Genomic DNA, 229613 nt, shown 5'->3' with positions numbered 1-229613 from the left:
GATCGGAAAGGTGCGGGCGATCTCCTGCCATTTCTGCCATTTGTGGAAGGTTTGCAGGCTATCGGCGCCCATGATCCAGATGAAATGCACATGCGGATTGCGGGCTTTGACGCGGGCCAGCGTATTGGCGGTGTAGCTGACGCCGAGCGCCTGCTCGAAAGCGGTGACCTTGATGCGCGGATCGGCGGCGACACGCTCGCTTTCGGCAATGCGCTCGGCAAGTGGCGCGAGAAGATTGCGGCTTTTCAGCGGGTTGCCGGGAGTCACCATCCACCATAGCTGGTCGAGACCGAGCCGCTTGATGGCAATTTCGGCGACGAGCGCATGGCCCTCATGCGGCGGATTGAACGACCCGCCGAACAGGCCGACGACCATGCCGCGCTCGCTGTGCGGCATGCGGAGATAACGTCGGTCCAGCTTTTCCGTCGTCACGTCAGGGTCGGGTCTGTCCGGCACCGCGCACCCGGTATTTGAAGGAGGTCAGTTGTTCGACACCGACGGGGCCACGGGCGTGCATCTTGCCGGTGGCGATGCCGATTTCCGCGCCCATGCCGAACTCGCCGCCGTCGGCGAACTGGGTCGAGGCGTTGTGTAGCAGGATCGCCGAATCGACTTCGGTGAAGAAACGCGCGACCACGCCGGAATCTTCGGCGATGACGGCCTCGGTATGGTTGGACGAATATTTCTGGATATGGGCGATGGCGCCCGATATGCCGTCGACCACGGCGACCGAGATGATCGCGTCGAGATATTCGGTCGACCAGTCCTCTTCCGTCGCGGGCTTGAGGCCGGGCGCAACCTTCAGCACTGCCGCCGAAGCGCGGATCTCGCAGCCGGCATCGGTCAGCACCTCGAGCAGTGGCGTCAGATGCGTGCCGATTGCCGCACCATCGACGAGCAGCGTCTCGGCCGCGCCGCAGATGCCGGTGCGGCGCATCTTGGCGTTGACGACGATCTTCTTCGCCATCTCGAGATCGGCGGAGGCATCGACATAGATGTGGCACAGGCCTTCGAGATGCGCGAACACCGGCACCCGGGCCTCGTTTTGCACGCGGGCTACCAGGCTCTTGCCGCCGCGCGGCACGATGACGTCGATTGCACCCTCGAGGCCGCGCAGCATGGCGCCGACGGCGGCGCGGTCGGTGACCGGAACGAGCTGGATCGCATGCTCGGGAAGTCCCGCCGCCTTCAGGCCTTCGACCATGCAGGCATGGATAGCCTGCGATGAACGGCGCGAATCCGAGCCGCAGCGCAGGATGACCGCATTGCCCGCCTTGAGGCAGAGCGCGCCGGCATCGGCGGTGACGTTCGGCCGGCTTTCGAAAATGACGCCGATGACGCCGAGCGGCGTGCGGACGCGCTCGATCTTCAGGCCGTTCGGCCGGTCCCAGGCGGCGATGACTTCGCCGACCGGATCGGCAAGGGCGGCGATGGCGCGGATTCCCTCGGCCATCTCGGCAATGCGCTTGTCGTTCAGCGTCAAGCGGTCGACGAAGGAGGCAAGCGTTTCGCTGCCTTCGATGTCCTTCAGGTCCTTGGCGTTTTCGGCGAGGATATGCGCCTTGTTCGCCAGGATCGCTTCGGCCATGGCGTTCAGGGCCTTGTTCTTCGCCTCGGTGGAGGCAAAGCCCAACGGCCGCGCGGCAGCCTTCGCCTTGCGGCCGATGTCGTTCATCAGCGCATCAATGTCAGGGCCCGGCGCAACGGTATCAAGCATAGCTCGCGTCCTTCTTTTGCCTTTCCGATTTCGACCGGATCTGCGCGTTCATCACCATATCGTCGCGATGAACCATGGCGGCGCGCCCGGCATAACCGAGAATGGCCGCGATCTCGGCCGACTTGCGGCCGGCGATGCGGCGGGCGTCCTCGGCATCGTAGCTCACCAGGCCGCGGGCGATCTCGCGGCCGGCAGGGCCGATGATCGCCACGGTGTCGCCGCGGCTGAAGAGGCCGGAAATGCTGCGCACGCCGGCGGGAAGCAGGCTCTTGCCGGCGCCGAGCGCCGTGACGGCGCCCTCATCGACGTGCAGTTCGCCTGCCGGCTGCAATTGTCCGGCGATCCAGGTCTTGCGGGCCGTGACGGGCGTTCCGGAGGGGGCGAACCAGGAGGAACGGGCGCCGTTTTCGATTGCCGAGAGCGGGCTGTCGGTCTTGCCCGAGGCGATGATCATGGCGCAGCCAGAGGTGGTCGCGATCTTGCCGGCATCGATCTTGGTGCGCATGCCGCCGCGCGAAAGCTCGGAGGCGGCGCCGCCGGCCATCGCCTCGATCTCCGGAGTGATTTCGGCAATCGTCTCCAGGAAGGCTGCGTTCGGATCGAGATGCGGCGGCGCGGTATAGAGGCCGTCGATATCGGAGAGAAGGATGAGCAGGTCGGCGCCGGTCATCGTCGCCACACGGGCGGCGAGGCGGTCGTTGTCGCCGTAGCGGATTTCACTGGTGGCGACCGTATCGTTCTCGTTGATGATCGGTACGGCGCCGATCTTCAGAAGCTGATTGATGGTGGCGCGCGCATTGAGATAGCGGCGGCGCTCTTCCGTGTCGCCAAGCGTCAGCAGGATCTGGCCGGCAACGATCTCGTCGCGCGACAGGCTCTCCGACCAGGCTCGCGCCAACGCGATCTGACCGACGGCGGCCGCGGCCTGGCTTTCCTCGAGCTTCAGCGCGCCCGACGGCAGGTCGAGCACCGAGCGGCCGAGCGCGATGGCTCCCGATGAAACGACGAGCACGTCGATACTCTTGGCCTTCAGGCCTGATATATCGGCGCACATGGCATCGAGCCAGGCCTTCTTCAGCCCGGCCTTCCGGTCGACCAGCAGGGCGGAGCCGATCTTGATGACGATGCGGCGGTAGCGGCCGAGCGGCTTACGGCTGGTCATCGGCCCCATCCTCGTCCTTGCCGTCTTCACTGACGACCATGTCGCGATGCCGGAGTTTCGGCGCCTTGGCCGGCTTCTCCTCGGCATTGTTCTCGACGATGATGTCGCGCAGTGCACGCAGAACCTCGGTCATACCCCTGCCGGTAACGGCCGAGATCTGGAAGGGGGTCTTGCCGCAGGCTTTCGCCAATTCCTTCGTCTTCTTCTTCAGTTCGGCCTCGTCGAGCACGTCGATCTGCGACAGCGCCACGATTTCGGCCTTGTCGGTCAGCTCATTGCCATAGGCTTCGAGTTCGTGTTTGACCGTCTTATAGGCCTTGCCGACCTTTTCTTCCTGGGCGGAGACGAGGTGAAGCAGCACGCGGGTGCGCTCGACATGGCCGAGGAAACGGTCGCCGATGCCGACACCTTCATGGGCGCCTTCGATCAGGCCGGGAATGTCGGCAAGAATGAACTCCCGCTCGTCGATGGTGGCGACGCCGAGATTGGGATGCAGCGTGGTGAAGGGGTAATTGGCGATCTTCGGCCGGGCGCGGGTAACCGCTGCCAGGAAGGTCGATTTGCCGGCATTGGGCAGGCCGACAAGGCCGGCATCGGCAATCAGTTTCAGCCGCAGCCAGATGGTTTTTTCCTCGCCGGGCAGGCCGGGATTGGCCCAATCCGGCGCCTGATTGACCGAGGTCTTGAAATGGGCGTTGCCGAAGCCGCCATTGCCGCCATGGGCGAGGCAGTAACGCTGGCCTTCCTCGGTCAGGTCGCAGATCATCGTTTCCCGGTCTTCCTCGAAGATCTGCGTTCCCACCGGGACCTTCAACGTCACGTCGCCGCCGTTGGCGCCGGTGCGGTTGCGGCCCATGCCATGGGTGCCGATCGTCGCCTTGAAATGCTGCTGGTAGCGGAAATCGATCAGCGTGTTGAGGCCGTTGACGGCCTCGACCCAGACGTCGCCGCCGCGTCCGCCGTCGCCGCCATCCGGGCCGCCGAACTCGATGAATTTCTCGCGCCGGAAGGAAACGCTGCCCGCGCCGCCATCTCCGGATCGGATATAGACCTTTGCTTCGTCGAGAAATTTCATTTTACTTCCAGTATCCGGTGGCAGTTGGACGGCCCGTCTTGGCCCATTCGATATAGGCGGTTCCGACGGAGGTCAAAGATTATCGTGAATTTCGTGAGCTATAACATACAGTACGGCTTCGGTCTCGACGGCCGATACGATCTCAAGCGGATTGCCCGGAGCCTCGAAGGCGCCGATGTCATCGCACTGCAGGAGGTGACCCGCGGCTTTTCCCGCAACGGTTTTGCCGACATGGTGGCTGACATTGCTGCCTTCTTTCCCGATCATTTCTGGGTGTATGGGCCGGCCTGCGACATCCATATCGACGGGGGCGAAGGCGGGCTGCAGCCGGTGCGCGGCACGCGTTTTCAGTTCGGCAATATGGTGCTGTCGCGCTGGCCGATCCTGTCGACGCGGACGCTGCTTCTGCCACGCAGCCGGACGATCGCCAAGATCAACCTGCAGCGCGGCGCAACGGAGGCGCTGGTCGCCGCTCCCGGCGGGGCAGTCCGCGTCTATTCCGTCCATCTCGACCATGTCTCCGCCGACGAGCGCATTCGCCAGCTGCAATTTTTGAACGCCCAGGTCAAAGCCTTCATGCAAGAAGGCGGGTCGTTGACAGGGGGCGCCGAATTCGAGCTGCCGGAGCCGCCGCTGCCGGAGGATTATGTCATCATGGGTGATTTCAACATGGAGCCGGAATCGCCGGAATATTGCGCGCTTGCCGGTGCCGGTGGCGGATATTACGGCCGCGTGGCGAGGATCGGCACGCCGGTTGACGCCTTTGCGGCGCTTCAGGCCTATCGCCCGGAGAGCTACAGCTGGATGGATCCTGAGGATCACGGCAAACGCATGCATCTCGATTACTGTTTCGTCAGTTGCGGCCTGGAGGGCCGGTTGAAATCCGCCCGGATCGATACGCAATCCGTCGGGTCCGATCATTTTCCGGTGTGGGTCGAGATCGCAGACCATGGAGGCGCCGCCGGTGCGGCGGCGCCTCCTGTTTGACTAAGCAACCTTCCGCGGCTGCAGCGCGCCCGGCTGCAGCACGGTTTCGATGTGCGACACCATGGTGTTGCGGGCGAAACAATAGATTTCGCCGCAACCCGTCATGCGGAACCCGAGCTTCTCCTGCAGCCGCAGCGAAGCCGGGTTGTCGGCGAAGACACCGGAATGAACAGGCGTCTCCGGCATGCGGCGCGAGAAGCGCTCGATGATCGCCGCAACCGCCTCGCTCATATAGCCGCGCCGCCAGTAGTAGCGGTTCAGCCAATAGCCGAGGTGCCAGCGGCCGTGGCGCAGCTCGATCGAGACGGTGCCGATATGGACATCGTCCTTGCCAGTGATCGCCAGCGACCAGTCCGGCAGCGTGCCTGACGTGACCGGCATCAGCCAGTCCAGCGCATCCTGCCGGTCGAACGGCGCGGGGACGCGGGAGAGCATGCGCGTCACCGCGAAATCGGAGAGCGATTCCGCGATGGCGGGCGCGTCGCTCAGCCGGTGGGGGCGGAGCGTCAGCCGGGCAGTCGGGATGACCGGCGCGGGTCCGGGCATCATCGACTTGGTGTCCGGCCTTTGCAGTGCCGTCGTGCTCATGCGATGTTCCCCCAGCTTCGGAGCGACATCCAGGTCTTGCGGTCGAGCCTGTACCATTCCACTGGCACGTTGCTGCCGAGCGCCAGCGAGGCCGCGAGCCCCGATCCCTGGAACTGGAAGCCGCACTTCTGGATGACGCGCCGCGAGGCGACGTTCATCACCCGGCAACGGGCGTCGATCTGGTCGACGTCCTGCCGCGTCCGGAACACCATGTCGACGAGGGCATGGCATGCCTCGGTCGTATAGCCCTGGTTCCAATAGGGCTCGCCCAGCCAGTAACCGATCTCGACGGTTTTGCCGTCGGTATGCGGTTCGACGCCGCAGCACCCCATGAAGGCGCCGTTTTCGGCTTTGGTGATGGCATAGACGCACTTGCCAATCTCGCCATTTCGCGAACGCCAAACAAAGTCGGCGGCATCATTGGCGGTATAGGGGTGCGGCATACGCGATACCATGGTGGCGACTTTGGCGTTGTTGGCGAGATGGGCAAGGGCGTCGATGTCTTCTTCGTGGGGCGCGCGCATGACGAGCCGTTCCGATAACAAGACAGGGCAATCGGTCCTTAACCGCTCCGGCCTCAGCCGTTCCTTGGAAGACCGCTGGTCTTCCCGGGAAGACCGTGATTGGTCCACCCTTATCAATTCGCCTTGCATGTTCAGTCCTCCTGTTTGGACAAAGAAAAAGGGGAGATGGCGCCCCATCTCCCCTGTTTTCTGGACTGAACCTGGTACGGCCAGCCGGGTCGATGAGACGCCGGCTGTTTTTGAGCGCTACCGGCTTATTCCGCTGCTTCCGCTTTCGGCATGACAGACACGTAGACGCGACCGTTGGCCTTCGTTCGGTAGTCCACATTGCCGGCGGTAAGTGCAAAGATCGTGTGATCCTTGCCGAGGCCGACGTTGGAACCGGGATGCCACTGCGTACCGCGCTGACGCACGATGATGTTGCCTGCGATGACGGCTTCGCCGCCGAACTTCTTCACGCCAAGGCGCTTGGATTCGGAATCGCGACCGTTGCGCGAGGAACCGCCAGCTTTTTTATGTGCCATTGGAGTTCTCCTTTAAACCTGAAACCCGTTGATCTTACTTGGCAGCCACGATGTCCGTGATGCGGACGACCGTGTGATGCTGGCGATGGCCGCGCGAACGCTTCGAATTCTGACGACGGCGCTTCTTGAAGGCGATGACCTTCTTGCCGCGGGTCTGGTCGACGACTTCCGCCTTGACGGAGGCGCCGGCTACGAAGGGCGCACCGATCGCCGCGTCGGCGCCTTCGCCGATCACGAGCACTTCGGTGAATTCAATGGAGTCGCCAGCGGATGCTTCAAGCTTCTCGATGGTCAGCACGTCGTTGGCTGCCACACGGTACTGCTTACCGCCGGTCTTGATGACTGCGAACATTTTTTATCCTTTCATGTTCGTTCCGGCGCTCCCCGCCATTCGAGCAGGTGGCCGTCTTTTTATCAGTCGAAGTTAAGCAGGGATTTCAGGGAGCTAGCCCGGAATTCTGGTCTGCCGGTGAAACCCCGCGCGAGCGCGGGGCGGGCAAGGGGCGGACTACTCCACTCCTATTGCGGATGCGGGATACGCGAGTGACGGAAAGGTGTCAAGGCAAAAGGATGGAAAAGCTTGAGATTTCGGCTTGCCAACCTGTCATAGGCTCGTTATGAGAACGCCCGCGCCGAACAAGCGCCGACCTGACCGCGGAGAGGTGGCAGAGTGGTCGAATGCACCGCACTCGAAATGCGGCATACCTGCAAGGGTATCGTGGGTTCAAATCCCACCCTCTCCGCCATGGCCTTCAGCTTCCTACCGAAGGCAAAGGTAATAACACGTCTTCGTTATGCGGCGCGCCAATTCAGAGCGCATCCCGCGTCGCTGCGCCTAGGCGCTGGTGCTCTTGTTCCAAAGCCGCGAGACCCGTGAGGAGGAAATCTATGAATTCCTGTACATGCGGCTTATCCAGCGATGCCCGGTTCACCTTCAAATAATATCCGCGGTCGACCCGAAGCGGGCTGTCGAACAACGGGCAGAGTGCGCCTTCATCCATCAGCGTCCTCACGAGATGATGCCAGCCCAGCACGATTCCCTCTCCTTTGACGGCAGCGTTCACGAGAAGCGGATAATTGTTGCTGACCATGGCCGGCAACAGGTGCGGTACACCAAGGCCGCTTGCCTGGAACCAATCGTCCCAGGTGACCGGATGCCAGCCGATGGCATCGGACGTCCAGTGCTTGCGATGCAAATCCAGCAAATCCGCACGCTCCAGGCTTTGCGCATCCGGAAACGGGCCGTGGCGTTCGAGATAATCGGGGCTGCAGACCGGCTGGACGATATCCGGAAAGAGATAATAGAGGTTCTCCCCAACCTCGCAGCGTTCGTTTCCACAAATCAGCGAAAGATCGACCTCATCAAAGTTCCGCAGCGTGTCGTCTTCGTCCGAGGCCAAAAGCACGAACCTGACATCCGGCCGATCGGAACGGAATCGGTCCACGAGGGGCTTCAGCCAACAGGCGATCGCTGCATTGGTGCCGGAACAGGTGATGACGGGAGGGTCGGAGGGAGCGTTGATATTGTTGATCCCGTCGCAAATGATGTCGAGCCCGCCACTGACCGCAGTCAGGAGCCGCTGACCATCGGATGTCAGTTCGAGGCTGTTGTGCTTTCGGATGAACAGAGTGACGCCCAGCGATTTTTCGAGGCCGCGGATCTGCTGGCTGATGGCGGCCTGGGTGACGTTGAGCTCGTTTCCGGCAAGGGTAAAGCTCAAATGCTTCGCGGCGACTTCGAAAGTGGCGAACGAACCGAGCGAGGGGAGATAACGGCGTTTGAGCAGCATGCGATAACATCATCGTCCGAGGGATCACCGACACAGGGTCGCACGTCTTTCAGATGCACAAAAGACCAGTCACACAAAGGGCTGAAGCGCGCCGCATGGTTCAAATCCGGTGCGACGCGCTTTGGCAGGTCGTTATCGCAAAACCGCTGCACAGTTTTGCGCGACATGCCTTTAGTGCGAAAAGCCGGCGGCGGTTTCGCTAAGGCTCTTCCCCTTCGTCTCCGGAGCCCACAATTGTGACACCAGAGCGCCGCTGAACACGACCGCCGCAGCAACCAGCATCGTGGTCGAAACGCCGAATTTCTCGACCCCGATCGGCAACAGGAAGGTGCCCAGACCGGCGCCGATCCGGCTGACGGCGGCGGCAAAGCCGGTGCCGACCCCGCGGACCTCGGTGGGGAACACCTCGCCGGGATAGATGCTCGTCAGCGTCCCGTTCATCGCATTCAGGAACGAGAAGACGAGGAAGAGCCCCAGCACGACGGCCGAGGGCGCGCCCGACCACAGACCGATCACCAGGAAGACGACCGTGGTGATCCACTGTGGCGGCACCGTGAACAGGCGCCGGCCGGCCTTGTCGATCAACGCCACCGTGACGGCGACCCCGGCCACCGCAACCATCGACAGTCCGACGCCACCGGCAAGCCCGCCATTGAGGCCATATTGCTCCAACACGCTGTCGGCAAAAGTGGCGATCGCAAAATACGGCAGAACGTTGCAGAACCAGAACCACGAAACGAAGGCCGTCATCCGCCAATATTTCACGGAGAACAGGTCGGCGAATCGGCCTTGGCGCACCTCCGCGCTCTCGATGTCCGCCATCTCCTCGGCGCTCTCCAGATATTTGCGGGCGATCGTGCGCGCCTCATTCTTGCGACCCTTGCTCCACAACCAGCGCGGCGATTCAGGCAGGCCAATCCGGGCGAAGAACAGGATGACCGAGATAAAGGTACTTGTTCCGATAATGATCCGCCACGGCATCGGCTCCGGCAGGTTCAAGACGTAACCCACCGTGTAACCGATCATGAATCCGCCGTACCAGGCAAGGATCGTGACGCCCATCAGCCTTCCCCGCAGCCGGGCAGGCGCAAATTCCGACATCAGCGGCCAGCCGACGGAATACTCGGCGCCGATCGCGATGCCCATCAGCAGCCGCACTGCGAACAGCATCGTCACCGAGTCGATGAAGAATTGCATCGCCGACGCGAGCACGAACAGTCCCATGTCGATCATGAACAGCGGCTTGCGGCCGAATTTGTCGCCGGCCCACCCGCCGAGCGGCGAGCCGATCAGGATCCCGAACAGCGCAGCCGAGGCGATGAGGCCCATATCGACCGTCGACATTCCCATTTCCGCCTTCATGACAGCCGTCACCGGGCCGATGACCCCGAGAATGTAGCCGTCGAGCAGCATTCCGCCGGTGAGAACGGCAATCATCCTGATCATGAAGCGTCGTTTGAACGCAGCGGTCGTCTCTTCCCTGACAATTGGACCTGAAATAACCGCTCCCGTCTCCAGTGACATAGCTGCCTCCCTTGGTTAGCGAAAAAATTCTTCCTGTTCCTGCGGCATGTGGCGGGGCGGGGTGCCGCATCGGCCCGCCCCGCATTCGTCGGGAGGCGTCTCCTGCACGTGCCGGTTTGGCGCGCATGGAAAGTCCATGGCCAACGCCTGCGTCAAAGCGCGCGATGCGCGTGGCTTTGCGAAAAGCCCGTATTGGCAGACGATGGCAGGCGCGAGGGAACGGCTGACGGCCATGCCCACCGCAATGTGCTGTGTGATCATTTGACGCTCCTCCCGAGCGGCACAACTCCTGGACGACAGGGTCGGGCACATTGCATCTTGCGTATTCGAGGCCGAATTCGGCAAACGAGGATCTTCATCGGCGCGGCATAAGGCCCGCCTTATCCTGTCGGATGCTTCGAAGGCTGCCCGCTCCGCCGGTTTCAACTGCGCTGAGAAGGGAGGTACGATGGCGATGTCGGAAAAGATGCGAAGTCAGTCGCTTGCGATGCGCCCGCACTTGGTGTCAGATGACGAGCGAATACCGGAGACGGCACCGGGCCTCCAAAGGCGAGGATCTGCCGGCGCCGCCATCACTTCCTGATTGCTCCCAAATCAACCGAGGTTTCCCATGCGTATCGCCGTCGGTGGCATTCATATTGAATGCAGCACATACAATCCCGTTCTGAACGAAGAGAGGGATTTTCGGGTGTTGCGCGGCGAGGGGTTGTTGGAATCGCCCTACTTTGCTTTCCTCAGAGATTATGATGCGGAATTCCTGCCGACGATCCATGCCCGCGCCATTGCCGGCGGACCGGTTTCGCGTGCCACCTATGAGGCGTTCAAGAGCGAATTCCTCGAACGGCTGAAGCCGCTATTGCCGCTCGACGGGCTCTATCTTGCCATGCACGGCGCCATGTATGTGGACGGCATGGAGGATGCCGAGGGCGACTGGATCTGCGCGGCCCGCGCCTTGGTCGGCGAGGATTGCACGGTTTCGGCAAGCTACGACCTGCACGGCAATGTCACCCAGCGCATCATCGATGCGCTCGACATCTACTCGACCTATCGCACGGCGCCGCATATCGATGTCGAGGAGACGATGCGCCGCTCGGTCTCCATGCTAGTAGAGAGCCTGAAAACGGGCGTGAAGCCGGTCGTTCTCTGGGCGCCGATCCCGGTCGTGCTGCCCGGCGAACGCACCAGCACCGTCGATGAACCCGCGAAGAGCCTCTATGCGATGCTGCCCGAGATCGATGCGATGGCCGGCGTCTGGGATGCATCGCTGATGGTCGGCTACGTCTGGGCCGACGAACCGCGCGCCACCGCTGCCGCGATCATGACCGGCACCGACCGCGCCGTGCTCGAGCGTGAGGCCAAACGCCTCGCCCAGGCCTATTGGGGTGCGCGCGAGGATTTCGTTTTCGGTTGCGAGACGGGCTCTGTCGAAGAATGCGTCGCCAAGGCAATCGCCAGCCCGACTGCTCCCGTCGTGCTCGCCGAATCCGGCGATAATCCGACCGGCGGCGGCGTCGGGGACCGGGCCGATGTCCTGGCCGAATTGATTGCCAAAGATGCTGACGGCGTCGTCTTTGCCGGTATCGCCGACAAGGCGGCGACCGAAGCCTGTTATGCCGCGGGGGTCGGTGCGGGGCTTGTCTTGAGCGTCGGCGCCTCGCTCGATACCAAGGGCAGCAGGCCGGTCAACGCGCGCTTCACCGTCAAGTTCCTGTATGAGACCCCCGACCCCGCCGATCGACAGGCGGTCGTTTCGATCGGCGGCATCGAACTCGTGCTCTCGGCCAAACGGCGGCCCTACCACAATATCGCCGACTTCACCCGGCTCGGGCTCGACCCGCATGCGGCCAAGATCATCGTCGTCAAATCGGGCTATCTCTCGCCGGAACTGGCGCCGATCGCCAATCCCAACCTGATGGCGCTGTCGGAGGGCGTGGTTGATCAGTTCGTCGAGCGTCTGCCGCGGCTGCGCAAGCAGCATCCGACCTATCCGTTCGACAAGGATTTTGCCTTCGAGCCGCAGGTCTTCCTCTCCGCGCGCTCGCCACAGGCTTGAGTCCCAGCGATCCGAACGGGAGATGATTTCCCAAGGAGGATGTTCGGCATGACCGGATTTACCACCCGACCTGAAATTCTCGGCACTTTCGGCGTCGTCACCTCGACGCACTGGATCGGCTCTGCGGTCGGCATGAGCATTCTCGAAAAGGGTGGCAACGCCTTCGATGCGGCGGTGGCGACCGGCTTCGTGCTGCAGCTCGTCGAGCCGCATCTCTGTGGCCCCGGCGGCGACCTGCCGGCGGTGATCTATTCGAAGAAGAAGGACAAGGTCGAGGTCATCTCAGCCCAGGGGTCAGCACCCGCCGGCGCGACGATCGAACACTATACCGGGGAAGGCCTGACGCTGATCCCCGGCGACGGCCTGCTGGCGACGGTCATTCCTGGCGCCTTCGACGGCTGGATGCTGATGCTGCGCGACTACGGCACGATGAGCGTGCGCGAGGTGCTGGAACCGGCGATCTATTATGCCGAGCACGGCCATCCGCTGCTGCCGCGGATCTCGGCGACCATCAAGGGGCTTGCGGCCTTTTTCGAAAAGGAATGGCCCACCTCCCACGAAGCCTGGCTGCCAGGCGGCAGCGTTCCCGAAGCGCAGGCGAATTTCCGCAATCCGATGCTGGCGCAAACCTGGAAGCGCGTCATTGCCGAAGCCGAGGCAAAGCGCGGTCGGGAAGCACAGGTGGAAGCGGCTCGCGACGCCTTCTATCGCGGCTTCATCGCCGAGACGATCGACGCCTACCTGAAGACCGCCGAAGCGATGGATGCCAGCGGCAACCGCCACAAGGGGGTGCTGACCGCAAGCGACATGGCCAACTGGTCGGCGACGATCGAGGAACCGCTGACCTATGATTATCACGGCTGGACCATCGCCAAAACAGGGCCCTGGGATCAGGGGCCGGTCTTCCTGCAGACCCTGTCGATCCTGAAGGGGTTCGACCTCGCCGCGATGAGACCGAATGGCGCCGATTTCGTTCATACCGTCGTCGAGGCGATGAAGCTCGCCTTTGCCGACCGCGAAGTCTATTAATGGCGACCCGAATTTTTCGGAAGTTCCCGTCGCGCATCTGCTGTCGGAGAATTACGCTGCCGAACGCCGCAAACTGGTCGGGGCGGACGCCTCCTTCGATCTTCGCCCCGGCATCATTCCGGGTTTCGAAGCGCAGCATGATCTAACGACGAAGATGCTCGGCGTCAATTCGCAGACCGGCGCCGTCTACGAGCCGACCATGGCGCATCTATCCGAAAAGCGCGGCGACACCGTGCATATCGACGTGATCGACCGTGACGGCAACATGGTCTCCGTCACGCCGTCCGGCGGCTGGCTGCAGTCTTCGCCAACCGTGCCCGGCCTCGGCTTCTGCCTCAATTCCCGCGCGCAGATGTTCTGGCTGAAGCCTGGCCTGCCAACATCGCTTGCTCCGGGAAAACGGCCGCGCACGACGTTGACGCCGTCCCTCGGCCTCTATGAAGGCCGCCCGACCCTTGCCTTCGGCACGCCGGGCGGCGACCAGCAGGAGCAGTGGCAGCTTTCCTTCTTCCTGCACCATATCCATCACCAGCTGAACCTGCAGGCGGCGATCGATCAACCGCTCTTTCATACCGCTCATTTTCCGAGCTCCTTCTATCCGCGCAGCCGCGAACCCGGCAGCCTGATAGCGGAAGAGAATTTCGGTCGGGATGTGCTCGAAGCGCTCGCCCGAAAGGGCCACAAGCTGACGATCACCGATCCTTGGACGATCGGCCGGCTGACGGCCGCACGACGCGATGCCGACGGGCTGATGCGCGCCGCAGCCACCCCGCGCCTCATGCAGGCCTATGCTGTCGGACGATAATGGGCTGCTTTCCAGAGCGCCCCCGTAGGCAACAAGTATTGCCTGACATAGACTGTGCCGGTGCGGTGCGCGGCGGTGCTTTTGCTGCGCCGCTTATATGACTTATGCTAGATATTAATTCACCGATAATTGTTAACGACCGACCGCCTCCGTTTGTGTTCTCTTATCCCTGCGAATCAAAAAGGTTTGATTTGCTCGGGGACGACCACCATGTTCAAGCATGGGTCGATGCAACAGTTGGGTAGGAGCCTATGCTGCAACGGATCGAAGACATTGATGCAGCCCTCATCGACAGGTTGCAGCATTCGGCTTTCAAGTACTTCCTGAAATATTCCAATCCCGAAAATGGCCTGGTGGCCGATACCTCGATCGCCGGCGTGCCGGCGAGCATCGCGGCCGTCGGCTTCGCCCTTTCCTCCTACCCCGTTGCCGTCGAGCGGTGCTGGATCAGCCGCAAGGAAGCGGCCGAGCGCACGGTCAATACACTGCGTTTCTTCGCCGAGGCGCGCCAGGGCGACGAGCGCCATGCGACCGGCCATCGCGGTTTCTTCTACCATTTTCTCCACATGGATAGCGGCAATCGTGCCTGGAACAGCGAGCTTTCGACCATCGACACGGCGCTGCTCATCGCCGGCGTGCTGACCTCAGCGCAATATTTCAATCGCGAAGACGAGACCGAGACTGAAATCCGTGAGCTCGCGACCTTCATCTACGAACGCGTCGATTGGCGCTGGGCGCTGAACAAGGGCGACACGATTTCCATGGGCTGGAAGCCTTCGTCGGGCTTCCTGCGCTGGCGTTATCACGGTTTCGACGAGGCGATCATTCTTTATGCGCTGGCACTCGCCTCGCCGACGCATCCCGTGCCGCAGTCGAGTTACGACGCCTTCACATCGAGCTATTCCTGGATGACATTCGGCGACCAGCCGTATCTCTATGCCGGCCCGCTTTTCATTCATCTCTTCTCGCATGCCTGGATCGATTTCCGCAGCATCCAGGACAAACCGATGATGGAACGCAACTGGGACTATTTCCGCAACACCCAGGTCGTCATCAACATGCAGCGCGACTACGCCGAGCGCAATCCCGGCGGTTTCGTCGGTTACAACAGGAATGTCTGGGGCTTTACCGCCTGCGACGGTCCACCGCCGACGCGGCGCATGCGTGGCGGCCGGCAGCCGAAGGTTCTGGGTTATGCCGCCCGCGGCGCCCCGCTCGGACCCGATGACGGCACGATCGCACCCTGGGCCGCACTCGCCTGCCTGCCCTATGACCGGCAGGCGGCTCTCGACGGCACCAAGGCGCTTTTGACCACCTATCCGAACCTGCTGCTGGAAGGCGGCTTCCCCGGCGGCTTCAATCCGACCGTGCAGACCAAACGTCCGGAGGGCTGGGTGGACGACCGCACCGTCGGCATCGACCAGGGCCTTGTCGTCATGACCATCGAAAACGAGCGTTCCGACTTCATCTGGAAGCTGATGCGACAATCGCCGGTCATCCGCCTCGGACTTGAGCGCGCCGGCTTTACCGGCGGCTGGCTCGAGGGCATCGAGCCGCAAGAGCTGGTGCGCCGGGTCGGTTAGCCCGCGTGCCCGATAGGACGCGCAGGCTCTATTGTTCAGCGCTCGAAGACGTGCGCCTTGCCTGATATATCCAGGCGAACGAGATCGCCTCGCGAAGGAAGGGCGACGCTCGAGGTCTTGATCCGGATCGGCGGCAGGGCAACGCCGTCGAGCGAAACGGCGACGGTGCAGACCGCGCCGCCGAATTCCACCTCGACAACCCGTCCGCCGTAGTCGCGATCGCTTTCATCGGCAACGACGCGGATCTGCTCGGGCCGCAGCATGATTTCCGCCTTGCCCTGACGGCTGCCTTCGACGGCGACATGGCCGAGGGCGCAGTCGGCAAGGCCGTTCCTTATAATGGCCGGAAGCAGCACGGCATCGCCGAGGAACAGCGCCGTCTCGCGATCCCTGGGATGCAGATACAGGGTTTGCGGTGATCCCGCCTGGATCAGTCGCCCTTCCCTCAGAACCGCGACCTGATCGGCAAAACTCAGTGCCTCTTCCTGATCGTGCGTTACGAGAACGGCGGTAATGCCAGCCGCCTGCAGGACACGCGCGACAGCCTTGCGCATGTTTTCCCGCAAGCCGGTGTCGAGCGCCGAGAAAGGTTCGTCGAGCAGCATCAGCCGCGGCTTGCGGCCGAGCGCGCGGGCGAGCGCCACGCGCTGCTGTTGGCCCCCGGAAAGCTGATGCGGGCGCCGCGCCAGCATGCCGCGGTCGAGCTCGACCATATCGAGCAGTTCGGCGATGCGCTGGTCACGATCGGCAGCACCCCGTTCGAAGCCGAAGCCGATATTCTCAGCCACGCTCAAGTGCGGGAACAGCGCGCCATCCTGGGAGACGATGCCGATGCCCCGTTTGTGAGCCGGCACCGCCGCCGGGCCATCGGCCAGCACGTCGCCATCCAATGTCACCCTGCCGGCATCGGCTTGCTCGAAGCCCGCGATGATGCGCAGCAGGGTCGTCTTGCCCGAGCCGGACGGCCCAATGACGGCGGTGCGGCTGCCGGCCTGGACATCGAGCGAAATATCCTTCAGCGCCTGGACGGGCCCGTAGCGCTTGCTGATGGTTTCGATCGTAAGCAGCGTCATTGGCCGGCGGTCCGTTTCGATTGCGTATAAAGCGTCAGGGTGAGCGGTAGCGACAGCACGACCATCATGAAGGCGTAAGGGGCGGCCGAGACATAATCGATCTCGCTCGTCAGCGACCAGAATTTCGTCGCCAGCGTATCGACGCCGTTTGGCGAGAGCATCAGCGTCGCCGTGAGTTCGTTAGTAATGCCAAGTGCGGTCAAGGCGATGCTGGCAGCGGCGCCCGGTGCGGCAAGCCGCATGGTGATCTGCCGCACCGCCTGACCCGGGGTGCGGCCGAGGCCCATCGCGGCGCGCTCCAGCTCCACTGGCGCCTGAGCGATGCTGGCGCGTAAGCCGACCATGGCACGGGGCAGGAAAAGCATCACATAGGCGACGAGCAGCGTTGCGAAGGTCTGATAGAGCGGCAGCACGAGACGCACGGTGATCGTCACCAGCGCCAGCGCCACGACGACGCCGGGCAGCGAGCCGACATAATAGTGGCAGGCTTCGAGCACGCGCTGGAAACGGCCGGGCGCGCGCACGGAGAGCCAGGCCATGGGGGCTGCGGCAATCGTCGCCAGCACGCCGCCGGCAAGAGCGAGCGCCATCGTCTGCAGGAAGGCACTGCCGACCTCGATGCGCCAGATCTCGCTGCCGCCGAGATAAAGCCAGCGGCCGAGTGTCATCAACGGCACGCCGAGCGTCAGCACCGCCAGGACGACAGGCAGCAAGATGGCCGGCACCACGAACCAGCCGAGACGCCGGCGATCGGCCGGACGCGGCGAGCCAGGGCCGACGCGGGCATAACGTTCGTTGCCGCGCAGCAGCACTTCGAGGCCGAGCAGGAAAAGACAGCAGGCAACGAGCACGCCGCCGAGCATGTTGGAGGCCGGGCTGTTGTAGGAGGATTGGAACTGGTCGACGATCGCGGTTGCGAAAGTATCGAACCGAATCATGACAAACAGGCCGTATTCCGACAGCAGATGCAGCGCAATCAGCAGCGAGCCGCCGCAAATGGCAAACCTCAACTGCGGCAGCACGGTGCGGAAGAAGACGCGCCAGGGGTCGAGGCCAAGGGAGGCGGCGGCATCCTCGATGGCCGGATCGAGACGGCGTAGCGCTGCGGCAACCGGCAGATAAAGGAATGGATAGTAGGCGATGATAGAAACGAAGACGCCGCTCTGCAGGCCGCGCATGCCGGGAATGAGGCTGACCCAGGCATAGCTGTGCACGAAGGCCGGCACCGCGAGCGGCGCGATCGCCAGCCAGGCCCAGAGCCTCGCGAACGGGATATCCGTTCGTTCGGTCAGCCAGGCAAGCGTCACGGCCAGGGCGATCGACAGTGGAATGGTGGCCGATTCCAGGAGAACCGTATTGATGAGGAGTTCGCCGACACGTGGCCGGAAGACGAGCGTTTTCACCGTTTCCCAGCCGACATCGTAAGTGATCCAGCCGATGAAGCCGAGCGGCACGAGACTGAAGATCGCGATGACGGTCGCGAGAAGCATCACGGGCGCGTGCGGCATGCGCCGGCGCGGCAATAGCATTCGCGGAGCCTTCGGCGCGACCGGCGCCTGATTGCCGGCTACGAAAAATCTGTTGTCCTGCAGCAAGGCCGATGCCTTCATACGCTGAAAAAGGAAGGCAACCGTCTTGGAAAGACAGTTGCCCGATCCCGTCATGCCCTAAGGTTTTCTTGAGCCAAAAGCAATAGTTTTGGCTGCTGCAAGCCTGCGGCAGAAAGCCCGAAGCCTCTCCCGCGTAAGTGCTACGATACGTAGAAAGCCTAAATCAGACCTGCCGCCGTCATCAATTCCACGACCTTCTTGCTGTCCAGCGTCGAAGCTTCGACCTTCGGCGCATTGAGGTCGGCAAGCGGAACGAGCTTGTCGTTGGAAGGAGCGTCCTTGCCGACGGCATATTCATAGGACGTGCCGTTCTTCAGGACCGTCTGGCCTGCTTTGCTGGTGACGAATTTCAGGAAAGCCTGCGCTTCCTTCATGTGCTGTGTGGACTTCAGGACGCCGCCGCCCGAAACGCTGACGAAAGCGCCCGGATCCTGGTTCTTGAAGTAATGCATGCCGACATTCTTGCTGTTCTCGCCGGTCTTCGCCTGATCGCCGAACCAGTAGTAGTGATAGATGACCGCGCCTTCGGCTTCACCAGCATTGACGGCCTTCATCGCGACGCTGTTACCCTTGTACGGCGTCGCGTTGTCCTTGAGGCCCTTCAGCCATGCCTTGGTGGCGTCTTCGCCCTTCAGTTGCAGCAGGGCGGCGACGATCGCCTGGAAGTCGGCGCCGGCGGGCGCTGCACCCCAGCGGCCCTTCCAGGTGGGATCGGCGAGGTCGAGAAGCGACTTCGGCAGCTTGTCTTCGCTGAGCTTCGTTTTGTCATAGGCAAAGACCGTCGTGCGGGCGGCAATGCCGGTCCACATGCCGTCGGCAGGACGATACTGCTCCGGAACCTGATCCAGTGTTTCCTTTTCGACCGGGGCGAAGAGGCCGGCGCCGTCGACCAGCGTCATGGCGGGCGAATTCTCGGTCAGGAAAACATCGGCGGGGGATGCGTCGCCTTCCTGAATGATCTGGTTGGCGAACTGCATGTCGCTGCCCTGGCGCATGGTCACCTTGATGCCTGTCTCCTTGGTGAAGGCATCGATCCATTCGCGGCCCAGGCTTTCGTGCTGCGCATTGTAGACGACGAGACCTTCATCCTGCGCATTGGCGCCGCCTGCGAGCACCGTGGCGGAGAGAAGCGACGCGGCGAGCGTCAGCACATGGGAAAAACGGTTAAAAGCAATAGTCATGATGGCCTCCATGGCGATGTCACCCAGACGGGATAAGAGGCGTATATTTTTCTTGACTGGCTATTTCAAGTTTCGTCGCCGAGAAAAAAGCATCACGATATCTTGACCCGATAATTCAGATCGCCAGGAATAAACTCGATGGTGCCAAAAAGGCGACGCTCTGCCAGCGTCGCCCTCGTTTGCTGACAAAGTCTGCTCCGTCGTGCTCGGCCTTGTGCCGAGCATCTAGCCACCGCAGTTTCTTTTCAGAAAATCGTCTATTTTCAGATGTTTAATTGCCGTCGCAGATCCTCGGCACAAGGCCGAGGATGACGTCGCGGTTTTTGAGTGGTTTGTCAGCAGCCAAAAGGCGATGCTCTGCCAGCGTCGCCTTTCCAGCGATTTTGCTCATTCGACGTCGAACTTGACGCCTTGCGCGAGCGGCAGTGTGCTGCCGTAATTGATCGTGTTGGTGGCGCGGCGCATATAGGCCTTCCAGGCATCGGAGCCGGATTCGCGTCCGCCGCCGGTCTCTTTTTCACCGCCGAATGCGCCGCCGATTTCGGCGCCCGAAGGCCCGAGGTTGACGTTGGCAATGCCACAATCCGAGCCTCGCGCCGAGACGAAAGTTTCGGCCTCGCGCATGTCGTTGGTGAAGATCGACGACGACAATCCCTGCGGCACGGCATTGTGCAGCGTCAGCACCGCGTCGAAATCGCTGTATTTCATGACGTAGAGAATGGGCGCGAAGGTCTCGTGCTCGACCGGGCCGGTCTGATCTGGCATTTCGACGAGCGCCGGGCGAACGTAGAAGGCATCGGCCGAACCATTGTCGACGCGTTCGCCGCCGGTCACCTTGCCGCCGGCCGATGCCGCCTGACCAAGGGCTGCCTGCATCTTCTCGAAAGCCTGGCCGTCGATCAGCGGGCCCACCAGTGTGCCTGTTTCGAGCGGATTGCCGATGGTAACGGAGCCATAGGCCTTCTGCAGGCGCGGCACCAGCTGGTCGTAGACGCTTTCATGGACGAAGAGACGGCGCAGTGTCGTGCAGCGCTGGCCGGCCGTGCCCATGGCGGAGAAGGCGACGCCACGCAGCGTCAGGTCCAGATCGGCGCTCGGGCAGACGATGGCGGCATTGTTGCCGCCGAGTTCGAGAATGGCGCGGGCAAAACGCTGCGACAAGCGCGGGCCGACGGCGCGGCCCATGGCGGTCGAGCCCGTGGCGGAAACGAGCGGGATCTTCGGGTGGTCGACCAGCACCTCGCCGACTTCGCGGCCGCCGATGATCAGGGTCGACAGATTGGCTGGCGCCTTGCCGCCCTCGGCGACGAAGCGCTTCAGGGCCTTTTCGAACAGCGCCTGCACCGCAAGGGCGGTCAACGGCGTCTTTTCCGAAGGCTTCCAGACGGTGGAGTTGCCGCAGACCATCGCCAGCGCCGCATTCCAAGACCAGACGGCGACCGGGAAGTTGAAGGCGGAAATGATGCCGATCGCGCCGAGCGGGTGCCAGCTTTCCATCATCCGGTGTTCGGAGCGTTCGGTGGCGATCGTCAGGCCATAGAGCTGGCGCGACAGGCCGACGGCGAAATCGCAGATGTCGATCATCTCCTGAACCTCGCCGAGGCCTTCGGAGGTGATCTTGCCGACTTCGATCGAGACGAGGCGGCCGAGCGCCGTCTTGGCGCTGCGCAGCTCCTCGCCGAGCAGGCGGATCAGTTCGCCGCGCTTTGGCGCCGGCACGGAACGCCATTCGAGGAACGCCTTGTGCGCCTCTTCGATCGCCGCTTTCGTTTCGGAAACGGAATGTTCTCTGAGCTTGCCGATTTCCTTGCCGGTGACGGGCGAGGAGACAGACAGCGTGCCGCCTTGATAGCGGCCGGCATCGACGCCGAGTTCGGCGAGCAGCTTGGCGGTTTCGGTGGCGAGATCGAGGACGGCGATGGTCATTGTCGTGTTTCCAATCTTATTGTTCTCAGAAGCGCTTGTCGGTTCTCAGAAGCGGGCATCGGCGAAATGGGCGACCTGAGCGCCGGCTTCGTACCATAGTTCCTTGAGCGCACGGAAGCTCGGCTCGGTGGGTGACGTCAGCGGCAGCGGCAGATCGGCCTCGGCAAGCCGGCCGAGAATATGGTCGGCCAATGTGCGGCCGAAGACCGTGCCGGGGGCTATGCCGCGGCCATTATAGCCCGAAAAGCCGATGACGTTCGGGGCGAATTTGTGGAAGCGCGGCAGCGCATTGTCGGTCATGCCGATCTGGCCATACCATTCGCATTCGAATTCGACATCGCCGATAATGGGAAAGAGCCGCTTCAGCGCACGTTTGGCCCAGCCCTTATGTACGGCAAGGCCGGTATTGCGCAGCGCGCCGACGCTGCCGAAAACAAGGCGTCCAGCCTGATCCATGCGGAAGGAGGAGAGAATATCCTTGGTGTCCCATGCGCCTTCCCGCCCCGGCAGGATCGACTGACGCAGATTGTGGCCGAGCGGCACGGTGGCGAAATTGAAATAGGGCAGATAGACCTGCTCGTTGCGCACCTGCTCGAAGGGGCCGGTGCTGTAGGCATCGGTCGCGACGATGATCCAGTCCGCGCTGACTTCGCCGCTTTCCGTCTTCACGGTCCAGCGGCTACCGCGACGCTCGGTTGCGATGACGGGGCTCGATGTATGGATGGCGACGCCCGCCTTGACGGCGGCATGAGCGAGGCCGCGCGCATAGGCAAGCGGCTGCAGCGTTCCGGCGCGCAGATCGAGCAGTGAGCAGGCATAGGCCTCGCTGCCGGTGCGCTTGGCCGTTTCAGCCGCATCGAGCAGCACGACGGGCGCGCCGCGGGCAGACCATTGCGCCGCACGCTCCTCGATCTCCTTCAGCCCGTCGGCGCCGACGGCGCAGTGCAGCGTGCCGTTACGCTCGAGTTCGCAGGCGATCCCATGTTTGTCGATCAATTCCATGACGAGCTTCGGCGCGTTGCCGAGCAATTCGAGCAGGCGTTCACCATGGACGGGGCCGAGCACGCCGGGCAGGTCGTTGGGCATCACCCACATGCCGGCATTGATCAGGCCAACATTGCGCCCAGCACCGCCGAAGCCGATCTCCTTCGCCTCCAGCAGCACCACCTTCGACCCGGCTTCGGCTAGATGCAGGCCGGAGGACAGGCCGGTATAGCCGCCGCCGACGATGACGACGTCTGCCGACACCGCGCCTTGGAGAGGCGAGGTCGCCGGCGGTTCGCCGGCGGTCTTTTCCCAGAGGCCGTGGGAGCGCGGATCATTCAGCATGGCATAGTCCGACCGGATTGAAACCGGACTACTCTAGCGCATAAGAACAGGTGTTGAAGCGGCGATTTCACGCAACGGTCCTCAGTTGCAGGCCCGCGACCCCGAGCGCCTCCATCACGGCCTCCAGCGATGCGGCCTGCCGTTCCGCATAAAGCGCCAGTTCGTCCTGAACGGTTGCTCCAAGTGCGGTCTCGAAGGCATCGCGGTTCGAGCGCGTCGCATAATTCTGCTGCTGGTCGGTGCCGAGATTCGACTGGAAAATGCCGGCCGCGCTGACGGGCAGGAAGTCTTCGTAGACGATCGGCGCAAAGGCGAGATAGCCCTTGGCAACAAGCGCTTCGGCATCGCGCGGCAGTGTCCCGGCGACCGCGGCGGCGATGCCCGCAGGCGTGGCGGAATAACGGAAGAAGGCGAGATCCTGCCTGCGCAGTTCATCCCAGCTGTCCGGCAGCGCCTTGAAGCGCTCGGCCAGTTCCTGGTCATAGGCGCCGGCTTTGGCGCCGCCGGCGCCGACCTGAACTTCGCCGCGAACCGAGGCAAGCAGCCGGTCGTAGAGCGCCCGGCCCTTGGCCGTCAACGCCACGCCGCGCTGCTCGATCTCGCCGAAGCGGGCGGTGTGCGTGCCCTGGACCGCACCTTTATCACCTGAGAAGACGATCGCCTCCTCCAGCGCCTTGAAGCTCGTCTGCCGCAGCAGGATGTCGCACTGCCGGCGCGGCGGCCCTTCGATGACGGCTTTCGGGGTAATGCCGCGTTCCGGCATGCGGGCCTGCACCGCATCGATATCGAGCGTGCGCGGCGTCAAGTGGTTGATGTGCGGGCCCTTGAAGCTGACGACGTCGGCGATCAGCCGATGGGTATCGTGCAGGCGCTTGTAGGTTTCGGCGTTGACGGTGGCTTCGCCGTGCCAGCGAAAGGTTTCGACCGCCTCGGCAACGAATTCGCTCGCTTCCGCTTCCGTGAGACCGCCATTCTGCTCATGACGCTCGATCAGCGCGATGGCGCGCGGCGTATAGATGCGTCGCGCTGCCAGAATGGCTTCGGCTTCCCCGCGCAGGCTTTCATCCTCGATCAGTTCCAGGCGCAGCAGCGAGGTGAAGACGCGGAACGGATTGATGTTCAGCGCCGCCTCGTCGATCGGCCGGAAGCAGGTGGAATGAACCGGCACGCCGGCAACCGAAAGATCGTAATAACCGACCGCATGCATGCCCATGACGGCAAACAGCCGGCGGATGGTGAAAAGCTCTTCCGCCGTTCCGAGGCGGATGGCGCCGTGGCGCTCGATATCGATGCGCTCCAGTTCGCCGGCGTTGGCGAGGCGTTCGCGCAGAGCGGGATCCTTTTCGAGGCAGCCGGCATTCACATCCGCCACCAGTTCGATCAGCGTGCCGTATTGCGGCACCTCCGTCCGATACATCTGCGACATCGCCTCGGTGAAAAGCGATCGGACATGGTCTGTGGAAACGAAGGCGTGCGGCATCTTGGAAAAACTCCGGCTCATTCCGTTTTTGCAGGATGAAACTCTTTACAATCACGGGAAACCCGAAAATATCGACATTTCGGAAATAGCTCATTCTGAAACGGAATGATCATGCTCGCTTCAAGACGTTTTCTGCCGTCGATTTCACATCTCGCCGCCTTCGAGGCGGTCGCCCGCACCGGCAGCGTGACGGCGGCGGCGCGCGAACTCGATCTGACGCAGAGCGCCGTCAGCCGCCAGGTCAGCGCACTGGAGGAGCAGCTTGGCGTCGAGCTCTTCCTGCGCGAACGCCAGACCATGCGGCTGACGCTCGCCGGCGACGGCTATGCCCGCGAGATTCGCGAGGCGCTGCGGCGCATCTCGAGCGCTTCCTTGAACCTGCGCGCCAATCCGCATGGCGGCACGCTCAATCTCGCCATCCTGCCGACCTTCGGCACGCGCTGGCTGGCCCCACGCCTGGGCCGCTTTCTTAGCACCAATCCCGGCGTGACCATCAATCTGGCGACCCGGCTTTCGCCCTTCGACTTCCGGCTCGATTCGATCGACGCCGCGATCCATTTCGGCCACGCGCACTGGCCCGGCGCGGAACTGACCTTGCTGATGTCGGAACGCACGGTGCCGGCCTGCAGTCCCGATTTCCTGAAGCAGCACAGGATTTCGCGCCCAGAGGATCTGCTTGCCGTTCCGCTTCTGCATCTGACGACGCGCCCCGATGCCTGGGAACAATGGTTCGCCGGCAATGGCGTTTCCTTCGAAAGCGTGCACGGCATGCTCTTCGATCAGTTCGCCACCGCAGCGCAAGCGGCGATCGCCGGTCTCGGTGTCGCCCTGTTGCCGACATTCCTGATGCAGGAAGAACTCAGGCGCGGCGATCTCGTTGCCGCCGTCGACCGGGAGATGGAGAGCCGGGAGCGCTATTATCTTGCCTGTCTCAGCGAGCGCGCCGATTATGCCCCGCTCGCCGCCTTTCGCGACTGGATCGTCGCGGAAGCGACGGCCGGAGCGACCACGTGAGGAACGGCTTGCATCCGCATGGCGCTTTCGACCATTATGCGGGTCAAACAACGTTGCAGGAAATTTCCATGAAGCCGATCTTCGTCCAGCTCCAATGCGCCCCCGGCAAGACCTATGAGGTCGCCGACGCCATCTACCAGACCGAGCTGGTCTCGGAGCTCTATTCCACAAGCGGCGATTACGACCTGCTGTTGAAGGTCTATATCGAGGAAGGCCAGGATATCGGCAAGTTCATCAACGACAATATCGCCAATATTCCAGGCATCGTCCGGTCGCTGACGACGCTCACCTTCAAAGCCTTCTGAACTCCCGTCAGACACGATTAACCCTGTTGCGAAGAATCGCTTCCGCAGGACGTTGCTGAACCCACGCCTTAACGCCTGAGATATCTGGTCGTTGCTATAAATCCGCGCCAACACGAGTTTGGCACGCGCAGCGATAGGTGGAAAATGGCGATCGTCGAGGCAGATAGTGGGCGCGAGAATCCGCAGCCGCAAACGGTTCCGCTGATCGTCCATGTCGTGCGCCAGTTCCTGCCCAATCGCGGCGGCCTGGAAGACGTCGTCGCCAATCTCAGCCGCCAGACCCTCCGGCGTGGCTATCGTGTCCGCGTCGTTACGCTGAACTCGCTGTTCACCGCGCCTGAAGATAAGCTGCCGGCTTGCGAGAATATCGACGGCTTCGAGGTGGTGCGCATCCCGTGGTCCGGCAGCAGTCGCTATCCGTTGGCGCCGCAGGTTTTTCGTCATCTCGGCGACGCCGATCTCGTGCACGTCCATGCCATCGACTTCTTCTTCGATGCGCTCGCCTGGGGCCGGCTGCTGCACGGCAAGCCGATGATCGTCACCACCCATGGCGGTTTCTTCCACACCCGGAAATACGCGGCGATCAAGAAGATATGGTTCCGCACGCTGACCCGCGCCTCGGCGAGGGCCTATCGCCGCGTGGTCTGCTGCAGCGCCTCCGATCTCAAGCAGTTTTCCGAGATCGTGCCGGACAGCGTGCTGATCGAGAATGGCGCCGATATCGGCAAGTTCGCCGACACCGCCTCACGCCTGGCAAGGCGCCGCGTCGTCACCATCGGTCGATTTTCGGTGAACAAGCGGCTGGACCACCTGCTCGACGCGATGGCCGTTCTGAAGAGCCGCGATTCGGAATGGCATCTCGATATTGTCGGGGCCGAATCCGACCGGAATCGGGTGGATATCGAAGGTAAGATCGAAAGCCGGGACCTGACCGGCCGCGTCACCCTGCATGTGTCGCCAGACAATGATACTATCCGCCGCATCATCACCGCAGCCTCGCTCTTCGCCTCCGCCTCGGAATATGAAGGTTTCGGCCTGGTCGCGCTTGAGGCGATGAGCGCCGGCCTGCTGCCGGTGCTGAACGCCAACGATGCCTTTCAAACACTCGCCGACCGACATGCCGTCATCAGGCTTGCCGATTTCACCAGTCCGGAAACTGCCGCGACGGCCATGGAATCGGCTTATGCCGACCTTGCGTGCCGACCGCACGCCCTTCGCTCGGAGCTCCTTGACGCTGCGCGCGGCTATTCCTGGGATATCGTCGCCGGGCGTTACATCGATCTCTACAGATCGCTTGATATCGCCACTGCGGAAAGCCTCTGATCCTGCCTAATCGAACACCCGCTTACGCTCTCGCCAGGCGAATGATCTCGTCGAGGACGAATTTGCGCGATTGCGGCGGCGTCAGATTGTGGTCCGCATCCGGCAGCATGAGCAGCCGCACGTTCGGGTAGCGGGAGAGCCTGGCGCCGCGCGGGCCGAAATGGAAATAGACATGATCGAGACCGACGTCGCCTTCGCTGTAGATCAGCGTCAGCGGCACCTTGCGCCTGCCGAACAGCGCGAAGGACTGTCGGACCTCGCGGGCGATATGGCGCCGGTCGGGAAGCAGTTCGAGCAGCGGCGCGACGAAGGGCGACAGTCGCCGGCCGCCGGCGATGACGATATTGCGCAGCGCCGACACCACGTCCACCTGACCGCGCAGCAGCCGCTTCAGCGTGTCGAGCCGCGCCAGGCGCTGACCGTAATCGTCGAGGCTGCGGGGAACGGAGACGACATGCTCGCGGCGCACCGGCACCTTCGGATCCCAGTAATAGACGAAGGGATTGATCGAGACGACCGCCTTCAGCCGCTCGTCGGCGACGCCGGCGCGGAAGGCGACATAGCCGCCGCTGCAGCGGCCAGCGACCATGACGGGGCCGGCAACGACGCTTTCGAGCAGATCGAGCGCGGCGATCGCGTCGTCGGTCTGCGTCATCGAATAAAGCACCTGCTCCGGCGCATCCGGCCGCGGCGGGCTGTCGCCGACATTGGCGGAATCGAAGCGCAGCGACACGACACCGTGGCGCGCGAGTTCGCGCGCCATGTCTACCGTCGTCCGCCCCCAGCCGGCATGCCGGTCATAGGCGGTCGACAGGAAGAGCACGGCATTGCCCTTGATCTCGCCGAGTGGCCGGCTGACGACACCGACCAGATGATCGTGACTTCCGAAACGCACCGGCGTTTCCAAGAAGCCTTCGCCGGCAAGCGGCGTGGTTTCGATCGCTGCCGGCGAATGAGCGGCGGATGTCTCCGCCGTCGCCGTCTTCAGCCAATCCGTCAGAAACTCGACGACATCAATGGGTGTCTTGGCGAAGAGCGGATTGGTGACGAGCTCGTCATAGCCGTCGAACACTTTCTGCTCGACATTGGCGCCAAGCGCCTGCAGCGCATCGGCAAAGCCGGTATCCTCGGCCCTGACCGGACGTTCGAGGATCAGGTAGCGGGACGCCGCGAGCCCCTGCGGCGCGGCGATGTTGAGCTTGCCGAGCTCGGCGGCGATCTCTTCCGGCATGACAAGCCCGGCGATCTGCACCTTTGCAGCCTGCACGTGCTGCTGGCCGAGGCCGAGATCGGCGTCGATGATCTTCGACCACATGTTGAGTTCACGCATATAGGCGCGGCCGCTCAGTACCGGTGCCAGCATGACGAGGCTGTCGACGCCCTCGATCGAGGAGCCGATGCGCTGGGCAAGGGTTGCGCCAAGACCTTGGCCGATCAGGATGATGCGGTCGCAGCCGGTCAGCGACTTCAGCTTGGCGGCCGCCGCGCGGATCGAGTTTTCCCAGGTTTCCAGCCTTGCCGGCAGCGCACCGAAATCGAGCGCATCGCCGGTGCCGCGGTAATCGAAGCGCAGGCTGGGTACGCCGATATCGGAGAAATGTTCGGCCGCGACGCGGAAGAACTTGCGGCTGCACATTTCCTCGAAGCCCCAGGGGCTGACGAAGAGCACCGCGGCCGAGCGTTTCCCGGCTTCAGGATTTTCCGGCATGAACAGCCCGATTGTGCCATCGAAGACCACGGGCAGGGCGGCGTTGCGGCCGGCACCTTCAGCCGATTCGAGCGAAAGTTCGCCGGGCGCGACCTTGGCGCGGTCGGGATCGCCGGGGCGCCCCGGCGCAATGAAGTCAATCACGCGGCCGACCGGCCGCCGCAGCGCCGACGGCATCTTTTCGACAATGGAGCGCACGACCTCGACATCCTCGACGGGCACCGCGCGCAGCACGCGGAGTGCGGCGAAATGTGCGAGCGTGCCGGCGATGATCGCGAAGATAAGACCGATCGGGCCATGGACGAATTCCAGCACTGAAATCGCCGCGCAGGCGCACAAGACGGAGGCGAGCGTAACCTTCGTCAGGCTTGCGTAGAGACCCGAAAGCTGGGACCCGAATCCTGTCTGTCTGATCATCATCACCGACATCGCAACGAACACGAGAATGCGCACGATTGCGGCCCCCTCGGCGGCAAGCCTAGGTACGATCAGTAAACAACCCGCTACCATGAGGAGGCCACCTATCACACTGATGTTCAGGCGGGAGCGGGCCTTGTCCATCGACAGCAGATAGAGGCTGAGGATCTGCATAAAGGTGTAGGCGGGAGCGACGAGCGCGAGCAGCGCAACCACCGTGCCGCTGCGGCGGAAGGCTTCCCCGAACACGACGAGCACCAGTTCGCTGGAGATCGCGGCCAGCCCGAGGCTCATCGGCAGCACGATATAGGCCATGCTGCGGGTGACGGCGGCGAAGACCTCGACCGGCAAGGTCGAATCGTCGCTGCTGTGCCGCCGTTCGGAATAATAGGGCAGCAGGCTGCCGGTCATCTGGATCGGCAGTTGCAGCGCGATGTTGGCGATCGACAGGCCGACGGCATAATAGCCGACCATCTCCACAGACCAGAACTGCTGCAGGAAGAGCAGTTCGAGCCGGTTGAGGAAAATGGAATCGATGATGAACTGGATCGACAGGATGATGGAGGAGGAGGCGAGGTACTTGAGTGAAACCCCGCACCAGTCGCGCCGTGCAAGAAGGATCGGCATTGTGGCGAAAAACAGCACGAGCTGGCCGAGCGCATAACCGACGAGAACGCCTTCGACCCCGTAGAGGACGGCGCCGACGGCGACGCCGGCGAGCTGTAGGGTAGAGACGGCGACGGTCAGTTTGAAGAAGCTGCCCAGCCTCTTTTCGCCGATCAGGTAGAATTTGACGAAAGATCCGATCGCCTGGACGAAGAACAGCACGCCAGTGACGAGCGCGACGGAAGGCGCGGTTTTCGCCCAGTGCATCTCCTCGGAGGTCAGGAAGAACAGGGCGTAGAGCGCCAGCAGCAGCACCGTCGAAAACATCATGAAGCTGACGAGGATGGCGGCAAAGCCTCTCCGGCGTCCCGCGTCATAGCCCTCCGCCGAAAGCTGTGGCAGGGTCTTCAGCAGCGTGATGCTGGAGCCGAGCTCGGCGATGGAGGCGCCCGTCATCACCAGCCACAGCGAGAAGGCGACGATGCCGTTGGCCTCCGGTCCAAGCAGACGCGCCGTGATGATCGAGGAGACGAAGCCCGTCAGCAGCAGCAGCATGCCTGCCGCCGCGTTCATCACCGAGTTTGCGATAATACCCTTCGACATCTGTCCATCCGCAGGATCAGCCTAAAGCGCGTCGCGATCTTTCAGATTCGCTCCTCGCGCTTTAGGTTTTTGTTCTTACGCTGCACACTTTTGCGCAACATGCTTTGCAGCCGCATGCCCGTCATCACTAATGCGAAAATGTTAAAATAAAGCGGAGTGGCAACCTCACCTTAGCTGGCCTGCATCGCCGCCAGCTTCTGGAGCGCCTTCTCATAACTGTTCTCTGCGAGGTAGCGCAGCAGGAACTCCCGTGCCTTCCCGGCCTTCTCCCGTGCTCGCTCGGGCGCACGGAAGATATCGCCGAGATGCGCGGCCGCGATTTCAGGAGAGGGGTCCGCCCAGACCGCGCCCGGCAGCCCCGCAAATTCTGGATGAGAATCGACGACGGGAATGAGGGGAGAGGCGACCAGCCAGCTGTTCTCAGGATCGCAGAAATCTTCCGTGCCCGACCAGGCGGTTGAAATGACCGGGGTGCAATGCATGATCGCCTCGGCTACCGTCAGCCCGAAACCTTCCGAGCGATGCAGCGAGAGATAGGCATTGGAAGAGCGGATAAGGCCGTTGATCTCGGCGTTCGAGAGCTTGTCGGTGATGATCCTGATGCGGGGATCGCCGGCGACCGAAGCGATCAGTTCGCGCAAGCTCTCATCCTTGTCGATGTTGCCGCTGGCCTTCATCAACAGGAAGGCGCTCGGGCGTTCAGCGCTGAATAGCCTGAAGGCTTCGATGACGGCTTGCGGGTTCTTCCGGTTGATCGAGGAACCGGCGCTGAAGATGAAGCTGACGAGAAAGGCGTCCTTGTCGATGCCGAATTTCTCCCGCATGCCCTCTGCCGCCGGCTTCTCGGTTACGGGATGCGGAACCACGATGACGGGCGCCGCCGTCAGCGGCGCAATCGTCCGCCTGGTGAATTCCGAGGGCACGAAGACGGCATTCATGTAACGCAACCCGTTGCGCCACTCCGCCGGCACGACTTCAAGCTCCCAGGCGAAATAACCGATGTTGAAGGCACGGGTGAATTTGGTGACCCCCATCTTCAGGATGGCGCGCGGCAGCATCGGCGGATTGAGATGCCAGATACGGCTTCCCGGCGGTTCGGTCGAAAGGTGCGACGACGCCCAGCCGGCAAAGGATTTTTCGTCCGGGTGCGTGCTGACGTCTGAGAGCGAAATCGCCCGTCCCGCTTGGGAAAGCGCCCCGGCACAGAGCCTTGCCGATTCACCGACACCAACGGGCATCGAGAGATAGCCGACGATTTCGACCGGCTTGCGCGGGTTGAAGGCGAGGCGCGACCGCGGGATCAACTGCTGCAGGATATGGGCGCGTAGATAGCGGTATACCGTTCTCAAATTACGATCTTTCGGTGAGCTTGCATCGTTCCCTGCGAGCCTCAGCCCGTGAGCCCGATGCGGCGCGAACTGCCTAGACTTCTGATTTCGCCTGTCGGCGGAACATCGCTTTCAGTGCCGGAAAGCGCGGAGAGCTTCACGCGCCGCACCCGGCCGGGAGCAAGGTGGAACCAGTCGTCGTCGGCCCTGTAGCCTTCGACGTCGATATGCACCGATTGCGCCAGCCGGTCGGTCCTGAGATCGATGATCCAGCTGTCGCCGTCTCTGCCGAGTGACGCCTCGATGCTGGCGTCGTGCAGTGCTTTTCCGCGTCCGCAGGGGAAATGGAAGCTCTCGGCGAGAACGGCGCCATCGGCGAGGGATCGCAGGCGCGCCACACTTGCATCATGCGCCGGCGGGCCGAAACGGAAGGCATAGGTCGTATCGAAGAAGGCGCCGAACAGCGCGGTAGAGGCAAGACGTTCCGCGCTTCTTGCCGCCAGCTTGAAAGCCATGTTGCCGCTGACGACCTGCTGTTTTCCATCACGCAGGCAGACGACCTCGAGTTCCAGATCGAGGTCGGTGTCCGTCTCGTTGACGACATGCACGTCGAGACCGTTGGTTCCCTCATCGGTGAAGACCGCCTGAACCGGCCGGAAGGCACGTCGCATCGCATACCAGACAGGTTTCGGCTCGCCGGTGGAATCGATCACGCCCCAGCCGGGGCCGGGCAGCAGGTCCTGCAGCGTCCAGACCAGCCCTCCGTTGCAGCCGGAGCCCTTGCGCCGCCATTCGGCGAAGGTCTCTTCGATCACCTCGCCGGTCACGGCACGGGAAAAGTCGAGATAGCGTTCCTGATCTTCGCGACGCAGCCGGGCCGGGTCGAAATCGTAGAGAAGCTCGAGATAAAAGTCGCGAACATCCTCGAAATCCCACGATGCGCTGCGGTCGCGGGGCACCCGCGCCTTCCACTGCGGGCTATGGACGGCGGGCACGTCGAGATGGCGCTGCAGCGTCCTTTGCTGCGGCACATGCGCAAAGGCGAGGCTTTCGGAGGCAAAGCGCACATCGGCGCGGCGGGCATCGGCAATCGGCCGCATATAGGCGCCGACGCCGTAATAATGCGCAATGCCGGCATTGGGCGAAAAGGGCATCGCTCCGCCGTAGGGCGAATTCGGCACATAGGGCACGTCGGGACGCATGCGAGCGGCGATCGCCGGGATGATTTCGTCGGTCACCGGTCCACTCCAGAATTCCATGGGCAGGCCGAGCATTGCCGCCTGCTGATGGATCTCGCTGCCGCCGCAGAGAACGGCAAGGGAAGGCGACGCCTGGACGCCGTACAGGAATTCCTCGATCTCGGCATGCACATGGCCGAGAAAGGCCTTGTCGTTGCGCGGATAGTCGAAATTGGCGAACATGAAATCCTGCCACACGAGCAGGCCGAGTTCGTCGCAGAGCGCAAAGAAATCGGGCGTCTCGTAAACCATGGTGCCGCCGATGCGGATCATGTTCATGCCGGCTTGGCAGGCAAGCTGCAGGAACGGCTCATAATCCGCCCGCCCGCCCGGCAGCCGCGCAATATCGGCGGTCGTCCAGACCGCGCCGCGGCAGAAGACTCGTTCGCCGTTGATAAGGAGCGCGAAGTCTTCGCCATCTGCACCGCGGTCGACGTCGATGCGCCGGAAGCCGGTGCTACCGAGCGAATATTCTTCGCCGTCGGAAACCAGCGTCAGATCATAGAGGCGCGGAGTGCCGTGTGTATGCGGCCACCAGGGCTCGATGTCGGACAGCTTGAGGATAGCCGAGTAATGATTTTCGCCGATCTTCTCGAAGGGCTGTTCCATGCCGCCGCAGCGCAGCAGCATTGCTGGGCCCTCGGCATTGTTATGCAAGGAGACGCTCAGCCGGCCGACGCCGCTCTCTTCCAGGACCGCGCGGATGGAGACATTATCGATCGATATGGTATCGCGTTGCACCAGTGAAATCGGCCGCCACGGCCCGACCGCATGGATATCCGGGCACCAGCCCGGCATATGGCCGAGCAGTGTCGTGCGGAAATTCTTCAGGCCCGCCGGCGTGATCATCTGCGGCCGCCAGCGCGCCCGCGGGCCGGGTTCGGACAGCCGGGGGCCGAGCGCCCGGAAGCAGAGCGCCAGCTCGTCGCCGCCCGAAAGCGTCACCGGGAGCTCATGCGCCGTGAACATGCTTTCGGAAAAGAGGATTTCCTGACCGTTGAGGAAGACATTGCAAATCGTGGCCAGCCCGCCGAAACGCAGGATGGCTTCGCCGGGCTCGGCATCAAAAAGCCGGCACAGGTACCAAGCGTCCTTCATATTCAGCGGCTCGGGATTTTCCCGGTCGAAGAGCCCGGCTTTTTCAAGCGCTGCCGCAACGGTGCCGGGAACGGGTGCAGGAATAAATTGCGCGGAAAGAGGAATATCGTGCGGTACGGCGCAGGCGCCCGGCTCCGTCAGGATCAGGTTCCAGCCTTCGGAAAGCATGCTTTCCCGGGCTCCGATGCTTGCCAAACGCCCCCGCATTGTCTGATCTCCGGCCTCAGATTCGCTCCGCAAGCGATGCCATCATGGAATCCCATGCATCGGCGGCCGGATCAAGGGCTGCCTGCAGCGGCTCGAACTTCCTGCGGGCGACAGCGCGGGCAAGCTGGAACTGCACGGATTTCGCCGCGTCGGAAATGCGCCGGGCATCCTCGGCGGCCGCAGCGAATTCGGTTGAGGACAGCCAGGTCAGATAATCAGCCGCCAGCTCGAAATTGGCGCCCGCCTGACGGAGCGTGTTGAAGGCATATTTGTGGAAGAAACCGAACGGCCGCTCCGCCACCGCTTCCACCTGTTGCGGGAAGACGCGGGCGAAGGCGCGGATCGGGTTTTGGCGGGGGCGCCTGGCGAAGTGAAAACCGGCAAGCCGCCGCGCGGTCGCGCGAAGATGCGCTTCGTCGGCGGGCTTTTCCGGAAGCCGCGCAAATTCCGTATAGGGCAGAAACGGCGGATCGCTTTCCGTCAGCTGCAGCTGGAACAGCCCGTCGAAATCCTCGCCCCCGAGCTGGAAATAGCCTGCGTTGTGAAAATATTCGACGCGCTTTGCCGCAACATCAAGCCGGTTGATCGCAACCGTCGTCTTGCCGTGCTCCTGCCGGTAGGCGGTGCCGCGCGTATCCGGCATATAGAAGGAATCCATCTCGATCAGGCAGAGACGACCGCGCGCGGTCTGCACTTCGACATGCCGTTCGACGCGGTCGTAGATCGCAAGCTCGGTCGCGCGGATGCCGTAGAGCGCTTCGAGATCTTCGAGCGGCACTTTGAAGAAGGTGAACTGGTCGCCCTCGAAATCCTGCGCCAGGGTAAAACCCAGCATCGCCTCGGGGGCGACGCCCGATGTCGCCAGCACTTCGATCCAGAGATCGACATAGCAGTTGGTTTCCGGCCATGCACGTTCGCCGGAATGCAGCGCGTGCTGCCGGTAAGTTTCCGGGCTGATTCCCGGGAAGACCGATGTCATCGCCGTCATCAGCCCCACAGCGTTTTCCGTACGCTGACCGGCCATTCCTTTACGTCGAGGCCATGGTGGTGGAAGAGGGCGAGCGCGATACGCTCCAGGCCGAAGCCGACGCAGGCGGTATGCGCGACGCTGCCGTCTTCGAGGTTGAGGCCCCACTTCAGACCGAAGGAGTCCTGATGGTAATTGAAGCTCATGCAGGCGGTCGGCTTGGCTACTGAGGTAATCGGGATCAGCAGCTCGAATTTCAGGTTCTGGTCACGCTGATTGTTGACCATCATCTTGCCGGCACGGCCGAAGAACGGATCGTTGGCAACGTCGATGGTCACGTCGAGACCGACCTGCTTCATCATCTCGACGCCGCGGTCCATCCAGCGCTGGCGGAAATCGGTGACGTGCTGCTCCGTTCCCATGCAGACATATTCGCGCATGCGGAACAGCTGCTGGCGGGCCGGATCCTTCGACGGTTCATGGCGGAAGCAGTAGGACTGCAGATCGAACAGGCCGCCCGTCTTCGGCAGGTTGCCGCGCTTGGCGACCGTTGGATAAAGCGGGTAGCAGGCGGCTGGCGTCAGCACGATATCGGTCGCTTGCTGGTCCTTGGTCCAGTCCTCGCCGACCTCCATGCATTCAAGCAGGCTCATATGATCGAGCTCGCTGCCGCAGAAGCTGTGCACCGTGCCGGCAAGCTGCGGAAAGCTCTTCATGTAACCGCTCTTTTCGAAGAGCGCACGGTTCATGCCGGGCGGGAAACGCATCGCCTCGGCGCCGTCGGCACCGCCGAACCTGTCGATCAGCCGTTCGAAGGCGGTGATGACATCTTCGAACTGGCCGCTGCGGCCATAGAGACCGTCAACGCCGGTATCGATCAGCAGACCGGACTCGAAGAGCCGGTCGAGAAACGAGGTCTGCATATCCATGGCTTTACCCCAGTAGGCTAGTGTCCTGCTTATGGACGAGAAGCATGCTCGACGTGTTGCCGAGGATGCGGTCGTTCGAGATCATGAGCTGTGCGGAATGGGCGTCGCGCAGATGGCGTCCGAGGCTGAAGGGCGTGCCGTTCTTGTAGCCCATGATGCCACAGATCAGCATGGCGTGGTTGACGATCTCCAGAATCGTCTCGGAAGAAGCGATCTTGACGTTGTTCATCGCCACGGCAAAACCCATCGATGACAACCGGTCCGGATCTGATTTGGCGTCTTCATAGGCCTTGAGCCCGGCCACCACATTGGATTTCACCATCTGTAGCAGGTTCGAGACCTCGGCGAGGCGCAGTGCGCCCGGCGGCTGGGCATCGGGGGCCTTGCGGGCAGCGGCGCGGACGAATGTCTGTGCGCGGGCGACCGCGTCGACCGCGATGCCGTACCAGACGCCGCTCCAGAGCAGATGCGAGGAAGCGAGCATGGATTGCGCGGCGATCTCGGCGAAAGGCTTCGGCAGAATTTGCCGGGCCGGCGCTTCGCCTTTGAAGAGGAAACCGTCGGAACAGGTGCCGCGCATGCCGAGCGTGTTCCAGGCATGCGTTTTTTCGAGCGTATACTGGTCCTTGAGGAAGGCCGTCAGCACCTGATCGGAAGAGGCTGCCTGCGGATGGCTGCGCGAAGTGATGAGGATGGCGTCGGCATGCGAGCCGTAGGAAATGACCGTCGCATCCTTTTCGAGGCGGCAGGTATCGCCGTCGACCTCGATCGCACAAATGCTGTTGCGAAGGTTGCCGCCGATGCCACCCTCGGTCGTGGCCGATGCGATCAGCAACTGTTCGGCTGCGATGCGGCGCATGAAGCCGCAATGCCACTCGTTTTCGGCGCCGTGCTCGACGAGACTCGACAGCTTGATATGGTGCATGGCGAAGACCATGGCGCTTGCGGCACAGGCTTGGCCCAGCATCGAGCACAATTCGGCGATTTCGGTGATCGAGGCCGATTCACCGCCGAGATGGCGCGGCACCTGGATGCCGAGCAGCCTTTCGGCCTTCATCGCATCCACGGCTTCCTGGGGAAAGCGGCCTTCGACGTCGACGGCATCCGCATGTCTCGCCGCAACTTCGGCGACACGGGCGACCCTTGCGACAAGACCGTCCTCTATGATCTTGACGGAGAAGTTCATTAGGCGACCTTCCGACCATCCTGGATGATATCGACCGTCTTGGCGATGGCCGAGATGCTCGCGAAGGATTTGCGGTTCAGCAGATTGTCGGGAAATTCGATGTCGAAGGCCTCTTCGATGCCGAGCATGAGCTGCACCGAGGCAAAGGACGTCAGACCTGCCGCATAAAGATCGGCGTCGTCGGCGATCTGGTCGACCGACGTAGGAAGTTTGCCGAATTTGGCTACGAGGTCGCGGATTGTCTTATTCATCCCATCACTCCAAGATTCTCATGATCCCGAACCGGCGTTCATCGCCTTGTCATGAGCGTTCTTTTAGTGCGGAAAACAGAACATTCCGCTAATTTGTTGGGTTAAAGATGATTGTTCCTCATAGTTAGGATTTTAGCGATCCTTCCGGAGGGGCGCGAATATTTATTTTATATCAACTGGCTAAGATCAATTCGGCGATAATGCTCGACACAGCTTCCGGCGCCGCGAGTACAGAAATGATACGGAAAGCCGCTAAGCCTCGTCAGTGGGCGGATAGCAATGCTCGCCGTCGCGGTAATCCGAAACGGAATAACAGCCGTCGCCCGTCGGCCGGATGCTGCTTCCGCTGACGACGGCCTTGCCGTGACCGCCCGGAATATCGAGGATGTAGGTCGGCTGGCAAAGACCGGAAATCCGTCCGCGCAGCGCCGCCACGATCCTCTGCCCCTCCTCGATCGTCAGCCTGAAATGGCTAGTGCCCGGCGCGAGATCGGGATGATGCAGGTAATAAGGTTTGACACGGGTCTCGACGAAAGCCTTCATCAGTTCGGCAAGAATTGCGGGATCGTCGTTGACACCCTTGAGCAGCACCGATTGGCTGACCATGGCGATTCCGGCATCGATAAAGCGCGCGCATGCCGCACGCGCTTCCGCCGTCAATTCTGTGACATGGTTGGCGTGCAGCGCCACATAGACTGTCTTGCCACTCGCTTTCAGCGCGGCGATGAGCGCCGCGTCGATTTTCTCCGGATCGACGACGGGAACGCGCGTGTGGAAACGCACGATCTTCACATGCGAGATATCAGCGAGCGCCTCCATGATCTCGCGGAGCCGGCGCGGCGAAAGCACCAGCGGGTCGCCGCCGGTCAGGATGACCTCCCAGATCTCCTGATGGCTCCTGATGTAATCGAAGGCTGCCTCCATCGCCGCCGCATCGAGCGTGCCGAGGCCCTGCGGCCCGACCATTTCGCGGCGGAAGCAGAAGCGGCAATAGACCGGGCAGACATGCACGGCTTTCAGCAGCACCCGGTCGGGATAACGGTGCACGATGCCTTCGACCGGGCTGTGAGCGTGATCGCCGATCGGATCAGCACGTTCTTCCGGCGCGACGATGAGTTCGGCGGTGTCAGGCACGAATTGCCGGGCGATCGGGTCGTTGGGATGGTTGCGATCGATCAGTGTGGTGATGGCAGGCGTCAGGGCAATTGTGTAACGGGCGGCCACCGCCTCGAGCGCTGCGCGGTCGGCAGGCGCGGCAAGCCCGGCCTTCACCAGATCGTCGACGTTTTTGACCGGTTTGACTGCATTCATCTTCCGTACTCCGCGACCGGCGCCCACAGCACCTGATCGATGCGCGACGCTCCCGTCGCCAGCATCACCAGCCGGTCGAAGCCGAGCGCGATGCCGCTTGCCTCGGGCATCAGCGACAGTGCCGAAAGGAAATCCTCGTCGATCGGATAGATCTCGCCGTAGATACGCGCCTTCTCGGCCATCTCGATCTCGAAGCGCCGCCGCTGTTCGCTTGCGTCGGTGAGCTCGCCGAAACCGTTGGCAAGCTCGACGCCGCAGGCATAGAGCTCGAAACGCTCGGCAACCCGGGGGTCGCGCGCCGAGGGACGCGCAAGTGCGGCCTCAGAGACAGGATATTCGTCGAGAATGGTGATGCGGCCGAAACCGAGATGCGGCTCGATCTTTTCGACCAGCACCCGGCTGAACAGATCGGCCCAGCCGTCGTCTTCGGCGACACGCATGCCGACGCGCTTGAGCTCGGCCGCCAGATGATCGCGATCGGTCGATCCGTCAGCAGCGACGGAAGCGAGAAGATCGATGCCGGCATGACGCTCGAAGGCTTCGGCGACACTGATCCGCTCCGGTCCCGCGAAGGGATCGCTCTCGGCGCCGCGATAGGCGAACACCGGCGTCTTTATCGTTTCTGCCGCCAGCGCCAGGATCCGCACGCAATCCATCATCAGGCTCTCGTAGCTTTCGCCGGCCCGATACCATTCGAGCATGGTGAATTCGGGATGGTGCAACGGCCCGCGTTCGCGGTTGCGGTAGACATGGGCAAAACAGGAGATGCGCTTCTCGCCGGCCGCAAGCAGCTTCTTGCAGGCGAATTCCGGCGAGGTGTGCAGGTAGAACGGCGCCGTCTGACCGTCCGTCGTTATCGCCTGCGTCGCGAAGGCATGCAGATGCGCTTCGTTGCCGGGCGAAACCTGCAGCACCGCCGTATCGACCTCGATGAAATCCTCGCGCGCGAAAAACCCGCGCAATGCCGCCTGAATCGCATTGCGCCCGATCAGGAATGGGCGGCGATCGGCGTGCACGGACGGGGTCCACCAGGGGGACACTTTGGCCGAAAAGTTCATTCCAAGCTTTCTTCGCCGGAGAAGCGGGTATGGGGGTGGCTATTTCCCGGATTTTAGGTTAGTTGCGCCCCCAAAGAAAAACATTTGCGTCTTGGGGCGTCTCGACAGTCCTCTACGACGCCGAAAGCCGAGTTACAAGGAAGTCTTATGGTCAAGGTCATCGCCTCTTCGGTCCGCAAGGGCAACGTTCTCGACGTGGACGGCAAGCTCTACGTCGTTCTCACCGCCCAGAACTTTCATCCGGGCAAGGGCACGCCGGTCACTCAGGTCGACATGCGCCGCATCGTCGACGGCGTGAAGGTCTCCGAGCGCTGGCGCACCACCGAACAGGTCGAGCGCGCCTTCGTCGAAGACGTCAACTTCCAGTACCTCTATGAAGATGGCGAAGGCTTCCACTTCATGAACCCGGCGACCTACGACCAGGTGGTCGTCAGCCAGGAAACCATGGGCGACCAGAAGGCTTATCTCCAGGAAGGCATGACCTGCATCCTGTCGATCCACGAAGGCATTCCGCTGGCGCTCGAACTGCCGCGCCACGTCACGCTCGAAATCGTCGAGACGGAACCGGTCGTCAAGGGCCAGACGGCGTCCTCTTCCTACAAGCCGGCCATGCTCTCCAACGGCATCCGTACCTCGGTGCCGCCGCATATCGATGCCGGCACCCGCGTCGTCATCGCGACGGAAGACAATTCCTACGTCGAACGCGCCAAGGATTGATCTCGGCAAGGGCTGCTTCTAGCAGCTACTTCTCGACGCATGCATGAATACGGGGCCGCCGTCTCGGCGGTTCCGAAGTCGAAGCAGCCTCGACCGGTATCGCGGCTACATCTGTCCCGCACATCCACCATCTGATATTGTCGGCTCATCCAACAGCGCTTTTGGAGGGGACCGATGGCGAATGTTGCCGCACTGGTTGGAACCTGGCGAATGATCTCCTGGACCCGAAAGGTCGTGGCGTCAGGTGAAGTGACCGACGCCATGGGGGCCGATCCCATCGGATATATCGCCTATCATGCCGATGGACGCATGATGGCGCTGGTCGTGAACCGTCATCGGCCCGCGCTCAAGGGGCCGCGCCCCGCGGACGATGAAAAGATCGCGCTTTTCGATTCCATGCTGGCCTATTCCGCTTCCTACACGCTGGAGGACGATAGGGTTATCCACCATGTCGATGCGAGCTGGAATCCGGCTTGGGGCACAACCGACCTCATCCGTCCCTACATCCTCGACGGCGATAGGCTGGTGATCAGCGACGCGCCGGGAACAGACCCGACGACCGGCGAAGAAGTGATCTACCGGTTAGAATTTCGGAAAGTTTGAAGACGCCCAACGAGGTGCGCTCTCAGAGGTGCGGGTTGCGCGGCCGGTATTTCTTGACGAGCTTCTGATTGATCTCGGCTGCCCCCGGCATGTTGGCGCTGAGATAAACCGGCGCATTGCCTGACTTGGAAAGCTCCGAGGCGACTTCGGCGAAGATCGCATTGATAACAGTCACCCCGACCGCCGTGGAGACCGGTCCGACCCGAAGCCCGGTGCCTTCTAGATCGACAACGGCATCACCCGGCGGCAGTCCGTTGTCGAGCACCACGTCGGCGACGTCGGCGAGCCGGCGGCGGCCATTGGCGATCGCTGACGAATAGGCGATCGAGGTGATGGCGATCACCTTCGCGCCGATGTCGCGGGCGTAGTCGGCGGCCTCGATCGGAGCGGCGTTCACGCCCGAATTCGATGCAATGATAATGACATCGCCTGGCTGCATGCCGTAACGCTCCAGCATCGGCCGCACCAGGCCCTGGGTCCGTTCATAGACCGAGCTGATCACCGCACCTTCGTGCAGCATGGCCGATCCGACAAGCACCGGCACAGTGAAGGCGAGCCCGCCGGCGCGATAGTGCACTTCTTCCGCCAGCATATGCGAATGGCCGGTCCCGAAGACATAAACGCGCTTGTCGCCGCGGGCTGCATCGAGGATCACCGACGCTGCCTGCGCCATCGCCTCGGCAAGCGCCTGCTTCAACGTCTCCAGCCGACCGATCAGATTGGAGAAATAGGCATCGGTGATATCAGTCATCCTACGTCTCCTTGAGGGTCAGGCCGCTTCGCCGGCAAGCCAGGTGGCGGTAACAGTCAGCGCGTCGGTGAGATGGACGAGATCGGCGCGCGCGCCCGGCGAGAGATGGCCGCGATCGGCAAGCCGGAGGAAACGTGCGGGATAAAGGGTCGCCATGCGCAAGGCCTCGGCGAGCGTTAGGTCGAGATAGGTGACGCCGTAACGGATCGTCGAGATCATGTCGACGTCGGAGCCGGCGAGCGTGCCGTCGGACAGCACCAGCTTCGAGCAGAAGCCGCCCCTTTCGCGCCGGACGGTGCGCCCGTTCAGCGTGAACGAATCCTTCTCGGAACCGACGAGCGACATCGCGTCGGTGACAAAGAACAGTTTGCCTTCACCGCGCTTGGCGCGCAGCGCCGTGCGCAAGGCCTTCGGATCGACGTGATGACCGTCGGCGATGATGCCGCACCAGGTGGAGGGATGATCGATCGCGGCGCCGACCAGGCCTGGCGCACGGTGCCCCAGCTGACTCATGGCGTTGAAGAGATGCGTGACGCCGCGCGCTCCGGCATCGAAACGTTCCTCCGCCGCCTCGCTAGAACAATCGGAGTGACCGATGCTGACGGTGACGCCCGCTTCCGCAAGTTCGCACACCTGAGCAACCGTCACCTGCTCGGCGGCAATAGTGACAAGCAGCGTGCCGATCGCCTCACGCGCCCGAATGAAGGCCTTGACGTCGCGGTCCTCGACCGGCCGCATCAATTCGGCCAGATGCGCGCCCTTGCGGGCCGGCGCCAGATGCGGGCCTTCGAGATGCAGGCCGGCAACGCCGCGGTTTTCCTTCACAGCCTCCTTCGCCGCCTCGATGGCGGCGTTGGTTGCCTCCGACGTATCGGTGATCAAGGTCGGCAGCAGCGACGTCGTGCCGTAGGGCCGATGCCCGCCGGCAATGATATCCATCGACGTTGGCGACGGCTCATCGTTCAGCATTCGGCCGCCGCCGCCATTGACCTGCGCATCGATGAAGCCGGCCGACAGGACGCCGCCTTCCAGTTTGACCGTCTCGCCACCCGGCAGGTCGTTTCCTGCGACGATCGCCTCGACGCGGCCGCCCGCGACAATGAGCGCCCTGTCGTCATGGAAGCGCTCGCCATCGAAGATGCGGGCGCCAACGAAGATCTTGCGGGCCATCAGACCGTCTCCGTCACCTTGAGCAGGTTTGCCGGCCGGTCGGGGTCGAAGCCCTTGCGGCGCGTCACCGACTCGATCAGCCGGTAATAGACGAGCAGCGACACCAGGGGATCGATGAGGCCGTTGCCGGTCGTCGGCACCCGAAGATTGATCCCGGAGAGCGGCTGCGTGGAGAAGCCGACGGTGGTGGCGCCGAGCTTCTGCAGGCGCTCCAGCGCCTGGCCGTTATTGACGAAAGCCGCATCGTCGGGTGCGAAGGCGACGATCGGAAAACCCGGCTGCACCAGGCGCATCGGGCCATGCATCAGTTCCGCCAGCGAAAAGGCCTCGGCATGCAGGCCGGAGGTTTCCTTGGCCTTCAGCGCCGCTTCGAGCGCGATCGCGAAAGCCGGGCCGCGGCCGGCCGTATAGAGCGAGGTCGCATGGAACAGCACCTCCTCGGCCGCCGCCGTGTCGATCCCGGCGGTCGCCGAAAGCGCCTCCGGCAGTTTTTCCAGGGCTGCCTGCAGGTCGGACGCGCCGCCGATCGCAGCCGTCACGCCGGACAGCGCGGCGACGGAGGCGATGAAGGATTTCGTCGCCGCCACACTCTTTTCCGCGCCGGCATTGAGGCCAAGGACGATATCGGCCTGTTTGGCAAGCGGGCTGTCGGTGACATTGACGACGGCGATCGTCGTCGCGCCGCCCTTCTTCGCCGCCTCCTGCAGGGCGACGATGTCCGGGCTCGCGCCCGACTGCGAAACGGTGAAATGCACGCCGCCGTTCAGGTGGAGGGCAGCACCATAGACGGAAGCGATCGACGGGCCGACCGAGGCGACCGGGACGCCGCAGGTGATCTCGAACAGATATTTGAAGAAGGTGGCGGCGTGGTCCGAGGAACCTCGCGCCGCCGTCGTCACAACGCTCGGGCGGGCGGACGAAAACAGCCGGGCGATCTCGGCAAAGACCGGCTTTTCCTTTTCGAGAAGCGTGGCCACCACCTCGGGTGATTGGCCGGCTTCCTCCAGCATCAGCGACTGGTTCTCACTCATGGTCATCTCCAATTCTCAATTCGGCAACGAAATCATAGGCATCGCCGCGATAATGCGAGCGCGTGTATTCGACGACACGCTGGTCTTCCAGGCGCGAGACACGTTCGATCAGAAGCGCCGGCGCGCCTGTTTTGACGTTCAGCATCGCGGCATAGGAGGCATCGAGCGTGACGGCGGTCAGCCGCTGCAGCGCACGCACCGGCCGATGGCCATTCGACGCCAGCGCATCGTAGAGCGATCCCTCGCCGCCGGCGTTCTCCCCCAGAAACTTGACCGGCACGACGGCGCGCTCGATTGCCAGCGGCAGGCCATCGGCAAGGCGCAGCCGGTCGAGCCTCAGCACCGGTTCGTCGCCGCCGAGGCCCAGCAGGAAGGATTCCTCCGGCGACGGCGTGTTGACCTCCCGCGACAAGATGCGTGCGGCCGGCAGACGCCCGCGCGAGCGCATGTCGGCGGAGAAGGAGGAAAGCCGCCAGAGCGACTGTTCCATGCGCTCCACCTTGCCGGATACGAAAGTACCGCTTCCATGGCGCGATTCCAGTGCGCCCGCCGCCATCAGGTCGCGATAGGCGGTGCGCACGGTGACGCGGCCGAGCTTGAGAGCCTCGGCAAGGTCGCGCTCGCCGGGCAGCGCCGTGCCGGCTTTCAGCAAGCCCTCCTGAATGAGGCTGGTCAGCGCTTGCGCCAGCCGCTTGTAGAGCGGCCCAGCCAGCGCTTCGCCGCGCAGGCCGCGTCTATTGAGTTCAGCTACTAGACTGGTTCTATCCATGGACATACAATAGAACCTATATAGAACCAATCGGCAAGCCTGAATCGCAGGACGCAGAAGAAAAAACCCTCTCCGGCAATCCGAAGAGGGTTCATAGCGGTCAAATTTGACAGCCGTGCGTCTCAGAGCATGCGCGCAAAAGTGTGGGGCGGTTTGCGATAGCGACATGCGTAAAAGCAAAAACCTAAAGCGCGAGGAGCGAATCTGAACGATCGCGACGCGCTTTAGAACGCTCAGCTCTTGGTGAAGATATAATCCGTTTCCTGGCGCAGCACCTCGCCCGGACGCAGGACCGCATTCGGGAAGCCCTCGTGGTTGATCGCATCCGGCCAGACCTGCGTCTCCAGGCAGAAGCCGGCGAACGGGCCGTATTTGCGCCCGCCGAGGCCGGGAGCCCCTGTATTGAGCTTGAAGCCGGCATAGAACTGCACGCCAGGCTCGGTGCTGCGCACTTCCAGCGACACGCCGGAATAGAGGCTGCGGGCGAGTGCCACAGTCCGCTTGGCGGTGCGTTCGCGGGACAGGCAGAAATTATGGTCGTAGAGCACCTGTTCGCTGCCGACGAAACGCTTCATCGGGGCCATCTCACGGAAATCGAATTCGGTGCCGGCAACGGGCCGGATTTCGCCGGTCGGCACCTGCTTCTCGTCGGTCGGCAGATAGTGATCGGCGGCGATCATGATGTCGTGGCCCAGCGCATCGTCGCGGCCGTCGAGATTGAAGTAGGCGTGCTGGCAGACATTGGCGAGCGTCGGCTGATCGCTTGTTGATTCGTAGGTGATCGACAGTTCGCCGTTGCCGTGCACCCGGAACGTCGCCTGGATGGTGCAATTGCCGGGATAGCCGGCGCGGCCGTCGGGATCGACGATCTTCATCACCAGGCGGTCGGCCTCATGCTCGACGATCGTCCAGTTGCGCTTGGCGATATTGTCGCTGCCGCCATGCAGATGTGTGACGCCGTTTTCGTTCGGCTCGAGCTGATAGTCCTTGCCATCGAGCGTGAACCTGCCGCCGCCGACGCGGTTGGCGCAGCGGCCGGGCGTCGCGCCGAAATAGGCCGAATAGAGGGGATAGCTGTCGAAATCCTCGAAGCCGAGTTGAAGCGGCGCCTCATGGCCTGCTAGGCGCAGATCCTGGATGACGGCGCCCCAGGTGATGATCCTGGCCGTCAGCCCGCCGCCCTTGATGACGACGCGATAGACGGTTTCGTCCGCCTTCGTCTGCCCGAAAACTTCCCGCTCCAACTTATCCGACATGATCGACCGTCCGTTCCTTTGCGCGTCCGATAAAGACGCGCGGCGCTATAGGGTTCCGGACCGGAACCTGCCCGCATTTGTTCCAAACCGCAACCGGGCAGGTCAGAAAGAAATGCCGTTCAGAGATCCATGCCGATCTCTTCGACGTCATAGGGCGTCGTCTGGTAAATCTCGTTGATCCAGTTGCCGAACAAGAGATGCGCGTGGCTGCGCCAGCGGTTCTGCGGGGCAAGCGTCGGATCATTATGCGGGAAGTAATTGTGCGGCATCTTGATCGGCACGCCGGCATCGACGTCGCGGAAATACTCGTCGGAAAGCGAGGTGGAATCATATTCGACATGGTTGAACATGTAGAGCCGCCGGCCCCTTTTCTCATGCACGAGGCAGACGCCCATCTCGCTCGATTCCATCAGGATTTCCAGGCTGTCGGATTTCTCGATGTCAGCGCGCCGCACCTCCGTCCAGCGCGACACCGGCACCTCGAAATTATCGGAAAAGCCGTTGAGATAGATGGAGGAAGGCTTCAGGTTCCGGTGGCGGTAGACGCCGAAGGCCTTTTCCTTCAGCTCGTATTTCGGAACGCCGTGGAAATGATAGATCGCCGCCATCGCGCCCCAGCAGACGTTCATCGTCGAATGGACGTTGGTTTCCGTCCAGTCGAGAATTTCCTGCATCTCTTTCCAATAGGTGACGTCCTCATAGGGCAGGAGCTCGATCGGCGCCCCGGTGATGATGAAGCCGTCGAATTTGCGCTGTTTCACCTCTTCCCAGGTCTGATAGAAGGCGAGCAGGTGATCTTCAGAGGTGTTCTTCGCCTTGTGCCCGCCGATGCGGATGAGCGACAACTCCACCTGCAGCGGCGAAGCGCCGACGAGACGGGCCATCTGCAGTTCGGTCTTGATCTTGTTGGGCATCAGGTTGAGCAGGCCGATCTGCAACGGTCTTATATCCTGACGGATCGCCATCGTCTCGGTCATCACCCGCACACCTTCCTGAACCAGGGTTTCGAAAGCGGGCAGCGTATCGGGGATCTTGATGGGCATTTGCGGTCAACTCGATCAAAAATAAAAAACCGGCGGCGAAAAAATCGCTACCGGTCCGCACGCGGCCCTTTAGCGACTTTTTTAACGTGGCTGCAAGCCGGCCGGCCAAATCACCACGGAGTGCCTTAATTAGTCCCAGTTGAGCCGCGAATCAACTCCGAATGCATGCGGGGCGGCACGTCAAGAATCATCACACTTTAATGACTGATAGAATCTGTTGATAGACCGGTAACGCCACCATGTTAATAATGACAGTATGGGCGGTGTTGGAAAAGCGTGATGGCAGATAAGATCGAAGGGAGGCCGGGCATCCGGAAGCAGGATAGAGTAGGGTATGATTTCAGCCTGACATATCGCCTCGGGGTGATGTTCTCAGCATTCTGGAATTCGCAAGTGCGTGGCAAGGTGCTGTTTCTGGCGACCGTGCTGATCCTCGTCATCCTGGCGACGGCCTATGGCCAGGTCATCCTCAACGAGTGGAACGCCCCCTTCTACGATTCGCTCGAGCGCCGCGATCTCGGCGAGTTCTTCCACCAGCTCGAAATCTTCGCAATGATTGCCGGCACGCTGCTGCTGCTCAACGTGCTGCAGGCCTGGCTGAACCAGATGACGGCGCTCTATATGCGCGAGGGCCTGTCGCGTGATCTCGTCGACCAGTGGCTGAAGCGCAAGCGGGCGCTGCGGCTCGCCTCGAGCGGCCTGATCGGCGTCAATCCGGACCAGCGCCTGCACGAAGATTCCCGTAACCTCGCCGAAAGCACGACGGGACTCGTGCTCGGCCTCTTGCAGTCGACCATCCTTCTGGTGAGCTTCATCGGCGTGCTCTGGGAGCTGTCGAGCGGCTTCATCTTTCGCATCAGCGGCCACAGCTTCTCCATACCGGGCTATATGGTCTGGGCGGCGATTTTCTATGCCGCTTCCGCCTCAGTGCTGAGCCAGGTCGTCGGCCGCAAGCTGGTCAAGCTCAATGCCGACCGGTTCTCGAAGGAGGCCGAGCTGCGTTTCACGCTGATGCATGCCAACGAGAACATGCCGGCCATCACCGTCGCCCGCGGTGAGGAGAACGAGCGCCGGCGCATCAATACCGACATCAGCTCGGTACTGAGGGTCGTCAAGCGGCTCGCCATGGCCAATACCAATCTCACCTGGGTTTCGGCCGGCTACGGCTGGCTGGTGATCGTCATTCCGATCATCGTTGCCGCACCCGCTTATTTTTCCGGCGGCCTCACCCTCGGCCAGCTGATGATGTCGGTCGGCGCCTTCAACCAGGTCAATACCGCCTTGCGCTGGTATGTCGCCAATTTCGGCCCGATCGCCGAATGGCGTGCCACGCTGATGCGCGTCACCGACTTCCGCCAGGCGCTGCTCGACATGGACGAGGACTTTGGCGTGAAAGGCAGCATCGCCTATGAAAACACCGCCGCCGACAGGCTGACGCTGAAGGATGTGGTGATCAATGCCAAGATCGGCGAAGACATCGAGGAATGCGGCGGTTTTCGCCTGCGTGAAACCGATATCGTGATCAAGGCCGGCGAAAAAATCATGATCAACGGCGATCATAGCGTCAACCGCAAGCTGCTGTTTCAGGCCTTGGCCGGGCTCTGGCCGTGCGGCAGCGGCACGATGGGTCTGCCGCCGATCGACGACATGCTGTTCGTTCCGCAGATCGCCTATATTCCGGGCGGCACGCTGCGCGAGGCGCTGGCCTTCCCCGAAAGCCCCGATGCCTACGAGCAGGCTGCCGTCGAGGCGGCCCTTGAAAAGGCCGGCCTGCACTCTCTGATCGCGAGGCTCGATACCCGCGCCCGCTGGGACAAGCTGCTCGACGGCGATGAACAGAAGGCGATCGGCTTCGCCCGCCTGCTGCTGGTGCGCCCGCGATGGATCATCTTCGACGAAGTGCTCGAGGGCATGGAGCCGGAATGGCAGGAAACGATGTGCAGCGTGCTGACTTCGATGCCGGAAACCGGCATGATCTATATCGGCCGCTCTGAAACCTATCTGGAGGCGCTGCAGCCGCGGGTGCTGCATCTGCAGGCTCTGCCTTCGAGATCCGAAGAGCCGCAGCAGCAGGTCGTCCAGACCGGCGCCAGCGCCAGCGCCGGCGCAGCCGCCGTGCCCGCGCCGGCGCTTTAGAGCTGCCCAAATCGTCTGGCTGAATCTTTGCCCGCACAGATGAGGCGAGCGGTTGAGTGCGAGAGTCTCAGCCTTCCAGCTCTTCCCGCAGTATTTCGAGCTCCAGCCACTCCTCTTCCATCTTGGTCAGGCTGGAACGCAGCTTTTCCATCTCGCCTGCAAGCCGGTTGAAGGCAGCGGGGTCGCGTGTGAAGAGACTGGGATCGGCCATGACCAGTTCGCGCTTGGCGATCTCGGTCTCGGTCTTGGCCATCTCCTTCGGCAGATTGTCAAGCGCGAATTTCTGTTTGAAGGAAAGCTTGCCCTTCGAGACTGCGCCGGAAGCGGTTGTCTCCTGCGTCTTCGGTTTTTCTGCCGCCTTCTCGGCTTTCCTGCGCTCTTCGAGTGCGCCCTTGCGCTGCGCCAACATGTCCGTGTAGCCGCCGGCATATTCGATCCATCGGCCGTCGGGCGCATCCGGCACGGCGGGCGCGATCGTCGAAGTTACGGTGCGGTCGAGGAAGTCACGATCGTGGCTGACGAGGATGACGGTGCCGGGAAAGCCGGCGACGATCTCCTGCAGGAGGTCGAGCGTCTCGATATCGAGATCGTTTGTGGGTTCGTCGAGAATCAGGAGGTTTGCCGGGCGCGAGAGGATGCGCGCCAACATCAGCCGGGCGCGCTCGCCGCCGGAGAGGCTCCTGATCGGCGTGCGCGCCTGTTCCGGTTGGAACAGGAATTCCTTCATGTATCCGGTGACATGGCGCTGCTCGCCGTTGACGAGCAGGTTTTCGCCGCGCCCGTCGGTCAGGTAGTTTGCAAGCGTATCCTCGGGATCGAGGTCCTCGCGCTTCTGGTCGAGGGTGGCGATCTCCAGGTTGGTGCCGAGTTTTACCGTGCCGCTATCCGGCGAAAGCTGGCCGGTCAGCATTTTCAGGAGTGTTGTCTTGCCGGCGCCGTTCGGCCCGACGAGACCGATGCAATCGCCGCGATGCACGCGGATCGAGAATGGTGTGACGATGGCCCGGTCGCCGAAGCTCTTGGTGATCTTCTCGGCCTCGATGACCAGCTTGCCGGATTCCTGCGCGTCCGAAACCGTCGCCTGCACCGTGCCTTGCGGTCCCTTGTGGCCGCGATATTGCGAACGCATCGACTGCAACTCGCCGAGGCGGCGCATATTGCGTTTGCGCCGGGCCGTGACGCCGTAGCGCAGCCAGTGTTCCTCGCGCTCGATCGCCTTGCCGAGCTTGTGCTGCTCCAGCTCCTCAGCCTCCAGCACTTGGTCGCGCCAGGCCTCGAAATGCGCGAATCCCCTGTCGAGGCGGCGCGAGGCGCCGCGGTCGAGCCAGACGGTCGCGGTCGAAACCTTCTCCAGGAAACGCCGGTCGTGCGAGATCAGCACAAGGGCGCTGCGGGTCTTCTGCAGCTCGCCTTCCAGCCATTCGATCGTCGGCAGGTCCAGATGGTTGGTCGGCTCGTCGAGCAGGAGAATGTCGGGCTCCGGTGCCAGCACGCGGGCAAGGGCGGCCCGGCGCGATTCGCCGCCGGAAAGGGTGCCCGGATCTTCCTCGCCGGTCAGGCCGAGATGCGACAGAAGATAGGTGACGCGATAGGGGTCGTCGCCCGGTCCCAGCCCGGCCTCGGCATAGGCCTGGACCGTGCTGAAGCCGGCAAAATCCGGCGCCTGTTCGAGATAGCGCACCGTCGATGACGGATGACGGAAGACTTCGCCGGACTGCGCCTCGACCAGGCCGGCGGCAATCTTCAGCAGTGTCGATTTTCCCGAGCCGTTGCGGCCGACGAGGCAGATCTTGTCGCCGGGCTCGACCTGCAGCGCTGCACCCGCCAGAAGCGGTGCGCCGCCGAAGCTAAGGAAGATATCGTCGAGTTTGAGGATGGGAGGGGCCAAAAATCAGACTCCGGAAAGATCATAGGGGCGGGCAAGCACGATCGCCCGGCCGCTCTCGAGCGAAAAGCGAACCTTGCCTTCCGCGACGTTGGAAATGGTGCGCGATGAGCCGAACGGCAGGTGGAAATCCGTGAGCGGATAACGCGCATTCTCGATCGAAAGTCCGGTCAGCGGACCAAATCCGGGCACGGAAAACAGGCTGCCTTTGGGAAGATCGAGCTCGATCGTGCCGGGAACCAGCGGCACTGCCTCTTCCTTGCCCGAGGTCAGCAGAACGTCGAAACCCTTTTCCGCCAGGCCGACAGCCGACAGCAGATGCTGAAGCGCATGGTCGGAGCGGTCGCCGCCGAGCGCGCCGGCGAGGATCAGCCGCCGCGCCCCACGCGCGATCGCTTCCGACACGGCGATTTCGCCGTCCGTTGCCGCCTTGGCTGCGGGATAGGGCTGCTTCGGCACATCGAGAAAACCCGCTTCGAGATCGGGGGGCGTCGAATCGAAATCGCCGACCCAGAGCTCAGGCATGACACCAAGCGCCATCGCATGCCGCATGCCGCCATCGGCCGCGATGAAGCGGCTGCCGCCGATCGCCTGGCGCAGGCGTTCCGTCAGGCTGAGTTCGCCGCCGAGCAGAATGGTGAAGGTGGATTGGCTCATGGGCATTGCCCTTAGCGCAAACGGGGGGGCGAGGGGAAGGGGCACCGACGGACGGCGCTTTCGCCTCAACCGGGCGTGTCCTTGTCGCGCGACAGAAAGATCGCCTCGTAGCCACCGATGAAACGTTCGAACAGCGTCGCGAAACGCTCTATATCCTCGTGTGGCCAATTGGAGACGATCTCGGAGATGATGGCTATTTTCTGCGCGTGGATCTCGGCAAGCAGCGCCTGGCCAGCGTCGGTGATGACAACGACGATCCGCCGCGCATCAGCCTGTGAGGCCTCGCGCCGCAACACATTGCGTCCGACCATTTCGGCCACGACCCGGCTGGCGCGCGACGGATCGATGCGCAGCATCTCTGCGATCATGCCGACAGTGACCTCGCCGGGCTGCTCAGCCCGCCGCACGGCGTCCAGCACGTCGAGATGGGAAAGCTCAAGGCCCGGTGCGGCACTCTGGATCGCCAGCCTGCCGATCAGCCGCCGCCCGGTCATCAGACGCATGCGCGCCATGCTCCTGCCAATGCGAGGCAGATTCTCATCGTCCGGCTCGGCCCGACTGTTGGACAGAATCTTCGTCAGCGTCTCATTCATGATGGAACCATAACAGAGCGGAGGTCAAAATTGAATATGCCGGGGTCACTTATGTGTCATTGACAATTACATGCTGATGGCACATAAAATAATTCGAACCCGGAAGTACGCCTCATGGACATGCAACCCGCGCCTGCGCCGCTCGTGACGGATCCTCGTCGCCGGCTTATCCTCTTCTTCTTTCTGATGACCGCCATGTTCATGGCGACGCTTGATAATCAGATCGTCTCCACGGCGCTGCCGACGATCGTCGGTGAGTTCGGCCATCTCGAGCGTTTCGGCTGGATCGGCTCGGCCTACCTGCTGGCGCTCAGCGCCGTCATGCCGCTCTACGGCAAGCTCGGAGATCTCTTCGGCCGCAAATATGTGATGATGACGGCGATCGCAATCTTCACCATCGGCTCCGCGGTCTGCGGCCTCGCCGACTCGATGAACGCGCTGATCGCCGCCCGTGTGCTGCAGGGCCTCGGCGGTGGCGGCATCATGGTATCGATCTTTGCCGTCAACGCCGATCTCTTCGAGCCGCGCGATCGGGCGCGCTATCAAAGCTATTCCAGCCTCGTGCTGATGGCTTCAGGCGCGATCGGACCCGTGCTCGGGGGAACGATGAGCGATCTCTTCGGCTGGCGTTCGATCTTCCTCGTCAACGTGCCGATCGGTTTCATCGTGCTCACCGGCCTTGCCTTCATGCTGCCCTACCGCAAGCCGCATCGGCGCCCGAAGATTGATTATGCCGGCGCGCTCCTGATCGCGCTGACGACGACGAGCATCGTGCTTGCCACAGACAGCAGCGAATTGTTCGGCTCGTTGATCTCACCACAGAGCATGGGGATTGTCGGCTTCGGCGCCGTCTGCGCCGTCGCCTGGGTGTTCGTCGAGCGCCGTGCACCGGAGCCGATCGTTCCCCTGCAGCTCTTCCGCAATTCGACCTTCAGCCTGCTGCTGGTAATATCGGTGATGGGCGGCGCCATCGCCATCGGCATGGTCAACTATCTCGCTCTCTTCCTGCAGACGACGACCGGCCTTTCGCCATCGGCCGCCGGCCTTCTCTTCATTCTGCTGACCGGTGGTCTCGTCTGCGGATCGCTGTCGGCCGGGCGTATCATCTCGATGACCGGCCGCTACAAACCCTTCGCCATCGCAAGCCTCGCCTGCAGCGCCATTGCCTTCGCGCTGATGTCGCAGGTCCATGCGGGAACTCCGATCGCTTTCATCGGCGCGATCATGATGCTGCATGGCATCGGCATCGGCCTTGCGCAGCAGGTCCCCGTCATCGGCGTGCAGAATGCCGCCCCCGCCCGCGACGTCGGCGCCGCGACCGGCTCGGTCACGCTCTCGCGCATGGGTGGTGCCTCGATCGCCATATCAATCTATGGAGCGATCATCGCCTCCGGGCTCGGCAAGGTCGGCGCTCCCATTCCCGGTGTTGCCGATATCGAACAGCTGACGCCGAAGATGATGGCTGCCCTTCCCGAAGCGAGCCGCCAGGCCGTCGCGGATGTCTATGCCGCCGCCTTCTCGCCCCTTTTTATGACTTCCTGCGCCATTGCCCTGATCGGCCTTGCTGCCGCAATGACGCTGAAGCCCGTGCAGCTGCCGCGCACCGGGGAAACGAAGCGACCGCAATCGGCGGCGGCGGAAGCGGCGGAATAGCGGGCGGCATACGGGAATATTTCACCAGCAGACGTTCCATTATCGCGTAAATAAATTAAAAGTTGCGATTTTCTCGGAGAGCTGCCGTTTTCCAGCCTGTTGCTTCAATCACGCCGTTCTTTTTCCGTGCCGCCGACAAATCTATGCCTGGTGACGGAATTTTCGCCATAATTTCATCCGAGCGAAGGGAACCTCGATGCCTGAGGCTTGCTAAAATGCAACGGCGCCACAATTAAACAGAGTCTCGCTATGCAACCGATGCGTAAATCAGTTACAGCAACGACGTGTATCGGCCTAGCATGCGGCGCGAGATCAGGGGTGCGCACCTGTTGAGTTCCCCTTGCCAAGGCCGGTCCCCATCTGCGGCAAACCGGCAAAACAGCGACATGATGCGGAGAACCAGACTGGACAGCTTGACGACGTGGAAATCGCCCGCGCTTTCCAGTGATGCCATCTCTGCGGCGCGCCGCTTCGCCCGTCGCCTCACGCTGCTTTCAACCGTCGCAATGGCGCTGAACGGGTGTCAGTCGCTGATCGAACAGTCCTACCAGCCGAGCATCTCGCCTTCCTCCAATCCCCAGATCGTCGACGAGGTGCAGAAGAACGATCCGCGCGCGGCGATGGGCGCCCGCGAGCATCCGCGTATCGTGGCAAGCTACGGCGGCGAATATAAGGATGCCAGGACCGAGCGCCTCGTCGCCCGCATCGCCGGCGCGCTGACGGCGGTGTCGGAGAATCCGAGCCAGTCCTACCGCATCACCATCCTGAACTCGCCTGCGATCAACGCCTTTGCGCTGCCGGGCGGGTATCTCTACGTCACCCGCGGCCTGCTCGCCCTTGCCAACGACGCCTCGGAAGTCGCCGCTGTGTTGTCGCACGAAATGGGCCACGTGACAGCGAACCACGGTATCGAGCGGCAGAAGCGCGAAGAAGCCGAAGTCATCGCCAGCCGCGTCGTCGCCGAGGTCCTTTCGAGCGACATCGCCGGCAAGCAGGCGCTTGCCCGGGGCAAGCTCAGGCTTGCCGCCTTCTCCCGCCAGCAGGAGCTGCAGGCCGATGTCATCGGCGTGCGCATGCTCGGCGAAGCCGGCTACGACCCCTATGCCGCCGCCCGTTTCCTCGATTCCATGGCGGCCTACAGCCGCTTCATGTCGGTCGACCCGGAAGCCGACCAAAGCCTCGACTTCCTCTCGAGCCATCCGAACTCCGCCCAGCGCATCGAGCTGGCCCGCACCCATGCGCGCGCCTTTGGCCAGGAAGGGACGGTCGGCGACAAGGGCCGCGATTATTATCTCGACGGCATTGACGGCCTGCTCTACGGCGACAGCCCGGAAGAAGGTTACGTACGCGGCCAGACTTTCCTGCATGGCGGCCTCGGCATCCGCTTCGACGTGCCGGTGGACTTCAAGATCGACAATAAGGTCGAAGCCGTGATGGCCACCGGTCCCAACGACATCGCCGTCCGCTTCGATGGCGTCGCCGACAACCAGAACCAGAGCCTCACAAACTACATCTCCAGCGGCTGGGTGACCGGTCTCGACCCATCGACCATTCAGCAGATCACCGTCAATGGTATGGAAGCAGCCACCGCGCGCGCAAGTGCCGACCGCTGGGATTTCGATGTCACCGTCATCCGCAATAATGCGCAGATCTTCCGTTTCCTGACCGCCGTGCCGAAAGGCAGCGACGCCCTCGAACCGACGGCCAATGTTCTGCGCGCCAGTTTCCGGCGCATGACACCAGCCGAAGCTGCCTCGCTGAAGCCGCTGCGCATTCGCGTCGTCACCGTCCGGCCCGGCGAGAACATCTCGACGCTTGCCGCCCGCATGATGGGCACCGACCGCAAGCTCGATCTCTTCAAGCTCATCAATGCCCTGCCGACGGGTGCGGCCGTTTCCCCTGGCGATCGCGTCAAAATCATCGCCGAATAAAAAAAGCCCGGCTTGCGCCGGGCCAGTCAGTGCTGCTGGAGGGTAAAGAAGTTCAAGCGTAGGCCGCCATATGGGGGTCGGCGCTGACCAGTGCGCTGCGAAGCTTTTCCATCGCCCGGCTTTCGATCTGGCGCACGCGCTCCTTGGAAATGCCGAGATCGGCGCCGAGTTCTTCAAGCGTGGCGCCGTCTTCCGCCAGGCGCCGGGCGCTGATGATCTTCATCTCGCGTTCGTTGAGATGTTTCAGCGCCGAGGCGAGCCAGACGCGGCGGCGCTCGCCGTCGATCATATTGGAAACCTGCTCGTCCGGCAGCGGATCGTCGCTGACGAGGAAATCCATCTTCTCCGCACTCTCGGAATCGCCGGAGACGGAAGGCGCCTGCAGCGAAGCGTCGTTGCCTGAAAGCCTGGCATCCATGGTCTGCACATCGGCGAGGCTGACGCCGAGAGCCGCGGCGATTTCCTGATGAATGGATTGCAGCGTCAGCTGCGTATCGCCCCTGGCGAGTTTGGCGCGCAGGCGGCGCAGATTGAAGAATAGCGCCTTCTGCGCCGAACTGGTGCCGCCGCGCACGATGGACCAGTTGCGCAGGATATAATCCTGGATCGACGCCCTGATCCACCAGCTGGCATAGGTCGAAAAGCGCACGTCGCGTTCCGGTTCGAAACGCGCGGCGGCTTCCAGCAGGCCGACATAGCCCTCTTGCACGAGGTCGCTCATCGGCAGGCCGAAATTGCGGAACTTACCGGCCATGGAGATAACCAGGCGCATATGCGCCATGGCGATTTGGTTGCGCGCACCGCGATCATCGTGATCTTTCCAGCGGGTGGCGAGATCGTGCTCTTCCTGACGGGCGAGATAGGGGGCGGCCATCGCGATTTTGATCATGCGCCGATCTGCAGACATGTTCTTCATTTCGATCTCCCGAAACAGGCCTTCGCCCTCAAAATGAACAATAAAACTCACCTTCCGGAACATCGCTGTCCGGATTGAATGGGGTTCCGAATGCAAAAGGGCCTCACCCTGGACTTTTCAGGGAAAGGCCCTATTTCTCATCATGTGCCGCTAAGACGGCTGGGTCGGACCTGTTTCTTCACGTTGCCGAACGGGCAATATTGAAAAGGCATGAGCCGCTCCTCACCGAATATTGACGGAATAGCAGTTCGCCCGACGAGCCAGCGCCCGACGAGCAGTCCGCAATTACGTGGAGTAAACGCGTCAGTCGGGAAAAAGTTCCAATAAAAAACCCGGCGCGAAGGCCGGGTTTTTTCATGGGAGAGACAGGCTTGCCTTAAGCGGCTTCGTCCTGCGAATCGTCTTCTTCGATCGCCTTGCCGCGCTTCGGACCCTTGTTGAGGTTGGTCTCGACGAGGCGGACGGCTTCGGTTTCCGACATCTTGTTGACAGCGGCGATTTCGCGCGCCATGCGATCGAGCGCTGCTTCGTAGAGCTGGCGCTCGGAATAGGACTGCTCGGGCTGGTTTTCTGCACGATAGAGATCACGCACGACTTCAGCGATGGAAATTAGATCGCCGGAATTGATCTTGGCATCATATTCCTGAGCGCGGCGGGACCACATGGTGCGCTTGACGCGCGCCTTGCCCTGCACAACCTTCAACGCACGATCGACGAAATCCGTTTCCGAAAGCTTGCGCATTCCGATGCTCATCGCCTTGGCGACCGGAACCTTCAGGCGCATCTTGTCCTTTTCGAAATCGATAACGAAAAGTTCAAGCTTCATGCCGGCAACTTCTTGCTCTTCGATAGCGGTGATGGTACCGACGCCATGAGCGGGGTAGACGATCGATTCACCGGTCTTGAAGCCGTGACGTGCTGTAGAAGGTTTTTTCTGCTGAGTCGTCATTCTATTCAAAAACTCCCTGTTACGCTTCCGGCGGCGGCCGGAGCCGGGTCAGTCAGGCCCGGTTGAGACGGTTGCATCCGTCGGGTGACTTCACTCTGGTCCCATCAGGCAAAAGCAAGGACTTCTTGCGCGCGATCTGGGGGACCCGGCGCTCAAAGCGTTGATATGTCACGGAAACCGCGTACGGATTTGTTTTGCTTTCGTGATGGTTTTGGGCATGCGTCATGCCACAAATGGAACAGTAGGCGAAACCTATCATAAAAATATGAGGAAATCAATAATTTGCTTCGCCTGAGTCATGCGGGCAACACAGATCACCCATATGCCAGACGCAGGATTTAAAACGTTTCACCGCATGGCCGCTCAAATGCGGCGGCCGAATCGCGCAACCGTCTTAGTCGCCGGAACCGGGTTTTTCGGAGAAGTATTTCTCGAATTTTCCGGTCTGGCCATCCATTTCCTTGGCCTCCGGCAACGGGTCCTTCTTGACCGTGATATTCGGCCAGATGCTGGCGTACTCGGTATTGATCTTCAGCCATTTGTCGAGGCCCGGCTCGGTATCCGGCTTGATCGCCTCGGCGGGACATTCCGGTTCGCAGACGCCGCAATCGATGCATTCGTCGGGATGGATGACGAGAAAATTCTCGCCTTCATAAAAGCAGTCGACGGGGCAGACTTCCACGCAATCGGTGTATTTGCACTTGATGCAATTGTCGGTCACGACATAGGTCATGAAGAACTCCAGGATTTCATGCGGATGGGGCCGGGCAACCTGGAACGTCGCGCCTATCCCCTTGCCGGGCGAAAAGCGTGGACAGGCTTGGCAGGCAAGCACGCTTCCGGCAAGTTGTCAGTGACCTATCGGCTTTAGCGCCGGATTTCAAGGATAAACGATCTGCAAAAGCCGCCACCACAGACAGAGTTTTCTAATCCTCGTCCGACATCAGCCTGTCGATTGCGCGTCTTTCCTTCTTGGTCGGACGGCCGGTACCGGTCGCACGGGTCGCTTGCTCAAACGGCGTGAGGCGTTTTGTCTCATCCGGCGGTGGGGATTGGTCGTCGTAGAGCAGGCGAGCCTCCTCATAAGGACCCCGCCGCTCCCCGGCGAGACGCACGACGAGGACGACGTCGCGCCGCTCCAGCGTCAGTTCGACGCGGTCGCCCGGCTTGACCACCTGGCTCGGGTGACTGCAGCGCTCGCCGTTGATGCGCACGTGCCCCGACTGGACATGGCTCTGGGCCAGCGAGCGCGACTTCACCATGCGCGTGAAGAACAGCCACTTGTCGATGCGCTGGCGCGAACCGCTTGCCGGCTGTGTCTCCCCGCCCATGATTACTTCTTCATCTGTTCCTTGAGAGCTGCGAGCTTGGCGAAGGGCGAATCCGGATCGATCGGCTTCTCCTTGCGCGGCGGCTTGGCCTCGAAGCGCAGCGGCTGGGCGCCGCGATTGTTGTTGCGGTCGTTACGGTCATTGCGATCGTTACGCTCGCCGCGGTCCTTCCGGTCGCCACGATCCTGACGATCACCGCGCGGCTGGTCCTTGCGCTCGCCCCTTGCCTGCTGCGGCCTGCCGCCGTCGCGGCCGCCACCGTCCTTGCCGCGGCCGTAGCGGTTGTCGCGCCCGTCGCCGCCACGGCTGCCCTCGCCGCCTTCACCACCGTTCGGGCGGCGATTGCGCTCGCCGCGCTCCTGGTTCTGGCCGCCCCGGCGTTCGCCATGGCCGCCGCGTGCTTGGCGATGATTGTCATTGCGGCCGCCGAGACGCCACAAAAGAACCGGCTTCGGTTCCGCCGGCTCGCCAGCTTCCCCGGAAGCGGCAGCCTCTGTCGAAGCGGTTGCCTCCGTCTCTTCGGCCGCCGCGTTGCCGTCGCTCGCTTCTGTCGCGGGGACGTCGGCCGCCGTCGAAGCTGGCTCGGCTGCGGATGGCTCGGAAGCAGCCTCTTCGGTCGCTCCGTCGGCATCGTCGTGATCGGCTTTTTCCGCCGCTTCTTCCGCGGATGTTTCCGCGGAGGCGGCGGGGGCTGAAGCTGCGTCCTGCGCCGCAAGATGGGCCGACGCCTCTTCCGCCTTCACGGCATCGGCGCGATAGCCGAGGCCCTTGAGGATCTCTTCCATGTCCTCGAGCGTCGCCCCGAGAATCGACAGCATCGCCGTCGTCGTCGTGAAACGGCGACCGTCATAGGCGCCTTCCGGACGATTGCTCTGACCGGGCTTCCATTGCAGCAGCGGACGGATGATATCGGCGAGCCGCTCCAGGATGTCGATGCGCACGGCGCGCTTGCCGAGGAAACGGAAGCCGGCGAGCTTGTAGAACATCCGCTCGAAGCTCGGATCGGTGACCACCGAGGTGCGCCCGGCGGCCAGCACGGGAATGAGATCGCCGTAGCCCGGCTTGTCGAGACCGTCGTTCTTCAACGCCCAGAGCAGCGTGATCAGTTCGGCAGGTGCCGGCTTCAGAAGGGCCGGAACGAAGATATGATAGGCACCGAAACGTACGCCGTAGCGGCGCATGGAGGCGCGAGCCTCCTGATCCAGCGACTTCACCTCCTCGGTGACGTCACGGCGGAAGAGCACGCCGAGATTTTCGACCAGCTGGAAGGCAAGGCCCTTGGCAAGACCCTGCAGGTCTTCGGCGCGCGACAGATCGTCCAGCGGCTTCAACACCGTGCTGATGTGATGATTGACGAAACGTTCGATACGGGCGGCGACGTGATCGCGGGCATTGCCCGTCAACTGCTCGTCGGCAAGCAAAATCACACGCGGACGCATGACGTGGTCGCTGCCGGAAAGCCGCGCCACCGGATCGCCGAGCCAACGGATCAAGCCATCCGAACCGATCGCCAGATCGCTATTGCCCGCGGCATGCAGCCGGGCCGCACGGGCCTCGAACTCGAGCGCGAGCGCCTTCTGCGACGCAGCCTGAACCGCCTTGGCATCCGGTCCATCCGTTCCCGCCACCGGGGTGAAACGGAATCCACTCAACTGCCCTACATGATGTCCTTCAACGAAGACATCGCCATTCACACTGATTTCAGCTTCCAGCATCGCATTCTCTCTCAGGCGCTTCATGAGCACAGATGTCCTGCGATCAACAAAGCGTTTCGTCAACCTTTCATGTAACGCATCGGACAATCGATCTTCGATTTCCCGCGTCTTTTCCTGCCAATGTGTCGGATCGGCAAGCCAGCCGGGCCGATTCGAAACGTAGGTCCAGGTCCTTATCTGCGCGATTCGCGCCGAAAGCGTGTCAATTTCCCCATCAGTTCGATCCGAGCGATGAACCTGCTCCGCAAGAAACTGCTCATTTACCGTGCCATAGCGCACGAGATCGGAAAAGAGGGTCGAAATAAGATCGGCATGTTGGGCCGGAGTGATACGCCGGTAGTCGGGCAGCGCGCAAGCCTCCCAGAGTTTTTCGACACGGGCTGGCCTGTCGGCGAGGTCCATTACCTCGGGGTAGCGCGAAAGCTGCTCGAGCGCCTGCTGGTCGACCGCCGGCAGCGCCCGCGTCAGCCCGGGCACGCGCGGCCCGGCCTCCAGGCTGGCGCGCAGCGACTGAATCGAGGAGAAGTCCATCTCCGTCGTGCGCCACTGCAGAACCTTGACGTTGTCGAATTCATGTCCCTCGATGCGCTGCACCAGTTCCTCGTCGAAGGGCGAGACCTGTCCGGTGACGCCGAAGGTGCCGTCCCGCACGTGCCGCCCGGCGCGGCCGGCGATCTGGCCGAGTTCGGCCGGATTGAGGTTGCGGAACTGGTAGCCATCGAATTTCCGGTCCTGGGCGAAGGCGACGTGATCGACGTCGAGGTTGAGGCCCATGCCGATCGCATCGGTCGCCACCAGATATTCGACGTCGCCCGCCTGATAGAGCGCGACCTGCGCATTGCGGGTGCGCGGGCTGAGCGCCCCCAGCACGACCGCCGCGCCGCCGCGCTGCCGGCGGATGAGCTCGGCGATGGCATAGACCTCATCGGCGGAAAAGGCGACGATGGCGGAACGCTGCGGCAGCCGCGTGATCTTCTTCTGCCCGGCGTAAAGGAGATGCGAAAGCCGCGGCCGCTCGACGATCGTAATCCCGGGCAGGATGTGCTGCAGAATCGGCCGCATCGTCCCTGCACCCAGCAGCAGCGTTTCATCACGGCCGCGAAGGTGCAGGATGCGGTCGGTGAAGATATGGCCGCGCTCGAGATCGCCGGCGAGCTGCACCTCGTCGATCGCGACAAAGGCGGCTTTGGTCTCCCGCGGCATCGCCTCGACCGTGCAAACGGAAAAACGCGCATTGGGCGGCGAAATCTTTTCTTCGCCGGTGACCAGCGCCACGTTCTGCAAACCGACCTTCTCAACCACCCGCGTATAGACCTCGCGGGCCAGGAGCCTGAGCGGCAGGCCGATCACGCCGGTCCCGTGTGCGACCATGCGCTCGATGGCATAATGGGTCTTACCGGTATTGGTTGGTCCAAGCACCGCGGTCACACCGCGCCCGCTCAGAATCATCGGCTGCGAAGTCAGAGTCATGGTCCATGCAAGTGAGGCAAGCGCGCCCCGGGAAAAGTTTTGCCCTCTCGATGAGGCACAGAACACATGGACAGCTGCCGCCGCAAACGCAAGGGCAGATTTCAAAATGCGCCGGGGATTGCGACCTTTGCGAGTCGTCTAGGCGGTCCGAGTTTCCGATTTGGAACAGCGTGAGAACGAATCAGAGACGAATCGCTGACTCCTGCTGATTCAGCTTTTGTTCACGGCTAAGTATTGATTTTGAATCACTTTTTCCTACTAAATGCTGAATCGCGGGACTCTCTCCTGTTCGCATTTTTGTCGCCCTGCCGGAGGTCTGTCATGCGCTTTTAGTCAAGTGAAAAATGCGCCGAAATTAACCCTTTGATCAAATCCGGAACGAATCGGCGACGGATCGCCGACTGTGCTGTTTTCCCCTTTCGTTCACGGCCATATCTGGTGGCGTCGTGATGGTCCGCCGCTAGATGCGGGGCAGCGGAAAGGTCTCGTCACGTCGGTGTTAATCTTCCGGCGAGCAAATTCACACAGCGTTAAGCCTGGCCCGCTTGCGCCGCTGGACCGATCAAAAACGGAACGAATCACCGACGAATCGAAGACATCCAGGCCTTCCCGCTTTGTTCACCGCAACCTATTGTATATAAACGCCTTTTTAACCATACGAGCGATTTGTCGGGGGTGACGGTTCACAAACCATGAATCGCCTTGCGTCCTAATTCACGCGCCCAACCGGGAACAAAAATCGCCAATGCGTGTTTCTTGTCCATCCAGATTGCGGATGAAATGAAGGAAAAACACCATGCTTGGCACGATACTTCTCGTTATCCTCATTCTGCTCTTGATCGGAGCCTTGCCAAATTGGGGTTATAGCCGTGGCTGGGGCTATGGACCTTCCGGCGGTTTGGGGCTAGTTCTCGTCATTATCATTATCCTTGTACTAATGGGCCGCATCTAAAGCCCGACAACCTGGGGAGTTACGACATGATGAAGAAGATTGTTCTTATTGGCGCGCTCGTGGGCGCTCTCGCATCCTGCACGGCGACCGAGCAGGGCACGGCGATCGGCGCCGGCACCGGTGCGGTCATCGGCGGCGCCGTCACCAACAGCTGGGGTGGTGCCGCTGTCGGCGCCGTTGCCGGCGGCCTGACCGGCGCTCTCATCGGCCAGTCGGTCGAACGCCGCGGCTACTGCATCTATCGCGATCGCTACGGCCGCCGCTACGAGGCTCGTTGCCGCTACTGACCGGCAAACGCATATCGGACTTCCCAACGGGCGCTTCGGCGCCCGTTTTTCTTTGCCGGCGGGTCCGTCAACGGGACGTTGACGATCGCGAGAGAGGCGAGGAACGTAGGCAGCGCAACATACCCTTTCTCCCCAGCGGGGAGAAGGTGCCGGCAGGCGGATGAGGGGGCTACACGGAACATCCCTCCCCCTATGGAAATCCCGGATGGGTGGGTGATTGGAAAGACCGGCGGCGCCGGCCCCCTCATCCGCCCTACGGGCCCTTCTCCACGAGGGGAGAAGAGGGAATCGAGAGGCCACGTGCTATCCCTTCGCCCCGTTTACGTGAAAAGGACGGGCCGAGACCAATGGTTCGGCCCTGTTGTTTCGAGTAAGGGGCTAGGTGGCTTTGCTCGGAGGATCTGCTGTCTTAAACGAAGAACTGCCCGCCATTGGCCGTCAGCGTCGAACCGGTGATGAAGCCGGCATCGTCGGAGACGAGGAAGGTGACGCAGCGCGCGATTTCTTCCGGTTCGCCGAGCCGGCCGACCGGGATCTGCGGAATGATGCGTTCATTCAGCACTTTCTCCGGCACGGCAAGCACCATTTCCGTCCCGATATAACCGGGGCAGATGGCATTGACCGTGATGTTTTTCGCCGCCCCTTCCTGGGCAAGCGCCTTGGTAAAGCCGAGATCGCCCGCTTTGGCCGCCGAATAGTTCGCCTGGCCCATCTGGCCCTTCTGGCCGTTGATCGAGGAGATATTGACGATGCGGCCGAAGCTGCGGTCGCGCATGCCGCTCCAGACCTGATGCGTCATGTTGAACAGGCCGGTCAGGTTGGTGTTGATCACCTCGTGCCACTGTTGCGGCGTCATCTTGTGGAACATCGCGTCGCGGGTGATGCCGGCATTGTTGACGAGGATTTCGACCGGCCCGATCTCTCGTTCGACCTTGGTGATCCCTTCACCGCAGGCAGCGTAGTCCGAAACATCCCATTTGAATACTGCAACGCCGGTGACGTCGTGGAAGGCATGAGCCTTCTCGTCATTACCGGCATAAGTGGCCGCAACCCTGTAGCCGGCATTTTTCAGCGCCATGGATATCGCCGCGCCGATGCCGCGTGTACCTCCGGTGACCAGAGCCACTCTGCTCATGTTCCGCTCCCCCTCTGTGTTTTCGCCACTCGTGGCGGCATTTCAATCAATGACGGATCGTATGCTATTAAAGTGCTTCAAAGCACATGGCGACGCCCATGCCGCCGCCGATGCAAAGCGTGGCGAGGCCCTTCTTCGCGCCGCGGCGCTTCATCTCGAACAGCAGCGTGTTGAGAATGCGCGCGCCGGAGGCGCCGATCGGATGCCCGATCGCAATCGCCCCGCCATTGACGTTGACGATCGACGGATCCCAACCGAGATCCTTGCTGACGGCGCAAGCCTGAGCCGCGAAGGCCTCGTTGGCCTCGACAAGATCGAGATCGTTCACAGACCAGCCGGCCTTTTCCAGCGCCTTGCGCGACGCCGGGATTGGGCCGGTGCCCATGATCGAAGGATCGACGCCCGCCGTTGCCCAGGAAACGATGCGGGCAAGCGGCTGAATGCCGCGCCGGGCCGCTTCCGCCTCGCTCATCAGCACGGCGGCGGCAGCGCCGTCGTTGAGACCGGAGGCATTGGCGGCGGTGACCGTGCCATCCTTGTCGAAGGCCGGGCGCAGCTTGCCCATCGCCTCGAGCGTCGCGCCGTGGCGGATATATTCATCGGAATCGACGGTCACGTCGCCCTTACGTGTCTGGATAACGTAGGGAATGATCTCGTCGGTGAAGCGGCCGGCCTTCTGCGCCGCCTCCGCCTTGTTCTGCGAGGCGACGGCGAACTGATCCTGGTCGTCGCGCGACAGCTGCCACTGCCGTGCGACGTTCTCGGCGGTGATGCCCATATGGTAGCCGTGAAAAGCGTCGGTCAGGCCGTCCTTGATCATCGTGTCGACCATCTTCATGTCGCCCATCTTCGTGCCGCTGCGCAAGTGCGCGGCATGCGGCGCCATCGACATGGATTCCTGGCCGCCGGCAACGATGATCCTGGCGTCGCCGGTGGCGATCTGCTGCATGCCGAGCGCGATGGCGCGCAGGCCCGAGCCGCAGAGCTGGTTGACGCCCCAGGCCGTCGTTTCCTTCGGAAGGCCGGCCTTGATCGCCGCCTGACGGGCCGGGTTCTGGCCTTCGCCCGCGGCCAGCACCTGACCGAGGATCACCTCATCAACCTCGCCGGCGTCGACGCCGGCGCGCGCGAGCGCGCCTCTGATGACGGCCGCGCCGAGTTCATGCGCGGGGACCGTTGCGAATGCGCCGTTGAACGAGCCGACGGCTGTCCGACCTGCGCTGGCGATGACGACGGATGAATTGCTCATGGGGAGGCTCCTCGTTTTTCGTCCCACTTACATAAGGGGAAACTGGCAAAGCTTTGAGCACAAGTCAAACGGGAAGACTGGCCGCCGCGATTTTTCGGCGGCAGCCGTCAAAGCCGATTCAGCTGATCTGTTAAAGGTTTGCCGCAACGCACAAAGAGATTGTCACCGGCCTTCTTTTGCGTTTACAGTCTGAAGTGGAGGAACATCCAAAAATCAGACGGGGGTTCAGGAGGCTGATATGGCGAAGAACGAGGGTCAGATAGTCATCAAGAAATACGCCAATCGCCGCCTATACAATACAGGCACCAGCACCTACGTGACGCTGGAAGATCTGGCGGAGATGGTGAAGAAGGGCGAAGATTTTACCGTCCAGGACGCAAAAAGCGGGGATGACATCACCCATTCGGTGCTGACCCAGATCATCTTCGAGCAGGAATCGAAAACCGGCAACACACTGCTTCCGATCTCCTTCCTGCGCCAGCTGATCACCTATTACGGTGACCAGATGCAGATGGTCGTGCCGAGCTTCCTCGAACATTCGATGCGCGCCTTCAGCGAACAGCAGTCCCAGATGCGCGAACAGGTAAACCGTGCCTTCGGCGAAACGCCGCTCGGCAAGAACCTGCAATTGCCGATGCAGATGGTCGAGGACCAGGTTCGCCGCAATACCGAGCTGTTTCAGCAGGCAATGCAGATGTTTTCGCCATTCATGACGCCGCCGGCGGCCAAGGAAAGCCGCAAGGCCGAGGCCAAGGATATCGACGAGCTGAAGGAGCAACTCCGCGCTCTCCAGAATAAACTCGACAACCTATAGACCGATAGAGACATCCCGCCCGGCGCTTCGGATCGAAACGGCAAAACCGCCGATCACATCGATCAGAGCGATCGTCATCAAAATGAAGAACACTTGCGTCGCAGCGTCCTGGACGAGCAGAAACTCGACCAGGAAGGCGATGAAGACCAGCATCGACAATATGTGGTTGAGCAGGTTGCCGGGCCCGGTTCGCGTTGCTTTCAGGATTTCGAAGAACAACACGATGAGGGCGACGACTATGAAGAGATCGCCGAGCGCCATGCTCCAGATCGCGCCCGAGAGCATCGACAGCACGATGATGTCGTGCTGCAAGGTTGCGATGCCGCCGCCGCCCATCAGGCCGAGCATCGCCAGATTGTAAAGAATAAACGGAATAATCATCAGCGGCATTGCGGCTACCATCGGCAATCTCCTTGCGCAGGAAGAATACTGCCGCAAACCGCTGCCCTACTGCAAGTCGTTGCAAATATTATCTTGCCGAAATGCAAAAGGCCGGCATGAAGCCGGCCTTGAAACTTGCGATCGGATGATCCAGATCGGAAATTACGCGCTTTCCTTCGGCGTCAGAACCTGGCGGCCGCGATACATGCCGGTCTTCAGATCGATATGGTGCGGGCGGCGCAGTTCGCCGGAGTTCTTGTCTTCGACGTAGGTCGGAGCCTTCAGCGCGTCAGCCGAACGGCGCATGCCACGCTTGGACGGGCTCGTTTTTCTCTTCGGTACAGCCATTTTTCTTACTCCACTTGCGGGCAAGACATTCCCACGGCCAGACTGGCGGCCGAAACGGACATGTCGCGATTTCGGAAATTTTGCGCGCTTATACATGCAAGGGGCGGCCTTGACCAGTCCCCATGCATATTTTTTGCGAAGCCGATGATTCGAGCCTCAGACCTCGTCTTCCGCCACGATCCACGGCTCGGCACGGGCGGCCTCTTCCCATTCCCGCCAGGCCGGATGCGCCTTCATCGTCTCCACATAGGTGAGTGTATCTTCCCGGCTGACGAGATCATAGACGTCGAACCGGTTGACCACAGGCGCAAACATCGCATCCGCGCCGCTGAAGGCGCCAAAGAGAAAGGGGCCGCCGGATTTCTGCAGAAGGTCTCGCCAGATCGTATCAATACGGCCAACATCGGCGTCGACGCCGTCAGGCAATGCGATCCCGCCTTTTGGCCGGCGAATATTCATCGGGCAGGCATTGCGCAGGGCTCGGAAGCCCGAAAGCATTTCCATCGAAACAGAACGGGCGAGCGCCCGTTCGGCACGGTCGCGCGGCCAAAGGCCGGCGTCCGGATAAAGCTCGGCGGTATATTCGATGATCGCCAGCGATTCCCAGATCTTCAAACCACCATGCTGCAGGACCGGAACCCGGCCGCTCGGCGATATCGCCTTGATATTGGGATTGCCGCCCGCGTCGTCGAAGGGGATCAGGACTTCCTCGAAATCGACGCCGGCGCCCGTCAGCGCCATCCACGGCCGGAACGACCAGGAAGAATAATTCTTATTGGCGATGTAGAGCGTCGGTCTGTCCATAGGCCTCTCCCGTTCAGGCATCGAAATCGAAGATCAACAGTTCGTGGAAATGGTTCATGTCCTCGAACACGCAGAACGCCGGCGGCGCAAGCTCGAAAACAGGGGCCTTACGGCGGATATCCTCGGCCACCTCGTTGAGCATTGCCTGCCATCGCGGCAAGGCTTCATCCTCCAGCCGCTCGATCACATAGGCGAAGGTGATGTGGAACTTGTAATCCATATGGTTGGGCTGGCGATAGCCGAGAAGATCGGCAAGCGCGTTGCGCCAGGCGCGCATGACCTTGCGGTCCTTCTCCGTCGCTCCGTCGACGAGCAGGCCCGACGGCCGGGCTTCGACGACGGCGACTTTGAAGGGCTCCGCCATCGAGAAACCTTCGAACCGCGCCGCCATGAGTTCGGTCATATCGTCGATCGGCGTCTCGAGAGGGAGGTCTATAGGCCAGCAGTCCTGCCGGCGCCTGGTCTCGATGACGCCCTCGAAAAGCGTCATGTGAAGGCTTGAGATCGGCGTGAAGAGAAATTGCGGCGCCTCGGGCATCGCCAGATATTTCTCACGCGCCTCGATCAGCGCCGTCAGCGTTCTTGAACCCTTCTCGGGGTGGCAGACGATAGTGTTGCCGGCTTCAGGCAGGAAGCCGCCGATCTTGCCATAGCGGCTGCCGAGATGGGAGGGTAGGTTTTGATTGTGCGTCTTTGAGTAAAGCAGAAGCTCGGGAGAAAAGGTCGGGGCGGTCACGGGCGACTCGGGGCTCTGGTTGGACTGCATTCGCCCATATGGCAGGACCAAGAATGTCAGATGACGCTCGCTGCTACTAACGACAAAGTCTGATCTCACTCATAGATGCACTTGATGTAGTCGCCCGACCCCTGCGCACGCCTCTCGATGACGCCGGCTAGCCGGCGAAGGCCTCGTCCGGGCTTGCCTGCTTTGCGGTCGATCGGGTTCGGCAGCGAAACGGCAAGCAGCGATGCCTGGCGCCGCGTCAGCTTCGAGGCCGGCACCTTGAAATGATGCTGGGCGGCGGCCTCGATACCGTAAATGCCGGGACCCCATTCGGCGATATTGAGATAGATTTCCATCAGCCGCCGCTTAGACAAGACGAAATCCGTGGTGACGGCGAGCGGAAGCTCCATCGCCTTGCGCACGAAGGAGCGGCTGTTCCAGAGAAAGAGGTTCTTGGCCGTCTGCATCGGGATCGTGCTGCCGCCGCGTGTCGCCTGACCTTTCAGCGTGTCCTCGACCAGCATGCGCATCTCCGCCCAGTCGACGCCGCCATGGAAACAATATTGTCCGTCTTCGGACATCATCACCGATTGCACCAGGACCGGAGAGATCTCGTCAAGCGACACCCATCGGCGGTCATAACCGCGCAGCAGCACCAGATCGCGCAGCATCAGCGTCGAGACGGGATGGATGAAGGGCAGCAGATACAAAAAGATCAGCACGTAGGGAAGGACGACCAGCGCCAGCACGGCAACAACGATGCGCTTCAGCACAGGCCGATTTTCGAACCATCGCCGACGGGCCGGCATGTCGGCGATATCCTCTGTCTCCGGCGCTATATCCAAAATGTCCCCAGTCCACTTCGCTCCCCTGTCGTTCTCATAACGCCTGTGAGCCGCTTATGCCAGAGCACATGCGGAATCTTGCGGTGGCCATCGACAATTCCGTTGCAAGCCCCCGTGCCGCATGCCAAACAGCGCCGATGGACGCGAACCGGGACACTTTCGAGACGAGGCTGAAGAACAACGCCCGCGAGATCGAGGCGCTGCTCCTCGCATTGCTGTCGACGAACGCCCTCTCCGACGAAATCGTCAGGCCCGACACCCTGCGCAGCGCCATGCATTATGCCGTGTTGAACGGCGGCAAGCGGCTGCGCCCCTTCCTGGTCGTCGAAAGTGCCGCTCTTCTCGGCGGCGATGCGCAGGCCGCCCTTCGCATAGGCGCCGCGCTCGAATGCGTGCACTGTTATTCCCTCGTACATGACGATCTGCCGGCCATGGACGACGACGACATGCGCCGCGGCAAACCGACGGTGCACATCAAGTTCGATGAAGCCACTGCGATCCTCGCCGGCGACAGCCTGTTGACCTACGCCTTCGACATTGTCGCAGCACCGGAAACGGCGCTTCCCGATGCCAGCAAGGCATCGCTGGTGCTTGCTCTTGCGCGCGCCGCCGGTCTCGGCGGCATGGCCGGCGGCCAGGCGCTCGATCTGGCGGCGGAAAGACAGGCTCCAGACGAGGCCGGCATTATCCGCCTGCAGGCGATGAAAACGGGCGCGCTGATCCGCTTCGCCTGCGAGGCTGGCGCCATCATCGCGGGAAGCCCGCAGGACGATCGCCGCCGCCTGCGCGCCTTCGGCGAAAAGATCGGCCTTGCCTTCCAGCTCGCCGACGACATTCTCGACCTGACCTCGGATGCCGCAACCATGGGCAAGGCGACCGGCAAGGATGCGGCCCGCGGCAAGGGAACGCTCGTGGCACTGCACGGCATGGAATGGGCCGAGACCGAGCTCCGCCGGCATGTCGCCGACGCCGAGGCGCTGCTGGCTCCCTACGGCGCGCGTGCATCGACCCTCATTGCCGCGGCGCATTTCATCGCCGACCGGAAAAGTTAGATCAGGCTGCCAATATTTCCTTGAGAGCAGACATCAGGCGGGCGCATTCCTCGTCCGTGCCGATGCTGATGCGCAGGAACTCCGAAATGCGCGGCTCGTCGAAGCGCCGGACGAGCACGCCACGCTCCCGCAGCTCGGCCAGAAGTGCCGCGCCCGATCGGCTCTCGTGCCTCGCGAAGATGAAATTCGCCTGGGACGGCAGCACTTGGAAACTCAACGCTTCCAACTGCCGGACAAGGTTTTCCCGGCTGGCGATGATTTTCCGCCGGCATGTCTCGAACCACGCCTCGTCTTTGATCGCCGCCGTCGCGCCGACCTGTGCCAGGCGATCGAGCGGATAGGAATTGAAGCTGTCCTTGACCCGCACCAGCGCCTCGATCAGATCCCGGTGCCCCACGGCGAAACCGACGCGCAGACCTGCGAATGAACGAGATTTCGACAAGGTTTGGATGACCAGCAGGTTGGGATAGCGAGAAATGAGCGGCACGGCGCTTTGCCCGCCGAAATCGACATAGGCCTCATCGATCACGACGACCACATTGGGATGGGCGGCAAGAAGCGCCTCGATCCCGGCCAGCGGCAGGCTGATACCCGTCGGTGCATTCGGATTGGGGATGATGATTGCCCCGCACGGTCTGTCGTAATCCGACAGCCGGATCCGGAACTGATGGTCGAGAGGTATCTCGATAGCCTCGATGCCATATAGCAGGCTATAGGTGGGATAGAAGCTGTAGGTCACATCGGGATAGAGAAGCGGCAGATCGTGGTTCAGCAGCGCCTGGAACGTATGGGCGAGAACCTCATCGGAGCCGTTGCCGACGAACACTTGTTCGGCCGTCAGCCCGAAACGGGCGGCGATCGCCTCGCGCAACTCGGTGGCGGCGGGATCGGGATAGAGCCGCAGACGATCGTCCGTCGCTTGCCTGATCGCCTCGATCGCCTTTGGGGACGGCCCGTAGGGATTCTCATTGGTGTTGAGCTTGACCAGACCGGGAATGCGCGGCTGCTCGCCCGCGATATAGGGCCGAAGCTTGCTGACGATATCAGACCAATACCGGCTCATTCGAACGCGCGGGCCTTCATTCCGCCGCCGTTCGCTGGCCGAAGCGCTTCTCGATATAATCGACGACCAGCGCCTCGAAATCGGCGGCGATGTTGGGGCCGCGCAGCGTCAGCGCTTTCTTGCCGTCGATGAAAACGGGAGCGGCCGGCGTCTCACCGGTGCCGGGAAGCGAAATGCCGATATCGGCATGTTTGCTTTCGCCCGGCCCGTTGACGATGCAGCCCATGACGGCGACGTTCAGCGCCTCGACGCCTGGATATTTCTCACGCCAGACCGGCATGTTCTTGCGAATGTCGTTCTGAATGTTCTGCGCCAGTTCCTGGAACACCGTCGAGGTCGTGCGTCCGCAGCCGGGACAGGCGGCCACGACCGGCACGAACTGCCGGAAGCCCATAACCTGCAGGATTTCCTGCGCCACCTGGACTTCGCGCGTGCGGTCGCCGTTCGGCTCGGGCGTCAGTGAGACGCGGATCGTATCGCCGATGCCGTGCTGCAGCACGAAGCCCATGGCAGCCGACGAAGCGACGATGCCCTTGCTGCCCATGCCGGCTTCGGTGAGGCCGAGATGCAGCGCATGGTTCGAACGTTCGGCGAGCATGGAATTGACGGCGATCAGGTCCTGCACCTGGCTGACCTTGGCCGACAGAATGATGCGGTTGCGCGGCAAGCCGATTTCCTCGGCAAGAGCGGCCGAAAGCAGCGCCGACTGCACGATCGCCTCCCGCGTCACCTGCCTGGCCGACAGCGGCGAGCCGGCCTCGGCATTCTGATCCATCAGCGCCGTCAAGAGATCCTGATCGAGCGAGCCCCAGTTGACGCCGATGCGCACCGGCTTGTCATAGCGGATCGCCATCTCGATGATCTCGGCGAACTGCTTGTCCTTCTTGTCCTTGAAGCCGACATTGCCGGGATTGATGCGGTATTTCGCCAGCGCTTCGGCACAGGCAGGATGATCGGCAAGCAGCTTGTGGCCGATATAGTGGAAGTCGCCGATCAGCGGCACGTCCATGCCGAGCCGCAGCAGCCGCTCGCGGATCTTCGGCACGGCGGCGGCACTCTCGTCGCGATCGACGGTGATGCGCACCAATTCCGAGCCGGCCCGGTGCAGGGCCGCGACCTGCGCAACGGTCGAATCGATATCGGCCGTGTCGGTATTCGTCATCGATTGCACGACGATCGGCGCGCCGCCGCCAACGATGACGCCGCCGACATCGACGGCGACGGAAGCGCGGCGCGGTTTCGGATCAAATTCGGCGGCTGACAACATGCAGAGTTCTTGCACCCCTAAAAACAGTGCCTTTCAGGTGGATCAAGCCCGGCTGCTTGTCAACCGCTTCCCATATCACTTTTGTTCCGGGGCGGCTCAGTGGCCGCCTCCGGAGACCCCATCGGCATAATGGGCCAGCTTGGAAAATATGAGAACGAACAGCAGCAGCACCGGCAGCGCCATGAAGACGACGGCAAAGCCGATGTGTTCGGCAACGAAGCCGATCACCGACGGCGCGACCAGCATGCCGGAATAACCCATGGTCGTGACGACCGAGATGCCGATTCCGGGTTTGAGGCCGGGAATATTGCCTGCAGCCGAGAAAGCGATCGGCACCATATTTGATATGCCGATGCCGCAAAGGGCAAAGCCCAGAATGGCGATCTCAGCGTCCGGCGCAAGGCTCGCAAGCAACATGCCGACGATGGCAAAGAGCGTGCAGATGCGTAGCGTCTTGACGCCCCCGAGGCGATCGCGCACCAGATCGCCGGCAAATCGCATGATCGCCATCGTCGCCGAAAAGGCCGCAAACCCAAGACCTGAAAGCGCCACCGACGCCCCCATGTCCTGCCGCAGATAGAGCGCGCCCCAATCCAGAACCGCGCCTTCCGGCACCATCGAGAACAGCGCCATCAAGCCGAGCAGCCACGGCAGCGGCACCATCGGCAGCCTCGTCTTCTCCTTTTTGGCATCGGGATGGGGCGGATCCGCAAGGATCATCGGCCATGCCAGAGCGAGGAAGATCGCCGCCAGTACGGTCGCGAGCTGCGCATGGCCGAGAACGCCGAGTTTAGCAATCACGATGCCGCCGAGGCCCGAGCCGATCAAGCCGCCGAGGCTCCAGAAAGCATGACAGGACGACATGATGGCGCGGCGCATGGATTTTTCGACGGACACGGCATTGGCGTTCATCGCCACATCCATGGCGCCGATGAAGCCGCCGAACAGGAAGAGCGAGATTGCCGCGGTAATCACATTCGGCGCGAGCGTCAGAGCCAGGAGCAGCGGCAGCACGCAGACGGCGGTTGCCCGAACAACGACGCGCGAGCCATGCCTGGCGATCTGCGCGCCGGCGATCGGCATCATGACCAGCGAGCCGACGCCGAAGACGATGATCATCAGCCCGAGCTCGAACTTGCTCAGCCCGAGACGCTCGGCAAAATCCGGGATCTTCGGCGCCCAGCAGCCGACGACAAAGCCGTTCATGAGAAAGAGCAGGGAAACCGCCGCCCTGCTTCTGGTAATGAAGCCGCTGCGGACCCCCGACGGCGCATTCACATGACTGTCCATTTTCGGTCTTTCCTCGCTATCGGGCTTGGGAGCACCCGTTTTCTAAACTCCGCGACGGCGGCTCAGTTCGTTTTTTCGGCGATAACGGTCCGGCAGCCGCGCTCGCGATAACCCGCAAGAATGGCGGGATCGGCATCGTGCTCGACGACCAGGCACTCGCAATGCGCAACCGGAAGGATGCTGTGGGGTGCAGCCGTACCGAATTTCTCCGAGGTCACCGCCGCCATAATCCTTTTGCTTCTCGATGCCGCAAACCGCTTGAACTCAGCATCCTCGAAACCGAAGGTCGTGATGCCGGCCTCGAGATCGATGCCGCAGGCGCCAAGAATGCAGAGATCGGGCGAAATCTGTTCCATATCCCGCAAGGCCTTGGCGCCGAGCGCGCCGCCCGTCTGCCGGTCCACCATGCCGCCGATCAGGATGACATTGACGGCTGGCTTGTCGATGAGCGCTGCGGCGATCACCGGCGCATTCGTCGCAGCCGTCAGTTCGAGTTCGGCAGGCAGGGCATTGGCAATTGCCAGATTGGTGCTTCCGGCATCGAAAAACACGCAGGAACCGGCAGCGATCTGCTTTGCCGCAGCCCGCGCCAAGGCCTGCTTGCGGTCGGCAGCAAATCCCACGCGCTGCGTCAGGCTTCCATGCGCCGGCGACACCGGCAAGGCGCCGCCATAGACCCGCTCGCAGAGGCCTGCCGCCGCCATCTCGCGCAAGTCGCGCCGCACCGTATCCTCGGAGACGCCGAATTCGAGCGCAAGTTCCGCCGCCAGCACCCGGCCGTTCAGCCGCAGCCGCTCGGAAATCACACCTTGGCGCTCTCGCAACAGAAAATCCTGCATGTTTTTACCGGATCGAAAGTTGAATGATATGAAACGTGCATAAACGTTTATGACTGTGCATGCAACATGCACGGTCACACGTTTTCCGGCCGGTTGAAATAAACGGTAAACGAGGGCTGGTTCGTGCAATTCGAGGCCCAGGCAACCGCCTGAGAAAAATATTTGCACTTGCTGCTTTTATTCGCAGTTTTCTTCGCTTCCGGCGCCCTAGTTTTCTGCGAACTATGGCGCATCCGCTAACAACCTCCCAAGGATGGATAAAACAATGAACTGGTTGAAAACCGTCGCCGCTGCTGCCCTCATTCAGGCTGCTGCCCTCCTGCCCGCTCATGCCGGCGAAAACCTTGCCGCCATCAAATCGGCCGGCGTCTTCAAGATCGGCACCGAGGGCACCTATGCGCCCTTCACCTATCATGACGAAAGCGGCAAGCTCGTCGGCTTCGACGTCGAGATCGGCGAAGCCATCGCCGCCAAGCTCGGCGTCAAGGCAGAATTCGTCGAAGGCAAGTGGGACGGCCTGATCGCCGGCCTCGACGCCAAGCGCTACGACACCGTCATCAACCAGGTCGGTATCACCGAAGCCCGCAAGCAGAAATACGACTTCTCCGAACCCTATATCGCTTCCAAGGCCGTGCTGATCGTTCGCGAGGGCGACGACAGCATCAAGACCTTTGCCGACCTGAAAGGCAAGAAATCAGCCCAGTCGCTAACCAGCAACTTCGGCAAGATCGCAACGGAATCCGGCGCCGAGCTCGTCGGCACCGATGGTTTCGACCAGTCGATCCAGCTTGTGCTGACCAAGCGCGCCGACGCGACGATCAACGACAGCCTGTCCTTCCTCGATTTCAAGAAGCACAAGCCGGATGCGCCGGTAAAGATCGCCGCCGAGCAGGAGAACGCCGATTATTCCGGCATCATCATCCGTAAGAACGAGCCTGAGCTTCTCGCGGAAATCAACAAGGCGCTTGCCGACATCAAGGCGGACGGCACTTACAAGAAGATCGCCCACAAATATTTTGGCCAGGACGTTTCCAAGTAAGCTCCATTTGAAAAGAAGTCCCCTCCCCACCCCTCCCCACAAGGGAGAGGGGCTTTAGCGAGGCGCCGCCTCATCTCAAAATAAACGTCTCGACTTGCAGTTCGGTCGCTATTTCGTGAGGGGCGAGAGCTAGATTAAGTCCCTCCCCCTTGTGGGGAGGGGTTGGGGAGGGGTATTCCGAAACACCACGACCCACCGACTGGAAAGAACACCCCTTGGCGCACTGGCTCCAACTGATGGCGGAATCGCTTCCCTCGCTCCTCTGGGCGGGATTGATCTTCACCATTCCGCTGACGCTGCTCTCCTTCACCTTCGGTCTGATCCTCGGCCTGATCACGGCGATCGCCCGTCTTTTCGGTCCGGCGCCCGTCGCGGCGATTGCCCGGTTTTATGTCTGGGTTATTCGCGGCACGCCACTGCTCGTCCAGCTCTTCGTGATCTTTTACGGCCTGCCGAGCATCGGCATTCTGCTCGACGCCTTTCCTGCCGCGCTGATCGGCTTCACCCTGAATATCGGAGCCTACAGCTCAGAGATCATCCGCGCGGTCATCTCCTCCGTGCCGAAGGGCCAGTGGGAAGCGGCCTATTCGATCGGCATGAGCTGGCGTCAGGCGATGAGCCGAACGATCCTGCCGCAGGCAGGCCGCGTCGCCGTGCCGCCTCTGTCGAACACCTTTATCTCGCTGGTCAAGGATACCTCGCTTGCCGCCGCCATCACCGTGCCGGAGCTCTTCCAGGCGGCACAACGCATCGTCGCCACCACCTACGAGCCGCTGATCCTTTATATCGAGGCGGCGCTGATCTATCTGGTCCTCAGCTCCGTCCTCTCGCAGCTGCAGGTGCGGCTGGAACGTCGTTTCGCGCGTTATGGCGGCATGCTGGAGGCAAACGCATGATCGAGCTTTCCAACCTCGAGAAGCGCTTCGGCGATGCCGTCATTCTGAAGGATATCAGCATTCGCATTCCCGAGGGCAGCGTCACCGCGCTCGTCGGGCCGTCCGGTGGTGGCAAGAGCACGTTACTGCGCTGCATCAACCTGCTCGAGATCCCGACATCGGGCGCGATCCGCCTCGGCGAGGAAGAGCTTTCCTTCGCGCCCGGCAAACGCTTGGGCTGGCAGGCGATCCAGAAAATCCGCCGTCAGACCGGCATGGTCTTCCAGAATTTCCAGCTCTTTCCGCATCAGACCGCGATCGAAAACGTTATGGAAGGTCTGGTCACGGTGCTGAAGTGGCCGAAGGAGAAAGCGCGCGAACACGCCATGGAACTGTTGACCAAGGTCGGCATGGCGCACAAGACCGATGCCTGGCCCTCGACCTTATCGGGTGGTCAGCAGCAACGTGTGGCAATCGCCCGGGCCCTTGCGCCGTCGCCACGGGTGCTTCTCTGCGACGAGCCAACCTCGGCGCTCGATCCGGAACTCTCGGCGGAGGTGGTCGATGTACTGGGCCAGCTTGCCCGTGAAGGCACGACGATGGTCATGGCCACCCATGATCTCCGGCTCGCCTCGAAAATCGCCAATGACGTCGTCTTCCTGGAGGCTGGAAGCGTGGTGGAAACGGGCAGCGCGAAAGCCATTTTCAGCGCGCCCAAGCGCGAACGCACCAAGCGTTTCATCTCAACGATCAACGCCGCCCATACTTACGATATCTGAAACGTCTCACGTGAATCGTGATTCACGTGAGACGCTTTGCTTCTCGGCGAACTGCCCTCAGGCTGAGGTGACGACAGAACGCGCTGCCTTCAACGCGTTGCCCCACCAGCTGAGCTGATCGAGCTGGTTCTTGGCCGCCTCGTTGAGGTGCGGGTAATCGCCAAGGTTCTTGCCTTCCTTGAGCACGCTCAGATATTCGCTGAAAGCGATGTGCACGCCCGTTTTCACCGAGGCGGCGCCCATTTCCACGAAGATCAGCCTCAGATGCTCGACGGCGCGCGCACCGCCGACGCCGCCGTAACCGACGAAGGCGACCGGCTTCTGGATGAACTCGCCGAGATCGATAGCGTTCTTCAGAACCGCCGTTGGCGCATGATTGTACTCGGCGACGGTGAATATGTAGCCGTCAAATTCGCGCAGCTTCTTCTTCCAGCGCTCGGCGGTGTCGCTTTCCGCCGTGGTGGCGCGCTCTTCGCCAAAGAAATGCATGGGATAGTCGAGAAGATCGAGAACCTCGACTTCCAGATCGGAGCGTTGGCCGACGAGCCCGGCAATCCATTTTGCCGGATGTTCGGCAAAACGGCCAATACGAGTGCTGCCGACAATGACGGCGATCTTCAATTTGCTCATGAAATCGTTTCCTGATTGATCTTGGGAGGGGCAGGCAGGCAAGTCTACGAAAAAGCCTCCCCGCCGGGCAAGGCGAGGAGGCTATTCGCCTTTCGAAAAAGCCGGCCTTTTAACAGCCTGGCTCTACACAATCGGGTGATCAGCCCGACCTGGCAAGGAGGGCGGACGAAACCTTTCGTGCCGTTCGCTCATCCGCCGTAAACCACAAGCAGGTCCTTCGCATCGATCTGGTCGCCGGCCTTGACCAGCACTTCGGCAATGGTGCCGTCCTTTTCCGCATGGATCGCGGTTTCCATCTTCATCGCCTCGATGGAGACGAGCACGTCACCGGCACTGACGGCTTGGCCCGGCGAGGCGAAGACGCGGCTGATGACGCCGGGCATCGGCGCGCCGACATGGACGGCGTTGCCGATCTCGGCCTTGCGACGCACGGCCGCCCCGGTCGCCCCATGGGCCCGGTCGGGCACCTTGATGCGGCGCGGCTGGCCGTTGAGCTCGAAGAAGACGGTGACCATGCCCTGGCTGTCGGTGGCGCTCATCGCCTGGTTGACGATGACGAGCGTCTTGCCCTTTTCGATATCGGCAAACAGCTCCTCGCCGTCCGCCAGCCCATAGAAATAGGCCGGCGTCGGCAGCACCGAAACCGGGCCGTAGGTATCGGAGGCAAGCGCAAAGTCGGTGAAGACCTTCGGATACATCAGATAGGAAGCGAATTCGAAGTCGCTGACCGCGCGCTCCAGTTTTTTCTCGATGACCTTGCGTTCCACATCGAGATCGGCCTCCTTGAGCAGTGAGCCCGGTCGCACCGTATAGGGTTTTTCGCCCTTCAATGCCTTCTTCTGCAGCGCTGCCGGCCATCCCGACGGCGGCTGGCCGAGATCGCCCTTCAGCATCGAGACCACCGATTCCGGGAAGGAGACTTCGCGCTCGGGGCTGACGACGTCGGCGACCGTCAGGTCCTGGCTGACCATCATCAGCGCCATGTCGCCAACGACCTTGGAGGAGGGCGTCACCTTGACGATATCGCCGAACATCTGGTTGGCGTCGGCATAGGCCTGCGCCACCTGGTGCCAGCGGGTTTCCAACCCTAGCGAGCGGGCCTGTTCCTTGAGGTTGGTGAACTGACCGCCCGGCATTTCATGCAGATAGACCTCCGATGCCGGCCCTTTGAGATCGCTTTCGAAGGCGGCATACTGGTTGCGCACCGCTTCCCAATAGAAGGAGATGCGGCGGATCCATTCCGGATCGAGGCCGGGATCGCGCTCGGAGCCGGAGAGCGCCTCGACGATCGAGCCGAGACAGGGCTGCGAGGTATTGCCGGACAGCGCATCCATTGCCGCGTCGACGGCATCGACACCGGCTTCGACGGCGGCAAGAACCGTTGCCGCCGAAATGCCCGAGGTGTCATGCGTGTGGAAATGGATCGGCAGGCCGGTCGCTTCACGCAGCGCCTTGAACAGAACCTTGGCAGCAGCCGGCTTCAGAAGGCCCGCCATATCCTTGACCGCAATGATATGGGCACCGGCCTTCTCAAGCTCGACGGCAAGGTTGGTGTAATATTTCAGGTCGTATTTCGGGCGGGCGGAATTGAGGATATCGCCGGTGTAGCAAATCGCCGCCTCGCAGAGCTTGTTCTCCTCGGCAATGGCATCCATCGACACCCGCATGTTCTCGACCCAGTTCAGGCAGTCGAAGACGCGGAAGAGATCGATGCCGCCCTTGGCCGCCTGGCGGACGAAGTATTTGACGACATTGTCGGGATAGTTGGTGTAGCCCACACCATTGGCGCCGCGCAGCAGCATCTGCAGGAGCAGGTTCGGCGCGCCCTCGCGGATCAGCGCCAGGCGCTCCCACGGATCTTCCGTAAGGAATCGCATCGAGACGTCGAAGGTGGCGCCGCCCCAGCATTCGAGCGACAAGAGGTTCGGCAGCGCATGCGCATAGGTGCCGGCGATCCTGGCGATGTCATAGGTGCGCATGCGGGTGGCGAGCAGCGACTGGTGACCGTCGCGCATTGTCGTGTCGGTCAGAAGCACCCGCTTCTCGTTGCGCATCCATTCGCCGAATTTCTGCGGGCCGAGCGTGTCGAGCAGCTGCTTCGTGCCGTCCTTCACCCCGTTGCCATTGGCATAGGGCACCACCGGCCTGGCAGCATTTTCCAACGGCTTCGGCCTGTCCTTGGCCTCGGGATGGCCGTTGACGGTGACGTCGGCGAGATAGGTCAGCAGCTTCGTCGCGCGGTCCTGGCGCTTGACCTGCTGGAAGAGCTCCGGCGTCGTGTCGATGAAGCGAGTCGTGTAGCTGTTGTCGCGGAATTTCGGGTGGCCGATGATCGCTTCGAGGAAGGTCAGGTTGGTGGCGACCCCGCGGATGCGGAATTCGCGCAGCGCCCGGTCCATGCGGGAAATGGCTTCCAGCGGGTTCGGCGCCCAGGCCGTCACCTTGACGAGCAGCGGATCGTAGTAGCGGGTGATGATGGCGCCGGAATAGGAGGTGCCGCCGTCAAGGCGGATACCGAAGCCGGAGGCCGAACGATAGGCGGTGATGCGGCCGTAATCCGGAATGAAATTATGCTCCGGATCTTCCGTCGTCACGCGGCACTGCAGGGCGTGACCGTTGAGACGGATGTTTTCCTGCTTCGGCACGCCCGATTGCGGCGTGCCGATGGCAAAGCCGTCAAGAATATGGATCTGCGCCTTGACGATATCGATGCCGGTGACGACTTCGGTCACCGTGTGCTCGACCTGAATGCGCGGATTGACTTCGATGAAGTAGAATTTGCCGGTATCGGCATCCATCAGATATTCGACGGTGCCGGCGCCGATATAATTGGTCGCCTGCGCGATCTTCAGCGAATAGGCGGCAAGCTCCTGGCGCTGCGCTTCGGTGAGATAGGGTGCGGGCGCCCGCTCGACGACCTTCTGATTGCGGCGCTGAACAGAACAGTCGCGCTCGAAGAGATGCACGACATTGCCGTGGGTGTCGCCGAGGATCTGGCTTTCGACGTGGCGGGCGCGCTCGACGAGCTTTTCGAGATAGACCTCATCCTTGCCGAAGGCGGCCATCGCCTCGCGCTTGGCTTCCGTCACTTCCTTGGCGAGATCGGCCTCGGAACGGATGACGCGCATGCCGCGACCGCCGCCGCCCCAGGAGGCCTTCAGCATGACAGGGTAGCCGATTTCGGCCGCCATCCTGGCGACTTCCTTCATATCGTCCGGCAGCGGTTCGGTCGCCGGCACGACCGGGACGCCGACCGAGATCGCCAAGTTGCGCGCTGCGACCTTGTTGCCGAGCTGGCGCATCGTATCGGCTTTCGGACCGATGAAGATGATGCCGGCCTTGTTGCAGGCATCGACGAATTCCGGGCTTTCCGACAAGAGGCCGTAGCCAGGATGGATGGCGTCGGCACCGGAAAGCTTGGCGACGCGGATCACTTCGTCGATCGACAGATAACTTTCGATCGGCCCGAGATCGCGGGCAAGATGCGGACCGCGGCCGACCTGATAGCTCTCGTCCGCCTTGAAGCGGTGCAGCGCCAGCTTGTCCTCCTCCGCCCAGATCGCCACCGTTTTTATTCCAAGCTCGTTGGCCGCGCGGAAGACGCGAATGGCTATTTCGGAGCGGTTGGCAACGAGTATCTTGGATATGGGCAAAACGGTCTCCTCCGTCGTTCAGACACGGGCATGCTGCACCCGCGAAGAAAATTCTTAACTTCTTGTCACGGGAAGTTCAATTTCTCTTGCGACTGCGAAATGCACTTTCTCGCCATGCCAGGGGCGTCGGCCGACAGTATGCGGCGATTTCAGCGAGATGGATAGAAAAAGCCTAGCTTATCAGACCGTGGCGGAAGGCGAGCGCCACTGCCTGCTGCCTGTTCTTTGCCTTCAGCTTGGCCTGCAGACCGTTCATGTACCAGTCGACGGTATGGTTTGAGATCTTCAACATTTTGCTGATCTCCATCGACGTCATGCCTTCGGCAAGATAGTGGAGGATTTCCATCTCGCGCCGCGTCAGCGGCGTCTCGGTCGGCAGCATCGTTTCCAGCGCCTCGGCCTCGCCTTTCAGGTCAAGCAATCGCCAGAAGGTCTTGCGCGCCACGGCCTCGAGCAGCGCGATTTCCACCGGCGACAAGTCGATCGGCTTGCCGCCGAGGCTGAGACTGCCGAGAATGCCGTTGCGCCCATGAATCGGAAAGAGATAGCCGTCCTCCAATCCGTGGCCGAAGGCATCGACCATCATCTGCTCCATGCGGCGCTGATGCGCATCACCGTCGAAGGCTGCCATGCTCTCCCGCCAGCGGAAAGGCCGTTGCGCATGCGCGAGATAACGCACCATCGGATCGATCCGGACATATTTTTTTGCGGCATATATCTGTAGCCATTGTTCCGGCCAGCGGCCGGCAAGCGGCGCAGCGCGCAGTTCGATCTTCTGTTGCGCCGGGTTTTGCTGCAAATGTCGCAGCAGACCGTAATACTGGAAACCGGAACCGTGGAGGACCTGCTCGAGTTCGGTGACGACGGCGTCCGGATTTGGGCACTCTTCCAGAATGACAAGCAATTGAATTAAAGAATTAATATTCACAAATAGCGCCCTTTGCCCGCACCTGATGCCCGCATCGAGGCCGTTGGCGGCTGTTCAGATTGGTCGCGTAACGGTCTTCTTCAAAAAATGCAGTCTCTAATTTAATGCTGCGCTAAACATTGATTAAAATGCAAGCGCAAATTGTCGCCAGATATAATCATGGCGGAATTCGGGCGCCAGACCCCGCGCCGAAAAATCTGAGGAGCCCGAGAGCGCCCCTCTGTTCTATCCTATTGAGGCGGCTTCAAATTCGTCGCAGCTGTGATCGTGCAATCAAGTTCACCACTTGGCGGGCTGAATTCCGAATTCTCCGTTAATCGCCGGTTCAGGTAGCCTTTTGTAGCATCCCATCATTCCCGTTTTCGCAGATGCACAAGAGGTTAGACGTGTCGCTATTCAAGGTCTATGCAAGAGCTCTGCGCTATCTTGGCGCTTACAAGCTCCGCGTATCCCTGGTCGTTATCGCCAACATTGTTCTGGCGACCATCACCATTGCGGAACCGATCCTGTTCGGTCGCATCATCGATGCGATATCGGGCAAGGGCGAAGTCAAACCCATCCTCTTCATGTGGGCTGGTTTCGCCGTGTTCAATACTGTCGCCTTCGTTCTGGTATCCCGCGAGGCCGACCGGCTTGCTCATGGCCGGCGGGCAACGCTGCTGACGGAAGCCTTCGGCCGCATCATTTCCATGCCGCTTGCCTGGCACCATCAGCGCGGCACCTCCAACGCGCTGCATACGCTGCTGCGTGCCTGCGAGACGCTGTTCGGCCTCTGGCTTGAGTTCATGCGCAACCACCTGTCGACGGTCATTGCGCTGTCCCTGCTGGTGCCGACGGCAATGTCGATGGACTTGCGCCTCTCCGCCGTGCTGATCGTGCTTGGCATCGCCTATTGGCTGATCGGCCGCGTGGTCATGAGCCGCACCAAGGATGGCCAGGCTTCGGTCGAAAACCACTACCATACCGTCTTCTCGCATGTCAGCGATTCGATCAGCAACGTCTCCGTTCTGCATAGCTACAACCGTATCGAAGCGGAAACCAAGGCGTTGAAATCCTTCGCCAACCGGCTGCTCGAAGCGCAGTATCCGGTGCTCGACTGGTGGGCGCTCGCCAGCGCGCTGAACCGCATGGCCTCGACCATCGCGATGATGGTGGTTCTGATCATCGGCACGATGCTTGTCCAGTCGGGCGAGCTGCGCATCGGTGACGTCATTGCCTTCATCGGCTTTGCCAACCTGCTGATCGCCCGTCTCGACCTGATGCGCCAATTCGCGACGCAGATCTTCGAGGCCCGCTCCAAGCTCGAGGATTTCTACACGCTCGAAGACTCGGTGCGCGATCGTGAAGAGCCAGCCGGCAACAGCGAGATCAAGAACGTCAAGGGTGCGGTCGAATTCCGCGACGTCTCCTTCGGCTTCGGCAACAGCTCGCAGGGCCTGCACAATGTCTCCTTCTCGGTGAAGGCTGGCCAGACAGTCGCCATCGTCGGTCCGACCGGCGCCGGCAAGACGACGCTGGTCAACCTGCTGCAGCGCGTCTATGACCCGCAGGGCGGCCAGATTCTCGTCGACGGCACCGATATCACCAAGGTGACCCGGAAGTCGCTGCGTCGCCATATCGCTACCGTCTTCCAGGATGCGGGCCTACTGAATCGCTCAATCAGCGACAATATCCGCCTCGGCCGCGAAGGTGCGAGCGAGGAGGACATGCGCCGTGCGGCCGAAGCCGCCGCCGCCGCCGACTTCATCGAGACCCGTGAGGATCGTTACGAAACTCATGTAGGCGAACGCGGCAACAAGCTGTCCGGTGGTGAACGTCAGCGCATCGCGATTGCCCGCGCCATCCTCAAAGACGCGCCGATCCTGGTGCTCGATGAGGCAACTTCGGCGCTCGACGTCGAGACCGAAGCCCGCGTGAAGGCAGCGATCGACAATCTGCGGCAGAACCGCACCACCTTCATTATCGCCCACCGCCTCTCGACGGTCCGCGAAGCCGATATGGTGCTCTTCCTTGATGATGGACGCGTCGTCGAGCAGGGTGGCTTCGATGAGCTCAGCCACAGCAATGGCCGCTTCGCCGCGCTGCTGCGCGCCAGCGGCATCCTGACGGACGAAGAAGTCCGCAAGGCCCACACCACCGAAGCCGCCTGAGCGCTTCGAGTTAAAGAATAAGGCCGGAAGGGCAGACGCTCTTCCGGCCTTTTGTTTGGCGATGTTTATACGCCACGCTTTAGGACTTTGCTCCCCCAAAACCGCTGCGGACGATATGCATTAGCCACATGGCTGTAAGTCATAACTGATTGATCCGCCCGCTGTTCTTCCCTAACCTCGTGCTGTGCCTAAGCACAGGAGAAAACCCATGAAGGTCCTACGCATCGTCGCCAATGTCCAGGCGCCCGACATCATGGCCGCCAAAAGCTTCTATCAGGATATTCTCGGGCTTGATCTCATGATGGATCTCGGCTGGATCGTCACGTTCGGCGCGAATACGTCCATGAAGGTTCAGCTCAGTGTCGCCAGCCAAGGCGGCTCCGGGACTCCGGTGCCCGATCTCTCCATCGAGGTGGATGATCTCGATGCTGCTTTCGAGGCGATGTCTGCTGCCGGCGTTCCGATCGAATACGGGCCGGCCGACGAGCCCTGGGGCGTCAGGCGCTTCTACGTGCGCGATCCTTTCGACCGGCTGGTGAATATTCTCGTTCATAAACGTTGAGCCGGCGGCGTTACAGCGCAGCGCGTCTTTTCAGACGCGCGAAAGGCGCTGCCATGCCGTGGTGCTTTTCGATGCTGATTTCGGGCGCCCGCTAAGCCCGTCGCTCTTCAATCAGACCGGGGATTCCTATTTCCGATTGGTCCGGCGATAGGTATTCGCCGCTCCGCCGACTCGCACAGGCACAGGGACGGCGGCAATCTCCGTCACGAGCTTGTGCTTGATCTTGCCCAGCTGGCGCTTGTGCTCGAGATAGTAGGCATAGGCGAATTGCGTCGCGATGCCCACGATCACGAAGAGCGGGCCAACCAGCGGATCCTTGTTGGTGATATAAAGCACGACCTGGCCGATCATGGCGAGAATCGTGCCGGCGACGAAGATGTTCAGCGAATGACGGCCGAGGATCGTCAGCGGGTGTCCGGCGGGGCGCCGCAGGATGCGCGAGAACGCCGGGATGCTGATGATGAGATAGGTCAGCGCCAGCACATGCAGCAGCCGCGGCAGCGACAGGAAAGTCTTGTCGAAACCAGTGATGACGGTGGGCAGGCCGAGCGCTGCCAGCGAATTGCCGAAAATCCACAGATGGCCGGTGACCCAGACGAAGGATAGCAGGACATAGAAGGCGGCAGCCGCAAGCAGCAGCGGATGCCGCGGGATCGTGCCGCCGCGCTTGATATGCAGGATCGAAACAATTCCAATCGAAAACAGGAACTGCCAGGAGAGCGGATTGAGGAACCAGTAGCCCTCTATCAGCAAATTGTGCGGCGCCACCTCGTAAATGCCGGCCAGCAGCCAGACCGTGCCGGAAACGGCGAGCGCCAGAAGCGGGCTTCGCTCGTTGAGGAGCAGGATGATCGGCACCATCAGCAACAATGCGCCATACATCGGCAGGATATTGTTGTAGCCGATCTGGTGACCGAGCAGCAGCAGCGCCGGAACGCCTTCCTTCAGGTTCATCAGAACCGCCAGGATATTGATCTCGACCAGCAGCCCCGGCCGGTGGAACAGCCACGCACCACAAATGAAGAGCGCCAGCGTCATGAAGGTGGTGATCATATGCGCAAGGTAGAGCGTGAAGGCGCGCCGCGCTGCCTTGGTCGCCGTCTTGATGCGGCCGCCCGGCTTGAAGCGGGAACCGTAGGCGAGGCCGACGGCGATGCCGGAGATCAGGACGAAAGCCTCGGCGGCATCGGAAAAACCGAAATTCTTCGTCGTCACATATTCGAAGACCTGTCCGGGAACATGATTGATGAAAATCATGATCAGAGCCAGGCCACGCAGCACGTCAAGCCTTGTATCGCGCCCCGTCGCAGCAGCGGATGAGGAACTGCGCTCGGTGCCGATGGCCTCGGTCAGCGTGCTTGCCATATGGTTTCTCCTGTTATCCGATTTTGCAAACGCGACGGCGGCCAAAAGGGTTCCCTTTTGGCCGCCGCGAATCGCCGTGTTCTTCAGCGTGGAGAACGCTGTTATCCGAGCGGATATCCCTCTTCGGGATCGGTGACTTCGCTGCCGTTGATCGACAGAGTGTAGCCGCTGGCATTGGACGCTTTTGAGACCGAAATGCGGTATTTGACGCCGCCCCGCTCCACCTCCGCCGCAAAACCGTCCCATTCCGACGGGAGCGACGGACGCACGTGGAGCCGGCCTTCCTTCAGCCGGATACCGAGGATGCCCTCCACCGCGGCCCGGTAAAGCCAGCCGGCCGATCCGGTATACCAGGTCCAGCCGCCGCGCGACGTATAAGGCTCATGCCCATAGACGTCGGCTGCCACGACATAGGGTTCGACCCGGTATTGTTCGGCCGAAGCCTTGTCGAGCGCATGCGTGATCGGATTGAGGATCTGGAAGCAGCGCAGCGCGTCGTCGCCCCGCTTCAGCTCCGCGAGCGCCATCACAACCCAGGTCGCGGCATGGGTATATTGCCCGCCGTTTTCACGCACGCCCGGCGGATAGGCCTTGATATAACCGGGATCCCTGGCGGAATTGACGAAAGGCGGCGTGAACAGCCGGATGATGCGCGCCTCCTCGTCGACCAGTTGGTCAAGCACGGCATCCATCGCCTTTCCGGCACGAGCCGGGTCGCCTTCGCCGGACAGAACGCTCCAGGATTGTGCGATGGAGTCGATCCGGCATTCCGGGCTCTCCTTGGAGCCGAGCAGCGCGCCGTCGTCAAATGTGCCGCGGCGATAGTAGCTGCCGTCCCACGCCGCGGTTTCGAGCGCCTTCTTCAATTCGGCGAGATGGGCCGACCAGCGCTCCGCTCGGGCCGTATCGCCCCGTTCTTCGGCATAGGGAATGAAGGCGCGCAATGCACCCGCCAGGAACCAGCCGAGCCAGACGCTGGTGCCGCGCCCGCCGATGCCGACGCGGTTCATGCCGTCGTTCCAGTCGCCGCCGAGGAAGAGCGGCAGACCATTCGCGCCCTTGCGGGCGATGGCGAGATCGAGCGCCAGGGCCGCATGTTCGTAGACACTCGCCTTGTCCTCCGAAATCTCCGGCTTGTAGAACGAGTCGTGCTGACCTTCGAGAAGAGCGGGGCCTTCCAGGAAGGCAAGCTCCTCGTCGAGCACGCTCTTGTCGCCGGTGACGCTGCAATAATGTTGGATCGCGTAGCTCAGCCACACGACGTCATCCGAAATCAAGGTGCGAACGCCCGCACCCGTTCCCGGCAGCCACCAATGCTGAACGTCGCCTTCGCGGAACTGCCGCGAGGCGGCATTCAGAATCTGCCGCCGGGCGATCGAGGGTTCGTGCATCAGGAAGGCCAGCGTATCCTGCAACTGGTCGCGGAAACCGAAGGCGCCGCTTGCCTGATAGAAGGCGGTGCGGGCCATGATGCGGCAGCCGAGGCTCTGATAGGGCAGCCAGGTGTTGACGAGATTGTTCATCCCGCGATCCGGCGTCGAGATCTGCAGTCGGCCGGTGAAATCGTGCCAGAAGGCGCGGTTGGCCTCGACCGCATCCTCGAACGAAGACTTGCTTATATCGGCGATCAGGGCGCGCGCTTCTTCTTCCGTCGGCGTATCGCCGAGGAAGAAGGTGACGTCGCGCTCCTCGCCGGCCCCGAGTTCGATGTCGATCGCCACAGCCGCAGCCGGATCGCCATCCAGTTCGGTGATGCCCGAAAGCGGAGCTGCGGAGGTGACGGCCTGAGGCATCTGGATCGTGCCCGCCTTGCCGATGAATTCGCGCCGGCTAGCCGAGAAGCTTGAAAACGTCTCGCTCGCCGCGAAGAAGGCGGTTCGGTTGGAAAAATCGATGCTGTAGGGATTGGTGGCAAACAGCGCCCCCGTCTCCTCGTCATGCCTCGACAGAATGAAGGGCGCCGTGCGTCCCGAATTGTTGCCAAGAACCCATTCGACGTAACCGTAGAGACGCAGCTTACGGTCGGTCGAACCGGTGTTGCGCAGGCGCAGGCGCTGCAGTTTCACCGGCTTCTCGCGGTCGATCGTCTGCGTCAGCTCGAGCGCAATTTCGTGCTGAACGGTGGAGAAGACCGAATAGCCGAGCCCGTGGCGGGCTTCGAAACGAATGTCCGGCCGACGCGAAAGCGCTGCGAACGGCGTCATGACAGCGCCGCTTTCGAGATCGGCCAGATAGAAGGCCTCGCCCGATCGGTTGACCACCGCATCGTTCGACCAGGACGTCAGCTGATAATCGCGCGAATTGACGCTCCAGGTGAAACCTGCGCCTTCGGCCGACACGTGGAAGCCGAACCTGTCGTTGGAGATGACATTGATCCAAGGCTGCGGCGTCGCATGACCTCCGGGCAAGCGAATGACATATTCGCGGCCGTCGCGGGTAAAGCCGCCAATGCCGTTCCAGAAGTCGAGGTCGCCTTCCTCCTCGATGGCAACGGCGGGCACCACGGGCGGCGGCACCGGTGCAATGCGCTTGACCGGTACCCTGTTGCGCTCGACGCGCTCCATCTCCTGCAGTTCGTCCTTCGACGGCGCAAAGAGGGCGACGGCGCGGTTGATCTGGTCGACCACCTTGCCGTTCTTCGCATGCAGGGTGACGCGGGAAGCCGCGATCAATGCCTTGTAAGTGTTCTCCTCCATCAAGTCCTTGCGAACCGCGAAAATATGCTGGCGCAAGCCGTCGGCCTGGCCCATGCGGCGTACGTTCTCGCACATGGCGTCGAGCGCGTGTTGCATGTCCTGCGCATAGGAAGAGGCGCGTTCGTTCATGATAACGAGATCGGCGGTGACGCCGCGCGAGCGCAGATATTCCTGCGCCAGCAGTGCCTCGCGGGCGATATCGAGATCCATGTCGTCGTTGACGCGCAACGTGAAGATCGGGAAGTCGCCGGAGATCGCCAGCGGCCAGAGCGCCGATTGCGATTGCAGGCCGGCCTCGACCGTCGCCTCATCCTTGCGCAGCTGCATGTCGGGATAGACGAGGTAGCGCCCGAGATGCTGGAAGGCGGCCGCCTGCTGGGAGGTGACGCCGACATGGCGCATCTGCACCTGCGTGCGCGTCCAGGCCTGGACGAGCTCATGGTTGAAGGCGTCGGGATGACGGTAGCGATTGACCGCCTTGTCGACCTCGTCGCGGCTTGGCGCGGCGATCGTCCAGAAGAACACGCTGACCTTCTTGCCGGCCGGCACCCGCACCGTGCGGCGCAGCGACATTACGGGATCGAGCGTGAAACCGTCGCTGCCGGAAAGCGTGGCACCCGGATCGAAGGCCGCTGCATCGGCGAGGCTGCGGCCGCGACCAATGAACTTGCGCCGGTCGGTTTCGAATTCGGTGTGACGGGTGTCGCCGGCATTGTCGACGATCAGATGCGCGATGCTGATGTTCGGCTCGTTCGGGTCACGCTTGTTGCGTTCGGCGCGGATGACGTCGCCGCGCTTGCCGATCTCGGTCTTGACGAACATGCGGGCGAATGCCGGATGCGCATTGTCGGTATCGTCAGAGGTGATCACCGGTTCGAGATAGGACGTGACTTCGATGAAACGATCTTCCGTGCCCATGTTGAGCAGTGTGACGCGACGGGCTTCCGCATCGTGCTCTGTGGCGATGATGCACTCCACCTCGCTCGTCAGATCTCCGACCGTCTTGATGAACTGCGCCTTCTCGTCGGCGAATTCGACCTTGATCTTTTCGCCCTCGACACCCTTCGGCTCCGCTGTCGCCGACCACCATTCGTTGGTGGCGGTATCGCGCAGGAAGATGAAGGTGCCCCAGCGGTCTTCGGTCGGATCGGCCTTCCAGCGGGAAACGGAAAGACCGTTCCAGCGGGAATAACCGGCGCCCGTCGCCGTCAGCATCATGGAATAATGGCCGTTCGACAGGAACACGAGCTCGCGGTCGCGCGAAAGGGGATCGCTGATCTTCCTGATTTCCGGCCGCATGAGATCCTCCTGGATGCTGGCCGGCGTATCGGATTCATGCTTGCCGCTCATGACGGGAATGTCGCGCGGCGCCTTTTCCTGCAGCAGAAGCTCCGCCGCCTCGATCACCGGATCGGAGTGGAAAAGCTCGCGCAGATGGCCGTTGAAGGCGACGTTGGCGACGGCCGCGATCGACATGCCGTGATGGTGGGCATAATAATTGTAGACCACCGCGCATTTCTTGCCTTCCGGCACGCGCGTCGGTGTGAAATCGACCGCGTCGTGGAAGCCGAACTTGCCGAGCGCGCCGACCTTGCGCAGTCTCTGCAGGTTTTCGAGCGCGCCGGGCGGGTCGTACTGGCTGGCCAGCAGCGAAGCATAGGGGGCGATGACGGCATTGTGGCCGAGGCCGCGCTTGAGACCGAGCGTCGGCACGCCGAAATTCGTGTACTGGTAATTGAGGTTATGGTCACGAGCATTGAAGGCCGCTTCCGAAATGCCCCACGGGATACCGAGCTTGCGGGCATAATTCATCTGCTCGACGACGACCAGATTGTTCGTCTGGTTGAGAATACCTCCGCCACGCTCCTGCATGACGAGCGGCGGCATCAGATATTCGAACATCGAGCCGGACCAGGAGACCAGCGCGCCGCGTGAACCCACAGGCACGACCTGGCGGCCGAGACGGTACCAGTGTTCCGTCGGCAGATCGCCCTTGGCGATGCCGAAGAGGCTGGTCAGGCGGCATTCCGAGGCGAGAAGGTCGTAGCAGGCCTGGTCGAGCTCGCCGCTTTCGACGCGGTAGCCGATCGACAGCAGGCGCCGTTCCGGCCGGAACAGGAAGCCGAAATCCATCGAAAAGGCGAGATCGCGGGCCTTGTCGCGCAACGCCACCAGGCGCGGCCTGAGCGCATCGACCTTGGAAAGATCGAAGGTGCTGTCTGATATATGCGCCTCGCAGACCTTCACGAGGGATGCCGCCCATTGGGTGACTTCCTCGCTCTGCTTCGACTTGACCTCATGGTCGAGATTGGCGGCGAGCTTCTCGATGTCGCGTGCGAGAACGGCAAGGTTTATGATGCGGATCGAGGCGAATTCGTGCTCGCGCTTGACGGCGGCAAGCGCATTCTGGAAGCCGACGATGCGCTCTTCCAGGCGCCGGCGCAGCGGGCGCACGGTCTTGCGGTCGTCGGGCAGGTCCGCCAGCACTTCGCCGAGGATGCCGGCCGTGTCGCCGACACCGTCGAGATTGCCCTGCATGTGGGCCGACGGCGCCTCGGCCCAGTTGCGGCAGGCCGAAGAAATGGCGATCAGATGGCCGGCGAGATTGCCGCTGTCGACGGCTGAGACGTATCGCGGCCCGAGCGTCTGCAGCGTATCGGTATGATACCAGTTGAACAGATGGCCGCGGAATTTCTCCATCTTGTCGATCGTCGCGATCGTCTGCTCCAGGCGTTCGAGTGTCTCCTCAAAGGAGAACCAGCCGAAATGCCGGCCGGAAACGACGGAGAGCAGGTAGACGCCGATATTGGTCGGCGAAGTGCGCGCCGCGACGATGACATGCGGCGTTTCCTGGATATTGTCCGGCGGCAGATAATTCTGCTCGGGGGTGGTGAAGGTCTCGAAATAACGCCAGGTGCGCCGGGCGATCTTGCGCAGCTCGCTCGAGACGGAATCGGCGACCTCGAGCCGGTCCTCGGTCTCGGCCGACTGGCTGACATACCATGCGACGACAGGCGAGAGGATCCATAAGAGCGCGAAGGGGATGCCGACGAGGAAGGCGTTGCCGCCGGAAAGGGCTGCGAAACCGAGCGCCAGCAGCGCCAGTACCGGCGCATGCCACATCTGCTTGTAATAAGAGGCGAGGGTGCCCTGCCCGCCGGCCTGGACGCTGGCGGCGGTCCGCCACTGCAGCATCAGCTTGCGGCTGACGAACAGCCGGTAGAGCGAACGGCCGATCGCATCCGCCATCATCGCCACCGAATCGGCGATGAAGACGATTCGCAAGGCGACCTGCGCATTGGCGGCGGTAATATCCGACCAGACCGTATAGAGATGGGCGCGGGCGACGATATCGCTGGTGCGCGGGATGATGCCGTTGATGAGCGACAGCGTCGGCGCCACGAACAGGCAGAAGATCAAGAGAATCTGCCAGACGAGCGCGCCGAGCGGACCCATGAAATACCAGCCGAGAACGGAGGCGAAGAACCAGGCGATCGGGGTCAGCGAACGGCGCAGATTGTCGAACATCTTCCAGCGGCCAAGCGCGGTCACGCCATATTTCGGATTGAACATATAGGGCAGGAGCTGCCAGTCGCCGCGCGCCCAGCGATGCTGGCGCGAGGTCTCCACCTCGTAACGGATCGGGAAATCCTCGACCAGTTCGAGATCGGTGACGAGCGCACAGCGCGCCATCGAGCCTTCGAGAAGGTCGTGGCTGAGCACCGAGTTCTCCTCGATGCGGCCCTTCAGCGAGGCTTCGAAAGCATCGACATGATAGAGACCCTTGCCGGTGAAGGTGCCTTCGCCGGCCAGATCCTGGTAGACGTCGGACACGGTGAAGACATAGGGGTCGAGACCGCGATTGATCGAGAAGACGCGCTGGAAGACCGAGGCATCCTTGCCCGTCGTCAGCGACGGCGTGACACGCGGCTGCAGCACGCCGTAGCCGTTTTCGACGCGTCCGGTCTTCGGATTGATGACCGGGCGGTTGATCGGATGATAGAGCTTGCCGACGAGCTTGGTGACGGCATCGCGCATCAGGCGTGTGTCGGCATCGAGCGTCATGACATATTGCACATTGGCCGGAACGGTGTTGGCGCCGGGCAGATAGGTCGTGTCGCGGTCGCCGCGCAGCAGCATGTTCAGCTCATGCAGCTTGCCGCGCTTGCGCTCCCAGCCCATCCACACACCTTCCGAGGGATTGTAGAGGCGGCGGCGATGCAGCAGGTAGAAACGCGTCTTGCCGTCATAGGCATAGCGGGCGGAAAGATTGGCGATCTCGCGTCTTGCATAATCGAGAACCTCGAGATCGGCAGGCGTTTCCTCGGCATCGCTGTCGGGCCAATCGCTGAGCATCGCGAAATAGATCTCTCCACGCGGATTGGCGAGATAATGAACTTCGAGATTGCGCACCTGATCGTCGACGCTGTCGCGGTTCGAGATCAGGCAGGGCACGACGAGCAGTGTGCGCGCATCCTCCGGAATGCCTTCCTTGAACTCGTAGCCGACGAGGCGGGCCGGGGTGACGAAGAAGGACAGCAGGGTATTAAAGAGACCCGTTGCGCCCTCCGAGGCCGGCAATGAGAACATGATCAGCAGGATTGCGATTTCGATGGCGCCCATTCCGGCACTTGCCATGAACCTGCCGACGATCGCCATGGCGATGATCGTCAGCAGCATGACGGGCAGCGCGATCGACAGCCAGTTGAACCGGCGCACGGCGCGCACGAAGTGCTGGGTGATCGTCGGGCGATAATTCGCCCGCGCCTCGAGCTTCGGGCGTTGCGCGCCGGACAGGAAACCGCCGACATTCGGCTCATGCTGCTGCGGCTCGTCGGAGGCCTTGGCGGCCTCCGTCATGTCGAGCGCCAGCTGGGCGATTTGCATTTCGGTCAGCGGCGAGCGCTTGGCCAGTTTCTCGATCTGCTTGCGGTATTTGTTGCGCGAGCCGGAATCGAGGATGCCGTAATCCGAATGCTCCCAGAGCAGCTTGTCGACATGGCTGACCTGCTCGACCCAGACCGACCATTCGGTATCGTCGATCTCGCGCAGGCTGCGGATGATGTTGCCCATCGTCACGTTGCCGGAAGAGAGACGGCTGTGTTCGGCGGTCGTCGCCTCTTCGGTATTGCGACCGAGCTCTTCCAGGCGTTCATCGAGCCAGGTGATTGCCAGGCTCGACGTCTGTGAGCCGTCACGCAGGCGATAGAGGAACTGCGTCGAGAAGGTATTGTCTTCGGCAAACGGTTCCAGCGTCTTCAGATAGGCGGCAGCCTTGGCCGGATCGGTCAAGCGCACCAATTCGTCGGCCGCCTCGTTGGCGCGGCGGCGCAGGCGGCGGCTGGTTTCGACACGGCTCGAAATGCGGCGAAGGTTTTCCACCAGTACATAGCGCACCAGCGAGGGCAGGGCCCAGAGTTCACCGATCCTCAGCGTCTCGCTGGTCTGGAAGCCGTCGACCAGCGCCGTCAGGCTTTCCTGCGAGATCGTGCTGTGGGTATGGGCAACGTAGAGCCAGGCAAGCACCAGCGTGCGCGGAATGTCGACGCCGACGACACGCATGGTCGGCAATTCGCGGTAGAAGCGGCGGGGAAAGTCGCGCCGTACCTCCTGGATCGCCTCTTCGACGATGTAGTGATTGTCCAGCAGCCATTCCGCCGCCGGCGTGATCGTCTCTCCGGCCTCGACGTCGGTTGCCGTGGTGCGGTAGACGCGCAGAATTTCCTTCTCGTTTTCCTTGTGGCGCGCGAAGAAATCAAAGGCGGCGAAAGCCGGCAGCTTGTCGACGCCATTGACCGCGACGGCTTCGCCCATCGCCTTGATGTCCTCGATGGAAAGATAGGTCGAGCGGATCGAATCATTGTGATCGATCTGCTTCGTATCGGAGTCGCGCGGAAGGCTCGGAGAAAGATTGGCAATAGACATGGGTTCGGTTCTGGATCCAAACAAAGTTATGGCTGTTTTGCTCAGCCTTTTGCACTGCTTATCATGACTGCTACATGAACGGGGCCCGATTCTTCGAAGATCGATGAGACCGGAGTGAATGACGTCTGCGCCAAGCGATGTAACCGGGCGTAGCCTTGGTCCAGCGCGAAGGTCGATCAATACCCTCTCCGCAAAACCATGGCGAAAAGTTGGACACTCTCGCGATAATTCAAGTCAAGAGTCGTGAGCCGAACGAGCCCCGCGCTTGCGGCACAAGGCTGAGCGCCGAGCTTGTCGCCACCTTGCGGAATGCAGGAGCTTTTCGATAAGAGGAAGGTTCGCCAGATCATCGTCTGGCCGCGCTTTGATCGGGCTTGCCCAAGCGCGGAAACGCGCCGCATGAATGGACGCACGCAGCCCCGGCACGTGCCGAGGCCCATCATCTGCCGACTATCCGAGGACGCCGCAGACCATTGCCACCACGAACAGGAATGCCGCGGTGAAGATCGTCCCATGGAGCACCGTCTGAAGCCTGTGGCGCGTCGCGTGCGGCTTCTTGGTGGCTACCGAACCATAGTGGTTCACGTGAGTATGCGAAATACCCAGCTCTGCCATGTGTCGCCTCCGTTGTTCTCGTGCGGCCGGTTGTGCGGCTCGCTGTTATATTTCTTATTCCCTATCAGGTAGGTAGAGATAAATTTCCGTCCAGAGCGAGCGGAAGAGAAAATTCAACCGCTCTTTAGCAGAGCGTGCGCCATGCCCAGATCAATGAGCGCTCGATGGTGTTCTCGTTCTGCTGCAGATCGGAGGTCTCGGTCCCGATCAGGCGCCGGTCCTGTTCCGCCGGCATGGAGACCGTAATCTGTTCCTTGCGATCAGCCCTCGCCGGAGGATCGAGATAGCCCATGGTCATCCCACCGAGAAAGAACATGCCTCGACCTCCATCGATCACGAAAGCTAACAATCGTTAACAGGATCATGACAGAAGCGGGGCGGCTGTCAATAGTCTAGTCGAATGGTCGTCTTTTAAGGGAACATTATCCTTAACGCCGCCGCCGGCCTTTTCTTTTCAATGGCCTGAAATGATTGCCTTTCAGGCTTTGACGAAACCCTTGCTCGCGATCATCAAATTTTTCGTGTAATCCTCCTGGACCGCGCCCCGTGCCAGTTCTTCCGAGCTCAACCGCTCGACGACGGCGCCGTTGCGCATCACCGCGAGCCTTTCGCACATGTGGGTGATGACGCCGAGGTCATGGCTCACCATGACGAAGGTAAGCTTGCGGTCGCGGCGGATCTGTTCGAGCAGGTTCAGCACCTCCGCCTGCACCGAGGCGTCGAGCGCCGACGTCGGCTCGTCGAGCAGCAGGATCGACGGTTGCACGATCAGCGCCCTAGCGATCGCCACACGCTGTCGCTGACCACCGGAAAGCTGATGCGGGTAGCGGAAACGGAAACCATTGCCGAGACCGACCTCGTCGAGCGCGCGGGCAATGCGCTTGTCCCTATCGGTAACGGCGTGGATCGCAAGCGGCTCGAGCAGCAGCCGGTCGATCGTCTGGCGCGGATGCAGTGAGCCATAGGGATCCTGGAAGACCATCTGCACGCGGCGATAGAAGGCTTTGCTGCGCTTTGAACCTTTCAGCTCTTCGCCGTCGATGCGGATCGCGCCGCCGCTGATCGGCGCGAGTCCGGCAACGGCGCGCAGCAAGGTCGATTTGCCCGACCCGGATTCACCGACGAGGCCGAAGGATTCACCGCGCTGGACGCTGATGCTGACATCTTTCAGCGCATGAAAATCATCGTAGACGACACTGAGATTGTCGACATGGAGGGCTGCGCTCATGCCGCCCACTCCGGCTTGCGGTCGAGCACCGGCAGTGGATGGCGGTTCGCGCCGATTTCCGGCATGCAGTTCAGCAGTCCCCGCGTATAGGGATGCTCAGCATGTTTGAGATCGGCGGCCGCGAGCTCTTCGACGATCTTGCCGGCATACATGACGATGACGCGATCGCAGAAGGAGGAAACCAGCCTCAGATCATGGGAAACGAAGATCAGCCCCATGCCGCGTTCGGAGACCAGCCTGTCCATGATCCGAAGCACATCGAGCTGCACCGTTACGTCGAGCGCCGAAGTGGGCTCGTCGGCAATCAACAGTTCAGGCCCGGCAATCAGCATCATGGCGATCATGGCGCGCTGTCCCATACCGCCCGAAACCTCGTGCGGGTGCAGGTCGAAGACCCGTTGGGGATCGCGGATCTGCACCGCTTCCAGCATGGCGAGCGCCCGTTCGCGCGCTTCCGCTTTGCCGATCTTCTCATGGGTGCGCAGCGTTTCGCAGATCTGCCGTCCGATCGTCATGACGGGGTCGAGCGAATATTTCGGATCCTGCAGGATCATGGCGATGCGCTTGCCGCGCAACCTACGCCTTTCGCCGGCGGATGCCTTGAGGAGATCGATGCCGCTGAAATCGAGCCTGTCGGCCGTGACGATGGCGTGTTTCGGCGTCAGCCCCATGATCGCCCGGCCAGTCTGCGACTTGCCGGAGCCGGATTCGCCGACGATGCCGAGCCTTTCCCTGCCGAGCGTGAAGGAGACGCCGCGCACGGCCTCGATCAGGCCGGTGCGAGTGGGATAACTGACCTTGAGCTTGTCGACCGTCAGAAGTGTTGTCATTGGCCGCTCTCCTTCGGATCGAGCGCGTCGCGCAGGCCGTCGCCCAAGAGGTTGAAGCCTAGGCTGACGATGAGGATGGCTATGCCGGGCATGGCCGCGACCCACCACTGATCGAGGATGAAGCGCCGTCCAGAGGCGATCATCGCGCCCCATTCCGGCAGCGGTGGCTGTGCGCCGAGACCCAGAAAGCCGAGGCCGGCCGCCGTCAGGATGATGCCGGCCATATCGAGCGTCACGCGCACGATCAGCGAGGAAATGCAGAGCGGCATGACATGACGCACGATGATGCGGAACGGCGAGGCGCCCATCAGCTTTACCGCCGAGATATAGTCGGAACGCCGGACCGTTAGCGTCTCGGCCCGAGCGATGCGGGCATAGGGCGGCCAGGAGGTGATGGCGATGGCGATGACCGCGTTCTGGATGCCGGGGCCGAGAGCGGCAACGAAGGCGAGCGCCAATACCAGCTTCGGAAAGGCAAGGAAGATATCGGTGATGCGCATCAGCGTCGCATCCACCCAGCCGCCGGCATAACCCGAGACCGTGCCGACGATTAGCCCGATCGGCGCGGAGATGATGGCGACGAGCACCACGACGAACAGAGTCAAACGCGATCCGTAGATCAACCGCGAATAGATGTCGCGGCCCTGATCGTCCGTGCCGAGCAGGTAGCCGGCCGTTCCCGGCGGCAGCAGGCGGGCATTGCGGAGATCGCCGACGACGGGGTTGTGCGTGGCGAGGAGATCCGCGAAAGCGGCGACGAGGAGCAGGGCGATGATGATCAGCAGGCCGACGACGGCGAGCCTGTTGGCCGTGAACTGCCGCCAGGTGACGTAAGCGCGGCCGAGGCGGGCCTGCCTGCGCGATTGCGGCCGGTCGGAAAGCAGCCATTCGCGGCGGCTCATCGCAGGAGAGGGGCTGGCAGGAGCCGTCATCGATTTCGCGTCCTCGGATCGAGCGTCCGGTAGAGAAGATCGGACAGAAGGTTGATGCCGATGAAGATCGTCCCGATGACGATCGTGCCGCCGAGCACGGCGTTCATATCGGCGTTCTGCAGCGAATTGGTGATGTAGAGCCCGATGCCCGGCCAGGAAAAGACGGTCTCGGTCAGCACCGATCCTTCGAGCAGGCCGGCATAGGAAAGCGCGATGACGGTGACCAGCGGCACGGCGGCATTGCGCAGCGCGTGACCCCAGATCACCCGCGTTTCCGAAAGCCCCTTGGCGCGCGCGGCCACGATATATTCCTGCGAAAGCTCGTTCAGCATGAAGCTGCGGGTCATGCGGCTGATATAGGCGAGCGAGAAATAGCCGAGCAGCGAAGCGGGCAGGACGATGTGGCGGAAGACATCGTAGAAGACATCCCATTGCCCCTGCCAGGCGCTATCCAGAAGATAAAAGCCGGTGATCGGCGTGAACGTATATTCGAAGACGATGTCGATGCGGCCGGGGAAGGCCACCCAGCGCAGTTGCGCATAGAAGATGACGAGCGAAATCAGCGCCAGCCAGAAAATCGGCACGGAGTAACCGACGAGGCCGATGACGCGCACGACCTGGTCGGCGATGCTGCCGCGGCGCACGGCAGCGAGAACCCCGAGCGGCACGCCGACGCAGGCGCCGATCAGCGTTCCCAACGTCGCGAGCTCGATCGTCGCCGGCATGACCCGGCGGATGTCGACCATGACAGGATTGGTCGTCAACACCGAGTTGCCGAAATCGCCGGACAGGATGCCTTTGATATAGATGTAGAACTGCTGATAAAGCGGCAGGTTGAAGCCCATCTCCTGGCGCACCCGCTCAACGACGTGGGTAGGAGCGCGGTCGCCGAGGATGGCAAGCACGGGATCGATCGGCACGACGCGGCCGATGAAGAAGGTGACGGCCAGCAGGCCGAGATAAGTGGTGACGGCGGCGAACAGGAACCGTCCCAAAGCCTTCGCGAAGGCGCCGGCACGGCCCTTGCGGGGCCGCGCCTCCCGTGTGGTTTCGATGGTGCTCACGCCGTTAATCCCGCCGGATTATTCCTTGGCGATCGGACCGACGAAGTTGGTGTCGAAGCTCGGCCCCAGCTTGAAGTCCTTCAGGTTCTTCCGATACCCGGCGACCTCGGTCTGCTGAAAGATGATGACGAAGGGGCTGTTGGCAAGGAACTTCTTCTGGACGTCCTGATACATTGCCGCACGCTTGGCATTGTCACGTTCGAGAAGTGCGGCCTTGGCTATCTTGTCGAGTTCCGGCGTCTCCCAGGTGTTGCGCCAGGCGAGTGTCTTCACCGTGCCGGCATCGGAATTGTCCGGATTGCTGGTGAAGGTATCGGCGTTGGAATTCGGGTCGAAATAATCGGAGCCCCACTGGCCGATATACATGTCATGGGTACGGGCGCGGTACTTGGTCAGCGTCTGCTTGCCGTCGCCGGGGATGATTTCCAGCTTTACGCCGGCCTGCGCCAGCGTCTGCTGCATGGATTCGGCAATACCTGTCACCGGCTGCGTATTGCGCACGTCCATCGTCACCGAGAAACCGTCCGGAACGCCAGCCTTGGCAAGCAGTTCCTTGGCCTTGGCGACGTCGAGCTTGTACGGGTTCTCGTCGAGCGCGCCGAGTTGGCCCTTCGGCAGGAAGGTCTGGTGGATCTCGCCGATCCCCTTGATCAAGGTCGCGCCGATCGCATCATAGTCGACCAGATATTTGAAGGCTTCCTGGACCTCGGGCTTCTTCAGGTTCTCGTTCTTGTTGTTCAGGCTGACGTAGTAGATCGTGCCCTTCGGTGCGCTTGTCGTTGCGAGATCGGCATTCTTGGACACGGCGTCGATATCGCCGGGCTCGAGATTGCGGGCGATGTCGATATCGCCGGCCTCCAGCGCCAGCCGCTGGGCCGAACTTTCCTTCATGTAGCGGTAGATGACGCGGTTGAGCTTGGCCTTGTCGCCGTAATAATTGTCGTTGCGCTCGAGCACAACGACTTCGTTGGCCCGCCATTCGCGCAGCTTATAAGCGCCGGAGCCGGCATAACCGGTCTTCAACCATTCATTGCCGAAATCATTGTCGTATTTGTGCTCGGCATCCGGCGTCACCGCTTTCACATGTTCCATCACCAACTTCTTGTCGACGACGGAAGCGACGGTCGCCGTCAGGCAGTTGAGCACGAAGCTCGGCGCATAGGCCTTGTCGACGGTGAAGACGAAGGTATTGGCATCAGTCGCCTTGGCCTTTTCGGTGACATTGTCGCCGGTCAGGCCGAACTGGGTGAGGATGAACGCCGGGCTCTTGTCGAGCTTGACGGCGCGTTCGAAGGACCAGGCGACGTCTTCGGCGGTGATCGGATTACCGGAGGCGAATTTCATACCGGGTTTCAGCTTGAACGTATAGGTGAGACCGTCATCCGAGACGCTCCAGCTCTCGGCAAGATCACCCTTCACCTTGGATGTATCGGCAAGATCGAGGCGGACGAGCAGGCTGTAGCTGTTGCTGGTAATCTCCGCCGTCGAAAGCTCGAAGGCTTCGCCGGGATCCATGGTGATGATGTCGTCGATGGCAAAACCCTCGACCAGCGTGTCTTTGGGCGTTTCGGCAAAGGCGGCGGGTGCCGTCATCATCAGGAGCGAAAGGGCGGCTCCTGCGGAAAGCAGGCGGAAATTGCGGCTGAGCTTGGTGATCATCATGGTCTGTTCCCCTGTTCTTGATTGATTACGAAGCGTTTTGTCGGTCATATCACATTAAAACTATTGTCCGTTTTCAGAGTATCCAGAGGCACGTGGCACTTTAGGCGCGGTCCTCTCGCCAAGCTTGCGCCAGAATACGAAGCCAATTTTCACGGGCAAGTTTCGTCAGGTCGGCTTCACCATATCCAACCTCCCGGAGAGCGGCAATCAGCTTCTGATTGCCGGCCGCATCGCCGATTTCCTCAGGAATGGTGGCCCCGTCGAAGTCCGATCCGAGCGCCACACAGTCGATGCCGATGCGGTTCACCAGATAGTCGATGTGGCGGATCATGTCGGCAAGCGGCGTATCGCTGTCCGAACGGCCGTCGTCACGCAGCATGGCCGTCGCATAATTGATGCCGACGAGGCCGCGGCTTTCGCGGATCGCGTCGAGCTGCCTATCCGTGAGGTTGCGTGCGACCGGCGTCAGCGCATGCGCATTGGAATGGCTGGCGACCAGCGGCTGGTCCGTCGTCTTCGCTACGTCCCAGAAGCCTTTTTCGGTGATATGGGCAACGTCGATCAGGATACCGAGGCGATTGCACTCCCGCACCAGCTCGAAACCGGCCTCGGTCAGGCCGGGCGCCGTATCCGGCGACATCGGGAAGGCGAAGGGCACGCCGTAACCGAAGACGTTGTGCCGGCTCCAGACCGGGCCAAGCGATCGAAGTCCCGCTGCATAGAATACTTCGAGAGCCGAAAGATCCGGGCCGATCGCTTCGCAGCCTTCCATATGCATGACGGCGGCAAAGATGCCGTCCTCCATGGCGCCGCGGATGTCCTTCACCGTCCGGCAGAGCCGCCAGGCGCCTGCCTGGTCGAGCCGCAGCGCGATCGCCGCCATTTCGGTGGCGATGGCGAGTGACGGCAGCGGATCGAGAGCGGCCGCCATCGGTGTGATGTAGCAGCCATCGGCATCCGGATCGGCGAAGACAAGATCGCCCGAAGGAATGTAGATGGCGCAGAGGCCGCCGGAAAGACCGCCCTCTTTCGCCCGGCGCGCATCGATATGGCCGGTCGTCGTGCCCTCTGCGAATTCCGCGATCGGGTCGCTGCCGTCTTTTGAATGGGTCCAGAGTCGAAGGAGAACGTCGTTATGGCCGTCAAATACGAATTGCATCTGTCTTCCTGCGCTGCCCGAACGGGCCAATAAGCGGCAGAATAGAAAAGATGACGAAATTCGCCACCTCTTTTTTCGGTCATCTGCATCGTGGAGGATCACCAAAAAGGAAACGGGGGCCGAAGCCCCCGCAAAATTATCAAATCACATGGCCGTCGTCAGTGCTTGCGGCGCTTCTTCTGTCTGTAGACGTCGATGACGACGGCCGCGACGATGATGAAGCCTTTGACGATCTCCTGGTAATAGGCGTCGATCCTGAGGAAGGTGAAGCCCGAGGTCATGACGCCGAGAATGATGGTACCGATGACGGTGCCGGTGATGCGCCCGACGCCGCCGGTGAGCGAGGTGCCGCCGATGACGGTCGCAGCGATCGCGTCCAACTCATATCCGACACCCATGCTTGCCTGCGCGGTTTCCGCGCGTGCCGCCGTGACGATGCCGGCGAGACCAGCGAGCAATCCAGCAATCACATAGACTTTGACGAGGTGCGCTTCGATGTTGATACCGGAAACGCGGGCGGCCTGGGGGTTCGCGCCGATGGCGTAGGTGAACTTGCCATAGCGGGTGTAGCGCAGCGCGATATGGAAGATCAGTGCAACGACGAGGAAGACGACAACCGGCCACGCCTTCGTTCCAATGAAATGAAACTGCTCGGTGATGCCGGAAACCGGCTGTCCCTTCGTATACCACTTGGCAACACCCCTGGCGGAAACGAACATGCCAAGCGTTGCAATGAACGGCGGGATCTTCGTATAGGCGATGAGCGCGCCGTTCGCGAGACCTGCCGCCGCTCCGATCAGCAGACCGATCATGATGGGCACGAGCGCCGGAAGATCGGTCAGCGAAGGGAAGACGGCCCGCCCCCAGGTGGAGGACTGAGCGAAACTTGTTGCGATCATTGCCGTCATGCCGACGACCGAGCCCGATGATAGATCGATGCCGCCTGTTATGATGACCTGCGTGACGCCGACGGCGATGATGCCGATGACGGAGACCTGCAGGATCATGATTGTCAGGCGCTGCGAATTCATCAGGAAGCTTTGGCCGATGAACATCCAGCCAAGCGCTTCATAGATAAGCGCGATGCCGACAAGCACCAGGAAGATGCTGAGTTCCGGCGGCATACGCCGCCGTCTCTGCCGGGTTGCGAGCGGGGCCGTACCCTCTGCTGCCTTGGTACTCATATCAAACCTCCCTTAGGCGATCGCAAGCTGCGCATTACCGCGCAGCCAGCTCCATCACCTTGATCTGCGTTGCTTCATCGCGATTGAGGAAACCGGTCACCAGGCCCTCATGCATGACCATGATGCGGTCGCTCATGCCGAGAACCTCGGGCATTTCGGATGAGATCATGATAACTGCCACGCCGTTTCGCGCCATTTCCGTGACCAGCCGATGGATTTCCGCCTTGGCACCGACATCGATGCCGCGCGTCGGCTCATCGAGGATCAGTATCTTCGGATGGGTGAGCAGCCAGCGCCCGATCAGCACTTTCTGCTGATTGCCGCCCGAAAGGTTTTCCACCCGCTCGTAAAGATTGGGGGTTTTCACGCGCAGCCTTTTTGCCATGTCTTCGCAGGTTGCCTCGAGTGCGCCCTGCTGCACGAAACCACCCTTGACAAATTTGTCCTGCAGGACGGCGATCTGCATGTTTTCCAGAATATCCAGGATCAACAGGCAGCCGGTGTCTTTGCGGTCCTCCGTCAGGAATGCCATCTGGTGACGGATGGCCTCGGTCGGCGAGGAAATCGTCACCGGCTTGCCGAACAGTTCGATCGTCCCGGAGCTTGCCGGTGTCACGCCGAACAGCGTTTCGGCGACATTCGACCGTCCGGAGCCGACAAGGCCGGCCACACCGAGAATCTCGCCGGCCCTGACCTCGAAGGAAACATTGCGGAAGACGCCTTTGAGGCAGAGGTCCTTGACGGAGAGCACGACCTCGCCGATCGGCACCTCTTCCTTCGGAAACATCTGAGTGATCTCGCGACCGACCATCATGCGGATGATGTCGTCGCGGGTGACGTCGGTCGAGGCATGCGTGCCGATATATCGGCCATCGCGGAACACGGAAAACTCGTCGGCGATCTCGAAAAGCTCGTTCATCTTGTGGGTGATGTAGACGATGCCGATGCCCTGGGACCTGAGATCGCGGATGATACGGAAAAGATGCTCGACTTCGCGCTCCGTCAGGGCCGAAGTGGGTTCGTCCATGATGAGGACATCGGAATTATAAGAAACCGCTTTGGCGATCTCGACCATCTGCCGGTTGGCGACCGAGAGGTGCCGGACTTCGATATCGGGATCGATATCAATATTGAGCCGGGCAAACAGCTCCTCGGTCATGCTGTGCATTACGCCATGGTCAATGAAACCGAAGCGGTTCTTCGGTTCGCGGCGGATCCAGATATTTTCGGCAACCGTCATGAACGGCATCAGGTTCAGTTCCTGATGGATCATGGCGATACCGTTCTCCAGCGCATCGAGCGGAGATTTCAGCTGGATCTCGACCCCTTTGAGGCGAATATCGCCCTTATCAGGCGTATAGATGCCGGCGAGAATCTTCATCAATGTCGATTTGCCGGCGCCGTTTTCGCCCATCAACGCATGCACGGAGGCGCGCTTCAGCCGGAACTGCACGTCATCGAGGGCGACGACACCAGGAAATTCCTTGCGAACGCCCTCGGCGCTCAGCAGATATTCCGCATTCGGAACTGCGCCGCTCGCACGCACGGCGGCCATGGTTGTCGGGCTGACGGCCATATCATCTCCTCCAAATACGGACAGGCGGAAAGGATGCGGGCAAAGCCCGCATCCTGTTGGCACTCGTCTCAGTTCTTGGTGACGAAGTCCTTGACGTTTTCAGGCGTGACGAGCTGGAAGGGAATGTACACCTTCTTCTCGGTCTTTTCGCCCTTGGCGATCTTGAGCGCCGTGTCCAGAGCGCCCTTGCCCTGGCCGGCCGCGTCCTGGAAGACGGTGACGTCGAGATCGCCGGCCTGCATGGCGGCAAGCGCGTCCTGGGTGGCGTCGACGCCACCGATAACGACCTTGCTCATATCCTTGCCGGCTGCCTTCAGTGCCTGGATGGCGCCGATCGCCATTTCGTCGTTGTTGGAGATCACCGCGTCGAACTCGATGCCGCTGGAGAGCCAGTTGGTCATCAGGTCGGCGCCCTGGGTGCGGTCCCAGTTGGCCGTCTGCTCTTCGACGATTTCAAGGCCCTTGCATTCATCGGTCTTGACGACGTCGTGGACATCCTGGGTGCGCATGCGGGCAGCCTGGTTGGAAAGCTCGCCCATGATGACGACAGCCTTGCCCTTGCCGCCGAGAATACGGCAGATTTCCTTAGTTTCCAGCGTGCCGGATTCCTGCTCGTTGGAAGCGACGAAGGCCTGCTTTTCCGGAAGCGTGTCGACGTTGACCGGCTGGCGGTTGACGTAAACCAGCGGAATGCCGGCATCGGCGGCAAGCTTGGACATCGCCGTCGTCGCATCGGTATCGACAGGGTTGACGATGATTGCATCGACCTTGGAGGCGATGAAATTCTGGATCTGGCTCTGCTGCTTGGAAACGTCGTTCTGCGCGTCTTCGACCTGCAGCGTCACGCCGGAAAGCGTCTTTGCATAATCGGTCATGCCGTTGCGCAGAACGGTCAGGAAGTTGTCGTCGAACTTCGCCATCGACACGCCAACCGTTTCCGCGTGGGCGGCCGTCGACATGACGAGCGCCATCGCAGTGCCCAGGATAAACTTTTTCATTTTTACTTCCTCCACAAAGCGGTGCCCGGCTGCACCCTCCTCACGCCGGAGCTCCAGGCATCTGCCCTGAAGCCGCAATTTGCTGCGCCGCCTCTCCCGCGACGTTCCGAAAACGGAACAAACAAACCGTAAAATTTGTTATGCGGAATATTCATTCCATTTTCTGGGAGCGACGTCAAGTCTCTCTTTAGCGGCACTCGGGATATTGATGGGGCAATGCAAGGGAATTGCGCGTGGCACATGCGTTCGGCGGCATTGCGCACGAAGTGGGCAGCCTCCATCTATGGAATGGTCGAAGACAGGCTCACCGCCGCAGGCCCTTCGACATCCGCCGCGGCCGCCCATTGAAGATTTTGGAGACAGGACTGATGTCCATTTCGATCTATCGCCTTACCGTTCCGATGTTCCAGCGCGGCCTCGCCAGCCTGAAGACCTATCTCGACAAGGCTGAAGCCTATGCGAAGGAAAAGAATATCGATCCCGCCATACTCGTCTCCGCCCGGCTTGCGCCCGACATGCTGCCGCTCGCCGGCCAATATCAGCGGGCCAGCGACAGCGCCAAGTTCACGCTCGCTCGTCTGACCGCAACCGACGCGCCGAAGTTCGACGATAACGAGACGACGATCGAGCAGTTGCGCGAGCGCCTGGCAAAGACCGACGCCTATCTCACCACCTTCTCGGCGCAAGCGCTGGAGGGCGCGGAAAGCCGCCAGATCACTCTGCCGGGCAAGAGCGGCATCGTGCTGCAGGGTGACGAATATATCACCACCTTCGCCCTGCCGAACTTCTACTTTCACGTCGCCACCGCCCACGCCATCCTGCGCAACCAGGGCGCACCGATCGGTAAGCGCGACTATCTCGGTTGATTCAAGGCAAAAGCGCACAGCGGTTTTGCTGGGAATTGACCAATAGAGAGCATTGCCGTCATTCGAAGAAGACGGAAATGCTCTACCGGGGTCGGTGCGTCACCGGCCCTTTTTCCGTCAGCTCGGTATAGGCAAGCGTCTGGTCGAGATGCCGCGCTCTCAGCGAGAGCAACTTCTCGGCATATTCAAGTCGGATCGCTGCATAGGCCGGATCCGCCGCGACATCGTCGAGCTCCATCGGATCGTCGCTGAGATCGAAGAGCAGCGGCGGCAGTGCGGCAAAGTGCACATATTTGAACCGATCGTCGCGAAGCACGGCGAGATTGCACTGATTCGGCCGCAGCCCGAAATGCCGTTCCGCCTCACCCTTGGCAATGTCGCGGAAATCGAATTCCCAGAATATCGCGTCGCGCCAGCCTTCCGCGCGCTCGCCCCTGATGAACGGCATCAGCGACCGGCCGTCGAGCCCGTGCTTTGGCTCGATGCCGAGCCTTTGGCAAAGCGTGGGAAAAATATCCGCAGCGCTGGTGAAATCGTCAACGATCCTGCCGGCCGCAGCGTTTGCGGGATCGCGGATTATCAGCGGGATATGGTAGCTGCCATCGAAGAAGCCACCCTTGCCGAGCGTCCAGTGATCTCCCGCCATCTCGGCATGGTCCGAGGTGAAGACGACGAGCGTATTCTCCCAGGCGCCCGCATCCTTCAGCGCCTGCCAGATCCGGCCGAGCTGCGCATCGACCTCTGAGATCATCCCGTAATAAATCGCCCGGATCGCCGCGAAGTCCATGCTGCTCCAGGCGCTGAGCGGTCCTTGCGTCCCGGGAATGAAGCTGCCCTTGTCGGAGAGCGGCATGGCGTAGGCGAGATAGGGGTGAGCTGTCTGTTCTGCTTCGGGGTTTTCCGCACGCGCAACGGCCGGCCCGTCATCCGGCTTGTACATTCGGTTGAACGGCGCGGGCACGGAAAATGGCGGGTGCGGACGCAAGAAGGAGACATGCGCAAACCACGGCCGGTCCTGTTCGCCCATCCAGCGAATGAACTCGCCGGCCAGGAAGGCGGTCTGGGTCTCATCGCTGGAATAGGCTGGCGCAGCATCGGAAATTTCGCCGGCTTGCGCACCGATGGGGATATGGATGTCGCGGCTGACGGCGTTCAAATGGCCACGTGACCTGAGCCATGAGAGCCATTGCCGCTCATGCTCGGGCAGGAGTTGGCGAGCGGTAAAACCCGGCAACACGCCTTCATAGGTGGTCAGATGCGGGTCGGCCGCATCCATGCCGCGCGGATCGGGCGCCGTGTCGGTATAGCCGAACAGCGTCGGGTCGTATCCCGCCCGCCGGGCCGCCAGAGCCAGATTGTCGAAGCGCGCGTCGAGCGGCGAACCATTGCGGCAGACGCGGTGATTCATCTGATAAAGGCCGGTATAGAGCGTGGCCCGGGCCGGCGAGCAGGGGGCCGCCCCGGCATAATGCTGCCGGAAGAGCGTGCCTTCGCGTGCCAGCGCATCGATTTCAGGTGTTTTCACACAAGCATGACCGACCGCCGATAGGCAGTCGCCACGCCATTGGTCCGCGGTGATCAGCAGAATATTGGGCCGGCGGAGCTTCTCAAGGCGTTTCGGCTCAATGCTGCTTGGCTCAATGCTGGTTGGATTTTGCATGCCAGTTCCAGGCGGAACTTATGATCTCGGACAGATCGTACTGCGGCACCCAGCCGAGCACGTCGCGCGCCTTGTCGTTGTTGGCGACCAGCGTATGCGAATCCCCTTCGCGCCGGCCGATATATTCGACCGGGAAAGGCCGGTTCGATACGTCCTCGATCGCCCCGAGCAATTCCCTGACCGTCGTGCCCGTGCCGGTGCCGAGGTTGAGCGCGACGGAATCGCCGCCCTTCAGCAGATATTCGACGGCGCGCACATGCGCGTCGGCAAGATCCAGCACATGGATGTAGTCGCGCACACAGGTGCCGTCGCGCGTCTCGTAGTCGCTGCCGAACACCTTGAAACCCTGGCGACGGCCGAGGGCGGCGTCGATTGCCAAAGGAATTGCATGCGTTTCCGGCTGGTGCCATTCGCCGATCCGCCCTTCGAAATCAGCACCGGCCGCATTGAAATAACGCAGCACCACCGAGCGCAGGCCCTTGTACTGGTCGTAGTCGGCAAGCGCCTGTTCGACGATATATTTCGTCCGCCCGTAGGGATTGATCGGCACCTGGCGGTGCGTCTCGTCGAGCGGTACGCTCTGCGGCAGGCCATAGGTGGCGCAGGTGGAGGAGAAGACGAAGGCGTTGATGCCGGCCGCCTGCGCTGCCGAAAGCAGCGTCAAAGTGCCGATCACATTATTTTCATAGAAGGAAACCGGATCCTTGACCGACTCGCCGACCTCGATCAACGCCGCGAAGTGCAGGATTGCCGCCGGCTTGTGCTTGGCCAGCACCTCGTCCAGCCGGGCACGATCGCGAATGTCGCCCTCTTCCGCCGGCCCCCATTTGACGAACTCGCGATGGCCGTTCGAAAAATTATCGAAGACGACAGGCCTATAGCCCTTGTTCGCCAGGTCGAGGCACGTATGCGAGCCGATATAACCGGCGCCGCCGACCACAAGAACCGTTTCACCTGCCATGCACCACCCCTAATTATCAGTGAGAGATGGAAGAAACCTAGACGAGATACACGTCAATAAAAAGAAGGAACTTCGATCGGCGCGAGCGGACAATACGTCAAATGCCGAAACCGGCGGGTTTGCGATTTGGCCGAAACGGCGAAGTCGATCAATTATTCGCGTGATTTGCACGACCGCCCGATTTAAGCGGCTTGTATCATCGGGCGATGATCAACGATCCGCAGCAATCAGCCAGGGAGAACGGGAATGAGGAAGGCATTGATCGTCTGGGGCGGCTGGCAGGGCCACGAGCCGGAACAATGCGCCCATATCGTCGCCGATCTCCTGCGCGAGGACGATTTTGCGGTGGAGGTGACCGGCGATCTCGGCATATTCGGCTCTCCGAGCCTGGCCAAGGCGGATCTGCTGGTGCCCATCATCACCGGCGGAACGCTGGAAAAGCCCCATGCCAGCGCCCTGGTCGAGGCCGTGCGCGGAGGTCTCGGGCTTGCCGGCCATCACGGCGCGCTCGCCACCTCCTTCAAGGAAAGCGCGCCTTTCCGCTACGTCTCCGGCGTTACCTGGGTCGCTCATCCCGGCAACATCATCGACTTCCGCGTCGCTGTTACCCGCCAGGACGATCCGATCATGGAGGGCATTCCCGACTTCGACTACCATTCGGAGCAATATTACCTGCATTACGATCCCACGGTCGAAATCCTGGCGACCACCACCTTCACCGGCGCCTACGATCCGGCGGCGCGCAATGTGGTGATGCCCGTCGTCTTCAAACGCAATTTCGGCGCTGGCCGCATCTTCTATTCCGCTCTCGGCCATGTCGCCGCCGAGTTCGACCATCCCTATATGCCGCTCATCCTGCGGCGCGGCCTCGGTTGGGCTGCCCGCCAATAGTATCAGGACGACACATTGCCGCCTCCGGGCGGGGTGACTGCTTCAATCTGACAGGAAAAGGTTTTAACGCGCCGCTTTCAGCTGCAGGTCGTGCTCGACGGCGGGGACCCGCATCAGCCGCCCGGCCGCCTTCAGCTTTTCGATAAGGTCGTTTCCGTCGGGCGAGGCTTTGGTCAATTCCAGCTGCTCGAATTCCTTGAGCGCCTGCATCCAGTGGCTTTCACCGCGGCCTTCCGGCCTGCCTTCGGATTCCCACAGCGAATAAGCGCGCTGGCTGACCCAGGCGTCCCTATTGTGACTCATAACAAACCCCAGCGGAAAAATTGCAGGCAAATATCGATAGGTTCAAGGTTGCCAAAACCGGCTTTAGGAGTGGTTACGAGGGAGCGTTATTTTTTGGCTAACGGGCAACACCGCTTCGAAGGCATGGCACCTCGCGTCGCGCCTGCGGCCGTCTGTGCATCCATCGCAAGAAGGTCAACATCTCAGTCGTCACGACCGGTCAGAGGCTCGGCTTCATGCAGCTCGACGGCCGCATTTGGCTTGTAAGCTTCTTGCGCCACGATCTGGGATATATCGATTCGGAACAGAGGGCACTGCAGACCAGCGACAACCCATTCGGCACGAGGTTGTACCTATGTCCTAGGACAAACTGTTACCTGTGTCTCGGGATGGACAAGAGAGAAACTGGAGCGGGCGAAGGGATTCGAACCCTCGACCCCAACCTTGGCAAGGTTGTGCTCTACCCCTGAGCTACACCCGCTCAATCCGCATCGGTCCGGGGTAGTCGTTGGACCGTGGGCGCCGCCTCGTGGCGACGGGCGCTATATGGCCTAACGGATTTTCAATTGCAACAGGGAAATGACGGAGAAGCGAAGAAAAATTGCGATGTTCGCACAAGCGGCGCGGAAAGACCGCAAAACGGGGGCAGAGCGTCGGTTGCGAAGATTGCCAAACATTGTGGACGGACTTAATCAGGACGCCTCGACTTTTCCCTTACACGCCGATGGATCATCCAATGCCCGAAAATGCCCCCAAGACAAGAGAAGAATTGTTCGCCTTCCTCGACGGGCTCGGCATCGCCCATAAGACAGTGGATCATGCGCCTGTTTTCACCGTGGCCGAATCGGTTGCGCTGCGCGATGAAATCCCTGGCGGCCACACCAAGAATCTGTTCATCAAGGACAAGAAGGACCGGTATTTTCTGCTGACGGTAGAGGAGAATGCCGATGTCGACCTCAAGCAGGTTCACACCATCATCGGCGGGTCCGGCCGGGTCTCCTTCGGCAGGGCAGAGAAGCTGATGGAATATCTGGGTGTCATTCCGGGGGCGGTCACCGCCTTCGGCGCGATCAACGATCGCGAAGCAAAGGTCACCTTCGTGCTCGATGCCGATCTGATGGAAGAGAAGATCGTCAACTGCCATCCGCTCACAAACGATGCGACGACATCGATTGCGAGCGGCGACCTCATTCGTTTCATGGAAGCGACCGGACATAAGCCGCTTGTCTTGAAAGTGACGTCCTGACATACGATTTTAGCGCTACAATGATGCCGGCAGGATCGGCGCGGCGGGAGATACCTATGAGCGGCAGCAACAACCCCTATAACGGTTCCTTCGGAAATCAGATGTCGGCAACGGCAAGCTTCGGCGCTCAGCCGGAAGCGGCGGCTGCGACCGGCAGCTACATCACCGACACGACGACTGCGAATTTCGGCAAGGACGTTATCGAGGCGTCGCGCAATCAGCCGGTGCTGGTTGATTTCTGGGCGCCCTGGTGCGGTCCCTGCAAGCAACTGACGCCAGTCCTGGAGAAGGTGGTCAACGAGGCCAAGGGCCGCGTTCGGCTGGTCAAGATGAACATCGACGACCATCCCTCGATTGCCGGCCAGCTCGGCATCCAGTCGATTCCTGCCGTCATTGCCTTCGTCAACGGCCGTCCGGCCGATGGCTTCATGGGCGCGGTGCCGGAAAGTCAGATCACTCAGTTCATCGACCGTATCGCCGGGCCTGCCGGTGCCGATGAGGCGGCCGAAATCGAAGCCGTGCTGACTGAGGCGGCGGAGCTGCTCGCTGCCGGCAATATCAACGAGGCCGCGCAGCTCTACGGCGCCGTCATGCAGGCCGATCCCGAGAATGCCAAGGCGCTTGCCGGAATGGCCGAATGCATGATCGCCGCAAACCAGCATCAGCGGGCGCGCGAAACGCTGACTGATCTGCCCGAGGAGCTTGCGAAGGACTCCGGCATTCAGGCGGTGCTGAAGAAGCTCGACCAGATCGAGGAAGCGCGCAAGCTCGGCGATCCCGTGGCGCTCGAGCGTGAACTGGCGACCAATCCCGATCATCACGAGGCGCGGCTGAAGCTCGCCAAGATCCTCAATGTCGAAGGCCGGCGGGAGGAAGCCGCCGAACATCTGCTTTTCATCATGCGCAAGGATCGCGCTTTCGACGATGACGGCGCCCGCCGGCAACTGCTGCAGTTCTTCGAGGTCTGGGGTTTCAAGGATCCGGCGACGGTTGCCGCCCGGCGCAAGCTTTCGGCAATGCTGTTCTCTTAAGATGAATATTCGCCCTTGCGTTTTCGGGCGGGGGCACCACATTCTCGTCAGGACGGGCATGCCCGTCTGCCAGAATGCGGGACGGTTTCATGCAAGTCGGTAATGCCAGATACCTGAAGCCGGGCGATCTGCCTGATGCGATCGCCGTCTTCCCCCTGACCGGGGCCCTCCTCCTGCCCGCCGGGCAGCTTCCCCTCAACATCTTCGAGCCGCGTTATCTGGCGATGCTGGATGCAGCACTTGCCGGAAACCGGCTGATCGGCATGGTCCAGCCGGCACTCGGCGAACATGAGGACAAGGGCGGCGAGCACAATCTTGCCGCGGTCGGCTGCCTCGGTCGCATCACCTCCTTTGCCGAGACCGGCGACGGACGCTATATCGTGTCGCTGACCGGCGTCTGCCGGTTCCGGCTCCTGGAGGAGAAGGTGACCAGCGATCCCTTCCGCACCTTCCGCATCGCACCCTTCATTGCCGATCTCTCGGCTGAGAACGAGGAGGAGGCGGTCGACCGCATGGCGCTGCTGACCGCCTTCAAGGCCTATCTCGATGCCAATAAGCTGGAGGCCGACTGGGAGAGCGTCGAGCGGGCCAGCAACCTGACGCTCGTCAATTCACTCGCCATGATGTCGCCGTTCGGGCCGGCTGAAAAGCAGGCGCTCCTGGAGGCGCCGGACCTGAAGACACGGGCCGAGACGCTGATCGCCATTACCGAAATCGTGCTGGCGCGGGTCTTCGGTGACTCCGATACGGTTCTGCAGTAGACTGCGGCCATGGACGAAAAACTGAGCCGCGTCGATCCGAAACTGCTGGAGCTCCTGGTCTGTCCGCTCTCCAAGGGTCGGCTTTCCTATGATCGCGAACATAATGAGCTCGTCTCGGAAAAGGCGCAGCTTGCCTATCCGATCCGCGACGGCATTCCGATCATGCTGGTGTCCGAGGCCCGCCGCCTCGACGAATAGCCTCGCCGAGTTTGGCTAAATCGTCTGGCCGGCCAGCAGCCGCGGATTATCCTTTGCCGCTGTTCCGGCCGCCTGGCTGATGAAGAAGGATTTGAGGTGCGGCAGCCGGTCGACGATGCCGAGACCGACATCGCGAGCGATACGGATCGGCATTGCGTCGTTAGAGAAAAGCCGATTCAGCACGTCGGTCGTCACTCCCATACGGAAGGTGTCGAAGCGCCGCCAGGTCTGGTAACGCTCGAGGATGTTGATCGAGCCGATGTCGAGGCCGAGGCGGTCGGCCTCGACGATCGTTTCGGCGAGCGCCGCCACGTCCTTGAAGCCGAGATTGAGGCCCTGTCCCGAAATCGGGTGGATACCGTGCGCGGCGTCGCCGGCCAGCGCCAGACGCGGAGCGACAAAGGAGCGGGCAAGCGTCAGGCCGAGCGGAAAGGCGCGTTTGTCGCCGATGACCTTCAGCGCTCCGAGCTTATGGCCGAAGCGGCGTTCCAGTTCCTCCTCGAAGATCAGATCGTCGGCGGCAACCAGCCTGTCGGCATCATGCGTGCGTTCCGTCCAGACGAGCGAGGAGCGGTTGTTCCGGAGCGGCAGGATGGCGAAGGGGCCGGCCGGCAGGAAATGCTCCTCGGCACAGCCGTCATGCGGCCGCTCATGTTCGACGGTCGCGACAATGCCGGACTGGCCGTAGTCCCAGGTGACGGTCCTGATACCGGCGAGATCGCGCAGTCTCGAGCGCACGCCGTCGCAGGCAACCACCAGCCGGGATTCCAGGGTGCTGCCGTCCGAAAGCGTGACGCCGGCATGGCTGTCGTGGGTTTTGAGTTCGGTCGCGCTCAGTCCGTGGCGTATGTCGATACCGAGCCGTTCGCAGGCGCCGCGAAGCGCTGCGACCATGGCGACATTCGGAATCATGTGAGCGAAAGGCCGGCCTTCGGCCACTTCGCCGTCGAAGGTCAGGAAAACCGGGCGGACCGGATCGGAGGTTCGGGAATCGGTCACGATCATCTTGGTGATCGGCTGAGCTTCCGGCTCGATCTCGGTCCAGATGCCGAAGATTTCGAGCATCTTTGCGGCGGCAGCGATGACGGCGGAAGCGCGCTCATCGTTTTTCCAGACATGCTCGGGTGCGGCTTCGACCACCGAGACTTTCAGATGCGGTGCTGCCTGCTTGACCGCAACGGCAGCGGAAAGGCCGACATAGCCCCCGCCCACAACCAGCATATCAAGCATCACGCCGCTCCCGTACCTTGTGCCTCAGATGTGATCTATATAGATCATCGCAACTTCATTTCCTACCGCCGGGAGACATACAAAATGACGCGCGAAACAAACGGACCGTCGGCGATGGAGAGGCTGCTTGCGACGCTCGACCTGGAGCCGATCGAGGTCGATATCTTCCGTGGACGCAGTCCGCAGGCCGGCTGGCAGCGGGTCTTCGGCGGCCAGGTCATCGGCCAGGCGCTGATGGCGGCGCAGCGCACCATCGAGGCCGAGCGCTTCGTGCACTCGCTGCACGCTTATTTCATGCGCCCCGGCGATCCCTCGGTGCCGATCATCTACCAGGTGGAGCGCATCCGCGACGGATCGAGCTTCAACACTCGGCGCGTCGTCGCGATCCAGCACGGCAAGGCGATCTTCGCGCTGTCGGCTTCTTTCCAGGTGGAGGAAGCGGGCTTCGACCACCAGATCGCCATGCCCGAGGTGGCGATGCCCGAAGAACTGCTCGGCGAACAGCAGATCAAGGAGCAATATCTCGCGCATGCGCCGGATGCGATCCGGAAATACTGGGAGCGCGAGCGGCCGATCGAGATCCGCCCCGTCTCGTTGACCCATTATTTTTCCGACAGGAAGCTCGACCCCCGGCAGGACGTCTGGGTGCGCGCCACCGGTCCGGTTCCCGATGACCGGCTCTATCAGGCTGCGGTGCTTGCCTATCTCTCAGACATGACACTGCTCGATACGTCGCTTTATGCCCACGGAACGTCCATCTTCGACCAGAGCCTGCAGGTGGCAAGTCTCGATCACTCCATGTGGTTCCACCGGCCCTGCAAGCTCGACGACTGGCTGCTCTATACGCAGGACAGCCCCTCGGCTTCGGGCGCCAGGGGATTAACCCGCGGGAGCCTGTTCACGCGAACGGGTGTGCTGATCGCATCCGTCGCGCAAGAAGGATTGATTCGGAAAAAGGCAAATGAATAAATAACAGGCATATTTGCAAATTTGCGCATTATTTGTGCGCTTATTGCTCGGTCAATTGCCTGTTTATTGGCACTCGTAATTATAACATTTATTTTTCAATAGGTTAACTTCGGCTTCGAATCTGGCACGTCCTTTGAATGTATATCGCCGGTCGCTGTTCAGGAACGTCAGCGGCAAGGAGAGTCGGCTCCGCGCCGAGGATAACGAAGGATGGGAAACCAGATGAAAATTGTGATGGCTATAATCAAGCCGTTCAAACTCGATGAGGTCCGCGAAGCCCTTACGGCGATCGGCATTCAGGGCCTGACCGTAACCGAAGTGAAGGGCTACGGGCGCCAGAAGGGACATACCGAAATCTATCGCGGCACCGAATATGCCGTCAGCTTCCTGCCGAAGCTCAAGATCGAAATCGCGGTTGCATCGGAACTTGTCGACAGGGCGGTCGAAGCCATCGCGGCGTCGGCCAAGACCGGCCAGATCGGTGACGGCAAGATTTTCGTCTATTCGATCGACCATGCCGTGCGCATCCGTACGGGCGAAACCGATTCAGAAGCGCTGTAAGAACGGCAGATCAAGGAGCTTTTTCCAATGTCAATCTCGAAGTTTTCTTCCACCTTTGCGCGCGTCGGCGCAGCATCGGCCGCGCTTCTTGCGCCGGCCGTCGCTTTTGCGCAGGAGACTGCTGCGCCAGCCGCTGCCGCCGCTGCTCCTGCCTTCACCATGGACAAGGGTGACAATACCTGGATGCTCGTCTCCTCGGCGCTCGTCCTTCTGATGACCATCCCCGGCCTTGCGCTTTTCTACGGCGGTCTCGTGCGCGCCAAAAACATGCTCTCCGTGCTGATGCAGGTCTTCATGATCACGGCTGTCGTGTCGCTGATCTGGGTGACCTACGGCTATTCGCTCGCCTTTACCGACGGCGGCTCGCTGAACAGCTTCATCGGCGGCTTCTCCAAGGCCTTCCTTGCCGGCGTCAACACATCGTCGCTCGCCGAAACCTTCTCGAAGGGCGTCGCCATTCCGGAATACACCTTCATCGTCTTCCAGATGACTTTCGCCTGCATCACGCCCGGCCTGATCGTCGGCGCCTTCGCCGAACGCGTCAAGTTCTCGGCAGTCATGCTCTTCGTCGTGCTGTGGGTCACCTTCATCTACTTCCCGATGGCGCACATGGTCTGGTTCTGGGGCGGCCCGAGCTCCTACAGCGCACCGGCCGGCCTGATCTTCTCTTACGGCGCAATCGATTTTGCCGGCGGCACGGTCGTTCACATCAATGCCGGTATCGCCGGTCTCGTCGGCGCCATCATGCTCGGCAAGCGCACGGGCTATAAGAAGGAAATCATGGCTCCGCATTCGATGACGCTGACCATGGTCGGTGCCTCGCTGCTCTGGGTCGGCTGGTTCGGCTTCAACGCCGGCTCCAACCTCGAAGCCAATGGCTACGCGTCGCTTGCGATGATCAACACCTTCGTTGCGACGGCTGCCGCCGCGGTGTCCTGGTGCATCGTCGAAAGCCTCGCCCGCGGCAAGGCCTCGATGCTCGGCGGCGCTTCGGGTGCCGTCGCCGGTCTCGTCGCCATCACGCCGGCGGCAGGTTTTGCCGGTCCGATGGGCTCGATCGTTCTCGGCCTCGTCGTCTCGCCGATCTGCTACTTCTTCGTCGACGTCGTGAAGAACAAGTTCAACTATGACGACAGCCTGGACGTCTTCGGCGTCCATTGCGTCGGCGGCATCATCGGCGCTCTCGGCACCGGCATCCTCGTCAACCCGGCGCTGGGCGGTGCAGGCATCGTCGACTATTCGACGGCTGATTTCGCCGCCACCTATGCCGGCACGGCAACCCAGGTCCTGAACCAGGCGAAGGGCGTTCTCACGACCCTCCTGTGGTCGGGCATCGGTTCGGCGATCCTCTACAAGATCGTCGACGTCGTCATCGGCCTGCGCGTGAGCGTCGAAGCCGAGCGCGAAGGTCTCGACCTTTCGACCCACGGCGAAGCCGCCTACCACGCCTCCTGATCATAAAGTTTGCGGCGCCCGGCAGACGGGCGCCGCTTCACGGCCCGTCGCGGCCTATCTAACCATAAGCCGCATTTGGCCCGGACCTTCCAAGGTTCGGGCTTTTTTCTTTTCTGGGGTTGATGCGCCTCCCGGCACGCATGGTTAACATCGCTTTAACCCCGTTCTGGTTAGGTAGAGCGGACGCATTTTGGCATGGCGAAGCTTCGGTGATTCGCATGCCCTCAGGCAGTGGACGGGTTAGACACATGGCAAGAAGCACGTCGCCGGCGATGGATGGCCGTCCGGATCGGTTCTCCTTCTCGGCATTCATGCTGCGGCAGATCCAGGCGCTCATCGGCTTTGCGATCTTTCTGCTGCTAGCGTTCTGCGTCGCGGCGCTGGCGACCTGGAACGTCGCCGATCCGAGCTATTCCTACGCCACCGCCAACCTGCCGACGAATATCCTCGGCTACAGCGGCGCTGCCTTTGCCGATATCGTCATGCAGTTCCTCGGGCTTGCCAGCGTCGTTTCGATGCTGCCGATCGTCGCCTGGGCGCTGACGATGATCTCGGGCCGCAGTTTCAACCGCATTCCCGCCCGCATCGGCGCCTGGCTTGCCGGTTCGATTTTGTCTTCCGCCGTCATCGGCTGTTTCCCGCCGCCGCTCACCTGGCCGATCCCGAACGGTATCGGCGGCGTCGTCGGCGACATGATCCTGCGCTTTCCCGCACTCTTCGTCGGCGCTTATCCCACCGGCACCTTCGCCATGGCCGTTGGCTGCATTTTTGCTGTGCCGACCGCGTGGATGATGCTCTTCGCGTCAGGCCTCGTCGGCCGCAGTGACGCCGATGACGAAACCGAGGACGATTACGCCGAGACAACAAGCAAGGCGCGGGTGGTCGGAGACGAAGACGAGGAAGAGGACGAATCGCGCTGGGTTGCGTTCAGCGGCGCCATGACGCATGCCTGGTTCATGAGCCAGGGCCGGCTGCGCCGGCTCTTCGGCATGGGACCGCGCCAGCGACGCCAGGGCGATTTCGAGTCGCCTTATGATTTCAACGACGATGAATTCGGCACGCTGAACGAACCGGTCCGCGCCAAAGCGCCGGCCGTCCGCGGCGAGCGCCTGGAGCCATCGATGGAGCCGTCAATGGCGGCAAGGGCGGCTTCGCCGCGGCGCGTCGTCGCTGCGCCGTCGCTTTCCATCGATGACGAGGATGAGAACGACGATCCGCCTTTCGATGCCGACATGCCGCCGCGTCCGGCCGACATTCTGCCCGACGACGATGATGACGACTGGATGATCCGTGCGCCGGCAAAAGCCACCGCCAAGCCGGAGCCTCGCGTTGTCCCGGCGATCACGCGTCCGAAGCCCGGTGCCCGTGTCGAGCGGGAAGCGCAGGGCTCGTTCATTCGTCCCGAGGGTTTCCAGCTTCCCTCGATGCACTTGCTCGCCGAGCCACGGAACGTGGTGCGCGATTCAACACTGTCGGCCGATGCGTTGGAGCAGAATGCCCGCATGCTCGAGGGTGTGCTGGAGGATTTCGGCGTCAAGGGTGAAATCATTCATGTCCGCCCGGGCCCCGTCGTCACGCTGTACGAACTGGAGCCGGCGCCCGGCATCAAATCGTCGCGCGTCATCGGCCTGGCCGACGATATCGCCCGCTCGATGAGCGCCATCGCCGCCCGCGTCGCCGTGGTGCCGGGCCGCAATGCGATCGGTATCGAACTGCCGAACCAAACGCGCGAGACCGTCTTTCTCCGCGAATTGATCGCGTCGCGGGATTTCGACGGCAGCAAGGCCAAGCTCGCAATGGCTCTCGGCAAGACGATCGGCGGCGAAGCCGTCATCGCCGACCTCGCCAAGATGCCGCACCTGCTCGTTGCCGGCACCACCGGTTCGGGCAAATCGGTCGCCATCAATACGATGATCCTGTCGCTGCTCTACCGCATGACGCCGGAACAGTGCCGGCTGATCATGATCGACCCGAAGATGCTCGAGCTCTCGGTCTATGACGGCATTCCGCATCTGCTTTCGCCTGTTGTCACCGATCCGAAGAAGGCCGTCGTCGCGCTCAAATGGACCGTGCGCGAAATGGAAGAGCGCTACAAGAAGATGTCGAAGATCGGCGTCCGCAACATCGACGGCTTCAACACGCGCGTCGAACAGGCGCTGTCGAAGGGCGAAGTGATCTCGCGCACGGTGCAGACCGGCTTCGACCGCCACACCGGCGAAGCCATGTACGAGACCGAGGAATTCGACCTCAAGCCGATGCCCTATATTGTCGTCATCATCGACGAGATGGCCGATCTGATGATGGTCGCCGGCAAGGACATCGAAGGCGCGGTGCAACGCCTGGCACAAATGGCGCGTGCGGCCGGCATCCACGTGATCATGGCGACCCAGCGTCCGTCGGTCGACGTCATCACCGGCACGATCAAGGCGAACTTCCCGACCCGCATCTCCTTCCAGGTCACCTCGAAGATCGACAGCCGCACCATTCTCGGCGAACAGGGCGCCGAACAGCTGCTCGGCATGGGCGACATGCTCTACATGGCGGGCGGCGGGCGCATCCAGCGCGTCCACGGCCCGTTCGTTTCGGATGTCGAGGTGGAAGAGATCGTCTCCTACCTGAAGACGCAGGGCTCGCCGCAATATCTCGATGCGATCACCGCCGATGACGACGAGGATGGCGATTATGGCGGCGGCGGTCCGGCCGGCACGTCGAACCTTTCGGATTCGGAAGATCCCTATGATCAGGCCGTCGCCATCGTGCTGCGCGACGGCAAGGCTTCGACCTCTTACGTCCAACGCCGGCTTGGTATCGGCTATAATAGAGCCGCCTCGCTGATCGAGCGCATGGAGAAGGAAGGCATCATCGGGCCGGCCAACCATGCCGGCAAACGAGAAATCCTCGTGCCGACCGAGGGCGACATCCTCGACCGCTGAGACGAGCGCCATATATTTCTGATGTGGCCGCTTTGGCGGAAACACGGTGGCATCAACGCCGTTGCTTTTCGCGCGCCGATCGCAACGCCTTGAAGACGCCGCCTTTGAGCGGCATGCAGATCGCATAAAGGAGATTTAGATGCGTAACTCCGATTCCTTCCTCTCCGGCCTGGCGATGAAGCGCCGCGATCTTCTCGGCGCTTTCGCCGTCGCTGCGATGGCGAGTGCCGTCCCCTTGAGCGCCATCGCACAGGCTGCAGCGCCCGCTTCCGGCACGGCGCAGGCAATCGCCGATCATTTTTCCGGCGTCACGACGATGCAGGGCGAATTCGTCCAGTTCGGTCCGCGCGGCGAACAGACCGGCGGCAAGTTCTTCATCCAGCGTCCCGGCAAGCTGCGTTTCAACTACGACGATCCGTCGCCGATGCGGGTGATTGCCGACGGCAAGAATGTCGCCATCGGCAATATGAAGCTCAAGACGTGGGATCTCTATCCGCTCTCGAAGACTCCGCTCAGCCTGCTCCTGGCGCAGCATATCGACCTTTCGGCCGGCATGGTGAAGGGCGTGAAGGAGGAGTCGGACCTGACGACGATCGCGCTCGGCAACAATACGGTGTTCGGAAACTCGACGATCACCATGATGTTCGATCCGAAGACCTATGATCTGCGCCAGTGGACGATCACCGACAACCAGGGCAAGGATACGTCGGTGATGATCTTCAACGTCAAGACGGGTGTGCAGTTCGACGACCGCGTCTTCCGGGTGCCCTATGAGAGCATTCCGGGCACGGCAGCCTCACGCGACTGAGTGGGTTTTCGGTTGATCGCCTGAGGCTTTTGCACGCTCCCGGTTTCCTCCTGTCCGCCTTTGTTCTAAAGCCCTTTCATGAAAGTGTGAAAGGGCAGGGGCATGGGCTTTTCGATCACCACCTGGAACATCAACTCGGTGCGGCTGCGCATGCCGATCGTCGAGCAACTCGTTCTCAAACACAGGCCTGACATTCTCTGCCTGCAGGAAACAAAGGTGCCGAACGAGCTCTTTCCGGCAGCACCTTTGCGGGCGATGGGCTACGATCACATCATCATCCATGGCCAGAAGGGTTATCACGGGGTCGCAATCGCCTCGCGCATTCCGCTGACGGAGGATCACCGACAGGATTATTGCGGCGTCGGCGATGCCCGCCACATATCGGCGGTGTTCGAGCGCGGCAACCGCCGTGTCCGGCTGCACAATTTCTACGTCCCTGCCGGCGGCGACGAGCCCGACCGCATGATCAATCCGAAATTCGGCCACAAGCTCGACTTCATCGAGGAGATGAAGCTCCTGACAGCCAATGGCGAGGCCAACACCTCCGCCATCCTGGTCGGCGACCTCAACATCGCACCGCTGGAGCACGATGTCTGGTCGCACAAGCAACTGCTGAAAATCGTCAGCCATACGCCCGTCGAAACCGACGGGCTGCTCGAGGTGATGAAGCGCGGCGGCTGGCTCGATCTCATGCGCCAGCACGTGCCGGCCAGCGAGAAGCTTTATACCTGGTGGAGCTACCGGGCCAAGGACTGGGAGGCTGCCGATCGCGGCCGCCGGCTCGACCATATCTGGTCGTCATCGGATCTCGGGCCGCATCTCCAGCGGATCGAGATCCTGAAAGAGGCGCGCGGCTGGGACCGGCCGTCTGACCATGTGCCGGTAACGGCGCATTTCGATTTCTGACGGCAATCAGCTGAAGCGGTGAAATTGGCTTGCCGCCTGGGCTGCAAGCTCGGCGAGGTTGTCGCGGATGCGGTTTTCGATCAGACGGGCCGCATCGGGATATTCCTCGAGCAGCCGATGGAAGAGGGCGCGGGTGATGCGGATGATGCTGGTGTCCTCGCGCGCGATCGCGGTGAACTTGCGCTCCACCAAGGTGACCAGCGCCAGCTCCGAAATCAGTGTTCCCGGTCCGGCGACAGCCTCCGCCCGCTGCATGCCGTCGCTGCTCGTCGTGCTGAGTTCCAGGCTGCCGCTCAAGACGACGTAGGCGCTCTCGGCCGGCGAGCCTTGGCGGAACAGCATCTGGCCGGCGGCGATCATGCGCCGGTCGGCGCCGAAGGCGATTAGCCTCAGCTGGTCCTCGCTCATGTCCTTGAACAGCGGAAGCCGGGAAAGCAGATGAATGTCGTCGGTCAGCGCCATGCCGGCTTTTCGCCTTAGAGCAATTCCAGCAAAAGTGCCTGGCGGTTTTGCCAGGCAAAGCGTGAAACGCTTTTGCCGGGAACTGGGTGAAAACAAAGAGACAGAACATCTCCGCGATTCGGAAAAAACGGAAATGCTCTAGGGTATGATCTTGTAGCCGCCGTTTTCCGTCACCAGAATTTCGGCGTTGGAGGGATCCCGTTCGATCTTCTGGCGCAGCCGGTAGACATGGGTTTCCAGCGTGTGCGTCGTTACACCAGAATTATAACCCCAGACCTCCTCGAGAAGCACGTCGCGGGTGACGACCTTCTGTTCGGCGCGATAGAGATAGCGGATGATCGCCGCTTCCTTCTCCGTCAGGCGGATCTTCTGGCCATTGTCGGTGGTGAGCAGCTTCTGGCTCGGCTTGAAGAGGTATGGACCGACGGTGAAAGTCGCATCTTCGCTCTGCTCGTGCTGGCGCAATTGCACACGGATGCGGGCCAGCAGTACGGCGAAGCGGAAGGGCTTGGTGACGTAGTCGTTGGCCCCGGCTTCGAGGCCAAGGATCGTGTCCGAATCGGTATCGTGGCCGGTCAGCATGATGATCGGCGCCTTGAAGCCGCCCTTGCGCAGGAGCTTCACCGCTTCGCGGCCGTCCATGTCGGGCAGGCCGACATCCATGATCAAGAGGTCGACCGGCGTCGAACGGGCGGTCGCAACACCTTTGCCGGCGTTGGCTTCCTGAAGAACCGTGAATTCCTCATAAAGCGACAATTGCTCCGTCAGGGTCTGACGAAGGTCCTCGTCGTCATCCACCAGAAGAATGGTGCGTGCGGTCATGCCGTTGCGTCCTCAAAGTTACGTCCCCTAGTCCTACGCCAAATTGCAGCTTTGGCAAGGATCGGCCAGCGGGGCTGTTGCCGCGCAGGTTTTCATATGATTTCAATCAAGGCCTCAGGCAATGCAAGACATGCGAGAAAAATGGAAAAAGCAAGGCGGAGCCGGGGCATGCGGCCATCGACGATCGTGGTGCGCCCCGCGCCAGGGCGCAAGAGCCGCGCCATCGTCCGATTCGGGGCAATCACCGTCCCTGCCGCGATCGGTCGTTCGGGCCGTACCATCCTCAAACGCGAGGGCGACGGCGCCACGCCGATCGCCGCGATGCGGCTGATTTCCGGTTTCCGGCGCGGTGAACGGAACGGTCGACTCACCACTTCGCTTCCCATTCGCCGCATCCGCGCAGACATGCTCTGGTGCGACCAGCCCGGCAACGCCAACTACAACCGCCTCGTGCGGGCGCCATTCAGCGCAGGTCATGAGGAGATGCGGCGCAGCGACGGCCTCTACGATATCTGCCTTGTCATGGACTGGAACATTTCCTCGCGGGCGCGCCATCGCGGTTCGGCGATCTTCTTCCATCTCATCAGGCCGGGCTACGAGCCGACGGCCGGCTGCGTGGCTATAAGCCTGCGTGACATGCGCCGCCTTCTGCCCCACCTTCGGAAGGGAACGATTGTCCGGGTCCTCTGATTGTCTTCAAGATGCCGCCGCCTATATGGTTCCGGTGACCGGACGCTCCGGCTGAAATGCGTTCCGGGACGTCCGCAGGTGCGGGCGCAATCCATGCCTCGTCCAATTCTTCAAACTCCCGGAGATATATTGTGACCGCTCAACCCATCATCACTTTCCATGACGGACATTCCATTCCCCAGGTCGGTCTCGGCGTCTGGCAGACGCCGCAGGAGATTGCCGCCCCGACGGTGCGCACCGCAATCGCCGCCGGCTATCGGCATATCGATACGGCTTCGGGTTACGACAATGAAGAGGGCGTCGGCGAAGGCATCCGCTCCTCCGGCCTCGCCCGCAAGGATATCTTCGTCACCACCAAGCTCAGGAATACCGACCAGGGCTACGACAATGCGTTGCGCGCTTTCGACGGCAGCCTCAAGAAGCTCGGCTCCGACTATGTCGACCTCTATCTCATTCACTGGCCGTCGCCGCATCGCGGCCTCTACACCGAGACCTGGAAGGCATTCGTGCGCATCCGCGAAGAGGGCCGCGCCCGGTCGATCGGCGTGTCGAATTTCTATCCCGAACATCTCGAGCGCATCATCGGCGAGACCGGCGTCGTTCCAGTCATCAATCAGATCGAGCTGCACCCCGACTTCCAGCAGAGAGCGGCGCGGGAGGCGCACAAGAAACTTGATATCACCACCGAATCCTGGAGCCCGCTCGGCCAGGGCAAATTCCTCTCGAACAAGGTTATCGGCGAGATCGCCAGGAAACATCGGAAGACGCCGGCGCAGGTCATCATCCGCTGGCACATCGATAGCGGCCTCGTCGTCATCCCGAAGTCGGTGACGCCGTCGCGCATCGAGGAGAATTTCCAGGTGTTCGACTTCAAGCTCGATGCCGACGACATGGCCGCAATCGCCAAGCTCGACAGCGCCGGCGCCCGCATGGGACCGGACCCGATGACGGCAGCCTTCTGATCGCCGGTTGCGATCATCGCCGCCGATCGGCTGTCGACGCCGCAATAGAAGAAGCCGCCCGATGCGCCGAGACGCATCGGGCGGCTTTATCTTTCATTCCGTCGGACGCGTCAGTTCCACTCGCGGATATCGACGAAGTGCCCGGCGATCGCGGCGGCGGCGGCCATGGTCGGCGAGACGAGATGCGTGCGGCCCTTGAATCCCTGACGGCCTTCGAAATTGCGGTTCGAGGTCGAGGCGCAACGCTCGCCCGGCTTCAGGCGGTCGTCGTTCATGGCAAGGCACATGGAGCAGCCCGGCTCGCGCCAGTCGAAGCCGGCGGCCTTGAAGATCTTGTCGAGGCCTTCGGCTTCCGCCTGTTCCTTGACGAGGCCGGAACCTGGAACGATCATGGCGTTGACGGTCGAGGCGACGGTCTTGCCCTCGACGACCTTGGCGGCGGCGCGCAGGTCTTCGATGCGGCCGTTGGTGCACGAGCCGATGAAGACGCGGTCGACAGCAATGTCGGTCATCTTCGTGCCCGGCTTCAGGCCCATATAATCAAGCGCACGCCACTTGGAGGCACGCTTCGTTTCGTCCTGGATTTCATCCGGATTCGGCACGATGCCCTGGACGGAGACGACGTCCTCAGGCGAGGAGCCCCAGGAGACGATCGGCGGCAGTTCGGCGGCGTTCAGCTTGACGACGCGGTCGAAATGCGCGCCTTCGTCGGATTTCAGCGTCTGCCAATATGCGATCGCCTGTTCCAGCGCTTCGCCCTTCGGCGCGCGCGGCTTGCCCTTGATATATTCGAAGGTGATTTCGTCAGGGGCAATGAGGCCGGCGCGGGCGCCGCCTTCGATCGACATGTTGCAGATCGTCATGCGGCCTTCCATCGACAGCGAACGGATCGCTTCGCCGGCATATTCGATGACGTAGCCGGTGCCGCCTGCGGTGCCGATCTCGCCGATGATGGCCAGAACAATATCCTTGGCGGTGACGCCTGCCGGCAGCTGGCCGTCGACCTGCACCAGCATGTTCTTGGCCTTTTTCTGGATCAGCGTCTGGGTGGCGAGAACGTGCTCGACTTCAGACGTGCCGATGCCGTGGGCGAGAGAGCCGAAGGCGCCATGGGTGGAGGTGTGGCTGTCGCCGCAGACGATCGTCATGCCCGGCAGGGTGAAGCCCTGTTCCGGCCCGATGATGTGAACGATGCCCTGGCGCTTATCGTTTTCCGAATAATATTCGACGTTGAACTCGGCGGCATTCTTGGCGAGCTGCTCGACCTGGATGCGGCTTTCCTCGTTCTTGATGCCGAGATGGCGATCGGCCGAGGTCGGAACGTTGTGGTCGACGACGGCAAGCGTCTTTTCCGGGGCGCGGACCTTGCGGCCGGACATGCGCAGGCCTTCGAAGGCCTGCGGCGAGGTGACTTCGTGGACCAGATGGCGGTCGATGTAGAGAAGACAGGTTCCGTCGGCCTGTTCGTGGACCAGATGGTCGTCCCAGATCTTGTCGTAGAGGGTACGCGGTGCGCTCATGGCGGTAAGTCCGTTTTTGAAAGCTTTGGAAAATCGGAAAAAAGCGGATCGGGCTCCGCCGGCCGTCATTCGATCAACGAAGTCGGCTGTTGAGCGCACCGGAGACGCATGCGAAAAACCGCGCCGGCAGGCGATAGTGGTCCTGCAGCACGAAAATATGCGCGCCAGTGCATCTGAACTTGGATTCCATGGCGGTGGATATAGCGATTTTTGATCGAAACGGCAATTCGAATCGTGAGGCGCGTCCTTTCTGCATCCGAATGGACGCGGGCGCTTAGCGCCGCGGCATCTGCTTCATCTTCTTCTCGATCCGCCGCAGCGCCAGCGACAGGCCGATCGTCAGGATCAGATAGATATAGGTGACGATCGAATAGGTCTCGAAGAAGCGGAAGGAGCCGGAGGCATAGACCTTGCCCATCTGCGTGATGTCGGCGACACCGAGGACGGAGACGAGGGATGAATCCTTCACCATTGAGACGAAGTCGTTGGAAAGCGGCGGGAGGATGACCCGGATCGCCTGCGGGAATACGACGAGCCGGAAGCGGCGGTAGCGCGACAGGCCGAGCGACTTTGCCGCCTCGATCTGGCCGATATCGACGGACTGGAAACCGGCGCGGAAGATCTCGGCAATGAAGGAGGAATAGCCGATCATCAACGCGATGACGGCCCGCCACATCAGCGACAGGTCGCGCACCAGGATCGGTTCCGTAACGCCTGATTTCACCAGGGGCGTGATCATGAAGTTATAGGCCGTGACGAAACCGGGCGCACCGACGAAGGCGACGTAGAAGAGCAGCACCAGCATCGGGATGCCGCGGATGATCTCGATATAGAAGCGGGCGATCTGGCGCAGCACGACGCTGTCCGCCAGGCCGAGCAGCGCGATGCCGAGACCGAGCACCGTTGCCAGGACAAAGGCGACGAGCGTCACGAACACGGTGACGCCGACGCCGTTCACCACGGTGCGGAAGACCTGGGTGTAAATGTCGTTTGTGATGATGACGACGGCGAGAACGATGCCGATCAAGAGAAGGACGGCCAGCCACCAGGGACGGTCGTCCTTCTCATGTCGCGGGGATGGTTGTGGAGCCATCTGCGATCTCTCGAGGGATTATTCGCCCATCTTGTAGTCGAGAAACCACTTCTTGTTCAGCGCCTCGAAGGTGCCGTCCGCCTTCAGCGCTGCGATGGCGGCATTGACGGGGGCGACGAGATCGGAGCCTTTCGGGAAGATGAAGCCGAAATCCTCGGTGCCGAGCGGTTCGCCAACCACCTTCAGGGCGCCGTTCGAGGAATCGACGTAACCCTTGGCGGCGACGCTGTCGGTGAGGACGAGATCGACATCGCCCGTTTTCAGGGCCTGCACGGTTGCGCCGAAGGTCTCGAAGAGCTTGATGCGCGGGTTCTGTTCGTTGCCGTCGAGGATTTCATAGACGGCGGTGTAGAAAGGCGAGGTGCCGGGCTGAGCGCCGATCAGGCCGTCCTTGAATTCACCGAAGGACTTGGCGTCGGTGAAGCGCTTCTCATCACCGCGCACCAGCATGAATTGCTGCGAGCGCATGTAGGGATCGGAGAAGTCGACCTTCTGCTTGCGGTCGTCCTTGATGGTGATGCCGGTCATGCCGATGTTGTACTGACCGTCGGAAACCGCCTGGATCATCGCGTCCCAGCTGGTGTTTTGATATTCGACCTTGAAGTTCAGCCGCTTGGCGATCTCGTTCATCGCATCATATTCCCAGCCGATCGCCTTGCCAGATTTCGGATCGACGAACTGCAGCGGCGGATAGGCATTCTCGGTGACGACGACGACGCTCTTGCCGCCGAGATCGGGCAGTTCGGCAGCCGATACGGCCAGGGGCGAAAGCACAAGGGCGGCGAAGCTTGCGAGAACGGTGCGACGAAACAGCATAGAACGGCTCCAAAATTGAACGGCAAAAATTGTCACGGATGACCTGCCGAAGGCAAGGCTGCCGGCTGCACGGTCGCGTAAAAAATAGAAAAGGCGATCCGAAGACCGCCTTTCCACAAATAGAATTTTGCGCAGATCTTATTCTGCGGCCTTCTCGGCTTCGGCTGCAGCAGCTGCTTCGGCCGCGGCCTTGGCTTCCGCAGCTTCTGCTGCTGCCTTTTCGGCGGCGAGCGCCTGGGCGGCTGCAACCTTCTCGGCTTCGATACGGGCCTTTTCCTCGGCGACAGCAGCGCGCTCGGCGTCGTTGAGCTTGCGGGCGCGAACGCCGGTGTCTTCAACGATACGAGCCGACTTGCCGCGACGGTCGCGGAGGTAATAGAGCTTGGCGCGACGGACCTTACCGCGGCGAACAACGTCGACGCTTTCGATCATCGGCGAGTAGACCGGGAATACGCGCTCGACGCCTTCGCCGTAGGAGATCTTGCGAACCGTGAAGTTTTCCTGCAGGCCACCACCGGAGCGGGCGATGCAGACGCCTTCATAGGCCTGGACGCGGGTACGGTTGCCTTCCGTGACCTTCACGTTGACGCGGACGGTGTCGCCCGGGGAGAATTCGGGGAGGGTGCGCTTGGCTTCGATCTTAGCGGCCTGTTCGGCCTCGAGCTGCTGGATGATGTTCATCGTCTTAACCTTTGGTTCTTCTGAAACAGCCAGAGCGCTCATACTGTCCTTCGGTCGATGCCTCTGGAGTTTGCCCTTACGGACGGGAGCGGATTCGCCATTCTTTGTTTGCTGGCAGACGGGGCTAGCCCCATTTCCGCGTGCGCCAATACACGAAAGGCCGGTGCTTGTCATCCCTCGCACGACATTTTTGTGAAAAGGACGGCGAAATCAGCCGTTATTCTCTGTTTTAGCGCTATCGAGCAGGTCCGGCCGCCGTTCCTGCGTCAGCCGCACCGCTTCCTGGTGGCGCCATTTCTCGATGGCTCCGTGGTTGCCGGACGTCAAGACGGAGGGAATTTCCCGGCCTTCCCACTCTTGTGGCCGGGTATAATGGGGATGTTCCAGCAACCCGCCTTCGAAGCTTTCGTGCAGGCCGGAAAGATCGTTGCCCATCACGCCGGGCAGGATGCGGATGATCGCATCAAGCAGGATCAGCGCCGCCGGCTCGCCGCCCGACAGCACGTAATCGCCGATCGAGACTTCTTCCAGTCCGCGCGCCTCGATCACCCGCTGGTCGACGCCCTCGAAACGACCGCAGACGATGATGACGCCGTCACCCGCCGCAAGCTCACGCACGCGCTGCTGCGTCAGCGGCCGGCCGCGCGGGCTCATCAGCAGGCGCGGCCGGGGATCATTTTCACCGGCACTGTCGATCGCGCGGGCGAGAACGTCAGCCTTCAGCACCATGCCGGCGCCGCCGCCGGCCGGCGTGTCGTCGACAGTGCGGTGTCTGTCGGTGGCGAAATCGCGAATCTGCACCAGATCCAGTGACCATTGCCCACGCTCCATCGCCTTGCCGGCGAGCGAGAAGCCAAGATGCCCCGGAAACATTTCCGGATAAAGTGTCAGTACGCGCGCCCGGAAAGCCATTACTTCTTCTTTTTCGGCTTGTCCGCGGTGAACTGCGAAAGCTCGGGGTCGTCGACCAGTCCCGCCGCCAGCGGATCGATCAGCAGCGTACCGGCTTCGAGATCGATTTCCAGCACAGAGGCTTCCGAGAAGGGAATGAGAACGGGGCGCTTGCCCGGGCCCTTGAGCTCCAGGAGATCGCCGGCGCCGAAATCGAAGACGCCGGTGACCGTTCCGTAGCTGACGCCCTTGTCATCAAGCGCTTCGAGCCCTTCGAGATCGGCATAGTAGAACTCGTCGTCCTCGAGCTCCTCGTCCGGCAGGTTGTCGCGCTCGATATAGAGTTCAAGTCCGTTCAGCGCTTCGGCGGCGTTGCGGTCGTTGATGCCGCGGAAACGGACGACGACGACGTTCTTCATCTCACGGATTTCGAGGATTTCGAAGCTGCGTCCGTCCGTGCTGTGCAAAAGGCCGTAATCGCCGAGCGCGCTGGGATCGGCCGTGTAGGCCTTGGCGCGCACCTCGCCCCTGAGACCTTGCGCGCCACCGATCGTCGCCATCAAAACCGGGTTTTCAAGCTTTGTCATGGGTTCCTTCACGTGAAGCCGAAAGACAGGTTTCTCATAAACGAAGTGCGGGCGATTGGAAACGAAAACGGGCGGCATGTCGCCATGCCGCCCGCTCGAGAAGGGAATGTCCCGATTATTCCGCGGCGTCGGCAGCAGCAGCTGCAGCGTCGGCGATCTTCTGGGCCTTTTCGGCGGCGCGTTCCTGGGCGCGCTTGCCGGGCTTTGCCTTGATCGGGTTGTTCTTGGCTTCGCGCTTGGCAACGCCGGCTTCATCGAGGAAGCGCAGAACGCGGTCGGTCGGCTGGGCGCCGTTGTCGATCCAGTGCTTGATGCGCTCGGCGTTCAGCTGAACGCGCTTCTCGTCATCCTTGGCGAGCATCGGGTTCCAGGAGCCGAGGTTTTCGAGGAAGCGGCCGTCACGCGGGCTGCGCGCATCGGCGAGCACGACGTGGTAGTACGGACGCTTCTTGGAGCCACCGCGGGCGAGACGAATTTTCAGTGCCATGTTCTTTACTCCTTAGGCTTTTCTTGACCGCTTCGTAGGGCGGTGTGGTTATCGGGCTGCGGCGCTCTGTTCAGCGTGGTCCGCAGCGATCTGCTCATGATGCCGGATGACTTCCTTGATGACGAAGTTCAGGAACTTCTCGGCGAAATCCGGGTCCAGATTGGCGGTCTTCGCCAACTGGCGAAGGCGTTCGATCTGGTATTCCTCGCGCGCCGGATCGGCCGGCGGCAGATTGTATTTGGCCTTCAGCACGCCGACCTCTTTGGTGCAGCGGAAGCGTTCGGCCAGCATGTGCACGAGAGCGGCATCGATATTGTCGATCGACTGACGATAGCTCGCGAGCTGGGCTTTGACGTTTGGATCAATCATGGGGCAAGCGATCCTTTCACTTCTTCTTCGGCAAGCCGGGCAAGCCCGGGAAACCACCGCCAAGGCCCGGCAGCTTGGCGCCGCCGAGGCCCGGCAAACCACCCGGCAGACCGCCGAGACCGGGCATACCCCCGCCCGGTTTTCCCAAACCCGCCGCTTCCGCCTGCTTCTGCAGGGCTTCGAGCTGACGGGGATCGATATTCGAGAGATCGGGCATGCCGCCCATGCCGCCGCCGCCAAGCCCCATCTTGCCGGCAAGGCCGCCCATCATCTGCTTCATCAGGCCGCCTTTGCCCTTGCCGCCCATCATCTTCATCATGTCGGCCATCTGGCGGTGCATCTTCAGAAGCTTGTTGATGGCGGCGGCATCGGTGCCGGAGCCGGCGGCGATGCGCTTCTTGCGCGAATGCTTGAGCAGGTCGGGATTGGCGCGCTCGGCCTTGGTCATCGATTGGATGATGGCGATCTGGCGGCCGAAAAGCTTGTCGTCGAGGCCGGCTGCGGCCATTTTGTCCTTCATGCCGGCCATGCCGGGCATCATGCCCATGATGCCGCCCATGCCGCCCATCTTCTGCATCTGGCGCAGCTGATCGGCGAGGTCGTCGAGATCGAACTTGCCCTTGGCCATCTTGGCGGCCATGGCGGCCGCCTTTTCGGCGTCGATATTCTCAGCGGCGCGCTCGACGAGCGAAACGATATCGCCCATGCCGAGAATGCGGTCGGCAATGCGGCGGGGATGGAACTCCTCGAGCTCGCTCATCTTCTCGCCGACGCCGATCAGCTTGATCGGCTTGCCGGTGACGGCGCGCATCGAAAGGGCAGCACCGCCGCGGCCGTCGCCGTCCATGCGGGTCAGCACCAAGCCGGTGATGCCGACGCGTTCGTCAAAATTGCGGGCGAGGTTGACGGCGTCCTGGCCGGTGAGGCTGTCGGCGACCAGCAGGATTTCATGCGGGTTCGAGCGCTTCTTGATGTCGGCCATCTCGACCATCAAGGGCTCGTCGATATGGGTGCGGCCGGCGGTGTCGAGGATGACGACGTCATGGCCGCCGAGCTTGGCCGCCTGCACGGCGCGGGCGGCGATATCGGTCGGCGACTGGCCTGCAATGATCGGCAGCGTGTCGATATTGGCCTGCGCGCCGAGCTGGCGAAGCTGCTCTTGCGCGGCCGGACGGCGCGTGTCGAGCGACGCCATCAGCACCTTTTTCTTCTCGCGCGTCGACAGACGATTGGCGATCTTGGCTGACGTCGTCGTCTTGCCCGAGCCCTGAAGGCCGACCATCATGACGACGACGGGGGCGGCCGCATGCAGGTCGATGCCCACACCTTCGCCGCCCAGCATCTCGATCAGTTCGTCATGGACGATCTTGACGACCATCTGGCCGGGCTTGATCGACTTCAGGATCTCGGCGCCGACGGCTTTTTCACGCACGCGGTCGGTGAAGGAACGCACGACGTCGAGCGCGACGTCGGCCTCCAGCAGCGCGCGGCGAACCTCGCGCAGCGCTGCGGAAACATCGGCTTCCGAAAGCGCGCCACGGCCTGTCAGTCCATTCAGAATGGATCCAAGACGGTCCTGGAGGTTTTCAAACATCGGCTCTTCCTTGATACGTTTCGGGCGGGTTGATCTGCCCGGAAACGTCGTGCTTTTCCTTGACGAAAACAAGACGCAAAGCCAAAAAGCACCCGAGGGCGCATCGCGCTGTCGGGTGTTGACCTCCGGGATCTCGAAGTCCCGGTCGGCGGCTCGGAGTCATCTGGCTCGTCGCGGATTGGGCGCGATAAACAGGAAAGCGGCGGGAAAGTCAAGGCGAATGCGGGCGGATGACCGCACAGCGGGCTTTCGGAAGCGGTGCCACATGGGGCAAGCGGCTAAATTGCCGCTCACAATCCAATTCGCCATTCAGGCCAGTTGCAAAATATTCTGCTTGTGATTCTACTTTCTACTTAAGTGCGTCCTGTAAAATGATTCGTGAATATCCTTGATGCCGGATGATCCGGCGGAGATATCGAATGATCAATGCTGATATTGAAAGTTGGGCGCTGGCACGGGCCCATCATATTGTTCTCAACGAAGGCCTTAGTCTTGCAAAAGCGGCACAGGATCTGGATCGCAAACGATCCCGCTCGCTGGTCTACGAGCTGAGGAAGGTCATCACCGCCGCTATCGTCGAGGCGCATGCGGCGTCCTTCGAAGCCGACGGCGGGCAGCGGTAGAAGACGGACCGCCCGGAGGCTCAGTCGGCTGCAAGGCCTGCATGGCACTCACCCACTGGTAATTCCCTCGCGTTTCCGCCATATACAGCGGAAAGACGGACGGAATGACATCATGAGCGCAACGGTCGAATTCGCGAGGATGAACGGGCTTGGCAACAAGATCCTGGTCGTCGACATGCGCGGACGGCCTGATAAGCTGACGCCCGCAGCGGCGGTCGCGCTCAATGCCGATCCGCAGACCGAGTTCGACCAGATCATGGCGATCCATGATCCGAAGGCCGAAGGCACCGACGCCTTCATCGATATCCTGAACTCCGACGGCTCGAAGGCGCAGGCCTGCGGCAACGGCACCCGCTGCGTCGTACAGGCGCTTGCCGCCGAGACCGGTCGGAAGGCGTTCACCTTCCAGACGGTCGCCGGCATCCTCAATGCCGTCGAGCACGAGGACGGGACGATCTCCGTCGATATGGGCAAGCCGGTCTTCGATTGGGACAGGATCCCGCTTTCGGAAGAATTCCACGATACCAGCCGCATCGAGCTGCAGATCGGCCCGATCGACAATCCGGTGCTGCATTCGCCGTCCGCCATGTCGATGGGCAACCCGCATGCGATCTTCTGGGTGGACAGGGACGTGATGTCCTATGATCTCGCCCGATTCGGACCGCTGCTCGAAAACCATCCGATGTTTCCCGAGCGCGCCAACATCACGCTGGCGCAGGTCACCTCGCCGACATCGATGACGACGCGCACCTGGGAGCGCGGTGCGGGCCTGACGCTTGCCTGCGGCTCGGCCGCCTGTTCTGCCGCCGTCAGCGCCGCGCGCACCGGCCGCACCGGCCGCAAAGTGACGATCAATGTGGCAAGCGCCAAGCCGCCGGCCACACTTTCGATCGAATGGCGCGAGCGCGACGATCACGTCATCATGACCGGTCCGGCCGAGTGGGAGTGGTCGGGCAGGCTCGATCCTGCGACCGGCCTGTGGTCGCGCGATGCGGACCGGGGAGCCGAGGCGCAGTGAGCGGCATCGAGGTCATTACCTTCGGCTGCCGCCTCAACACATATGAATCCGAAGTGATGAAGGCGCAGGCCGAGAAGGCCGGGCTCAACAACGCCATCCTGGTCAATACCTGCGCCGTGACCGGCGAGGCCGTGCGCCAGGCCCGCCAGGCGATCCGCCGGGCGCGGCGCGACAATCCGCATGCCCGCATCATCGTCACCGGCTGTGCCGCGCAGACGGAAAAACAGACCTTCGCCGAGATGGCGGAGGTCGATGCGGTGCTCGGCAACGAGGAGAAGCTTTCGAGCGCCTCCTATCGCAGCCTGCCGGATTTCGGCGTTTCGGCTGAAGAGAAGTTGCGTGTCAACGATATCATGAGCGTCAAGGCGACGGCGCCGCAGATGGTCAGGCACATCGACGGCCATGTGCGCGCCTTCATCCAGGTGCAGAACGGCTGCGACCACCGCTGCACCTTCTGCATCATTCCCTATGGCCGCGGCAATTCCCGCTCCGTGCCGATGGGAGCCGTCGTCGACCAGGCCCGCAGGCTGGCCGACAGCGGCTATCGCGAGATCGTGTTGACCGGGGTCGACGCCACCAGCTATGGCGGCGACCTGCCGGGCGCGCCGACCCTCGGGCTTCTCGCCAAGACGCTCTTGAAGCAGATTCCGGATATCCGCCGCCTCAGGCTTTCCTCGATCGACAGCATCGAAGCCGACGCGCATCTGATGGGTCTGATCGCCGAAGAACCGCGCTTCATGCCGCATCTGCATTTGTCGCTGCAGCATGGCGACGACCTGATCCTGAAGCGGATGAAGCGCCGACATTTACGCGCCGATGCGCTGCGCTTCATCGCGGAGGCGCGCCGTCTGCGCCCAGAAATGAGCTTCGGCGCCGATATGATTGCCGGCTTTCCGACAGAGACGGAAGAGATGTTCGGCAATGCCGTGCGGCTCGCCGAAGAGGCCGCCATTGCGCATCTGCACGTCTTTCCCTACAGCCCGCGTCCCGGCACGCCGGCCGCCCGCATGCCGCAGCTCGACCGGTCGCTGGTCAAGGATCGCGCCGCAAGGCTGCGCGCCACTGGACATAGGCTCCATCAATCCCATCTCGACGGCATGGTCGGAACCCGGCAATGGCTGCTCGTCGAAAACAACGGCCTGGCGCATACGGAGAACTTCACGCTGGTCGCAGCCGCCGGCCTTCGTCCCGGCGAACTTGTGCCGGCGACGATCACCGGCCACAATGGCAAGCATCTCGACATGCAATTGACGGCCGCAGCGGCCTGACTTTCACGGAATCCTCATGGCGCTCAGTTTCATCAAAAAGGTCTTCACCTTCGGCAAGCCGGCTGAAGAGCCCGTGCCTGAGGCCGTGGAAAGGGAGCTCGAGCCGCGCTCGCGTGACGAAGATCTGCCGATCGCGGACGATCCCGTTCTTCCCGAGGAAATGGATACGGCCGGCGGACCAGCGGCCGATGTCGGCGAGGGTGAGGCCGAGGAAGCGGACATCGTCGACGAGACCTTGCCTTTGCCTCCCGCGGCTCAGATGAGCGATTTCGGCTTGGTGCCGCTTTCACTGCTGCAAGCTGAAGCAGAGACGCGGGCAATTTCAGAGAGCGAGGTGGAAGAAACCCTCTCTGTCCCTTCGGGATATCTTCCCCACCAGGGGGTAGATCGTTCGGAGGCTGACGCGCCGGTTTCGATCGAAGAGACCGCTGAGGTAACAGAAGCGCTCTCGGAAGAAATTCCTGCTGAGATCGATGTAAAAGAAGACATCTCCATTCAGCCGATCTCGCCCCCTGTGGGGGAGATGCCCGGCAGGACAGCGGACGGTATCTCCTCCGCAACTGCGGCGGAACAGCCGAAGCTGGAATCTCCCGTTCTTCCCAAAGGCTTCGCCACCGGCCCGGCAATCGTCGAACCGCAGCCCATTGCCCCGCAGCCGAAACTCAGCTGGTTCCAGCGGCTGCGCAACGGTCTGGCGCGCACCTCCTCGCAGCTGACCGGTCAGATCACCGCGCTCTTTACCAAGCGCAAGCTTGACGACGAGACGCTGCAGGATCTCGAAGACCTGTTGATCCAGGCCGATCTCGGCGTCGAAACCGCGCTGCGCGTCACCGATACCCTGGCTTCCGAGCGCTACGGCAAGGACGTCACCGGCGAGGATGTCAGCAGGATCATGGCGTCCGAAATCGCCAAGGTTTTGAAACCGGTCGCCAAGCCGCTGCAGCTCGATCTCTCGCACAAGCCGCATGTCATCCTCGTCGTCGGCGTCAACGGCACCGGCAAGACGACGACGATCGGCAAGCTGGCGGCGAAGCTTTCGGGCGCCGGGCTGAAGGTCATGGTGGCTGCCGGCGATACCTTCCGCGCGGCGGCGATCGAGCAGCTGAAGATCTGGGCCGAGCGGACCAATTCCGAATTCGTCGGCACCAAGCTTGGCGCCGATGCTGCCGGCCTTGCCTATGATGCCTTCGAACAGGCGAAAGCGAAAAAATGCGACGTGCTGATCGTCGATACGGCCGGCCGCCTGCAGAACAAGGCCGAGCTGATGGCCGAGCTCGAGAAGATCGTGCGCGTTCTCGGCAAGCTCGATCCCGATGCGCCGCACACCGTGCTGCAGACGCTCGACGCGACGACGGGACAGAATGCGCTGAGCCAGGTCGAGATCTTCCGCAATGTCGCCGGCGTCAACGGCCTGATCATGACCAAGCTCGACGGCACGGCGCGTGGCGGCATCCTGGTGGCCATCTCCGTCAAGCACAAGCTGCCGGTCTATTTCATCGGCGTGGGCGAAGGTGTTGACGATCTGGAGCCGTTCGAGGCCGAGGACTTCGCGCACGCCATTGCCGGACTTCCCCAATGATGCCACAGATATGCCGCCGAAAGCCTGCAGGGCATGACGGGAACAGGTTTTCAGGAACAGCAGGTTTGACGAACGCATGACCACCGAAAGCGATATCACCCCGAGCGCGGCCGACCGGCATCATCCGCTGTTGAAGCTGGCGCTGGAGCTCGGGCCGCTGTTGATTTTCTTCTTTGCCAATCTGCGCGGCCAGTGGCTGGTGGAGCGGTTTCCTGCTCTTTCGGAACTTGGCGGTCCGTTGTTCGTCGCAACCGGGCTCTTCATGGCGGCGACAGTGTTTTCGCTGATCGTTTCGAAGATCGTGCTCGGCCATCTGCCGATCATGCCCTTCGTTTCCGGCATCGTCGTCGTTATCTTCGGCTCGCTGTCGATCTGGCTGCAGAACGAGACCTTCATCAAGATGAAGCCGACCATCGTCAACACGCTGTTCGGCGTCGCGCTGCTCGGCGGGCTCGCCTTCGGCCGGTCGCTGCTCGGCTACGTCTTCAACGCCGCTTTCCAACTCGATGCCGAAGGCTGGCGCAAGCTCACCATCCGCTGGGGCATCTTCTTTCTGTTCCTCGCCGTGCTGAACGAAGTCGTCTGGCGCAATTTTTCCGACGATACCTGGGTCGCCTTCAAAGTTTGGGGCACGATGCCGATCACCATCATCTTCACGCTGGCGCAGATGCCGCTGGTGCTGAAACACAGTATCAACCTAGAAACGGACGGCGAGAAGTGAGTGCCGCAGACGCCGAATATCGTGTCAGACGCCAGAATTTCTGGTTCGTCGCCTGCGTTGCGGTGCTGGTCGCGCAGATCGTCACCGAATATTTGATGGGCCGCGTGCCGATCTGCGCCTGCGGTTATGTCAAACTGTGGGAAGGCGGGGTCAATACCAGCGGCAATTCGCAGCATTTGTCCGACTGGTACACGCCGTCACATATCATCCACGGCTTCCTGTTTTACGGCCTCGGATATCTCATCCTACGCCGCAAGCCGCTGGCGGCAAGGCTGCTCCTGGCGCTGGTGATCGAATCCGGCTGGGAGCTGCTGGAGAATTCACCTCTCATCATCGATCGTTACCGCACGGCGACGATCGCGCTCGATTATTACGGCGACAGCATCCTGAATTCGGCGATGGACACCGTTTTCATGTGCGTTGGCTTCTTCTTTGCATCGCGGGCGCCGGTGGCGCTGACGGTGGCGATCGCCATCTTCTTCGAGATTTTCACCGGCTATGTGATCCGCGATAATCTGACGCTCAACGTGCTGATGCTGATCTGGCCGGTGGAGGCGATCAAGGTCTGGCAGGGTGGGGTTTAGGCCCACGTCGTTGCAAAAGACCCCTCATCCGGAATAATGCTTACGAAGCCGGTTTCGCCAGCGCCTTTTCCATCGCCGGAAACAGCCCTTCCTTCAGGCTGATATCGTCGAAGGGGCCGACGCGTTTGTAGAGGATCGTGCCGTCGGGGGCGACCAGATAGCTTTCCGGAATTCCGTAGACGCCCCAGTCGATCGCCGCCTTGCCGCTCGGGTCGACGCCGATCGCCCGGTAGGGATTTCCCAGTTCGCCGAGGAAACGCAGGGCGTTGTCGTTCTTGTCCTTGTAGTTGATGGCGACGATGTTTAGCCGACCGTCCTTCGCCAGTTCCTTCAAGATCGGGTGCTCGTCCCGGCAGGGGATGCACCAGGAGGCAAAGACGTTGACCAGGGTCAGCTTGCCTGTGATAGCCGCATCGGTGAGCGCCGGCAGATTTGCGCCGTCGAGCGGCGGAAGGTTCAGCGCCGGCGCCTTGGTGCCGATCAGGGCCGACGGGATTTCGGCGATGTTCTTGCCATGGAAATCCTGGTCATAGAGCATCTTTGCGGCCGTCGCGGCAATGGCGCCGAAGACGAACAGCGGCAGAAGCGCCAGGGCGTAGCGGCTAAGTCCGCTCGGCTTGCCGGGCTTGATTTCGGGTGTTTCGCTCATTCGCCGTCCCTCGCGGGCGCCGAGCGGCGGCGAATGCCCGCGGCTTCCAGGGCTGCGAGCTCACGCCGGCGCGCCCGGCCGTCGGCCCAGGTCCAGAGCGTGACCGCAACAGTCACGAGCGCCGCAAAGCCGTAGGAGGCGTAGACGTAGAAGGCATGCGTCATGATCTACTCCTCCCGGCTCGCCATCCGGGCGGCGAGACGGCGCTGCGCGGCGATCCGGCGGCGCCAGATCTCGTTCCTCATCGCCATGATGTGCAGGGTGAAGAAGAGGAGGGTGAAGGCGATCGCCATGACGAGCAGCGGGCGCAGGAATTCCGGATCGATCGCCGGACCGCCGATCCTGAGCACGCTCGCCGACTGGTGCAGCGTGTTCCACCATTCGACGGAGAACTTGATGATCGGAATGTTGACGAAGCCGACGAGGATGAGCACGGCTGAGACCCGCGCCGCCCTCGACGGATCGTCGATGGCGCGGCTCAGCGCAATCAGGCCGAGATACATCAGAAAGAGCACGAAGACCGAGGTCAGGCGCGCGTCCCACACCCACCAGGTACCCCACATCGGCTTGCCCCAGAGCGAGCCGGTGACCAGCGCGAGCAAGGTGAAGGCGGCGCCGAGCGGGGCTGCGGCCTTGGCGGAGACGTCGGCCAGCGGGTGGCGCCAGACGAGCGTGCCGATCGCCGAGAGGCTCATGATCGTGTAGCACATCATCGAAAGCCAGGCGGCAGGCACGTGGATATACATGATCCGAACGGTCTCGCCCTGTTGGTAATCGCCTTCGGTCGAGAAGCTGAGATAGAGGCCGGCCGCGAAACACAGCGCGGTGATGCAAGCCAGCCAAGGAATGACGCGGGCCGCCAGCGCCAGAAATCGCGTCGGATTGGCGAGATCGCTGAATTTACGGATGGCAAGGCTTATGTCGTTCATGGCCGCTTCCTTATCCCTATCCGGCTGTTCCCGCAATCGAGTGACATTCAATCCGACGTGTTTCGCAGCGCGAGCGCAGCGGCGGCCGGGCCGATCACCGCAAAGAACAGCGTCAGCGCAGTCAGGATGAGGAAGGGCGGCAGGAAAGGGGCGGGATCCTCGACCGCGGCATAGGTGGCGCTGACGCCGAAGATCAGCACCGGGATGGTCAGCGGCAGGACCAGGATGGAAACCAGCAGGCCGCCGCGGGGCAGGGCGACGGCAACGGCAGCGCCGACGGCGCCAATGAAGGTAATGGCCGGCGAGCCGACAAGAAGCGTCAGCATGGTCGCGCCGATCGCTGCCTCGTCCATATTCATGAAGAGGCCGAGCAGCGGCGAGGCGATCACCAGCGGCAGGCTGGTGGCGGCCCAATGGGCGAAGCATTTGACCAGCACGGTCAGGACAAGCGGTGTTTCCTGCATCAGCATCAGGTCGAGCGATCCGTCGTCGCGCTCGGCCTGGAACAGGCGGTCGAGGCCGAGAAGGGCGGCAAGCAGCGCGCCGATCCAGACGATGGCTGGGCCGATGCGCGAAAGCAGCTTGAGATCCGGCCCGACGCCGAAGGGGATGACGGCGACGACGGTCAGGAAGAACAGCACGCCGATCAGCGCACCGCCGCCGGCGCGGATGGAAAGTTTCAGGTCGCGGAGGAAGAGGGCAGTCATCCCCACACTCCCTGATCCACGCCGGCAAAGCCCGTCATCTTCAATTCCTGCATGTTCTTCAATCCCAGCGGCTGATGTGTCGCCGCCAGAAGAATGCCACCCTTTGCCAGATGCGCTTCGATCAATCCGGCAAACAGCCGGTCGGCGCTGGCATCGAGCGCCGCTGTGGGCTCGTCGAGGATCCAGACGGGGCGATGGGCGACGAGCAGCTTGGCGAAGGCGAATCGGCGCTGCTGGCCGGCGGAGAGATAACCGAAGGGAAGGTGGGTTATTCCCGAGAGGCCGACGGCTTCGGCTGCCTCCTCAAGGGACAGCCCGGCAGAAGTTTCCGTTTCGTCGAGAAAGGTGCGCCAGAAATCGAGATTCTCTGCAACCGTAAGTTCATTCTTCATTGCGTTTCGATGGCCGAGGTAGTGGCTGACCTCGCCGGGATGCTGGCCTTCCCGGCTGCCGTCGCCATGAAAGACGACAGTGCCTTTTTCCGGCCGCAGGAGGCCGGCAAGAACACGCAGCAAAGTGGACTTTCCGGATCCATTTCTTCCCGTCAGCACAAGCGCCTCGCCGGCCGCCAAGTGAAAGGAAAGATTAACGAAAATCAGATCGTCACCGCGCCTTGCGGCCAGATTTTCGGCGGTGAGATGCATGCATCGGTTCTTTCTTCGTTTTGGCTTCCGGATGGGTCAAAAAATGTCCGATTTTGCTCGTTTCCGGGTATGGCAAGTTTTTAGGAAATTATCTATAAGACCTGCAACCACGCCAGCGGTCGGCGTGAATTTCATCCTTGCGCCGAACTTGGAGCGTCTGCTCCACGTGCGGACAGCGGAAATGGCCGTACCCGCATCCTGATGTGCATTAAGTGCATAGGCGTTCGCACGACTGTGTTGGCTATCAGAAACGGGGTCTCTCGTGTCTAAATCTCTTGACAGTTTCAATTGTCGTTCCACGCTTTCCGTGAACGGGAAGGACTATGTCTATTACAGCCTGCCCAAGGCTGAGGCAAACGGTCTGCCCGGCGTTTCCAAGCTGCCCTATTCGATGAAGGTGCTGCTGGAAAATCTGCTGCGCTTCGAAGATGGCCAGTCGGTCACCAAGGAGCATATCCTGGCCGTTGCCGAATGGTTGAACAACAAGGGCGCGGTCGAAAACGAGATTGCCTATCGCCCGGCGCGCGTGCTGATGCAGGACTTCACCGGCGTTCCCGCCGTCGTCGACCTTGCCGCGATGCGCGACGCGATGGTGTCGCTCGGCGGCGATCCCGAAAAGATCAACCCGCTCGTTCCCGTCGACCTCGTCATCGACCACTCCGTCATCGTCGATGAATTCGGCACGCCGCAGGCTTTCGCCAAGAACGTCGAGCTGGAATATCAGCGCAATGGCGAGCGTTACCGCTTCCTGAAGTGGGGTCAGCAGGCCTTCAAGAACTTCCGCGTCGTTCCTCCAGGCACCGGCATCTGTCACCAGGTCAATCTCGAATATCTCGGCCAGACCGTCTGGACGAAGGAAGAAGACGGCGAGACGATCGCCTATCCCGATACTTGCGTCGGCACCGACAGCCACACGACGATGATCAACGGTCTCGGCGTTCTCGGCTGGGGCGTGGGCGGTATCGAAGCGGAAGCGGCGATGCTCGGCCAGCCGGTCTCGATGCTGCTGCCTGAGGTCATCGGCTTCAAGCTGACCGGCAAGCTCAAGGAAGGCGTGACCGCGACCGACCTCGTTCTGACCGTCGTGCAGATGCTGCGCAAGAAGGGCGTCGTTTCCAAATTCGTCGAATTCTTCGGCCCCGGCATGGACAACATGCCGCTCGCCGACCGTGCGACGATCGGCAACATGGGTCCGGAATACGGCGCCACCTGCGGCTTCTTCCCGGTTGACGGCGAAACCATCAACTATCTCACCATGTCCGGTCGCACGCATGACCGGATCGCGCTGGTCGAAGCCTATTCGAAGGCCCAGGGCATGTGGCGTGAAGGCGATGGTTCCGATCTGGTCTTCACCGACACGCTGGAACTCGACCTCGGCGACGTCGTGCCGTCGATGGCCGGCCCTAAGCGTCCGGAAGGCCGCATCGCGCTCGAAAACATCGCTTCCGGTTTCGCCGGCTCGATGGATGCGGATTACAAGAAGCCCGGTCAGCTCGGCAACCGCTATGCGGTCGAAGGCACGGATTTCGATCTCGGCCATGGCGACGTGGCGATTGCCGCCATCACCTCGTGCACCAACACCTCCAACCCGTCGGTACTGATCGCTGCCGGCCTTCTCGCCCGCAACGCCGTCGCCAAGGGCCTGAAGACCAAGCCGTGGGTCAAGACCTCGCTGGCGCCGGGATCGCAGGTCGTCGGCGAATATCTCGCCAAGTCCGGCTTGCAGGCCGACCTCGACAAGCTCGGCTTCAACCTCGTCGGCTTCGGCTGCACCACCTGCATCGGCAATTCCGGCCCGCTGCCGGCGCCGATCTCGAAGACGATCAACGACAAGGGCCTGATCGTATCCGGCGTTCTGTCGGGGAACCGCAACTTCGAAGGCCGTATCTCGCCTGACGTCCAGGCGAATTACCTGGCTTCGCCGCCGCTCGTCGTCGCTTACGCGCTCGCCGGCACCGTGCAGAAGGATCTCACCAAGGAACCGATCGGCGAAGACCAGAACGGCAATCCTGTTTATCTGAAGGATATCTGGCCGACCTCGCATGAGGTGCAGGAATTCATCCAGAAATTCGTCACCCGCGAGCTCTATGAATCCAAGTACGCCGACGTCTTCAAGGGCGACGTCAACTGGCAGGCCGTTCAGGTTCCGCCGGGCCAGACCTATGCCTGGGACGACAACTCGACCTATGTCCAGAACCCGCCCTACTTCGTCGGCATGGGCAAGAAGGGCACCGGCGTCGCTGATATCAAGGGCGCGCGCGTCCTCGGCCTGTTCGGCGACAAGATCACCACCGACCACATCTCGCCGGCCGGTTCGATCAAGGCGGCTTCGCCGGCAGGCGCCTACCTCATCGGCCACGACGTTGCGGTTGCCGACTTCAACCAGTACGGCACACGCCGCGGCAACCATGAAGTGATGATGCGCGGCACCTTCGCCAACATTCGCATCCGCAACCACATGCTTGGCCCGAACGGCAAGGAAGGTGGCTACACCATCCACTACCCGTCGAAGGAGGAGACCTCGATCTACGACGCCGCCATGCAGTACAAGTCCGAAGGCGTGCCGCTCGTCATCTTCGCCGGTGTCGAATACGGCAACGGCTCGTCGCGCGACTGGGCTGCCAAGGGTACCAACCTGCTCGGCGTCAAGGCGGTGATCGCCCAGTCCTTTGAGCGCATCCATCGCTCGAATCTGGTCGGCATGGGCGTCATCCCCTTTGTCTTCGAAGAGGGCACGACCTGGCAGAGCCTCGGCCTGAAGGGCGACGAACTCGTTACCATCGAGGGCCTCGACAAGATCAAGCCGCGCGAGCGGAAGATTGCCAAGATCACCTATAGCGACGGCACCGTTAAGGACGTTCCGCTGCTGTCGCGCGTCGATACGCTCGACGAGGTGATCTACCTCAACAATGGCGGCATCCTGCAGACGGTGCTGCGCGATCTCGCTGCCTGATTTTCAGAGCATGATGCCGAAAAGTGTGAGCGGTTTTCGGACGACATCATGTTCTTCTTCTTTGATGTAGATCCGGATTCAGATTTTAGGCCGGGCCGGCCTAAAATCATCCGGGTCTAGGAGAGTTGATTGATAATGGCCGCCGGAGAGCAATTTCCGGCGGATTTTCTTTGCGGCGACAGTCTTTGCCGGAGGCTCACGATGATTTGTTTCAGCTGCGTTCCGGCCGAGCTGTGGTCTCACCCGTTCGTGATTTTTCGTTTGGACCGGGAAGGATTATTCGTACTCTGATATCTCAGAGCCTTCGGTTCCAAAACGCCGGCGCTGAAAAAGAGGTGCAGGTGAATGTCCCCCCGTTTCTTGATTTCGCTGATCGCCGGCATTGCTTTTGCAGGCTCGCTGCATGCCGAAGACGGCAAGCCCAGAGGCGTCGTCGAGCTTTTCACGTCGCAGGGCTGCTCCTCCTGTCCTCCCGCTGATGCCGCCTTCCGCAAGCTGGTGAACCAGGGCGACGTCATCGCGCTCGCCTATCATGTCGATTACTGGAATTATCTCGGCTGGGCCGATACGCTGAGCTCCAAGGAAAATACCGAGCGGCAGTACGGCTACGCCAGGACGATGGGCCGCAGCAACGTCTATACGCCGCAGGCGATCGTCAACGGGCGCGGCCATTTGGCCGGCGCCGATCTCACCGGTATCAACAGCAAGATCGACACATACAGCATCGAAGGCAACGGGCTGACCGTTCCCATCAGCGCGGCGATGCGCGGCGACGAGCTGGAGATCAAGATCGGCGAAGGACAGGGCAAGGCCAATGTCGTGATGGTCTATTTCGACAAGGAAAAGACGATCGACGTCGAAAAAGGCGAAAACAGCGGCAAGAAGATCTCCTATCTGCACAGCGTCACCAATGTCGAAACCGTCGGCATGTGGGACGGCAAGGCGACCAGTCTGACGCTGCCGGCGAGCGTCCTGCAGCGACCGCAGCTCGAGGGCTGCGCGATCCTGCTGCAGTCGGCGACGGCCGACGGCGATCCGGCAGCGATTCTCGGCGCAACCGTGGTGATGGCGGGAAAAAATATCTGATATTTCGCCCGATGACGGGTGAAATGCCGGGCGGCCCGGCCGAGCGTATTCGGGGCTGGGGTTAAGGTCGATACGCTCCGCCGGGCCCTTTGGCGCGCTGGCGCCAAACCGGGATGCATAAATCCCCTGCAAATGAGGCGCTGTTTTGACTGAAATGCGGCACAGGGGAGAAAGCATTGCTTGGTCCCCAACGAAGGTGCCTGGACGTGCGGCGCTGCGGTACGGCCAAATGTGAGGAGCCGCACTCTTGCAATTTGCGGCGGCTCGGGCAAACTGTCACTCTCCTGTCACAAGCGGAGGCCTTGGAGACCTGATGACAGATCAGCCGGATTTGCGACACGGCGAAAGCCGCTCCGTCGACAATAGTTCCTCGGTCGTCGTCGATCTCAGGGAGTACAAACAAAGCAAGGATCCGCTTCCGGTGACCTTCCACCGGCGTGAGCTGGACGCGATCCTCTGGATCTACGGCCGCATGGTCGGCGAGGGGGAATGGCGCGATTACGCCATCGACCATCTGAAGGACAGAGCAGTCTTTTCCGTCTTCAAGCGCTCCGGCGAGATGCCGCTCTTCCGGATCGAAAAGAACCCGAAGCTTGCCGCCAAACAGGGCGCCTATTCTGTCATCAACGTCAACGGCATGATCCTGAAGCGCGGGCACGAGCTGAATCAGGTCCTCAAGGTGTTCGACAAGGCATTGAAACTCGTCGATAAATAATTCTCATCAGCCCGGAAACAACGAACCGGGATAGGTGGAGGGATCCGGATCGGTCGTCATGCCCTCGCCGAGGCTGCGCTGCATGAGCATCGTGTCCAGCCAGCGGCCGTGCTTGTAGCCGGTGCCCTTCATCAGTCCGACCTCCACAAAACCTGCCTTCAGATGAAGCGCAATCGAGGCCGGGCTCGCGCCGCCGATGACGGCTACCATCTGACGAAAGCCAAGCGCGGTGCAGCGGTCGATCAGCTCGACCATCAGTGCCTTGCCGATGCCACGGCCGCGGGCTTCGGGCGCCAGGTAGATCGAATCCTCCACCATCCAGCGATAGGCGGGGCGGGTGCGGAAGGCCGACGCATAAGCGTAGCCCAGGAGTTTCCCGTCAGCATCGGTTGCGGCGACATAGGGATATTGCTGGCTGACGATCGCGGAAAAACGCTGGGCCATTTCGGCCTCGGAGGGCGGCGCAATCTCGTAGCTTGCAACGCCATTCAAGACCGAGTCACGATAGATCTCCGTAATGGCGGGGATGTCGGCTTGGGAGGCGTCGCGCAGGAGGAAGGACATCGGGCGGCAGGTCCATCGGAAGAGCAGGCTCCTCTAAAACCACCCCTGCGAAACCGGCGCAACAAAAAAGGCGGCCGAAGCCGCCTTTTCGATCTCAATGCGCCTGTTATCTGCGGTTGCCCATGAACTGCAGCAGGAACATGAAGAGGTTGAGGAAGTCGAGATAGAGCGTCAGTGCGCCCATGATCGCCTTGCGACCGGCGACAGCGACGTCATCGGCTTCGAAGTAGAGTTCCTTGATCCTCTGCGTGTCGTAGGCGGTGAGGCCTGCGAAGATCAGCACGCCGATCACCGAGATCGCGAACTGCAGCGCGGATGAAGCCAGGAAGATGTTGACGAGCGAGGCGATGATCAGGCCGAAGAGACCCATGATCAGGAACGAACCCATCGCCGACAGGTCACGCTTCGCCGTATAGCCGTAAAGCGACAGCGCGCCGAAGGAGGCGGCGGTGACGAAGAAGGTCTGAACGACGCTCTGGCCCGTATAGACCAGGAAGATCGACGAGAGCGACAGCCCTACCAGGCCGGCGTAGATCCAGAAGGTGGTCTGAGCGGCGGACACGCTCATCTGATGAATGCGGAAGCTCAGGAAGAAGACGACCGCAAGGGGGGCAAGGATCACGACCCAGCGCAACGGCGACTGGAACAGAAGCGCGCCAAACTGGGTGAGCTGGCCGTCCTGGACCGCGAAGTTGAATCCGAGATATGCGGCCACGCCGGTGATCGCCAGGCCCAGCGCCATCAGGTTGTAGACCTTGAGCATATATGCGCGCAGGCCTTGATCAATCATCTCGCCGGTCTGGACGCGGCTTTGATAGTTACGAAGATCAGCCATAGTTTCCTCTTACAAGCTCCGAAGGAGATACGGTGTCGGGGTTCTCGACCCGGGCGCCGCTGCGGAGCTCCAGCATGCCTGCAGACAATATGAGGCCTTAGCCCTTTGCAAACAAGGGGCTTGCAAAGGCGCGGACGGTTAAATCGCCGTAAGGTGAAGGCTTTGGGGCGGCGCCAGAGCGGTTCAGCTTTTCAAGGAAACGCAGAACCGCTCGAACCTTTTGGATATATGCAATCCCGCAAAAGCGCTTCGCGCTTTGCCTGGGAAAACCGCTTCGCACTTTCCTGGAATTGCTCTCAAAGCTCGCGCAGCACAGGCGCGGCCTTCTGCCCGAGGATGCGCCAGGTGCCGACGAGGCCGATGCCGACGGTCAGAACGAGTGCCGTCACCAGCGTCAGTCCTGCCACATCAGGCAGGAAGGCAGAGGGCAGTCGCATGATGCGGGCGACGATGAACCAGGCGGCAATACCGCCGGCAAAGAGTGCGAAGATCGCGGTTGCCAGTCCGAGGATCAGATATTCGTAGCTGAAGGCACGAATCAGCATGGCGCGCGTGGCGCCGAGCGTCTTCAGCACCACCGCGTCGTGGGTGCGGGCCCTGTTGCCGGCGGCGAGCGCCCCGGCAAGAACAAGAATCGAGGCGATGAGCGCCACCGATGCGGCGGCTCGGATCGCGGTCGCAAGCTGGGCGACGAGCTGGTTGACGATATCGATCGCGTCCTTGACGCGCACGCTGGTGATCGTCGGATAGGTATTGGTGACGGATTTCAGAATTGCCGCATCTTCGGCCGGCGTCGAGGAGGGATCGGTCAGCGTCGCCAGCCAGGCATGCGGGGCGCCGCGGAAGGTGTTCGGCGAGAAGACCATGACGAAATTGATCGACAGCGATTCCCACTGAACACGGCGCAGATTGGCGATCTTGGCCGTGATATTGCGCCCCAGCACGTTGACGGTGACGCTATCGCCGATCTTCAGGCCGAGTTCATGCGCCTCTTCGGAGGAGAAGGAGACCAGCGGCTCGCCGTTGTAATCCTTGTCCCACCAGCTGCCTTCGGTGAGCGCGGCATTTTCCGGCAGCGTGTCGGCGTAGGTGATGCCGCGGTCGCCGTTCAGCACCCAGCGGCCGGCGGCCGGCACGTTCATCTTGGTGACGTCCTCGCCGTTGAAGGCGATGATCCGGCCGCGCAGCATCGGCACCTCCATCAGCTTGCCCTTCGGCGCCTGCGCCTGGACAAGATTGCGGAAGGCGTCGACCTCGGCACTCTGGATATCGACGAAGAAGAAGTTGGGTGCACCCTCGTTCATGCGGCCGGTCAGCTGCTGGCGCAGGTTGCCGTCGATCAAGGTCAGGGTCACCAGCAATGCCAGGCCGAGGCCGAGCGAGAGCACCACTGATGGCGTCAGCGCGCCCGGGCGGTGGATGTTGCCGATCGCGAGCCTCAGCGCCGGCGAGTGAACGCGCGGGCTGCGGCGCGCGAGCCAGGCAATCAACGCGGCGACGAGGCGCAGGACAACGAAGGCAAAGACGATTGCGCCGACGAAGACGACGGCGATGAAGCGATCATAGGCGGTGAGGATGGCAAGGCCGGCAAGGGCTGCCATGAAAAGGGCGGCAAGCAGGATATAGGGCCAGGACGGCAGACGGCGGGCCTCGAAGCCCTGCTCGCGGAAGAGTGCGGTCGCGGGCACTTCGCGGGCATGGCCGAGCGGCAAAATGGCGAAGGCGAGCGTCGTCAGGATGCCGAAGAGCGTCGCAAGGAGCAGCGCGCCGGGATAGAGGGTCGGCGCGGTTGAGACCGGCAGGAATTGCGCCAGGAACTGCGCCGCAAAGATCGGCGACAGGGCGCCGATGACGAGGCCGATCATGATGCCGCCAAGGGCGATGATGGCGATCTGAAAGAGATAGATCAGAACGACAACGGCGGCCGGAGCGCCGAGGCATTTGAAGGTGGCGATGGTGGTGCGCTTGGAATCGAGGAAAGCGCGTACGGCATTGGCGACACCGACGCCACCGACGATCAGCGCAGTCAGGCCGACCAGCGTCAGGAATTGCGAGAAACGGGTGATGTTCTCGGTGAGCGAGGGTGCTGCGCGGTCGCTGGTGCGGATCGACCAACCGGCGGAGGGAAACTCCTTGGAGGCGCGCGCCTGGATGCCCGAGATCGCGTGCTTGTCTTCCAATCGGATCTTGTAGGCGTGTTCGACCAGGCTTCCGGTCTGGATCAGCCCCGAGGCTTCGAGCGCCTGTCGGCTGACGAGCAGACGCGGCGCAAAACCGAAGCCTTCCGACAGCGCGTCCGGCTCGGTTTTGACAGTGCCGGTAATGCTGAGCTTGACATTGCCGAGCAGCAATTCGTCGCCGACCGCAAGGCCAAGCCGATCGAGAAGCAGCGGGGCGGCGACCGCGCCATAGGTGCCGCCTTGGTCGGAGAGCAGGGCTGTAAGCGGATAGTCCGGTTCGGCGATGAACCTGCCGTAGAGCGGATAGGCGTCGTCGATGGCCTTGACCTCGACCAGCGCCTGGTCGGAACCGTCGGGCTTGCGGGCCATCGAGCGCAGGCCCGTTGAAACCGAAACGGTTCCCAGGCCCTGAAGGAAGCTCATTTCCTGAGGTGTCGCCTGGCGATTGTTGAGTTCGAAGCGGACGTCGCCGGCCAGCAACTCCTGCCCCTGCGAGGCGATCGTGTCGGTGATCGACTGCGAAACGGAATTGACGGCGGCGATCGCACCGGTGCCGAGCGCGATGCAAGCCAAAAAGATGTAGAAGCCACGAACGCCGCCGCGCAGTTCGCGGAGCGCCAGGCGAAAAGCGAGCGCGACGCGTGGCGTGACCATGCTCATGCGATTGCCGCCTCGCTGCGGCGGGCGGCGCTGTCGCCCTCGATCCTGCCGGAACGGACGCGGATCTGGCGCGAGCAGCGGTTTGCCAGCGAGACGTCGTGGGTGACGAGAAGCAGGGTCATGCCGCGTTCGGCCTGCTTGGCGAAGAGAAGATCGGCGATCTGTCGGCCCGTTTCGGTATCGAGATTGCCTGTGGGCTCGTCGGCAATCAGCAAGGCGGGCGAGGGAGCGAGCGCTCTGGCAATCGCCACGCGCTGTTGCTCGCCGCCGGAAAGCTGGCCGGGATAGTGGTTCAGCCGTTCGCCGAGACCGACCGAACTCAGTTCGCGATGGGCGATTTCGAAGGCGTTGCTGATATTGGCGAGCTCCAGCGGCACCGCGACGTTTTCCAGCGCCGTCATGTTGGCGATCAGATGGAAGGACTGGAAGACGATGCCGATATTGCGGCCGCGGAAATCGGCGACCTCATCCTCACTCAGGGCGTGGAGCGGCGTGTCATTGATATTGATTTCGCCACTGTCGAGCTTTTCCAGTCCGGCAAGCACCATCAGCAGAGTGGATTTGCCGGAGCCGGAAGGGCCGACGATGCCGACGGATTCGCCAGCGGCGATATCGAGATCGATGCCCTTCAGAACATGGACGGAGGCGGCCGCACTGCCAAGGGTGAGATCGGCGCCCTTCAACTCGATGATGGTTTTTGCCAACAGAAATCGCCCTATATTAATCTCTAACGCAATGGCCGCATAACGGCACCTCGCCAATCTAGGGAAGCCAGAATGAGATTTAAAGTTGCCGCGCTTCAATTCACCGTCATCGCGGTGTCGCTGATCTTTGCCGTGGGCGCAAATGCGCGGACGATCAACCTCGTCGGGCTCGGGGACAGCCTGATGGCGGGTTATCAGCTGCCGCCCGGCGAGGGCTTTCCGGAAAAGCTGCAGACGGCGTTGAAGGCCAAGGGACTCGACGTTTCCATTGCCAATGCCGGGGTCTCGGGCGACACCACGACAGGTGGGCTTGCCAGGGTCGACTGGTCCGTCCCCGACGGCACCGATGGCGTTATCCTCGAGCTTGGCGCCAATGATGCGCTGCGCGGTATTCCGCCGGAAGAAAGCGAGAAAAACCTCGACCAGATGATCGCCCGGCTCAAGGCGCGCGGCATAGCGGTGCTGCTTGTCGGCATGATGGCGCCGCCGAACATGGGAGCGGATTATGCGGCGCGCTTCAATCCGATTTATCGGAAACTTTCCGACAAATATGGAGTTCGACTTTACGCCTTCTTCCTCGACGGGGTTGCGCTCGATGCGGGGCTGAAGCTCGATGACGGCATGCATCCGAACGCGAGAGGTGTCGACGTCATGGTCGAGAAAATGGAAGCTGATGTCACAAATTTCATCGATACGATTTCTTCTGTGAAGAATTAGGGGCTTGCACGGCCATTGATTGCGTGATTCCGTGTAAGCACCTGCAAAAGATTCGGGGAGTGCTCGTTATGCCGAGACTGTTTACCGCCCTCGAAATTCCGCGCAATGCGGCAATGAGCCTTTCATTGCTGCGCGGTGGCCTCCCCGGAGCACGATGGATCGATGTGGAGAATTACCACATCACGCTGCGCTTCATCGGTGATGTCGACGGTCGTACGGCCGATGAAATCGTTGAGCGCCTCGACCGGATCGATCGGCCGGAATTTCAGTTCCGGCTCGAAGGCATCGGGTCCTTCGGCTCGAAGAAGCCGCATTCGGTCTGGGCAGGCGTTTCTCACTCGCCTGAGATGTACGCCCTGCAGGGCGAGATCGAACGGATCTGCCAGCGCATCGGCCTGCCGCCGGATCCGCGCAAGTTCACGCCGCACGTGACGCTGGCCCGGCTGAAATCCTCGCGGCTCGACGATGTCGTGCAATACCTGAGTGGGCGCGGCAACTTCCACACCGCGACCTTCACGGCGCCGCGTTTCGTGCTGCTTTCATCGCGCGAATCGGTCGGCGGCGGGCCCTACCTCACCGAGGAAGTGTTCCCGCTGCACGAAGTACGTTCGGCGACCAGCGTTTCGAGCAGGCTGCTGCAGCCGGTCAAGAGCTTGGTATAGAGCAGCTCGAAACCTTCCGGACCGCCATAATAGGGGTCGGCAATGTCCTCCCCCGTTCCCAGCGCGATATCGCCGAACAGCTGGATATTCGCCTCGGGAGAGGTGATCCTGTTGAGTTCAGCCACGTTGTCGCGGTCCATGGCGACGATCAGATCGACACTGACGAAATCGATCGAACGGATGCGCCGGGCACGTTGCCCTGCTATGTCGATGCCATGGCGGCGGGCAACAGCGATCGAACGACGGTCGGGCGGTTCACCTTCATGCCAGCCGCCGGTGCCGGCGGAATCGATCGTGAAACGATCTCTCAGCCTCGCCTGGTTAACAAGGTGGGTAAAAATTCCCTCCGCGAGCGGAGAACGGCATATATTGCCCATACAAACGAAAAGGATGCTGATGTCTTTCATCGGTAACCTGCTGACGGATGAGAGGATCATGGCATGAAACAGGAAAGACTGGAACGGGCAGCGGCCGAGGAACGACTGGCCGAGCTTTCAGGCTGGGCGCTCAATGATGCGGCCTCTTCGATCTCGAAATCGTTCAAGTTTTCAAATTTCATCGAGGCCTTCGGCTTCATGACACAGGCAGCGATTACGGCCGAGAAACTCAACCACCATCCCGAATGGTTCAATGTCTATTCCCGGGTGGATGTGACGCTGAACACGCATGATGCCGGCGGGCTGACGGAACTGGATTTCAAGCTCGCCCGGGCGATGGACAAGGCGGCAGCACGCGGTGCCGTTTGAAGATTGAAAGCCGAAAAGCCGTCACCATATGTTCGCATGGACGAAAGGATGTCAGGGATGGACGAGGTCAAATTCGGGGAAATCCTGCTGCCGGGCGACGAGGACACCCAGAGCCGGCGGGAGAAAACCGTACGGCAGAAATTCTGGCCGACGTTCCGGCGGGCCGTGCGGCAAATTCCCTTCTCGCGCGACGTCGTCGCCGGTTTCTACTGTGCGCTCGATCCGCAGACGCCGACCAAGGTCCGCGGCGTGCTGCTTGCAGCGCTCGCCTATTTCGTCATGCCGGTCGACATGATCCCGGATATTTTCGCCGTCATCGGCTTTTCTGACGACATCGCCGTGCTTTCCGCCGCCTTTGCCATGGTGCGCGGTCATATCCGGCCGAGCCATTACGACGCGGCGGACCGCGTGCTTGCCGACCGGCCCGTGGACACAATGAAAACGATTTGAAGGTCACGGCGCGGTTCACCTGAGTTCCTGCTCCAGCATCTTGCGAAGCTTTCCAAAAGCAAGCCGAATACGTGATTTCACCGTGCCGAGCGGCAGCCCGGTCGCTTCGGCGATCTCAGAATGCGATTGGCCGAGGAAGAAGGCGGCACGCAGCATGTCGCGCTGTTCTTCGGGCAGCTGTTCGACCGCGGCGCGCAGCTTGGCGTCGCGATCGCCACTGGCGATGATTTCATCGGCGCCGATCTCGGCCGATGGCAGCAGGGTCGGGTCGGTTTCGTCGAAAGTACGGGTGCCGGTGCGGCGCCGCAGATCGATGCGGCGGTTGCGGGCGATGCGAAAAAGCCAGGTCGACAGAGAAGATCGCGTCGCATCGTAGAGATAGGCCTTGTGCCAGAGCACGATCATGATCTCCTGCACCAGCTCTTCGGCCTCGCCTGATGTCATCTTCTGGCGCATCAGCCAGCTCTTCAGTCGCGGCGCGAAATAGTCGAACAGGATGGAAAAGGCCTGCTGGTCGCGATCATCTGCGACAGCCTTTGCGAGGGCAGCGAAACGCCGTCTTTCCCAGGCATCCATGTTGTCTCACCAGCCCCCGCGGCGAAAATTTCGTCCCGGATTTCCAAAGTCTTAATGAGGTACAGCGGATTTTTGAAAGGTCAAACTCTTGCCTGAATCTTTGTGTCTTAAGTTCAGCCGAACGGCCAGCCGGTGCCATCGGCGCACCGGCATCGCAGCCGATTTCGGCAAGGGGCAAAAGTGGTAGTCGAGCTGAAATGACACAGGCACATACAAATCGCAGCTATTGTTGACCATTTGGTAACCTGAATTAAGTCAAAATAAAGCAGATCGTGATTATGCGGCGCCCGCTATGATCGCTTCGGGCCTTGAATCGCAAGAACCGGCAGGAATCCATGTTTGTAAGAAGTATCGTATCCGCCCTCGCCCTCACCCTGACAATGGCCGGAGTGGCGGCAGCGCAGCAGGCCGCGCCGACCCGCATTCAGCAGTTCCAGGCTTGGGGCGCCTATTCCTATAAGTCGGGCAACAGCACTGTGTGCTACGTGCTATCCGTTCCAACGGCAAAGCAGCCGGCAAGCGTCGACCACGGCGACAATTTCTTCATCGTTTCGCAGCGTCCGGGCCAGAACATCTCCTACGAGCCGCAGGCGATGATGGGCTACACGGTCAAGGAAAATTCAAAGATCAACGTCGTCATCGACAACAAGACCTTCGTGATGTTCACCAAGGACAAGGCCGGCTGGGTGGAGAACGCGGCGCAGGAGCCGGCCCTCGTCGCAGCGATGAAGACCGGTCATTCGATGACGGTCAATGCCGTCTCGCGCAAGGGCACGGGCACGTCCTACAGCTATTCGCTCTCGGGCATCTCGGCAGCGCTGAAGCAGATCGAAAGCTGCAAGTAGGCGGGACTTCCAGTCACAAAGTTTCAAGAGCCGGCCTTGTGCCGGCTCTTGCCATTTCCATCTATAGTGACGCGCGGGCAAAATGATGCTAAAGGCCGCGCAAACAGCGGACAGATCGCGATATCAGTCGCCGTCCGCCATCAATTTCTGCCAATGTGCCGTCATGCCTCCGCAAGTCTTCCGGATCAAATCCTGAAGTCCGCGGCTTGCGGAACGGTTACGTGTTTTAATTCGAGGTCAGAAGCCTATGTCCGTCATGGATGCGATCGTCGTCAACAAACCTCAGGCCGCGCGCCCCTCTTCCGGCGCCGAGAAGCCGTCGTTGATCGGGCTCTCCCGCGAGGAAATGGCGGCGGCGCTCCGGGAAAAAGGTGTACCCGAAAAGCAGATCAAGATGCGCGTCTCGCAGCTCTGGAACTGGATCTATGTGCGCGGCGTCTCCGATTTCGACCATATGACCAATGTCGCCAAGGACATGCGTGAGATGCTGAAGACGCATTTCACCATTGCGCGTCCGGAAATCGTCGAGGAGCAGGTCTCCAACGACGGCACGCGCAAATGGCTGCTGCGTTTTCCCGCGCGGGGCGCAGGCCGCCCGGTCGAGATCGAGGCCGTCTACATTCCGGAAGAGGGCCGCGGCACGCTCTGCATCTCAAGCCAGGTCGGCTGCACCCTGACCTGCTCCTTCTGTCACACCGGGACACAGCGGCTGGTGCGCAACCTGACGGCGGAGGAAATCCTGTCGCAGCTGCTGCTCGCTCGCGACCGGCTCGGCGATTTTCCGGATCGTGAAGCGCCGCAAGGCACGATCATGCCTGCAGAGGGCCGCAAGGTCAGCAATATCGTCATGATGGGCATGGGCGAGCCGCTCTATAATTTCGACAGCGTCAAGCAGGCGCTGCTGATCGCCACGGATGGCGACGGCCTGTCGCTGTCCAAGCGACGCGTGACGCTTTCCACCTCCGGTGTCGTGCCGGAGATCTTCCGCACTGGCGAGGAGATCGGCGTCATGCTGGCGATCTCGCTGCATGCGGTGCGAGACGACCTGCGCGACATCCTCGTGCCGATCAACAAGAAGTACCCGCTGAAGGAGCTGATCGACGCCTGCAAGGCCTATCCGGGCCTTTCCAATGCGCGGCGCATCACCTTCGAATATGTGATGCTGAAGGATGTCAACGACAGCCTCGAAGACGCGAAAGGTTTGATCAAGCTCCTGAAGGGCGTGCCGGCGAAGATCAACCTCATTCCGTTCAATCCGTGGCCCGGCACCAATTATCAGTGTTCGGATTGGGAGCAGATCGAGAAATTCGCCGATTTCATCAATTCGGCCGGTTACGCCTCGCCGATCCGCACCCCGCGCGGCCGCGACATCCTTGCCGCCTGCGGCCAGCTGAAATCGGAATCCGAACGCATGCGCAAGACAGAGCGCCTGGCCTTCGAGGCAATGATGATCGCCAATCACGGCGCCGACGACTGATCAGCAAGTTTGATCCTCGCTGCAATTCTCCTGCATTGATTTAAGCATGCGCTTTTCCTAATAGTGCCGCCAAAATCATTCAGGAGGACATCCATGCGCCCGATTCTGCTCGCTCTTGCCGCCACTTTGGCGCTTTCCCTGCCCGCCAAGGCCGATGATGTGACCGTTGCCGTGACGGCGATCGTCGAGCATCCCGCGCTCGATGCCGCCCGCAGGGGCGTTCTCGACGTGCTGACGGCCGCCGGCTACAAGGAAGGCGAGAACCTGAAATTCGTGTTCGAATCGGCGCAGGGCAATCCGGCGACGGCGGCCCAGATTGCCCGTCAGTTCGCCGGTGATGAGCCCAATGTCATCGTGCCGATCTCCACGCCCTCGGCCCAGGCCGTCGTGTCGGCGACGCGCGACATTCCGGTCGTCTTCACGGCCGTATCCGATCCGCTCGGCGCCCAGCTCGTCAAGAACATGGATAAGCCCGGCGGCAATGTCACCGGCCTTTCCGACATGTCTCCCGTCGGCGAGCATCTGGCGCTGATCAAGGAAATCGTACCGAAGGCCAAAACAATTGGTTACCTTTACAATTCTGGTGAGGCGAATTCCGTTTCGCTGCTCGCAGTGTTGAAGGCCGAAGCCGAGAAGGCCGGCTTGACGGTCGTGGAGTCGGCGGCCACCAAGTCCGCCGAGGTTCAGGGTGCGGCGCGCGCCCTCGTCGGTCGCGCCGATGCGATTTATGTTCCGACCGACAACACCATCATCTCCGCGCTCGAAGGTGCCGTCGCGGTTGCCGAAGAAAGCAAGCTGCCGCTCTTCACCGCCGATACGGATTCGGTATCGCGCGGTTCGATCGCCGCCCTCGGCTTCAACTATTACGATGTCGGCAAGCAGACGGGCGAGATCGTCGTTCGTGTGCTGAAGGGCGAGAACCCGGGCGATATCGCAGTCAAGACCGCTGCCGGCAGCGATCTGGTGGTCAACAAGGCTGCCGCGGCCAAGATGGGCGTCACCCTGCCCGAGAGCGTGCTTTCGCGCGCCAACAAAGTCATCGAGTAAGCGCTCATCTTTACATCAACCATTCACATTCAGCCGCTCCCGTTTGCGCGGGGGCGGCTGAAGTATTAAAAGGCTGCGGTTTCGCGACGGGCGGAACGGAAACAAAAAGGGGCTGAAAGCCTTGAGCCAAATCGCATTCTGGGGGGCCGTCGAGCTCGGCCTGGTCTATTCCTTCGTCGCCCTCGGCGTCTATCTCGCCTTCCGCGTCCTCGATTTTCCCGACCTGACGGTGGACGGTTCCTTTCCGCTCGGCGCCGCAGTGACAGCCGTTCTGATCATTGCCGGCGTCAATGCCTGGCTTGCGGCTTTGATCGCGATGGCGGCAGGGGCGGGCGCGGGCATGGTGACGGCGCTGCTCAATGTGCGCTTCAAGATCCTCAACCTGCTTGCCTCGATCCTGACGATGATCGCGCTGTTTTCCGTCAATCTTCGAGTGATGGGAAAACCCAATGTCGCGCTCATCAATGCCGATACGATGATCAGCCCGTTCTTCGGTCATGGCCTGCGTGATTTCTACGTGCGGCCGCTCTTCGTCGGCGTTCTCGTCGTCGTCGCGCTGATTCTGGTCTGGCGTTTTCTGGAAAGCGATGCCGGGCTTGCGATGCGCGCGACCGGCGCCAATGCGCGCATGGCCCGCGCCCAGGGCGTCGACACCAGCCGGCAGATCTATCTCGGCATGGCGATTTCGAACGCGCTGGTGGCCTTCGGTGGCGCCTTGTTTGCCCAGACCAACGGCTTTGCCGACGTCACTTCGGGCGTCGGCACGATCGTCGTCGGTCTTGCCGCCGTCATCATCGGCGAGACGCTGCTCGGACGCCGGGGTCTGCTAATCGCGCTCGTCGGCTGCGTGCTCGGCTCGATCCTCTACCGCATCGCCATCCAGCTGGCGCTGTCGAGCGACGTTATCGGCCTGCAGGCCTCCGACCTCAATTTCGTGACGGCAGTGCTGGTGACCTTCGCACTCATTCTTCCCCGTCTTCGCCGAGGTGCCGCATCGTGATCAGCGTCAGGGATATCAAGGTCGTCTTCGGACGCGGCACGCCGCTGCAGAAGCAGGCGCTGAACGGCGTCAGTCTGACCATCGAACAAGGCTCCTTCGTCACCGTCATCGGCTCCAATGGCGCCGGCAAATCGACGCTGCTCGGCGTGCTCGCCGGCGATGTCATCCCGAGCGAAGGACAGGTTCTGATCGGCAAGAGCGATGTGACGCGCAAATCGACGGCGGCCCGCGCCGGCCTGGTGGCGCGCGTCTTCCAGGATCCGCTGACGGGCAGCTGCGGCTCGTTGTCGATCGAAGAGAATCTTGCTCTGGCCGCCCGGCGCGGTGAAAAGCGCGGCCTTGTGCCCGCGCTCGGCGGCAAGCGCCGCGACTATTTCAAGGAGCGGATCGCCGAGCTCAATCTCGGGCTGGAAAACCGGCTGAAGGATCGCATGGATCTGCTTTCGGGCGGGCAGCGGCAGGCCGTGTCGCTCGTCATGGCGACCCTTGCCGGCTCGGAAGTGCTGCTGCTCGACGAACATACGGCAGCGCTCGATCCCGGCATGGCCGAGTTCGTGATGAACCTCACGCAGAAGATCGTTGCCGAGCGCAAGCTGACGACGATGATGGTCACACATTCCATGCGCCAAGCGCTGGATTACGGCCACCGCACGATCATGCTGCATGGCGGCGAGATCGTTCTCGACGTGGCGGGTGACAGCAGGAAGGGCCTACAGGTCGAAGATCTGATCGCCATGTTCCGCAAGATGCGCGGCCAGACGCTCGATGACGATGCTTTGCTGATTGGCTGAACCTACAGCGTGCCGATCGGATAAACCGACAGCGTGCTGATCGGCTGAGCCGACCGCGACCTATCGAGCCTGGGTGAGCAGGATTTTGGCGGCGAAGATCGAGAAGACGCTGGCGAAGGTGTAATCCATGCCGCGCAGAACCTTCTTGTTGTTCTGCAGCCAGGATGCCAGCCAGTCGGCGGCAAAGACGACGGCGGCATTGACGGGCATACCGATCAGGATGAAGCAAAAGCCGAGAAACAGCAGTTTACGCGTGACGGCGGGATCGCCGGCGCTGACGAATTGCGGCAGGAAGGTCATGAAGAAGATGATGACCTTGGGATTCAGGAGATTGACCCAGAAGCCGGATGAGATGTTGGCAAGCGCGGTGCCCTTCTGCGTCTCGATCTTGGCAACGATGAGCTTCGAGCCGAAGCGGATGGCCTGCACTGCGAGCCAGAACAGATAGGCCGCGCCGCCGGTCTTCAGGATCAGAAAAGCCGTTGGTGAGGCGGTGATCAGCGCCGAGATGCCGAAGGCGACCAGCATGGTGTGGACGACGATGCCGAGGCTGGTGCCGACGACGACGAAGAGGGCAGACTTCTTGCCTTGGGCCAGCGCGCGGCTGATCGACAACGTCATGTCAGGGCCGGGCGTCGCCGCAAGGAGGAGCGTCGCGGCGGCAAAGGCCAGAAGTGTTGGAAGGCTGGGCACGAAATCCATGGCACTCTCTGCAAGCCGGACAACCCTGACGATCTCTAAACCGGCTTTCAGAAAATTACCAATCAAACCTCCTGATGTCGCCGATCACTTCTGCTCCAGGAAGGCCTTGAACTTGTCGGCATAATCCTTGTGCCAGCGCGACAGCGGCGGGCGGTTCTCGATGATGTCGCCGGCCGCCCAGGCCATGCGGCGTTCATCGACCGGGCGGGGTACGTCGTTGTCCGGGCAGAGGATATAGAAATCGCCGCGTTCCAGGCTTTCGACCATGAAGTCGACCGTCTGTTCCGGTGTCCAGGCGCCGGCCGGCTTTTCCGCGCGGTCGCCCTTGGTGAGACCGGTGAAGACGAAGCCGGGGATCAGCAGATGCGCGGAGATCTTCGCGTCTTTGGTGTTGCGAAGCTCATGCTCGAGCGCTTCGGTAAAGACTTTCACGCCAGCCTTGGAGATGTTGTAGGCGGGGTTGCCCGGCGGCGTGGTGATGCCCTGCTTCGAGCCGGTATTGATGATCAGGCCAGGCTCGCCGTGGGACAGCATTTTCGGCCCGAAGACGCGCGTGCCGTTGACGACGCCCATCAGGTTGACGGCGAAGATATGATCCCAATTCGCCTGCGCACTGAAGATCGAAGTCTCCGGACCGATCCCGGCATTGTTCATCAGCACATGCACACGGCCGAAACGCTGGAGCACGGCGCGTTCGAGCGCCTCCAAGGAGTCCCTACTGGCGACGTCGGTCTCGACCGCCATGACATCTTCTTCGCCGGCAATGGCCTTGAGTTCGTCGGCGGCGGCGGCCAGCCGATCGCCGCCGAGATCGGCGATGACGACACTCATGCCGCGTCCGGCGAAATATTTCGCCGCCGCCAGGCCGATGCCGGAGGCACCGCCGGTGACCACGGCAACATTGGATTTTTTGAAAATGTCTTGAATATTCGTCACGGGGAGCCCCTCCTCGATCATTGCTAGGACGTTGGCGAATATGGGCTCCGCTTTCGCACTGTCAAACGCTATCGGCGCCGGCGGTGTCGCACTTGCCCTTGCGTCACGCGCCAATCTCGCTAAAAGTGCCGCGACACCGGGTTTTCGCCGGCCTTTATGCAACGGACCTCATCATCATGGCATCATACAAAGACGTGAAGAAAGTCGTGCTCGCTTATTCTGGCGGCCTCGACACCTCGATCATCCTGAAGTGGCTGCAGACGGAACTCGGCGCCGAAGTCGTCACCTTCACCGCCGATCTCGGCCAGGGCGAGGAGCTGGAGCCGGCGCGCAAAAAGGCCGAAATGCTGGGCATCAAGGAGATCTATATCGAGGACGTCCGCGAGGAATTCGTGCGCGACTTCGTCTTTCCGATGTTCCGCGCCAATGCCGTCTACGAGGGCGTCTACCTGCTGGGCACCTCGATCGCCCGTCCGCTGATCTCAAAGCACCTGATCGATATCGCCCGCAAGACCGGCGCCGACGCGATCGCCCACGGCGCGACCGGCAAGGGCAATGACCAAGTTCGCTTCGAGCTCTCCGCCTATGCCCTGAACCCCGACATCAAGATCATCGCGCCGTGGCGCGATTGGGCGTTCAAGAGCCGCACCGAGCTGTTGGCCTTTGCTGAACAGCATCAGATCCCGGTCGCCAAGGACAAGAAGGGTGAGGCTCCGTTCTCCGTCGACGCCAACCTTCTGCATTCCTCTTCCGAGGGCAAGGTTCTCGAGGACCCTGCCCAGGAGGCGCCGGAATATGTGCATATGCGCACGATCTCCCCGGAAGCAGCGCCCGACAAGGCGACGACAATCAAGGTCGGCTTCCGCAAGGGCGATGCCGTGTCGATCAACGGCGTCGAGATGTCGCCGGCGACGCTGCTCGCGACGCTCAACACCTACGGCCGCGACAACGGCATCGGCCGTCTCGATCTCGTCGAGAACCGCTTCGTCGGCATGAAGTCGCGTGGCGTTTACGAGACGCCCGGCGGCACGATCCTGCTCTCGGCGCATCGCGCCATTGAATCGGTCACGCTCGACCGAGGTGCCGCCCATCTTAAGGATGAGATCATGCCGCGTTACGCCGAGCTGATCTATTACGGCTTCTGGTTCTCGCCGGAGCGCGAGATGCTGCAGGCGCTGATCGACAAGAGCCAGGAGCATGTCGAAGGCGAAGTGACGCTGAAGCTCTACAAGGGCAACGTCATGGTCATCGGCCGCGAAAGCGAAAAGTCGCTCTACTCCGACACGCTCGTCACTTTCGAGGATGACCAGGGCGCCTACGATCAGAAGGACGCAGCCGGCTTCATCAAGCTCAACGCGCTGCGCCTGCGCACGCTCGGCAAGCGCAACCTCGGGAAGTAATCACGGAATTCGTCTTCGGACGGACATCAGCCCGCCGGCATTGCCGCGCGGGCTTTTTTTATGGAATGCGTGGCAAGCGCGCCGATATCTCTCGGGGCATTCAAGATGACCGGATTGCGCCAACAACGGTCATCAATCGTCGCTGTTCGCGCGCCATCGCCTGCGTCTGGGTCTTGCCGATACCCCTCTCCGCGAAGGGTCAACAACCCCAGTTGACATGATCGTAAAATTGTGTCACTACAAGAGACATTAATACATCATGAGAGACATAATGTCCCAACAGTCGCCCACACGAAAGTACAGCTCTCCCTTGCGGGAGTCGCAGGCCCAGGAAACAAGGGAGCGCATCCTGCGCGCCACCTCAGACCTTCTCAACGGCAATGCGTTCGCGGACATTTCCATGGACGATGTCGCGCGGTCTGCCGGGGTGGAGAGGCGAACCGTGTTCCGACATTTCGCAACGAAGGAAGCGCTGTTCGACGCGTTCTGGGTCCGCATTAACCAAAGCATGAATGCGGCGACCCTTCCGACGACCCTGGAGGAGCTTCTTCGCTCGCCCCTCGACGCCTTTCCGCAGTTCGACAAGAACGAAGGTATCATTCGCGCCAGCCTTCATACGCCAACGGGTCACGCCATGCGGATGCGGACGGTCAAGGCACGGCGCACCGCGTTCCGAACGTGCCTTGAAGAGGCCAATCTGGATGTAAATTCCAAGAGCGCCCGCAAGGTCGAGGCGCTCTTCCACCTTCTCTACAGCGCCAGCGCCTGGGAAACGCTTAAGGACTACGGCGGATTGACGGGGAAGGACGCGGGACAGGTCGCGTCCTGGGCGATGCAGGCGCTGTTGAAGGCGGCCGAGACCGACGAGAACTGATCACACACATGCCGGCGAGGGCCGGCTTAACGATGGAGACGATGATGGATCAAGCATTCAAGACACGAGACACTGCGGACGCCCTTTGGGTCATTCGCGACAAGGTGCAGTTCATGGGCGAAGTGCCGGAGAAGGGCTTGTCGATCCTGGAGGTGACCGTGCCCCCCGGTTCCGGTACGCCGCCGCACAAGCACGAATCCGTGGAGATATTCCGGGTCCTGAGCGGCGAGATTACCTTCACGGTGTTCGACAGCGTACCTCCCTCGCAAATGGTCGCGCGGCCCGGCGACGTTCTCACCCTGCGCTCCTTCCAGCCGCACAATTATGCCAATACCGGAAGCATCCCCGCGCAGATGATCGCCGTCGTGGAAAACTCGATGAGCCACTTTTTCCGCGACGTCGGCCAGAGCGAAGTTCCGCCAGATGGCCCTCCTTCGGCCGAGGAAATCGGCGCCGTATTGGCGGCGTGCCAGAGGCATGGAATTGAGGTCCTAGGCAGCTGATGGTGGCCGGGCGACGGCGACATCCGTCGCCCTCCCAACCGACCACGACCCGTTGCGGAAGCGCCCTGGACGCGGCGGCAGGCTCGAGCCCGGCCGACGCCAACCGGAAGGTGATGACGATATGCAGATTGCGATTGGAGCGGTTCAGCTTTTTACGGACGCGCAGAACGGCTCCGACCTTTTCATGGCCGTGCCATCGCCCTTGACGGATGCCTGCCATCGCTTAGTCTGCTCCGGTCATTCTTCGGAGCATTTTCATGACGCAGTCCCTGCTTTTCGGCGCCTTTCTGGCGGCGCTGTTCTACGTGCTCATACCAGGCCCCGCCTTTCTGCAACTGCTCGGCATCGGCGCCGGGCAGGGGCGCAAGGCCGGCGCCTTGTTCATGATGGGGCATCTGGTCGGAGATCTCATCTGGTCGTCGCTGGCGCTGATTGCGATCGTCGGCGCCAAGACAATCGGGACCTTCGTCTTCGATCTGCTCGGGCTCGCCTGCGGCTTCTACCTCGCCTGGATCGGCTGGGGCGCCGTCAATGCCAAGCCGAAAGCGGATGGGCAGGCGCTTGTTATGGTCGAGCGGCCGTTCCGGCGTGGCCTGATTTTCGGGGTCACCAATCCGAAGGGGTACCCGGTGGCGCTTGCCACCTTCACGGCGCTGGTCGCGGGCTCGGCCGGTGCACTCGATTTCGAGGCGCTGCCGGTGCTTCTCGTTGTGTCCTTTCTGGGGTTTGTGACCGCCGACATCATCCTGATCGGCGTCATCGGCGCGGGTGCGGTGCGGCGCTTCTATCGCGCACATGAGCGGCTGATCGTGCGCTCGTCCGGCGTGCTGTTCATGGGCTTTGCCGCACAGGCGCTATGGCACGCAACGCCAGGCCTCATCGGTTGGCGCAAGGCCTGACTTAGGAACCGGATGTATCATCCTGTTCTAAACTGGATAATGAGAGCATGATGTCGTCCGAAAAATCGCTCAGACTTTTCGGCATCATGCTTTGATCAGCCATCCAGAAAGTTGACGATTGATTTCAGCGTCTGAACCTCATGAGGATCGCCGATCGACATGGCGACCTGCAGTTGGTTCTTATAATAATCGAGGAAATTGAAACTCGTGCCGTCGGTGACGCTGGAGAGATCGATGATATTGCCCAGCGGATCGATCGCATGCATCGGCAACGGTTCGGAGATCGCGGCGTAAGTGTGCTGATCGATCAGACCGCTATCGAAGCTTTGGCGGGCGTAGTTGCGCAGCTCGCCAGGGCTGACGGCGGTGAAATCCGGCCCCTCGTCGAGATTATCTTCGATGTGAAACGAAACCGGTGCCGGAGCCTTGGTCTCGATTTGAATATCGGCAGTCTTCGAATTTCTTGCGTTATTAGGGTTGTTTTTAAATAGCAAACTCTGAGAAGACCGCAGGGAAAAAATTTCCATGGCGCATGTCCCCTGGCAGGAAGATCACCGGGAAACTAGCGCCTGTGCCTGATTCGCGTCAATCGTTAACAAACGGTTAATTTTCAACTGTCAAATCTTGTCCACCGGCATTGGTTGACGTGCGTCAGATCGCCGAACGAGGCAAAAGGCCCCTTGCCACGACATACCAATTCCGTGATGGCTCTCCTATATTGACCATCCGTTCGCATACCAAAAGGAATTCTCCGATGGCTTCTCCCCATGATTTCAATCCGGCGCTCGTCAACTGGGACGCTCTCCACGGCCTGCCGCGGTTCGATGCCGTCGATGACGGCGATTTTTCCGCCGCTTTCGACGCCGCACTCGCCGCGCATGAACAGGAGATCGACGAGATTGCCGGAAACAGCGATGCGCCGACCTTCGACAATACTGTGGTGGCGCTGGAGATTGCCGGCGATGCGCTCTCGCGCGTTTCGGCGCTGTTCTGGAACAAGGCGGGCGCACATACCAACGAAGTCATCCAGGCGCTGGAGCGTGAGATCTCGCCGAAGATGTCACGCCACTATTCAAAGATCGGGATGAACGCCGCGCTCTTTTCCCGCATCGATGCGCTTTGGGAGACGCGCGAGAGCCTGGGGCTGACGCTGGAGCAGACGCGGGTGCTGGAACGCCATTGGAAGGGTTTTGTCAAATCCGGCGCCAAGCTCGAAAAACCCGAGCAGGAGAAACTTGCGGCGATCAATGAAAAACTCGCGGGCCTCGGAACACAGTTCGGTCAGAACGTGCTGGCCGATGAGAAGGCCTGGGCGCTCATCCTTTCCGAGGGCGCGGAACTCGACGGGCTGCCGGAATTCCTGCGCGACGCGATGGCGGCGGCGGCGCGCGAACGCGGCGAGGAGAGCAAATATGCGGTGACGCTGTCGCGCTCGATCATCGAGCCATTCCTGACCTTTTCGGAGCGCCGCGATCTGCGCGAGCAGGCGTTCAAGGCTTGGGTGGCGCGTGGGGCAAACGGCGGGGAAACCGACAACCGCGCCGTCATCAAGGAAACGCTGGCGCTGCGCCATCAGGTGGCGAAGCTTCTCGGCTACGCCAATTTCGCCGAGCTGAAACTCGACAACACGATGGCGAAGACGGCAGATGCGGTGAACGGCCTGTTGAAAGCCGTCTGGGCGCGGGCGGTGAAACGCGCCGGCGAGGAAGAGGTCGACATCGCGACGCTGATCGCCGAGGAGGGCCGGAATCATGAGGTAATGCCCTGGGACTGGCGCCACTACGCCGAAAAGATCCGAGCCCGGAAGTTCGATTTTTCCGAGGCCGAGCTCAAGCCTTATCTGCAGCTCGAAAAAATCATCGACGCCTGCTTCGACGTGGCCGGCCGGCTGTTCGGCATCCGCGCGGTCGAGAAGAAGGGTGTCGCGGCCTATCACCCCGACGTCAGGGTGTTCGAAATCAGGGATCGGGACGACAGGCTGGTCGCCCTCTTCCTCGGCGACTATTTCGCCCGGAGCTCGAAACGCTCAGGCGCCTGGATGAGCTCGCTGCAATCGCAGCACAAGCTGCAACTGAAGAACGGCCGCCGCGGCGAGTTGCCGATCATCTACAATGTCTGCAATTTCGCCAAACCCGCCGAAGGCAAGCCGGCGCTGCTGTCGCTCGACGACGCCCGCACGCTGTTCCATGAATTCGGCCATGCGCTGCACGGCATGCTTTCAAACGTCACCTATCCCTCGGTCTCCGGCACCGGCGTCTCGCGCGATTTCGTCGAGCTGCCCTCGCAGCTGTACGAGCATTGGCTGACGGTCCCCGCCATCCTCAAGAAATATGCCGTGCATTTCGAGACGGGCGAGCCGATGCCGCAGGTGCTGCTCGACAAGGTGCTGGCGGCCCGCACCTTCAATGCCGGCTTCAATACGGTCGAGTTCACCTCGTCGGCGCTTGTCGACATGGCGTTTCATACGCGACAGGCCGTCGACGACCCGATGGCGGTGCAGGCGGAGGTGCTGGCCGAGATCGGCATGCCGAAATCGATCGTCATGCGCCACGCCACACCGCACTTCCAGCACGTCTTCTCCGGCGGCTATTCGGCCGGCTATTATTCCTACATGTGGTCCGAGGTGCTTGACGCCGACGCCTTTGCCGCCTTCGAGGAGACGGGCGACGCCTTCAACGGCGAGATGGCGAAAAAGCTCAAGGAAAATATCTATTCCACCGGCGGCTCGGTCGATCCGGAGGATGCCTATAAGGGCTTCCGCGGCAAGCTGCCGAGGCCGGATGCGATGCTCGTCAAGAAGGGACTTGCGACCTTCGAGGAATTGACAGGCAGCGACGCTTAAGACAGTTTGATGACATCAAGCAAAGCGGCATGGTGAAAGCCATGCCGCAGCTTTCGCGCGCGACCCCCTTTCGCAATCGCGAAAAAAACGGTAAGAGCGCGCCAAACGTAAATGGCGCGTCCACTAGGCGTAGCGCCCCAGCCTCAGAGATTATGACATATGGCACTTCGCAACATCGCGATCATCGCGCACGTTGACCATGGCAAGACCACTCTTGTTGACGAGCTTCTGAAACAGTCCGGCTCGTTCCGCGAGAACCAGCGCGTCATGGAACGCGTGATGGACTCCAACGACATCGAAAAAGAGCGCGGCATCACCATTCTCGCCAAGGCGACCTCGATCGAATGGAAAGACACCCGCATCAACATCGTCGACACGCCCGGCCACGCCGACTTCGGCGGTGAAGTCGAGCGCATCCTGTCGATGGTGGACGGCGCGATCGTTCTCGTGGATGCCGCCGAAGGCCCGATGCCGCAGACCAAGTTTGTCGTCGGCAAGGCCCTCAAGGTCGGCCTGCGCCCGATCGTCGCCATCAACAAGATCGACCGTCCCGACGCCCGCGCCGACGAAGTGGTCAACGAAGTGTTCGACCTTTTCGCCGCGCTCGATGCGACCGACGAGCAGCTCGACTTCCCGATCCTCTACGGTTCCGGCCGCGCCGGCTGGATGAACTACGATCCGGCAGGCCCGACCGACGAAGGCCTGGCGCCGCTGCTCGACCTCGTCGTCAAGCACGTGCCCGAGCCGAAGGTCGAGGAAGGTCCGTTCCGCATGATCGGCACGATCCTCGAGGCCAACAACTTCCTCGGCCGCATCATCACCGGCCGCATCGCTTCCGGTTCGATCAAGCCGAACCAGGCCGTCAAGGTTCTCGGCCAGGACGGCAAGCTGATCGAACAGGGCCGCATTTCCAAGATCCTCGCCTTCCGCGGCATCGAGCGCCAGCCGATCGAAGAGGCGCATGCGGGCGACATCGTCGCGATCGCCGGCCTCTCCAAGGGCACCGTCGCCGATACATTCTGCGATCCGTCGGTCACGGAAGCCCTGAAGGCGCAGCCGATCGACCCGCCGACCGTCACCATGTCCTTCATCGTCAACGACTCGCCGCTTGCCGGCACCGAAGGCGACAAGGTGACGAGCCGCGTCATCCGCGACCGGCTGTTCAAGGAAGCCGAAGGCAACGTTGCCCTCAAGATCGAGGAAAGCGCCGACAAGGACTCGTTCTTCGTCTCCGGCCGTGGCGAACTTCAGCTCGCCGTTCTGATCGAAAACATGCGCCGCGAAGGCTTCGAGCTTGCCGTTTCGCGTCCGCGCGTCGTCATGCACAAGGATGAGAGCGGCCAGCTGCTTGAGCCGATCGAAGAAGTCCTGATCGACGTCGATGAAGAACATTCCGGTGTCGTCGTCCAGAAGATGTCCGAGCGCAAGGCCGAGATGGTCGAGCTTCGTCCGTCGGGCGGCAATCGCGTCCGTCTGGTGTTCTATGCGCCCACTCGCGGCCTGATCGGCTACCAGTCGGAACTGCTGACGGATACGCGCGGCACGGCGATCATGAACCGCCTGTTCCACAGCTACCAGCCCTACAAGGGTGAGATCGGCGGCCGCGTCAACGGCGTGCTGCTCGCCAACGAAGCCGGTGAAGCCGTGGCCTACGCCCTGTTCAACCTGGAAGACCGCGGCCCGATGATCATCGACGCCGGCGAAAAGGTCTATATGGGCATGATCATCGGCATCCATACGCGCGATAACGACCTTGAGGTTAACGTGCTGAAGGGCAAGAAGCTGACCAACATCCGCGCCGCCGGCAAGGACGAAGCCGTCAAGCTGACCCCGCCGATCCGTATGACCCTGGAGCGCGCTCTCTCCTGGATCCAGGAAGACGAACTGGTCGAGGTCACGCCGAAGTCCATTCGCCTGCGCAAGATGTATCTCGACGCCAACGACCGCAAGCGGTTCGAAAAGACCAAGGCGGCCCTCTAAGAGCTCAGTCATTACCGCTTTCAAACCCCGGCCTTCGAGCCGGGGTTTTTTATTGTGCGCTGCGCTGATTCCGACTTGTGACAATCGTTAAAAAAGCGTTAAATTTTATCCGTCGTCCACATATCAAGTCTGTGGGCAATCGATCACGATGCGCTCGCCGCATATGGTTAATTGCCCGCGGCAGGACCAGAGTAAACGTTATGAAGACGTTGTCGATCGATGTCCGGCGGGCCGAACCGCACGATGCCCGAGCCATTTCGGAAACGCACAGGCTCGCCTGGCAACACACCTATGCGGGCATCATTCCGCATCGCGCGCTGACGCAGATGATCGAGCGGCGCGGCGAAAACTGGTGGCGCAAGGCAACACGCGGACCCGCGACATTGCTGGTTCTCGATGTCGCGGGGACGGTCGCCGGCTATGCGACGCTCGGTCTCAATCGTGCCCGCGCCCTGCCGCAGGAAGGCGAAATCTACGAGCTTTATCTTCGCCCCGAATATCAGGGCATCGGTCTCGGCCACATGCTGTTCGGCGAGGCGCGCCGACTGTTGAAGTCGCTCGGCTGCAACGGGCTGGTCGTCTGGTGCCTTGAAGAAAACGAGGCCGCCAGCCGCTTCTACCGCCATCACGGCGGGACCGATTTCTGCGAAGGCATGGAAAATTTCGACCACAAGCAGTTGAAGAAGATCGGTTTCATCTGGAACTGATCGGCCTGCTCGAGCGTCGCATGCCTCTCCTCTAAAGTTTTTGCGGCATCACGCCGGTGTCATCACGCATCGGTGATCTGCCGTGTTGCGTTGCGAGATGAAACTGATTATCAGGCTTCGAGCAATTCAACCCCGCGGGAGTATCCTATGCGCATCGACGCCATTTCAATCGGTAATAATCCACCTGAAGACGTCAACGTTATCGTCGAGGTTCCTGTTGGCGGTCATCCGATCAAGTATGAAATGGACAAGGAGGCCGGCACGCTGGTCGTCGATCGTTTCCTCTACACGCCGATGACCTATCCGGGCAATTACGGTTTCGTACCGCACACGCTGTCTGAAGATGGCGACCCGATCGACGTGCTGATCGCCAGCACCCGGCCGCTGGTTCCGGGCTGCGTCATCAACGTCCGTCCAATCGGCGTCCTGAAGATGGAAGACAATTCCGGCAAGGACGAGAAGATCATCGCCGTGCCGTCGCCGAAGCTGACGCTGCGCTATGAGAAGGTGAAGGACTTTACCGATCTTCCGGAGATCACGCTGAAGCAGATCGAGCATTTCTTCGAACACTACAAGGATCTGGAGCCCGGCAAGTGGGTGAAGATCTTCGGCTGGGGCGATTCCAAGGAAGCCGGCCAGCTCATCATCGAAGCCGTCGAGCGGGCCAAGAAGGCGAAGGGCTGACCCCTCAGCCTAATAGCGCTTCGAGCTTTTTTACCAAATCCTCCGGGTCGCCCTCGATCCGGAGGATTTTTTTGCGCGCCGTCTCGCCGGAGACGAGGCTGATGCTGGATTTCGGAATGCGCAGCGACCGGGCGATCAGCAGGATCAGCGCCTTGTTGGCCTTGCCCTTCTCGGGCACTGATGTGACGCGCGCCTTCAACAGGGTCTCGCCGTCGCCATCCTCCTCGATGCCATCGATCGCGTCACGCCCGCCATTCGGCGTCAGCCGAACGGCCAGGCGCAAGTGATCGCCGGAAAATCTCCAGGGAGGGCTCAAGCGACCAGCGGGTATAGCGTGGTCCAAAGGAAGGTACGCAGGAAGAAGATGATCACCAGCAGGATGATCGGCGAAATATCGATGCCGCCGAGATTCGGCAGCAGACGGCGGATCGGCTTCAGCGCGGGTTCGGTGACATTGTAGAGGAACATGCCGACCGAATTGACGAACTGGTTGCTGGAATTGATGACGTTAAACGCATAGAGCCAGGAGAAAACGGCACTGGCAATCAGTATCCAGGTGTAAATATTCAAAACCAAATCAATGGTTTGAAACAAGGCAAACATCGTCGTCTCCAATTGGTTGTTGACAGACATGTAGACATTGGCGACTAAACGGGCAAGTGCCGTGTCGAAACGCATGGCAGATCATGTTTAACGGGCGGCCTCGCAGCCATTCCGGCGCCCGCTTCCTCGGACAAGGCCCATGTCGTTTTCGCCCACCGGAGACCGTTTCGCCGCGTTTCGGCATTCGTCCTACACGCGCTTCTTCTTCGCGCGCTTTCTGCTTTCCTTTTCGCAGCAGATCGTCAGCGTCGCCGTCGGCTGGCAGATGTACGACCAGACCGGCAAGGCGATCTATCTCGGCCTGATCGGTCTCGTGCAGTTCCTGCCGTCGCTGCTGCTCATCCTCGTCACCGGTTCGGTCGCCGATCGGCACAATCGCCGGGCCATCGCCGCTCTTTGCTCGCTGGTAAGCGCGCTCTGCACGCTGGCGCTGCTGATCATGACGGCGACGGAGACCTTCGCGCCCTGGCCGGTCTTTGCGGTGCTCCTTATTTTCGGGATCGAGCGTGCCTTCATGTCGCCGGCAGTGCAGTCTCTCGCACCCAATCTCGTGCCCGAGCACGCCCTTTCCAATGCGATCGCCTGGAATTCATCGTCCTGGCAGCTAGCGGCGATCACCGGGCCTGTTATCGGCGGCCTGCTCTACGGGGTCAGCGCGACGACCGCCTATACGGTGGCGGTCATCTTTTCCATCCTCGGGGCGGCTCTTCTCTTCATGATCCCGAAGCCGGAACAGAAGACGACGGGTGAGGCCAAGAGCTGGGCGATGATTCTCGGCGGCTTCAGTTTCATCCGTGCGGAAAAAGTGGTGCTCGGCGCGATCTCGCTCGATCTCTTCGCCGTTCTGCTCGGCGGCGCCACTGCGCTGATGCCGATCTTCGCCCGCGATATTCTGACGCTTGGCCCCTGGGGCCTTGGATTGCTGCGCGCAGCACCGGGCCTTGGGGCTATCGTCATGGCGATCTTCCTCGCCGCCTACCCGCTGAAACACCGCGCCGGCCTCTACATGTTCATCGGCGTTGCCCTGTTCGGTGTCGGCACCATCATCTTCGGCGCCTCGACCAATACCGAAATTTCGATCGCAGCCCTTGCGCTGATGGGCGCGGCCGATATGGTGTCGGTCTATGTGCGCGAGAGCCTGATCGCGCTCTGGACGCCGGATCAGCTCCGCGGCCGGGTCAATGCGGTCAACATGGTCTTTGTCGGCGCTTCGAACGAACTTGGAGAGTTCAGGGCGGGCACGATGGCATCGGTCTTCGGTGCTGTGCCGGCAGTCATCATCGGCGGGATCGGAACTCTGGCGGTTGCGGCGATCTGGGCTTCCAGTTTCCCGAAGCTGCGCCGGATCGACACGCTCGACGCGCCTGCCTGACCGCTAAACGGAATTATGCGTGCAGAGTAATAGACGGTCTCGCCTTCGCCGACTTTCCCTCAAAGACGAGATCGAGGAATTCTGTCAGCCAGGCTCTCAGCGGCGCGTCGAACAGCATGCGGCCTTCGAGGTGTTCGCGGCCCTGCTGGGCGTTCGGCAGAATGAAGCGGTGCGCGCCGTGCACGACCCAGCGATGCATCATCACCCGGGTGAGCTCGGCATGGAACTGCAGGCCCCAGGCGTTGCCGTCGTAATGGAAGGCCTGGTTCGGGTAGGCATCGCCTTCGGCGAGCAGATCGGCGCCGTGTGGCAGCTCGAAACCTTCGCGGTGAAAATGATAGACCATCTTCGGCCAGTGCATCAGCAGGCGGCCCTTCTCGGTCGGGTGCAGCGGGTACCAGCCGATCTCCGTCGAGCCGTCGGCATTCGGCTGCACCTTGCCGCCGAGATGACGCACTAGCATCTGGGCACCGAGGCAGATGCCGAGAAAAGGGCGTTTTTCCCGTAGCGGGACCTCGATCCAGTCGATCTCCTTCTTGATGAAGTCATCCGGATCGTTGGCGCTCATCGGTCCGCCGAAGACGACGGCGCCGGCATGATCTGCGAGCGTCGTCGGAAGCGGATCGCCGAGGACCGGGCGACGGATGTCGAGGCAGTAGCCTTTTTCGACCAGCAATTGCCCGACACGGCCGGCACTGGACCGCTCCTGATGCAGGACGATAAGGATCGGGCGCCGGTCGCGGTCCGGATTTTGCTCAGTCGGCATCATCTTGCGCAACCTGGATATCCGTGACCCTGGCGGCCGCCTCCTGCCGCTTCTGGATGCGTTCGCGTGAGGAGACCCCGAGCAGATCGGCGATACGCCAGATGACATGGTCTTCCATCTCGCTGCGCTCGCCATCGGCGTAAACGATGTCCCAGAGAATGCCGATCAGCTCCAGCCGTTGCTCGGTATCGAGATGGCGTTTCAGGTCGGCGGTGAAGCGATAGTAGTCGACGGCGGTGCTTTCGGCTTCGAGGCCGGCGGCCATCAAAGCATCGAGCTGCTTGCTGTCGAGCGAATACTGCTCCTTCAAGAGCTTGCGCAGCCGCTTCTTTTCACTGGCCTTGATCTGACCGTCGGCCTCCATGACCTGCATGCACAGCGCTGCCACTGCGATGCGCGGGTCATCGGGAGCAAAGCCTTTCTTCGGGCGGTCGGCGGTGAGCTTCTGGAAGAATGCCTGAAAGCGTTCGAACATGCGGGTTTCGTTCCGTGTCAGAAAAGGCGAAGCCGTGTCTTGGGTTCCGGTTCCGTCCTGGGATCGCGAACGCCGGGATCATCCGGCAGTCCGCCGAAAAAGGGCTTTGCTTCGTTCGGTGCTGGCGCTTTGTCGCTGGCGGTGGATTCGACGGGTTTCGGCTTTGCCGGTGCCGGTGCCGGGCGCACGGCCTCGGCGATCGTCGCGGCGCGTTCCAGCTCAATGATGCGGTGATCGTTGACCGGGCTTTCCGGCTTGACGTCACGCAGCGGCGGCAGGGTCTTCAGGGCGTTTTCGATCGAGGCGGGCGCCGACCCGTCTTCGAGCGGCCCCTCGATCTGACCGAAGGGCGCCTTCCATTCGAAGGCGTCGAGACGACCCGTGACCGGCGACACCGGCAGCCATTTGTCGGAGACGAAACCATCGGCCACCCAGGCGGGATCGCGCGGGGCTTTCAGTGCCTGGGCCAGCCAGTGGCGCACGCGGCCCTGGTCGCCGGACTCGGCTTCCTCGATGTCGGCCAGGAGCAGGAAGGCGGCTTCACGCGGCTCAATACGCGCCGCCGCTTCCGCCTTGGCGCGCGCCTTGGCGAATTCCTGCGCGTCGAGCGCCGCCTGGGCGACGATGAGAAGAGATTCGACATTGTTCGGGCGCATCGTTTCCAGCCGCTCGGCGCGCTTCAGCCGGTCGAGCGTGGAATCGCCGCTGCGGGCTCTGACATAGGTCTGGCCAATCTCGGGATGAGGCGCCGATTTCCACACCTGTTCGAGGATCGAAGCGGCCTTGCGCAGACCGCCTTCGCGGAACAGTGCCTTTGCGGCAATGAGAGCGGCCGGAACGAAATCGGCGGCGAACTTCAGCGCCTGCAGGGCGTCGTCGCGGGCGCCGGCCGGGTTGCCTTCCAGCTTCTCGGCGGCGCGTGCCGTCAGGAGCACGGCGTGCAGGCGGTTGGCCTCGGGTTTTTCGACGACGCGGGCGGCCTTCTGTTGCTCGAGCAGACGGATCGCATCGTCCCAACGGCCGGCCTGGCTGCGATATTCGAGAGTCGCCTGGGCGGCCCAGGGCAGATAAGGGGCATTGTCGGCGGCCTTTTCGGCATATTGGCGGGCGGCCTCGTTGGCTCCGAGGCGGCGGGCTTCGAGATAGAGGCCGCGCAGGCCAAGCTCCCGTGTTTCCGGGTCATTGGCCATGGCCTCGAATTTGGCGCGCGCTTCGTCATGGCGGCCCTCGATCAGCGCGGCCTGAGCCTCTAGCAGGTTGATCAGCGGCTCCTGATCGGCGCGGATGAGGCCGCGCGAGCGAGCGGCCATCTTGCGGGCGAGTAATGCATTGCCTGCGCCGGCGGCGATCAGGCCGGTCGACAGTGCCTGATAGCCGCGGTCGCGCTTGCGGGCACGGAAATAGCGGGTCACCGAATGCGGCGAAGTCCAGACCAGGCGAACGAACCACCAGGCGATCATCACGGCGGCGATGAGGGCGATGATCGCGCTGACGGCGACGATCAGCTTGGTCTGGTAGATCTGGCCCTCCCAGATCAGCGAGATGTCGCCGGGACGATCGGCGAACCAGGAGAAGCCGTAGGCGAGAGCCAACACGAAGAGGGCGAAGACGACAAGACGGATCAGCATGGTCTTATCCTTCCTTGCCTGTGCCGGAAACCGCTTTCGACAGCGCCCCGCCAACCAGCTCCTCGACACGGATGCGCGCCTCCAGAGACTGTTTGAAGGCGGCGGACGCCTGCTTGCCGGGGGCCGGTAGAGCGTTCCATTCGGCGGAAGCTCCGGGCAGATCGCCGTTCTTCACCTTGTCCTCCAGGCGGGCGGCGATCGCTTCGACGCTCTCACCTTCGATATTGCCGACCGGACGGACCTTGACCAGCGATTTCGCGCTCGCCATCAGCCGGTCCGACCAGCTCTGGTTCGGGTCCGGCTGGTTGACGGTTTCGACGATTGTGGTCGCAACGTCGGGAACCTGGCGCATCAGTTCGGCGCGCGAGGGAACGCCTGTCTCGGCAAAGCCACGCAGGTCGGTGACGGCAGGATCGTCGGGCGCGACGCCGGCGAAGGTGTCGAGTTCGGCCAGGAACGGCCCGCCACGATCGATCGCTGCCTTCAGCGCGGCTGCCGCGATCGCCCGCGCGACGGCAACATCCTCGCGCGGCTCGTTGAGTTTCTTTTCGGCCTCGGCGAGGCGCTTGTCGATATCGGCGGCGCTGCTCGTCTGCTGGTCGGAGGACTGCGCAAGTGTCGAGCGCAACTGGTCGACCTGACTGCTCAGCTCTGCAATCTTCTGGTTGAGCGCCTCGACATTTGCAGGATCGGCCGACGGCGCCGCCGCGGGGTTCTTCGCAGCCGTTTCCAACGCGGCGACCCGCGTCTCAAGCGCGCCGTCGCCCGCGCCTGCGGGATTGGCGGCAAGGTTGGCGACGGTCTGTTTCAAGCCGTCGATTTCGCCGGAGAGATCGGCGATCTCGGGCGAGGAGGTCTCAGGTGCGGAGGAACCGGGGAGGTAACCGGCATATTGAATGACGCCTGCACCAAGCAGCGCCACGAGGCCGCCGAAAATGCCGGCGGCGATAAGACCGGAGGTGCCGGCGCCCCGCGGAGCGGGCTGTTCGGCAGGGGGCGTGGAGGACGGTTCGGCGGCTGCCGGCGTCTCCTCTTCCTCCTCCGGCTCCGATTCGGGCTTGTTTTCAGGTTCAGGCTGCGACGCCGCTTCGGTTTCGGGCGGCGGACCGAGATCCGCAGGGGGGCTATCGGCGTCGCCGGAATCATTGTTCACCGGCTTTTCGGTATCGGCTTCGGAGGCGAAGTCCTGTGCATCGAGGTCGATCGTGACCGGCTCATCGGCGCTCTTCGAATGGCGTGGCGGGTTTCCCGATACCATGAGGTCCTCTTTATCCTGCATTGCAACGAAACTAGACAGTGATGCCAATTAAGGGAAGAGGTTAGATCAAATTTGGGCGGCTAAAGCATTCAAAGCAGCGACAAAAGACTTTGCTCATCCGGCATGGACGAAATCGCCACGGTTTTTTTCAGGGACATCGGAATGGCCTGCGCCACTGCTTCGCTCAGGCAGAGAAGGCGGATTTCGCGGTGTTCCGACAGGGCTGATCGCAGCTCCGCCAGGTGAAAAAAATCTTCCACCGTCTGCCGGGAATAGAAGAGAACGGCGTCAGGGCGGCCGCCGGAAAAGAGAGCTTCGATCTCAGTCGGGCTCGGAGCAACCGGCGTCATGCGATAGCATTCGGCGACCGAAAAGCAGATCCCGAGTTGGCGCAATCTTGTTTCGAACGTTTCGGCGCGCGGCATGCCGGCGAGGTAGAGTAACTCTTCTGTTGTCTGTGCGGCGACGAGATCGGCGAGATCGCGGCCGTTGCCTGCGGACGCGGCGACCGAGCGGAAACCGAGGCGGCGCGCCTCTTGCGCGGTCATCTCGCCGACCGCAAACAGCGGACGGAGAAGATGCGGACGAAGTTTCTCGCCGAGCGCGGACACGACCCTGACGGCTTCGGCGCTGGTCACCGCGATCGCGCCGCTGGTGGCTTCGAGTGCGCCTGCAGCTGCGGCACTGTCGTGCCGTGGCCGGCGCAGCGGCAGCAGCAGCGGCTCGTGGCCCATATCGCGCAGACGTTGTGCTGTTCTTGTCGCTGAATGCGCGGGGCGGGTGACGAGCACACGCATGGCCGCTTCAGTGCCAGTCGTCGAAGAAGGTACTGCCGGCTCTTGCGCGCACGTCCTGGCCGGCGCGGGTGCCGAGTGCGGCCGCATCGCGGCGGTGGCCGTCGGTCGTCACCGCATGCTGGCTGCGGCCGTCGGGCGTGAGGATCAGGCCGGAGAATCGAATCAGGTCGCCCTCGCAGACGGCATAGCCGGCGATCGGTGTGCGGCAGGAGCCGTCGAGAGCAGCGAGGAAGGCGCGCTCGCAGGAGACAGTGTCGAAGGTCGCGGCATCGTTGACCGCCGCCAGCAGGTCATCGATTTTTGTGTCGCCGACGCGGCTTTCGATGCAGATCGCCCCCTGCGCCGGCGCCGGTGGGAAGGTGTCGGGGTCGAGGATATCGGTGATCACCTCGACCTTGCCGAGGCGTTTCAGGCCGGCCAGCGCCAGCAGGGTCGCATCCACCTGCCCTTCTTCGAGCTTGCGCAGGCGGGTTTCGACGAGGCCGCGGAAGGTGATGACGTTGATGTCGGGCCGCATGCGGCGGATCAGCGCCTGGCGGCGCAGCGACGAAGAGCCGACGGTGGCGCCATGCGGCAGGTCAATGAGCTTGCGCGCGGTGCGGCCGACGACGGCGTCGCGGATATCCTCGCGCGGCAGATAGGCAGACAGGTGAAGGCCGTCCGGCAGATGCGTCGGCATGTCCTTGGCGGAGTGCACGGCAAAATCCAGCGCGCCTGACACAAGCTTCTGTTCGAGCTCCTCGGTGAAGAGACCCTTGCCGCCGATCTCGGCCAGCGACCGATCGGTGATGCGGTCGCCCCTGGTGGTCAGCACGACGATCTCGAACATCTCTTCAGGCAGGTTGTGCGCCGCCATCAGCCTGTCGCGGGCCTCATGCGCCTGGGCAAGCGCCAACGGGCTGCCCCGCGTGCCGATCCGGAAAGGTTTTGTTTGCATCCGCTCTGTTCCGTTGTTACCGGAATTCTCGTAAACGGGTTTCCGTTCCATCGCAATGAATGAACAGGCCACATGGTTCCCTTTCTGCGCATCCTCGGCATCGAAACAAGCTGCGACGAAACCGCCGCAGCCGTCGTCGAGCGCGATGCGGAGGGGCATTGCAACGTCCTGTCGGATGTCGTGCTTTCCCAGCTCGACGAGCACAGCGCCTATGGCGGCGTGGTGCCGGAGATCGCCGCGCGCGCCCATGTCGAGGCGCTGGACGAGCTGATCGAGCAGGCGTTGAAGCGCGCCAATGTGTCGCTTGATGATGTCGACGCCATCGCCGCCACTTCAGGGCCGGGCCTGATCGGCGGACTGCTTGTGGGATTGATGACCGGCAAGGCGATCGCCAGGGCCGCCGGCAAACCGCTCTACGCGGTCAACCATCTCGAGGGCCATGCGCTGACGGCGCGGCTGACCGACGGGCTCTCCTTTCCCTATCTGGTGCTGCTGGTCTCCGGCGGCCATACCCAGCTGATCCTGGTGCGCGGTGTCGGACAGTATGAACGTTGGGGCACGACGATCGACGATGCGCTCGGCGAAGCTTTCGACAAGACGGCAAAGCTGCTCGGCCTGCCTTATCCCGGCGGTCCGGCGGTGGAGCGGATGGCGCGCGACGGCAATGCCGATCGCTTCGATTTTCCGCGCCCGCTCGTCGGCGAGGCGCGGCTCGATTTCTCCTTTTCCGGTCTGAAGACGGCGGTGCGACAGGCGGCGCAGGAGATCGCGCCGCTCAGCGATCAGGACGTGGCGGATATTTGCGCCTCGTTCCAGCGGGCGATTTCGCGCACGCTGAAGGACCGCATCGGCCGCGGCCTGCAGCGGTTCAAGAAGGAGTTCCCGACGACCGGCGAGAAGCCGGCGCTGGTCGTTGCCGGCGGTGTCGCCGCCAATCTCGAACTGCGCGCGACGCTGCAGGCGCTCTGCGACAAGAACGGCTTCCGCTTCATTGCGCCGCCGCTCAGCCTCTGCACCGACAATGCGGTGATGATCGCCTGGGCGGGGCTCGAGCGCATGGCGACGGGCGTAGCGCCTGATACACTCGACGTGCAGCCGCGTTCGCGCTGGCCGCTCGATGCCAATGCGGAAAGGCTGATCGGCTTTGGCAAGAGAGGAGCCAAGGCATGAGCGAAAAGATCGTCGTCATCGGATCGGGCGCTTTCGGGACGGCACTTGCCGCCGTCATCGCCCTTGCCGGCCGCAGCGCCGTGACGCTCGTCGGACGCAAGCCATCGCTGATGGCCGATCTGAAGAGCGAACGGCTGCATGATGCCGTGCTGCCCGGCATTGTCCTGCCGGAATCGCTCGAATTCTCCGCCGAGGCGGAGGCGGTCGCCGACGCCTCGATCGTGCTTTTTGCGATGCCCTCGCAGGCGCAGGCCGATGCGGCGCGGCAATATGGTCCCTATATGTCGAAGGATGCCGTTGTCGTCACCTGCGCCAAGGGCATCGAGCGGACGACGGGCAATCTTTTGACCGACATGCTGGAGCGGGAACTGCCGGACCATCCGGTTGCGGTTCTCTCCGGTCCGGGATTTGCCGCCGATATCGCCAAAGGACTGCCGACGGCGATGGCGATCGCGGCTGATGACATGGAGACGGCCGAGCGGCTCGCTCAGGCGATCTCCGGGCGGACCTTCCGGCTCTATGCCTCCACCGATCGCATCGGCGTGCAGCTCGGCGGCGCGCTCAAGAATGTACTGGCGATCGCCTGCGGCATCGTCGAAGGCCGCGGCATCGGTGAATCCGCCCGTGCGGCATTGATTGCCCGTGGTCTCGCGGAAATGTCGCGTTTCATCGTGGCCAAAGGCGGTCAGGCCGATACGGTGCGCGGACTTTCCGGTCTCGGCGATCTGGTGCTGACGGCGACGAGCCATCAATCGCGGAACCTGCGTTTCGGCATTGCGCTCGGGCGCGGCGAAAAGACCGATCCCGCGCACGGCGCGCTGGTGGAGGGTGCGTTTGCCGCTTCCGTCGCCTCCCGGCTTGCCGCGGAGCTTTCGATCAGCATGCCGATCACCGATGCCGTTTCCGCCATCATCGACGGCAGGCTCGATATATCGGACGCCATCGAGCAGTTGATGACGCGTCCAATCACCACCGAATAGGAGAATAGACATGCTTTTCGCCCTGCTCTGCAAGGACAAGCCGGGACATCTGAACGTCCGCATAGAGACGCGGCCGACGCATCTTGCCTATCTCGACAAGCTCAATGCCGAAGGCAAGCTCTCCATGGCCGGCCCTTTCCTTGACGACGAGGGCAAAGCCTGCGGCAGTCTGGTGCTTGTCAAGGCGGAGACGGCACAAGAGGCAAAGGCGCTCGCCGATGCCGATCCTTACGCCATGGCCGGTTTGTTCGAAAGCGTCGATATCAAGCCCTTCAACTGGGTCTTCAACAAGCCGGAGGCGTGAGCATGGCGCATTGGCTCTATAAATCCGAACCTGCCTCCTGGTCCTGGGAGCAGCAAAAGGCCGCAGGCGAAAAGGGCACGGAATGGACCGGCGTGCGCAACTATCTGGCGCGCAACAACATGCGGGCGATGCAGATCGGCGACAAAGGGTTCTTCTACCATTCTAATGACGGGCTGGAGATCGTCGGCATCGTCGAAGTCGCAGCGCTGTCGCATCCCGACTCCACCGCCAAGGGCGACCCGAAGTGGGATTGCGTCGATATCCGCGCCGTCATGGACATGCCGAAGCCGGTGACGTTGAAGGACGTCAAGGCGAACCCGAAGCTCGCCAAGATGTCGCTCGTCACCTCCATGCGCCTTTCCGTGCAGCCGGTGACCGATGACGAATGGGCCGAAGTCTGCCGCATGGGCGGGCTCGACAATCCGCCGCGTTGAAGACCGATCCGGAAGCCTTCATCCGCGCCAATACCAGTCTGATGGCGCCGCCGCATGTGCCGGAGATTTCGCTGCATCTTGCCAGCGAGGCGCATGAGCTCTGGCTGAAGACGGAGGAGGAGCTGGAAGCGATCGGCCTGCCGCCGCCTTTCTGGGCTTTTGCCTGGGCGGGCGGGCAGGGACTGGCGCGCTACATCCTTGATCACCCGGAGATGGTGCGCGGCAAGCGTGTGCTGGATTTTGCCAGCGGCTCCGGCCTCGTCGGCATTGCCGCGATGATGGCCGGTGCGCGTGAGGTGACGGCCGCCGATATCGATCCCTGGGCGGAGACGGCGATCCGGCTGAACGCCAAGGCCAACGGCATTCTTCTCGGATTTACCGGCGCCGACCTGATCGGACAGGATATCGACGCCGATATCGTGCTTGCCGGCGACGTCTTCTATGACCGTGCCTTCGCCGAAGCGCTCGTTCCCTGGCTGACGAGGCTGACGGGGCAAGGCATATTGGTTCTGGTCGGCGATCCCGGGAGAAGCTATCTGCCACGGGAACAACTGGAATTCTGTGCGGCCTATCAGGTACCGGTGACGCGGGCGCTTGAGGACAGCGAAATCAAGAAGACGACGGTCTGGCGCTTCGGCTTAAGATCTTAAGGCCGGATCACGCAGACATTGGCCTCGTAGCTGCAGGGATCGTCCTGGACGGCGACGTCGATGACCTTCGCTTTTGGCGCCTGGGGCGCGAGCCGTGCGGCCGGATAATACCCGTAGCCACTGCCGCCGACATAAGTCCCGCCATCGATGTGATAGGCATAGGAGCCGGCATAAGTGTCGCCGCTGTCGCCACCCGGCGGCTGGGGCGCGAAGATGACCAGGCTGCTGCGGGCGACACGATTTGTCGCGGGGGACGAAAACTGTTTCAGGAACGGCATCCGCCCCCTGTCGTGTCGGCGAATATAGGCATTGTCGAAACGGATGCCGCGATCGCGCCAGCCGAGACGTTGTCCGAGAAGCAAGCCGTTGTGCAAGGCGTGGCGGTGGCCAAGGAAACGATGATCGCCGAAGCGATGATCGAAACGGCGCTCGCCGGCGGCGGCAGGCAAGGCGACAAGCGCGGCGAGCGCAAGCAGGGCGACTGCAGACAGACTACGAAACATGGATGCCAGCCTCCGGAATTCCCGATCGTTAACAAATCGTTAATGCCCAGATTGCGCCAAAAGCCGTGGCTTGTCCATGCGGCTGGGAAGAACGGCATAAATATTGAGCCGAAAAGACCAGTTTCGTGGGCGCGGTTCAGCTTTTCGCCGAAGCGCAGAACCGCTCTAACCTTTTGTTCTTACGCAATTCCGGGCGGAAAATCTCTTCGCAGCTTTTCTGGAATTGCTCCCGCCCGCAAACTTCGCGGTAACCCGAATCGATTAAATTAAAAGCTGACGGCGATTGTGCTTGTCGTCGGGCTTTCCGGTGAGTAAACGTCGCAATTGATGCAACGCACACAGAGAATTTTGTCATTCGTGTGGTTGACTGAGCATGCTCCGAAATCCGGGAGCGCAGAGAAGCCGCCGCGAGGTTCTGATGGCGAACGTGACAAATAACCGGCCCCTGTCGCCGCATTTGCAAGTCTATAAACTTATTCCCACCATGGTCATGTCGATCGTCCACCGCATCACCGGTGGTGCGCTCTACGTCGGCACGCTGCTCGTCGCCTGGTGGCTGATTGCGGCGGCAAGTGGCCAGAGCTCTTACGACTGGGCCAACTGGGTGCTCGGCAGCCTTCTCGGCAAGCTCGTACTGCTCGGCTACACCTGGGCACTGCTGCACCACATGCTCGGCGGTTTCCGCCACCTCATGTGGGATCTCGGTTACGGCTTCGAGAAGGAAGTCTCGACCAAGCTCGCCATCGCCAACGTCATCGGATCGCTCTGTCTGACCGTGCTGGTCTGGGCGATCGGCTTCCTCATTCGCTTCTGAAGGTCCTCTCATGGATATGCGCACCCCCCTCGGCAAGGTTCGCGGGCTCGGCTCCGCCAAGGAAGGCACAAGTCACTTCTGGCGTCAGCGGCTGACCGCCGTCTCCAATATTCCGTTGATCCTCTTCTTCGTCATCTTCATGATCACCTATGCCGGCGCGCCCTATGCGGATGTGGTTCGCGCCCTGTCGAACCCCTTTGTCGCTGTCGTCATGGGATTGATGGTGATATCGGGCGTCATCCATATGAAGCTCGGCATGCAGGTGATCATCGAGGATTACGTGCATGCCGAATTCGGCAAGATCGCTCTGCTGATGCTGAACACGTTCTTTGCGATCGTGATCGCCAGCCTCTGTCTCTTCGCCATTCTGAAAATCGCATTCGTAGGATAAGCTCGACATGGCACCGACTTCACCCGCCCAGAACGGCAAGGCCTACAAATATGTCGACCACTCCTATGACGTGATCGTCGTCGGCGCCGGCGGCGCGGGCTTGCGCGCGACGCTCGGCATGGCCGAGCAGGGTTTCCGCACCGCCTGCATCACCAAGGTGTTCCCGACCCGCTCGCATACCGTTGCGGCCCAGGGCGGCATCGCCGCCTCGCTGCGCAACATGACGCCGGACAGCTGGCAGTGGCATCTCTATGACACCGTCAAGGGTTCCGACTGGCTCGGCGACGTTGACGCCATGCAGTATCTCACCATGGAAGCGCCGAAGGCGGTCTATGAGCTCGAGCATTACGGCGTGCCGTTCTCGCGCAACGAGGAAGGCAAGATCTACCAGCGCCCGTTCGGCGGCCACATGCAGAATTACGGCGAGGGTCCGCCGGTGCAGCGCACCTGCGCCGTTGCCGACCGTACCGGCCATGCCATCCTGCATACGCTCTACGGCCAGTCACTGCGCAACAACGCCGAATTCTTCATCGAATATTTCGCGCTCGATCTGATCATGTCTGAGGACGGCAGCCGCTGCACCGGTGTCGTCGCCTGGTGCCTCGATGACGGTACGATCCATCGCTTCGCTGCAAAGATGGTGGTGCTGGCGACCGGCGGCTACGGCCGCGCCTATTTCTCGGCGACCTCGGCCCATACCTGCACCGGTGACGGCGGCGGCATGGTGGCACGCGCCGGCCTGCCGCTTCAGGACATGGAATTCGTGCAGTTCCACCCGACCGGCATCTACGGTTCGGGCTGTCTGATCACCGAAGGTGCGCGCGGCGAAGGCGGTTACCTCGTCAACTCCGAGGGTGAGCGCTTCATGGAGCGTTATGCACCTTCGGCCAAGGATCTTGCCTCGCGCGATGTCGTCTCGCGCTGCATGACGCTGGAGATCCGCGAAGGCCTCGGCGTCGGCAGGAACAAGGACCACATCTTCCTGCATCTCGACCATCTCGATCCGGCGGTTCTGCACGAACGGCTGCCAGGGATTTCCGAAAGCGCCAAGATCTTCGCCGGCGTCGACGTCACGCGCGAACCGATCCCGGTTCTGCCGACCGTGCATTACAATATGGGCGGCATTCCCACCAATTACTGGGGCGAAGTGCTGAACGCCGACGCCGCCAATCCGGAGCGGATCATCCCCGGCCTGATGGCTGTGGGTGAAGCCGGCTGTGCCTCCGTGCACGGCGCCAACCGCCTCGGCTCCAACTCGCTGATCGACCTCGTGGTCTTCGGCCGCGCCGCCGCGATCCGCGCCGGCGAGGTGATCGACCGCGCGGAGCCGATCCCGCATCTCAACGTGGCCGCCTGCGACAAGATCATGGACCGCTTCGACGGCCTGCGTCACGCCAGCGGCGGCACGCCGACGGCTGTGCTGCGCGAGAAGATGCAGCGCGCCATGCAGGAAGACGCCGCCGTCTTCCGCACGCAGGAATCGCTGGAATCCGGTTGCCGGCGTATTTCGGCGATCTGGGGCGAAATGAAGGACATCAAGGTCACCGACCGGTCGATGGTCTGGAACTCCGATCTCGTGGAAACGCTCGAGCTGCAGAACCTGATGGCAAACGCCATCACGACGATCTACGGCGCCGAGGCCCGCAAGGAGAGCCGCGGTTCGCACGCCCGCGAGGATTACACCGAGGGCGCATTCTCCGGCCGCGACGACGTCAACTGGCGCAAGCATACGCTCGCCTGGGTGAGCGAGGCAGGTGAGGTGAAACTCGACTACCGGCCTGTTCACACCGAGCTGATCGCCGAAGGCATCGATCCGCACAAGATCGAGCCGAAGGCGCGCGTCTACTGATATCAAGAGGAACCTGGCATGGTTGAACTCGCTCTCCCCAAAAATTCCCAGATGCGCGAAGGCAAGGTCTGGCCGAAGCCGGCCGGTGCGACCAACACGCGCGAATTCCGCGTCTACCGCTGGAGCCCGGACGACGGCCAGAATCCGTCGATCGACACCTTCTACATCGATGTCGACGATTGCGGCCCGATGGTGCTCGACGGTTTGCTCTACATCAAGAACAAGATCGACCCGACGCTGACGCTGCGCCGCTCCTGTCGCGAAGGGATCTGCGGTTCCTGCGCGATGAACATCGACGGCACCAACACGCTTGCCTGCACCAAGGGCCTCGACGATATCACGGGCGCGGTGAAGATCTATCCGCTGCCGCATCTGCCTGTCGTCAAGGATCTGGTGCCCGATCTCAGCAACTTCTACGCCCAGCATCGCTCAATCGAGCCCTGGCTGAAGACGGTGTCGCCGACGCCGGCCAAGGAATGGAAGCAAAGCCATGAGGACCGGCAGAAGCTCGACGGTCTTTATGAATGCATCCTCTGCGCCTGCTGCTCGACCTCCTGTCCGAGCTACTGGTGGAACGGCGACCGTTATCTCGGTCCGGCCGTTCTGCTGCAGGCCTATCGCTGGCTGATCGATTCCAGAGACGAGGCGACCGGCGAACGTCTCGACAACCTCGAGGATCCGTTCCGCCTCTACCGCTGCCACACGATCATGAACTGCGCGCAGACCTGCCCGAAGGGCCTCAACCCGGCCAAGGCAATCGCCGAAATCAAGAAGATGATGGTCGAGCGCCGGGTCTGATTGGTATGCATGCCACTCGACTGGACGGCTTCGATCCCGGAGCCGTCGCGGAGATCACGCATCGGTTTGGCGATCGAAAGCGGCAAACGCGCCTGGGGCTTTCCGTCTCCCGATCATCATGGTGCCGGGAAGGTTGCAGCAAATTATGTCGGGCTTATGCGGCAACATTTTCAAGACCACGGCGAAGCCGGTGCGGTTATTCCTGCGAAGCTCGTTCGAGCGCTATGCAGAGACATGGCGGGAGTTTGGCAGAAATCCTGGCAGAGATGAGCGTGCGCAACACCTTGCTGACAAATTCTATGTGCAGGAAGTTTTGCAGCAGGGCAGTTGAACTGTATCGTTTTTCGGTTAGGTGTTGTCACGGGCAATTTCTGCAACCCGACTTGATTAACCAAAGCGAATTACGATAATCGAACTTGTCTCACGCCCGTTCTTTGCGGCGATAGCCGAATTCAGGAGTATGATGATGCAGTTGCGATATGCGATGACAGGTCTGGTGGTGGCTCTCGCGCTAGCCGGTTGTCAGCGTACGGCATATGATTACAGCTCCAACTCGAACGCCGGGCCGGCGCCGTTGACGGCGCAGCCTGTCCCCTCCGTCCAGGGCGGCCAGCTTCCGCCGCCGACCGGCAGCTCGCAGTTTCCGGCCGCGCCGACGGCGACGGCACCGATGCCTGGGGCACAGTCCGGCGCCATGGCTGCGAATGCGCTCGACGTCACCAAGGAATCGATGGTCGGAAGCTGGCGCGTCAACGGCAGCTGCGACATGTTCCTGACACTCACCAATCTCGGCAGCGGATCGCGCGGCGGCACGCGCGGCTGCGTCGGCGAGCTGACGGCGATGGGCTCCTGGGAAGTCGCAGGCAAGCAGGTGCTGCTCAAGGACCGTTCGGGCAACCAGATCGGCAGCGTCTACAAGACGGCCGATAACCGCTTCCAGGGCCAGACGAATACCGGTCAACCGATCAGCCTCAGCCGGTAATTACCGGCGCGGTAATCCAACCGGCGCGGTAAACGATCCGGCGGCGCCCCGCCGATGACCGACAGGCGGACATGCCCTTATGCAGCCAATGCCAGATTATGCGCTCAGCGTCTGCGAACAGCTTAAATCGCTGACGCTTTCCGGTGTTTTGCAGGTCGATTCCGCCCAGATGGATGTGGCCAAAAGCCTGGATCGGGTGCTCGCTGGGTTGAAACAGCAACGACCGGCGGCGAAATCGAGCGCGCTCGGTTGGCTGTTCGCCTCGAAGAAGAAAGCCGCAGGCGGCATCAAGGGGCTCTATATCCACGGCAGTGTCGGACGCGGCAAGACCATGCTGATGGACATGTTCTTCTCGATGGCGCCGTGCAAGAAGAAGCGCCGGGCGCATTTCCACGAATTCATGGCGGATGTGCACAATCGCATCGCCGCCCACCGGCTGAAGCTCAAGAACGGTGAGACGAAGCAGGCCGATCCGATGCCGCCGGTGGCCGCAGCGCTTTACGAGGAAGCGGAATTGCTCTGCTTCGATGAGTTCACCGTCACCGACATTGCCGACGCGATGATCCTGTCGCGGCTGTTTTCCGAGCTCTTTTCGCGGGGATGCGTGCTGATCGCGACCTCGAATGTCGAACCGGACAATCTCTACAAGGATGGGCTCAATCGCGGCCTGTTCCTACCCTTCCTCGCTCTGCTGAAACAGCATGTCGATGTCGTCACACTGGATTCGCCGACCGATTACCGGATGGAGAAGCTGAACAGCCAGCCGGTCTATCTCGTTCCGATCAACGAACATAACGACATGGCGATGGAGGCATCCTGGACGCAGGCGCTGCATGGGCGCAAGGCGCAGCCGCTCGACATCCCGATGAAGGGGCGATCCATCCACGTGCCGCTTGCCGCCGACCGGATGGCGCGCTTCTCTTTCGCCGATCTCTGCGACAAGCCGCTCGGGGCCGCCGACTTCCTGGCCATCGCCAAACGCTTCGATATGGTCTTCCTCGATCACGTTCCCTTGCTCGGGCCGGAGAAGCGGAACCAGATCAAGCGTTTCATCATTCTGGTCGATACGCTCTACGATCATGCCGTGCGGCTTTACATATCCGCGGCGGCGTTGCCGGAGAACCTGCTCGTCCATCGGCGGGGCGCCGAGGGCTTTGAATTCGATCGCACGGCCTCGCGCCTGTTTGAGATGCGGAGCGCGGAATATCTTGCGCTGCACCATGAGAAACGCGCCGCAGAGTAACGATCCAGTGACAAAATATCTTACGTTTACGTAAGAATTTTAGTATCTAAACGATTGAAAATGCTGCATCAAAATTAATAGATTGCCATTTTTAGCCTTTGGGTCTATGCGAGTGCGTCATTGGGCGGTGCCTTCAAGCGTCGTTCGACGAATTTGATCGCAAAGGAAACAGCGAAATGGCGCGTAACAAGATCGCACTCATTGGTTCTGGCATGATTGGTGGCACGCTGGCGCATCTCGCCGGCCTGAAGGAGCTGGGCGACATCGTCCTCTTCGACATCGCCGACGGCATTCCCCAGGGCAAGGGCCTCGATATCGCACAGTCCTCCCCGGTCGAAGGCTTCGATGCCAATCTGACCGGCGCCAGCGACTATTCGGCGATCGAAGGCGCCGATGTCTGCATCGTCACCGCCGGCGTTCCGCGCAAGCCCGGCATGAGCCGCGACGACCTTCTCGGCATCAACCTCAAGGTCATGGAGCAGGTCGGTGCCGGCATCAAGAAGTATGCCCCGAACGCCTTCGTCATCTGCATCACCAACCCCCTCGACGCCATGGTCTGGGCGCTGCAGAAGTTTTCCGGCCTTCCGGCCAACAAGGTCGTCGGCATGGCCGGCGTTCTCGACTCCTCGCGCTTCCGTCTCTTCCTCGCCAAGGAATTCAACGTCTCCGTTCAGGACGTGACGGCCTTCGTGCTCGGTGGCCACGGCGACACGATGGTGCCGCTCGCCCGCTACTCGACGGTCGGCGGCATTCCGCTCACCGACCTCGTCACCATGGGCTGGGTCACCAAGGAGCGCCTCGAAGAGATCATCCAGCGCACCCGTGACGGCGGCGCCGAGATCGTCGGCCTGCTGAAGACCGGTTCGGCCTATTATGCACCGGCTGCCTCGGCGATCGAAATGGCCGAATCCTACCTCAAGGACAAGAAGCGCGTCCTGCCTTGCGCGGCCCATCTGACCGGCCAGTACGGCGTCAAGGATATGTATGTCGGCGTTCCCACCGTCATCGGCGCCGGCGGCGTCGAGCGCGTCATCGAGATCGACCTCAACAAGACCGAGAAGGAAGCCTTCGACAAGTCCGTCGGCGCCGTCGCCGGTCTTTGCGAAGCCTGCATCAACATCGCGCCTGCCCTGAAGTAATCGGCGCTGAAGTAATCGAAACAGGGATAGACCCATGAACATTCATGAATATCAGGCCAAGACTCTGCTGAAGGGCTATGGCGCACCGGTTGCCGAAGGTGTGGCAATTCTCAAGGTTGAAGAGGCCGAGGCGGCCGCCAAGTCGCTTCCCGGCCCGCTTTACGTGGTCAAGAGCCAGATCCATGCGGGCGGCCGCGGCAAGGGCAAGTTCAAGGAACTGTCGCCGGAAGCCAAAGGCGGCGTACGTCTCGCCAAGTCGATCGAAGACGTCGTTGCCAACGTCAAGGAGATGCTCGGCAACACGCTGGTGACTGCGCAGACCGGCGTAGCCGGCAAGCAGGTCAATCGCCTTTATATCGAAGACGGCGCCGACATCGAACGCGAACTCTACTGCTCGCTGCTGGTCGACCGCTCGGTCGGTAAGGTCGCCTTCGTCGTCTCCACCGAAGGCGGCATGGACATTGAAGCTGTCGCCCACGATACGCCCGAGAAGATCCAGACCATCGCCATCGATCCAGAAGCCGGCGTGACGGCTGCCGACGTCGCCAAGATCTCCGCCGCTCTCAAGCTCGAAGGCGCTGCCGCAGAAGACGCCAAGTCGCTCTTCCCGCTGCTCTACAAGGCCTTCAACGAGAAGGACATGTCCCTTCTGGAAATCAACCCGCTGATCGTCATGAAGAATGGCCATCTGCGCGTCCTCGACGCCAAGATGTCGTTCGACGGCAATGCGCTCTTCCGTCACGACGACGTCCGGGCGCTGCGCGACGAGACCGAAGAAGACGCCAAGGAAATCGAGGCTTCCAAGTGGGACCTCGCCTATGTTGCGCTCGACGGCAATATCGGCTGCATGGTCAACGGCGCGGGCCTCGCCATGGCGACGATGGACATCATCAAGCTCTACGGCAAGGAGCCGGCCAACTTCTGCGACGTCGGCGGCGGCGCCGGCAAGGAGAAGGTCGCTGCGGCGTTCAAGATCATCACCGCAGACCCCAAGGTCGAAGGCATTCTCGTCAACATCTTCGGCGGCATCATGAAGTGCGACGTCATCGCCGAGGGCGTCATTGCCGCGGTCAAGGAAGTCGGCCTCAAGGTTCCGCTTGTCGTGCGCCTTGAAGGCACCAATGTCGAGCTCGGCAAGAAGATCCTGAACGAGTCGGGTCTCGCGATCACGGCGGCTGACGACTTGGACGATGCGGCCAAGAAGATCGTCGCGGCGATCAACGGCTAATTTTGAGGGATCGGAAAGAATGTCTATTCTCGTCAATAAAGACACCAAGGTCCTCGTTCAGGGTCTGACCGGCAAGACCGGCACGTTCCACACCGAACAGGCGCTCGCTTACTACGGCACCCAGATGGTCGGCGGTATCCACCCGAAGAAGGGCGGCGAAACCTGGACCGGCGCGAAGGGCGAAAGCCTGCCGATCTTCGCGACCGTCGCCGAAGGCAAGGAAAAGACCGGCGCCAACGCATCGGTCATCTACGTTCCGCCGGCCGGCGCTGCCGACGCGATCATCGAAGCGATCGACGCCGAGATCCCGTTCATCACCTGCATCACCGAAGGCATCCCGGTCATGGACATGGTGCGCGTCAAGGCTCGCCTCGACCGCTCCAAGTCGCGACTGCTTGGGCCGAACTGCCCGGGCATCATGACGCCGGAAGAGTGCAAGATCGGCATCATGCCGGGCTCGATCTTCCGCAAGGGCTCAGTCGGCATCGTGTCCCGCTCGGGCACGCTGACCTATGAAGCCGTCTTCCAGACCTCCAACGAAGGTCTCGGCCAGACGACGGCCGTCGGCATCGGCGGCGACCCGGTCAAGGGCACCGAGTTCATCGACGTGCTCGAGATGTTCCTGGCCGACGAAGCCACGACCTCGATCATCATGATCGGCGAAATCGGCGGCTCTGCTGAAGAAGACGCGGCTCAGTTCCTCAAGGACGAAGCCAAGAAGGGCCGCAAGAAGCCGATGGCTGGCTTCATCGCCGGCCGTACGGCGCCGAAGGGCCGTACCATGGGCCATGCCGGCGCCGTGGTATCAGGCGGCAAGGGTGACGCGGAATCGAAGATCGCGGCGATGGAATCGGCAGGCATCAAGGTGTCGCCGTCTCCGGCCCGGTTGGGCAAGACGCTGGTTGAAGTCCTGAAGGGCTGAAGCCACCTATAGACCGGGCGGAGGAACGGCATCTGCGCCTTCCGCCCGGTTCGCAAACGAGACCAGCAGATGCGCCGCGGACAGGCGGCGATCGAATGCGGCAGCCGGCGATGAGCCGGCAAAATCATCAAGTCAGGAGGCGGGCCGAAGCGTCCGCATATCACCATGGCACGGCAAGAAGCCAACGAGCAGTTTCAGATCACCTCGTTTCTGGATGGCGCCAACGCGGCCTATATCGAGCAGCTCTATGCGCGCTACGAAGAGGATCCGGCGTCGGTCGACGATCAATGGCGCACCTTCTTCAAGGCGCTGGAAGACGATCCTGCCGATGTGAAGAAGGCGGCCAAGGGAGCATCCTGGCGCAGGAAGAACTGGCCGCTGGCACCTCGCGGCGATCTGGTGTCGGCGCTCGACGGCGACTGGGGCATCGTCGAAAAGGCGATCGAGACGAAGGTGAAGGCCAAGGCCGAAGCCGAGGGCAAGCCTGCCGACAGCACCGACGTGCTGCAGGCGACGCGCGATTCCGTCCGCGCAATCATGATGATCCGCGCCTACCGCATGCGCGGCCACCTGCATGCCAAGCTCGATCCGCTCGGAATCGCCGCCGCCGTCGACGATTATCGCGAGCTGTCGCCTGAGAATTACGGCTTCACATCAGCCGATTACGACCGCAAGATCTTCATCGACAACGTGCTCGGCCTGGAATATGCGACCATCCCCGAGATGATCGAGATCCTCGAGCGCACCTATTGCTCGACACTCGGCGTCGAATTCATGCATATTTCCAACCCGGAAGAGAAAGCCTGGATCCAGGAGCGCATCGAAGGCCCCGACAAGGGCGTGGCCTTCACCGCTGAAGGCAAGAAGGCGATCCTTGCCAAGCTCGTCGAAGCCGAAGGCTACGAACAGTTCCTCGACGTCAAGTTCAAGGGCACCAAGCGCTTCGGCCTCGACGGCGGCGAATCGCTGATCCCGGCTCTGGAGCAGATCCTGAAGCGCGGCGGTCATCTCGGCCTGAAGGAAGCCGTGTTCGGCATGGCCCATCGCGGCCGCCTCAACGTGCTCTCGCAGGTCATGGGCAAGCCGCACCGCGCCATCTTCCACGAATTCAAGGGCGGTTCCTACGCACCCGATGAAGTCGAAGGCTCCGGTGACGTCAAGTATCACCTCGGTGCATCCTCCGACCGCGAATTCGACGGCAACAAGGTACACGTGTCGCTGACGGCAAACCCGTCGCATCTCGAAATCGTCGATCCCGTCGTCATGGGCAAGGCGCGCGCCAAGCAGGACATGAGCGCTACGGTGTGGGAAGGCGACATCATTCCGCTTTCCGAACGCTCCAAGGTTCTGCCGCTGCTGATCCACGGCGATGCGGCTTTCGCCGGTCAGGGCGTCATTGCCGAAATCCTCGGTCTTTCCGGTCTGCGCGGCCACCGTGTTGCCGGCACCATGCACGTTATCATCAACAATCAGATCGGTTTCACGACGAACCCGGCCTTTTCGCGCTCGTCGCCCTATCCGTCCGATGTCGCCAAGATGATCGAAGCGCCGATCCTGCACGTCAACGGTGACGATCCGGAAGCGGTCGTCTACGCAGCCAAGATCGCGACCGAATTCCGCATGAAGTTCCACAAGCCTGTGGTGCTCGACATGTTCTGCTATCGCCGCTACGGCCACAATGAAGGCGATGAGCCGTCCTTCACGCAGCCGAAGATGTACAAGGTCATTCGCGGCCACAAGACCGTGCTGCAGCTCTATGCGGCGCGCCTCGTCGCCGAGGGACTGCTCACCGAAGGCGAAGTCGAGAAGATGAAGGCCGACTGGCGCGCGCATCTCGAGCAGGAGTTCGACGCCGGCCAGAGCTATAAGCCGAACAAGGCCGATTGGCTGGATGGCGAGTGGTCGGGCCTGCGCACCGCCGACAATGCCGACGAGCAGCGCCGCGGCAAGACCGCGGTGCCGATGAAGACGCTGAAGGAGATCGGCCGCAAGCTCTCGGAAATTCCGGCGGGCTTCAATGCGCACCGCACGATCCAGCGTTTCATGGAAAACCGGGCCAACATGATCGCCACCGGCGAGGGCCTCGACTGGGCGATGGCCGAAGCGCTCGCTTTCGGCGCGCTTTGCCTCGAAGGCCACAAGATCCGCCTGTCTGGTCAGGATTGCGAACGCGGCACCTTCTCGCAACGTCATTCGGTTCTCTATGATCAGGAAACCGAGGAACGCTACATTCCGCTCGCCAATCTTTCGCCGACGCAGGCCCGCTACGAAGTCATCAACTCGATGCTTTCGGAAGAGGCCGTGCTCGGCTTCGAATACGGCTACTCGCTCGCCCGCCCGAATGCGCTGACGCTCTGGGAAGCGCAGTTCGGCGATTTCGCCAACGGCGCGCAGGTGGTCTTCGACCAGTTCATCTCGTCGGGCGAACGCAAGTGGCTGCGCATGTCCGGCCTCGTCTGCCTGCTGCCGCACGGCTATGAAGGCCAGGGCCCGGAGCACTCCTCAGCTCGTCTGGAACGCTTCCTGCAGCTCTGCGCGGAAGACAACATGCAGGTCGCCAACGTCACGACGCCGGCGAACTACTTCCACATCCTGCGCCGGCAGCTGAAGCGCGACTTCCGCAAGCCGCTGATCCTGATGACTCCGAAATCGCTGCTTCGCCACAAGCGGGCAGTCTCGACGCTTGCGGAACTCGCCGGCGAATCGGCTTTCCATCGCCTGCTCTGGGACGATGCCGAAGTGATCAAGGACGGCCCGATCAAGCTGCAGAAGGACAATAAGATCCGCCGTGTCGTCATGTGCTCCGGCAAGGTCTATTACGATCTTCTGGAAGAGCGTGAAAAGCGCGGTATCGACGACATCTATCTGCTGCGCGTCGAACAGCTTTATCCTTTCCCGGCTAAGGCCCTCATCAACGAGCTTTCGCGCTTCCGCAACGCCGAAATGGTCTGGTGCCAGGAAGAGCCTAAGAACATGGGCGCATGGTCGTTTATCGACCCCTTCCTCGAATGGGTGCTTGCCCACATCGATGCGAAGTACCAGCGCGTCCGCTATACCGGCCGCCCGGCCGCCGCCTCGCCGGCGACGGGCCTGATGTCGAAGCATCTGTCGCAGCTCGCCGCATTCCTCGAGGATGCATTGGGCGGCTAATCAAAGGGGGGCGCAATGGCTTATTTCTTTTTAAGACTGCTGCCGCCGCGCCCCACTTTCCCGCATGACGGGACCGGGAAGGAAATGGCGGCGATGAAACGCCATGTCGAATATTGGCATCGGCAGGCCCTTGCGGGATCGGCAATTGTCGTCGGTCCCGTGTTCGAGGGTGCAGGCGCCTTCGGCATGGCAGTCGTCGAAGTGGAGGATCAGCCGGCGGCGCAAGCTCTTGCCGACGGCGATCCGATCATCGCTTCCGGTCTCGGGTTCCGTTTCGATATTTTGCCGATGCCCTCGATCATTTTGCGGCCGCCCGCCGTCTGAAACGCATAAACGAAAACACACGAAATCAGGATTTGAACAATGGCCACAGAAATCCGCGTTCCAACTCTCGGTGAATCCGTCAGCGAGGCAACCGTCGGCACCTGGTTCAAGAAGGTCGGCGACGCCATCAAGGCCGACGAGCCGATTCTGGAGCTTGAAACCGACAAGGTGACCATCGAAGTTCCCGCGCCTGTCTCCGGCACGCTGTCGGAAATCGTCGCCGCCGCCGGCGAGACCGTCGGTCTCGGTGCACTGCTCGGCCAGATCGCCGAAGGTGCCGGTGCTGCCGCGTCGGCTGCTGCCGCACCGGCTGCCGTTCCCGCCCAGCCGGCCCCGGCTGCCGCGGCCCAGCCGGCTGCTGCTGCCGCTGCATCCTCGTCGAGCGCTTCCGTCTCCACCATGCCGCCGGCACCGGCGGCTGCGAAGATGCTGGCTGAAAGCAATCTTTCCGCCGATCAGATCGACGGCAGCGGCAAACGTGGCCAGGTGCTGAAGGGCGATGTCATTGCCGCCGTCGCCAAGGGCATTTCCGCTCCGGCGGCCGTACCCGCAGCGGCGCCGGTTGCAGCGCGCGGCCCGTCGACGGTCGAGGATGCCTCGCGCGAAGAGCGCGTGAAGATGACGCGCCTGCGCCAGACGATCGCCAAGCGCCTCAAGGACGCGCAGAACACCGCCGCCATGCTCACCACCTATAACGAGGTGGACATGAAGGCGGTCATGGACCTGCGCAACAAGTACAAGGACATTTTCGAGAAGAAGCACGGCGTCAAGCTCGGCTTCATGGGCTTCTTCACCAAGGCTGTGACGCATGCGCTGAAGGAGCTGCCGGCGGTCAATGCCGAGATCGACGGCGCCGACGTCATCTACAAGAACTACTGCCATGTCGGCATGGCCGTCGGCACCGACAAGGGTCTTGTCGTTCCTGTTATCCGCGACGCCGACCAGATGTCGATCGCCGAAATCGAGAAGGAACTCGGTCGTCTTGCCAAGGCGGCGCGTGACGGCTCGCTTGCTATGGCCGACATGCAGGGCGGCACCTTCACCATTACCAACGGCGGTGTCTACGGTTCGCTGATGTCTTCGCCGATCCTCAACGCGCCGCAGTCCGGCATTCTCGGCATGCACAAGATCCAGGAGCGGCCGGTTGCGATCGGCGGCCAGGTGGTCATCCGTCCGATGATGTATCTGGCACTGTCCTACGATCACCGCATCGTCGACGGCAAGGAAGCAGTCACCTTCCTCGTGCGCGTCAAGGAAAGCCTCGAAGATCCGGAACGTCTGGTTCTCGATCTCTAAGGGAGCATTTCGATGCGGAACCGGATCATGCGAGCGGCGCGCCTTCTTCTTTGCGCTGCCGCCGCGCATGCCCCGGTCTCCGCGTCGGCTGCCGGCTGGGATGTCGGCAAGGCCAGCAGCAATTTCGAACTGGTGGCGCTTGATGATGCCGAACTCTCCAGCCGGTCGATCGACGTGGTCCATATGGGCGATGTCGAGCTGACGTCGGGGCGCATCGTCGCGGCCGATCCGCTTGCTCAGCCGGATCGTCCGGCGCTGGCAAGAACGGTTGCGCCGGGCGACTATCCGGTGACGCTCTACCGGGCCTTCGGGCGCATCGCGGCGGCGAGCATGCGGTTGGCCGAGGGCAAACCCGATCATTGGGAGTTAGCCGTCCTTCCCGGGCAGGACCCGGCGACGCTGAAAGATGACGAGATCTTCGGCTATCCTGTCGATGCCGGCGTTGGCTGTTACATGGACGCCGATACGCTGGCGCTGATCGACGAGCGGCAAGCGCAGGTCCAGGCGCAGAAGCCGGATGCCGACATCAATTATTACGACGACGTGCTGGCTTCGGAGCTCGATGCCAACAAGAACCACTATGCGCTGCACCGGCCGATTGCCGGCAAGAAGGGCAATGTCGCCGTGTTCTGGAGCGGCTGGGGCGACGGTGTCTATCCTGTCTTCTGGGGCCTCGACAAGGACGGCCGTCCATTGGTGCTGTTGACGGATTTTGGTGTGATCGAGAAGGCCGACGGACGGCGAGAGCCGAAGGTGCAATGAGCGGGACGATCGGGATCATGGCAGGGCGGAGAGGTGCAACTGTGATTGCAGCTGCCGCGGTTTTCGCTATCCCAGTTGTTGCGTTCGCCGCCGACTGCAAACAAGAGCACGCCGTTTACGTCGACCGTGACGGCGCCTATGAACTGCGTTTTACACCGCTGAATTCTCCCTCGGCTGCCGCCAGCAACCAGTTCAAGGTCAATGCGCTCGAGACATCCGTCGTCATGGAAGGCTACGTGATGCCGTCGGAAGATCCGGTGCGGGCGATCGGCGTCCTGATGTTCAATTGCCCGGAGGGGGACGCAACCGGCGCCGACCTCGATGCCTGCACCGTCTGGCAGGGCGCCGTCTACGGTATGAATGCCAAGGGCGAGATGGACAATCTGCAGCCGGAGGGTGCGGCGGCGGCCGAAAAGCTCGTGCTTCCCGGCCTTGGTCCCGCCATTCGTGAATCGAGCGCCTGGGGCGAGGGCAAGGCTTCGGTGGCGCCCTGGGACGTGATGACTTTCAAGGAGTGTGCGACATGAGTGATGCACCTGTTGTTCTCGTGACCGGCGGCAGCCGGGGCATTGGCGCCGCGGTCTGCCGGCTCGCCGCGCGCCAGGGCTGGCGCGTCGCCGTGAATTATGCCTCCAGCCGACAGGCGGCGGAAGCTGTCGTTGCGACGATCACTGAGGCCGGCGGCGAGGCCATGGCGATCCAGGGCGATGTCGGCACGGCTGCCGATATCGCAGCCATGTTTGCCGCGGTCGATCGCCATTTCGGCCGGCTCGATGGGCTGGTCAACAATGCCGGCATTGTCGACTACCCGCAGCGGGTCGACGAAATGTCGATGGAGCGGATCGAAAGGATGCTGCGCGTCAATGTGACCGGCTCCATCCTGTGCGCGGGAGAGGCCGTTCGCCGGATGTCGAGCCGTCATAGCGGCCGGGGCGGCGCGATCGTCAACGTTTCGTCGATGGCGGCAATCCTCGGCTCGGCGACACAGTATGTCGATTATGCGGCCTCGAAGGCGGCGATCGATACCTTCACCATCGGGCTTGCGCGTGAGGTCGCGGCGGAGGGTATTCGTGTGAATGCCGTCAGACCCGGTATCATCGAAACCGATCTGCATGCTTCCGGCGGACTGCCGCACCGGGCGCGCGAATTGGCGCCGTCGGTGCCGATGCAGCGTGCGGGCACCGCCGAGGAGGTGGCGGACGCTATCCTCTATCTTCTTTCTCCTTCCGCCTCCTATGTCACGGGCGCGATCCTCAATGTGAGCGGCGGCCGCTAGAGGGACGGGGCAAAAAGCAGCATGCAGTATATTCTCGAATTCCTCGGCCTGATGACCGTCTTCTCGATCTTCCTCGTCGTGTCGGGCGCCGATTTCACCGCCATCATGACCGGCCTCGGCATGGGCTGGTTTGCCGACGTCTCCAAATTCTTCACGGTCAAGACGATCCGTGACAGCTTCATTGCCAGTGGCAAATGGTTCAACCGCATCACCGGAGCGGCACTCGTCGCCTTCGGCTTCCGCCTCGCGCTCTCGCGCGCCGCCGACTAATTGAAAATTCAAAGGGAAAGAAGCAATGTCTTATGATGTGATCATTATCGGAACCGGCCCGGGTGGCTATGTCTGCGCCGTCAAGGCAGCCCAACTCGGCCTCAAGGTCGCCGTTGTCGAAAAGCGCGCCACCTATGGCGGCACCTGCCTGAACGTCGGCTGCATCCCGTCGAAGGCGCTGCTGCATGCCTCCGAAATGTTCCATCAGGCCGGCAACGGCATGAGCGCGCTCGGCATCGACATCCCGGCGCCGACGCTCAACCTTGGCAATATGATGGCGCATAAGGATGCGACGGTGAAGGCGAATGTCGACGGCGTCGCCTTCCTCTTCAAGAAGAACAAGATCGATGCCTTCCAGGGCACCGGCAAGATCGTCTCGGCCGGCAAGGTTGCCGTCACCACCGAGGACGGCCATGTGCAGGAGATCGAAGGCAAGAACATCGTCATCGCCACCGGTTCGGATGTCGCCGGCATTCCCGGCGTGCAGGTCGAGATCGATGAAAGGACCATCATCTCGTCCACCGGCGGCATCGCGCTGGACAAGGTGCCGGAAACGCTGATCGTCGTCGGCGGCGGCGTCATCGGCCTCGAACTCGGTTCGGTCTGGTCGCGCCTCGGCGCCAAGGTCACCGTTGTGGAATATCTCGACACCATCCTCGGCGGCATGGACGGCGAAGTCTCCAAACAGTTCCAGCGCATGCTTGCCAAGCAGGGCATCGATTTCCATCTCGGCGCCAAGGTCACCGGCGTCGAAAAGGGTGAGAAGGGCGCCAAGGTCACCTTCGAGCCGGTCAAGGGCGGCGACGCCGTGACGCTCGACGCCGACGTCGTGCTGATCGCCACCGGCCGCAAGCCTTATACGGCAGGTCTCGGCCTCGAAGAGGCCGGTGTTGTGCTCGACAATCGCGGCCGTGTCGAGATCGACGGTCACTTCAAGACCAATGTCGCCGGCATCTATGCTATCGGCGATGTGGTCAAGGGCCCGATGCTGGCGCACAAGGCGGAAGACGAGGGTGTGGCGCTGGCCGAAATCCTCGCCGGACAGCATGGCCATGTGAATTACGATGTGATTCCGAGTGTCGTTTACACGCAGCCCGAGATCGCCTCGGTCGGCAAGACCGAGGAAGAGCTGAAGGCGGCGGGTATCGCCTACAAGGTCGGCAAGTTCCCGTTCACGGCGAACGGCCGCGCCCGCGCGATGCTGGCGACCGACGGCTTCGTCAAGATCCTCGCCGACAAGGACACTGACCGCGTGCTCGGCGGCCATATCGTCGGTTTCGGCGCCGGCGAGATGATCCACGAGATTGCCGTGCTGATGGAGTTCGGCGGTTCGTCGGAAGATCTCGGCCGCAGCTGCCACGCGCATCCGACGATGTCGGAAGCGGTCAAGGAAGCTGCGCTCGCGACCTTCTTCAAGCCGATCCACATGTAATCTTACATCTTCGTAATGAAGCGTTCAGCCGCTTGCCGCGAGGCAGGCGGCTGTTTTAATTTTGGCGCATCGCAGACATCGGCATGTGACGAAGGTTAGAAAATGCAAAAGCCGTCCGCCAAGGGTTACAGCCTCAGCCAGCGCTTGCTTCACTGGACGGTAGCGCTTTTGATCTTCTACAATCTGCTGTTTCCTGACGGCATGAACATCTGGCATCGGCTCATGCGCCGGGGGGAGATGCCAACGCCGGAGCAGATTGCATCGGCCAACATCCATGCCTACGTCGGCATCGGCATCCTGCTGCTCGCTGCCGTCAGGCTCGGACTGCGCTTCGTCAACGGGGTGCCCGCCGAGGCGGCGGAGGAGCCGGCGATCTTCCGTCTTGCGGCGAAGCTTGCGCATGCCGGTCTCTACATCCTGATCTTCGCCATGCCGCTTACGGGCATCGCCGGCTATTATTTTGGCGTCAATCCCGCGGGGTCGTTGCACGCGGATATCCTGAAGATCATTCTCTGGGCGCTGATTGCGGCCCATGTCGCGGGCGCGCTCGCCCATCAGTTCTATTGGAAAAGCAATGTGCTGCGCCGCATGACGCTCGGCTGAGCGCCATCTGACGTATAAAAACTGAGGTTGTCAGTCTCGAGGAGCTGCCATTGCGGCTGATTATTCCGGGGGCACGCTTCAGTTTACGGCCGTCACCGTAAAACCCTGCTTGCGCAGCAGTTCGATGACGCCGCCCTGGCCGGGCAGGTGCAGGGCGCCGACGGCCATGAAAACATTGCCGCCGTCGAGAATGGGAGCGGCGCGCTCGGCCATCACCTTGTTGCGATCGAGGATGACGCGCTGTTCGAAGGCGGCGTAGTCGCCGGCCTGGTCTTCATTCGTCGGCGTCACCGTCTTCAGCATCGGCATGGTCATGCCGATATCGCCGGAGAGGTAGAGATCGGTCATCGTTTCGACGACGTCGCTCATCTTGTCGCCGAGTTCCAGCGTCTCGATCAGCGACTTCATATGGAATTCCACCGGCAGGTCGGCCATGGCCTGGATCTGTTCGGCAAGGGTCTCCAGCCCCTTGACCTGCTTGCCCTGAGCAACGGCGTCGGTGGCGATTTTCTGGTCGAGAAACTGCACGCCTCTGGCCTTGCGGGCGAGTTCGCAGGCCGGAAGGGCGACGGCGCTGGAGATCATCCATGGCCGCATGCGGGCGACGGCGCTGAGCGGGATGCCGCGCTGCTTGAGGCCGGCTTCCAGGCGCTTGTAGTCCTCGACAGAGAGCAGCTTATCGATCGTCGTGCCGTCGGTGAACATTGTCAGTTCCGGCCGTGCGAGCAGGGCGGCCGTCGCCTTGCGCTCATCGAGGATCTCGTCGGATTCGATGATGATCGTATTGGCTGCGTCGTGGGCGGCCTGGGCGCGCGGCGGCAGGGCAAGCACACGGGGATCGGTCACGTGCATGCTGCCGAGCAGCCATGAAGGGGCAAGTCCAGGCTTCTCGATCTTCCAGAAGATGCCCTTGCCGTTCGGCGTTGCCTCGGCTTCCTTGACCGCCTCGGCGTATCGCGCGGGGTCGCTCTGCTGTAAGTCGACCATCAGATTGCGGCCGGTGCAGGCTGTGTCTTCGGCCGCCGCCGGCCTTGCGGCGAGGAGGGCGACAAACAGAGCCGCAACAAGCAGCATGTGGAAGGCTGCAATCAGCCAGAGCAGCAGATTGCCGGGTGCTGCGAGGAAAAAAGCCCGGCGGCTGATTGAAGTCGTCATCCTGGTATTCCCCACATGCCCTATCGCTTCTGCTCTACGCTCGGCTTGCGCATAATCCTTTAAGAGAATGCGTTAACGAAAACTTAGCGCATCGCTTCAGGCGGATTCATGGGCGCTGAGCTTGTCGACAATAGGAGATGCGGTCGTCACAAGCGCTGCGCATTTTGGACGAGATGCGTCAAGCGCGCGGATGGGCTCGATCATACACCTCAAGCAGCCGCGATGCATCGACGCCGGTATAAACCTGCGTTGTCGAAAGGCTGGCGTGGCCGAGCAGTTCCTGGATGGTGCGCAGATCGCCACCGCCGGCAAGCAGATGGGTGGCGAAGGAGTGGCGGAGTGCATGCGGCGTCGCCGTCTCCGGCAGGCCGAAGGCGCCGCGCAGCTTCTGCATGGCCCGCTGGATGATCGCCGCCTGCAGCTTGCCGCCGCGGGCGCCGCGAAACAGCGGCTCACCGCTTTCGAGATCATATGGGCAGAGCGCGCGATATTTCTCGACGGCGTCGAACACTACGGGCAGCAGCGGCACCAGCCGTGTCTTGTTGCCCTTGCCGGTGATGCGCAGCGTCGTCGCGCCCTTCGGCAGGTCGGCGGGAACGAGACCCAGCGCTTCGGAAATGCGCAGGCCACAGCCGTAGAGCAGGGTCATAACAGCCGCATCGCGCGCGGCGATCCAGGGTTCATCATGCAGCTGGGCTCCATCGCTGACGATGGTGATCGCCTGCGTGTCCGACAGCGGTTTTGGCAGCGACTTCGGCTGTTTCGGCGAACGGATCGCACCGGCGCCGGCGGCATTGACCAGGCCCTTCTTTTCCAGGTGACGCAACAGCGAACGAAGGCCGGCGAGATTGCGGCCGAGCGAACGGGCGCCGGAGCCTTGCCTGCGCCGAGCAGCCAGGAAGGCGCGGAAATCGGCGGGGCGCAATTCCCTGATATCGCCGAGCGTTGCCGGGCCGGCGAGATGACCTGTCAGGAAGGTCAGAAACTGGCGGGTGTCGCGCTCATAAGCATCGAGCGTATGCTCGGAAAGACGGCGTTCACGAGCGAGGTTTTCGAGCCACGCAGCGCGTTCCGCCATCAGGTGCGGGTCGGCGATTACAAGCAGTTCATTCACATTGCTGGCCTTGAATTTGCCTTCAAGTCCGCCAATTTGAAGCAGGAACGGTTATGGAATTGCTAATGCCGGCCAAGCCTTTGTCATCCTTCGATCATATTGTACTGCGATAGCTTACAGCCCATAGACAGGATCTTTCATGGCACGGCGCGATTCCATGACGGCTTTCGGACAACTCGCGGAAGCGATCGCTCTCGTTTCACAGGGAAAGCCCGGTCACATCGTCGACACGCTGATTGCCGAACGCGGCCAGAGGATCGTGAAACATCCGCTCTGGCCGGTCATGCGACCGTTCCTCTACACGCTTCTGCGCTACAACAAGGCGATCGAATTCGCCAATGCGGTTGCCAAGATGCCGGGGTTCCAGTCCTTCGAATATCTGAGCGACGTGCTGAAGCTCGACATCGGCGTCGCCAACGGCGAACGCATTCCTGATAGCGGCGGCTTCATCCTCGTCAGCAATCACCCCACGGGCATTGCCGATGGCGTCGCCGTATTCGACCTCCTGAAAACGCGCCGGCCCGATATGATGTTCTTTGCCAATCGCGATGCGATCCGCGTCAATCCGCGTTTTGCCGAGATGGTCATCCCCGTCGAATGGCGCGAGGAGCACAAGAGCAAGCTCAAGGCGCGCGAGACGCTGCAATTGACGAACCACGCTGTGCGGGAAGGCAAGGCGACGGTGCTCTTTCCATCGGGCCGCATCGCCTATTGGGCCAATGGCCGGCTCAACGAACGCCCATGGAAAACGTCGGCGGTCGGGCTGGCGCGCAAATACAATCTGCCGATCCTCCCCGTCCACATGACGGCGCGCAATTCCGGTCTTTTTTATTGGCTGGCGAAGTGGTCGACGGAGCTTCGCGACATGACGGTTTTCCACGAACTCTTGAACAAGCGCGGCGACCGCTTCGATTTCGTGATCGGCAATCTCATTCCAGCCGAACATCTCGATGGCGATGTCAACGAGGTGACGAAGGCGCTGGAGAAACATACGGTCCACGACATGGCCCGCGATGGGGACGCGACATTCGTGCCGGTCGGCGGGCCGGCTGCGGCGATGCCGCGCGAGATGTCGGTTCTGGCCGTTTAGAGCCGTGACGATCGATATTCGCATCTTCCATGATGGGTTGCCGGAGGCGATGGCGGGACTTGCGCACGAAGCCCGACAGGAGGGCCATCTCCATATCGGCCGGCTTATCGATGAGTGGGCAGCTGGCGACATCCGCTTCGCGCGTGACGGCGAAAGGCTGCTCGGCGCCTTTGCGGACGAAGCACTCGTTGGTGTCGGTGGCATGACCATCGAACCCGCCCTGCCGGAAACGCTGCGGATGCGGCGTTTCTACGTTCGCCCCGCGATGCGCAGTCGCGGCGTCGGGCGGTTGCTTGCGCTCACCCTTCTGGATCGCGCGCGGCGCTTCTGCCGTTGTGTCACCGTACATGCGGGAAACGACGGTGCGGCGAAATTTTGGGAGTCGCTTGAATTTCGTCCCCGTGACCAGGATGCCTATACCCATGTTCTCGATCTGCGCGGTTGAGGCGAGATCGCGCACCATCATGCGCCGATCTCCTTGAGGCGGACCGCCTGGCGGGCTAAAAGCCGCTCGACATCGGCAATGTCGAGCGCCGACAGCCTGGCGCCCGGCTTGCGCAGGGTGGCGGACTTGATGACGCCGCGCTTGGCAAGCACGTATTTGCGGCAGGCAAGACCGATGCCCTGCTGCTGTTCATAGCGGGCGAGCGGCAGATAGGCATCGAAGATTTCGTGGGCGCGCTCGGGATTGCCGGCGCTATAGGCTTCGACCACGCCGATCATCATCTCGGGATAACAGAAGCCGGTCATGGCGCCATCGGCGCCGCGACCCATCTCCTCCGGCAGGAAAAGCCCGCCATTGCCGCAGAGGATGGAGATGCGCCGCATGCCGCCCTTGTCGCCGGCTGCGCGAAGCGCGGTAATTTTCGACAGGCCCGGCCAATCCTCGTGTTTGAGCATGACGCAATTGGGAACTTCTCTGACAATGCGCTCAATGACCGCGGGTGCGATCGTCACGTTGGTGGTAAGCGGATAGTCCTGCAGCACGAAAGGCGTATCACCCAGGGCCTCACCAGCCGACTGGTAGAAGGCGAAGACCTGATCGTCGGTCCTGATGGTCCAGGGCGGCGCAACCATGACGCCGGCGGCACCTTCGCCCATGACGGCCTCGGCGAGCTCGCTCATCGGGGCAAGTCCGGGCGCCGACACGCCGACGACCACCGGAAGGCGCCCGTCGAGGCGCTTCAGCACACGCTCGACCACGATCCGCGATTCCTCGGCGGTCAGCTTCGGGGCCTCGCCGAGCTGGCCGAGCACCGTCAGGCCGGTGACGCCGGCGCCTTCATAGAAATCGACCATGCTGTCGATGCTTTCGAGATCGAGAGCGCCGTCATCGGCAAAGGGAGTTACGGCGATAACGTAGACGCCTTTGGCATTCTCGGTCAGTCTGGCCATTCATGCTCTCCGATTCAGCTATCGAACAAATCTTCTGGCATCTAGGCGGCCAATTGTCTGCTCCGCAACTTTTTCTCAAGGCGCGGTCCATCTTGGCGAGTCTTCGTTATCAACGTTGTCGCCCGACGAACCATCGCGTCTTTGCGGTTCCAATTCCATCGATTTGCGGGCATGGTCTCGCGCGATGAGCATAGATTCGTCCGATCTCTTTGGCGCGATTTTCGAAGCACCGCCCGCGAACCGAACGGTTCCGGTGCTGGTGCCGATGCCGGCGCCGAAACCCTATTCCTACTCGGTGCCGGAGGGCATGGCGGTCGAGCCCGGCTCTGTCGTGCAGGTGCCGCTCGGGCCGCGGCAGGTGATCGGTGTCGTCTGGGACGGCGGCGAAGATGGCGTCGATCCGAAGAAGCTTCGGCCGATCAGCCATGTCTTCGATTCCCCGCCGCTTTCCAAGGAGATGCGGGATTTCATCGATTGGGTGGCGAGCTACACGCTCTCCCCGCCCGGCCTCGTCGCGCGCATGGCGCTCAGGGCGCCGAACGCCTTCGAGCCGGAGCCGATGGTGGAGGGGCTGAAATTCGTCGGCGGCGAACCCGAGCGGATGACACCGGCACGTGCGCGCGTGCTCGCGGCCGCTTCCGACGGCCTCTCCTGGACGCGCAGCGGTCTGGCGCACGCGGCCGGCGTTTCGACGAGCGTCGTCGATGGGCTGATCACGCTCGGCATTTTCGAAACGGTGTTCCTGCCGCCGCCGCCTGTTGTGGCGATGCCGGATCCCGATTTTGCCGCCGCGCGCCTGGAAGGGCCGCAGAAAGAGGCGGCCGCGGAGATCGTCTCCGACGTCCGCAGGGGCGAATTTTCAGTGTCGCTGATCGACGGGGTGACCGGCTCCGGCAAAACGGAGGTCTATTTCGAGGCGATCGCCGAGACGCTGAAACGTGGCAAGCAGGTGCTGATTCTGCTGCCGGAGATCGCGCTGACGGCCAGTTTTCTCGAGCGTTTTCAGGATCGCTTCGGGGCAAAGCCCGCCGAATGGCATTCCGATCTCGCCCCACGCATGCGTGAAAAGGTCTGGCGCCAGGCGGTGACCGGCGAGGTACGGGTCGTCGCCGGCGCCCGCTCGGCGCTCTTCCTGCCTTTCGAGGACCTCGGCCTCATTATCGTCGACGAGGAGCATGATCCGGCCTACAAGCAGGAGGATCGCGTCTTCTATAATGCTCGCGACATGGCCGTCGTGCGCGGCCGCATCGGCGATTTTCCCGTCATCCTGGTCTCTGCGACACCGTCGGTCGAAAGCCAGGTCAACGGGCAGGGCGGCCGCTACAGCACCGTTCACCTGCCCACGCGTTTCGGCGACGCGGCGCTGCCGGACCTGCATCTCATCGATATGCGCAGGCACGCGCCGGAGCGGGGTGGCTTCCTGTCGCCGGTGCTGATCCGGGCGATCGGCAAGACCGTGGAGAGGCGCCAGCAGGCGCTGCTCTTTCTCAATCGGCGCGGTTATGCGCCGCTGACGCTCTGCCGGGTCTGCGGTCACCGCTTCCAATGCCCGCAATGTTCCAGCTGGCTGGTCGAGCATCGCTTCCGCAAGCAGCTGCAGTGCCATCAATGCGGCCATGCCGAGCGCACGCCGGAAGCATGCCCGGAGTGCGGCACGCTCGACCATCTGGTCGCCTGCGGGCCAGGCGTCGAGCGCATCGCCGAAGAGGTGGAGCGGCATTTCCCCGAGGCGCGGACGATCGTTCTCTCCTCGGACATGATGGGCGGGGTGAAGCGGCTGCGGCTGGAGCTTGATGCAATCGCCAAGGGTGAGGCCGATATCGTCATCGGCACACAGCTCGTCGCCAAGGGGCATAATTTTCCGCTGATGACGCTGGTCGGTATCGTCGATGCCGACCTCGGCCTTGCCAATGGCGATCCGCGTGCGGCCGAGCGCACCTTTCAGCTTCTGTCGCAGGTGACGGGGCGCGCCGGGCGCACCGGCCTCAAGAGCCATGGGCTGCTGCAGACCTACCAGCCGCAGCATCCGGTCATGCAGGCCATCGTTTCCGGCGATTCGGATGCCTTTTATGAACGCGAAATTACCGAGCGCGAACGCGCGGCATTGCCGCCCTTCGGTCGGCTCGCCTCGATCATCGTTTCGGCCGAAACGCGCCATGACGCGGAGAACCATGCGCGCGGCATGCGCAACGCAGCCCCCCAGGTCTCCGGCATCTCAGTGCTCGGCCCGGCGGAAGCGCCGCTTGCGCTGGTGCGCGGCCGCCACCGCTTCCGCCTCTTGGTCCACGGACGGCGCAACTCCGACATGCAGGGGTTTCTGCGGGCGATGCTGTCGCAGTCACCGAAGGAGCGCGGATCAGTACAGGTTCAGCTCGACATCGATCCGCAGAGTTTTCTCTAATGCGCCATTTCCTCCTTTTCCGGCTCATGCCATAAAACACCGATTCTTTCCGGGTGATTTGAGGCTGATGCATGGAATTCTATTTTCCAACCGAACTCGGCGAGCAGCTCGCCTTCTGCTCTGCCGCTTTCGCGGCGCTGGCCGGCTTCATCATGATGTTTGCGCCGGGCCATGCTTTCCGCCTTCTCGGCTTGCAGGCGCAGGAGGGGCGGTCTGAAGGATATGGCGAGGGACGCTCGATGGGCGGTTTCTATCTCGGCTTCGGCCTCGCGGCGATCATGCTTGCCCAGACAACGATCTACATGGCATTCGGCGCCTCCTTTGCGATGGCTGCCTTTGCGCGGCTCATCTCGATCCTGTCCGATAAGGGGAGCAATCTGGTCAACTATTTACTTCTGGTTGTGCAAGTCGCGCTGGCTGCGCTGCCGCTGCTCTATGTTTTCGGCTTCGTTCAAACGTGAATTTCACCGCCGGCGGGCCGCCTTTGCGGCCTGTCCGCAAGCCTTTGCGCAATTTTGCGAACAGAAATTCATGCGAAAGGCGTATTCGGACGTTACGCGTGTTGCGAGTCCGAACATCCTATGTTAGACGGACCCCGAATTTCGGAAGAAGCAAGAGGCTTCTCTTGTGATTTCTGGGGGAAATCAAAACGAATTCAAGGTCATAGGTTCGGCGCCCGCCGAGAGCCGGATTTTGGATTGAAATCAGGGAAATTTGTGCCAGTGGCAGACACGTCCCAGCTTACTTCTGGTGTTGCCGAGCGCTATGCCTCGTCGCTTTTCGAGTTGGCGCGCGAACAGGGCGCCGTCGACAGCGTAACCGCCGATCTCGACCGTTTCCAGGCGATGCTGGATGAAAGCGCCGAATTGAAGCGCTTCGTCGCGAGCCCGGTTTTCTCCGCCGAGGATCAGCTGAAGGCGATCGTCGCCATCAGCGAGAGGGCCGGCATCAGCGGCTTCTTCGCCAATTTCCTGAAGGTCGTGGCGCGCAACCGCCGCCTGTTCGCCCTGCCGGGCATGATCAAGGCCTTCCGCGTCATTGCTGCGAATCACCGCGGTGAAATCTCCGCCGAGGTCACCTCGGCCCATGCTCTGACCGCAGAGCAGGAAAATGAATTGAAGGCGGCGCTGAAGGGCGTCACCGGCAAAGACGTGGCGATTGCCGTCACGGTTGATCCGTCAATTCTTGGTGGTCTGATCGTCAAGGTCGGGTCCCGTCAGATTGATACGTCTCTTCGTACCAAACTCTCTACCCTTAAGCTTGCATTGAAAGAGGTCGGCTGATGGATATCCGCGCCGCGGAAATTTCCGCAATTCTCAAAGACCAGATCAAAAATTTCGGCAAAGAGGCAGAAGTCTCGGAAGTCGGCCAGGTTCTCTCCGTCGGTGACGGTATTGCTCGCGTTTACGGTCTGGACAACGTCCAGGCCGGTGAAATGGTCGAGTTCCCGGGCGGCATCCGCGGCATGGCTCTGAACCTTGAATCTGACAACGTCGGTGTCGTTATTTTCGGCTCCGACCGTGACATCAAGGAAGGCGACACCGTCAAGCGGACCGGCGCCATCGTCGACGTTCCGGTTGGTCCGGAACTGCTCGGCCGTGTTGTCGACGCGCTCGGCAACCCGATCGACGGCAAGGGCCCGATCAACGCGACCCGCCGTTCGCGCGTCGACGTCAAGGCTCCCGGCATTATTCCGCGCAAGTCGGTTCATGAGCCGATGTCGACCGGCCTCAAGGCCATCGACGCGCTCATCCCGGTCGGCCGCGGCCAGCGCGAGCTTGTCATCGGCGACCGCCAGACCGGCAAGACCGCCATCCTTCTCGATGCCTTCCTCAACCAGAAGGCCATTCACGACAACGGTCCGGAGGGCGAGAAGCTTTACTGCGTCTACGTCGCCGTCGGCCAGAAGCGCTCCACCGTTGCCCAGTTCGTCAAGGTTCTCGAAGAGCGCGGCGCACTGAAGTATTCCATCATCATTGCCGCGACGGCATCCGACCCGGCGCCGATGCAGTTCCTCGCTCCATTTGCCGGCTGCGCCATGGGCGAATATTTCCGCGACAACGGCATGCATGCGCTGATCGGTTACGACGACCTGTCGAAGCAGGCCGTATCCTATCGCCAGATGTCGCTGCTGCTGCGCCGTCCGCCGGGCCGCGAAGCCTATCCGGGCGACGTTTTCTACCTGCATTCGCGCCTGCTCGAGCGCGCTGCGAAGATGAACGACGACAAGGGCGCCGGTTCGCTGACCGCCCTGCCGGTCATCGAAACGCAGGGCAACGACGTGTCGGCCTTCATTCCGACCAACGTGATCTCGATCACCGACGGCCAGATCTTCCTCGAAACCGACCTGTTCTATCAGGGTATCCGTCCGGCCGTTAACGTCGGTCTCTCGGTTTCCCGCGTCGGCTCGTCGGCACAGATCAAGGCGATGAAGCAGGTCGCCGGCTCGATCAAGGGCGAGCTTGCCCAGTATCGTGAAATGGCCGCCTTCGCCCAGTTCGGTTCGGACCTCGACGCTGCAACGCAGCGCCTCTTGAACCGCGGCGCACGCCTGACCGAACTCCTGAAGCAGCCGCAGTTCTCGCCGCTGAAGACGGAAGAGCAGGTCGCCGTGATCTTCGCCGGCGTCAACGGCTACCTCGACAAGCTGCCGGTCGCTCAGGTCGGCAAGTTCGAACAGGGCCTGTTGTCCTATCTGCGTTCGGAAGGCTCCGCCATCCTCGATGCGATCCGCACCGAAAAGGCTATCAGCGATGACACGAAGGGCAAGCTCGTTGCTGCTCTCGACAGCTTCGCCAAGTCTTTCCAGTAATCGGGCCCTAAGTTAGGACGGATCACGGATGCCTTCACTCAAGGATCTGAAAAACCGGATCGCCTCCGTCAAGGCGACGCAGAAGATCACCAAGGCGATGAAAATGGTCGCCGCGGCGAAGCTTCGGCGTGCGCAGGAGGCGGCCGAGGCCGCCCGGCCTTATTCGCAACGCATGGGTGCGGTTCTGGCGAACATCGCCAAGGCCGTCACCGATGCGGATGGCGCGCCGGCGCTGATGACCGGCAGCGGCCAGGACAAGGTCCATCTTCTGGTGGTCTGCACGGCCGAACGCGGTCTCTGCGGCGGCTTCAATTCGCAGATTGCCCGCTTTGCGCGTGACCATGTCCGCAAGCTGCTGGCCGAGGGCAAGACGGTGAAGATCTTCACCGTCGGCAAGAAGGGTTACGACATCCTTCGCCGCGAATTTGCGCCGCTGATCATCGAGCGCAAGGAACTGCGCGAAGTCAAGAAGATCGGTTTCGAAAACGCCGACCAGATCGGCAAGCGCATCATCGAGATGTTTGCCGCCGGTGAGTTCGACGTCTGCACGCTGTTCTACTCCGAGTTCAAGTCGGTGATCAGCCAGGTTCCGACCGCGCAGCAGCTGATCCCGGCCAAGGCTCCGGAAGCCGTCGCCGAAGATGCCGCCCATGCCGGCGCCGTCTACGAATACGAGCCGGATCCGGCGTCGATCCTCGGCGATCTGATCCCGCGCAACATCTCCGTCCAAATCTTCCGCGCGCTCCTGGAGAACGTCGCAGGCGAGATGGGCGCCAAAATGAGCGCCATGGACAATGCGACGCGCAATGCCGGTGAGATGATCAACAAGCTGACGCTGAGCTACAACCGTCAGCGTCAGGCTCAGATCACCAAGGAACTGATTGAAATCATTTCGGGCGCGGAAGCGCTCTGAGTTAGGAAAGAGGGTAAGAAAATGGCTGAGGCAGCTACCCGCTCTGTCGGCAAAGTCACCCAGGTTATCGGCGCCGTCGTCGACGTTGCTTTCGAAGGCGAACTGCCGGCGATCTTGAACGCGCTTGAAACCGACAACAACGGCAATCGCCTGGTTCTCGAAGTCGCTCAGCATCTGGGCGAAAACGAAGTCCGCACGATCGCGATGGACTCGAGCGAAGGTCTCGTTCGCGGCCAGCAGGTCATCGATACCGGCGCTCCGATCTCGGTTCCGGTCGGCGATGAAACGCTCGGCCGTATCATGAACGTCATCGGCGAGCCGGTCGACGAAGCAGGCCCGCTGAACACCGCTCACAAGCGCGCCATCCACCAGGACGCTCCTGCCTATGTCGAGCAGTCCACGGAAGCGCAGATCCTCGTCACCGGCATCAAGGTCGTCGACCTTCTCGCTCCTTATGCAAAGGGCGGCAAGATCGGCCTGTTCGGCGGCGCCGGCGTCGGTAAGACCGTTCTCATCATGGAACTGATCAACAACGTCGCCAAGGCGCATGGTGGCTACTCGGTTTTCGCAGGCGTGGGTGAACGTACCCGCGAAGGCAACGACCTTTATCACGAAATGATCGAATCGGGCGTCAACAAGCATGGCGGCGGCGAAGGCTCCAAGGCTGCGCTCGTTTACGGCCAGATGAACGAACCGCCAGGCGCCCGCGCTCGCGTGGCTCTGACCGGCCTGACCGTCGCAGAACATTTCCGCGACCAGGGCCAGGACGTTCTGTTCTTCGTCGACAACATCTTCCGCTTCACGCAGGCTGGTTCCGAAGTATCGGCTCTGCTCGGCCGTATTCCTTCGGCCGTGGGTTATCAGCCGACGCTCGCAACCGACATGGGCCAGATGCAGGAGCGCATCACCACGACGACGACCGGCTCGATCACCTCGGTCCAGGCCATTTACGTTCCGGCCGACGACTTGACCGACCCGGCGCCGGCAACCTCGTTCGCCCACTTGGACGCAACGACCGTTCTGTCGCGCTCGATCGCTGAAAAGGGCATCTATCCGGCCGTCGACCCGCTCGACTCCACCTCGCGCATGCTCGACCCGATGGTCGTCGGCGAAGAGCACTACGAAGTGGCCCGTAAGGTTCAGTCGACGCTGCAGCGCTACAAGGCCCTGCAGGACATCATCGCCATCCTCGGCATGGACGAACTGTCGGAAGAAGACAAGCTCGCCGTCGCCCGCGCCCGCAAGATCGAGCGCTTCCTGTCGCAGCCGTTCTTCGTCGCAGAAGTCTTCACCGGTTCGCCGGGCAAGCTGGTTGCCCTCGAAGACACGATCAAGGGCTTCAAGGGTCTCGTCAACGGCGAATACGACAATCTGCCTGAAGCCGCGTTCTATATGGTCGGTTCGATGGACGAAGCTATCGAGAAGGCCAAGAAGCTCGCTGCCGCTTGATGAGCGACGCTCAGGACGAGATATTCTGCTGCGACTCCCTCAAAGGGGTCGTGGCAGAACTTCCGGAACCGGCCGCGCCAACTGTCTATCGTGCCGATAACGGCGTGCTGATGATGGTTGTCGGACTGGTTCAGACCGAGGAGGGCCTCGGATATCTCGACCAGGCGATACTGCACTGCCCGTTCTGCGGGACAAAATTGCAAGATGCAAAAGCCATAGCCGAGAAGGTAAGTCACTGATGGCTGACAATTTCAACTTTGAGCTCGTTTCGCCGGAGCGTCTGCTGCTGTCGGAGATGGTGACAGAGGTGGTCGTTCCCGCGACCGAGGGCGAGATGACCGTCATGGCGAACCACGCGCCGACAATGACGACGATCAAGCCGGGCGTGGTGAGCGTGCGTTCGGCTTCCGGCAAGAAGCAGGACTATGTGGTGTTCGGCGGTTTTGCCGATATTCTGCCGACGGGCTGCACGCTGCTGGCCGAATCCGCCGTTCCGGTCGAGGAACTCCATAAGGACGAACTGACCCGCCGCATCGAGGCTGCCCGCAAGGAGCTCGAACATGCCGAGCTGCATGAGCACAAGTCGAGGCTCGAGCACTTCATCATGGAACTGACGCATCTTCGCGGCATCGTCCAGGATTGATCATACCGACAGCATCAATGAAAGGCGGCCTCGAAGGCCGCTTTTTTGTTTTGCGGTCTTCGAGCGAAGGTCGAAGCGCCATCATCGAAGAGCTTGAAAGAAAGAGTGGGCGTTCAAAGCCGCTTTTGCCCGGCCTATAACGGAGAGGCCACACTTGCAGCGCCGTCCGCCCCCAAGGCGCGCAAAAAGGCCATGCGGCTCTTAATAGACCCATAGTGTTTTCTGATTCGGGTCGATGTGCTGAAGCACGTCGCGGTCTTTCAGATTCGCCTCTCGCGCTTTAGCGCTTTGTTTTGCGCATACCGTTTTCGTGGCCGCATATCTTTGCGCGCCATGCTTTGAACCGGTAGACTCTCACTAGAAGCCGGTGCCGCCGCGCAGCTCGATGACCAGCGTCTTCAACAGTATTTTCAGGTCGAGCCGCAGGCTGAAATTCCTGACATAATAGATATCGCAGGCGATGCGGGCCCGGGCTTGCAACGGGCGCGCCGTCGGTCCGCGCCAGCCGCGTGTCTGCGCGAGGCCGGTGATGCCGGGGCGCATGATGTGGCGATGGTGGTAGTTCGGCACCAATTCTTCGTAGAGCCTGCCGGCCGCGCGCATGTTGATGGCATGACAGCGCGGACCGACCAGGGACATGTCACCCCTGAGGACGTTTAGAAGCTGCGGCAGCTCATCAATGTTGGTCCTGCGGAGCAGAGCGCCGATGCCGGTCACCCGCCTGTCGCCCTTGACGGTTTGCTGGATGCCGCTGGGATCGCAAGCGTCGGTGTGCATCGAGCGGAACTTGAAGACGGTGATCTTCCGGCCGTTCAGGCCCCAACGGATCTGACGGAAGAATACGGGGCCGCCATCGTCGAGTTTGATGAAAAGAGCGATTGCCAGGAAAAGCGGCGCCAGCACGAGGAGAGCGCTGGCCGAGATGACGATGTCGATCAGCCGCTTTACGGCCAATCGCAGAGCCGCCTTCCCTTCGACAGCGGAAAAGCTGTCCGGCTGGCGAATGTTGGAGTTCGCTACAACCAGGGTCCGGATTTTGTTCTGACGCTGAGACGAATCGAAGCGTGAACTTATCTTCGAAGTAAAAGCATTCATTACTCAAAGCCCAGAAGTTTAGATGCGATACTGAACAGCGGGGAGACAGATACATGCTTACGTATGGTTTGTCATCGTTATAAATAAGAAATCGGTAAGCATAAAGACGCCAAAAATGGGAGTATTTCGCGTTAACCCTAATGCCTCTAGTTGAGTGGTATTCGAAATTATACTTTTAAAGGAGTAGCCCGATCAGGCGGCGCGATGTCAGGCGGCTACCCAAGTCGATTGCCGGTCGTTCCAACAGATAATAACTGAGGCTTGCCACCAGAAAAACCAGCGCCGCCGTCAGTGTGCAGGATTGCAGCCAGCCGGTGACCACATTCTCCGAGGCGGCCCCGAACGAGCCGGGGGCGAGTCTCTGGATCAATGTCAGGATGATCTCCTGCCAGATGTAAATGCCGAAGGAGATCTTGGCGACGTAGCGGATAGGAGCGTTATCAAGCAGCCTGCCCAGACCCTGCGAATGGCTGAGTGAAATGAGCGCTGTTGCGACGGCCAGTGGGAAGACCGGAAATCCATAAGGGATGTCAAGCCAGCCGTAACCTTCGGCCGAGCCACCGGGGGATGTGAGGAGGCGGTAACCGGCAATCGCAAGGGCCAGGAGTGCCGCGGCATCGAACCAGGGGGAGCGTCTTGCGGGCAACATCACTTCGATGCCGGCGGCAAGCGCGCCGAGCGCGAAGACGGCAAAGAAGCCGATCGGGTTATAGTTAGGCATCCATTCCTTCGCCCCGCCCTGCAGGCCATATGCCCAGCCACGACCGATATCGTCGAGCGCAAAGAGCCTCAGGATCACCAGATGGGCAAGAAGGACGACGGCAACGACGCCGAGCCATGCGGCGCGGGCGAAGAACGGACGTCGCCGCAGCAGCGGCAAGCGAAACAGCAGGAAAAAGCCGACCGGCAGGAGCACATAGCTGGTCACCTCGAAGGGAATGGACCAGAGCGGCCCATCGGCTTCGACGGGAAAAAACGTGCGCCAATGCCACTGGCTCATGAACAGTAGTCCCGAGACGTAGCGGACGACGAGTTCCGGCGTCGGCGGCAGGGCAAGCAGCGTCAGGCTGAGGACGAAGCTGACGCTGGCGGCGAACCAGAAGCCCGGAGCGATGCGTGCCAACCTGCGGATGGCGTAGTGCCCAAGGTTCGGCATGGCGCCGCCGGCGTCGAGAGCGTGCCAGAAGGGGCGGGCAAGCAGAAAGCCGCTAAGCACGAAAAAGATGGCGACGCCGAAATTGCCGAAGCGGAGGACGTTTGCCGTCGCCGCCATTTCATCCGGAACTCTGCGCATATCCAGCCGGAGCGCGAGATGATGAGCGAGCACCAACAAGCAGGCCATCGCGCGCAGAAAGTCTGCTCCGACGAGTCTGTCCTGTGCTCGCATGTCGTTCCCCGCCCTGCCCGATTCGGCTTAAACCGCCCCAGGCTCAAAGCATTGCCGCGGAAAGCCGCTTCGGCAAGGCCCGGGCCGGATCAGCCGAGGAACTCGTTGGTGTAATAGGTGGAAAAGTCCGGCTTCTCTTTGAGCGCGACGCCATTCGCATCCACCAGGATCTCGTTCTCGATCAGGAAGCCGCCGATGGCATCGGCCTTTGCCGGGTCAAGCGTGCCGATCACGCCGGCCTCGGATCTCAGGAAATGGCCTTCGATCAACGCTTTCTGAGATGCTTTTACCAGTTCCGCGTTCATCAGCGCGCCGTTACTTCCTGATATCAGCAGGTCGCAGGCTTCGTCGGGATGGTCGATGGAGTAGACATAGCCTTGACGTGTGGCCTGGATGAAGGCGCGCGCGTGTTCTCGACTGGCCGAGAGATAGGCGTCGCTGGAAACGATGACCGTCGTCTGCTCGTCGGGAATGCCGTAATCGGAATAATGGAAGCGGCTGATCTTCCGATTCTCCAGCTCGGCGGCGATGCCCTCCCAGGTGTAGATCTCCAGCGTGAAGTCAATCGAGCCATTGTCCAGTGCCTCATAGGCGGAGGTGCCGAGGGTGACGGTCTTGACGTCGCCTTTGCCGCCGTCATTGCGGATCATTGCCGAGACCAGCGCGCTCTCCCAGGTGCCGCCGAAGCCGCCATAGGTCTTGCCGTCGAGATCTCTAGGGCTCTTGATGTCGTCGCGTCCGCCCTTGAAGATCAGGCGCGCGGTTTCCGTCTGGACGACGCCATAGACCATCTTCACGTCACCGCCGCCAGCCCGCTGCGTGAGGGCCTCGATCTCGCTGCTGATGCCGAAATCGGCGACCCCGTTTGATACCAGCGTGCCGGCGCTGGTGTCGGTAAAGGGTAGAATTTCGACATCGAGGCCGGCGGCCGCATAGAAGCCCTTCGCCTTGGCGACATAGATGCCGATATGGTTGGTGTTGGGCGTCCAGTCCAGCGCGATGCGAACCTTTGCGGGCGCCGGTTGGGCGAAGGCGGTGCGGCCGGCGAGGCTTGTCGCGATGGCGGCGAGGATCGTCTGGCGACGGGTGAGAAGCGGCATGGTGACCTCCTCAGGTCTTGAGAGCATGATGCCGAAAAGTGCGGTTTTCGGACGACATCAGGCTCTAACTCTTAAAATTGGAACAGGAGCCAGATTTCAGGCCGGTCGGCCTAAAATCATCCTGTTCCAGCGGATGAAGCAGGGTTTGCAGGATTTCAGTCTCGATTGCCTGAGCTGCGGGTGAACCGAGATCGGCGATGCTTCTCGGGCGGGGCAGGGGGACACGGAATTCGCGGATGACGCGGGCCGGGCGAGCAGACAGCACGTAGATCCGATCGGAGAGGAAAACGGCCTCGCGGACATCGTGCGTGATTAGCAGCGCCGTCCAGCGATGTTCGGTCCACATGCCTTGCAGCCACTCCTGGATCTGTGTGCGGGTCAGCGCATCGAGCGCGCCGAAGGGCTCGTCGAGCAGCAGCATGTCCTGCTTCTGGATGACGGTGCGCAGCAGTGCCGCACGCTGGCGCATGCCGCCGGAAAGAGAAGAGGGGTAGTGATGCTCGAAGCCGGCAAGGCCGAACCGCTCGAAGAGGGGCGCGACAGCGGCGCGGGCCGCCCGACGAGTCATGCCTTTCACTTCAAGGCCGAGCGCGGCATTATCGATGATTCGGCGCCACGGCATCAGCGCATCGCGTTGCGGCATGAAGGCAAAGGAATGCGGCGTCTGTTCCAGCGCTGCACCGTTGAAAAGCATGGCGCCGGAATCAGGCCGCAGCGCCTGTGTCAGCAGTCTCAGCACAGTCGATTTTCCGGAGCCGGATGGGCCGACGATCGAGACGAACTCGCCGTTTGCGACGGTGAGTGAAATGTCGCTCAGAACCTTCATGCCGTCGAAGGATTTCGAGATGTTGCGCAGCTCAAGCATCTGACCGGTCATCTGCGCCGCTCCTGGGATGGCTGCCAGGGCATGACGAAACGCTGGATAACCAGCGTCAGCGCGAAGAGGCAGAGCGTCAAGAGAGCGCTGACGATCACGGCGGCGAGCACGAGATCGGGACGGAAATTGTTCTTGGCGTTGAGGATATAGATGCCGAGGCCGCTTGCAGCGCCGGCATATTCGGCAAAGATCGCGCCGACGACGGCATAGGTGATCGAGATCCTGAGACCCGCGAAGAAAAAGGGCAAAGAGGAGGGAAGGCGCGCCAGGCGGAAAATGCGCCAGCGGCTCGCCTTCATCGAGTTCAGCAATTCGGCAATATCGCGGTCGGTCGCCTCGTAACCCTGAAGCAGGGCAACGAGCAGCGGGAAAAAGGTGACGAGGGCCACCAGCAATATCTTCGGCAAAAGGCCGAAACCGAACCAGAGAACGACGAGGGGTGCGATCGCCACCAGCGGCAAAGTTTGACTGGCAATGAAGATCGGCAGCAGTGCCCGGCGCATGAAGGGCATGAAATCCATCAGGATCGAAGAGGCGAAGGCGAAGGCGAGCGACAGAGCGAAACCGCCGACTGTGGCGCCGAGCGTCGGCCAGGTGTTTGACATCAGCCCCTCTCGGTTCAGCCAACCCTGGACAAGGATACGCGAAGGCGCCGGCAGAATGGACGGTTTGATGCCGGAAAGATCGACATAGAGTTCCCATGCCGCCAGAAAGGCAAAGCCGGCGAGCAAGGCGGGCATTGCCCGGTACACGGCGAGACAGAGCGTCGCAAGACGCGAATCCGATGGGCGTGGCGATGTCATCGGCGTTCGATTTCAGGCTTTCGTCGGGCCGTTCGCGCAAACCTGTCGAGGGCATCGGTCTCGATGCGCAGCCTGCCGCAATTCGGGGCGATTGCCTTGACGGCATCGATAGGGGTGCCGGCGGAATGGCCGGACGTCGGGTAGAGTGACACTTGCGCGCCGGAATGCATTTGGACCTCGCTCCGCTGGCATTACCCAGATCAGCTTAGAAGGGTCCGGAAGCTTGCGCCTCGCATCTCAGCCCCGGCGACACGGAGCTCCCCTGTTATTTCGGCGAAAACTATCATCGGGGTTTTCTTGCCGCAACCGCAAAATTGCAAAGCAGTTCGGCCGGTCGGGAAGGGATTGCCGATGAAAAAACACCCGGACGAGGTCCTGTCCGGGTGTTTTCCGAGGTTCCGTACCTGCCGGGAACGGAACCCGAGCGCTCGCCTCTCGGGGGCTATATCGGCTGGAGCGATCGATACGGGGGCGGACGAGCGCCGATGCCCTCGTTCCAGCTTTTATCGACCGGATGATCTCACTGCCGCTCCTTCCTGCGCCTCGCGCTTTACGGGCGGGGGAGCAGGGGTTATAAAACCTCAACTAATATTGAGGTCAATAGGCGATGAATAGGATTTCTGCAACGCCGCTCGGCAGGCTTCTGACGGTCGGTGAAGTGGCGCAACGCAGCGGTCTTGCCGTCTCGGCGCTGCATTTCTATGAGGTCAAGGGGCTGATCTCGAGTATCCGCACGCGCGGCAACCAGCGGCGCTACGGACGCGATGTGCTTCGCCGGCTCGGCATCATCAAGGTGGCGCAACGTGTCGGCATTCCGCTTTCGGAAATCCAGACGGCATTTGCCTCCCTGCCGCAGGGACGCACGCCGACGGTTGCCGACTGGCAGACGCTGTCGGCGCGCTGGAAGGATGAGCTCGACACGCGAATCAGACAGCTGAGCCTGCTGCGAGACCGTCTGACCGGCTGCATCGGCTGCGGCTGCCTGTCGATCGAAAGCTGTCCGTTGCGCAATCCCTTCGATCGGCTCGGCGAGGAAGGGCCGGGCCCGCGGCTGCTGGAGAGCGAAAACGAAGTGTGAGCTTTCGGGGAAGAGCGCTAGCCTCTCGCGGAAAGATGATGCCGCCTTTCTTTCGGCCGGCGCGCTCATATGTTAAGGGCGAATGGCGCAACAGGCGGCTTTGTCCGCGAGGAGGACGGCTTCGTGTTCCATCCGAGACTATTCGAGAATCGCAATGTCATCGTGACCGGCGCCGGGCGGGGCATCGGCCTCGAAGTGGCCCGGCAGTTCCTGGACTGCGGCGCGAAGGTGATCGTCCATACCGGACGCAAACCGGGGCGCGAGCTGCCGGATTTTCTGCTGACGGCTGAATCCGAAAGACGGGCGCTGCTGCTGCACGCCGATTTCACCGCCGCTGGCGGCGCTGCGCAATTTGCCGAAAATGCGCTTGCCTTTTTCGACAAGGTGCATGTGCTCGTCAATAACGCCGGCACCATGCTCGGCCGTTTTCCGGCTGCCACACTGACCGACGCAGATTATGAGGCGATCGTGCGTTTGAACCAGACGTCGGTGGTGGCGCTGACGCGTGCGCTGCTGCCGGCATTAAAGGCGGCGGAAGGCGCTGCCATCGTCAACACCGTTTCAATTTCCGCGCTGACCGGCGGCAGTCCCGGTTCTTCGATCTATTCCGCTTCGAAAGCTTTCGTTTCCACCTATTCCAAGGCGCTTGCCCGCGAGCTCGCGCCGGATAGCATCCGCGTCAATTGTGTCTCGCCCGGAACGATCGAGACGGATTTCCATGAGCGCTATTCCTCCCGCGAAAAGCTGGAGCAGACGAGAAAGTCTATTCCCTTGCAGCGGCTGGGCACGGCGGAGGACTGCGCTCCGGCCTATCTGTTCCTGGCGGCACCCTCCCTCTCCGGATACATTACCGGTCAGGTCATCGAGATCAATGGCGGCCAGCTTATCTGCTGATTTAGTTAGACCTTTTTTGACATTTCATCACTTTTGGCAAATTCGCGTGTGCGAATATGCTATTGTGCTGATCTGCCTTTTCGCTTCCCTTCCGAGATGTCGAATGCCATTGCCCAAGCCCGAGCCGGGAATGTCCGGTCAGGAACTGCACAAACTCGCTGGAAACGCTCGTGAGGCGAGCGATCTGCTGAAGGCGCTGGCGCACCAGACCCGACTTCTGATTCTTTGCATACTCGCGAGTGAGGAGCGGACGGTCGGTGAAATCGAAAACATCCTCGGCATTCAGCAGGCAATGGTCTCGCAGCAGCTCGCACGTTTAAGGCTTGAAGGCCTCGTCAATACGCGCCGTCAGGGTAGGCTGGTCTATTACCGTATCGGCAATACAAGCGTGCTTGCCTTCCTTGAATCGTTGTTCGATCTTTTTCCGGCTGCTGAAAACGATTAGTACCGCCCTTGCGGAACACGGTTGCTGCGTCGAAGATAGGCTGATCCGGATGATTTCGCGCCGGATCGGGAGACCGGATGATCGACAAGCTGGAATTTTTCATCGCCCTTGCCAACGAAAAGCATTTCGGCCGCGCCGCGGAGGAGTGCGGGATTTCCCAGCCAACACTTTCGGCCGCCATCCGGCAGCTTGAAGACCAGCTTGGCGTCATGCTGGTGCAGCGCGGCTCGCGGTTTCAGGGGCTGACGCCGGAGGGGCAGCGGGTGCTTGAATGGGCGCGGCGCATCGTCGGCGATGCTCGCACCATGCGGGAAGAGATGCGCGCCGCCCGCCGCGGTCTTTCCGGCCACATCCGCCTCGCTGCCATTCCGACCGCGCTCGCCATGCTTTCGCGCATCACCACGCCCTTTCAGGAACGACATCCGGGAGTGACCTTCTCGATCGTCTCGCGGAACTCGCTGCAGGTGCTGAGCATGCTCGAAAATCTCGAGATCGATGCCGGTATCACCTATCTTGAAAATGAGCCGCTCGGACGTGTCACCAGTGTTCCCCTCTACGCCGAGCGCTATCACCTGATCACGGCTGCGGGCAGCCCGCTGTCCGATCGCGACAACGTGACCTGGAAGGAGGTCGGCGATCTTCGGCTTTGTCTATTGACCGCCGACATGCAGAACCGACGCATCATCAACCGGCACCTGACGGAAGCGGGCGCGACCGTACATCCAACTCTCGAATCCAACTCGATGATCGTGCTGTTCTCGCATGTCAGAACTGGGCGCTGGGCAAGCATCATGCCGCGCAACGTCGCGAAATCATTTGGATTCCCAATAGAAATCCGCATGATTCCGATCGTTGAACCGGAGGCCCACCATCTGGTCGGCCTCGTCGCGCCCTATCGCGAACCCTTCACGCCGCTCGTTTCGGCCTTGCTGCATGAAGCGCGCGTGCTCGTGCGGGATGAAGAGCTCTGATAGAGAAAACCTATCAATCCACGAGATAGCTTTATTGATCGTCGCCGGCTTCCCTGAGATGCTGCATGAGGGGATGGCCTCATGCCGGTGGAGAGCGCCATTCCGCAACGAGCAAGCGGCTGGGAGGGCTGCCTTATGACCATTCATATCGCCGAAGGCGATATCGCAGCGCGCACGCGTTCCATTGTCGCCGACCTTCGCTCCCTTGAAGGGCCGCTGCTTCCCATTCTTCATCAAGTTCAGCAGGAATTCGGCTATGTGCCGCAGCAAGCCCTGCCCGTGATCGCGGAGGAACTGAACCTTTCGCGCGCCGAGGTGCATGGCGTGATGACCTTTTATCACGATTATCGCGACCACCCCGCCGGGCGGCATGTGCTGAAGCTCTGTCGCGCCGAGGCCTGTCAGTCGATGGGTGGTGACGCGCTGGCTGAGCGCATCAAGGCGCTGCTCGGCATCGATTTTCACCAGACGACGCTCGACGGCAGCGTGACGCTGGAGGCAGTCTACTGCCTCGGGCTCTGCGCCTGCGCGCCGTCGGCAATGCTCGACGGCGAGGTGTATGGCCGGCTCGACGATCAGATGGCGGCGGAACTCGTTGCGGAGGCGCGCCGATGACAGTCATGATATATGTTCCGCGCGATGCCGCTGCGCTGGCGCTCGGGGCCGAAAAGGTGGCAAAGGCGATTGCCCAGGAGATCGTCGCCCGCGGCCTCGATGCCGAGATCGTGCGCAACGGCTCGCGCGGAATGTTCTGGCTGGAGCCGCTGGTCGAGGTCGAGCTTGCGGGCAAGCGCATCGGCTACGGACCGGTGAAGGCAAAGGATGTGTCCGGTCTTTTCGACGCCGGGATCGCCAACGGCGGCGATCATCCCCTCTGTCTCGGGGAGGTTGAAGACCTCCCGTTCTTGAAGGAACAGACCCGCTTGACCTTCGCCCGCTGCGGCGTCATCGATCCGCTCTCGCTTTCGGATTACGAGGCGCATGGCGGCCTTGCCGGCCTTCGCCGCGCCGTGGCGATGGCGCCCGCTGAAATCGTCAAGGAAGTCACCGATTCCGGCCTGCGCGGTCGCGGCGGTGCCGGCTTTCCCACGGGCATCAAGTGGAAGACCGTTCTCGATGCTAGCGGCGAACGCAAATATATCGTCTGCAACGCCGATGAGGGCGACAGCGGCACCTTTGCTGACCGGATGATCATGGAGGGCGATCCCTTCGTGCTGATCGAAGGCATGGCAATATCAGGACTTGCGACCGGCGCCACGAAGGGCTTCGTCTACACCCGTTCGGAATATCCGCATGCAATCGCTGCGATGAGCGAGGCCGTCGGCATCGCGCGGCAGGCCGGGATCCTCGGCCCGTCGGTGCTTGGCTCGGGCCGCGCGTTCGATATCGAGGTGCGTACCGGCGCCGGCGCCTATGTCTGCGGTGAAGAAACGGCTCTCTTGAACAGTCTCGAAGGCAAGCGCGGCATCGTGCGCGCCAAGCCGCCGCTGCCGGCGCATAAGGGTCTGTTCGACTGTCCGACCGTCATCAACAATGTGATCTCACTGGCTTCGGTGCCTGTCATCATGGAAAAGGGCGCCGCCTTCTACCGCGATTTCGGCATGGGCCGCTCGCGCGGCACCATTCCGCTGCAGATTGCCGGCAATGTCAGATATGGCGGTCTCTACGAAACAGCCTTCGGTCTTTCGCTCGGCGAGATCGTCGACAGGATCGGTGGCGGCACGAGGACCGGCCGGCCGGTCAAGGCCGTGCAGGTCGGCGGACCACTCGGCGCCTATTTCCCGCGGGCGCTGTTCGATACGCCGTTCGACTACGAATCCTTTGCCGCCAAGGACGGACTCATCGGCCACGCCGGCATTGTCGTCTTCGACGACACGGCCGACATGCTGAAGCAGGCGCGTTTCGCCATGGAATTCTGTGCTGTCGAAAGCTGCGGCAAGTGCACGCCCTGCCGCATCGGTTCGACGCGCGGCGTCGAGACGGTTGACAAGATCGCTCGCGGCATCGAGCCGGAGGAGAACCGAATATTGCTTGGCGATCTCTGCAATACCATGAAATTCGGGTCGCTCTGCGCGCTTGGCGGCTTCACGCCCTATCCCGTGATGAGCGCCATGACGCATTTCCCGGAAGATTTTGTGCCGGCACCGGTCGTGGAGGCTGCCGAGTGATGATCTTCCAAGCTGCAGCCGCATGCCGTGACCTGCGCAATCCCATTTCCCTACAGGAGGCCGACCATGTCTCTCATCCATGAAATCGACTACGGCACTCCGGCTTCGAAATCCGAAACCATGGTGACGCTCACCATTGATGGGCAGCAGATCAGCGTGCCGGAAGGCACCTCCATCATGCGCGCCTCAATGGAAGCCGGCATCGAGGTGCCGAAGCTCTGCGCCACCGACATGGTTGATGCCTTCGGCTCTTGCCGGCTCTGTCTCGTCGAGATCGAGGGCCGCCCTGGCACGCCGGCCTCCTGCACGACGCCGGTGGCGGCAAACATGGTGGTGCACACGCAGACGGGACGATTGAAGGATATCCGCCGCGGCGTGATGGAGCTCTACATTTCCGATCATCCGCTCGACTGTCTCACCTGTGCTGCCAATGGCGATTGCCAGTTGCAGGACATGGCAGGCGCTGTCGGCCTGCGTGACGTGCGCTACGGCTATGAGGGCGACAATCACGTCAAGGCGCGCAGCAAGGGCGACATCAATCTGAAATGGATGCCGAAGGACGAGTCCAATCCCTATTTCACCTATGATCCCTCCAAATGCATCGTCTGTTCGCTTTGCGTGCGCGCCTGCGAGGAAGTGCAGGGCACTTTTGCGCTGACGATCGAGGGGCGCGGTTTCGGCTCCCGCGTGTCACCCGGCATGCATGAGAATTTCATGGATTCCGAATGCGTTTCCTGCGGCGCCTGTGTCCAGGCCTGTCCGACGGCGACGCTGACGGAGAAATCGGTGATCGAGATCGGCCAGCCGGAGCATTCGGCCGTCACCACCTGCGCCTATTGCGGCGTCGGCTGCTCCTTCAAGGCGGAGATGCGCGGCGAGGAACTGGTGCGCATGGTGCCGTGGAAGGAGGGACAGGCCAATCGCGGCCATTCCTGCGTCAAGGGCCGCTTCGCCTACGGTTATTCCACTCACAAGGACCGCATCCTCAACCCGATGATCCGCGAAAAGGTCAGTGATCCCTGGCGGGAGGTGAGCTGGGACGAGGCCTTCGCCCATGTGGCGTCGGAGTTCCGCCGCATCCAATATCAATATGGCCGCGACGCGATCGGCGGCATCACCTCCTCGCGCTGCACCAATGAGGAAACCTATCTGGTGCAGAAGCTGGTCCGCGCCGGTTTCGGCAACAACAATGTCGATACCTGCGCCCGCGTCTGCCATTCGCCGACCGGCTACGGTCTCGGCCAGACATTCGGGACCTCGGCCGGAACGCAGAATTTCGACAGCGTCGAACAATCCGATGTCGTCGTCATCATCGGCGCCAACCCGACGGACGGTCATCCGGTGTTCGGCTCGCGGCTTAAGAAGCGACTGCGCCAGGGGGCGAAGCTCATCGTCATCGATCCGCGCCGCACCGATATCGTCCGGTCACCCCATGTCCAGGCTTCCTACCACCTGCCGCTGAAGCCGGGCACCAATGTCGCGGTGATGACGGCGCTGGCGCATGTGATCGTCACCGAAGGGCTCTATGACGAGACCTTCATCCGCGAGCGTTGCGACTGGTCGGAATTCGAGGACTGGGCTGCCTTCGTCGCCGAACCGGCGCACAGCCCCGAACAGACCGAGATCTTCACCGGCGTGCCGGCGGCGGATCTGCGCGGCGCGGCGAGGCTCTATGCCAAGGGCGGCAACGGCGCGATCTATTACGGTCTCGGCGTTACCGAACACAGCCAGGGTTCGACCACGGTCATCGCGATCGCCAATTTGGCAATGGCGACCGGCAATATCGGCCGTCCCGGCGTCGGCGTAAATCCGCTGCGCGGCCAGAACAATGTGCAGGGCTCCTGCGACATGGGTTCCTTCCCGCACGAGCTGCCCGGCTACCGGCATATTTCCGACGATGCGACGCGTGATATCTTCGAAAAGCTCTGGGGCGTGAAGCTTAGCGACGAGCCGGGCCTTCGCATTCCGAATATGCTCGATGCGGCGGTCGACGGCTCGTTCAAAGGGCTTTACGTCCAAGGCGAGGACATCCTGCAATCCGATCCGGATACGAAACATGTCGCGGCCGGGCTTGCGGCGATGGAATGCGTCGTCGTGCAGGACCTGTTCCTCAACGAAACCGCCAACTACGCCCATGTCTTCCTGCCGGGCTCGACCTTCCTCGAGAAGGACGGCACATTCACGAATGCCGAGCGGCGCATCAACCGTGTGCGCAAGTTGATGACGCCACGCAATGGCTATGGTGACTGGGAGGTGACGCAGAAGCTTGCCCAGACCATGGGGCTCGGCTGGAATTATGCCCATCCGTCGGAGATCATGGACGAGATTGCCGCGACGACACCGAGTTTCGCCCTGGTCTCCTACGACTATCTCGACAAGATCGGCTCGGTGCAGTGGCCCTGCAACGAGAAGAACCCGCTCGGCTCGCCGATCATGCATGTCGACGGCTTCGTGCGCGGCAAGGGCAAGTTCATCCGCACCGAATATGTGGCG

212 protein-coding genes, 2 tRNA genes, 4 pseudogenes and 2 riboswitches (2 of these 220 running past the window's edge) are annotated in these 229613 nt (G+C 61.7%); of the genes and pseudogenes, 104 read left to right on the top strand and 114 right to left on the bottom strand.

The window, feature by feature from the left end:
• The 4 genes in view from AMK00_RS20900 to obgE are tightly spaced (at most 37 nt apart) and all read right to left on the bottom strand, a layout consistent with a single transcriptional unit that may run on beyond the window.
• Positions 1-396, bottom strand: the 5' portion of a protein-coding gene (locus AMK00_RS20900; protein WP_237350484.1) for a nicotinate-nucleotide adenylyltransferase. The gene continues 204 nt to the left of window position 1, outside the view; the window shows 396 of its 600 coding nt (coding positions 1-396); the start codon lies at positions 394-396; the stop codon falls past the left edge of the window.
• 37 nt (positions 397-433) lie between these two features.
• On the bottom strand, positions 434-1717 hold the full coding sequence (locus AMK00_RS20895; RefSeq protein ID WP_064811574.1) for a glutamate-5-semialdehyde dehydrogenase: 1284 nt from the start codon (positions 1715-1717) through the stop codon (positions 434-436).
• Positions 1710-2879, bottom strand: coding sequence for a glutamate 5-kinase (gene proB / locus AMK00_RS20890; RefSeq protein ID WP_064811787.1), 1170 nt, complete (start codon positions 2877-2879; stop codon positions 1710-1712). Before proB ends, AMK00_RS20895 begins: the two co-directional genes overlap by 8 nt.
• On the bottom strand, positions 2866-3954 hold the full coding sequence (gene obgE / locus AMK00_RS20885; RefSeq protein ID WP_064811573.1) for a GTPase ObgE: 1089 nt from the start codon (positions 3952-3954) through the stop codon (positions 2866-2868). Before obgE ends, proB begins: the two co-directional genes overlap by 14 nt.
• 84 nt (positions 3955-4038) lie before the next feature.
• Between obgE and AMK00_RS20880 the strand changes: the two genes are divergently transcribed.
• On the top strand, positions 4039-4941 hold the full coding sequence (locus AMK00_RS20880; protein WP_064805712.1) for an endonuclease/exonuclease/phosphatase family protein: 903 nt from the start codon (positions 4039-4041) through the stop codon (positions 4939-4941).
• Here the strand turns inward: AMK00_RS20880 and AMK00_RS20875 are convergent, their stop codons facing one another.
• From AMK00_RS20875 to rplU, 4 genes are all read right to left on the bottom strand, one after another.
• The gene (locus AMK00_RS20875) at positions 4942-5529 is read right to left on the bottom strand and encodes a GNAT family N-acetyltransferase (RefSeq protein ID WP_064811572.1); all 588 of its coding nucleotides are present in this window, start codon (positions 5527-5529) and stop codon (positions 4942-4944) included.
• Entirely contained in the window at positions 5526-6182 is a 657-nt protein-coding gene (locus tag AMK00_RS20870; protein WP_064805708.1) for a GNAT family N-acetyltransferase, read from the bottom strand. Before AMK00_RS20870 ends, AMK00_RS20875 begins: the two co-directional genes overlap by 4 nt.
• 125 nt (positions 6183-6307) lie before the next feature.
• On the bottom strand, positions 6308-6577 hold the full coding sequence (rpmA, locus tag AMK00_RS20865) for a 50S ribosomal protein L27 (RefSeq protein WP_004676172.1): 270 nt from the start codon (positions 6575-6577) through the stop codon (positions 6308-6310).
• A gap of 34 nt (positions 6578-6611) precedes the next feature.
• Positions 6612-6929, bottom strand: a complete 318-nt coding sequence (gene rplU / locus AMK00_RS20860) for a 50S ribosomal protein L21 (RefSeq protein WP_007824851.1) — start codon at positions 6927-6929, stop codon at positions 6612-6614.
• Between the two features lie 304 nt (positions 6930-7233).
• Here rplU and AMK00_RS20855 point away from each other — a divergent pair.
• Positions 7234-7323: transfer RNA gene (locus AMK00_RS20855), tRNA-Ser, on the top strand.
• Between the two features lie 63 nt (positions 7324-7386).
• Here AMK00_RS20855 and AMK00_RS20850 read toward each other — a convergent pair.
• The 3 genes from AMK00_RS20850 to AMK00_RS20840 all read right to left on the bottom strand — a co-directional run bounded on the left by AMK00_RS20850 (position 7387) and on the right by AMK00_RS20840 (position 10152).
• A complete protein-coding gene (locus AMK00_RS20850) occupies positions 7387-8367 on the bottom strand; it encodes a LysR family transcriptional regulator (RefSeq protein ID WP_064811571.1) in 981 nt (326 codons plus the stop codon).
• A 171-nt stretch (positions 8368-8538) separates the two neighbouring features.
• Positions 8539-9891 carry an MFS transporter gene (locus AMK00_RS20845; RefSeq protein ID WP_064811570.1) on the bottom strand — a complete coding sequence of 451 codons (1353 nt, stop codon included), beginning with the start codon at positions 9889-9891 and terminating at the stop codon, positions 8539-8541.
• 15 nt (positions 9892-9906) lie between these two features.
• Entirely contained in the window at positions 9907-10152 is a 246-nt protein-coding gene (locus AMK00_RS20840; RefSeq protein WP_064811569.1) for a hypothetical protein, read from the bottom strand.
• A 349-nt stretch (positions 10153-10501) separates the two neighbouring features.
• Here AMK00_RS20840 and AMK00_RS20835 point away from each other — a divergent pair, with 349 nt between their 5' ends.
• From AMK00_RS20835 to AMK00_RS20825, 3 genes and pseudogenes are all read left to right on the top strand, one after another.
• Positions 10502-11944, top strand: a complete 1443-nt coding sequence (locus tag AMK00_RS20835) for a M81 family metallopeptidase (RefSeq protein ID WP_064811568.1) — start codon at positions 10502-10504, stop codon at positions 11942-11944.
• Positions 11945-11992: 48 nt separating this feature from the next.
• Positions 11993-13778, top strand: a pseudogene (locus tag AMK00_RS20830) (gamma-glutamyltransferase family protein).
• 251 nt (positions 13779-14029) lie between these two features.
• Positions 14030-15361: a glucoamylase family protein gene (locus AMK00_RS20825; protein WP_064805694.1), complete on the top strand. Its 1332-nt coding sequence runs from the start codon at positions 14030-14032 to the stop codon at positions 15359-15361.
• A gap of 35 nt (positions 15362-15396) precedes the next feature.
• Here the strand turns inward: AMK00_RS20825 and AMK00_RS20820 are convergent, their stop codons facing one another.
• The 6 genes from AMK00_RS20820 to hglS form a co-directional block, all read right to left on the bottom strand.
• The gene (locus AMK00_RS20820; RefSeq protein ID WP_064811567.1) at positions 15397-16434 is read right to left on the bottom strand and encodes an ABC transporter ATP-binding protein; all 1038 of its coding nucleotides are present in this window, start codon (positions 16432-16434) and stop codon (positions 15397-15399) included.
• Entirely contained in the window at positions 16431-18098 is a 1668-nt protein-coding gene (locus tag AMK00_RS20815; RefSeq protein WP_064811566.1) for an ABC transporter permease, read from the bottom strand. The genes AMK00_RS20820 and AMK00_RS20815 overlap by 4 nt, the downstream gene beginning before the upstream one ends.
• A 104-nt stretch (positions 18099-18202) precedes the next feature.
• Positions 18203-19225 carry an iron ABC transporter substrate-binding protein gene (locus tag AMK00_RS20810; protein ID WP_064811786.1) on the bottom strand — a complete coding sequence of 341 codons (1023 nt, stop codon included), beginning with the start codon at positions 19223-19225 and terminating at the stop codon, positions 18203-18205.
• A 387-nt stretch (positions 19226-19612) separates the two neighbouring features.
• Positions 19613-21151: an L-piperidine-6-carboxylate dehydrogenase gene (gene amaB, locus AMK00_RS20805; protein ID WP_064811565.1), complete on the bottom strand. Its 1539-nt coding sequence runs from the start codon at positions 21149-21151 to the stop codon at positions 19613-19615.
• Positions 21152-21196: 45 nt separating this feature from the next.
• Positions 21197-22480: an NAD(P)/FAD-dependent oxidoreductase gene (locus AMK00_RS20800; RefSeq protein ID WP_064811564.1), complete on the bottom strand. Its 1284-nt coding sequence runs from the start codon at positions 22478-22480 to the stop codon at positions 21197-21199.
• 67 nt (positions 22481-22547) lie between these two features.
• The gene (hglS, locus tag AMK00_RS20795; protein ID WP_064811563.1) at positions 22548-23981 is read right to left on the bottom strand and encodes a 2-oxoadipate dioxygenase/decarboxylase HglS; all 1434 of its coding nucleotides are present in this window, start codon (positions 23979-23981) and stop codon (positions 22548-22550) included.
• Between the two features lie 84 nt (positions 23982-24065).
• On the opposite strand from hglS, the gene AMK00_RS20790 reads away from it, so the two are divergent.
• The 3 genes from AMK00_RS20790 (at position 24066) to AMK00_RS20780 (ending at position 26602) form a co-directional block, all read left to right on the top strand.
• Complete coding sequence (locus AMK00_RS20790) at positions 24066-24974, top strand: LysR family transcriptional regulator (RefSeq protein ID WP_064811562.1); 909 nt, start codon at positions 24066-24068, stop codon at positions 24972-24974.
• 68 nt (positions 24975-25042) lie between these two features.
• A complete protein-coding gene (locus tag AMK00_RS20785) occupies positions 25043-25279 on the top strand; it encodes an Lrp/AsnC ligand binding domain-containing protein (protein ID WP_003567502.1) in 237 nt (78 codons plus the stop codon).
• A gap of 144 nt (positions 25280-25423) precedes the next feature.
• Entirely contained in the window at positions 25424-26602 is a 1179-nt protein-coding gene (locus AMK00_RS20780) for a glycosyltransferase family 4 protein (RefSeq protein WP_064811561.1), read from the top strand.
• 22 nt (positions 26603-26624) lie between these two features.
• Here AMK00_RS20780 and AMK00_RS20775 read toward each other — a convergent pair whose 3' ends face one another.
• The 9 genes from AMK00_RS20775 to epmA all read right to left on the bottom strand — a co-directional run bounded on the left by AMK00_RS20775 (position 26625) and on the right by epmA (position 39509).
• Positions 26625-29936, bottom strand: coding sequence for an oligosaccharide flippase family protein (locus tag AMK00_RS20775; protein WP_064811560.1), 3312 nt, complete (start codon positions 29934-29936; stop codon positions 26625-26627).
• A gap of 170 nt (positions 29937-30106) precedes the next feature.
• A complete protein-coding gene (locus AMK00_RS20770; protein ID WP_064811559.1) occupies positions 30107-31285 on the bottom strand; it encodes a glycosyltransferase family 4 protein in 1179 nt (392 codons plus the stop codon).
• Positions 31286-31326: 41 nt separating this feature from the next.
• Positions 31327-33807 (bottom strand): glycoside hydrolase family 2 protein, encoded by a 2481-nt coding sequence (locus AMK00_RS20765; protein WP_064811558.1) that lies wholly within the window; start codon positions 33805-33807, stop codon positions 31327-31329.
• A gap of 16 nt (positions 33808-33823) precedes the next feature.
• The gene (locus AMK00_RS20760; protein WP_064811785.1) at positions 33824-34786 is read right to left on the bottom strand and encodes a DUF1839 family protein; all 963 of its coding nucleotides are present in this window, start codon (positions 34784-34786) and stop codon (positions 33824-33826) included.
• A gap of 8 nt (positions 34787-34794) precedes the next feature.
• Positions 34795-35703 carry an amino acid--[acyl-carrier-protein] ligase gene (locus tag AMK00_RS20755; protein WP_064811557.1) on the bottom strand — a complete coding sequence of 303 codons (909 nt, stop codon included), beginning with the start codon at positions 35701-35703 and terminating at the stop codon, positions 34795-34797.
• A 4-nt stretch (positions 35704-35707) separates the two neighbouring features.
• The gene (locus AMK00_RS20750; RefSeq protein ID WP_064811556.1) at positions 35708-36889 is read right to left on the bottom strand and encodes an acyl-CoA dehydrogenase family protein; all 1182 of its coding nucleotides are present in this window, start codon (positions 36887-36889) and stop codon (positions 35708-35710) included.
• Positions 36889-37140, bottom strand: a complete 252-nt coding sequence (locus tag AMK00_RS20745; protein WP_011427229.1) for an acyl carrier protein — start codon at positions 37138-37140, stop codon at positions 36889-36891. Before AMK00_RS20745 ends, AMK00_RS20750 begins: the two co-directional genes overlap by 1 nt.
• A gap of 252 nt (positions 37141-37392) precedes the next feature.
• Positions 37393-38451: a lysine-2,3-aminomutase-like protein gene (locus AMK00_RS20740; protein ID WP_064811555.1), complete on the bottom strand. Its 1059-nt coding sequence runs from the start codon at positions 38449-38451 to the stop codon at positions 37393-37395.
• Entirely contained in the window at positions 38448-39509 is a 1062-nt protein-coding gene (gene epmA, locus AMK00_RS20735) for an EF-P lysine aminoacylase EpmA (RefSeq protein ID WP_064811554.1), read from the bottom strand. Before epmA ends, AMK00_RS20740 begins: the two co-directional genes overlap by 4 nt.
• 147 nt (positions 39510-39656) lie before the next feature.
• Here epmA and efp point away from each other — a divergent pair, with 147 nt between their 5' ends.
• Complete coding sequence (gene efp, locus AMK00_RS20730; protein WP_064805660.1) at positions 39657-40226, top strand: elongation factor P; 570 nt, start codon at positions 39657-39659, stop codon at positions 40224-40226.
• A 174-nt stretch (positions 40227-40400) separates the two neighbouring features.
• Positions 40401-40829, top strand: a complete 429-nt coding sequence (locus tag AMK00_RS20725) for a lipocalin-like domain-containing protein (protein WP_011427225.1) — start codon at positions 40401-40403, stop codon at positions 40827-40829.
• A gap of 22 nt (positions 40830-40851) precedes the next feature.
• On the opposite strand, the gene AMK00_RS20720 is transcribed toward AMK00_RS20725, so the two are convergent.
• The 6 genes from AMK00_RS20720 to metA all read right to left on the bottom strand — a co-directional run bounded on the left by AMK00_RS20720 (position 40852) and on the right by metA (position 46849).
• The gene (locus AMK00_RS20720) at positions 40852-41580 is read right to left on the bottom strand and encodes an SIS domain-containing protein (protein WP_064811553.1); all 729 of its coding nucleotides are present in this window, start codon (positions 41578-41580) and stop codon (positions 40852-40854) included.
• 18 nt (positions 41581-41598) lie between these two features.
• Positions 41599-42750, bottom strand: a complete 1152-nt coding sequence (nagA, locus tag AMK00_RS20715; protein ID WP_064805654.1) for an N-acetylglucosamine-6-phosphate deacetylase — start codon at positions 42748-42750, stop codon at positions 41599-41601.
• A complete protein-coding gene (locus tag AMK00_RS20710; RefSeq protein WP_064811784.1) occupies positions 42750-43781 on the bottom strand; it encodes an SIS domain-containing protein in 1032 nt (343 codons plus the stop codon). The genes nagA and AMK00_RS20710 overlap by 1 nt, the downstream gene beginning before the upstream one ends.
• Positions 43774-44550 (bottom strand): GntR family transcriptional regulator, encoded by a 777-nt coding sequence (locus AMK00_RS20705; RefSeq protein ID WP_064811552.1) that lies wholly within the window; start codon positions 44548-44550, stop codon positions 43774-43776. The genes AMK00_RS20710 and AMK00_RS20705 overlap by 8 nt, the downstream gene beginning before the upstream one ends.
• Positions 44551-44783: 233 nt before the next feature.
• A complete protein-coding gene (locus tag AMK00_RS20700) occupies positions 44784-45806 on the bottom strand; it encodes an aldose epimerase family protein (RefSeq protein ID WP_064811551.1) in 1023 nt (340 codons plus the stop codon).
• A gap of 119 nt (positions 45807-45925) precedes the next feature.
• Positions 45926-46849: a homoserine O-acetyltransferase MetA gene (gene metA, locus AMK00_RS20695; RefSeq protein WP_064811550.1), complete on the bottom strand. Its 924-nt coding sequence runs from the start codon at positions 46847-46849 to the stop codon at positions 45926-45928.
• 49 nt (positions 46850-46898) lie between these two features.
• Positions 46899-46976, bottom strand: a riboswitch (SAM riboswitch).
• 152 nt (positions 46977-47128) lie between these two features.
• Here metA and AMK00_RS20690 point away from each other — a divergent pair.
• Positions 47129-48985: an ABC transporter ATP-binding protein/permease gene (locus AMK00_RS20690; protein ID WP_064805645.1), complete on the top strand. Its 1857-nt coding sequence runs from the start codon at positions 47129-47131 to the stop codon at positions 48983-48985.
• A gap of 67 nt (positions 48986-49052) precedes the next feature.
• Here the strand turns inward: AMK00_RS20690 and AMK00_RS20685 are convergent, their stop codons facing one another.
• The 3 genes from AMK00_RS20685 to AMK00_RS20675 are packed head-to-tail and all read right to left on the bottom strand — an operon-like array spanning position 49053 to position 52120.
• Positions 49053-50873: an ABC-F family ATP-binding cassette domain-containing protein gene (locus tag AMK00_RS20685; protein ID WP_064811549.1), complete on the bottom strand. Its 1821-nt coding sequence runs from the start codon at positions 50871-50873 to the stop codon at positions 49053-49055.
• 3 nt (positions 50874-50876) lie between these two features.
• Complete coding sequence (locus AMK00_RS20680) at positions 50877-51533, bottom strand: thiamine diphosphokinase (protein WP_170965842.1); 657 nt, start codon at positions 51531-51533, stop codon at positions 50877-50879.
• A gap of 59 nt (positions 51534-51592) precedes the next feature.
• A complete protein-coding gene (locus tag AMK00_RS20675) occupies positions 51593-52120 on the bottom strand; it encodes a MarR family winged helix-turn-helix transcriptional regulator (protein ID WP_064811548.1) in 528 nt (175 codons plus the stop codon).
• 114 nt (positions 52121-52234) lie between these two features.
• Here AMK00_RS20675 and AMK00_RS20670 point away from each other — a divergent pair, with 114 nt between their 5' ends.
• The gene (locus AMK00_RS20670) at positions 52235-53773 is read left to right on the top strand and encodes an MDR family MFS transporter (protein ID WP_064811547.1); all 1539 of its coding nucleotides are present in this window, start codon (positions 52235-52237) and stop codon (positions 53771-53773) included.
• Positions 53774-54159: 386 nt separating this feature from the next.
• Positions 54160-55704: a M48 family metalloprotease gene (locus AMK00_RS20665; protein ID WP_064805637.1), complete on the top strand. Its 1545-nt coding sequence runs from the start codon at positions 54160-54162 to the stop codon at positions 55702-55704.
• Positions 55705-55756: 52 nt separating this feature from the next.
• On the opposite strand, the gene AMK00_RS20660 is transcribed toward AMK00_RS20665, so the two are convergent.
• The 5 genes from AMK00_RS20660 to AMK00_RS20640 all read right to left on the bottom strand — a co-directional run bounded on the left by AMK00_RS20660 (position 55757) and on the right by AMK00_RS20640 (position 62085).
• Positions 55757-56620 (bottom strand): RNA polymerase factor sigma-32, encoded by an 864-nt coding sequence (locus tag AMK00_RS20660; RefSeq protein ID WP_064806404.1) that lies wholly within the window; start codon positions 56618-56620, stop codon positions 55757-55759.
• Positions 56621-56996: 376 nt separating this feature from the next.
• Positions 56997-57569: a CarD family transcriptional regulator gene (locus AMK00_RS20655; RefSeq protein WP_011427211.1), complete on the bottom strand. Its 573-nt coding sequence runs from the start codon at positions 57567-57569 to the stop codon at positions 56997-56999.
• 394 nt (positions 57570-57963) lie between these two features.
• Positions 57964-58302, bottom strand: coding sequence for a ferredoxin FdxA (fdxA, locus tag AMK00_RS20650; protein ID WP_011427210.1), 339 nt, complete (start codon positions 58300-58302; stop codon positions 57964-57966).
• A 193-nt stretch (positions 58303-58495) separates the two neighbouring features.
• Positions 58496-58900: an RNA-binding S4 domain-containing protein gene (locus tag AMK00_RS20645; RefSeq protein ID WP_064811546.1), complete on the bottom strand. Its 405-nt coding sequence runs from the start codon at positions 58898-58900 to the stop codon at positions 58496-58498.
• A 2-nt stretch (positions 58901-58902) separates the two neighbouring features.
• Positions 58903-62085: a helicase-related protein gene (locus AMK00_RS20640; protein ID WP_064811545.1), complete on the bottom strand. Its 3183-nt coding sequence runs from the start codon at positions 62083-62085 to the stop codon at positions 58903-58905.
• 796 nt (positions 62086-62881) lie between these two features.
• On the opposite strand from AMK00_RS20640, the gene AMK00_RS20635 reads away from it, so the two are divergent.
• Both AMK00_RS20635 and AMK00_RS20630 read left to right on the top strand, forming a co-directional pair.
• On the top strand, positions 62882-63037 hold the full coding sequence (locus AMK00_RS20635; protein WP_003543790.1) for a DUF3309 family protein: 156 nt from the start codon (positions 62882-62884) through the stop codon (positions 63035-63037).
• Between the two features lie 26 nt (positions 63038-63063).
• A complete protein-coding gene (locus AMK00_RS20630) occupies positions 63064-63324 on the top strand; it encodes a YMGG-like glycine zipper-containing protein (protein WP_009991900.1) in 261 nt (86 codons plus the stop codon).
• Positions 63325-63733: 409 nt separating this feature from the next.
• Here AMK00_RS20630 and AMK00_RS20625 read toward each other — a convergent pair whose 3' ends face one another.
• Together AMK00_RS20625 and AMK00_RS20620 are read right to left on the bottom strand one after the other, a co-directional pair.
• Entirely contained in the window at positions 63734-64459 is a 726-nt protein-coding gene (locus AMK00_RS20625; protein WP_064805631.1) for a beta-ketoacyl-ACP reductase, read from the bottom strand.
• Between the two features lie 67 nt (positions 64460-64526).
• Complete coding sequence (locus AMK00_RS20620; protein WP_064805629.1) at positions 64527-65708, bottom strand: acetyl-CoA C-acetyltransferase; 1182 nt, start codon at positions 65706-65708, stop codon at positions 64527-64529.
• A gap of 238 nt (positions 65709-65946) precedes the next feature.
• Between AMK00_RS20620 and phaR the strand changes: the two genes are divergently transcribed.
• A complete protein-coding gene (gene phaR, locus AMK00_RS20615; RefSeq protein ID WP_064805627.1) occupies positions 65947-66522 on the top strand; it encodes a polyhydroxyalkanoate synthesis repressor PhaR in 576 nt (191 codons plus the stop codon).
• On the opposite strand, the gene AMK00_RS20610 is transcribed toward phaR, so the two are convergent.
• The 5 genes from AMK00_RS20610 to mtgA form a co-directional block, all read right to left on the bottom strand.
• A complete protein-coding gene (locus tag AMK00_RS20610) occupies positions 66517-66924 on the bottom strand; it encodes a hypothetical protein (RefSeq protein ID WP_064805625.1) in 408 nt (135 codons plus the stop codon). The two genes, phaR and AMK00_RS20610, sit on opposite strands and share 6 nt — an antisense overlap.
• Positions 66925-67065: 141 nt before the next feature.
• Positions 67066-67251: a 50S ribosomal protein L32 gene (gene rpmF, locus AMK00_RS20605; protein ID WP_003543812.1), complete on the bottom strand. Its 186-nt coding sequence runs from the start codon at positions 67249-67251 to the stop codon at positions 67066-67068.
• Between the two features lie 156 nt (positions 67252-67407).
• The gene (locus tag AMK00_RS20600; RefSeq protein WP_064805622.1) at positions 67408-68055 is read right to left on the bottom strand and encodes a glutathione S-transferase family protein; all 648 of its coding nucleotides are present in this window, start codon (positions 68053-68055) and stop codon (positions 67408-67410) included.
• A 13-nt stretch (positions 68056-68068) separates the two neighbouring features.
• Complete coding sequence (locus AMK00_RS20595) at positions 68069-68791, bottom strand: DUF1868 domain-containing protein (protein WP_064805620.1); 723 nt, start codon at positions 68789-68791, stop codon at positions 68069-68071.
• A gap of 95 nt (positions 68792-68886) precedes the next feature.
• Entirely contained in the window at positions 68887-69624 is a 738-nt protein-coding gene (gene mtgA / locus AMK00_RS20590) for a monofunctional biosynthetic peptidoglycan transglycosylase (RefSeq protein ID WP_189637617.1), read from the bottom strand.
• A 137-nt stretch (positions 69625-69761) separates the two neighbouring features.
• On the opposite strand from mtgA, the gene AMK00_RS20585 reads away from it, so the two are divergent.
• Complete coding sequence (locus AMK00_RS20585; protein ID WP_064806400.1) at positions 69762-70676, top strand: polyprenyl synthetase family protein; 915 nt, start codon at positions 69762-69764, stop codon at positions 70674-70676.
• 1 nt (position 70677) lies between these two features.
• Here the strand turns inward: AMK00_RS20585 and hisC are convergent, their stop codons facing one another.
• The 4 genes from hisC to AMK00_RS20565 all read right to left on the bottom strand — a co-directional run bounded on the left by hisC (position 70678) and on the right by AMK00_RS20565 (position 75135).
• Positions 70678-71739 (bottom strand): histidinol-phosphate transaminase, encoded by a 1062-nt coding sequence (gene hisC, locus AMK00_RS20580; protein ID WP_064811544.1) that lies wholly within the window; start codon positions 71737-71739, stop codon positions 70678-70680.
• A 16-nt stretch (positions 71740-71755) separates the two neighbouring features.
• Positions 71756-73006, bottom strand: coding sequence for a flavodoxin-dependent (E)-4-hydroxy-3-methylbut-2-enyl-diphosphate synthase (gene ispG, locus AMK00_RS20575; protein ID WP_064805617.1), 1251 nt, complete (start codon positions 73004-73006; stop codon positions 71756-71758).
• A gap of 96 nt (positions 73007-73102) precedes the next feature.
• Entirely contained in the window at positions 73103-74296 is a 1194-nt protein-coding gene (locus tag AMK00_RS20570; RefSeq protein ID WP_064805615.1) for an MFS transporter, read from the bottom strand.
• Between the two features lie 62 nt (positions 74297-74358).
• Positions 74359-75135, bottom strand: coding sequence for a DeoR/GlpR family DNA-binding transcription regulator (locus AMK00_RS20565; protein WP_064805613.1), 777 nt, complete (start codon positions 75133-75135; stop codon positions 74359-74361).
• Positions 75136-75400: 265 nt separating this feature from the next.
• Here AMK00_RS20565 and AMK00_RS20560 point away from each other — a divergent pair, with 265 nt between their 5' ends.
• The 3 genes from AMK00_RS20560 to AMK00_RS20550 all read left to right on the top strand — a co-directional run bounded on the left by AMK00_RS20560 (position 75401) and on the right by AMK00_RS20550 (position 77828).
• Complete coding sequence (locus AMK00_RS20560; RefSeq protein WP_064805611.1) at positions 75401-76174, top strand: amino acid ABC transporter substrate-binding protein; 774 nt, start codon at positions 75401-75403, stop codon at positions 76172-76174.
• A 215-nt stretch (positions 76175-76389) separates the two neighbouring features.
• Positions 76390-77070, top strand: a complete 681-nt coding sequence (locus AMK00_RS20555; protein WP_064805609.1) for an amino acid ABC transporter permease — start codon at positions 76390-76392, stop codon at positions 77068-77070.
• Complete coding sequence (locus AMK00_RS20550) at positions 77067-77828, top strand: amino acid ABC transporter ATP-binding protein (RefSeq protein ID WP_064805607.1); 762 nt, start codon at positions 77067-77069, stop codon at positions 77826-77828. The genes AMK00_RS20555 and AMK00_RS20550 overlap by 4 nt, the downstream gene beginning before the upstream one ends.
• Positions 77829-77885: 57 nt before the next feature.
• Here the strand turns inward: AMK00_RS20550 and AMK00_RS20545 are convergent, their stop codons facing one another.
• From AMK00_RS20545 to AMK00_RS20535, 3 genes are all read right to left on the bottom strand, one after another.
• The gene (locus AMK00_RS20545) at positions 77886-78458 is read right to left on the bottom strand and encodes an NADPH-dependent FMN reductase (RefSeq protein ID WP_064805605.1); all 573 of its coding nucleotides are present in this window, start codon (positions 78456-78458) and stop codon (positions 77886-77888) included.
• Between the two features lie 188 nt (positions 78459-78646).
• Positions 78647-82111, bottom strand: a complete 3465-nt coding sequence (gene pyc, locus AMK00_RS20540; RefSeq protein WP_064805603.1) for a pyruvate carboxylase — start codon at positions 82109-82111, stop codon at positions 78647-78649.
• A gap of 172 nt (positions 82112-82283) precedes the next feature.
• Positions 82284-83039 carry a helix-turn-helix transcriptional regulator gene (locus AMK00_RS20535; protein WP_064805601.1) on the bottom strand — a complete coding sequence of 252 codons (756 nt, stop codon included), beginning with the start codon at positions 83037-83039 and terminating at the stop codon, positions 82284-82286.
• A 386-nt stretch (positions 83040-83425) separates the two neighbouring features.
• Here AMK00_RS20535 and AMK00_RS20530 point away from each other — a divergent pair, with 386 nt between their 5' ends.
• Positions 83426-85189: a glucan ABC transporter ATP-binding protein/ permease gene (locus tag AMK00_RS20530; protein ID WP_064805599.1), complete on the top strand. Its 1764-nt coding sequence runs from the start codon at positions 83426-83428 to the stop codon at positions 85187-85189.
• Between the two features lie 208 nt (positions 85190-85397).
• Positions 85398-85751, top strand: a complete 354-nt coding sequence (locus tag AMK00_RS20525) for a VOC family protein (protein WP_064805597.1) — start codon at positions 85398-85400, stop codon at positions 85749-85751.
• A 126-nt stretch (positions 85752-85877) separates the two neighbouring features.
• On the opposite strand, the gene AMK00_RS20520 is transcribed toward AMK00_RS20525, so the two are convergent.
• The 13 genes from AMK00_RS20520 to AMK00_RS20465 form a co-directional block, all read right to left on the bottom strand.
• The gene (locus AMK00_RS20520; RefSeq protein ID WP_064805595.1) at positions 85878-87116 is read right to left on the bottom strand and encodes an OpgC family protein; all 1239 of its coding nucleotides are present in this window, start codon (positions 87114-87116) and stop codon (positions 85878-85880) included.
• Positions 87117-87217: 101 nt separating this feature from the next.
• Complete coding sequence (locus tag AMK00_RS20515; RefSeq protein ID WP_064811543.1) at positions 87218-95737, bottom strand: GH36-type glycosyl hydrolase domain-containing protein; 8520 nt, start codon at positions 95735-95737, stop codon at positions 87218-87220.
• 450 nt (positions 95738-96187) lie between these two features.
• Positions 96188-96352, bottom strand: coding sequence for a hypothetical protein (locus AMK00_RS32650; RefSeq protein ID WP_020922541.1), 165 nt, complete (start codon positions 96350-96352; stop codon positions 96188-96190).
• Between the two features lie 124 nt (positions 96353-96476).
• The gene (locus tag AMK00_RS20510; protein WP_064811542.1) at positions 96477-96668 is read right to left on the bottom strand and encodes a hypothetical protein; all 192 of its coding nucleotides are present in this window, start codon (positions 96666-96668) and stop codon (positions 96477-96479) included.
• Between the two features lie 162 nt (positions 96669-96830).
• On the bottom strand, positions 96831-97580 hold the full coding sequence (locus tag AMK00_RS20505; protein ID WP_064811541.1) for an ABC transporter ATP-binding protein: 750 nt from the start codon (positions 97578-97580) through the stop codon (positions 96831-96833).
• Positions 97577-98410, bottom strand: coding sequence for an ABC transporter ATP-binding protein (locus AMK00_RS20500; RefSeq protein WP_064805587.1), 834 nt, complete (start codon positions 98408-98410; stop codon positions 97577-97579). The genes AMK00_RS20505 and AMK00_RS20500 overlap by 4 nt, the downstream gene beginning before the upstream one ends.
• Positions 98407-99342 (bottom strand): ABC transporter permease, encoded by a 936-nt coding sequence (locus AMK00_RS20495; protein ID WP_064805585.1) that lies wholly within the window; start codon positions 99340-99342, stop codon positions 98407-98409. Before AMK00_RS20495 ends, AMK00_RS20500 begins: the two co-directional genes overlap by 4 nt.
• Positions 99339-100406: an ABC transporter permease gene (locus AMK00_RS20490; RefSeq protein WP_064805583.1), complete on the bottom strand. Its 1068-nt coding sequence runs from the start codon at positions 100404-100406 to the stop codon at positions 99339-99341. Before AMK00_RS20490 ends, AMK00_RS20495 begins: the two co-directional genes overlap by 4 nt.
• 18 nt (positions 100407-100424) lie before the next feature.
• Positions 100425-102068, bottom strand: coding sequence for an ABC transporter substrate-binding protein (locus AMK00_RS20485; RefSeq protein ID WP_064811540.1), 1644 nt, complete (start codon positions 102066-102068; stop codon positions 100425-100427).
• A 100-nt stretch (positions 102069-102168) separates the two neighbouring features.
• Positions 102169-103227: a dipeptidase gene (locus AMK00_RS20480; RefSeq protein WP_064811539.1), complete on the bottom strand. Its 1059-nt coding sequence runs from the start codon at positions 103225-103227 to the stop codon at positions 102169-102171.
• Positions 103228-103385: 158 nt separating this feature from the next.
• Positions 103386-104411, bottom strand: a complete 1026-nt coding sequence (locus tag AMK00_RS20475) for an ABC transporter permease (protein ID WP_064805578.1) — start codon at positions 104409-104411, stop codon at positions 103386-103388.
• A 34-nt stretch (positions 104412-104445) separates the two neighbouring features.
• Positions 104446-105987, bottom strand: coding sequence for a sugar ABC transporter ATP-binding protein (locus AMK00_RS20470; RefSeq protein WP_064805576.1), 1542 nt, complete (start codon positions 105985-105987; stop codon positions 104446-104448).
• Positions 105988-106055: 68 nt separating this feature from the next.
• Positions 106056-106985 carry a sugar ABC transporter substrate-binding protein gene (locus AMK00_RS20465; protein WP_064805574.1) on the bottom strand — a complete coding sequence of 310 codons (930 nt, stop codon included), beginning with the start codon at positions 106983-106985 and terminating at the stop codon, positions 106056-106058.
• A gap of 368 nt (positions 106986-107353) precedes the next feature.
• Between AMK00_RS20465 and AMK00_RS20460 the strand changes: the two genes are divergently transcribed.
• Complete coding sequence (locus AMK00_RS20460; RefSeq protein ID WP_064811538.1) at positions 107354-107851, top strand: DUF1993 domain-containing protein; 498 nt, start codon at positions 107354-107356, stop codon at positions 107849-107851.
• Positions 107852-107933: 82 nt separating this feature from the next.
• Here AMK00_RS20460 and AMK00_RS20455 read toward each other — a convergent pair whose 3' ends face one another.
• Positions 107934-109511 carry an alkaline phosphatase family protein gene (locus tag AMK00_RS20455; protein WP_064811537.1) on the bottom strand — a complete coding sequence of 526 codons (1578 nt, stop codon included), beginning with the start codon at positions 109509-109511 and terminating at the stop codon, positions 107934-107936.
• Positions 109489-110472: a UDP-glucose 4-epimerase GalE gene (gene galE, locus AMK00_RS20450; RefSeq protein WP_064811536.1), complete on the bottom strand. Its 984-nt coding sequence runs from the start codon at positions 110470-110472 to the stop codon at positions 109489-109491. Before galE ends, AMK00_RS20455 begins: the two co-directional genes overlap by 23 nt.
• A 246-nt stretch (positions 110473-110718) precedes the next feature.
• Between galE and AMK00_RS20445 the strand changes: the two genes are divergently transcribed.
• The gene (locus AMK00_RS20445; protein WP_064811535.1) at positions 110719-111363 is read left to right on the top strand and encodes a ThuA domain-containing protein; all 645 of its coding nucleotides are present in this window, start codon (positions 110719-110721) and stop codon (positions 111361-111363) included.
• Positions 111364-111426: 63 nt separating this feature from the next.
• Here the strand turns inward: AMK00_RS20445 and AMK00_RS20440 are convergent, their stop codons facing one another.
• Entirely contained in the window at positions 111427-111666 is a 240-nt protein-coding gene (locus AMK00_RS20440) for a DUF2934 domain-containing protein (protein ID WP_064805565.1), read from the bottom strand.
• 143 nt (positions 111667-111809) lie between these two features.
• On the opposite strand from AMK00_RS20440, the pseudogene AMK00_RS33720 reads away from it, so the two are divergent.
• Positions 111810-111995, top strand: a pseudogene (locus AMK00_RS33720) (transposase); the annotation flags it as partial.
• 56 nt (positions 111996-112051) lie between these two features.
• Here AMK00_RS33720 and AMK00_RS20435 read toward each other — a convergent pair.
• Positions 112052-112126, bottom strand: a tRNA-Gly gene (locus tag AMK00_RS20435).
• A 255-nt stretch (positions 112127-112381) separates the two neighbouring features.
• Here AMK00_RS20435 and AMK00_RS20430 point away from each other — a divergent pair.
• The 4 genes from AMK00_RS20430 to AMK00_RS20415 all read left to right on the top strand — a co-directional run bounded on the left by AMK00_RS20430 (position 112382) and on the right by AMK00_RS20415 (position 114881).
• Positions 112382-112891 carry a prolyl-tRNA synthetase associated domain-containing protein gene (locus tag AMK00_RS20430; protein ID WP_064811534.1) on the top strand — a complete coding sequence of 170 codons (510 nt, stop codon included), beginning with the start codon at positions 112382-112384 and terminating at the stop codon, positions 112889-112891.
• Positions 112892-112947: 56 nt separating this feature from the next.
• Positions 112948-113922: a thioredoxin gene (gene trxA, locus AMK00_RS20425; RefSeq protein WP_064811533.1), complete on the top strand. Its 975-nt coding sequence runs from the start codon at positions 112948-112950 to the stop codon at positions 113920-113922.
• A gap of 74 nt (positions 113923-113996) precedes the next feature.
• Entirely contained in the window at positions 113997-114683 is a 687-nt protein-coding gene (locus AMK00_RS20420) for an LON peptidase substrate-binding domain-containing protein (protein ID WP_170965840.1), read from the top strand.
• A 9-nt stretch (positions 114684-114692) separates the two neighbouring features.
• Positions 114693-114881: a Trm112 family protein gene (locus AMK00_RS20415; RefSeq protein ID WP_003567459.1), complete on the top strand. Its 189-nt coding sequence runs from the start codon at positions 114693-114695 to the stop codon at positions 114879-114881.
• A gap of 15 nt (positions 114882-114896) precedes the next feature.
• Here AMK00_RS20415 and AMK00_RS20410 read toward each other — a convergent pair whose 3' ends face one another.
• Positions 114897-116111: a ubiquinone biosynthesis hydroxylase gene (locus AMK00_RS20410; protein ID WP_064811532.1), complete on the bottom strand. Its 1215-nt coding sequence runs from the start codon at positions 116109-116111 to the stop codon at positions 114897-114899.
• Between the two features lie 84 nt (positions 116112-116195).
• Here AMK00_RS20410 and tesB point away from each other — a divergent pair, with 84 nt between their 5' ends.
• The 6 genes from tesB to AMK00_RS20380 all read left to right on the top strand — a co-directional run bounded on the left by tesB (position 116196) and on the right by AMK00_RS20380 (position 123743).
• Positions 116196-117080 carry an acyl-CoA thioesterase II gene (tesB, locus tag AMK00_RS20405; protein ID WP_064805557.1) on the top strand — a complete coding sequence of 295 codons (885 nt, stop codon included), beginning with the start codon at positions 116196-116198 and terminating at the stop codon, positions 117078-117080.
• 210 nt (positions 117081-117290) lie between these two features.
• Entirely contained in the window at positions 117291-117641 is a 351-nt protein-coding gene (locus AMK00_RS20400; RefSeq protein WP_003543684.1) for a P-II family nitrogen regulator, read from the top strand.
• A gap of 27 nt (positions 117642-117668) precedes the next feature.
• Positions 117669-119096, top strand: coding sequence for an ammonium transporter (locus tag AMK00_RS20395; RefSeq protein ID WP_064811531.1), 1428 nt, complete (start codon positions 117669-117671; stop codon positions 119094-119096).
• A 248-nt stretch (positions 119097-119344) separates the two neighbouring features.
• Complete coding sequence (locus AMK00_RS20390) at positions 119345-122029, top strand: FtsK/SpoIIIE family DNA translocase (RefSeq protein ID WP_064811530.1); 2685 nt, start codon at positions 119345-119347, stop codon at positions 122027-122029.
• Positions 122030-122168: 139 nt separating this feature from the next.
• Positions 122169-122837 (top strand): outer membrane lipoprotein carrier protein LolA, encoded by a 669-nt coding sequence (locus AMK00_RS20385; RefSeq protein WP_064811529.1) that lies wholly within the window; start codon positions 122169-122171, stop codon positions 122835-122837.
• A 102-nt stretch (positions 122838-122939) separates the two neighbouring features.
• The gene (locus AMK00_RS20380) at positions 122940-123743 is read left to right on the top strand and encodes an exodeoxyribonuclease III (RefSeq protein ID WP_064805549.1); all 804 of its coding nucleotides are present in this window, start codon (positions 122940-122942) and stop codon (positions 123741-123743) included.
• A gap of 6 nt (positions 123744-123749) precedes the next feature.
• Here the strand turns inward: AMK00_RS20380 and AMK00_RS20375 are convergent, their stop codons facing one another.
• Together AMK00_RS20375 and AMK00_RS20370 are read right to left on the bottom strand one after the other, a co-directional pair.
• On the bottom strand, positions 123750-124205 hold the full coding sequence (locus AMK00_RS20375) for a cyclic nucleotide-binding domain-containing protein (RefSeq protein WP_064811528.1): 456 nt from the start codon (positions 124203-124205) through the stop codon (positions 123750-123752).
• A 138-nt stretch (positions 124206-124343) separates the two neighbouring features.
• Complete coding sequence (locus AMK00_RS20370) at positions 124344-125027, bottom strand: response regulator transcription factor (RefSeq protein WP_011427159.1); 684 nt, start codon at positions 125025-125027, stop codon at positions 124344-124346.
• Positions 125028-125195: 168 nt separating this feature from the next.
• On the opposite strand from AMK00_RS20370, the gene AMK00_RS20365 reads away from it, so the two are divergent.
• Entirely contained in the window at positions 125196-125717 is a 522-nt protein-coding gene (locus AMK00_RS20365; RefSeq protein ID WP_064811527.1) for a L,D-transpeptidase family protein, read from the top strand.
• A 131-nt stretch (positions 125718-125848) separates the two neighbouring features.
• Positions 125849-126679, top strand: coding sequence for an aldo/keto reductase (locus tag AMK00_RS20360; RefSeq protein ID WP_064805543.1), 831 nt, complete (start codon positions 125849-125851; stop codon positions 126677-126679).
• Positions 126680-126789: 110 nt separating this feature from the next.
• On the opposite strand, the gene leuC is transcribed toward AMK00_RS20360, so the two are convergent.
• The 9 genes from leuC to ffh all read right to left on the bottom strand — a co-directional run bounded on the left by leuC (position 126790) and on the right by ffh (position 134717).
• A complete protein-coding gene (gene leuC, locus AMK00_RS20355; RefSeq protein WP_064811782.1) occupies positions 126790-128199 on the bottom strand; it encodes a 3-isopropylmalate dehydratase large subunit in 1410 nt (469 codons plus the stop codon).
• Between the two features lie 274 nt (positions 128200-128473).
• Entirely contained in the window at positions 128474-129292 is an 819-nt protein-coding gene (locus AMK00_RS20350; protein WP_064805541.1) for an amino acid ABC transporter permease, read from the bottom strand.
• An 18-nt stretch (positions 129293-129310) separates the two neighbouring features.
• On the bottom strand, positions 129311-130108 hold the full coding sequence (locus AMK00_RS20345) for a basic amino acid ABC transporter substrate-binding protein (protein WP_064805539.1): 798 nt from the start codon (positions 130106-130108) through the stop codon (positions 129311-129313).
• 138 nt (positions 130109-130246) lie between these two features.
• Positions 130247-130789: a 50S ribosomal protein L19 gene (gene rplS / locus AMK00_RS20340; protein WP_064805537.1), complete on the bottom strand. Its 543-nt coding sequence runs from the start codon at positions 130787-130789 to the stop codon at positions 130247-130249.
• A 210-nt stretch (positions 130790-130999) separates the two neighbouring features.
• Entirely contained in the window at positions 131000-131701 is a 702-nt protein-coding gene (trmD, locus tag AMK00_RS20335) for a tRNA (guanosine(37)-N1)-methyltransferase TrmD (RefSeq protein WP_064811526.1), read from the bottom strand.
• Entirely contained in the window at positions 131701-132267 is a 567-nt protein-coding gene (gene rimM, locus AMK00_RS20330) for a ribosome maturation factor RimM (RefSeq protein WP_064811781.1), read from the bottom strand. The genes trmD and rimM overlap by 1 nt, the downstream gene beginning before the upstream one ends.
• A 115-nt stretch (positions 132268-132382) precedes the next feature.
• Positions 132383-132754 (bottom strand): 30S ribosomal protein S16, encoded by a 372-nt coding sequence (rpsP, locus tag AMK00_RS20325; protein WP_064805533.1) that lies wholly within the window; start codon positions 132752-132754, stop codon positions 132383-132385.
• 48 nt (positions 132755-132802) lie between these two features.
• Positions 132803-133123 (bottom strand): chorismate mutase, encoded by a 321-nt coding sequence (locus AMK00_RS20320; RefSeq protein ID WP_027682490.1) that lies wholly within the window; start codon positions 133121-133123, stop codon positions 132803-132805.
• A gap of 16 nt (positions 133124-133139) precedes the next feature.
• Positions 133140-134717, bottom strand: a complete 1578-nt coding sequence (ffh, locus tag AMK00_RS20315; RefSeq protein ID WP_064805532.1) for a signal recognition particle protein — start codon at positions 134715-134717, stop codon at positions 133140-133142.
• A 398-nt stretch (positions 134718-135115) separates the two neighbouring features.
• Between ffh and AMK00_RS20310 the strand changes: the two genes are divergently transcribed.
• From AMK00_RS20310 to AMK00_RS20285, 6 genes are all read left to right on the top strand, one after another.
• Positions 135116-135340 carry a hypothetical protein gene (locus AMK00_RS20310; protein WP_064805530.1) on the top strand — a complete coding sequence of 75 codons (225 nt, stop codon included), beginning with the start codon at positions 135116-135118 and terminating at the stop codon, positions 135338-135340.
• Between the two features lie 112 nt (positions 135341-135452).
• Positions 135453-136358, top strand: a complete 906-nt coding sequence (gene dapF, locus AMK00_RS20305) for a diaminopimelate epimerase (protein WP_064811525.1) — start codon at positions 135453-135455, stop codon at positions 136356-136358.
• Positions 136355-137626: a tRNA (N(6)-L-threonylcarbamoyladenosine(37)-C(2))-methylthiotransferase MtaB gene (gene mtaB / locus AMK00_RS20300; protein ID WP_064811524.1), complete on the top strand. Its 1272-nt coding sequence runs from the start codon at positions 136355-136357 to the stop codon at positions 137624-137626. The genes dapF and mtaB overlap by 4 nt, the downstream gene beginning before the upstream one ends.
• A 16-nt stretch (positions 137627-137642) precedes the next feature.
• Positions 137643-139205 (top strand): signal recognition particle-docking protein FtsY, encoded by a 1563-nt coding sequence (gene ftsY, locus AMK00_RS20295; protein ID WP_064811523.1) that lies wholly within the window; start codon positions 137643-137645, stop codon positions 139203-139205.
• A gap of 76 nt (positions 139206-139281) precedes the next feature.
• On the top strand, positions 139282-139926 hold the full coding sequence (locus tag AMK00_RS20290; protein ID WP_012485534.1) for a septation protein A: 645 nt from the start codon (positions 139282-139284) through the stop codon (positions 139924-139926).
• Positions 139923-140510 carry a DUF2585 domain-containing protein gene (locus tag AMK00_RS20285; RefSeq protein WP_064811522.1) on the top strand — a complete coding sequence of 196 codons (588 nt, stop codon included), beginning with the start codon at positions 139923-139925 and terminating at the stop codon, positions 140508-140510. Before AMK00_RS20290 ends, AMK00_RS20285 begins: the two co-directional genes overlap by 4 nt.
• 40 nt (positions 140511-140550) lie before the next feature.
• Here the strand turns inward: AMK00_RS20285 and AMK00_RS20280 are convergent, their stop codons facing one another.
• The 5 genes from AMK00_RS20280 to ccmA are packed head-to-tail and all read right to left on the bottom strand — an operon-like array spanning position 140551 to position 143439.
• Positions 140551-141159, bottom strand: coding sequence for a DsbE family thiol:disulfide interchange protein (locus AMK00_RS20280; RefSeq protein WP_064811521.1), 609 nt, complete (start codon positions 141157-141159; stop codon positions 140551-140553).
• Positions 141156-141323 carry a heme exporter protein CcmD gene (ccmD, locus tag AMK00_RS20275; RefSeq protein WP_064811520.1) on the bottom strand — a complete coding sequence of 56 codons (168 nt, stop codon included), beginning with the start codon at positions 141321-141323 and terminating at the stop codon, positions 141156-141158. Before ccmD ends, AMK00_RS20280 begins: the two co-directional genes overlap by 4 nt.
• A gap of 3 nt (positions 141324-141326) precedes the next feature.
• The gene (locus tag AMK00_RS20270) at positions 141327-142088 is read right to left on the bottom strand and encodes a heme ABC transporter permease (protein ID WP_064811519.1); all 762 of its coding nucleotides are present in this window, start codon (positions 142086-142088) and stop codon (positions 141327-141329) included.
• Positions 142089-142135: 47 nt separating this feature from the next.
• Positions 142136-142795 carry a heme exporter protein CcmB gene (gene ccmB, locus AMK00_RS20265; RefSeq protein WP_012485530.1) on the bottom strand — a complete coding sequence of 220 codons (660 nt, stop codon included), beginning with the start codon at positions 142793-142795 and terminating at the stop codon, positions 142136-142138.
• Positions 142792-143439 carry a heme ABC exporter ATP-binding protein CcmA gene (ccmA, locus tag AMK00_RS20260; RefSeq protein WP_064811518.1) on the bottom strand — a complete coding sequence of 216 codons (648 nt, stop codon included), beginning with the start codon at positions 143437-143439 and terminating at the stop codon, positions 142792-142794. Before ccmA ends, ccmB begins: the two co-directional genes overlap by 4 nt.
• A 262-nt stretch (positions 143440-143701) precedes the next feature.
• On the opposite strand from ccmA, the gene acnA reads away from it, so the two are divergent.
• From acnA to AMK00_RS20245, 3 genes are all read left to right on the top strand, one after another.
• On the top strand, positions 143702-146392 hold the full coding sequence (acnA, locus tag AMK00_RS20255; RefSeq protein WP_064805511.1) for an aconitate hydratase AcnA: 2691 nt from the start codon (positions 143702-143704) through the stop codon (positions 146390-146392).
• 345 nt (positions 146393-146737) lie between these two features.
• Positions 146738-147478, top strand: a complete 741-nt coding sequence (locus AMK00_RS20250) for a DUF1223 domain-containing protein (protein WP_064805509.1) — start codon at positions 146738-146740, stop codon at positions 147476-147478.
• Between the two features lie 313 nt (positions 147479-147791).
• The gene (locus AMK00_RS20245; protein ID WP_064805507.1) at positions 147792-148193 is read left to right on the top strand and encodes a DUF2794 domain-containing protein; all 402 of its coding nucleotides are present in this window, start codon (positions 147792-147794) and stop codon (positions 148191-148193) included.
• A gap of 6 nt (positions 148194-148199) precedes the next feature.
• On the opposite strand, the gene AMK00_RS20240 is transcribed toward AMK00_RS20245, so the two are convergent.
• From AMK00_RS20240 to AMK00_RS20225, 4 genes are all read right to left on the bottom strand, one after another.
• Positions 148200-148757, bottom strand: a complete 558-nt coding sequence (locus tag AMK00_RS20240; protein ID WP_064805505.1) for a GNAT family N-acetyltransferase — start codon at positions 148755-148757, stop codon at positions 148200-148202.
• Between the two features lie 106 nt (positions 148758-148863).
• Complete coding sequence (locus AMK00_RS20235) at positions 148864-149592, bottom strand: Bax inhibitor-1/YccA family protein (protein WP_064805503.1); 729 nt, start codon at positions 149590-149592, stop codon at positions 148864-148866.
• A gap of 296 nt (positions 149593-149888) precedes the next feature.
• A complete protein-coding gene (locus AMK00_RS20230) occupies positions 149889-152432 on the bottom strand; it encodes an ABC transporter permease (protein WP_064805501.1) in 2544 nt (847 codons plus the stop codon).
• Positions 152429-153136 (bottom strand): ABC transporter ATP-binding protein, encoded by a 708-nt coding sequence (locus AMK00_RS20225; protein ID WP_064805499.1) that lies wholly within the window; start codon positions 153134-153136, stop codon positions 152429-152431. The genes AMK00_RS20230 and AMK00_RS20225 overlap by 4 nt, the downstream gene beginning before the upstream one ends.
• 72 nt (positions 153137-153208) lie before the next feature.
• On the opposite strand from AMK00_RS20225, the gene AMK00_RS20220 reads away from it, so the two are divergent.
• Complete coding sequence (locus AMK00_RS20220; protein WP_064805497.1) at positions 153209-153853, top strand: arylesterase; 645 nt, start codon at positions 153209-153211, stop codon at positions 153851-153853.
• Between the two features lie 68 nt (positions 153854-153921).
• Positions 153922-154515: an RNA 2',3'-cyclic phosphodiesterase gene (gene thpR, locus AMK00_RS20215; protein WP_064805495.1), complete on the top strand. Its 594-nt coding sequence runs from the start codon at positions 153922-153924 to the stop codon at positions 154513-154515.
• On the opposite strand, the gene AMK00_RS30990 is transcribed toward thpR, so the two are convergent.
• The gene (locus AMK00_RS30990) at positions 154422-154922 is read right to left on the bottom strand and encodes a low molecular weight protein-tyrosine-phosphatase (protein WP_082240338.1); all 501 of its coding nucleotides are present in this window, start codon (positions 154920-154922) and stop codon (positions 154422-154424) included. The two genes, thpR and AMK00_RS30990, sit on opposite strands and share 94 nt — an antisense overlap.
• Positions 154923-154955: 33 nt before the next feature.
• Here AMK00_RS30990 and AMK00_RS20205 point away from each other — a divergent pair, with 33 nt between their 5' ends.
• Both AMK00_RS20205 and AMK00_RS20200 read left to right on the top strand, forming a co-directional pair.
• Entirely contained in the window at positions 154956-155261 is a 306-nt protein-coding gene (locus tag AMK00_RS20205) for a 4a-hydroxytetrahydrobiopterin dehydratase (RefSeq protein WP_064805491.1), read from the top strand.
• A gap of 57 nt (positions 155262-155318) precedes the next feature.
• Entirely contained in the window at positions 155319-155711 is a 393-nt protein-coding gene (locus AMK00_RS20200) for a YkvA family protein (RefSeq protein WP_064805489.1), read from the top strand.
• 15 nt (positions 155712-155726) lie between these two features.
• Here AMK00_RS20200 and AMK00_RS20195 read toward each other — a convergent pair whose 3' ends face one another.
• Entirely contained in the window at positions 155727-156287 is a 561-nt protein-coding gene (locus AMK00_RS20195; RefSeq protein ID WP_064805487.1) for a sigma-70 family RNA polymerase sigma factor, read from the bottom strand.
• A 335-nt stretch (positions 156288-156622) separates the two neighbouring features.
• Between AMK00_RS20195 and AMK00_RS20190 the strand changes: the two genes are divergently transcribed.
• The 5 genes from AMK00_RS20190 to AMK00_RS20170 all read left to right on the top strand — a co-directional run bounded on the left by AMK00_RS20190 (position 156623) and on the right by AMK00_RS20170 (position 161447).
• Positions 156623-157132, top strand: a complete 510-nt coding sequence (locus AMK00_RS20190) for an invasion associated locus B family protein (protein WP_064805485.1) — start codon at positions 156623-156625, stop codon at positions 157130-157132.
• 247 nt (positions 157133-157379) lie between these two features.
• Positions 157380-158609, top strand: coding sequence for a 23S rRNA (adenine(2503)-C(2))-methyltransferase RlmN (gene rlmN, locus AMK00_RS20185; RefSeq protein WP_064805483.1), 1230 nt, complete (start codon positions 157380-157382; stop codon positions 158607-158609).
• A gap of 93 nt (positions 158610-158702) precedes the next feature.
• The gene (locus AMK00_RS20180; RefSeq protein ID WP_064805481.1) at positions 158703-159656 is read left to right on the top strand and encodes an ABC transporter substrate-binding protein; all 954 of its coding nucleotides are present in this window, start codon (positions 158703-158705) and stop codon (positions 159654-159656) included.
• 121 nt (positions 159657-159777) lie between these two features.
• Positions 159778-160656 (top strand): ABC transporter permease, encoded by an 879-nt coding sequence (locus tag AMK00_RS20175; RefSeq protein WP_064805479.1) that lies wholly within the window; start codon positions 159778-159780, stop codon positions 160654-160656.
• Positions 160653-161447, top strand: coding sequence for an ABC transporter ATP-binding protein (locus AMK00_RS20170; RefSeq protein ID WP_064805477.1), 795 nt, complete (start codon positions 160653-160655; stop codon positions 161445-161447). The genes AMK00_RS20175 and AMK00_RS20170 overlap by 4 nt, the downstream gene beginning before the upstream one ends.
• A gap of 60 nt (positions 161448-161507) precedes the next feature.
• Here AMK00_RS20170 and AMK00_RS20165 read toward each other — a convergent pair whose 3' ends face one another.
• Together AMK00_RS20165 and AMK00_RS20160 are read right to left on the bottom strand one after the other, a co-directional pair.
• Positions 161508-162149 (bottom strand): LysE family translocator, encoded by a 642-nt coding sequence (locus tag AMK00_RS20165; RefSeq protein WP_064805475.1) that lies wholly within the window; start codon positions 162147-162149, stop codon positions 161508-161510.
• A gap of 84 nt (positions 162150-162233) precedes the next feature.
• Complete coding sequence (locus AMK00_RS20160; protein WP_064806393.1) at positions 162234-163085, bottom strand: SDR family NAD(P)-dependent oxidoreductase; 852 nt, start codon at positions 163083-163085, stop codon at positions 162234-162236.
• Positions 163086-163261: 176 nt separating this feature from the next.
• Between AMK00_RS20160 and AMK00_RS20155 the strand changes: the two genes are divergently transcribed.
• From AMK00_RS20155 to AMK00_RS20140, 4 genes are all read left to right on the top strand, one after another.
• A complete protein-coding gene (locus tag AMK00_RS20155; RefSeq protein ID WP_064806391.1) occupies positions 163262-164485 on the top strand; it encodes an argininosuccinate synthase in 1224 nt (407 codons plus the stop codon).
• 271 nt (positions 164486-164756) lie between these two features.
• Positions 164757-165359, top strand: a complete 603-nt coding sequence (locus tag AMK00_RS20150) for a TetR/AcrR family transcriptional regulator (protein ID WP_064805474.1) — start codon at positions 164757-164759, stop codon at positions 165357-165359.
• Positions 165360-165400: 41 nt separating this feature from the next.
• Positions 165401-165862 carry a cupin domain-containing protein gene (locus AMK00_RS20145; RefSeq protein WP_237352966.1) on the top strand — a complete coding sequence of 154 codons (462 nt, stop codon included), beginning with the start codon at positions 165401-165403 and terminating at the stop codon, positions 165860-165862.
• 257 nt (positions 165863-166119) lie between these two features.
• A complete protein-coding gene (locus AMK00_RS20140) occupies positions 166120-166761 on the top strand; it encodes a LysE family translocator (protein ID WP_064805472.1) in 642 nt (213 codons plus the stop codon).
• 95 nt (positions 166762-166856) lie between these two features.
• Here the strand turns inward: AMK00_RS20140 and AMK00_RS20135 are convergent, their stop codons facing one another.
• A complete protein-coding gene (locus tag AMK00_RS20135) occupies positions 166857-167288 on the bottom strand; it encodes a hypothetical protein (protein WP_064805470.1) in 432 nt (143 codons plus the stop codon).
• Positions 167289-167515: 227 nt separating this feature from the next.
• Between AMK00_RS20135 and AMK00_RS20130 the strand changes: the two genes are divergently transcribed.
• From AMK00_RS20130 to ppa, 4 genes are all read left to right on the top strand, one after another.
• Positions 167516-169603, top strand: coding sequence for a M3 family metallopeptidase (locus AMK00_RS20130; RefSeq protein WP_064811517.1), 2088 nt, complete (start codon positions 167516-167518; stop codon positions 169601-169603).
• A 159-nt stretch (positions 169604-169762) separates the two neighbouring features.
• Positions 169763-171583, top strand: coding sequence for a translational GTPase TypA (gene typA / locus AMK00_RS20125; protein ID WP_064811516.1), 1821 nt, complete (start codon positions 169763-169765; stop codon positions 171581-171583).
• 200 nt (positions 171584-171783) lie between these two features.
• Entirely contained in the window at positions 171784-172290 is a 507-nt protein-coding gene (locus AMK00_RS20120) for a GNAT family N-acetyltransferase (protein WP_011427107.1), read from the top strand.
• Between the two features lie 147 nt (positions 172291-172437).
• On the top strand, positions 172438-172974 hold the full coding sequence (ppa, locus tag AMK00_RS20115) for an inorganic diphosphatase (protein ID WP_064805467.1): 537 nt from the start codon (positions 172438-172440) through the stop codon (positions 172972-172974).
• 4 nt (positions 172975-172978) lie between these two features.
• On the opposite strand, the gene AMK00_RS20110 is transcribed toward ppa, so the two are convergent.
• Together AMK00_RS20110 and AMK00_RS20105 are read right to left on the bottom strand one after the other, a co-directional pair.
• Positions 172979-173290: a DUF167 domain-containing protein gene (locus AMK00_RS20110; protein WP_064811515.1), complete on the bottom strand. Its 312-nt coding sequence runs from the start codon at positions 173288-173290 to the stop codon at positions 172979-172981.
• A complete protein-coding gene (locus AMK00_RS20105; RefSeq protein WP_011427104.1) occupies positions 173287-173577 on the bottom strand; it encodes a YggT family protein in 291 nt (96 codons plus the stop codon). Before AMK00_RS20105 ends, AMK00_RS20110 begins: the two co-directional genes overlap by 4 nt.
• Before the next feature lie 139 nt (positions 173578-173716).
• Between AMK00_RS20105 and AMK00_RS20100 the strand changes: the two genes are divergently transcribed.
• Positions 173717-174949, top strand: coding sequence for an MFS transporter (locus AMK00_RS20100; RefSeq protein WP_064805464.1), 1233 nt, complete (start codon positions 173717-173719; stop codon positions 174947-174949).
• Positions 174950-174962: 13 nt separating this feature from the next.
• On the opposite strand, the gene AMK00_RS20095 is transcribed toward AMK00_RS20100, so the two are convergent.
• From AMK00_RS20095 to hemC, 6 genes are all read right to left on the bottom strand, one after another.
• Positions 174963-175718 carry a glutamine amidotransferase gene (locus AMK00_RS20095; RefSeq protein WP_064811780.1) on the bottom strand — a complete coding sequence of 252 codons (756 nt, stop codon included), beginning with the start codon at positions 175716-175718 and terminating at the stop codon, positions 174963-174965.
• Positions 175705-176190, bottom strand: a complete 486-nt coding sequence (locus tag AMK00_RS20090) for a tellurite resistance TerB family protein (protein WP_064811514.1) — start codon at positions 176188-176190, stop codon at positions 175705-175707. The genes AMK00_RS20095 and AMK00_RS20090 overlap by 14 nt, the downstream gene beginning before the upstream one ends.
• 17 nt (positions 176191-176207) lie before the next feature.
• Entirely contained in the window at positions 176208-177818 is a 1611-nt protein-coding gene (locus AMK00_RS20085; RefSeq protein WP_064811513.1) for a heme biosynthesis protein HemY, read from the bottom strand.
• A 4-nt stretch (positions 177819-177822) separates the two neighbouring features.
• Positions 177823-179097, bottom strand: a complete 1275-nt coding sequence (locus AMK00_RS20080) for a COG4223 family protein (RefSeq protein WP_189637616.1) — start codon at positions 179095-179097, stop codon at positions 177823-177825.
• A 68-nt stretch (positions 179098-179165) separates the two neighbouring features.
• The gene (locus AMK00_RS20075; protein WP_064811511.1) at positions 179166-179873 is read right to left on the bottom strand and encodes a uroporphyrinogen-III synthase; all 708 of its coding nucleotides are present in this window, start codon (positions 179871-179873) and stop codon (positions 179166-179168) included.
• Between the two features lie 7 nt (positions 179874-179880).
• On the bottom strand, positions 179881-180810 hold the full coding sequence (hemC, locus tag AMK00_RS20070) for a hydroxymethylbilane synthase (protein ID WP_064811510.1): 930 nt from the start codon (positions 180808-180810) through the stop codon (positions 179881-179883).
• Between the two features lie 72 nt (positions 180811-180882).
• Here hemC and tsaD point away from each other — a divergent pair, with 72 nt between their 5' ends.
• From tsaD to AMK00_RS20045, 5 genes are read left to right on the top strand one after another with little or no spacing between them, the layout of a single operon-like run.
• Positions 180883-181980 carry a tRNA (adenosine(37)-N6)-threonylcarbamoyltransferase complex transferase subunit TsaD gene (tsaD, locus tag AMK00_RS20065; RefSeq protein WP_064811509.1) on the top strand — a complete coding sequence of 366 codons (1098 nt, stop codon included), beginning with the start codon at positions 180883-180885 and terminating at the stop codon, positions 181978-181980.
• Positions 181977-182960, top strand: coding sequence for an NAD(P)H-dependent glycerol-3-phosphate dehydrogenase (locus tag AMK00_RS20060; protein WP_064805450.1), 984 nt, complete (start codon positions 181977-181979; stop codon positions 182958-182960). Before tsaD ends, AMK00_RS20060 begins: the two co-directional genes overlap by 4 nt.
• Positions 182961-182970: 10 nt before the next feature.
• Positions 182971-183264: a YciI-like protein gene (locus AMK00_RS20055; RefSeq protein ID WP_064805448.1), complete on the top strand. Its 294-nt coding sequence runs from the start codon at positions 182971-182973 to the stop codon at positions 183262-183264.
• A gap of 2 nt (positions 183265-183266) precedes the next feature.
• Positions 183267-183698 (top strand): EVE domain-containing protein, encoded by a 432-nt coding sequence (locus AMK00_RS20050; RefSeq protein ID WP_064805446.1) that lies wholly within the window; start codon positions 183267-183269, stop codon positions 183696-183698.
• Positions 183695-184348, top strand: a complete 654-nt coding sequence (locus AMK00_RS20045; protein ID WP_064805444.1) for a class I SAM-dependent methyltransferase — start codon at positions 183695-183697, stop codon at positions 184346-184348. Before AMK00_RS20050 ends, AMK00_RS20045 begins: the two co-directional genes overlap by 4 nt.
• On the opposite strand, the gene AMK00_RS20040 is transcribed toward AMK00_RS20045, so the two are convergent.
• Positions 184345-184851: a hypothetical protein gene (locus AMK00_RS20040; protein ID WP_064811508.1), complete on the bottom strand. Its 507-nt coding sequence runs from the start codon at positions 184849-184851 to the stop codon at positions 184345-184347. The genes AMK00_RS20045 and AMK00_RS20040 overlap by 4 nt on opposite strands.
• Positions 184852-185269: 418 nt before the next feature.
• Here AMK00_RS20040 and sdhC point away from each other — a divergent pair, with 418 nt between their 5' ends.
• The 18 genes and pseudogenes from sdhC (at position 185270) to AMK00_RS19945 (ending at position 203330) form a co-directional block, all read left to right on the top strand.
• Positions 185270-185665, top strand: coding sequence for a succinate dehydrogenase, cytochrome b556 subunit (sdhC, locus tag AMK00_RS20035; protein WP_064811779.1), 396 nt, complete (start codon positions 185270-185272; stop codon positions 185663-185665).
• 10 nt (positions 185666-185675) lie between these two features.
• Positions 185676-186056: a succinate dehydrogenase, hydrophobic membrane anchor protein gene (gene sdhD, locus AMK00_RS20030; RefSeq protein WP_064805439.1), complete on the top strand. Its 381-nt coding sequence runs from the start codon at positions 185676-185678 to the stop codon at positions 186054-186056.
• A gap of 7 nt (positions 186057-186063) precedes the next feature.
• Positions 186064-187905 (top strand): succinate dehydrogenase flavoprotein subunit, encoded by a 1842-nt coding sequence (gene sdhA / locus AMK00_RS20025; RefSeq protein WP_064811507.1) that lies wholly within the window; start codon positions 186064-186066, stop codon positions 187903-187905.
• An 18-nt stretch (positions 187906-187923) separates the two neighbouring features.
• Positions 187924-188703, top strand: a complete 780-nt coding sequence (locus AMK00_RS20020; protein WP_011427088.1) for a succinate dehydrogenase iron-sulfur subunit — start codon at positions 187924-187926, stop codon at positions 188701-188703.
• 466 nt (positions 188704-189169) lie between these two features.
• Complete coding sequence (locus AMK00_RS20010) at positions 189170-189685, top strand: protease inhibitor Inh/omp19 family protein (RefSeq protein WP_064805435.1); 516 nt, start codon at positions 189170-189172, stop codon at positions 189683-189685.
• Between the two features lie 79 nt (positions 189686-189764).
• Entirely contained in the window at positions 189765-190928 is a 1164-nt protein-coding gene (zapE, locus tag AMK00_RS20005; protein WP_064811506.1) for a cell division protein ZapE, read from the top strand.
• A gap of 176 nt (positions 190929-191104) precedes the next feature.
• A complete protein-coding gene (gene mdh, locus AMK00_RS20000; RefSeq protein WP_010034465.1) occupies positions 191105-192067 on the top strand; it encodes a malate dehydrogenase in 963 nt (320 codons plus the stop codon).
• Positions 192068-192101: 34 nt separating this feature from the next.
• Positions 192102-193295 (top strand): ADP-forming succinate--CoA ligase subunit beta, encoded by a 1194-nt coding sequence (gene sucC / locus AMK00_RS19995; RefSeq protein WP_064811505.1) that lies wholly within the window; start codon positions 192102-192104, stop codon positions 193293-193295.
• A 19-nt stretch (positions 193296-193314) separates the two neighbouring features.
• Positions 193315-194217 (top strand): succinate--CoA ligase subunit alpha, encoded by a 903-nt coding sequence (gene sucD, locus AMK00_RS19990; RefSeq protein WP_064805429.1) that lies wholly within the window; start codon positions 193315-193317, stop codon positions 194215-194217.
• A gap of 165 nt (positions 194218-194382) precedes the next feature.
• Positions 194383-197367 (top strand): 2-oxoglutarate dehydrogenase E1 component, encoded by a 2985-nt coding sequence (locus AMK00_RS19985; RefSeq protein WP_064805427.1) that lies wholly within the window; start codon positions 194383-194385, stop codon positions 197365-197367.
• Between the two features lie 15 nt (positions 197368-197382).
• The gene (locus AMK00_RS19980) at positions 197383-197691 is read left to right on the top strand and encodes a YciI family protein (protein WP_064811504.1); all 309 of its coding nucleotides are present in this window, start codon (positions 197383-197385) and stop codon (positions 197689-197691) included.
• Between the two features lie 39 nt (positions 197692-197730).
• A complete protein-coding gene (odhB, locus tag AMK00_RS19975) occupies positions 197731-198987 on the top strand; it encodes a 2-oxoglutarate dehydrogenase complex dihydrolipoyllysine-residue succinyltransferase (protein ID WP_064811503.1) in 1257 nt (418 codons plus the stop codon).
• 12 nt (positions 198988-198999) lie between these two features.
• Entirely contained in the window at positions 199000-199749 is a 750-nt protein-coding gene (locus AMK00_RS19970) for a DUF4241 domain-containing protein (RefSeq protein WP_064811502.1), read from the top strand.
• Positions 199746-200276 carry a hypothetical protein gene (locus tag AMK00_RS19965; protein WP_064811501.1) on the top strand — a complete coding sequence of 177 codons (531 nt, stop codon included), beginning with the start codon at positions 199746-199748 and terminating at the stop codon, positions 200274-200276. The genes AMK00_RS19970 and AMK00_RS19965 overlap by 4 nt, the downstream gene beginning before the upstream one ends.
• Positions 200273-201025, top strand: a complete 753-nt coding sequence (locus AMK00_RS19960; protein ID WP_064811500.1) for an SDR family oxidoreductase — start codon at positions 200273-200275, stop codon at positions 201023-201025. The genes AMK00_RS19965 and AMK00_RS19960 overlap by 4 nt, the downstream gene beginning before the upstream one ends.
• A 123-nt stretch (positions 201026-201148) precedes the next feature.
• Positions 201149-201295: pseudogene (locus AMK00_RS33715) on the top strand (LysE family translocator); the annotation flags it as partial.
• Positions 201296-201320: 25 nt separating this feature from the next.
• Positions 201321-202727 (top strand): dihydrolipoyl dehydrogenase, encoded by a 1407-nt coding sequence (lpdA, locus tag AMK00_RS19950; RefSeq protein ID WP_064811498.1) that lies wholly within the window; start codon positions 201321-201323, stop codon positions 202725-202727.
• Positions 202728-202829: 102 nt separating this feature from the next.
• A complete protein-coding gene (locus AMK00_RS19945) occupies positions 202830-203330 on the top strand; it encodes a cytochrome b (protein WP_064811497.1) in 501 nt (166 codons plus the stop codon).
• Between the two features lie 78 nt (positions 203331-203408).
• Here the strand turns inward: AMK00_RS19945 and AMK00_RS19940 are convergent, their stop codons facing one another.
• Together AMK00_RS19940 and AMK00_RS19935 are read right to left on the bottom strand one after the other, a co-directional pair.
• The gene (locus AMK00_RS19940; protein ID WP_064811496.1) at positions 203409-204485 is read right to left on the bottom strand and encodes a TraB/GumN family protein; all 1077 of its coding nucleotides are present in this window, start codon (positions 204483-204485) and stop codon (positions 203409-203411) included.
• Between the two features lie 178 nt (positions 204486-204663).
• Positions 204664-205599 (bottom strand): tyrosine recombinase XerC, encoded by a 936-nt coding sequence (locus AMK00_RS19935; RefSeq protein WP_064811495.1) that lies wholly within the window; start codon positions 205597-205599, stop codon positions 204664-204666.
• A gap of 139 nt (positions 205600-205738) precedes the next feature.
• On the opposite strand from AMK00_RS19935, the gene AMK00_RS19930 reads away from it, so the two are divergent.
• The gene (locus AMK00_RS19930) at positions 205739-206689 is read left to right on the top strand and encodes a GNAT family N-acetyltransferase (RefSeq protein WP_064805407.1); all 951 of its coding nucleotides are present in this window, start codon (positions 205739-205741) and stop codon (positions 206687-206689) included.
• Positions 206690-206693: 4 nt separating this feature from the next.
• Complete coding sequence (locus AMK00_RS19925; protein ID WP_064811494.1) at positions 206694-207134, top strand: GNAT family N-acetyltransferase; 441 nt, start codon at positions 206694-206696, stop codon at positions 207132-207134.
• A 17-nt stretch (positions 207135-207151) separates the two neighbouring features.
• Here AMK00_RS19925 and AMK00_RS19920 read toward each other — a convergent pair whose 3' ends face one another.
• Positions 207152-208084, bottom strand: coding sequence for a dihydrodipicolinate synthase family protein (locus AMK00_RS19920; RefSeq protein ID WP_064811493.1), 933 nt, complete (start codon positions 208082-208084; stop codon positions 207152-207154).
• A gap of 184 nt (positions 208085-208268) precedes the next feature.
• On the opposite strand from AMK00_RS19920, the gene AMK00_RS19915 reads away from it, so the two are divergent.
• From AMK00_RS19915 to AMK00_RS19880, 8 genes are all read left to right on the top strand, one after another.
• Positions 208269-210485 (top strand): primosomal protein N', encoded by a 2217-nt coding sequence (locus AMK00_RS19915; protein ID WP_064811492.1) that lies wholly within the window; start codon positions 208269-208271, stop codon positions 210483-210485.
• 71 nt (positions 210486-210556) lie between these two features.
• Positions 210557-210946, top strand: a complete 390-nt coding sequence (locus tag AMK00_RS19910) for an AGROH133_08824 family phage infection protein (protein ID WP_064811491.1) — start codon at positions 210557-210559, stop codon at positions 210944-210946.
• Positions 210947-211201: 255 nt separating this feature from the next.
• Positions 211202-211768 carry a F0F1 ATP synthase subunit delta gene (locus AMK00_RS19905; protein ID WP_082240336.1) on the top strand — a complete coding sequence of 189 codons (567 nt, stop codon included), beginning with the start codon at positions 211202-211204 and terminating at the stop codon, positions 211766-211768.
• On the top strand, positions 211768-213297 hold the full coding sequence (gene atpA / locus AMK00_RS19900; RefSeq protein WP_064805395.1) for a F0F1 ATP synthase subunit alpha: 1530 nt from the start codon (positions 211768-211770) through the stop codon (positions 213295-213297). Before AMK00_RS19905 ends, atpA begins: the two co-directional genes overlap by 1 nt.
• 28 nt (positions 213298-213325) lie before the next feature.
• Positions 213326-214210, top strand: coding sequence for a F0F1 ATP synthase subunit gamma (locus tag AMK00_RS19895; RefSeq protein ID WP_064805394.1), 885 nt, complete (start codon positions 213326-213328; stop codon positions 214208-214210).
• 21 nt (positions 214211-214231) lie between these two features.
• Entirely contained in the window at positions 214232-215659 is a 1428-nt protein-coding gene (gene atpD, locus AMK00_RS19890) for a F0F1 ATP synthase subunit beta (protein ID WP_011427065.1), read from the top strand.
• On the top strand, positions 215659-215898 hold the full coding sequence (locus AMK00_RS19885; RefSeq protein ID WP_064696517.1) for a hypothetical protein: 240 nt from the start codon (positions 215659-215661) through the stop codon (positions 215896-215898). Before atpD ends, AMK00_RS19885 begins: the two co-directional genes overlap by 1 nt.
• The gene (locus AMK00_RS19880; protein ID WP_064805390.1) at positions 215898-216302 is read left to right on the top strand and encodes a F0F1 ATP synthase subunit epsilon; all 405 of its coding nucleotides are present in this window, start codon (positions 215898-215900) and stop codon (positions 216300-216302) included. Before AMK00_RS19885 ends, AMK00_RS19880 begins: the two co-directional genes overlap by 1 nt.
• Positions 216303-216659: 357 nt before the next feature.
• Here the strand turns inward: AMK00_RS19880 and AMK00_RS19875 are convergent, their stop codons facing one another.
• The 5 genes and pseudogenes from AMK00_RS19875 to AMK00_RS19855 form a co-directional block, all read right to left on the bottom strand.
• The gene (locus AMK00_RS19875; protein ID WP_064811489.1) at positions 216660-217397 is read right to left on the bottom strand and encodes a sugar transferase; all 738 of its coding nucleotides are present in this window, start codon (positions 217395-217397) and stop codon (positions 216660-216662) included.
• A 167-nt stretch (positions 217398-217564) separates the two neighbouring features.
• Positions 217565-218784, bottom strand: a pseudogene (locus AMK00_RS19870) (acyltransferase family protein).
• An 89-nt stretch (positions 218785-218873) separates the two neighbouring features.
• Positions 218874-219884 (bottom strand): ABC transporter substrate-binding protein, encoded by a 1011-nt coding sequence (locus AMK00_RS19865; RefSeq protein WP_064811487.1) that lies wholly within the window; start codon positions 219882-219884, stop codon positions 218874-218876.
• Between the two features lie 64 nt (positions 219885-219948).
• Positions 219949-220761 (bottom strand): ABC transporter ATP-binding protein, encoded by an 813-nt coding sequence (locus tag AMK00_RS19860; protein WP_064811486.1) that lies wholly within the window; start codon positions 220759-220761, stop codon positions 219949-219951.
• Entirely contained in the window at positions 220758-221564 is an 807-nt protein-coding gene (locus AMK00_RS19855; RefSeq protein WP_064811485.1) for an ABC transporter permease, read from the bottom strand. The genes AMK00_RS19860 and AMK00_RS19855 overlap by 4 nt, the downstream gene beginning before the upstream one ends.
• Positions 221565-221724: 160 nt before the next feature.
• Positions 221725-221838, bottom strand: a riboswitch (TPP riboswitch).
• A 333-nt stretch (positions 221839-222171) separates the two neighbouring features.
• Between AMK00_RS19855 and soxR the strand changes: the two genes are divergently transcribed.
• From soxR to fdhF, 7 genes are all read left to right on the top strand, one after another.
• A complete protein-coding gene (soxR, locus tag AMK00_RS19850; RefSeq protein ID WP_064805379.1) occupies positions 222172-222642 on the top strand; it encodes a redox-sensitive transcriptional activator SoxR in 471 nt (156 codons plus the stop codon).
• A 123-nt stretch (positions 222643-222765) separates the two neighbouring features.
• Positions 222766-223536 (top strand): SDR family NAD(P)-dependent oxidoreductase, encoded by a 771-nt coding sequence (locus AMK00_RS19845; protein ID WP_064806383.1) that lies wholly within the window; start codon positions 222766-222768, stop codon positions 223534-223536.
• Between the two features lie 103 nt (positions 223537-223639).
• On the top strand, positions 223640-223981 hold the full coding sequence (locus AMK00_RS19840; RefSeq protein WP_064811484.1) for an ArsR/SmtB family transcription factor: 342 nt from the start codon (positions 223640-223642) through the stop codon (positions 223979-223981).
• A gap of 77 nt (positions 223982-224058) precedes the next feature.
• Complete coding sequence (locus AMK00_RS19835) at positions 224059-224952, top strand: LysR family transcriptional regulator (RefSeq protein ID WP_011427055.1); 894 nt, start codon at positions 224059-224061, stop codon at positions 224950-224952.
• Positions 224953-225087: 135 nt separating this feature from the next.
• Positions 225088-225567: a formate dehydrogenase subunit gamma gene (locus AMK00_RS19830; protein WP_064805375.1), complete on the top strand. Its 480-nt coding sequence runs from the start codon at positions 225088-225090 to the stop codon at positions 225565-225567.
• Positions 225564-227120: a formate dehydrogenase beta subunit gene (locus tag AMK00_RS19825; RefSeq protein WP_064811483.1), complete on the top strand. Its 1557-nt coding sequence runs from the start codon at positions 225564-225566 to the stop codon at positions 227118-227120. Before AMK00_RS19830 ends, AMK00_RS19825 begins: the two co-directional genes overlap by 4 nt.
• Before the next feature lie 66 nt (positions 227121-227186).
• Positions 227187-229613, top strand: partial view of a formate dehydrogenase subunit alpha gene (gene fdhF / locus AMK00_RS19820; protein ID WP_064811482.1) — the 5' portion only. 453 nt of this gene lie beyond the right edge of the window; only the first 2427 of its 2880 coding nucleotides appear in the window; its start codon is at positions 227187-227189; its stop codon lies beyond the right edge, outside the window.

This window comes from Rhizobium sp. N621 (assembly GCF_001664325.1).
In the GTDB taxonomy this organism is placed as follows: domain Bacteria; phylum Pseudomonadota; class Alphaproteobacteria; order Rhizobiales; family Rhizobiaceae; genus Rhizobium; species Rhizobium esperanzae.
The sequence above is the reverse complement of the archived record's forward strand: the minus strand, read 5'-3'. Positions and strand labels throughout refer to the sequence as shown.

Coding starts and splice junctions, on each gene's coding strand:
- AMK00_RS20895 (WP_064811574.1), bottom strand. CDS start 1,717: ATGCTTGATACCGTTGCGCCGGGCCCTGACATTGATGCGCTGATGAAC.
- proB (WP_064811787.1), bottom strand. CDS start 2,879: ATGACCAGCCGTAAGCCGCTCGGCCGCTACCGCCGCATCGTCATCAAG.
- obgE (WP_064811573.1), bottom strand. CDS start 3,954: ATGAAATTTCTCGACGAAGCAAAGGTCTATATCCGATCCGGAGATGGC.
- AMK00_RS20875 (WP_064811572.1), bottom strand. CDS start 5,529: ATGAGCACGACGGCACTGCAAAGGCCGGACACCAAGTCGATGATGCCC.
- AMK00_RS20870 (WP_064805708.1), bottom strand. CDS start 6,182: ATGCAAGGCGAATTGATAAGGGTGGACCAATCACGGTCTTCCCGGGAA.
- rpmA (WP_004676172.1), bottom strand. CDS start 6,577: ATGGCACATAAAAAAGCTGGCGGTTCCTCGCGCAACGGTCGCGATTCC.
- rplU (WP_007824851.1), bottom strand. CDS start 6,929: ATGTTCGCAGTCATCAAGACCGGCGGTAAGCAGTACCGTGTGGCAGCC.
- AMK00_RS20850 (WP_064811571.1), bottom strand. CDS start 8,367: ATGCTGCTCAAACGCCGTTATCTCCCCTCGCTCGGTTCGTTCGCCACT.
- AMK00_RS20845 (WP_064811570.1), bottom strand. CDS start 9,891: ATGTCACTGGAGACGGGAGCGGTTATTTCAGGTCCAATTGTCAGGGAA.
- AMK00_RS20840 (WP_064811569.1), bottom strand. CDS start 10,152: ATGATCACACAGCACATTGCGGTGGGCATGGCCGTCAGCCGTTCCCTC.
- AMK00_RS20835 (WP_064811568.1), top strand. CDS start 10,502: ATGCGTATCGCCGTCGGTGGCATTCATATTGAATGCAGCACATACAAT.
- AMK00_RS20825 (WP_064805694.1), top strand. CDS start 14,030: ATGCTGCAACGGATCGAAGACATTGATGCAGCCCTCATCGACAGGTTG.
- AMK00_RS20820 (WP_064811567.1), bottom strand. CDS start 16,434: ATGACGCTGCTTACGATCGAAACCATCAGCAAGCGCTACGGGCCCGTC.
- AMK00_RS20815 (WP_064811566.1), bottom strand. CDS start 18,098: ATGACGGGATCGGGCAACTGTCTTTCCAAGACGGTTGCCTTCCTTTTT.
- AMK00_RS20810 (WP_064811786.1), bottom strand. CDS start 19,225: ATGACTATTGCTTTTAACCGTTTTTCCCATGTGCTGACGCTCGCCGCG.
- amaB (WP_064811565.1), bottom strand. CDS start 21,151: ATGACCATCGCCGTCCTCGATCTCGCCACCGAAACCGCCAAGCTGCTC.
- AMK00_RS20800 (WP_064811564.1), bottom strand. CDS start 22,480: ATGCTGAATGATCCGCGCTCCCACGGCCTCTGGGAAAAGACCGCCGGC.
- hglS (WP_064811563.1), bottom strand. CDS start 23,981: ATGAGCCGGAGTTTTTCCAAGATGCCGCACGCCTTCGTTTCCACAGAC.
- AMK00_RS20790 (WP_064811562.1), top strand. CDS start 24,066: ATGATCATGCTCGCTTCAAGACGTTTTCTGCCGTCGATTTCACATCTC.
- AMK00_RS20785 (WP_003567502.1), top strand. CDS start 25,043: ATGAAGCCGATCTTCGTCCAGCTCCAATGCGCCCCCGGCAAGACCTAT.
- AMK00_RS20780 (WP_064811561.1), top strand. CDS start 25,424: ATGGCGATCGTCGAGGCAGATAGTGGGCGCGAGAATCCGCAGCCGCAA.
- AMK00_RS20775 (WP_064811560.1), bottom strand. CDS start 29,936: ATGTCGAAGGGTATTATCGCAAACTCGGTGATGAACGCGGCGGCAGGC.
- AMK00_RS20765 (WP_064811558.1), bottom strand. CDS start 33,807: ATGCGGGGGCGTTTGGCAAGCATCGGAGCCCGGGAAAGCATGCTTTCC.
- AMK00_RS20760 (WP_064811785.1), bottom strand. CDS start 34,786: ATGACATCGGTCTTCCCGGGAATCAGCCCGGAAACTTACCGGCAGCAC.
- AMK00_RS20755 (WP_064811557.1), bottom strand. CDS start 35,703: ATGGATATGCAGACCTCGTTTCTCGACCGGCTCTTCGAGTCCGGTCTG.
- AMK00_RS20750 (WP_064811556.1), bottom strand. CDS start 36,889: ATGAACTTCTCCGTCAAGATCATAGAGGACGGTCTTGTCGCAAGGGTC.
- AMK00_RS20745 (WP_011427229.1), bottom strand. CDS start 37,140: ATGAATAAGACAATCCGCGACCTCGTAGCCAAATTCGGCAAACTTCCT.
- AMK00_RS20740 (WP_064811555.1), bottom strand. CDS start 38,451: ATGAATGCAGTCAAACCGGTCAAAAACGTCGACGATCTGGTGAAGGCC.
- epmA (WP_064811554.1), bottom strand. CDS start 39,509: ATGAACTTTTCGGCCAAAGTGTCCCCCTGGTGGACCCCGTCCGTGCAC.
- efp (WP_064805660.1), top strand. CDS start 39,657: ATGGTCAAGGTCATCGCCTCTTCGGTCCGCAAGGGCAACGTTCTCGAC.
- AMK00_RS20725 (WP_011427225.1), top strand. CDS start 40,401: ATGGCGAATGTTGCCGCACTGGTTGGAACCTGGCGAATGATCTCCTGG.
- AMK00_RS20720 (WP_064811553.1), bottom strand. CDS start 41,580: ATGACTGATATCACCGATGCCTATTTCTCCAATCTGATCGGTCGGCTG.
- nagA (WP_064805654.1), bottom strand. CDS start 42,750: ATGGCCCGCAAGATCTTCGTTGGCGCCCGCATCTTCGATGGCGAGCGC.
- AMK00_RS20710 (WP_064811784.1), bottom strand. CDS start 43,781: ATGAGTGAGAACCAGTCGCTGATGCTGGAGGAAGCCGGCCAATCACCC.
- AMK00_RS20705 (WP_064811552.1), bottom strand. CDS start 44,550: ATGGATAGAACCAGTCTAGTAGCTGAACTCAATAGACGCGGCCTGCGC.
- AMK00_RS20700 (WP_064811551.1), bottom strand. CDS start 45,806: ATGTCGGATAAGTTGGAGCGGGAAGTTTTCGGGCAGACGAAGGCGGAC.
- metA (WP_064811550.1), bottom strand. CDS start 46,849: ATGCCCATCAAGATCCCCGATACGCTGCCCGCTTTCGAAACCCTGGTT.
- AMK00_RS20690 (WP_064805645.1), top strand. CDS start 47,129: ATGGCAGATAAGATCGAAGGGAGGCCGGGCATCCGGAAGCAGGATAGA.
- AMK00_RS20680 (WP_170965842.1), bottom strand. CDS start 51,533: ATGCCCATGAGCCAATCCACCTTCACCATTCTGCTCGGCGGCGAACTC.
- AMK00_RS20675 (WP_064811548.1), bottom strand. CDS start 52,120: ATGAATGAGACGCTGACGAAGATTCTGTCCAACAGTCGGGCCGAGCCG.
- AMK00_RS20670 (WP_064811547.1), top strand. CDS start 52,235: ATGGACATGCAACCCGCGCCTGCGCCGCTCGTGACGGATCCTCGTCGC.
- AMK00_RS20665 (WP_064805637.1), top strand. CDS start 54,160: ATGATGCGGAGAACCAGACTGGACAGCTTGACGACGTGGAAATCGCCC.
- AMK00_RS20660 (WP_064806404.1), bottom strand. CDS start 56,620: ATGAAGAACATGTCTGCAGATCGGCGCATGATCAAAATCGCGATGGCC.
- AMK00_RS20655 (WP_011427211.1), bottom strand. CDS start 57,569: ATGACGACTCAGCAGAAAAAACCTTCTACAGCACGTCACGGCTTCAAG.
- fdxA (WP_011427210.1), bottom strand. CDS start 58,302: ATGACCTATGTCGTGACCGACAATTGCATCAAGTGCAAATACACCGAT.
- AMK00_RS20645 (WP_064811546.1), bottom strand. CDS start 58,900: ATGGGCGGGGAGACACAGCCGGCAAGCGGTTCGCGCCAGCGCATCGAC.
- AMK00_RS20640 (WP_064811545.1), bottom strand. CDS start 62,085: ATGACTCTGACTTCGCAGCCGATGATTCTGAGCGGGCGCGGTGTGACC.
- AMK00_RS20635 (WP_003543790.1), top strand. CDS start 62,882: ATGCTTGGCACGATACTTCTCGTTATCCTCATTCTGCTCTTGATCGGA.
- AMK00_RS20630 (WP_009991900.1), top strand. CDS start 63,064: ATGATGAAGAAGATTGTTCTTATTGGCGCGCTCGTGGGCGCTCTCGCA.
- AMK00_RS20625 (WP_064805631.1), bottom strand. CDS start 64,459: ATGAGCAGAGTGGCTCTGGTCACCGGAGGTACACGCGGCATCGGCGCG.
- AMK00_RS20620 (WP_064805629.1), bottom strand. CDS start 65,708: ATGAGCAATTCATCCGTCGTCATCGCCAGCGCAGGTCGGACAGCCGTC.
- phaR (WP_064805627.1), top strand. CDS start 65,947: ATGGCGAAGAACGAGGGTCAGATAGTCATCAAGAAATACGCCAATCGC.
- AMK00_RS20610 (WP_064805625.1), bottom strand. CDS start 66,924: ATGGTAGCCGCAATGCCGCTGATGATTATTCCGTTTATTCTTTACAAT.
- rpmF (WP_003543812.1), bottom strand. CDS start 67,251: ATGGCTGTACCGAAGAGAAAAACGAGCCCGTCCAAGCGTGGCATGCGC.
- AMK00_RS20600 (WP_064805622.1), bottom strand. CDS start 68,055: ATGGACAGACCGACGCTCTACATCGCCAATAAGAATTATTCTTCCTGG.
- AMK00_RS20585 (WP_064806400.1), top strand. CDS start 69,762: ATGGACGCGAACCGGGACACTTTCGAGACGAGGCTGAAGAACAACGCC.
- hisC (WP_064811544.1), bottom strand. CDS start 71,739: ATGAGCCGGTATTGGTCTGATATCGTCAGCAAGCTTCGGCCCTATATC.
- ispG (WP_064805617.1), bottom strand. CDS start 73,006: ATGTTGTCAGCCGCCGAATTTGATCCGAAACCGCGCCGCGCTTCCGTC.
- AMK00_RS20570 (WP_064805615.1), bottom strand. CDS start 74,296: ATGGACAGTCATGTGAATGCGCCGTCGGGGGTCCGCAGCGGCTTCATT.
- AMK00_RS20565 (WP_064805613.1), bottom strand. CDS start 75,135: ATGCAGGATTTTCTGTTGCGAGAGCGCCAAGGTGTGATTTCCGAGCGG.
- AMK00_RS20560 (WP_064805611.1), top strand. CDS start 75,401: ATGAACTGGTTGAAAACCGTCGCCGCTGCTGCCCTCATTCAGGCTGCT.
- AMK00_RS20550 (WP_064805607.1), top strand. CDS start 77,067: ATGATCGAGCTTTCCAACCTCGAGAAGCGCTTCGGCGATGCCGTCATT.
- AMK00_RS20545 (WP_064805605.1), bottom strand. CDS start 78,458: ATGAGCAAATTGAAGATCGCCGTCATTGTCGGCAGCACTCGTATTGGC.
- AMK00_RS20525 (WP_064805597.1), top strand. CDS start 85,398: ATGAAGGTCCTACGCATCGTCGCCAATGTCCAGGCGCCCGACATCATG.
- AMK00_RS20520 (WP_064805595.1), bottom strand. CDS start 87,116: ATGGCAAGCACGCTGACCGAGGCCATCGGCACCGAGCGCAGTTCCTCA.
- AMK00_RS20515 (WP_064811543.1), bottom strand. CDS start 95,737: ATGTCTATTGCCAATCTTTCTCCGAGCCTTCCGCGCGACTCCGATACG.
- AMK00_RS32650 (WP_020922541.1), bottom strand. CDS start 96,352: ATGGCAGAGCTGGGTATTTCGCATACTCACGTGAACCACTATGGTTCG.
- AMK00_RS20510 (WP_064811542.1), bottom strand. CDS start 96,668: ATGTTCTTTCTCGGTGGGATGACCATGGGCTATCTCGATCCTCCGGCG.
- AMK00_RS20505 (WP_064811541.1), bottom strand. CDS start 97,580: ATGAGCGCAGCCCTCCATGTCGACAATCTCAGTGTCGTCTACGATGAT.
- AMK00_RS20500 (WP_064805587.1), bottom strand. CDS start 98,410: ATGACAACACTTCTGACGGTCGACAAGCTCAAGGTCAGTTATCCCACT.
- AMK00_RS20495 (WP_064805585.1), bottom strand. CDS start 99,342: ATGACGGCTCCTGCCAGCCCCTCTCCTGCGATGAGCCGCCGCGAATGG.
- AMK00_RS20485 (WP_064811540.1), bottom strand. CDS start 102,068: ATGATGATCACCAAGCTCAGCCGCAATTTCCGCCTGCTTTCCGCAGGA.
- AMK00_RS20480 (WP_064811539.1), bottom strand. CDS start 103,227: ATGCAATTCGTATTTGACGGCCATAACGACGTTCTCCTTCGACTCTGG.
- AMK00_RS20475 (WP_064805578.1), bottom strand. CDS start 104,411: ATGAGTACCAAGGCAGCAGAGGGTACGGCCCCGCTCGCAACCCGGCAG.
- AMK00_RS20470 (WP_064805576.1), bottom strand. CDS start 105,987: ATGGCCGTCAGCCCGACAACCATGGCCGCCGTGCGTGCGAGCGGCGCA.
- AMK00_RS20465 (WP_064805574.1), bottom strand. CDS start 106,985: ATGAAAAAGTTTATCCTGGGCACTGCGATGGCGCTCGTCATGTCGACG.
- AMK00_RS20460 (WP_064811538.1), top strand. CDS start 107,354: ATGTCCATTTCGATCTATCGCCTTACCGTTCCGATGTTCCAGCGCGGC.
- AMK00_RS20455 (WP_064811537.1), bottom strand. CDS start 109,511: ATGCAAAATCCAACCAGCATTGAGCCAAGCAGCATTGAGCCGAAACGC.
- galE (WP_064811536.1), bottom strand. CDS start 110,472: ATGGCAGGTGAAACGGTTCTTGTGGTCGGCGGCGCCGGTTATATCGGC.
- AMK00_RS20445 (WP_064811535.1), top strand. CDS start 110,719: ATGAGGAAGGCATTGATCGTCTGGGGCGGCTGGCAGGGCCACGAGCCG.
- AMK00_RS20440 (WP_064805565.1), bottom strand. CDS start 111,666: ATGAGTCACAATAGGGACGCCTGGGTCAGCCAGCGCGCTTATTCGCTG.
- AMK00_RS20430 (WP_064811534.1), top strand. CDS start 112,382: ATGCCCGAAAATGCCCCCAAGACAAGAGAAGAATTGTTCGCCTTCCTC.
- trxA (WP_064811533.1), top strand. CDS start 112,948: ATGAGCGGCAGCAACAACCCCTATAACGGTTCCTTCGGAAATCAGATG.
- AMK00_RS20420 (WP_170965840.1), top strand. CDS start 113,997: ATGCGGGACGGTTTCATGCAAGTCGGTAATGCCAGATACCTGAAGCCG.
- AMK00_RS20415 (WP_003567459.1), top strand. CDS start 114,693: ATGGACGAAAAACTGAGCCGCGTCGATCCGAAACTGCTGGAGCTCCTG.
- AMK00_RS20410 (WP_064811532.1), bottom strand. CDS start 116,111: ATGCTTGATATGCTGGTTGTGGGCGGGGGCTATGTCGGCCTTTCCGCT.
- tesB (WP_064805557.1), top strand. CDS start 116,196: ATGACGCGCGAAACAAACGGACCGTCGGCGATGGAGAGGCTGCTTGCG.
- AMK00_RS20400 (WP_003543684.1), top strand. CDS start 117,291: ATGGGAAACCAGATGAAAATTGTGATGGCTATAATCAAGCCGTTCAAA.
- AMK00_RS20395 (WP_064811531.1), top strand. CDS start 117,669: ATGTCAATCTCGAAGTTTTCTTCCACCTTTGCGCGCGTCGGCGCAGCA.
- AMK00_RS20390 (WP_064811530.1), top strand. CDS start 119,345: ATGGCAAGAAGCACGTCGCCGGCGATGGATGGCCGTCCGGATCGGTTC.
- AMK00_RS20385 (WP_064811529.1), top strand. CDS start 122,169: ATGCGTAACTCCGATTCCTTCCTCTCCGGCCTGGCGATGAAGCGCCGC.
- AMK00_RS20380 (WP_064805549.1), top strand. CDS start 122,940: ATGGGCTTTTCGATCACCACCTGGAACATCAACTCGGTGCGGCTGCGC.
- AMK00_RS20375 (WP_064811528.1), bottom strand. CDS start 124,205: ATGGCGCTGACCGACGACATTCATCTGCTTTCCCGGCTTCCGCTGTTC.
- AMK00_RS20370 (WP_011427159.1), bottom strand. CDS start 125,027: ATGACCGCACGCACCATTCTTCTGGTGGATGACGACGAGGACCTTCGT.
- AMK00_RS20365 (WP_064811527.1), top strand. CDS start 125,196: ATGCGGCCATCGACGATCGTGGTGCGCCCCGCGCCAGGGCGCAAGAGC.
- leuC (WP_064811782.1), bottom strand. CDS start 128,199: ATGAGCGCACCGCGTACCCTCTACGACAAGATCTGGGACGACCATCTG.
- AMK00_RS20350 (WP_064805541.1), bottom strand. CDS start 129,292: ATGGCTCCACAACCATCCCCGCGACATGAGAAGGACGACCGTCCCTGG.
- AMK00_RS20345 (WP_064805539.1), bottom strand. CDS start 130,108: ATGCTGTTTCGTCGCACCGTTCTCGCAAGCTTCGCCGCCCTTGTGCTT.
- rplS (WP_064805537.1), bottom strand. CDS start 130,789: ATGAACATCATCCAGCAGCTCGAGGCCGAACAGGCCGCTAAGATCGAA.
- trmD (WP_064811526.1), bottom strand. CDS start 131,701: ATGGCTTTCCGGGCGCGCGTACTGACACTTTATCCGGAAATGTTTCCG.
- rimM (WP_064811781.1), bottom strand. CDS start 132,267: ATGACAAAGCTTGAAAACCCGGTTTTGATGGCGACGATCGGTGGCGCG.
- rpsP (WP_064805533.1), bottom strand. CDS start 132,754: ATGGCACTGAAAATTCGTCTCGCCCGCGGTGGCTCCAAGAAGCGTCCG.
- AMK00_RS20320 (WP_027682490.1), bottom strand. CDS start 133,123: ATGATTGATCCAAACGTCAAAGCCCAGCTCGCGAGCTATCGTCAGTCG.
- ffh (WP_064805532.1), bottom strand. CDS start 134,717: ATGTTTGAAAACCTCCAGGACCGTCTTGGATCCATTCTGAATGGACTG.
- AMK00_RS20310 (WP_064805530.1), top strand. CDS start 135,116: ATGATCCGGCGGAGATATCGAATGATCAATGCTGATATTGAAAGTTGG.
- dapF (WP_064811525.1), top strand. CDS start 135,453: ATGAGCGCAACGGTCGAATTCGCGAGGATGAACGGGCTTGGCAACAAG.
- ftsY (WP_064811523.1), top strand. CDS start 137,643: ATGGCGCTCAGTTTCATCAAAAAGGTCTTCACCTTCGGCAAGCCGGCT.
- AMK00_RS20290 (WP_012485534.1), top strand. CDS start 139,282: ATGACCACCGAAAGCGATATCACCCCGAGCGCGGCCGACCGGCATCAT.
- AMK00_RS20280 (WP_064811521.1), bottom strand. CDS start 141,159: ATGAGCGAAACACCCGAAATCAAGCCCGGCAAGCCGAGCGGACTTAGC.
- ccmD (WP_064811520.1), bottom strand. CDS start 141,323: ATGACGCATGCCTTCTACGTCTACGCCTCCTACGGCTTTGCGGCGCTC.
- AMK00_RS20270 (WP_064811519.1), bottom strand. CDS start 142,088: ATGAACGACATAAGCCTTGCCATCCGTAAATTCAGCGATCTCGCCAAT.
- ccmB (WP_012485530.1), bottom strand. CDS start 142,795: ATGACTGCCCTCTTCCTCCGCGACCTGAAACTTTCCATCCGCGCCGGC.
- ccmA (WP_064811518.1), bottom strand. CDS start 143,439: ATGCATCTCACCGCCGAAAATCTGGCCGCAAGGCGCGGTGACGATCTG.
- AMK00_RS20250 (WP_064805509.1), top strand. CDS start 146,738: ATGTCCCCCCGTTTCTTGATTTCGCTGATCGCCGGCATTGCTTTTGCA.
- AMK00_RS20245 (WP_064805507.1), top strand. CDS start 147,792: ATGACAGATCAGCCGGATTTGCGACACGGCGAAAGCCGCTCCGTCGAC.
- AMK00_RS20240 (WP_064805505.1), bottom strand. CDS start 148,757: ATGTCCTTCCTCCTGCGCGACGCCTCCCAAGCCGACATCCCCGCCATT.
- AMK00_RS20235 (WP_064805503.1), bottom strand. CDS start 149,592: ATGGCTGATCTTCGTAACTATCAAAGCCGCGTCCAGACCGGCGAGATG.
- AMK00_RS20230 (WP_064805501.1), bottom strand. CDS start 152,432: ATGAGCATGGTCACGCCACGCGTCGCGCTCGCTTTTCGCCTGGCGCTC.
- AMK00_RS20220 (WP_064805497.1), top strand. CDS start 153,209: ATGAGATTTAAAGTTGCCGCGCTTCAATTCACCGTCATCGCGGTGTCG.
- thpR (WP_064805495.1), top strand. CDS start 153,922: ATGCCGAGACTGTTTACCGCCCTCGAAATTCCGCGCAATGCGGCAATG.
- AMK00_RS30990 (WP_082240338.1), bottom strand. CDS start 154,922: ATGAAAGACATCAGCATCCTTTTCGTTTGTATGGGCAATATATGCCGT.
- AMK00_RS20205 (WP_064805491.1), top strand. CDS start 154,956: ATGAAACAGGAAAGACTGGAACGGGCAGCGGCCGAGGAACGACTGGCC.
- AMK00_RS20200 (WP_064805489.1), top strand. CDS start 155,319: ATGGACGAGGTCAAATTCGGGGAAATCCTGCTGCCGGGCGACGAGGAC.
- AMK00_RS20195 (WP_064805487.1), bottom strand. CDS start 156,287: ATGGATGCCTGGGAAAGACGGCGTTTCGCTGCCCTCGCAAAGGCTGTC.
- AMK00_RS20190 (WP_064805485.1), top strand. CDS start 156,623: ATGTTTGTAAGAAGTATCGTATCCGCCCTCGCCCTCACCCTGACAATG.
- rlmN (WP_064805483.1), top strand. CDS start 157,380: ATGTCCGTCATGGATGCGATCGTCGTCAACAAACCTCAGGCCGCGCGC.
- AMK00_RS20180 (WP_064805481.1), top strand. CDS start 158,703: ATGCGCCCGATTCTGCTCGCTCTTGCCGCCACTTTGGCGCTTTCCCTG.
- AMK00_RS20165 (WP_064805475.1), bottom strand. CDS start 162,149: ATGGATTTCGTGCCCAGCCTTCCAACACTTCTGGCCTTTGCCGCCGCG.
- AMK00_RS20155 (WP_064806391.1), top strand. CDS start 163,262: ATGGCATCATACAAAGACGTGAAGAAAGTCGTGCTCGCTTATTCTGGC.
- AMK00_RS20150 (WP_064805474.1), top strand. CDS start 164,757: ATGTCCCAACAGTCGCCCACACGAAAGTACAGCTCTCCCTTGCGGGAG.
- AMK00_RS20145 (WP_237352966.1), top strand. CDS start 165,401: ATGATGGATCAAGCATTCAAGACACGAGACACTGCGGACGCCCTTTGG.
- AMK00_RS20140 (WP_064805472.1), top strand. CDS start 166,120: ATGACGCAGTCCCTGCTTTTCGGCGCCTTTCTGGCGGCGCTGTTCTAC.
- AMK00_RS20135 (WP_064805470.1), bottom strand. CDS start 167,288: ATGGAAATTTTTTCCCTGCGGTCTTCTCAGAGTTTGCTATTTAAAAAC.
- AMK00_RS20130 (WP_064811517.1), top strand. CDS start 167,516: ATGGCTTCTCCCCATGATTTCAATCCGGCGCTCGTCAACTGGGACGCT.
- typA (WP_064811516.1), top strand. CDS start 169,763: ATGGCACTTCGCAACATCGCGATCATCGCGCACGTTGACCATGGCAAG.
- AMK00_RS20120 (WP_011427107.1), top strand. CDS start 171,784: ATGAAGACGTTGTCGATCGATGTCCGGCGGGCCGAACCGCACGATGCC.
- ppa (WP_064805467.1), top strand. CDS start 172,438: ATGCGCATCGACGCCATTTCAATCGGTAATAATCCACCTGAAGACGTC.
- AMK00_RS20105 (WP_011427104.1), bottom strand. CDS start 173,577: ATGTTTGCCTTGTTTCAAACCATTGATTTGGTTTTGAATATTTACACC.
- AMK00_RS20100 (WP_064805464.1), top strand. CDS start 173,717: ATGTCGTTTTCGCCCACCGGAGACCGTTTCGCCGCGTTTCGGCATTCG.
- AMK00_RS20095 (WP_064811780.1), bottom strand. CDS start 175,718: ATGATGCCGACTGAGCAAAATCCGGACCGCGACCGGCGCCCGATCCTT.
- AMK00_RS20090 (WP_064811514.1), bottom strand. CDS start 176,190: ATGTTCGAACGCTTTCAGGCATTCTTCCAGAAGCTCACCGCCGACCGC.
- AMK00_RS20085 (WP_064811513.1), bottom strand. CDS start 177,818: ATGCTGATCCGTCTTGTCGTCTTCGCCCTCTTCGTGTTGGCTCTCGCC.
- AMK00_RS20080 (WP_189637616.1), bottom strand. CDS start 179,097: ATGCAGGATAAAGAGGACCTCATGGTATCGGGAAACCCGCCACGCCAT.
- AMK00_RS20075 (WP_064811511.1), bottom strand. CDS start 179,873: ATGCGTGTGCTCGTCACCCGCCCCGCGCATTCAGCGACAAGAACAGCA.
- hemC (WP_064811510.1), bottom strand. CDS start 180,810: ATGCAAACAAAACCTTTCCGGATCGGCACGCGGGGCAGCCCGTTGGCG.
- tsaD (WP_064811509.1), top strand. CDS start 180,883: ATGGTTCCCTTTCTGCGCATCCTCGGCATCGAAACAAGCTGCGACGAA.
- AMK00_RS20060 (WP_064805450.1), top strand. CDS start 181,977: ATGAGCGAAAAGATCGTCGTCATCGGATCGGGCGCTTTCGGGACGGCA.
- AMK00_RS20055 (WP_064805448.1), top strand. CDS start 182,971: ATGCTTTTCGCCCTGCTCTGCAAGGACAAGCCGGGACATCTGAACGTC.
- AMK00_RS20050 (WP_064805446.1), top strand. CDS start 183,267: ATGGCGCATTGGCTCTATAAATCCGAACCTGCCTCCTGGTCCTGGGAG.
- AMK00_RS20040 (WP_064811508.1), bottom strand. CDS start 184,851: ATGTTTCGTAGTCTGTCTGCAGTCGCCCTGCTTGCGCTCGCCGCGCTT.
- sdhC (WP_064811779.1), top strand. CDS start 185,270: ATGGCGAACGTGACAAATAACCGGCCCCTGTCGCCGCATTTGCAAGTC.
- sdhD (WP_064805439.1), top strand. CDS start 185,676: ATGGATATGCGCACCCCCCTCGGCAAGGTTCGCGGGCTCGGCTCCGCC.
- sdhA (WP_064811507.1), top strand. CDS start 186,064: ATGGCACCGACTTCACCCGCCCAGAACGGCAAGGCCTACAAATATGTC.
- AMK00_RS20020 (WP_011427088.1), top strand. CDS start 187,924: ATGGTTGAACTCGCTCTCCCCAAAAATTCCCAGATGCGCGAAGGCAAG.
- AMK00_RS20010 (WP_064805435.1), top strand. CDS start 189,170: ATGCAGTTGCGATATGCGATGACAGGTCTGGTGGTGGCTCTCGCGCTA.
- zapE (WP_064811506.1), top strand. CDS start 189,765: ATGCAGCCAATGCCAGATTATGCGCTCAGCGTCTGCGAACAGCTTAAA.
- mdh (WP_010034465.1), top strand. CDS start 191,105: ATGGCGCGTAACAAGATCGCACTCATTGGTTCTGGCATGATTGGTGGC.
- sucC (WP_064811505.1), top strand. CDS start 192,102: ATGAACATTCATGAATATCAGGCCAAGACTCTGCTGAAGGGCTATGGC.
- sucD (WP_064805429.1), top strand. CDS start 193,315: ATGTCTATTCTCGTCAATAAAGACACCAAGGTCCTCGTTCAGGGTCTG.
- AMK00_RS19985 (WP_064805427.1), top strand. CDS start 194,383: ATGGCACGGCAAGAAGCCAACGAGCAGTTTCAGATCACCTCGTTTCTG.
- AMK00_RS19980 (WP_064811504.1), top strand. CDS start 197,383: ATGGCTTATTTCTTTTTAAGACTGCTGCCGCCGCGCCCCACTTTCCCG.
- odhB (WP_064811503.1), top strand. CDS start 197,731: ATGGCCACAGAAATCCGCGTTCCAACTCTCGGTGAATCCGTCAGCGAG.
- AMK00_RS19970 (WP_064811502.1), top strand. CDS start 199,000: ATGCGGAACCGGATCATGCGAGCGGCGCGCCTTCTTCTTTGCGCTGCC.
- AMK00_RS19965 (WP_064811501.1), top strand. CDS start 199,746: ATGAGCGGGACGATCGGGATCATGGCAGGGCGGAGAGGTGCAACTGTG.
- AMK00_RS19960 (WP_064811500.1), top strand. CDS start 200,273: ATGAGTGATGCACCTGTTGTTCTCGTGACCGGCGGCAGCCGGGGCATT.
- lpdA (WP_064811498.1), top strand. CDS start 201,321: ATGTCTTATGATGTGATCATTATCGGAACCGGCCCGGGTGGCTATGTC.
- AMK00_RS19945 (WP_064811497.1), top strand. CDS start 202,830: ATGCAAAAGCCGTCCGCCAAGGGTTACAGCCTCAGCCAGCGCTTGCTT.
- AMK00_RS19940 (WP_064811496.1), bottom strand. CDS start 204,485: ATGACGACTTCAATCAGCCGCCGGGCTTTTTTCCTCGCAGCACCCGGC.
- AMK00_RS19930 (WP_064805407.1), top strand. CDS start 205,739: ATGGCACGGCGCGATTCCATGACGGCTTTCGGACAACTCGCGGAAGCG.
- AMK00_RS19920 (WP_064811493.1), bottom strand. CDS start 208,084: ATGGCCAGACTGACCGAGAATGCCAAAGGCGTCTACGTTATCGCCGTA.
- AMK00_RS19915 (WP_064811492.1), top strand. CDS start 208,269: ATGAGCATAGATTCGTCCGATCTCTTTGGCGCGATTTTCGAAGCACCG.
- AMK00_RS19910 (WP_064811491.1), top strand. CDS start 210,557: ATGGAATTCTATTTTCCAACCGAACTCGGCGAGCAGCTCGCCTTCTGC.
- atpA (WP_064805395.1), top strand. CDS start 211,768: ATGGATATCCGCGCCGCGGAAATTTCCGCAATTCTCAAAGACCAGATC.
- AMK00_RS19895 (WP_064805394.1), top strand. CDS start 213,326: ATGCCTTCACTCAAGGATCTGAAAAACCGGATCGCCTCCGTCAAGGCG.
- atpD (WP_011427065.1), top strand. CDS start 214,232: ATGGCTGAGGCAGCTACCCGCTCTGTCGGCAAAGTCACCCAGGTTATC.
- AMK00_RS19885 (WP_064696517.1), top strand. CDS start 215,659: ATGAGCGACGCTCAGGACGAGATATTCTGCTGCGACTCCCTCAAAGGG.
- AMK00_RS19880 (WP_064805390.1), top strand. CDS start 215,898: ATGGCTGACAATTTCAACTTTGAGCTCGTTTCGCCGGAGCGTCTGCTG.
- AMK00_RS19875 (WP_064811489.1), bottom strand. CDS start 217,397: ATGAATGCTTTTACTTCGAAGATAAGTTCACGCTTCGATTCGTCTCAG.
- AMK00_RS19865 (WP_064811487.1), bottom strand. CDS start 219,884: ATGCCGCTTCTCACCCGTCGCCAGACGATCCTCGCCGCCATCGCGACA.
- AMK00_RS19860 (WP_064811486.1), bottom strand. CDS start 220,761: ATGACCGGTCAGATGCTTGAGCTGCGCAACATCTCGAAATCCTTCGAC.
- AMK00_RS19855 (WP_064811485.1), bottom strand. CDS start 221,564: ATGACATCGCCACGCCCATCGGATTCGCGTCTTGCGACGCTCTGTCTC.
- soxR (WP_064805379.1), top strand. CDS start 222,172: ATGAATAGGATTTCTGCAACGCCGCTCGGCAGGCTTCTGACGGTCGGT.
- AMK00_RS19840 (WP_064811484.1), top strand. CDS start 223,640: ATGCCATTGCCCAAGCCCGAGCCGGGAATGTCCGGTCAGGAACTGCAC.
- AMK00_RS19835 (WP_011427055.1), top strand. CDS start 224,059: ATGATCGACAAGCTGGAATTTTTCATCGCCCTTGCCAACGAAAAGCAT.
- AMK00_RS19830 (WP_064805375.1), top strand. CDS start 225,088: ATGACCATTCATATCGCCGAAGGCGATATCGCAGCGCGCACGCGTTCC.
- AMK00_RS19825 (WP_064811483.1), top strand. CDS start 225,564: ATGACAGTCATGATATATGTTCCGCGCGATGCCGCTGCGCTGGCGCTC.